227 protein-coding genes, 5 tRNA genes, 1 other RNA gene and 2 riboswitches (1 of these 235 cut by a window edge) are annotated in these 226,138 nt (G+C 68.4%); of the genes, 77 read left to right on the forward strand and 156 right to left on the reverse strand.

The window, feature by feature from the left end; all coding sequences use genetic code 11:
* Positions 1-1,027: the 3' portion of an AI-2E family transporter gene (locus tag ABQ271_RS07735; protein WP_349308208.1), read on the forward strand. The gene continues 47 nt to the left of window position 1, outside the view; 1,027 of the gene's 1,074 nt are visible here — the last part of the coding sequence; its start codon lies off the left edge, out of view; it ends in the stop codon at positions 1,025-1,027.
* Here ABQ271_RS07735 and ABQ271_RS07740 read toward each other — a convergent pair whose 3' ends face one another.
* The 8 genes from ABQ271_RS07740 to rpsB form a co-directional block, all read right to left on the reverse strand.
* Positions 1,028-1,309 carry a hypothetical protein gene (locus ABQ271_RS07740; protein WP_349308209.1) on the reverse strand — a complete coding sequence of 94 codons (282 nt, stop codon included), beginning with the start codon at positions 1,307-1,309 and terminating at the stop codon, positions 1,028-1,030.
* A gap of 4 nt (positions 1,310-1,313) precedes the next feature.
* A complete protein-coding gene (locus tag ABQ271_RS07745; RefSeq protein ID WP_349308210.1) occupies positions 1,314-2,024 on the reverse strand; it encodes a phage tail tip lysozyme in 711 nt (236 codons plus the stop codon).
* Between the two features lie 43 nt (positions 2,025-2,067).
* The gene (locus ABQ271_RS07750; protein ID WP_349308211.1) at positions 2,068-2,625 is read right to left on the reverse strand and encodes a DivIVA domain-containing protein; all 558 of its coding nucleotides are present in this window, start codon (positions 2,623-2,625) and stop codon (positions 2,068-2,070) included.
* Entirely contained in the window at positions 2,622-3,542 is a 921-nt protein-coding gene (locus ABQ271_RS07755) for a phosphatidate cytidylyltransferase (RefSeq protein ID WP_349308212.1), read from the reverse strand. Before ABQ271_RS07755 ends, ABQ271_RS07750 begins: the two co-directional genes overlap by 4 nt.
* 118 nt (positions 3,543-3,660) lie before the next feature.
* Positions 3,661-4,215: a ribosome recycling factor gene (frr, locus tag ABQ271_RS07760; RefSeq protein WP_349308213.1), complete on the reverse strand. Its 555-nt coding sequence runs from the start codon at positions 4,213-4,215 to the stop codon at positions 3,661-3,663.
* A gap of 56 nt (positions 4,216-4,271) precedes the next feature.
* A complete protein-coding gene (pyrH, locus tag ABQ271_RS07765; protein ID WP_349308214.1) occupies positions 4,272-4,991 on the reverse strand; it encodes a UMP kinase in 720 nt (239 codons plus the stop codon).
* Positions 4,992-5,078: 87 nt separating this feature from the next.
* Positions 5,079-5,906, reverse strand: a complete 828-nt coding sequence (tsf, locus tag ABQ271_RS07770; protein ID WP_349308215.1) for a translation elongation factor Ts — start codon at positions 5,904-5,906, stop codon at positions 5,079-5,081.
* A 78-nt stretch (positions 5,907-5,984) separates the two neighbouring features.
* Entirely contained in the window at positions 5,985-6,908 is a 924-nt protein-coding gene (gene rpsB, locus ABQ271_RS07775; protein WP_349308216.1) for a 30S ribosomal protein S2, read from the reverse strand.
* 289 nt (positions 6,909-7,197) lie between these two features.
* On the opposite strand from rpsB, the gene ABQ271_RS07780 reads away from it, so the two are divergent.
* Positions 7,198-7,698 (forward strand): M23 family metallopeptidase, encoded by a 501-nt coding sequence (locus ABQ271_RS07780; RefSeq protein ID WP_349308217.1) that lies wholly within the window; start codon positions 7,198-7,200, stop codon positions 7,696-7,698.
* Between the two features lie 7 nt (positions 7,699-7,705).
* Here ABQ271_RS07780 and ABQ271_RS07785 read toward each other — a convergent pair whose 3' ends face one another.
* The 13 genes from ABQ271_RS07785 to rpsP all read right to left on the reverse strand — a co-directional run bounded on the left by ABQ271_RS07785 (position 7,706) and on the right by rpsP (position 16,692).
* Positions 7,706-8,605: a tyrosine recombinase XerC gene (locus ABQ271_RS07785; RefSeq protein WP_349308218.1), complete on the reverse strand. Its 900-nt coding sequence runs from the start codon at positions 8,603-8,605 to the stop codon at positions 7,706-7,708.
* Between the two features lie 70 nt (positions 8,606-8,675).
* Positions 8,676-9,842 (reverse strand): DNA-processing protein DprA, encoded by a 1,167-nt coding sequence (gene dprA, locus ABQ271_RS07790; RefSeq protein ID WP_349308219.1) that lies wholly within the window; start codon positions 9,840-9,842, stop codon positions 8,676-8,678.
* Entirely contained in the window at positions 9,836-11,362 is a 1,527-nt protein-coding gene (locus tag ABQ271_RS07795; protein ID WP_349308220.1) for a YifB family Mg chelatase-like AAA ATPase, read from the reverse strand. The genes dprA and ABQ271_RS07795 overlap by 7 nt, the downstream gene beginning before the upstream one ends.
* Positions 11,359-11,721: a YraN family protein gene (locus tag ABQ271_RS07800; protein WP_349308221.1), complete on the reverse strand. Its 363-nt coding sequence runs from the start codon at positions 11,719-11,721 to the stop codon at positions 11,359-11,361. The genes ABQ271_RS07795 and ABQ271_RS07800 overlap by 4 nt, the downstream gene beginning before the upstream one ends.
* Positions 11,722-11,812: 91 nt before the next feature.
* Positions 11,813-12,136 carry a DUF2469 family protein gene (locus tag ABQ271_RS07805; RefSeq protein ID WP_036309185.1) on the reverse strand — a complete coding sequence of 108 codons (324 nt, stop codon included), beginning with the start codon at positions 12,134-12,136 and terminating at the stop codon, positions 11,813-11,815.
* Between the two features lie 39 nt (positions 12,137-12,175).
* Positions 12,176-12,835, reverse strand: coding sequence for a ribonuclease HII (locus ABQ271_RS07810; protein WP_349310872.1), 660 nt, complete (start codon positions 12,833-12,835; stop codon positions 12,176-12,178).
* On the reverse strand, positions 12,832-13,569 hold the full coding sequence (gene lepB, locus ABQ271_RS07815) for a signal peptidase I (RefSeq protein ID WP_349308222.1): 738 nt from the start codon (positions 13,567-13,569) through the stop codon (positions 12,832-12,834). The genes ABQ271_RS07810 and lepB overlap by 4 nt, the downstream gene beginning before the upstream one ends.
* Before the next feature lie 134 nt (positions 13,570-13,703).
* On the reverse strand, positions 13,704-14,051 hold the full coding sequence (rplS, locus tag ABQ271_RS07820) for a 50S ribosomal protein L19 (protein WP_018188041.1): 348 nt from the start codon (positions 14,049-14,051) through the stop codon (positions 13,704-13,706).
* Positions 14,052-14,214: 163 nt separating this feature from the next.
* The gene (locus tag ABQ271_RS07825; RefSeq protein WP_349308223.1) at positions 14,215-14,682 is read right to left on the reverse strand and encodes an MFS transporter permease; all 468 of its coding nucleotides are present in this window, start codon (positions 14,680-14,682) and stop codon (positions 14,215-14,217) included.
* 48 nt (positions 14,683-14,730) lie between these two features.
* Positions 14,731-15,441, reverse strand: a complete 711-nt coding sequence (gene trmD / locus ABQ271_RS07830) for a tRNA (guanosine(37)-N1)-methyltransferase TrmD (protein WP_349308224.1) — start codon at positions 15,439-15,441, stop codon at positions 14,731-14,733.
* Between the two features lies 1 nt (position 15,442).
* A complete protein-coding gene (rimM, locus tag ABQ271_RS07835; RefSeq protein ID WP_349308225.1) occupies positions 15,443-16,048 on the reverse strand; it encodes a ribosome maturation factor RimM in 606 nt (201 codons plus the stop codon).
* A 1-nt stretch (position 16,049) separates the two neighbouring features.
* On the reverse strand, positions 16,050-16,280 hold the full coding sequence (locus tag ABQ271_RS07840; protein WP_349308226.1) for an RNA-binding protein: 231 nt from the start codon (positions 16,278-16,280) through the stop codon (positions 16,050-16,052).
* Positions 16,281-16,284: 4 nt separating this feature from the next.
* The gene (rpsP, locus tag ABQ271_RS07845; RefSeq protein WP_349308227.1) at positions 16,285-16,692 is read right to left on the reverse strand and encodes a 30S ribosomal protein S16; all 408 of its coding nucleotides are present in this window, start codon (positions 16,690-16,692) and stop codon (positions 16,285-16,287) included.
* 185 nt (positions 16,693-16,877) lie between these two features.
* Here rpsP and ABQ271_RS07850 point away from each other — a divergent pair, with 185 nt between their 5' ends.
* Positions 16,878-18,035 carry a glutamate--cysteine ligase gene (locus tag ABQ271_RS07850; protein ID WP_349308228.1) on the forward strand — a complete coding sequence of 386 codons (1,158 nt, stop codon included), beginning with the start codon at positions 16,878-16,880 and terminating at the stop codon, positions 18,033-18,035.
* Positions 18,036-18,041: 6 nt separating this feature from the next.
* Here ABQ271_RS07850 and ffh read toward each other — a convergent pair whose 3' ends face one another.
* Together ffh and ABQ271_RS07860 are read right to left on the reverse strand one after the other, a co-directional pair.
* Positions 18,042-19,592, reverse strand: coding sequence for a signal recognition particle protein (gene ffh / locus ABQ271_RS07855; RefSeq protein WP_349308229.1), 1,551 nt, complete (start codon positions 19,590-19,592; stop codon positions 18,042-18,044).
* 12 nt (positions 19,593-19,604) lie between these two features.
* The gene (locus ABQ271_RS07860) at positions 19,605-20,186 is read right to left on the reverse strand and encodes a TetR/AcrR family transcriptional regulator (RefSeq protein ID WP_349308230.1); all 582 of its coding nucleotides are present in this window, start codon (positions 20,184-20,186) and stop codon (positions 19,605-19,607) included.
* Between ABQ271_RS07860 and lipB the strand changes: the two genes are divergently transcribed.
* The 3 genes from lipB (at position 20,096) to ABQ271_RS07875 (ending at position 22,343) form a co-directional block, all read left to right on the forward strand.
* Positions 20,096-20,890, forward strand: coding sequence for a lipoyl(octanoyl) transferase LipB (gene lipB / locus ABQ271_RS07865; protein ID WP_349308231.1), 795 nt, complete (start codon positions 20,096-20,098; stop codon positions 20,888-20,890). The genes ABQ271_RS07860 and lipB overlap by 91 nt on opposite strands.
* Complete coding sequence (gene lipA / locus ABQ271_RS07870) at positions 20,887-21,885, forward strand: lipoyl synthase (RefSeq protein WP_349308232.1); 999 nt, start codon at positions 20,887-20,889, stop codon at positions 21,883-21,885. Before lipB ends, lipA begins: the two co-directional genes overlap by 4 nt.
* A gap of 131 nt (positions 21,886-22,016) precedes the next feature.
* On the forward strand, positions 22,017-22,343 hold the full coding sequence (locus ABQ271_RS07875) for a hypothetical protein (RefSeq protein WP_349308233.1): 327 nt from the start codon (positions 22,017-22,019) through the stop codon (positions 22,341-22,343).
* A gap of 5 nt (positions 22,344-22,348) precedes the next feature.
* Here ABQ271_RS07875 and ABQ271_RS07880 read toward each other — a convergent pair whose 3' ends face one another.
* The 4 genes from ABQ271_RS07880 to smc form a co-directional block, all read right to left on the reverse strand.
* A complete protein-coding gene (locus ABQ271_RS07880; RefSeq protein WP_349308234.1) occupies positions 22,349-22,849 on the reverse strand; it encodes a DUF2004 domain-containing protein in 501 nt (166 codons plus the stop codon).
* A 44-nt stretch (positions 22,850-22,893) separates the two neighbouring features.
* Positions 22,894-23,766, reverse strand: coding sequence for a signal recognition particle-docking protein FtsY (gene ftsY / locus ABQ271_RS07885; protein WP_349308235.1), 873 nt, complete (start codon positions 23,764-23,766; stop codon positions 22,894-22,896).
* 22 nt (positions 23,767-23,788) lie between these two features.
* A complete protein-coding gene (locus ABQ271_RS07890) occupies positions 23,789-24,139 on the reverse strand; it encodes an excalibur calcium-binding domain-containing protein (RefSeq protein ID WP_349308236.1) in 351 nt (116 codons plus the stop codon).
* A 65-nt stretch (positions 24,140-24,204) separates the two neighbouring features.
* Positions 24,205-27,708: a chromosome segregation protein SMC gene (gene smc, locus ABQ271_RS07895; protein ID WP_349308237.1), complete on the reverse strand. Its 3,504-nt coding sequence runs from the start codon at positions 27,706-27,708 to the stop codon at positions 24,205-24,207.
* Between the two features lie 423 nt (positions 27,709-28,131).
* Here smc and ABQ271_RS07900 point away from each other — a divergent pair, with 423 nt between their 5' ends.
* Both ABQ271_RS07900 and ABQ271_RS07905 read left to right on the forward strand, forming a co-directional pair.
* Positions 28,132-28,389, forward strand: coding sequence for a hypothetical protein (locus tag ABQ271_RS07900; RefSeq protein ID WP_349308238.1), 258 nt, complete (start codon positions 28,132-28,134; stop codon positions 28,387-28,389).
* Between the two features lie 61 nt (positions 28,390-28,450).
* Positions 28,451-29,539 carry a GNAT family N-acetyltransferase gene (locus ABQ271_RS07905; RefSeq protein ID WP_349308239.1) on the forward strand — a complete coding sequence of 363 codons (1,089 nt, stop codon included), beginning with the start codon at positions 28,451-28,453 and terminating at the stop codon, positions 29,537-29,539.
* Here the strand turns inward: ABQ271_RS07905 and mutM are convergent.
* The 6 genes from mutM to ABQ271_RS07935 are packed head-to-tail and all read right to left on the reverse strand — an operon-like array spanning position 29,536 to position 34,661.
* Positions 29,536-30,438, reverse strand: coding sequence for a bifunctional DNA-formamidopyrimidine glycosylase/DNA-(apurinic or apyrimidinic site) lyase (gene mutM, locus ABQ271_RS07910; protein ID WP_349308240.1), 903 nt, complete (start codon positions 30,436-30,438; stop codon positions 29,536-29,538). The two genes, ABQ271_RS07905 and mutM, sit on opposite strands and share 4 nt — an antisense overlap.
* Before the next feature lie 6 nt (positions 30,439-30,444).
* Positions 30,445-31,137, reverse strand: a complete 693-nt coding sequence (gene rnc, locus ABQ271_RS07915; protein WP_349308241.1) for a ribonuclease III — start codon at positions 31,135-31,137, stop codon at positions 30,445-30,447.
* Positions 31,138-31,147: 10 nt separating this feature from the next.
* A complete protein-coding gene (gene rpmF, locus ABQ271_RS07920; protein ID WP_019179169.1) occupies positions 31,148-31,357 on the reverse strand; it encodes a 50S ribosomal protein L32 in 210 nt (69 codons plus the stop codon).
* A 2-nt stretch (positions 31,358-31,359) separates the two neighbouring features.
* The gene (locus tag ABQ271_RS07925) at positions 31,360-31,917 is read right to left on the reverse strand and encodes a YceD family protein (RefSeq protein ID WP_349310873.1); all 558 of its coding nucleotides are present in this window, start codon (positions 31,915-31,917) and stop codon (positions 31,360-31,362) included.
* A gap of 56 nt (positions 31,918-31,973) precedes the next feature.
* On the reverse strand, positions 31,974-32,471 hold the full coding sequence (gene coaD / locus ABQ271_RS07930; RefSeq protein WP_349308242.1) for a pantetheine-phosphate adenylyltransferase: 498 nt from the start codon (positions 32,469-32,471) through the stop codon (positions 31,974-31,976).
* 42 nt (positions 32,472-32,513) lie between these two features.
* On the reverse strand, positions 32,514-34,661 hold the full coding sequence (locus ABQ271_RS07935) for an ATP-dependent DNA helicase RecG (RefSeq protein WP_349308243.1): 2,148 nt from the start codon (positions 34,659-34,661) through the stop codon (positions 32,514-32,516).
* A 44-nt stretch (positions 34,662-34,705) separates the two neighbouring features.
* On the opposite strand from ABQ271_RS07935, the gene rsmD reads away from it, so the two are divergent.
* Positions 34,706-35,308, forward strand: coding sequence for a 16S rRNA (guanine(966)-N(2))-methyltransferase RsmD (gene rsmD, locus ABQ271_RS07940; protein WP_349308244.1), 603 nt, complete (start codon positions 34,706-34,708; stop codon positions 35,306-35,308).
* On the opposite strand, the gene thiL is transcribed toward rsmD, so the two are convergent.
* A complete protein-coding gene (gene thiL, locus ABQ271_RS07945) occupies positions 35,278-36,249 on the reverse strand; it encodes a thiamine-phosphate kinase (protein WP_349308245.1) in 972 nt (323 codons plus the stop codon). The genes rsmD and thiL overlap by 31 nt on opposite strands.
* A gap of 22 nt (positions 36,250-36,271) precedes the next feature.
* On the opposite strand from thiL, the gene ABQ271_RS07950 reads away from it, so the two are divergent.
* On the forward strand, positions 36,272-36,748 hold the full coding sequence (locus tag ABQ271_RS07950; RefSeq protein ID WP_349308246.1) for a DUF3515 family protein: 477 nt from the start codon (positions 36,272-36,274) through the stop codon (positions 36,746-36,748).
* A 6-nt stretch (positions 36,749-36,754) separates the two neighbouring features.
* Here ABQ271_RS07950 and ABQ271_RS07955 read toward each other — a convergent pair whose 3' ends face one another.
* The 6 genes from ABQ271_RS07955 to leuC form a co-directional block, all read right to left on the reverse strand.
* Positions 36,755-37,834, reverse strand: a complete 1,080-nt coding sequence (locus ABQ271_RS07955) for a D-alanine--D-alanine ligase family protein (protein ID WP_349308247.1) — start codon at positions 37,832-37,834, stop codon at positions 36,755-36,757.
* Entirely contained in the window at positions 37,734-38,882 is a 1,149-nt protein-coding gene (locus tag ABQ271_RS07960) for an NAD(P)H-dependent glycerol-3-phosphate dehydrogenase (RefSeq protein ID WP_349308248.1), read from the reverse strand. Before ABQ271_RS07960 ends, ABQ271_RS07955 begins: the two co-directional genes overlap by 101 nt.
* A complete protein-coding gene (locus ABQ271_RS07965) occupies positions 38,872-39,642 on the reverse strand; it encodes a lysophospholipid acyltransferase family protein (protein WP_349308249.1) in 771 nt (256 codons plus the stop codon). The genes ABQ271_RS07960 and ABQ271_RS07965 overlap by 11 nt, the downstream gene beginning before the upstream one ends.
* Complete coding sequence (gene murA / locus ABQ271_RS07970) at positions 39,639-41,003, reverse strand: UDP-N-acetylglucosamine 1-carboxyvinyltransferase (protein WP_349308250.1); 1,365 nt, start codon at positions 41,001-41,003, stop codon at positions 39,639-39,641. The genes ABQ271_RS07965 and murA overlap by 4 nt, the downstream gene beginning before the upstream one ends.
* Positions 41,004-41,069: 66 nt before the next feature.
* Positions 41,070-41,666 (reverse strand): 3-isopropylmalate dehydratase small subunit, encoded by a 597-nt coding sequence (gene leuD / locus ABQ271_RS07975; RefSeq protein ID WP_349308251.1) that lies wholly within the window; start codon positions 41,664-41,666, stop codon positions 41,070-41,072.
* Position 41,667: 1 nt separating this feature from the next.
* Positions 41,668-43,110, reverse strand: a complete 1,443-nt coding sequence (leuC, locus tag ABQ271_RS07980; protein ID WP_349308252.1) for a 3-isopropylmalate dehydratase large subunit — start codon at positions 43,108-43,110, stop codon at positions 41,668-41,670.
* Between the two features lie 229 nt (positions 43,111-43,339).
* Here leuC and ABQ271_RS07985 point away from each other — a divergent pair, with 229 nt between their 5' ends.
* Together ABQ271_RS07985 and ABQ271_RS07990 are read left to right on the forward strand one after the other, a co-directional pair.
* The gene (locus ABQ271_RS07985) at positions 43,340-44,659 is read left to right on the forward strand and encodes a PLP-dependent transferase (protein ID WP_349308253.1); all 1,320 of its coding nucleotides are present in this window, start codon (positions 43,340-43,342) and stop codon (positions 44,657-44,659) included.
* Positions 44,656-45,966 carry an LLM class flavin-dependent oxidoreductase gene (locus ABQ271_RS07990; protein ID WP_349308254.1) on the forward strand — a complete coding sequence of 437 codons (1,311 nt, stop codon included), beginning with the start codon at positions 44,656-44,658 and terminating at the stop codon, positions 45,964-45,966. Before ABQ271_RS07985 ends, ABQ271_RS07990 begins: the two co-directional genes overlap by 4 nt.
* Positions 45,967-45,975: 9 nt before the next feature.
* On the opposite strand, the gene ABQ271_RS07995 is transcribed toward ABQ271_RS07990, so the two are convergent.
* Positions 45,976-47,070: a TerC/Alx family metal homeostasis membrane protein gene (locus ABQ271_RS07995; RefSeq protein ID WP_349308255.1), complete on the reverse strand. Its 1,095-nt coding sequence runs from the start codon at positions 47,068-47,070 to the stop codon at positions 45,976-45,978.
* Positions 47,071-47,175: 105 nt separating this feature from the next.
* On the opposite strand from ABQ271_RS07995, the gene ABQ271_RS08000 reads away from it, so the two are divergent.
* Together ABQ271_RS08000 and ABQ271_RS08005 are read left to right on the forward strand one after the other, a co-directional pair.
* Positions 47,176-47,736, forward strand: coding sequence for a sigma-70 family RNA polymerase sigma factor (locus tag ABQ271_RS08000; protein ID WP_349308256.1), 561 nt, complete (start codon positions 47,176-47,178; stop codon positions 47,734-47,736).
* Complete coding sequence (locus tag ABQ271_RS08005; protein ID WP_349308257.1) at positions 47,733-48,785, forward strand: DUF4349 domain-containing protein; 1,053 nt, start codon at positions 47,733-47,735, stop codon at positions 48,783-48,785. Before ABQ271_RS08000 ends, ABQ271_RS08005 begins: the two co-directional genes overlap by 4 nt.
* Positions 48,786-48,840: 55 nt before the next feature.
* On the opposite strand, the gene ABQ271_RS08010 is transcribed toward ABQ271_RS08005, so the two are convergent.
* A tRNA-Glu gene (locus ABQ271_RS08010) sits at positions 48,841-48,916 on the reverse strand.
* A gap of 112 nt (positions 48,917-49,028) precedes the next feature.
* Here ABQ271_RS08010 and ABQ271_RS08015 point away from each other — a divergent pair.
* On the forward strand, positions 49,029-49,667 hold the full coding sequence (locus ABQ271_RS08015) for an MBL fold metallo-hydrolase (protein WP_349308258.1): 639 nt from the start codon (positions 49,029-49,031) through the stop codon (positions 49,665-49,667).
* 71 nt (positions 49,668-49,738) lie between these two features.
* On the opposite strand, the gene ABQ271_RS08020 is transcribed toward ABQ271_RS08015, so the two are convergent.
* From ABQ271_RS08020 to ABQ271_RS08040, 5 genes are all read right to left on the reverse strand, one after another.
* Positions 49,739-50,008: an HPr family phosphocarrier protein gene (locus ABQ271_RS08020; RefSeq protein WP_036309257.1), complete on the reverse strand. Its 270-nt coding sequence runs from the start codon at positions 50,006-50,008 to the stop codon at positions 49,739-49,741.
* Positions 50,009-50,042: 34 nt separating this feature from the next.
* Positions 50,043-52,109 carry a fructose-specific PTS transporter subunit EIIC gene (locus ABQ271_RS08025; protein WP_349308259.1) on the reverse strand — a complete coding sequence of 689 codons (2,067 nt, stop codon included), beginning with the start codon at positions 52,107-52,109 and terminating at the stop codon, positions 50,043-50,045.
* Positions 52,102-53,085: a 1-phosphofructokinase family hexose kinase gene (locus ABQ271_RS08030; protein ID WP_349308260.1), complete on the reverse strand. Its 984-nt coding sequence runs from the start codon at positions 53,083-53,085 to the stop codon at positions 52,102-52,104. Before ABQ271_RS08030 ends, ABQ271_RS08025 begins: the two co-directional genes overlap by 8 nt.
* Positions 53,082-53,864: a DeoR/GlpR family DNA-binding transcription regulator gene (locus ABQ271_RS08035; RefSeq protein ID WP_349308261.1), complete on the reverse strand. Its 783-nt coding sequence runs from the start codon at positions 53,862-53,864 to the stop codon at positions 53,082-53,084. Before ABQ271_RS08035 ends, ABQ271_RS08030 begins: the two co-directional genes overlap by 4 nt.
* 117 nt (positions 53,865-53,981) lie before the next feature.
* Positions 53,982-54,755, reverse strand: a complete 774-nt coding sequence (locus ABQ271_RS08040) for a hypothetical protein (protein WP_349308262.1) — start codon at positions 54,753-54,755, stop codon at positions 53,982-53,984.
* Positions 54,756-54,877: 122 nt separating this feature from the next.
* Between ABQ271_RS08040 and ABQ271_RS08045 the strand changes: the two genes are divergently transcribed.
* Positions 54,878-56,890: a DUF262 domain-containing protein gene (locus ABQ271_RS08045; RefSeq protein WP_349308263.1), complete on the forward strand. Its 2,013-nt coding sequence runs from the start codon at positions 54,878-54,880 to the stop codon at positions 56,888-56,890.
* Positions 56,891-56,893: 3 nt separating this feature from the next.
* Here ABQ271_RS08045 and ABQ271_RS08050 read toward each other — a convergent pair whose 3' ends face one another.
* From ABQ271_RS08050 to ABQ271_RS08085, 8 genes are all read right to left on the reverse strand, one after another.
* The gene (locus tag ABQ271_RS08050) at positions 56,894-57,109 is read right to left on the reverse strand and encodes a hypothetical protein (protein ID WP_349308264.1); all 216 of its coding nucleotides are present in this window, start codon (positions 57,107-57,109) and stop codon (positions 56,894-56,896) included.
* 87 nt (positions 57,110-57,196) lie between these two features.
* A tRNA-Gln gene (locus ABQ271_RS08055) sits at positions 57,197-57,268 on the reverse strand.
* 69 nt (positions 57,269-57,337) lie between these two features.
* A complete protein-coding gene (gltX, locus tag ABQ271_RS08060) occupies positions 57,338-58,852 on the reverse strand; it encodes a glutamate--tRNA ligase (RefSeq protein ID WP_349308265.1) in 1,515 nt (504 codons plus the stop codon).
* Between the two features lie 52 nt (positions 58,853-58,904).
* The gene (locus tag ABQ271_RS08065; protein WP_349308266.1) at positions 58,905-60,140 is read right to left on the reverse strand and encodes an MFS transporter; all 1,236 of its coding nucleotides are present in this window, start codon (positions 60,138-60,140) and stop codon (positions 58,905-58,907) included.
* Positions 60,133-60,900, reverse strand: a complete 768-nt coding sequence (locus ABQ271_RS08070) for a fumarylacetoacetate hydrolase family protein (protein ID WP_349308267.1) — start codon at positions 60,898-60,900, stop codon at positions 60,133-60,135. Before ABQ271_RS08070 ends, ABQ271_RS08065 begins: the two co-directional genes overlap by 8 nt.
* Positions 60,901-60,903: 3 nt before the next feature.
* Positions 60,904-61,998, reverse strand: coding sequence for a branched-chain amino acid aminotransferase (locus ABQ271_RS08075; protein ID WP_349308268.1), 1,095 nt, complete (start codon positions 61,996-61,998; stop codon positions 60,904-60,906).
* Positions 61,999-62,047: 49 nt separating this feature from the next.
* The gene (locus ABQ271_RS08080) at positions 62,048-63,100 is read right to left on the reverse strand and encodes a 3-isopropylmalate dehydrogenase (RefSeq protein WP_349308269.1); all 1,053 of its coding nucleotides are present in this window, start codon (positions 63,098-63,100) and stop codon (positions 62,048-62,050) included.
* A 35-nt stretch (positions 63,101-63,135) separates the two neighbouring features.
* Entirely contained in the window at positions 63,136-64,683 is a 1,548-nt protein-coding gene (locus ABQ271_RS08085) for an MFS transporter (RefSeq protein WP_349308270.1), read from the reverse strand.
* Between the two features lie 64 nt (positions 64,684-64,747).
* Here ABQ271_RS08085 and ABQ271_RS08090 point away from each other — a divergent pair, with 64 nt between their 5' ends.
* Positions 64,748-65,290 carry a TetR/AcrR family transcriptional regulator gene (locus ABQ271_RS08090; protein WP_349308271.1) on the forward strand — a complete coding sequence of 181 codons (543 nt, stop codon included), beginning with the start codon at positions 64,748-64,750 and terminating at the stop codon, positions 65,288-65,290.
* A 110-nt stretch (positions 65,291-65,400) separates the two neighbouring features.
* Here the strand turns inward: ABQ271_RS08090 and serA are convergent, their stop codons facing one another.
* The 9 genes from serA to ABQ271_RS08135 all read right to left on the reverse strand — a co-directional run bounded on the left by serA (position 65,401) and on the right by ABQ271_RS08135 (position 75,406).
* Complete coding sequence (serA, locus tag ABQ271_RS08095) at positions 65,401-67,005, reverse strand: phosphoglycerate dehydrogenase (protein ID WP_349308272.1); 1,605 nt, start codon at positions 67,003-67,005, stop codon at positions 65,401-65,403.
* A gap of 122 nt (positions 67,006-67,127) precedes the next feature.
* On the reverse strand, positions 67,128-67,469 hold the full coding sequence (locus ABQ271_RS08100; RefSeq protein ID WP_349308273.1) for a hypothetical protein: 342 nt from the start codon (positions 67,467-67,469) through the stop codon (positions 67,128-67,130).
* Positions 67,470-67,473: 4 nt separating this feature from the next.
* On the reverse strand, positions 67,474-67,959 hold the full coding sequence (locus ABQ271_RS08105) for a DNA polymerase III subunit gamma/tau (RefSeq protein ID WP_349308274.1): 486 nt from the start codon (positions 67,957-67,959) through the stop codon (positions 67,474-67,476).
* 134 nt (positions 67,960-68,093) lie between these two features.
* Positions 68,094-69,119: a ketol-acid reductoisomerase gene (ilvC, locus tag ABQ271_RS08110; RefSeq protein WP_349308275.1), complete on the reverse strand. Its 1,026-nt coding sequence runs from the start codon at positions 69,117-69,119 to the stop codon at positions 68,094-68,096.
* Positions 69,120-69,166: 47 nt separating this feature from the next.
* Entirely contained in the window at positions 69,167-69,676 is a 510-nt protein-coding gene (ilvN, locus tag ABQ271_RS08115; RefSeq protein WP_036309288.1) for an acetolactate synthase small subunit, read from the reverse strand.
* Between the two features lie 2 nt (positions 69,677-69,678).
* Positions 69,679-71,472: an acetolactate synthase large subunit gene (locus ABQ271_RS08120; RefSeq protein WP_349308276.1), complete on the reverse strand. Its 1,794-nt coding sequence runs from the start codon at positions 71,470-71,472 to the stop codon at positions 69,679-69,681.
* Between the two features lie 41 nt (positions 71,473-71,513).
* Positions 71,514-73,220 (reverse strand): dihydroxy-acid dehydratase, encoded by a 1,707-nt coding sequence (ilvD, locus tag ABQ271_RS08125; RefSeq protein WP_349308277.1) that lies wholly within the window; start codon positions 73,218-73,220, stop codon positions 71,514-71,516.
* 9 nt (positions 73,221-73,229) lie between these two features.
* Positions 73,230-73,997 carry a trehalose-phosphatase gene (gene otsB / locus ABQ271_RS08130; protein ID WP_349308278.1) on the reverse strand — a complete coding sequence of 256 codons (768 nt, stop codon included), beginning with the start codon at positions 73,995-73,997 and terminating at the stop codon, positions 73,230-73,232.
* Positions 73,994-75,406, reverse strand: coding sequence for a trehalose-6-phosphate synthase (locus tag ABQ271_RS08135; RefSeq protein ID WP_349308279.1), 1,413 nt, complete (start codon positions 75,404-75,406; stop codon positions 73,994-73,996). Before ABQ271_RS08135 ends, otsB begins: the two co-directional genes overlap by 4 nt.
* Positions 75,407-75,478: 72 nt before the next feature.
* On the opposite strand from ABQ271_RS08135, the gene ABQ271_RS08140 reads away from it, so the two are divergent.
* Positions 75,479-75,736, forward strand: a complete 258-nt coding sequence (locus ABQ271_RS08140; RefSeq protein WP_349308280.1) for a hypothetical protein — start codon at positions 75,479-75,481, stop codon at positions 75,734-75,736.
* Between the two features lie 9 nt (positions 75,737-75,745).
* Here the strand turns inward: ABQ271_RS08140 and ABQ271_RS08145 are convergent, their stop codons facing one another.
* From ABQ271_RS08145 to ABQ271_RS08155, 3 genes are read right to left on the reverse strand one after another with little or no spacing between them, the layout of a single operon-like run.
* Complete coding sequence (locus ABQ271_RS08145) at positions 75,746-76,927, reverse strand: acetyl-CoA C-acetyltransferase (protein ID WP_349308281.1); 1,182 nt, start codon at positions 76,925-76,927, stop codon at positions 75,746-75,748.
* Positions 76,924-77,577, reverse strand: a complete 654-nt coding sequence (locus tag ABQ271_RS08150; protein WP_349308282.1) for a 3-oxoacid CoA-transferase subunit B — start codon at positions 77,575-77,577, stop codon at positions 76,924-76,926. Before ABQ271_RS08150 ends, ABQ271_RS08145 begins: the two co-directional genes overlap by 4 nt.
* A gap of 1 nt (position 77,578) precedes the next feature.
* Positions 77,579-78,352, reverse strand: a complete 774-nt coding sequence (locus ABQ271_RS08155) for a CoA transferase subunit A (protein ID WP_349308283.1) — start codon at positions 78,350-78,352, stop codon at positions 77,579-77,581.
* A gap of 103 nt (positions 78,353-78,455) precedes the next feature.
* Here ABQ271_RS08155 and ABQ271_RS08160 point away from each other — a divergent pair, with 103 nt between their 5' ends.
* Positions 78,456-79,247, forward strand: coding sequence for an IclR family transcriptional regulator (locus ABQ271_RS08160; protein ID WP_349308284.1), 792 nt, complete (start codon positions 78,456-78,458; stop codon positions 79,245-79,247).
* A 6-nt stretch (positions 79,248-79,253) separates the two neighbouring features.
* Here the strand turns inward: ABQ271_RS08160 and ABQ271_RS08165 are convergent, their stop codons facing one another.
* Positions 79,254-80,669: an NAD(P)/FAD-dependent oxidoreductase gene (locus tag ABQ271_RS08165; RefSeq protein ID WP_349308285.1), complete on the reverse strand. Its 1,416-nt coding sequence runs from the start codon at positions 80,667-80,669 to the stop codon at positions 79,254-79,256.
* Positions 80,670-80,812: 143 nt separating this feature from the next.
* Between ABQ271_RS08165 and ABQ271_RS08170 the strand changes: the two genes are divergently transcribed.
* The 7 genes from ABQ271_RS08170 to corA all read left to right on the forward strand — a co-directional run bounded on the left by ABQ271_RS08170 (position 80,813) and on the right by corA (position 85,875).
* A complete protein-coding gene (locus ABQ271_RS08170; protein ID WP_349308286.1) occupies positions 80,813-81,649 on the forward strand; it encodes an ATP-binding cassette domain-containing protein in 837 nt (278 codons plus the stop codon).
* 7 nt (positions 81,650-81,656) lie between these two features.
* Entirely contained in the window at positions 81,657-82,334 is a 678-nt protein-coding gene (locus ABQ271_RS08175) for an ABC transporter permease subunit (RefSeq protein ID WP_349308287.1), read from the forward strand.
* Positions 82,331-83,053: an ABC transporter permease subunit gene (locus tag ABQ271_RS08180; RefSeq protein WP_349308288.1), complete on the forward strand. Its 723-nt coding sequence runs from the start codon at positions 82,331-82,333 to the stop codon at positions 83,051-83,053. The genes ABQ271_RS08175 and ABQ271_RS08180 overlap by 4 nt, the downstream gene beginning before the upstream one ends.
* A gap of 40 nt (positions 83,054-83,093) precedes the next feature.
* A complete protein-coding gene (locus ABQ271_RS08185) occupies positions 83,094-84,011 on the forward strand; it encodes an ABC transporter substrate-binding protein (protein ID WP_349308289.1) in 918 nt (305 codons plus the stop codon).
* Positions 84,012-84,194: 183 nt separating this feature from the next.
* Positions 84,195-84,407, forward strand: coding sequence for a DUF2945 domain-containing protein (locus ABQ271_RS08190; RefSeq protein WP_349308290.1), 213 nt, complete (start codon positions 84,195-84,197; stop codon positions 84,405-84,407).
* A gap of 33 nt (positions 84,408-84,440) precedes the next feature.
* Positions 84,441-84,821, forward strand: coding sequence for a hypothetical protein (locus ABQ271_RS08195; RefSeq protein WP_349308291.1), 381 nt, complete (start codon positions 84,441-84,443; stop codon positions 84,819-84,821).
* A 55-nt stretch (positions 84,822-84,876) separates the two neighbouring features.
* Positions 84,877-85,875 carry a magnesium/cobalt transporter CorA gene (corA, locus tag ABQ271_RS08200; RefSeq protein WP_349308292.1) on the forward strand — a complete coding sequence of 333 codons (999 nt, stop codon included), beginning with the start codon at positions 84,877-84,879 and terminating at the stop codon, positions 85,873-85,875.
* A 65-nt stretch (positions 85,876-85,940) separates the two neighbouring features.
* On the opposite strand, the gene ABQ271_RS08205 is transcribed toward corA, so the two are convergent.
* A tRNA-Lys gene (locus ABQ271_RS08205) sits at positions 85,941-86,013 on the reverse strand.
* Between the two features lie 95 nt (positions 86,014-86,108).
* Between ABQ271_RS08205 and ABQ271_RS08210 the strand changes: the two genes are divergently transcribed.
* On the forward strand, positions 86,109-86,933 hold the full coding sequence (locus ABQ271_RS08210) for an inositol monophosphatase family protein (RefSeq protein ID WP_349308293.1): 825 nt from the start codon (positions 86,109-86,111) through the stop codon (positions 86,931-86,933).
* Positions 86,930-87,502, forward strand: coding sequence for a hypothetical protein (locus ABQ271_RS08215; RefSeq protein WP_349308294.1), 573 nt, complete (start codon positions 86,930-86,932; stop codon positions 87,500-87,502). Before ABQ271_RS08210 ends, ABQ271_RS08215 begins: the two co-directional genes overlap by 4 nt.
* 61 nt (positions 87,503-87,563) lie before the next feature.
* On the opposite strand, the gene ssrA is transcribed toward ABQ271_RS08215, so the two are convergent.
* Positions 87,564-87,935: a transfer-messenger RNA gene (gene ssrA, locus ABQ271_RS08220) on the reverse strand.
* A 101-nt stretch (positions 87,936-88,036) separates the two neighbouring features.
* The gene (locus ABQ271_RS08225) at positions 88,037-88,447 is read right to left on the reverse strand and encodes an NUDIX domain-containing protein (protein ID WP_349308295.1); all 411 of its coding nucleotides are present in this window, start codon (positions 88,445-88,447) and stop codon (positions 88,037-88,039) included.
* A 39-nt stretch (positions 88,448-88,486) separates the two neighbouring features.
* Between ABQ271_RS08225 and ABQ271_RS08230 the strand changes: the two genes are divergently transcribed.
* Positions 88,487-89,956 (forward strand): SDR family NAD(P)-dependent oxidoreductase, encoded by a 1,470-nt coding sequence (locus ABQ271_RS08230; RefSeq protein WP_349308296.1) that lies wholly within the window; start codon positions 88,487-88,489, stop codon positions 89,954-89,956.
* A complete protein-coding gene (locus ABQ271_RS08235; RefSeq protein ID WP_349308297.1) occupies positions 89,953-90,162 on the forward strand; it encodes a hypothetical protein in 210 nt (69 codons plus the stop codon). The genes ABQ271_RS08230 and ABQ271_RS08235 overlap by 4 nt, the downstream gene beginning before the upstream one ends.
* Positions 90,163-90,165: 3 nt before the next feature.
* Here ABQ271_RS08235 and smpB read toward each other — a convergent pair whose 3' ends face one another.
* The 8 genes from smpB to prfB all read right to left on the reverse strand — a co-directional run bounded on the left by smpB (position 90,166) and on the right by prfB (position 96,796).
* Positions 90,166-90,642, reverse strand: coding sequence for an SsrA-binding protein SmpB (gene smpB / locus ABQ271_RS08240; RefSeq protein WP_349308298.1), 477 nt, complete (start codon positions 90,640-90,642; stop codon positions 90,166-90,168).
* 65 nt (positions 90,643-90,707) lie between these two features.
* Positions 90,708-91,622: a permease-like cell division protein FtsX gene (ftsX, locus tag ABQ271_RS08245; protein ID WP_349308299.1), complete on the reverse strand. Its 915-nt coding sequence runs from the start codon at positions 91,620-91,622 to the stop codon at positions 90,708-90,710.
* Positions 91,619-92,704: a cell division ATP-binding protein FtsE gene (gene ftsE, locus ABQ271_RS08250; protein ID WP_349308300.1), complete on the reverse strand. Its 1,086-nt coding sequence runs from the start codon at positions 92,702-92,704 to the stop codon at positions 91,619-91,621. The genes ftsX and ftsE overlap by 4 nt, the downstream gene beginning before the upstream one ends.
* A 57-nt stretch (positions 92,705-92,761) precedes the next feature.
* Entirely contained in the window at positions 92,762-93,520 is a 759-nt protein-coding gene (locus ABQ271_RS08255) for an anti-sigma factor (RefSeq protein WP_349308301.1), read from the reverse strand.
* Positions 93,507-94,091, reverse strand: coding sequence for a sigma-70 family RNA polymerase sigma factor (locus ABQ271_RS08260; RefSeq protein ID WP_349308302.1), 585 nt, complete (start codon positions 94,089-94,091; stop codon positions 93,507-93,509). The genes ABQ271_RS08255 and ABQ271_RS08260 overlap by 14 nt, the downstream gene beginning before the upstream one ends.
* A complete protein-coding gene (locus ABQ271_RS08265; protein ID WP_349308303.1) occupies positions 94,088-94,735 on the reverse strand; it encodes a class F sortase in 648 nt (215 codons plus the stop codon). The genes ABQ271_RS08260 and ABQ271_RS08265 overlap by 4 nt, the downstream gene beginning before the upstream one ends.
* Positions 94,736-94,745: 10 nt before the next feature.
* Positions 94,746-95,567, reverse strand: a complete 822-nt coding sequence (locus tag ABQ271_RS08270) for a DUF4397 domain-containing protein (RefSeq protein ID WP_349308304.1) — start codon at positions 95,565-95,567, stop codon at positions 94,746-94,748.
* 119 nt (positions 95,568-95,686) lie between these two features.
* Entirely contained in the window at positions 95,687-96,796 is a 1,110-nt protein-coding gene (gene prfB, locus ABQ271_RS08275) for a peptide chain release factor 2 (RefSeq protein WP_036309348.1), read from the reverse strand.
* A gap of 27 nt (positions 96,797-96,823) precedes the next feature.
* Here prfB and ABQ271_RS08280 point away from each other — a divergent pair, with 27 nt between their 5' ends.
* Both ABQ271_RS08280 and ABQ271_RS08285 read left to right on the forward strand, forming a co-directional pair.
* Positions 96,824-98,101 carry an MFS transporter gene (locus tag ABQ271_RS08280; RefSeq protein ID WP_349308305.1) on the forward strand — a complete coding sequence of 426 codons (1,278 nt, stop codon included), beginning with the start codon at positions 96,824-96,826 and terminating at the stop codon, positions 98,099-98,101.
* A gap of 97 nt (positions 98,102-98,198) precedes the next feature.
* On the forward strand, positions 98,199-98,900 hold the full coding sequence (locus ABQ271_RS08285; protein WP_349310874.1) for a hypothetical protein: 702 nt from the start codon (positions 98,199-98,201) through the stop codon (positions 98,898-98,900).
* A gap of 18 nt (positions 98,901-98,918) precedes the next feature.
* Here ABQ271_RS08285 and ABQ271_RS08290 read toward each other — a convergent pair whose 3' ends face one another.
* From ABQ271_RS08290 to ABQ271_RS08360, 15 genes are all read right to left on the reverse strand, one after another.
* Positions 98,919-99,326 carry a pilus assembly protein TadG-related protein gene (locus tag ABQ271_RS08290; protein ID WP_349308306.1) on the reverse strand — a complete coding sequence of 136 codons (408 nt, stop codon included), beginning with the start codon at positions 99,324-99,326 and terminating at the stop codon, positions 98,919-98,921.
* Positions 99,323-99,790, reverse strand: a complete 468-nt coding sequence (locus tag ABQ271_RS08295) for a TadE family protein (protein ID WP_349308307.1) — start codon at positions 99,788-99,790, stop codon at positions 99,323-99,325. Before ABQ271_RS08295 ends, ABQ271_RS08290 begins: the two co-directional genes overlap by 4 nt.
* Entirely contained in the window at positions 99,765-100,154 is a 390-nt protein-coding gene (locus ABQ271_RS08300; RefSeq protein WP_349308308.1) for a TadE/TadG family type IV pilus assembly protein, read from the reverse strand. Before ABQ271_RS08300 ends, ABQ271_RS08295 begins: the two co-directional genes overlap by 26 nt.
* Positions 100,155-100,164: 10 nt before the next feature.
* A complete protein-coding gene (locus ABQ271_RS08305; RefSeq protein ID WP_349308309.1) occupies positions 100,165-100,368 on the reverse strand; it encodes a hypothetical protein in 204 nt (67 codons plus the stop codon).
* A gap of 79 nt (positions 100,369-100,447) precedes the next feature.
* A complete protein-coding gene (locus ABQ271_RS08310) occupies positions 100,448-102,073 on the reverse strand; it encodes a recombinase family protein (RefSeq protein WP_349308310.1) in 1,626 nt (541 codons plus the stop codon).
* On the reverse strand, positions 102,070-102,342 hold the full coding sequence (locus tag ABQ271_RS08315; protein WP_349308311.1) for a hypothetical protein: 273 nt from the start codon (positions 102,340-102,342) through the stop codon (positions 102,070-102,072). Before ABQ271_RS08315 ends, ABQ271_RS08310 begins: the two co-directional genes overlap by 4 nt.
* A complete protein-coding gene (locus tag ABQ271_RS08320) occupies positions 102,332-102,568 on the reverse strand; it encodes a hypothetical protein (protein ID WP_349308312.1) in 237 nt (78 codons plus the stop codon). The genes ABQ271_RS08315 and ABQ271_RS08320 overlap by 11 nt, the downstream gene beginning before the upstream one ends.
* A gap of 1,922 nt (positions 102,569-104,490) precedes the next feature.
* Entirely contained in the window at positions 104,491-104,667 is a 177-nt protein-coding gene (locus tag ABQ271_RS08325) for a hypothetical protein (protein WP_349308313.1), read from the reverse strand.
* Entirely contained in the window at positions 104,664-105,677 is a 1,014-nt protein-coding gene (locus tag ABQ271_RS08330) for a DUF4062 domain-containing protein (RefSeq protein WP_349308314.1), read from the reverse strand. The genes ABQ271_RS08325 and ABQ271_RS08330 overlap by 4 nt, the downstream gene beginning before the upstream one ends.
* Before the next feature lie 24 nt (positions 105,678-105,701).
* Positions 105,702-106,028, reverse strand: a complete 327-nt coding sequence (locus ABQ271_RS08335; RefSeq protein ID WP_349308315.1) for a hypothetical protein — start codon at positions 106,026-106,028, stop codon at positions 105,702-105,704.
* Positions 106,029-106,080: 52 nt separating this feature from the next.
* Positions 106,081-106,398, reverse strand: coding sequence for a hypothetical protein (locus ABQ271_RS08340; protein ID WP_349308316.1), 318 nt, complete (start codon positions 106,396-106,398; stop codon positions 106,081-106,083).
* A 242-nt stretch (positions 106,399-106,640) separates the two neighbouring features.
* Positions 106,641-108,686 carry an AAA family ATPase gene (locus tag ABQ271_RS08345; RefSeq protein WP_349308317.1) on the reverse strand — a complete coding sequence of 682 codons (2,046 nt, stop codon included), beginning with the start codon at positions 108,684-108,686 and terminating at the stop codon, positions 106,641-106,643.
* Between the two features lie 169 nt (positions 108,687-108,855).
* Positions 108,856-108,978 (reverse strand): hypothetical protein, encoded by a 123-nt coding sequence (locus tag ABQ271_RS08350; RefSeq protein WP_268920861.1) that lies wholly within the window; start codon positions 108,976-108,978, stop codon positions 108,856-108,858.
* Positions 108,979-109,322: 344 nt separating this feature from the next.
* On the reverse strand, positions 109,323-110,162 hold the full coding sequence (locus tag ABQ271_RS08355; RefSeq protein ID WP_349308318.1) for a hypothetical protein: 840 nt from the start codon (positions 110,160-110,162) through the stop codon (positions 109,323-109,325).
* 37 nt (positions 110,163-110,199) lie between these two features.
* Entirely contained in the window at positions 110,200-110,727 is a 528-nt protein-coding gene (locus tag ABQ271_RS08360; protein WP_349308319.1) for a hypothetical protein, read from the reverse strand.
* 101 nt (positions 110,728-110,828) lie between these two features.
* Here ABQ271_RS08360 and ABQ271_RS08365 point away from each other — a divergent pair, with 101 nt between their 5' ends.
* Both ABQ271_RS08365 and ABQ271_RS08370 read left to right on the forward strand, forming a co-directional pair.
* Positions 110,829-111,206, forward strand: a complete 378-nt coding sequence (locus ABQ271_RS08365; protein ID WP_349308320.1) for a hypothetical protein — start codon at positions 110,829-110,831, stop codon at positions 111,204-111,206.
* Between the two features lie 15 nt (positions 111,207-111,221).
* The gene (locus ABQ271_RS08370; protein WP_349308321.1) at positions 111,222-112,067 is read left to right on the forward strand and encodes an AbiJ-NTD4 domain-containing protein; all 846 of its coding nucleotides are present in this window, start codon (positions 111,222-111,224) and stop codon (positions 112,065-112,067) included.
* 291 nt (positions 112,068-112,358) lie between these two features.
* On the opposite strand, the gene ABQ271_RS08375 is transcribed toward ABQ271_RS08370, so the two are convergent.
* The 7 genes from ABQ271_RS08375 to ABQ271_RS08405 all read right to left on the reverse strand — a co-directional run bounded on the left by ABQ271_RS08375 (position 112,359) and on the right by ABQ271_RS08405 (position 118,040).
* Complete coding sequence (locus tag ABQ271_RS08375) at positions 112,359-112,913, reverse strand: hypothetical protein (RefSeq protein WP_349308322.1); 555 nt, start codon at positions 112,911-112,913, stop codon at positions 112,359-112,361.
* Between the two features lie 132 nt (positions 112,914-113,045).
* A complete protein-coding gene (locus tag ABQ271_RS08380; protein WP_349308323.1) occupies positions 113,046-113,558 on the reverse strand; it encodes a helix-turn-helix domain-containing protein in 513 nt (170 codons plus the stop codon).
* A gap of 65 nt (positions 113,559-113,623) precedes the next feature.
* Entirely contained in the window at positions 113,624-114,328 is a 705-nt protein-coding gene (locus ABQ271_RS08385; protein WP_349308324.1) for a hypothetical protein, read from the reverse strand.
* Between the two features lie 168 nt (positions 114,329-114,496).
* Positions 114,497-115,348, reverse strand: a complete 852-nt coding sequence (locus tag ABQ271_RS08390; RefSeq protein ID WP_349308325.1) for a type II secretion system F family protein — start codon at positions 115,346-115,348, stop codon at positions 114,497-114,499.
* Positions 115,345-116,205, reverse strand: a complete 861-nt coding sequence (locus ABQ271_RS08395) for a type II secretion system F family protein (protein WP_349308326.1) — start codon at positions 116,203-116,205, stop codon at positions 115,345-115,347. The genes ABQ271_RS08390 and ABQ271_RS08395 overlap by 4 nt, the downstream gene beginning before the upstream one ends.
* A complete protein-coding gene (locus tag ABQ271_RS08400; protein ID WP_349308327.1) occupies positions 116,202-117,365 on the reverse strand; it encodes an ATPase, T2SS/T4P/T4SS family in 1,164 nt (387 codons plus the stop codon). Before ABQ271_RS08400 ends, ABQ271_RS08395 begins: the two co-directional genes overlap by 4 nt.
* Positions 117,366-117,431: 66 nt before the next feature.
* The gene (locus ABQ271_RS08405) at positions 117,432-118,040 is read right to left on the reverse strand and encodes a hypothetical protein (RefSeq protein WP_349308328.1); all 609 of its coding nucleotides are present in this window, start codon (positions 118,038-118,040) and stop codon (positions 117,432-117,434) included.
* 74 nt (positions 118,041-118,114) lie between these two features.
* Here ABQ271_RS08405 and ABQ271_RS08410 point away from each other — a divergent pair.
* Positions 118,115-118,196 (forward strand) — tRNA-Leu (locus tag ABQ271_RS08410).
* A gap of 73 nt (positions 118,197-118,269) precedes the next feature.
* A complete protein-coding gene (locus ABQ271_RS08415) occupies positions 118,270-119,049 on the forward strand; it encodes a VTT domain-containing protein (RefSeq protein WP_349308329.1) in 780 nt (259 codons plus the stop codon).
* Here the strand turns inward: ABQ271_RS08415 and ABQ271_RS08420 are convergent, their stop codons facing one another.
* Positions 119,050-119,952, reverse strand: coding sequence for a Ku protein (locus tag ABQ271_RS08420; protein ID WP_349308330.1), 903 nt, complete (start codon positions 119,950-119,952; stop codon positions 119,050-119,052).
* A 61-nt stretch (positions 119,953-120,013) separates the two neighbouring features.
* Between ABQ271_RS08420 and ABQ271_RS08425 the strand changes: the two genes are divergently transcribed.
* The gene (locus tag ABQ271_RS08425; RefSeq protein ID WP_349308331.1) at positions 120,014-122,365 is read left to right on the forward strand and encodes an ATP-dependent DNA ligase; all 2,352 of its coding nucleotides are present in this window, start codon (positions 120,014-120,016) and stop codon (positions 122,363-122,365) included.
* Between the two features lie 6 nt (positions 122,366-122,371).
* Here ABQ271_RS08425 and ABQ271_RS08430 read toward each other — a convergent pair whose 3' ends face one another.
* From ABQ271_RS08430 to murI, 5 genes are all read right to left on the reverse strand, one after another.
* Positions 122,372-122,734, reverse strand: a complete 363-nt coding sequence (locus tag ABQ271_RS08430) for a bleomycin resistance protein (RefSeq protein WP_349308332.1) — start codon at positions 122,732-122,734, stop codon at positions 122,372-122,374.
* Between the two features lie 28 nt (positions 122,735-122,762).
* Positions 122,763-123,674, reverse strand: coding sequence for a cation diffusion facilitator family transporter (locus tag ABQ271_RS08435; protein WP_349308333.1), 912 nt, complete (start codon positions 123,672-123,674; stop codon positions 122,763-122,765).
* An 83-nt stretch (positions 123,675-123,757) separates the two neighbouring features.
* On the reverse strand, positions 123,758-124,351 hold the full coding sequence (rdgB, locus tag ABQ271_RS08440; RefSeq protein WP_349308334.1) for an RdgB/HAM1 family non-canonical purine NTP pyrophosphatase: 594 nt from the start codon (positions 124,349-124,351) through the stop codon (positions 123,758-123,760).
* Positions 124,348-125,091 (reverse strand): ribonuclease PH, encoded by a 744-nt coding sequence (gene rph, locus ABQ271_RS08445; protein WP_349308335.1) that lies wholly within the window; start codon positions 125,089-125,091, stop codon positions 124,348-124,350. The genes rdgB and rph overlap by 4 nt, the downstream gene beginning before the upstream one ends.
* The gene (murI, locus tag ABQ271_RS08450; protein WP_349308336.1) at positions 125,088-125,915 is read right to left on the reverse strand and encodes a glutamate racemase; all 828 of its coding nucleotides are present in this window, start codon (positions 125,913-125,915) and stop codon (positions 125,088-125,090) included. The genes rph and murI overlap by 4 nt, the downstream gene beginning before the upstream one ends.
* A 56-nt stretch (positions 125,916-125,971) precedes the next feature.
* Here murI and ABQ271_RS08455 point away from each other — a divergent pair, with 56 nt between their 5' ends.
* Complete coding sequence (locus ABQ271_RS08455) at positions 125,972-127,300, forward strand: nicotinate phosphoribosyltransferase (protein ID WP_349308337.1); 1,329 nt, start codon at positions 125,972-125,974, stop codon at positions 127,298-127,300.
* Here the strand turns inward: ABQ271_RS08455 and ABQ271_RS08460 are convergent.
* Genes ABQ271_RS08460 through ABQ271_RS08470 form a run of 3 tightly spaced genes read right to left on the reverse strand, consistent with a single transcriptional unit; the run spans position 127,279 to position 130,239 of the window.
* Entirely contained in the window at positions 127,279-127,545 is a 267-nt protein-coding gene (locus tag ABQ271_RS08460) for a DUF3039 domain-containing protein (protein WP_349308338.1), read from the reverse strand. The genes ABQ271_RS08455 and ABQ271_RS08460 overlap by 22 nt on opposite strands.
* Positions 127,546-127,585: 40 nt before the next feature.
* Positions 127,586-129,076 (reverse strand): hypothetical protein, encoded by a 1,491-nt coding sequence (locus ABQ271_RS08465; protein ID WP_349308339.1) that lies wholly within the window; start codon positions 129,074-129,076, stop codon positions 127,586-127,588.
* 38 nt (positions 129,077-129,114) lie between these two features.
* Positions 129,115-130,239: an ABC transporter ATP-binding protein gene (locus ABQ271_RS08470; RefSeq protein ID WP_349308340.1), complete on the reverse strand. Its 1,125-nt coding sequence runs from the start codon at positions 130,237-130,239 to the stop codon at positions 129,115-129,117.
* Between the two features lie 552 nt (positions 130,240-130,791).
* Here ABQ271_RS08470 and ABQ271_RS08475 point away from each other — a divergent pair.
* From ABQ271_RS08475 to ABQ271_RS08500, 6 genes are all read left to right on the forward strand, one after another.
* Positions 130,792-131,481: a phosphocholine cytidylyltransferase family protein gene (locus ABQ271_RS08475; RefSeq protein ID WP_349308341.1), complete on the forward strand. Its 690-nt coding sequence runs from the start codon at positions 130,792-130,794 to the stop codon at positions 131,479-131,481.
* Between the two features lie 16 nt (positions 131,482-131,497).
* On the forward strand, positions 131,498-132,376 hold the full coding sequence (locus ABQ271_RS08480) for a hypothetical protein (protein WP_349308342.1): 879 nt from the start codon (positions 131,498-131,500) through the stop codon (positions 132,374-132,376).
* A 9-nt stretch (positions 132,377-132,385) separates the two neighbouring features.
* Complete coding sequence (locus tag ABQ271_RS08485; RefSeq protein ID WP_349308343.1) at positions 132,386-132,610, forward strand: SCO4848 family membrane protein; 225 nt, start codon at positions 132,386-132,388, stop codon at positions 132,608-132,610.
* Between the two features lie 78 nt (positions 132,611-132,688).
* Complete coding sequence (locus ABQ271_RS08490) at positions 132,689-133,831, forward strand: acyltransferase (RefSeq protein ID WP_349308344.1); 1,143 nt, start codon at positions 132,689-132,691, stop codon at positions 133,829-133,831.
* A gap of 29 nt (positions 133,832-133,860) precedes the next feature.
* Entirely contained in the window at positions 133,861-136,383 is a 2,523-nt protein-coding gene (locus ABQ271_RS08495) for a glycosyltransferase (protein WP_349308345.1), read from the forward strand.
* The gene (locus ABQ271_RS08500) at positions 136,380-137,447 is read left to right on the forward strand and encodes a glycosyltransferase family 2 protein (protein ID WP_349308346.1); all 1,068 of its coding nucleotides are present in this window, start codon (positions 136,380-136,382) and stop codon (positions 137,445-137,447) included. Before ABQ271_RS08495 ends, ABQ271_RS08500 begins: the two co-directional genes overlap by 4 nt.
* Before the next feature lie 21 nt (positions 137,448-137,468).
* Here the strand turns inward: ABQ271_RS08500 and ABQ271_RS08505 are convergent, their stop codons facing one another.
* From ABQ271_RS08505 to ABQ271_RS08515, 3 genes are read right to left on the reverse strand one after another with little or no spacing between them, the layout of a single operon-like run.
* On the reverse strand, positions 137,469-138,914 hold the full coding sequence (locus ABQ271_RS08505) for a CDP-glycerol glycerophosphotransferase family protein (protein WP_349308347.1): 1,446 nt from the start codon (positions 138,912-138,914) through the stop codon (positions 137,469-137,471).
* Positions 138,911-140,155 (reverse strand): CDP-glycerol glycerophosphotransferase family protein, encoded by a 1,245-nt coding sequence (locus tag ABQ271_RS08510; protein WP_349308348.1) that lies wholly within the window; start codon positions 140,153-140,155, stop codon positions 138,911-138,913. The genes ABQ271_RS08505 and ABQ271_RS08510 overlap by 4 nt, the downstream gene beginning before the upstream one ends.
* Before the next feature lie 54 nt (positions 140,156-140,209).
* Positions 140,210-141,646, reverse strand: coding sequence for a trypsin-like peptidase domain-containing protein (locus tag ABQ271_RS08515; protein WP_349308349.1), 1,437 nt, complete (start codon positions 141,644-141,646; stop codon positions 140,210-140,212).
* A gap of 137 nt (positions 141,647-141,783) precedes the next feature.
* On the opposite strand from ABQ271_RS08515, the gene ABQ271_RS08520 reads away from it, so the two are divergent.
* Positions 141,784-142,992, forward strand: a complete 1,209-nt coding sequence (locus ABQ271_RS08520) for an aminotransferase class I/II-fold pyridoxal phosphate-dependent enzyme (RefSeq protein ID WP_349308350.1) — start codon at positions 141,784-141,786, stop codon at positions 142,990-142,992.
* A 21-nt stretch (positions 142,993-143,013) separates the two neighbouring features.
* Here ABQ271_RS08520 and ABQ271_RS08525 read toward each other — a convergent pair whose 3' ends face one another.
* Together ABQ271_RS08525 and ABQ271_RS08530 are read right to left on the reverse strand one after the other, a co-directional pair.
* Positions 143,014-143,823 (reverse strand): carbon-nitrogen hydrolase family protein, encoded by an 810-nt coding sequence (locus ABQ271_RS08525; RefSeq protein WP_349308351.1) that lies wholly within the window; start codon positions 143,821-143,823, stop codon positions 143,014-143,016.
* The gene (locus tag ABQ271_RS08530; RefSeq protein ID WP_349308352.1) at positions 143,820-144,329 is read right to left on the reverse strand and encodes a DUF6328 family protein; all 510 of its coding nucleotides are present in this window, start codon (positions 144,327-144,329) and stop codon (positions 143,820-143,822) included. The genes ABQ271_RS08525 and ABQ271_RS08530 overlap by 4 nt, the downstream gene beginning before the upstream one ends.
* An 80-nt stretch (positions 144,330-144,409) precedes the next feature.
* Between ABQ271_RS08530 and ABQ271_RS08535 the strand changes: the two genes are divergently transcribed.
* A tRNA-Met gene (locus ABQ271_RS08535) sits at positions 144,410-144,483 on the forward strand.
* 54 nt (positions 144,484-144,537) lie between these two features.
* Here ABQ271_RS08535 and ABQ271_RS08540 read toward each other — a convergent pair.
* On the reverse strand, positions 144,538-144,966 hold the full coding sequence (locus ABQ271_RS08540) for a MarR family transcriptional regulator (RefSeq protein ID WP_349308353.1): 429 nt from the start codon (positions 144,964-144,966) through the stop codon (positions 144,538-144,540).
* 119 nt (positions 144,967-145,085) lie between these two features.
* On the opposite strand from ABQ271_RS08540, the gene idi reads away from it, so the two are divergent.
* The 7 genes from idi to ABQ271_RS08575 are packed head-to-tail and all read left to right on the forward strand — an operon-like array spanning position 145,086 to position 150,641.
* A complete protein-coding gene (gene idi, locus ABQ271_RS08545; protein ID WP_349308354.1) occupies positions 145,086-145,634 on the forward strand; it encodes an isopentenyl-diphosphate Delta-isomerase in 549 nt (182 codons plus the stop codon).
* Complete coding sequence (locus ABQ271_RS08550) at positions 145,631-146,695, forward strand: polyprenyl synthetase family protein (RefSeq protein WP_349308355.1); 1,065 nt, start codon at positions 145,631-145,633, stop codon at positions 146,693-146,695. The genes idi and ABQ271_RS08550 overlap by 4 nt, the downstream gene beginning before the upstream one ends.
* Complete coding sequence (locus ABQ271_RS08555) at positions 146,692-147,573, forward strand: squalene/phytoene synthase family protein (protein WP_349308356.1); 882 nt, start codon at positions 146,692-146,694, stop codon at positions 147,571-147,573. Before ABQ271_RS08550 ends, ABQ271_RS08555 begins: the two co-directional genes overlap by 4 nt.
* A complete protein-coding gene (crtI, locus tag ABQ271_RS08560; RefSeq protein WP_349308357.1) occupies positions 147,570-149,123 on the forward strand; it encodes a phytoene desaturase family protein in 1,554 nt (517 codons plus the stop codon). Before ABQ271_RS08555 ends, crtI begins: the two co-directional genes overlap by 4 nt.
* A gap of 5 nt (positions 149,124-149,128) precedes the next feature.
* A complete protein-coding gene (locus tag ABQ271_RS08565) occupies positions 149,129-149,464 on the forward strand; it encodes a lycopene cyclase domain-containing protein (RefSeq protein ID WP_349308358.1) in 336 nt (111 codons plus the stop codon).
* On the forward strand, positions 149,461-149,769 hold the full coding sequence (locus ABQ271_RS08570; protein ID WP_349308359.1) for a lycopene cyclase domain-containing protein: 309 nt from the start codon (positions 149,461-149,463) through the stop codon (positions 149,767-149,769). Before ABQ271_RS08565 ends, ABQ271_RS08570 begins: the two co-directional genes overlap by 4 nt.
* Positions 149,766-150,641, forward strand: a complete 876-nt coding sequence (locus tag ABQ271_RS08575) for a prenyltransferase (RefSeq protein ID WP_349308360.1) — start codon at positions 149,766-149,768, stop codon at positions 150,639-150,641. Before ABQ271_RS08570 ends, ABQ271_RS08575 begins: the two co-directional genes overlap by 4 nt.
* A 26-nt stretch (positions 150,642-150,667) precedes the next feature.
* Here the strand turns inward: ABQ271_RS08575 and ABQ271_RS08580 are convergent, their stop codons facing one another.
* Positions 150,668-153,589 (reverse strand): UPF0182 family protein, encoded by a 2,922-nt coding sequence (locus ABQ271_RS08580; protein WP_349308361.1) that lies wholly within the window; start codon positions 153,587-153,589, stop codon positions 150,668-150,670.
* Positions 153,590-153,673: 84 nt separating this feature from the next.
* Positions 153,674-154,798 carry a S16 family serine protease gene (locus ABQ271_RS08585; protein WP_349308362.1) on the reverse strand — a complete coding sequence of 375 codons (1,125 nt, stop codon included), beginning with the start codon at positions 154,796-154,798 and terminating at the stop codon, positions 153,674-153,676.
* A gap of 126 nt (positions 154,799-154,924) precedes the next feature.
* Here ABQ271_RS08585 and ABQ271_RS08590 point away from each other — a divergent pair, with 126 nt between their 5' ends.
* Entirely contained in the window at positions 154,925-156,337 is a 1,413-nt protein-coding gene (locus ABQ271_RS08590; protein ID WP_349308363.1) for a zinc-dependent metalloprotease, read from the forward strand.
* A 788-nt stretch (positions 156,338-157,125) separates the two neighbouring features.
* Here the strand turns inward: ABQ271_RS08590 and ABQ271_RS08595 are convergent.
* The gene (locus tag ABQ271_RS08595; RefSeq protein ID WP_349308364.1) at positions 157,126-158,838 is read right to left on the reverse strand and encodes an ATP-dependent helicase; all 1,713 of its coding nucleotides are present in this window, start codon (positions 158,836-158,838) and stop codon (positions 157,126-157,128) included.
* Positions 158,835-159,737 carry an NAD(+) diphosphatase gene (gene nudC, locus ABQ271_RS08600; RefSeq protein ID WP_349308365.1) on the reverse strand — a complete coding sequence of 301 codons (903 nt, stop codon included), beginning with the start codon at positions 159,735-159,737 and terminating at the stop codon, positions 158,835-158,837. The genes ABQ271_RS08595 and nudC overlap by 4 nt, the downstream gene beginning before the upstream one ends.
* 64 nt (positions 159,738-159,801) lie before the next feature.
* Between nudC and ABQ271_RS08605 the strand changes: the two genes are divergently transcribed.
* Positions 159,802-161,031, forward strand: coding sequence for a phosphotransferase (locus ABQ271_RS08605; RefSeq protein ID WP_349308366.1), 1,230 nt, complete (start codon positions 159,802-159,804; stop codon positions 161,029-161,031).
* Positions 161,032-161,044: 13 nt separating this feature from the next.
* On the opposite strand, the gene ABQ271_RS08610 is transcribed toward ABQ271_RS08605, so the two are convergent.
* Entirely contained in the window at positions 161,045-164,323 is a 3,279-nt protein-coding gene (locus ABQ271_RS08610; protein WP_349308367.1) for an ATP-dependent DNA helicase, read from the reverse strand.
* Positions 164,320-167,397: an ATP-dependent DNA helicase gene (locus tag ABQ271_RS08615; RefSeq protein ID WP_349308368.1), complete on the reverse strand. Its 3,078-nt coding sequence runs from the start codon at positions 167,395-167,397 to the stop codon at positions 164,320-164,322. The genes ABQ271_RS08610 and ABQ271_RS08615 overlap by 4 nt, the downstream gene beginning before the upstream one ends.
* Positions 167,398-167,566: 169 nt before the next feature.
* Here ABQ271_RS08615 and ABQ271_RS08620 point away from each other — a divergent pair, with 169 nt between their 5' ends.
* Complete coding sequence (locus tag ABQ271_RS08620) at positions 167,567-167,788, forward strand: DUF3107 domain-containing protein (protein ID WP_349308369.1); 222 nt, start codon at positions 167,567-167,569, stop codon at positions 167,786-167,788.
* 1 nt (position 167,789) lies between these two features.
* Positions 167,790-168,080, forward strand: a complete 291-nt coding sequence (locus ABQ271_RS08625) for a hypothetical protein (protein WP_349308370.1) — start codon at positions 167,790-167,792, stop codon at positions 168,078-168,080.
* A 17-nt stretch (positions 168,081-168,097) separates the two neighbouring features.
* Here ABQ271_RS08625 and ABQ271_RS08630 read toward each other — a convergent pair whose 3' ends face one another.
* A complete protein-coding gene (locus ABQ271_RS08630) occupies positions 168,098-168,832 on the reverse strand; it encodes a ferritin-like fold-containing protein (RefSeq protein WP_349308371.1) in 735 nt (244 codons plus the stop codon).
* A gap of 144 nt (positions 168,833-168,976) precedes the next feature.
* On the opposite strand from ABQ271_RS08630, the gene ABQ271_RS08635 reads away from it, so the two are divergent.
* Positions 168,977-170,497 (forward strand): DEAD/DEAH box helicase, encoded by a 1,521-nt coding sequence (locus ABQ271_RS08635; RefSeq protein WP_349308372.1) that lies wholly within the window; start codon positions 168,977-168,979, stop codon positions 170,495-170,497.
* 14 nt (positions 170,498-170,511) lie between these two features.
* Here ABQ271_RS08635 and ABQ271_RS08640 read toward each other — a convergent pair whose 3' ends face one another.
* Positions 170,512-171,387 (reverse strand): PHP domain-containing protein, encoded by an 876-nt coding sequence (locus ABQ271_RS08640; protein ID WP_349308373.1) that lies wholly within the window; start codon positions 171,385-171,387, stop codon positions 170,512-170,514.
* Positions 171,388-171,443: 56 nt separating this feature from the next.
* Between ABQ271_RS08640 and ABQ271_RS08645 the strand changes: the two genes are divergently transcribed.
* The 3 genes from ABQ271_RS08645 to ABQ271_RS08655 are packed head-to-tail and all read left to right on the forward strand — an operon-like array spanning position 171,444 to position 175,696.
* The gene (locus ABQ271_RS08645; RefSeq protein WP_349308374.1) at positions 171,444-172,457 is read left to right on the forward strand and encodes an endonuclease/exonuclease/phosphatase family protein; all 1,014 of its coding nucleotides are present in this window, start codon (positions 171,444-171,446) and stop codon (positions 172,455-172,457) included.
* Between the two features lie 31 nt (positions 172,458-172,488).
* Entirely contained in the window at positions 172,489-173,907 is a 1,419-nt protein-coding gene (locus ABQ271_RS08650; RefSeq protein WP_349308375.1) for an aminopeptidase P family protein, read from the forward strand.
* Positions 173,908-173,917: 10 nt separating this feature from the next.
* The gene (locus tag ABQ271_RS08655) at positions 173,918-175,696 is read left to right on the forward strand and encodes a gamma-glutamyltransferase (RefSeq protein WP_349308376.1); all 1,779 of its coding nucleotides are present in this window, start codon (positions 173,918-173,920) and stop codon (positions 175,694-175,696) included.
* Here ABQ271_RS08655 and ABQ271_RS08660 read toward each other — a convergent pair.
* Both ABQ271_RS08660 and ABQ271_RS08665 read right to left on the reverse strand, forming a co-directional pair.
* Positions 175,678-176,349, reverse strand: a complete 672-nt coding sequence (locus tag ABQ271_RS08660) for an alpha/beta family hydrolase (RefSeq protein WP_349308377.1) — start codon at positions 176,347-176,349, stop codon at positions 175,678-175,680. The genes ABQ271_RS08655 and ABQ271_RS08660 overlap by 19 nt on opposite strands.
* A complete protein-coding gene (locus tag ABQ271_RS08665; RefSeq protein ID WP_349308378.1) occupies positions 176,346-177,065 on the reverse strand; it encodes a general stress protein in 720 nt (239 codons plus the stop codon). Before ABQ271_RS08665 ends, ABQ271_RS08660 begins: the two co-directional genes overlap by 4 nt.
* Positions 177,066-177,137: 72 nt before the next feature.
* Between ABQ271_RS08665 and ABQ271_RS08670 the strand changes: the two genes are divergently transcribed.
* Genes ABQ271_RS08670 through ABQ271_RS08680 form a run of 3 tightly spaced genes read left to right on the forward strand, consistent with a single transcriptional unit; the run spans position 177,138 to position 180,069 of the window.
* Entirely contained in the window at positions 177,138-178,400 is a 1,263-nt protein-coding gene (locus tag ABQ271_RS08670; RefSeq protein ID WP_349308379.1) for a magnesium transporter MgtE N-terminal domain-containing protein, read from the forward strand.
* Positions 178,400-178,936 carry a DUF1003 domain-containing protein gene (locus ABQ271_RS08675; protein ID WP_349310875.1) on the forward strand — a complete coding sequence of 179 codons (537 nt, stop codon included), beginning with the start codon at positions 178,400-178,402 and terminating at the stop codon, positions 178,934-178,936. Before ABQ271_RS08670 ends, ABQ271_RS08675 begins: the two co-directional genes overlap by 1 nt.
* Positions 178,933-180,069, forward strand: coding sequence for an Mrp/NBP35 family ATP-binding protein (locus tag ABQ271_RS08680; protein ID WP_349308380.1), 1,137 nt, complete (start codon positions 178,933-178,935; stop codon positions 180,067-180,069). The genes ABQ271_RS08675 and ABQ271_RS08680 overlap by 4 nt, the downstream gene beginning before the upstream one ends.
* A gap of 27 nt (positions 180,070-180,096) precedes the next feature.
* On the opposite strand, the gene ABQ271_RS08685 is transcribed toward ABQ271_RS08680, so the two are convergent.
* Complete coding sequence (locus ABQ271_RS08685) at positions 180,097-180,498, reverse strand: Sec-independent protein translocase TatB (RefSeq protein WP_349308381.1); 402 nt, start codon at positions 180,496-180,498, stop codon at positions 180,097-180,099.
* A gap of 75 nt (positions 180,499-180,573) precedes the next feature.
* On the opposite strand from ABQ271_RS08685, the gene ABQ271_RS08690 reads away from it, so the two are divergent.
* A complete protein-coding gene (locus ABQ271_RS08690) occupies positions 180,574-181,212 on the forward strand; it encodes a class I SAM-dependent methyltransferase (protein ID WP_349308382.1) in 639 nt (212 codons plus the stop codon).
* A 58-nt stretch (positions 181,213-181,270) separates the two neighbouring features.
* Here the strand turns inward: ABQ271_RS08690 and ABQ271_RS08695 are convergent, their stop codons facing one another.
* From ABQ271_RS08695 to dapE, 3 genes are all read right to left on the reverse strand, one after another.
* Entirely contained in the window at positions 181,271-181,444 is a 174-nt protein-coding gene (locus ABQ271_RS08695) for a DUF3117 domain-containing protein (protein ID WP_064506455.1), read from the reverse strand.
* 93 nt (positions 181,445-181,537) lie between these two features.
* Positions 181,538-182,737 carry a hypothetical protein gene (locus tag ABQ271_RS08700; protein WP_349308383.1) on the reverse strand — a complete coding sequence of 400 codons (1,200 nt, stop codon included), beginning with the start codon at positions 182,735-182,737 and terminating at the stop codon, positions 181,538-181,540.
* Positions 182,719-183,795 (reverse strand): succinyl-diaminopimelate desuccinylase, encoded by a 1,077-nt coding sequence (dapE, locus tag ABQ271_RS08705; protein ID WP_349308384.1) that lies wholly within the window; start codon positions 183,793-183,795, stop codon positions 182,719-182,721. The genes ABQ271_RS08700 and dapE overlap by 19 nt, the downstream gene beginning before the upstream one ends.
* A 36-nt stretch (positions 183,796-183,831) precedes the next feature.
* Here dapE and dapD point away from each other — a divergent pair, with 36 nt between their 5' ends.
* The gene (gene dapD, locus ABQ271_RS08710) at positions 183,832-184,776 is read left to right on the forward strand and encodes a 2,3,4,5-tetrahydropyridine-2,6-dicarboxylate N-succinyltransferase (RefSeq protein ID WP_349308385.1); all 945 of its coding nucleotides are present in this window, start codon (positions 183,832-183,834) and stop codon (positions 184,774-184,776) included.
* Positions 184,777-184,779: 3 nt separating this feature from the next.
* On the opposite strand, the gene ABQ271_RS08715 is transcribed toward dapD, so the two are convergent.
* From ABQ271_RS08715 to ABQ271_RS08795, 17 genes are all read right to left on the reverse strand, one after another.
* Positions 184,780-185,157, reverse strand: a complete 378-nt coding sequence (locus ABQ271_RS08715) for an SHOCT domain-containing protein (protein ID WP_349308386.1) — start codon at positions 185,155-185,157, stop codon at positions 184,780-184,782.
* Positions 185,158-185,243: 86 nt separating this feature from the next.
* Entirely contained in the window at positions 185,244-186,539 is a 1,296-nt protein-coding gene (locus ABQ271_RS08720) for a citrate synthase (protein ID WP_349308387.1), read from the reverse strand.
* A gap of 111 nt (positions 186,540-186,650) precedes the next feature.
* Entirely contained in the window at positions 186,651-187,766 is a 1,116-nt protein-coding gene (gene dapC, locus ABQ271_RS08725; RefSeq protein WP_349308388.1) for a succinyldiaminopimelate transaminase, read from the reverse strand.
* A gap of 7 nt (positions 187,767-187,773) precedes the next feature.
* Positions 187,774-188,094 (reverse strand): ferredoxin, encoded by a 321-nt coding sequence (gene fdxA, locus ABQ271_RS08730; RefSeq protein WP_018188277.1) that lies wholly within the window; start codon positions 188,092-188,094, stop codon positions 187,774-187,776.
* 9 nt (positions 188,095-188,103) lie between these two features.
* Complete coding sequence (locus ABQ271_RS08735; protein WP_349308389.1) at positions 188,104-188,490, reverse strand: DUF6113 family protein; 387 nt, start codon at positions 188,488-188,490, stop codon at positions 188,104-188,106.
* Positions 188,491-188,522: 32 nt separating this feature from the next.
* A complete protein-coding gene (locus tag ABQ271_RS08740; protein ID WP_349308390.1) occupies positions 188,523-188,837 on the reverse strand; it encodes an AzlD domain-containing protein in 315 nt (104 codons plus the stop codon).
* Positions 188,834-189,538 (reverse strand): AzlC family ABC transporter permease, encoded by a 705-nt coding sequence (locus ABQ271_RS08745; protein ID WP_349308391.1) that lies wholly within the window; start codon positions 189,536-189,538, stop codon positions 188,834-188,836. Before ABQ271_RS08745 ends, ABQ271_RS08740 begins: the two co-directional genes overlap by 4 nt.
* 18 nt (positions 189,539-189,556) lie before the next feature.
* Complete coding sequence (typA, locus tag ABQ271_RS08750; protein ID WP_349308392.1) at positions 189,557-191,467, reverse strand: translational GTPase TypA; 1,911 nt, start codon at positions 191,465-191,467, stop codon at positions 189,557-189,559.
* A gap of 127 nt (positions 191,468-191,594) precedes the next feature.
* Complete coding sequence (locus tag ABQ271_RS08755; RefSeq protein ID WP_349308393.1) at positions 191,595-193,280, reverse strand: ABC transporter family substrate-binding protein; 1,686 nt, start codon at positions 193,278-193,280, stop codon at positions 191,595-191,597.
* A 65-nt stretch (positions 193,281-193,345) separates the two neighbouring features.
* A complete protein-coding gene (locus tag ABQ271_RS08760) occupies positions 193,346-195,475 on the reverse strand; it encodes an ABC transporter ATP-binding protein (protein ID WP_349308394.1) in 2,130 nt (709 codons plus the stop codon).
* Positions 195,468-196,394 carry an ABC transporter permease gene (locus tag ABQ271_RS08765; protein WP_349308395.1) on the reverse strand — a complete coding sequence of 309 codons (927 nt, stop codon included), beginning with the start codon at positions 196,392-196,394 and terminating at the stop codon, positions 195,468-195,470. Before ABQ271_RS08765 ends, ABQ271_RS08760 begins: the two co-directional genes overlap by 8 nt.
* Before the next feature lies 1 nt (position 196,395).
* Positions 196,396-197,379 (reverse strand): ABC transporter permease, encoded by a 984-nt coding sequence (locus ABQ271_RS08770; protein WP_349308396.1) that lies wholly within the window; start codon positions 197,377-197,379, stop codon positions 196,396-196,398.
* Between the two features lie 228 nt (positions 197,380-197,607).
* On the reverse strand, positions 197,608-198,219 hold the full coding sequence (locus ABQ271_RS08775; RefSeq protein ID WP_349308397.1) for a hypothetical protein: 612 nt from the start codon (positions 198,217-198,219) through the stop codon (positions 197,608-197,610).
* Complete coding sequence (locus ABQ271_RS08780) at positions 198,216-199,937, reverse strand: ABC transporter ATP-binding protein (protein ID WP_349308398.1); 1,722 nt, start codon at positions 199,935-199,937, stop codon at positions 198,216-198,218. Before ABQ271_RS08780 ends, ABQ271_RS08775 begins: the two co-directional genes overlap by 4 nt.
* Positions 199,934-200,875 (reverse strand): ABC transporter permease, encoded by a 942-nt coding sequence (locus ABQ271_RS08785; protein ID WP_349308399.1) that lies wholly within the window; start codon positions 200,873-200,875, stop codon positions 199,934-199,936. The genes ABQ271_RS08780 and ABQ271_RS08785 overlap by 4 nt, the downstream gene beginning before the upstream one ends.
* A complete protein-coding gene (locus ABQ271_RS08790; RefSeq protein ID WP_349308400.1) occupies positions 200,865-201,794 on the reverse strand; it encodes an ABC transporter permease in 930 nt (309 codons plus the stop codon). The genes ABQ271_RS08785 and ABQ271_RS08790 overlap by 11 nt, the downstream gene beginning before the upstream one ends.
* A gap of 189 nt (positions 201,795-201,983) precedes the next feature.
* Positions 201,984-203,624 carry an ABC transporter substrate-binding protein gene (locus ABQ271_RS08795; RefSeq protein WP_349308401.1) on the reverse strand — a complete coding sequence of 547 codons (1,641 nt, stop codon included), beginning with the start codon at positions 203,622-203,624 and terminating at the stop codon, positions 201,984-201,986.
* Between the two features lie 196 nt (positions 203,625-203,820).
* Between ABQ271_RS08795 and ABQ271_RS08800 the strand changes: the two genes are divergently transcribed.
* Both ABQ271_RS08800 and ABQ271_RS08805 read left to right on the forward strand, forming a co-directional pair.
* Complete coding sequence (locus tag ABQ271_RS08800; protein ID WP_349308402.1) at positions 203,821-204,618, forward strand: CPBP family intramembrane glutamic endopeptidase; 798 nt, start codon at positions 203,821-203,823, stop codon at positions 204,616-204,618.
* Between the two features lie 215 nt (positions 204,619-204,833).
* Positions 204,834-205,802, forward strand: a complete 969-nt coding sequence (locus ABQ271_RS08805; RefSeq protein WP_349308403.1) for a hypothetical protein — start codon at positions 204,834-204,836, stop codon at positions 205,800-205,802.
* Positions 205,803-205,886: 84 nt separating this feature from the next.
* Here ABQ271_RS08805 and gcvP read toward each other — a convergent pair whose 3' ends face one another.
* The 5 genes from gcvP to ABQ271_RS08830 form a co-directional block, all read right to left on the reverse strand.
* Complete coding sequence (gene gcvP / locus ABQ271_RS08810; protein WP_349308404.1) at positions 205,887-208,748, reverse strand: aminomethyl-transferring glycine dehydrogenase; 2,862 nt, start codon at positions 208,746-208,748, stop codon at positions 205,887-205,889.
* Positions 208,745-209,125: a glycine cleavage system protein GcvH gene (gene gcvH / locus ABQ271_RS08815; RefSeq protein ID WP_349308405.1), complete on the reverse strand. Its 381-nt coding sequence runs from the start codon at positions 209,123-209,125 to the stop codon at positions 208,745-208,747. The genes gcvP and gcvH overlap by 4 nt, the downstream gene beginning before the upstream one ends.
* Positions 209,122-210,240 carry a glycine cleavage system aminomethyltransferase GcvT gene (gene gcvT / locus ABQ271_RS08820; RefSeq protein ID WP_349308406.1) on the reverse strand — a complete coding sequence of 373 codons (1,119 nt, stop codon included), beginning with the start codon at positions 210,238-210,240 and terminating at the stop codon, positions 209,122-209,124. The genes gcvH and gcvT overlap by 4 nt, the downstream gene beginning before the upstream one ends.
* Before the next feature lie 11 nt (positions 210,241-210,251).
* Positions 210,252-211,616 carry an L-serine ammonia-lyase gene (locus ABQ271_RS08825; protein WP_349308407.1) on the reverse strand — a complete coding sequence of 455 codons (1,365 nt, stop codon included), beginning with the start codon at positions 211,614-211,616 and terminating at the stop codon, positions 210,252-210,254.
* 74 nt (positions 211,617-211,690) lie between these two features.
* Positions 211,691-211,786: riboswitch (glycine riboswitch) on the reverse strand.
* Positions 211,787-211,872, reverse strand: a riboswitch (glycine riboswitch).
* 62 nt (positions 211,873-211,934) lie between these two features.
* The gene (locus ABQ271_RS08830) at positions 211,935-213,107 is read right to left on the reverse strand and encodes a MarP family serine protease (protein ID WP_349308408.1); all 1,173 of its coding nucleotides are present in this window, start codon (positions 213,105-213,107) and stop codon (positions 211,935-211,937) included.
* A 141-nt stretch (positions 213,108-213,248) separates the two neighbouring features.
* Between ABQ271_RS08830 and ABQ271_RS08835 the strand changes: the two genes are divergently transcribed.
* Genes ABQ271_RS08835 through ABQ271_RS08860 form a run of 6 tightly spaced genes read left to right on the forward strand, consistent with a single transcriptional unit; the run spans position 213,249 to position 219,751 of the window.
* The gene (locus ABQ271_RS08835; protein ID WP_349308409.1) at positions 213,249-213,926 is read left to right on the forward strand and encodes an NrtR DNA-binding winged helix domain-containing protein; all 678 of its coding nucleotides are present in this window, start codon (positions 213,249-213,251) and stop codon (positions 213,924-213,926) included.
* 10 nt (positions 213,927-213,936) lie between these two features.
* On the forward strand, positions 213,937-215,262 hold the full coding sequence (nadA, locus tag ABQ271_RS08840; RefSeq protein WP_349308410.1) for a quinolinate synthase NadA: 1,326 nt from the start codon (positions 213,937-213,939) through the stop codon (positions 215,260-215,262).
* Positions 215,259-216,791 (forward strand): L-aspartate oxidase, encoded by a 1,533-nt coding sequence (gene nadB, locus ABQ271_RS08845; protein ID WP_349308411.1) that lies wholly within the window; start codon positions 215,259-215,261, stop codon positions 216,789-216,791. The genes nadA and nadB overlap by 4 nt, the downstream gene beginning before the upstream one ends.
* Positions 216,791-217,648 (forward strand): carboxylating nicotinate-nucleotide diphosphorylase, encoded by an 858-nt coding sequence (gene nadC / locus ABQ271_RS08850; protein WP_349310876.1) that lies wholly within the window; start codon positions 216,791-216,793, stop codon positions 217,646-217,648. Before nadB ends, nadC begins: the two co-directional genes overlap by 1 nt.
* A gap of 1 nt (position 217,649) precedes the next feature.
* Entirely contained in the window at positions 217,650-218,789 is a 1,140-nt protein-coding gene (locus tag ABQ271_RS08855; protein ID WP_349308412.1) for a cysteine desulfurase family protein, read from the forward strand.
* Positions 218,789-219,751, forward strand: a complete 963-nt coding sequence (locus tag ABQ271_RS08860) for a glycosyltransferase family 2 protein (protein ID WP_349308413.1) — start codon at positions 218,789-218,791, stop codon at positions 219,749-219,751. The genes ABQ271_RS08855 and ABQ271_RS08860 overlap by 1 nt, the downstream gene beginning before the upstream one ends.
* Before the next feature lie 7 nt (positions 219,752-219,758).
* On the opposite strand, the gene ABQ271_RS08865 is transcribed toward ABQ271_RS08860, so the two are convergent.
* Complete coding sequence (locus ABQ271_RS08865) at positions 219,759-221,642, reverse strand: ABC transporter ATP-binding protein (protein ID WP_349308414.1); 1,884 nt, start codon at positions 221,640-221,642, stop codon at positions 219,759-219,761.
* 186 nt (positions 221,643-221,828) lie between these two features.
* Here ABQ271_RS08865 and ABQ271_RS08870 point away from each other — a divergent pair, with 186 nt between their 5' ends.
* Positions 221,829-223,307: an MDR family MFS transporter gene (locus ABQ271_RS08870; protein ID WP_349308415.1), complete on the forward strand. Its 1,479-nt coding sequence runs from the start codon at positions 221,829-221,831 to the stop codon at positions 223,305-223,307.
* A 35-nt stretch (positions 223,308-223,342) separates the two neighbouring features.
* Here the strand turns inward: ABQ271_RS08870 and ABQ271_RS08875 are convergent, their stop codons facing one another.
* Positions 223,343-223,480: a hypothetical protein gene (locus tag ABQ271_RS08875; protein WP_349308416.1), complete on the reverse strand. Its 138-nt coding sequence runs from the start codon at positions 223,478-223,480 to the stop codon at positions 223,343-223,345.
* Positions 223,481-223,565: 85 nt separating this feature from the next.
* On the opposite strand from ABQ271_RS08875, the gene ABQ271_RS08880 reads away from it, so the two are divergent.
* Positions 223,566-224,114 (forward strand): type 1 glutamine amidotransferase domain-containing protein, encoded by a 549-nt coding sequence (locus ABQ271_RS08880; RefSeq protein ID WP_349308417.1) that lies wholly within the window; start codon positions 223,566-223,568, stop codon positions 224,112-224,114.
* 30 nt (positions 224,115-224,144) lie between these two features.
* Here the strand turns inward: ABQ271_RS08880 and ABQ271_RS08885 are convergent, their stop codons facing one another.
* Positions 224,145-224,711, reverse strand: a complete 567-nt coding sequence (locus ABQ271_RS08885; RefSeq protein ID WP_349308418.1) for a copper resistance CopC family protein — start codon at positions 224,709-224,711, stop codon at positions 224,145-224,147.
* Positions 224,712-224,851: 140 nt separating this feature from the next.
* On the opposite strand from ABQ271_RS08885, the gene ABQ271_RS08890 reads away from it, so the two are divergent.
* Complete coding sequence (locus ABQ271_RS08890; protein WP_349308419.1) at positions 224,852-225,061, forward strand: hypothetical protein; 210 nt, start codon at positions 224,852-224,854, stop codon at positions 225,059-225,061.
* 15 nt (positions 225,062-225,076) lie between these two features.
* On the opposite strand, the gene ABQ271_RS08895 is transcribed toward ABQ271_RS08890, so the two are convergent.
* The gene (locus tag ABQ271_RS08895) at positions 225,077-226,000 is read right to left on the reverse strand and encodes a hypothetical protein (protein WP_349308420.1); all 924 of its coding nucleotides are present in this window, start codon (positions 225,998-226,000) and stop codon (positions 225,077-225,079) included.
* Between the last annotated feature and the right edge of the window lie 138 nt (positions 226,001-226,138).

Raw genomic sequence — 226,138 nt, forward strand, 5'->3', positions numbered from 1 at the left:
CGTGGGCGTCGGCATCCTCATCCTGACCGGGGTGCAGACGCTGTCGACGGTACTCCTCTACATCGGCACGGCGCTGTTCCTCGCGCTCGGACTCGATCCTGTCGTCTCGTTCTTCGAGCGCCGCGGCCTGCCCCGCTGGGCGGCTCTCCTCGCGACCTTCGCCGCGCTCGTGGCCATCGCGACCGCGCTCGTGCTGATCGTCGTACCCGTGCTCGTCGACCAGATCGCCAAGCTCGTCCAACAGACTCAGCGACTCGTCGACAGCGCCATCGACGGCCAGTGGAACCCCATCACCGTCGTCAGCAGCTGGTTGTCGGACACGTTCCCGCTCCTTCAAGTCGACATGGTCCTCGATTACGTCAACGACTGGTGGAACGGGCTCGACTTCAACGACATCGGCGCATCGCTCGGGTCGGGTCTGCTGTCGTTCGGTGCCGGCATCGTCGCCATCGCCACCGGGACGATCATCGTGCTGATCCTCACGATCTACTTCACGGCGTCCATGCGCTCCCTCAAGCGGTCGGTGTACCAGCTCGCTCCCGCGTCGAAGCGCGAGCGCTTCGTCGACCTGTCCGAGCAGATCACCGCCTCCGTGGGCTATTACGTGATGGGCCAAGTGGTCCTCGGGGCGATCAACGGCATCCTGAGTGCCGTCTTCCTCTCGATCATCAAGGCACCGTTTCCGGCGGTCCTGGCGGTCATCGCCTTCTTCTTCTCGCTGATCCCGCTCGTCGGCACACTGACCGGGTCTGCGATCATCGTGATCGCGTGCCTCGGCCTCGCGTCGCCGCTCACGGCGCTCGTCGCCCTCATCTGGTACCTCGTCTACATGCAGGTGGAGGCGTACTTCCTCTCACCCCGCATCATGAGTCGAGCCGTCTCCGTTCCCGGCGCCGTCGTCGTCATCGCAGCCCTTGCAGGCGGATCGCTTCTCGGTCTCCTTGGCGCACTCATCGCCATCCCGGTCGCCGCGAGCGTCCTGATCATCTACCGCCAGGTACTCATCCCCCGACAGAACGAACTCTGATCAGCCGATGCGCCAGCAGGCGGTGTGCCAGTGCCGGCGAGCGGCGAGGTCGGCGGCATCCCCCAGAACCCCGTCTGCGCGCCACACCACGACGTGTGCCGTTCCGGCGAGGACCGTGCGTCCGCAGCCCGGACAGATGTAGTCCTTCTGCGCCTGCACCGACGACACGGGTTGGACGGTCCACTCCACACCGCGACGTTGCTCGGACCGCTTCCAGCCGGCCAGGAGACGGTCGAACGACGCGTCCGGCCCGGAAGGCTTCCGGCGGTTCGATCGGGGCATCGGCTCAGTACCAGCCCGAGCGCTGCGACTTCCCCCAGGCGCCGCACGGAGTGTCGTACCGCCCCTTGATGTAGCGGAGGCCCCAGGTGATCTGCGTGGCAGCGTTGGTCTCCCAGTCCGAGCCCACGGAAGCCATCTTCCGTCCCGGCGTGGCCTGCGCGATGCCGTACGCACCGCTCGAGGCGTTGTAGGCGTTCACCCGCCAGCCGGACTCCTTCTTCCAGAGAGCGACCAAGCACGCGAATTCCGAGTCGCCCCAGCCACGGGCGGTGACCATGTCGTAGGCGATGGCCTGCGCGCTGCCGGGATTGGGCGAGACGAACGGTGGACGCCATCCTGTCGAGGACCCTGAGGACGACTTGTCGACGATCGCCGCCGGCGGCGGCGTCGGCGTCGGTTTCACGAAGACGGTGTACTCGCTCGCTCGTTCCAACTCGACGGCGGGTGCATCGCCCGCCTGATAGCGCTGGGCATCCGCCACGGTCGACGCGTACAGCGAGAGCGGATCGAGCTCCGTGGCCTGAGCGGTGCTGGAGAAGGACACGAGGGGCACGAGGGATGCGGCGACGAAACCCGCCGTCGACAGCACCGAGAAGGCTGCGAGAACGCCGCGACGTCGAGACAGGCGCGGCCGAGCGGCGGCGCGGACGAACCGTTGCGAGGTTCGCGGAGCGACGCCGGTTCGCGACGGGATGATCTCGGTGCCGGATGTCACAGTTCCCCGATCATATCCGGGCCGATGAGCAGTCGCCACGCGGTCAGCCGACCGACTGCATGACGTCCACGACGGAGTCCAGCACGGCATCCACCTGGGCTTCGTCGTAGCCGCGGAGCTGCATCCGGAAGGCCACCGTCCTGACCTGCTCGATCGTCAGGCTCTCCCCGGACTCGAGGTACCGAGCGATCCGCCCGGCGACGAGATCGACCTCGTCGACGCGATAGCCGAACCGCAAGAAGGACACCCGGCGGAAGCGACGGCGCGCAGGGCGGGACAGGCGATCGAGAATCTCCTGGGCGAGACCGCGGGAGGCGCCCACCCACGCGCGCGCACCGCGTTGGGACATCGCCACTGCCCGCTCCCGCTGCGCGAAGGCGTCCTCGATTCGAGCGAGAGCCGCATCGACCGCCTCGACCGCGTAACCATCACGCACGAGCGGGAAGGCAGCTGCGCGGATGTCGTCCGAACGGAGCTTCGTGTCCTCCGCCTCGAACGCGGTGCGGGCGGCGGAGAGGAATTCGTCCACGACGCCGGGTTCGTAGCCTTTTCGGCGTCCGGATGTCTTGGGAAAAGCAGCGGACGAAGTCAGTTCGGTCATGAAAGCGCACTCAATGGGTTCAGGAGGATGTACAGGGCGAGACCGGGCACAAGCGATGGCAGGATCGAGTCGAGGCGGTCGAGCACTCCCCCGTGCCCCGGCAGGAACGAACTCATGTCCTTGATCCCGAGGTCGCGTTTGATGAGCGACTCTCCGAGGTCACCCACCGTGGCGGACACGAGAATGGCTATGCCGAGCACGAGCCCTGCCCACAACGGGATCTGCAGCATGAGGACGCCGAGGAGTCCTCCAGCGACGAGACTCACGACGACCGCACCCGCGAAACCCTCCCAGGTCTTGTTCGGGCTGATCCTCGGAGCCATGGGATGCCGCCCGAGGGCGACGCCGCTGGCGTATGCGCCCGTGTCGACGGAGACGGCGATCGCCAGGACCGCGAGCAGCCACAATTCCCCGTGCTCCTGGCGGAGGATGACGAGGGCCAGGCTCCCGTGGAAGACGACGTAAAGCTGCACCAAGGCGCTCGCGAGAACATCGTTGACGACCTCACCGTAGCGACGACCGTCCCCGGCAGCCATCTGCGCGACGAGGCGCCACACGATGACGAGGACCACGGCGGCGAAGATCACGAACCAGTGCGTGAGGTAACCGACGAAGGCCGCCGCGAGGACGAAGACTCCCGCCGACAGCTGGGCCGGGAGGTCGATCCGACGCCCCGCGGCCTGCAGCGCGCGGGAGAACTCGAACGCACCCATCAAGCAGAGCGGAACGGCGAACGCGATGAACGCCCACTTCCAGAAGAGGAGCGACCCCAGGACGACGACGCCGATCGCGAGCCCGATGAGGGTCGCCACGATGAGGTTGCGTCCCGACCGCGCGTTGAGGCGTTCGTTGGCCTCCTCGAACTCGCTTCTGGCTCGCTCGATCTGGCTCTCGAACTCACTGCGGGCGGCTCTCACGTGCGCCTGAAAAGAGGACGGATCACCCGGGGTGTCACCACCCCGTCGCAGTTCGGATCGACTCGGGGGCACGTCCGGTCCGGTCGCGCTCCCCGATGCGTCTTCGGACATGGCTCTCTCAGACCTCGAGGAGTTCTGCCTCTTTGCGCTTCAACGCCTCGTCGATCAGATCGACATGCGTCTTGGTCACCGCGTCGAGCTCCTTCTCCGCACGTGCGAGGTCGTCGTCGCTCACCTCGCCCTTGAGCGCGTCGAGCTCGTCCTTCGACTTACGTCGGATGCCGCGGACGTGGACCTTCGCGTCCTCCGCCTTGCTCTTGACGAGCTTGACGTATTCCTTGCGCCGGTCAGCCGTCAGTTCGGGCATCGTCACACGGACGACGTTGCCGTCATTCGACGGGTTCGCGCCGAGGTTCGGCATGTCGCGGATCGCCTGCTCGATGCTCTTGAGCGCCGTCTTGTCGTACGGCGTGATGACGAGGGTGCGCGCCTCGAGCGCGTTCAACGATGCCAGCTGCGCCAGCGGTGTCGGCGTGCCGTAGTACTCGACCATGATCTTCTGGAAGAGCTGAGGGTTCGCGCGCCCGGTGCGGACGGTCGAGAAGTCCTCTTTCGCAGCCTCAACGGCGCGGTCCATACGGGTCTTCGTGTCGGCCAGGATCTCGGCGATCACGGTCTCTCCATTCGTCGGTACGTCCGGTTCAGTCTAGTCGGCGGGATGCCCCGGACTCAGACGCTGACGAGTGTGCCGATCGATTCTCCGAGGAGCGCACGGGTCACATTGCCCGCGGGCTCCATGCCGAACACCCGCATGTCCATGCCGTTGTCCATGCAGAGGCTGAACGCCGTCGAGTCGACGACTTTGAGCCCGCGCTGCAGAGCGTCCCGGTAGGTGATGTTGTCGAGCTTCTGGGCCGTGGCATCCTTCTTGGGGTCGGCGGTGTAGACCCCGTCCACCCCGTTCTTCGCCACGAGGACCTCGACCGCATCGATCTCGAGCGCACGCTGGGCGGCAACGGTATCGGTGGAGAAGTACGGCAGTCCGGCACCGGCACCGAAGATGACGACGCGACCCTTCTCCAGGTGCCGCTCCGCGCGACGCGGGATGTACGGTTCGGCGACCTGAGTCATCGAGATGGCCGACTGCACCCGGGTGGCGGCTCCCGCCTGCTCGAGGAAGTCCTGCAGCGCGAGCGCATTCATGACGGTGCCGAGCATGCCCATATAGTCGGCGCGCCCACGGTCCATGCCGCGCTGGCTCAGCTCGGCGCCGCGGAAGAAGTTGCCACCACCGACGACGATGGCGACCTCGACGCGGTCAACCGCGGCTGCGATCTCCTGGGCGATCTGGCTGACAACGTCGGGATTGACCCCGAGCTGCCCTGCGCCGAACGCCTCGCCAGACAGTTTCAGAAGGACGCGACGGCGTCCGGTGTTCTCATCGATCACGCGGGGATCCTCTCGTCTAGGGGGAGACTATCGAACGGCATGGAAAAGGGGTTCGCATCTTCCGATGCGAACCCCTCGTCCATCTGCTTACGCGCCGACCTTGAAGCGGGCGAAGCCGGTGATCGTGATCCCGGCTTCGGCCGCGACCTTCGCGACGGACAGCTTGTTGTCCTTCGCGTAGTCCTGGTCGAGCAGGGCGACCTGCTTGAAGAACGCGTTCACGCGGCCCTCGACGATCTTCGGCAGGGCAGCCTCGGGCTTGCCCTCGTTGCGGGAGATCTCAGTGACGATCTCGCGTTCCTTCTCGACATCGGCATCCGGCACCTCGTCGCGGGAGAGGTACGTCGGGTTGGCGAACGAGATGTGCTGCGCGATGGAGCGAGCGGTCTCGGCGTCGTCACCCGAGTAGGCGACGACCACGCCGACCTGCGGGGGCAGGTCCTTGCTCGTCTTGTGCAGGTAGACCTGGAAAGCGTCGCCCGAGAGAGTGCGAACGCGGCGAAGTTCGACCTTCTCACCGATGATCGCTGCCTCGTCCGAGATGAGGTCGGCGACCGTCTTTCCGCCGGCGTCGGCGGCCAGAGCGGCCTCAGCCGAATCGGCCCCGGCAGCCGCAGCTGCGTCGAGAACCTGCTCGGAGAGCGCGATGAAGCGGTCGTTCTTGGCGACGAAGTCGGTCTCGGTGTTCAGCTCGATGATCGTCACCTTGCCGCCCTGTTCGCGCGCAGCGACCAGGCCCTCGCTCGTAGAGCGGTCGGCACGCTTCGCGTTGCCCTTCGCGCCCTTGAGGCGGAGGATCTCGACGGCCTTCTCGAGGTCGCCCTCGGCCTCTTCGAGCGCCTTCTTCGTGTCGACCATTCCCGTGCCGAGCTGCTCGCGCAGCGCCTTGATGTCGGCGATGGTGAAGTTTGCCATGGGTGGCGGCTCCTCAGTAGTTGGGGTGTTGTGTTCCGGCGTCAGCGCCCCGCGGGTGGCGGGGCGCTGACAGGAAGATCACTCGGCGGACTTGGCCTCGGCGGGAGCCTCGGTCGCGTCCTCGGCGGTAGCTTCGGTCGCGTCCTCGGCCGGAGCCTCGGGTGCGTCCTCGGCCGGAGCCTCGGTCGTCTCGGCAGCGGGAGCGGACTCCTCCGCGGCCGGGGCGTCGGCCTGCTCGGCGGGAGCGGACTCGAGGAGCTCGCGCTCCCAGTCGGCCAGCGGCTCGGCCTCAGCCGACTCGTCGGTCGGGTTGTGACGCTGGATGAGACCCTCGGCGGCGGCGTCGGCGATGATGCGGGTCAGCAGGCTGACCGAGCGGATCGCGTCGTCGTTGCCCGGGATCGGGAACTGGAACTCGTCCGGGTCGGCGTTCGTGTCGAGGATGCCGATCACGGGGATGCCGAGCTTCTGCGCTTCGCTGACCGCGAGGTGCTCGCGCTTGGCGTCGACGATCCAGATGGCCGAGGGGGTCTTGGTGAGGTTGCGGATACCGCCGAGCGACTTGTGGAGCTTGTCGAGCTCGCGCTTCTTCAGCAGCAGCTCCTTCTTCGTGAAGCCGCTCTCGGAGGGGTTCTCGAAGTCGAGCTCCTCGAGCTCCTTCATGCGCGCAAGACGCTTGGAGACGGTGGAGAAGTTGGTCAGAAGGCCACCCAGCCAGCGCTGGTTGACGAACGGCTGACCGACGCGAGTCGCCTGCTCGGCGATGATCTCCTGAGCCTGCTTCTTGGTACCGACGAACAGGACGGTGCCGCCGTGGGCAACCGTCTCGCGGACGTACTCGTACGCCTTGTCGATGTACCCGAGCGACTGCTGCAGGTCGATGATGTGGATGCCACTGCGCTCCGTGAGGATGAAGCGCTTGACCTTCGGGTTCCACCGGCGGGTCTGGTGTCCGAAGTGGACGCCGCTGTCGAGCAGCTGGCGAATGGTGACGACGGCCATGGCCGTTCTCCTGTTCTGTGTGGTTGATCGCGCCGGACCGAAGGTCACGGCGAGCCTGGTGCCCGGCACGCACCCGCTCCCGGAGGAGACCGATGGGTGGGGATGCCGCGGATTCGACCGAAGACATCAGGTCGAGCCGCTGTGGGCACGCGTAGTCACCCCGACGAGCGAGGTGCTCCACCAGCATAGCAACAACGAGGGCTCCTCCCCCGCGTGCCGTCAGTCCCGTTCGTCCCCGAGTCAGCGGTCCCGACATCCCGGGGATCGGCGGGCCCTGCACGATGAGCGGATGCGTCCGTTCCGACCTCACATCCTCGCCCTCACCGTCGTCCTCATCGCTCTGACGTTGGCTGCCCCCGCCGCCGTGCGCGCTGCCGACGCCGCTGTGCCGGGGTGGCGACTCCCGGTACCTGGCGCCAGCGTGCTCGTTACGTTCGACGCACCCGAGCACGACTACGCCGCCGGACATCGCGGGATCGACATCGGGCCCGTCGACGGCGCCGTACTCGCTCCCGCTGATGGAGTCGTCGCTTTCGCCGGAACGGTCGTCGACCGCGGTGTGGTGACCATCGATCATGGCGACGGCTGGGTCACGAGTGTCGAACCCGTGGAGCCGACGGTGTCAGCGGGCGATCTCGTCACCGCCGGAGACCGGATCGGGCAACTGTCGCACGGCGGTCACGCCCCGGCGGGGACGCTTCACGTCGGGGTTCGCCGTGATGGGGAGTACGTCAACCCGCTGCTTCTGCTCGGTCGAGTTCCCCGGGCGATCCTGCTGCCCTGCTGCTGACCTCGGCTCACGCACGGGGGTGTGCGAGTCGGTATGCCGCGGTCAGCCGCTCCGTCGACACGTGGGTGTAGATCTGCGTCGTCCCGAGACTCGCGTGGCCGAGCAGTTCTTGCACGGCGCGCAGATCCGCGCCCCCGTCGAGCAGATGCGTGGCGGCCGAATGTCGGAGCGCGTGGGGGCCGACCGCGTCGGCTCCCACGACGGGGCCGACGATTCGTCGGACGATCTCGTACGCAGCGCGGACGCCGAGTCGCCCGCCCCGCGCACCGAGGAAGAGAGCGGAGAGGCTCGTTTCGGTCAGGAGTGCGCCGCGACCTCGGATGATCCAGGCGTCGAGAGCCTTCCCCGCGGGCGCACCGTAGGGCACGACCCGTTCCTTGCCGCCCTTGCCGAGAACACGGACGGTCGACGCCGATCGATCGAGAGAACCGAGGTCGAGCCCGCACGCCTCCGATACGCGGAGTGCCGAGCCGTACAGGAGCTCGAGGAGTGCCGCGTCGCGGAGGACGAGCGCATCGCCGGATTCATCGGCCGCGGAACGGAGCTGGTTCAAGACGCCTTCGAGGGATGTCGTGGACGCCACAGTGGGTAGCGTCCGACCGCGTTTGGGAGTCACCAGCCTGAGCGTGGGATCGTCCGTGCGCAGACCCTCCGCAGTCGCCCAGCCGAAGAACCCGCGGGCAGAGGCTGTGCGTCGGGCCAGGCTCGCTCGCGCTATGCCGCGCTGAGTCGCTGCCCACAACCACTCCCGGAGGTCCTCGACATCCACGTCGTCGAGGTGGGGGTCGTGGACGAGCGCCGTCAGGTCGGCGAGGTCGGACCGATACGCACGCACCGTCGCCGGCGACAAGCGTCGCACCCGCTCCGCATGGTGGGTATAGAGCTCGACCGCCTCGGACATACGCACCTCTTCAGGATGCCGTGCCCGTGGTGCGGATGCGGGAGGCGTGCCGTCCCGCATCCGCACCGTGCATTCGTCAGCTCGAGGACGTCACTCGCCGCCACCCGTCGGAGCCGCGCCTGACCCGACCGTCGAGCTCGAGCATTGCGAGAAGGCCGCGGACCTCGTCGGGAGCAATGCCGGCGCGGCGGGCGAGGTCGTCCGGCGATCGCGGACTGCGCGCGCTCAGCGCATCGAGCACGCGGGTCCGGTCGTCCGTCCGGTCGGTGGGTGTCGGCCGCTCGTCACCCAGTGTGCCCAGAAGCTCGCACGCGTCGTCGGCCGAGGTGACGCAGCGGGCGTCGTACTCCCGGAGCAACCGGTGACACCCTGCGGATGCTGCACTCGTCACCGGGCCGGGAACAGCTCCGAGCGGACGGCCGAGCGCCGATGCATGCCCGGCGGTGTTCAGGGAGCCGCTCCGCCACCCCGCTTCGACGACGACTGTCGCATCGCTCAGGGCGGCGATCAAGCGATTGCGCTGCAAGAAGCGCCACTTCGTGGGCGGCGTGCCGCACGGCACCTCGGCGATCACCACCCCCGGTCCCTGGGCGATACGTCCGAGAAGGTCGGCGTGCCCAGCGGGATACGCCCGATCGACGCCGCCCGCGAGCGCGGCGACTGTCGTGCCGCCGGTGGCGAGGCATCCTCGGTGTGCCATGCCGTCGATTCCGTATGCACCGCCCGAAACGATCGTCACCCCCCGCCGGGCGAGGTGCGTCGCGAGCTCCCCCGTGACGTGCTCCCCATAGCCCGTAGCCGCGCGGGCGCCCACGAGGGCGAGTGCCCGGTCGCGACTCAACGCCTCGAGGTCGCCGCGGGCCCACAGAGCTCGCGGAGCGTGGACGCCGAGGTCGTCGACTCGCTGCGGCCACTCCGGGCTCCCTGGCACGATGAGCCGCGCTCCCGCGCGCTTCGCACGGTCGAACGCGTCCTCGATGGTCTCCACGCGCGCCTGCCAGCGCTTCCGGCCTGCCTCGAGGGCCGGGGTCGTCCTCCCGCCGGAGCCGAGCGCGGTCTCGAGAGCATCCACAACTCCCATTTCGGCGATCAACGCACCCGCGACGCCGTCACCGGGTTCGGTGAGGCATGACCAGGCTGCGTGCGCGTAATGGTGGGCGACGGCATCCGTGTCTTCCACCACGTCGGGCGACACGAGGCCCTCCAGGCGCGCAGCACGCTCTTGTGGGCTGACGCTCAGCACGGCGAGGCTCCGCGCTTCAGGTACAGCGCGCCCCCGACGTCGGCAGCATTGGGAAGATCTCTCCCGGCGAGGTCCGCGAGCGTCCATGCGACGCGGAGGACACGGTCGTACCCCCGCAGGGTGAGAGAGCCGCGGTGGAGCGCCTCGTCGAGCGGACGAGTGATGGTCGGGTCGGGGCGGAGTGGTCCGGATCGGAGCCATGTCCCTTCGACCTCGCTGTTCGTCTGCCACGGCGTGTCGACCAGACGACGGGCCGCCCGTTCACGGGCACCTGCGACGCGCCCGCGCGCCTCGTCGGTCGTCAGCCCCGCCGTAACGCTGTGCGTACCGGACACACGCTGGAGGCCGAGCTCGATGTCGATCCGGTCGATCAGGGGTCCGGAGAGTCGGCCGAGGTAGCGACGGATCGCGAGCGACGGACACGAGCACACGCCGCCCGGTACGCCGTAGTTGCCGCATGGGCAGGGGTTGGTCGCCACAACGAGTTGAAACCGTGCCGGGAGCACCGCTCGGAATCCGACTCTGTGGATCTCGATGCGACCGGACTCGAGCGGTTGCCGGAGGGCGTCGAGCGCGTGACTGCTGAACTCGCCCGCCTCGTCGAGGAAGAGCACGCCACCACTCGCGCGCGCGATCGCGCCGGGCTGCACCGTACGGCTCCCGCCGCCCACAAGGGCTACCGCGGAGGCCGTGTGGTGGGGCGCCTCGAATGGGGGCCGACGCTGCAGAGTCGTCACGGCGAGGCCCGCGAGCGATCGGATCGATGCAACCTGCAGTGCCGTCTCGTCATCGAGATCGGGAAGAAGCCCCGGCAGGCGCTTGGCCAGCATCGTCTTCCCGGAGCCGGGTGGACCGCTCATGAGGATATGGTGCCCGCCTGCAGCGGCGACCACGAGCGCGTCGACGGCATCCCGCTGGCCGATCACGTCCGCAAGATCGGGGACCTGGACGTCGTCGGATGCCGCATCGCCCGGCGCCGGCACGGGATCCGTGACCACGTCGGGAACATCGAGCCCGTGCGCCCGGGCCACATCGCGCAGGCTGACCGCACCCCGCACCTCGATACCCTCGACCAGCTCCGCCTCGGGAAGATTGCCGTGCGGCACGATCACCCGTCTGAAGCCGGCTCTCGCCGCGGCCATCACCGCGGGCAGCACCCCTGAGACCGGTCGAAGTCGCCCATCGAGCCCGAGCTCGCCGAGATGAACGGTCTCGGCGAGCGACTGCCGGTCGAGAGGGGCTTCCGTGGCTACCGCAGCGATGGCGACGGCCACGTCGAGCGCGGATCCACGCTTCGGGAGGTTCGCCGGCGACAGGTTGACGGTGACATGACGTCGCGGGAGCGGCAGGTCACTGTTCGCACACGCGTTGTGGACGCGCTGTTGAGCTTCCCCGAGCGCCTTGTCGGCGAGCCCGATGATCGAGAAGCCGGGAATCTGATTGGACAGGTCAGCCTCGACCTCGACGATGTCACCCACCAGACCGGTGAGAACGACCGACCAGGTTCGCCCGAGGCTCATCGGAGGTCCTCGAGGTGCTCGACGACGGCGGACTCGGGATCGGGTCCCGTGATGCCGATCACATCGAGCCTCAGCCGCCGCCCGCGGGCGGCATCCGGGTGGGCCACCACCCACGCGGCACCGAGTCGCCACAGCCGGTCTCGCTTACGCGCGTGCACCGCTGCGAACGGGTGACCGAACCACTCCCCGCGCCGTGTCTTGACCTCGACGATGACGAGGTCGCCGTCGCGCGCTGCGACGATGTCGATCTCACCGCTGTGACTGCGCCAATTCCGATCGAGAATCCGATATCCCTGGGCGCGGAGATGCATCTCCGCGCGCTGCTCACCCGCTCGGCCGAGGTCGTCTTTCGCTGCCATGCCCCCCACTCTGGGGACATGACCGACCTCACCCCTCGGTCACCATCGGATCCGTGGATCGACTCGCGCTGCCCCCCTTTGGGGAGGAGACTCAGCCGTCGAGCGACAGCTCCTCGGGAAGTTGGAAATCGCGGCGCTGCAGCTCTTCGACGTTCACGTCCTTGAAAGTGAGGACGCGGACGGATTTCACGAATCGATCCGCGCGGTAGATGTCCCACACCCACACGTCGTTCATCGAGATCTCGAAGTAGAAGTCGTGCTCGGTGTCGCGACGGACGACATTGACCTCGTTGGCGAGGTAGAACCGGCGCTCGGTCTCGATCACGTACTGGAACTGACCGACGACGTCGCGGTACTCCTTGTACAGGGCCAGCTCGAGCTCGCGGTCGTAGTCCTCGAAGACTTCGTCATCCATGGTGAGTCCATCCTATGCGGGCGGTCAGCGGCCTCGAACCTAGAACAGCGTCGGGGCCGCGGCGATCGCCCACGATGCCCGGTGATGCGTGCTCAAACCGTGGCACTCGATGGCAGCGCGATGCTCCGCACTGGCGTACCCCTTGTTCCGCGCCCACCGGTAGACCGGCGCGTGTTCATCGAGCGCAGTCATGTGATCGTCGCGCGCGACCTTCGCGATGACGGATGCCGCCGACGCCGATGCGCAATCCCGATCCGCCTTCACGATGGGCTGGACGCTCCGCGCCACAGCGGCGACCGGGGTGATGTAGTCGTAGTTGCCGTCGAGGATGACGTGCGCCGCCCCGACATCGACGCCTTGAGCCGCGAGGTCTTCGATTGCACGGACGGCTGCGAGTCCGAGCGCCCGCATGATGCCGACATCGTCGACCTCTTGAGCCGATGCCCACCCCACAGCGTGAGCGGGAACCCACGCGCGCGCACGCTCGGCGACGTCGGCACGCCGGGGCTCGACGATGAGCTTGGAATCCCGAAGGCCCTGAGGGATCCGTCGCCGGCTGAAGGCCGCATCCGCCGCCACCGCGCCGACAGCGACGGGCCCTGCCAGCGCACCCCGGCCGACCTCGTCGCAGGCGATGACAAGGGCGTGCTCTCGCAACAGGCGCCGCTCGAGCGCGAGGGTCGGCACGACGGCCATTATGGCGCCGGAACCCCGGTGAACACGTCGTGGTGCGAGTCGATCATCCCGAAGCGGTCGAACGGCCAGGTGATGAGGAATGCGCGACCGACGATGTTGTCGATCGGGACGAAGCCCCGCCCCGGCTGCTCCTGCTGATAGCGCGAGTCCTGAGAGTTGTCGCGGTTGTCCCCCAGCACCCAGATCGATCCTTCCGGGACGGTGACGTCGTAGTCGAACTCGCCGGGAGCCGATTGCGACGGGCCGAGGTCGAGGTAGGGGGTCTCGTCGATCGGCACGTCGTTCACCGTCACCTGTCCGATCGCATTGCAACAGACGACATGGTCACCCGGCAGGCCGATGATCCGCTTGATGAGGTGGTCCTCACTGTCCGACGCGGTGAGCCCCACGAGCGACCCGAGCCAATCCACCGCCGCCGTCAGCGGAGGCTGCTCGGGTTGGTACGTCGTCGGAAGCCACCCCCCGGGGTCGCGGAAGACGACGACGTCACCTCGCTCGTAGCCGCCGAACCGGGGGGTCAACTCGTCGACGAGTATCCGGTCGCCCTTGAGGAGCGTCCGCTCCATCGAGCCGGAGGGGATGTAGAACGACCGAACGAGGAACGTCTTGACGAGGAAGGACACGAGAATCGCGACCAGCAGGATGACGAGCACGTCGCGGATGAACGGCCACGGCCCGCGGCGGGAACGGGCGCTGGTGTCGCTGTCGAAAGCGGGCGACGGGGAGTCGGTGGTCATGCTGTCCTTCACCGGTGCCGGGGTTCGGCGACCATCCACCAGCGTCGCACATGAGGGCCGCACAGAGCATCGAAACACCCGGGAACGACGGATGCCCCGGAACCGTGGTCCCGGGGCATCCGTCGAAGAAGCGCTTAGCGGTCGCGCTTCTCCTTGATCTTGGCCTTCTTGCCGCGGAGCTCGCGGAGGTAGTAAAGCTTCGCGCGACGCACGTCACCGCGCGTGACGACCTCGATGTGGTCGATCACGGGGCTGTGCACCGGGAAGGTGCGCTCGACGCCCACCTGGAAGCTGATCTTGCGAACCGTGAAAGTCTCGCGGACGCCGTCACCCGAACGACCGATCACGACACCCTGGAAAACCTGGATGCGCGAGCGGTTGCCCTCGGTGATGTTGACGTGGACCTTCACGTTGTCACCCGCGTTGAAGACGGGAATGTCGGACCGCAGCGAGGCTGCGTCGACGGAGTCGAGGATCTGCATGATCGTCACTTCCTGCGACCGCCACAGGTCGACCGCGAGAGTTAGAGGAGAAAGGATGCGGTGCCCTGTCGGCGCCGATGCGGCTCCGAACTCCCCTGAGGCAGAGATCTGTCAGGGCACAATCGTCCATTCTGCCATGGATGCAGACCGCGGCCAAACCTCGTCAGAGCAGCGGGTCGCGCTTCTCCTCCAAGACCACGACCGAGGGGTCGGCGCGCCCCCGATCGGCGGCCGCCGTGTAGCGACGGAGGATGACGGACGGGCTGGCCTCCTGCAGCAGCTGACGCAGCGACGACCAGAACACGGCGAGGAACACGACCGTCGCCGCGATCAGCAGCGGCCAGAACCAGTCCCGGTTGAAGAACCCGACGGCGATCGTCAGAACATGCCAGAGGCCGACGCCCGCGGCATCCCACCACGACACCGTGCGGGTGTGGCGGACGGTCCCGCGAGAACGGATGAGGAGAGTGAGGACGAGCTGCCCCACGAGCACGGACGGGATGGCGATGATCAGGACCCAGGCCAGAGCCCACCCACCCGCGTCCGACACGATCCATCCGATGAGGAGCCACAGCGGCAGGATGACCGCGCTCGGAAGGAGCCAGAAGAAGAATCCGCGACGCAGAGGCATCCTCTGATGCTACGCCGACGCGGGCGAACGGGCTCGGCGCCGACGCGCTCAGTCGGCGAGGAGGTCAGGCCGACGGGTGCGGGTTCGCTCGAGTTGCTGCTCGCGCCGCCAGTCCGCCACGCGTCCGTGATGGCCGCTGAGAAGGACATCAGGGACGTCGTAGCCTCGCCACGAGGCCGGCTTGGTGTACGAGGGGTACTCGAGGAGACCATCCTCGTGGGACTCCTCGACGAGACTCTCGGGGTTTCCGACCACGCCGGGTACGAGGCGTCCCACTGCTTCGATCATCGCCATCGCCGCGACCTCGCCGCCGTTCAGGACGTAATCTCCGAGGCTGACCAGACGCACGCGCCCGATCGTCGCGGCGTAGGCGAACACCCGCTCGTCGATTCCTTCATACCGTCCGCATCCGAAGACGAGGTGCGGTTCGGCGCTCCACTCGCGTGCCGTGGATTGCGTGAAGCGCTCCCCCGCAGGCGACGGGAAGACGAAGAGCGGTCCGGATGCCGCGTCACCCGCATCCTGCTCATCGCGGGCTGCGATCTCATCGAGGGCGAGCGCCCAGGGCTCCGGTTTCATGACCATGCCCGCGCCTCCGCCGTAGGGCGTGTCGTCGACGGTGCGGTGCCGGTCGGTCGCGTGGTCTCTGAGGTCGTGGACCCGGATGTCGAGGAGCCCGGCGCCGCGCGCGCGGCCGAGCAGTGAGACTTCGAGGACGTCGAAGAAGGCGGGGAAGATCGTGACGACGTCGATGCGCACGTCAGGACCCGACGGAATCCTCGTCGCCGGACTCGTCCGGCGCGTCGTCGTCGGACGGCAGGTCTTCGAACAGCCCGGCGGGCGGAGTGACGACGAGACGGCGCGCCGCCATGTCGACCTCGGGAACGATCGCCTTCACGAAGGGCACGAGGACCTCGCGGTCCCCTTCACCGGTGAGTTGGACGCTCAGGAGGTCCTGAGCCGGGAAGTGATCGACGCGTGCCACCCGACCGACGACGGCGCCGTCGCGTACGACGTCGAGCCCGACGAGCTGGTGGTCGTACCAGGCGTCGTCTTCGACGACCGGTGCAGCGGAGTCCTGATCGACCCAGAGAATCGCCCGCACGATCGACTCCGCACCAGAGCGGTCATCGATCCCGTCCAGAAAGACCACGGGGTGGGAGTTCATCCATTTGAACTCTTTGATGGTCACCGTCTTGCCGTGCCACGGCGAGGACTCCGGGACCTGCAGAGTGAAGACCGCACCGGGGACGAAACGCCCGTCGGGGTCATCGGTGAAGAGCTCGAGCTTCAGGGCGCCTTTGAGGCCGTGCGCTTTGACGAGGCGCCCGACGCGCAACTGCGTGCGGGCCGACTGTGCCGACACGTCAGTCGTCCGCGACGTCGACGCGGACCCGCGTGCCGTCGGCCAAGGCGGAGATGAGGGTGCGCAGAGCTTTCGCCGTGCGCCCGCCGCGCCCGATCACACGACCCCGGTCATCGGGGTGCACACGCACTTCGAGCACCTCGCCGCGGGGCGACGTGCTGGAGGCGATGGTGACGTCGTCCGGGTGATCGACGATCCCCTTGACGATGTGTTCGAGCGCGGCGGCCAGCAAGGTATTACTCGGACTCGGTCGCGTCGTCAGCAGCCTCGGCGGCAAGCGCGTCGGCCTTCTTCTCCGCCTTGGGCTTGACGACCGACTTCTTCGACGAGTCGATTTCGAACGGAGCCTTGGGCTCGCGGGTCTTCACGGTCGACACGGCATCCTTGTCGCCCTTGAACTTGCCCCAGTCGCCCGTGAGCTTGAGGATCGCAGCGACCTGCTCGGTCGGCTGCGCGCCGACGGAGAGCCAGTACTGCGCGCGCTCCGAGTCGACCTCGATGAACGAGGGCTGCTCGGTCGGGTGGTACTTGCCGATCTCTTCGATGACACGACCATCGCGCTTGGTGCGCGAATCGGCGACGACGATGCGGTAGTAGGGCGCACGGATCTTACCGAGACGCTTCAAACGGATCTTGACAGCCACAATTCTCCTGAATGGTGTTGCGAGTGATGTTGAACGTCGCCTGGAGCGTGGGGTGCACACCCGGCGGGAGCTCTGCGGTGGACCTCCGAGCCGGATAGAGGGTCGGGCAAGGCGGTCCAACCGTCTATTCTGCCAGACGCGAGGGGATGCCGCGAACCGCAGGATCGGCGTGCCACACTGGGCGCATGACGGTGACCTTCGCCACATCCGCCCGTTCGTCCGTCGGGATCGAGTGGGAAATCATGCTGGCCGACGGGGATACCGGTGATCTGGTCCCGGCGGCACCCGGAATCCTCGATCAGATCGAGGACCAGACCCGCCACGAGCGTCACACCGTCACCGGTGAGCTCCTCACCAACACGATCGAAGTCACGAGCGGCGTCGGCGACACCGTCGCGGCCGCCGTCGACGACATCGGCGACGCAATCGACCTGGTGCGCACCGTCACCGACCCCCAGGGTGTCGAGCTCCTCTGCGCCGGCAGCCACCCGTTCGCGCGGTGGTACGACCAGCAGGTCACCGACAAGACGCGCTACCACAAGCTCATCGAGCGCACCCAGTGGTGGGGGCGCAACATGATGATCTGGGGCATCCACGTCCACGTAGGTGTGGAGGACGTCTCGAAGGTCTTCCCGATGATCAATGCGCTCTCGGCGTACCTGCCTCACCTGCAGGCGCTCTCGGCCTCGAGCCCGTACTGGGCTGGCGACCGGACCGGCTACGCATCCAACCGCGCTCTCGTTTTCCAGCAGCTTCCGACCGCGGGCCTCCCCTGGCCCTTGGAGTCCTGGGCCGAGTACGAGGCTTACCTCGGCGACATGGAGCGCACCGGAGTCATGGCGGATGCGACGGAGGTCCGGTGGGACATCCGGCCGGCCCCGCGGTGGGGCACGATCGAGATCCGCGCCTGTGACGGGATGTCGACCCTTCCCGAGCTGGCGGCCGTCGCCGCACTGGTACAGGTGCTCGCGGAGCATTTCTCGCGCATGCTCGACGAAGGCAAGACGCTGCCCACGATCCAGCCGTGGTTCGTGCGGGAGAACAAGTGGCGTGCCGCCCGCTACGGCCTCGACGCCGAGGTGATCGTCGACCGCGAGGGACGCCAGCGCCCCGTGGCCGAGCACCTGCGGGAGGTCGTCGAATCCCTCTCCCCCATCGCGGCGGAGCTCCACTGCGCGAAGGAGTTCGCCGAGGTGACGCAGATCCTCGATCGAGGTGCAAGCTACGAACGTCAGATCAGGGTGGCCGATGCCGCCGACGGCGATCTCCGCGAAGTGGTGAGGCACCTCATCCGCGAGTTCCGCGGCGGACCCACTCTCCGCGAGTTCGTCTCCGTCGGCTGAAGCCGCTCAGCCCTTGCCGAAGAGCTTCTGGATCTCGGCGAGATCCGCCTCGGTGGGCTGCGAGGGCGCACCGAGACCGAAGCCGGAGCCGGTGGATGCCGGGTCGGCCGTAGTGATCCCGGCGTTCTCAGCGGCGCGCTTCGCGGGGTTGCCCGACCGCGAGCCACCGCTGCTCTTCTGCTTCTTTCCGCGCTTGCTCGACGCACCGGGCTTGCCGCCGACCGCGCCCATCCCAGGCATGGAGGGAACACCGCCTCGGGCGACCGTCTTCATCATCTTCGCGGCCTGGTCGAACCGCTGCACGAGCTGATTGACATCGGTGACGGTCATTCCCGACCCACGGGCGATGCGGAGGCGGCGCGAACCGTTCAGAACCTTCGGGTTCCGTCGTTCGCCCGGCGTCATCGATCGGATGATCGCCTCGGTACGGTCGATCTCGCGCTCGTCGAAGCTCTCGATCTGCTGCTTCATCTGCCCCATTCCGGGAAGCATGCCGAGCATCTTCTTCATCGAGCCCATCTTGCGGACCTGCTGAAGCTGCTCGAGGAAGTCCTCGAGCGTGAACTGCTCGGTTGCGAGCTTCTGCGCGACCCGCTGGGCTTCGTCCTCATCGAAGGCCTGCTGCGCCTGCTCGATGAGGGTGAGGATGTCACCGAGATCGAGGATGCGGCTCGCCATGCGGTCGGGGTGGAACGCCTCAAGGTCGTCGAGACCTTCACCCGTGGACGCGTAGATGATGGGGCGACCGGTGACCGAGGCGACAGACAACGCCGCGCCACCGCGCGCGTCACCGTCCAGCTTGGAGAGGACGACACCCGTGAAGTCGACGCCGTCCTGGAACGCCTTCGCCGTGTTGACGGCATCCTGACCGATCATCGCGTCGATGACGAACAGGACCTCGTCGGGCGCGGTCGCACGACGGATGTCAGCGGCCTGCTTCATCAGTTCGGCGTCGACACCGAGTCGGCCGGCGGTGTCGATGATCACCGTGTCGAACTGTTGGCGACGGGCGTGCTCCACGCCGTCGCGGGCGACCTTGACCGGATCCCCCACGCCGTTCCCCGGCTCGGGAGCGTAGATGGCTGCCCCTGCGCGCTCGGCGACGACGGTGAGCTGGTTGACCGCATTCGGGCGCTGGAGGTCGCAGGCGACCAGGAGGGGGGTGTGGCCGTCCTTCTCGAGCTGCTTCGCGAGCTTGCCGGCGAACGTGGTCTTACCGGATCCCTGGAGCCCGGCGAGCATGATCACCGTCGGGGGCTGCTTCGCGAACTGGAGCCGACGCTGCTGACCGCCGAGGATCGCGACGAGTTCTTCGTTGACGATCTGTACGACCTGCTGGGCAGGGTTCAGCGCTCGGTTGACCTCGTCACCCAGAGCGCGCTCGCGCACCTTGCCGGTGAACTCCTTCACGACCTGGAGCGCAACGTCCGCGTCGAGCAGGGCGCGACGGATCTCCCGCACGGTCCCGTCGATGTCGGCGGGCGTGAGCTTTCCCTTCGTGCGCAGATTGCGGAAGGTCTCTGTGAGCCGATCGGAGAGCGTGCCGAAGGTAGCCATGATGACTCGAGTTTAGACGAGAGCGGCCGTGTCCCCGGCGCCCTGCGATGGCAGCGTGACGGCTGCGATCGCGAGCGCATCCTCGAGCTCGTCGGCGAGCGAGGCGCGCCCGGCTCCGGCACGTGCCCATCGTTCGAGGGCGATCATCACGGCGCCGGCGTGTGCGGCGCCGCACACGGCCGCTTCAACCGGCCCCGCTCCCTTCGCGACGACGGATGCCGCGACGGCCCGCGCGATCCTGGCCTGACGGACGGCGGCGCCGCGCTCGAGCTCATCCGTGAGGCCCATGGCCTCGGCGTTGACCAGTGCGAGGGCGAGGCTGTCCGGCTCGAAACCGTCGCAGAGATGACGGAGTGCCGCCACCGGGTCGCTGACCGGCACCGCACTCTCCAGCCGGGCGACGCGCTGATCGAGGGACGACCAGAGGATCTCTTCTTTCGACTCGAAGTAATTGAAGAAGCTCGATCTGCTCACGCCCGCGCGGGCGGCGATCTCTGTGATGGATGTGGCGTCGAAGCCCCGCTCGAGGAATAGTTCGCACGCCGCCTCGGAGAGAACCTCACGGGACGACGCGCGGGGTCGTCCTGTCGTCATCCGGACAGCCTACCTTCGGCGTATTCTTGCACGCAGTCCAACAACTGACTCTGGAGGCTCCTGTGATCGAGATCCGCACGGTGGGCATGTCGCCCGACCTGGTTCCCTACCGGGAAGGATGGGCACTGCAGCGCGACCTGCATGCGCAGATCGTCGACGGCCGACGAGGAGACACCGTGCTTCTGCTCGAGCACGAGGCGGTCTACACGGCCGGGGCCCGCACGGCTCCGCATGAGCGACCCCTGGATGGCACGCCCGTGGTCGATGTGGATCGAGGCGGAAAGATCACCTGGCACGGCCCCGGCCAGCTCGTGGGATACCCACTGGTCCGCCTCCCCGAGCCAGTGGACGTCGTTGCCCACGTTCGGCGTCTGGAAGACCTGCTCATCCGGGTGACGAGGTCGTTCAGCGTCGAGGGCATGCGCGTCGACGGACGCAGCGGTGTGTGGGTCGATCGTGGCGGGTCGCTGGACAAGGTCGCCGCCATCGGCGTGCGGGTCCAGCGCGGAGTCACGATGCACGGGTTCGCACTCAACTGCGACAACTCACTCGAGCCCTTCTCGAGGATCATCCCGTGCGGGATCGCCGATGCGGGCGTCACGACGCTGAGCGCCATCCTGGGACGCAATCTCGCGCCCGTCGACCTACTGGCCTCGGTGAGGGATGCATTCGTCGACGAATTCGGAGCCGAGGTGGCTGCATGAGCGCGTCCACGACGCCGGATGGACGGAGGATGCTTCGTCTCGAGGTCCGAAACGCGCAGACGCCCATCGAGCGCAAGCCCGAATGGATCAGGACGAAGGCGCGGATGGGGCCGGAGTACCGGGAACTTCAGGCTCTCGTGAAGGACGAAGGACTCCACACGGTCTGCCAGGAAGCCGGGTGCCCCAACATCTTCGAGTGCTGGGAAGACCGCGAGGCCACCTTCCTGATCGGCGGCTCCCAGTGCACCCGCCGGTGCGATTTCTGCCAGATCGACACCGGAAAGCCCGCCGATTACGACACCGATGAGCCGCGACGTGTCGCGGAGAGCGTCACCCGAATGCGGCTGCGCTACGCCACCGTTACCTGTGTCGCTCGAGACGACCTCCCCGACGGCGGTGCGTGGTTGAACGCGGAGACGGTCCGCCAGATCCACGCCGAGAACCCCGGGACGGGTGTCGAGCTGCTCGCCACCGACTTCAACGGGGACCCGGAGTTGCTCGATGTGGTGTTCGAGTCGCGGCCGGAGGTGTTCGCCCACAACGTCGAGACCGTCCCTCGCATCTTCAAGCGGATCCGCCCGGCATTCCGTTACGACCGATCCTTGGGCGTTCTCACACGGGCGCGGGATGCCGGCTTGATCACGAAGTCGAACCTCATCCTCGGGATGGGCGAGGAGCGGCGCGAGATCGAGGAGGCCCTCAGGGACCTGCACGCCGCGGGCACCGACATCATCACCCTGACGCAGTACCTGCGCCCCTCCCCCCGACACCTCCCCGTCGCACGATGGGTGACGCCGCAGGAATTCGTCGAACTCCGAGATCTCGCGGAGTCGATCGGGTTCCTCGGCGTCCTCGCCGGACCGCTGGTGCGCTCGTCCTACCGCGCCGGCCGCCTCTGGGCGCGATCGATGAGGTCGAAGGGGCGCGACATCCCGCCCGCTCTGGCGCACTTGGCGGCGGAAGCCGAGGAGTCGGGATTCGCCCAGGCCGTGTGACACCGCCTCCTCCCCAGCCTGCGGCGCATGCTCCTCCTCCCCCGAGGTGATGGCGGATCCCACCTGGTGGGTTCGACCCTCCTATTTTCGTCGGGATGCCGGACGAATCGGCATCCCGACGAAGGAGCGACATGCGCACACCTCTTGCCCTCACCGCCACGCTGGGACTGGCATTCGCCGCCGCGGTTCTCCCGCACGCGGCGCTGTCGGAGCCGGCTACAGAGCCCGCACCGGACACGGTCGTATCCGTGACCGGAGACGCGGAGAACGGTTTCGAGATCGAGTACTACGACGGATCTGCCGAATACCCGCCGACGGACTCGGAGGCCATGGCGGAATGCGGAGAGTACGACACCCAGGTCGAGCGAGTGCGCTGTCGCACAGAAGTTCGCACCTGGTATCGAGACCTGGCGACCCTGCGTGACGCCATCGACTGGGCGCACGCGACGCGCGGCTGAGGGGGTCAGTCGGCGCTGGTCACCGATTGCACCGCGCCGGCGACGTCCAGATTCACCAGGAGGACATCGTCGGTGGAATCCGGGTCGAGCGCGTACTCGAGCACCGCGAAGGGATCCTTCCCACTGTGCTCATCCGCGAGAATCGTCATGCTCATCAGCTGCAGCGACCGGATGACATCCATGTGGGTATCCCCGGAGATGTCGACGAGGAGGTCTTCGATGTCCTCCCCCAGCACTTCCTGCTGCTGAAGGATGAACTCGGTGACTTCGCTCGTGCGGTCATCGAGCTCCGACACCATCGCGTTCCGGGCACGAAGATCGATGGTCTCCAACGCCGCGATCATCGCGGCCGCAACATCGAGGGCGTCGATCGACACGTCGTCTTGATCGGGCGCGGTGAGATCGACGGTCACCCGCTGGTCACCGAAGTCCACGACCTCCGACCAGAAGATCGACCCGTCGGGTCCGGACTCCAAGAGTCCGAAATAGTCGTGCTCGATCGCCATGCCTCAATGAAACCAGCCTTCGGGGCCCGGCGCGACCGGGCGCGTCAATCGACGAGCGCGGAAGCGAACACGTGGGGCGTGAAACCGGTCAGATCGCCGATGCCCTCACCCTGTCCGAGAAGCTTGACGGGGATGCCGGTGCGCTCCTGCACGGCGAGCACGAAGCCGCCGCGGGCAGACCCGTCGAGCTTCGTCAGCACCAGCCCGGTGACGCCCGCGTGCTCGAGGAACGCAGCCGCCTGCATGACGCCGTTCTGGCCCGTCGTGGCGTCGAGCACGAGAAGGACCTCGCTGATGGGCGCCTGCTTCTCGATGACCCGTCGGATCTTCGTGAGCTCGTCCATGAGCCCGGCCTTCGTGTGGAGACGGCCGGCCGTGTCGACAAGAACGATCTCCGTGCCGGTGCGAATCGCGTGGTCGATGGTCTGGTAAGCGACGGATGCCGGATCCTGCCCCTCCTGCTGAGGCCGGACGATCGCGGCGCCGCCGCGTTCGGCCCACGTCGCGAGCTGGTCGACGGCCGCCGCGCGGAAGGTGTCCGCAGCGCCCACGACGACGCTCCGACCGAACCGGCGGAGATAGTGGGCGAACTTGCCGATCGTCGTCGTCTTGCCGACACCGTTCACACCGACGACGAGGACGACGGCCGGTCGCTCACTGAGGCGAAGCGTCGTGTCGAACTTGGCGAAGTGCTCCTCGAGGGTCTCGCGAAGCATCCGCTGGAGGTCCTTGGGATCCGTGGTCCGGAACCGCTCGACCTTCTCACGGAGTTCATCGACGATGCGTTCCGTGATGTCGGGACCGAAGTCTGCGGTCAGGAGAGCCGTTTCCAGGTTCTCCCACGTGTCCTCATCGATCGTCGGCTTGACGAACATGCCGCGCAGCGCGCGACCAAGGGACCAGGAGCTCTCCGCCATGACTTCAGGCTAGTTGACGCCGTCAGCCCTTCTCGCAGGCGATGCCGTCCTTGTCGCGGTCCATCTTCTTGTTGGCGTTGTAAAGCGCGGTCGAGATGGTCGGCTTGACCTTGAATGCCTTGTTCTTGCCTCTGACCTTGTTGTACTTCACGCCCGACTTGGCGACGCCGCCCTTATACGTCTTGTGCATCGCGGTGCAGTTCGCGAATGTCTTGATGGCCGGCTTCGCCGCCGGCACTACTCGCGACGAGCTGACGGAAGCCGAATGCGTCGGAGCTGCAGAGGCCGCAGCAGCCGGGGCGACCGCGAGGGCACCGGCCACGAGCACAGCCATCAGCGTCCGCTGCGCTCCCGTGCGCACTGAAACCTTCATTGCCACCCCTGTCGATCGCGTGGAACGACGTGTTCCCCCAGGGTGAGGCTACACACGTACCGCGGTCAGGCGGTGGCTCGCTCGCGGACCCGCTGTCCGACCACCGCCGAGACCCCGTCCTGGCGCATCGAGACGCCGTACAGGGCATCTGCGATCTCCATCGTCCGCTTCTGGTGCGTGATCACGATCAGCTGGCTCGACTCCCGCAGTTGCTCGAACACGCCCAGCAAGCGACCGAGGTTGGCGTCATCCAGAGCAGCCTCCACCTCGTCGAGGATGTAGAACGGACTCGGCCTGGCTTTGAAGATCGCCGTCAGCAGCGCAACAGCGGCCAGCGACCGCTCTCCTCCGGAAAGAAGCGAAAGGCGTTCGATCTTCTTTCCCACCGGCCGAACCGCGACATCGATTCCCGTAGTAAGCGGGTGCTCCGGGTCGGTGAGGGAAATGGACCCGGTGCCCCCGGGGAACAGGACCGGGAAGACTTCACCGAAGGCGACCTTCGTGTCCTCGAACGCCGCGAGGAAGATGGTCTGCATACGTTCGTCGAGCTCCTCGATGATCGTGAGGAGATCCGTACGGGTGCGGACGAGGTCGTCGAGCTGCGCAGTCAGGAACGAGTGGCGCTGCTCGAGAGCCGCGAACTCCTCCAGTGCGAGAGGGTTCACCCGGCCGAGCTGAGCGAGTTTGCGCTCTGCATCCTGGAGACGTCGCAGCTGCGTCTCTCGGTCGAAGACCTCCCCGTCACCCTCTTCGGTGCCACCGACGGGTACGTCCGGTCCGTATTCCGCCAAGAGAATATTCTCATCAAGGCCGAGTTCCGACTGCACCCTCTCGAGCAGACTCTGCACGTGCAGTCGCTTCTCGTGCATCTGGAGTTCGAGTCCATGCACCGATTCCGTGACCCGGGTGAGCCGCTCGCGAACGCCGGCATCCTCTCGTCGAAGCTGCGCCAGCTCGGCGGTCAGGGCTGTCCGCGTCTGCTCGGCGCGCTCCAACTCGACGCGCGCTTGGGCTGTCGACCGATCGACCGAGTCGAGAACGGGAGGCAGCGCGGTCGCGACCTCGGACGCGACCGCGCGCTGTGCGCGGCGAATCACCGCACGGCGGGCAGCCGCCTCGGCTGCAGCGCGCTCGCGCTCGCGTTGGCGCTCGAGCTGTGACACCCGCGCCTCGGCGGCACGAACCCGCTCGCGCAAGGTCTCGACATCGAGACGCGTGTCCATCTCGCGGGCTCGCGCGACCTCGAGGGCGTCGAGAAGACCGTCACGCGCGGACGCATCGAGGATCGGCCTCGGAAGATCCGCGACCGAACTGAATGCCTCACCGGCGGCGCGCGCGGCAGTGTCCGCCTCGCGCGCGGCGGCCTCTGCTTGCCGAAGCCCCGCCTCCAGCCGCTCGCACTCCGCCGCGGCGGACTCGAGCCGGACCGTCGCCCGGTTCACCTGCTCCGCATGAGCGGCGAGGGCGGAGTCGTGTTCACGAAGCGCTGTCAGGCATTCGCGGGTCCGCTGACGGGCGGCGTCCCACGCAGCCTGCGCGTCGGCGAGTCCTTCCCGGAGGGAATCCGCCACGACGCTGACCTCGGTCAGCCTCTCGCGTGCCGAATCGCGCTCTGCGGCAAGCTCGATGCGTGACCGAGATTGTCCGGAACCGGCGCGGACGGTGCTCGCCGTGACCGTCTCTCCCGCACGGGTGACGGCGACCAGACGGATGCCGGCGTCGGCCGCTGCGCGGCAGGCGTCGTAGGCCGCATCGATGTCGTCCGAGATCGCTATTCCCGCCAGGGCGGCGCGAATGCCGTCCGGCCCTTCCACGACGTCGGCGGCCCACGTCCACTCGCCTGCCGGTTTCGCCGGTTCGGAGACGGGCCCATCCGCGAGGGCGATGTCGACAGACCCGAGGTCATGCTCACGGGACACCGCGATCACCGCCCGAGCCGCCGTCAGATCGTCGACCAGGACCCCGTCCGCAAGAGCACCCAAGGCGGCTGCGACGGCCGCCTCGAAGCCTGCATTGACGCGGATCGCGTCGCTGACGATTCCGCGGATCCCGCGGCCTCCGCGTGCGATGACGGCTGCCGCGGCGTTACGGATGTCGAGGGCGCGCCCGAGAGCGGCGGTCTCCGCCATCAGGGACTCGCGTTCGCGTTCCGCCGCGTGGAGCCGCTCACGGATCGACCCGACCTCGCCCTCTGATTCGGACGCAGCCCGCTGGGCGTGTTCGTACGCCGCCGCGTACTCCGCAGCCGAATCGGCTGGGCCGTCCGCAGCGGGGGTGATCTCCGCCAGAGCCGCCTCCGACTCCGCGCGCCGCTCCTCTGCCGCGTCGAGGGCGCGTTGCTGCCGCTCGACGGCGGCTCGGAGAGCCTCGGCCTTGGATGCCGCCGCCTCCGACCGTCCCCGCAAGGACGCGAGACGCATGTCGTGTTCGGAGACGAGAGCGCTCTGCGCGGCGATATCCGTGTCGAGCGCATCGAGCTCGGCCCGCGCGCGGATGACTGTCCTCGCCGCAGCGGCCGCGGCATCCTGCGCCGTACCGAGGCCGGAACCGATCTCGTCGATCTCGGCGCGAGCCTCGTCGATGATCGCCTGCGTCACCGTCGTCCCTGAGTCCGCAGGCTGTCCGTCGTCCTCCAAGAGCGACAAACGCTGCCCTGCGAGCGAATACAGTCCACGCAGCCGCTCCTGTACCCGGCCGAGTTCGAACGTGATCGCACGAGCACGATCCACAGCCTCCGCGCGCTGGTCGCTCTCGAGTTCCTCAATCCGGCGCCGGAAGCCATCGGCCCGGTCTTGCAGGACGAGCCGTTCGGCGTGACGCTCCTGCTCGTTGCGGGAGTGATCCGCCAGTTCGGCTCGCAGGCGTGCCAGCTCATCTGCGTACAACCGCGCCTTGGCGTCTCGAACCACGGCGGCGATGGTGGCGGCCTCGCGGGCGATCTCAGCCTGCTTTCCGAGCGGCTTGAGTTGGCGTCGCAACTCACCGGCAAGATCGCTCAGCCTCGTGAGGTTGGCCTCCATGGCGTCGAGCTTGCGCAAGGTCTTCTCCTTGCGCCGGCGGTGCTTGAGGATGCCCGCTGCCTCCTCGATGAATCCGCGCCGATCCTCAGGACTCGCCTGCAGGACCGTGTCGAGACGCCCCTGGCCGACGATGACGTGCATCTCGCGACCCAGGCCGGAATCGCTGAGAAGCTCTTGAACATCGAGGAGTCGACACGTCTCGCCGTTGATGGCGTATTCACTCGACCCGTTGCGGAACAACGTCCGACTGATCGTCACTTCGCTGTACTCGATCGGCAGCACGCCGTCGGAGTTGTCGATCGTGAGCTGGACCTCAGCACGTCCGAGCGGTCCGCGCGTTGCCGTGCCCGCGAAGATGACGTCTTCCATCTTGCCGCCGCGGAGCGTCTTGGCGCCCTGCTCGCCCATGACCCAGGCGAGGGCGTCGACGACGTTCGACTTGCCCGATCCGTTCGGTCCGACGATGCAGGTCACGCCGGGCTCGAGGGCGAACGTCGTCGGCTGAGCGAAGGATTTGAACCCCTTGAGCGTCACGCTCTTCAAGTGCATGCGGGGCCCTCCGGGATCGACGTCGCGTCCACGCTAGCGGACGAACCGACGGCGCCACTTGACGGCGCGCCCGCGGCGACGCTAGTGTCGGGGCTCGCGTCAGAAGTCTGAGAAAGGAGGTCCCCGACATGATTACCGACATCACGCCGACCGGAGCAGCGTTCACCGCTTTCCCGTTCGCCATGGGGACCATCTCCTTCGTCGCGGCAGCGGAACCCCGCGCTCACACCGGCCACTAAGCGGGGAACAGGTGAGCTCCGTCCTCTGACGGCAGCCCGCCCCCCATGCTTCCGGACGGTTTCCGTCCTCACCACCCGTGTCCGCCGGGCCATCGGCCCCGCTCACGGTCGTGCTCTCTCGTGCTGCGGCACGATCCTCCGCCGCGTCCGCGGCATCAACTGCAACGATCGAAAGAGATCAGTCATGCGCACTCTCACCGCGCCGCAGCGCACATCGGCGGTCATCGCCGCGCTGCAGCATCCCACCCCGACGAGCAACACTGCCCGTCAGACGTTCATCGATCGAATCGCCCTGCGGCTGGCCCTGGCTTTGCTCCTCTGGAGCACGCGTCCCGGTGCCGACCGCGAAGAGATCGACGCCCGTCGTCGCGAGCGTCTCGCCCGCGACGCACGGGAGGCCGAATGGGACCGCCGTCGTGCGCTCCTCACTCCGCGCCGATGACACCCGCGGGGGCTGCGATTGCGTCGCAGCCCCCGTCCCCCACGATTTCCAGGAGAACACCATGACCACCGCACCGTACGAACTTCGTCCCCTCACCATTCCGGTGTCCGTCGACGACGCCGACGCACTCGACTTCCTCGCGATGGTCGACGTCCGCAATGAGATCTACCGCGAGATCAGCGCGAACGATGATGAAGCGGCCACCGCTTCTCAGCTTCTGCCGCACTTTCACGAGAACCCCGACAACGACAAGCGGTGTTGGATCGTGCTCGTCGATGCCGATGTGGTCGGCCGTGTGATCGTCGACCTTCCCGCCGAGGAAGGCTCGCAGGTCGCCTACTGGATGGTCGAACTCCTCGAGCGCGTGCAGGGGCGCGGCATCGGTAGCGACGTGTACTCGGTCGTCGAGGAGACCGCCCGCGAGGCCGGGAGGTCGGTCCTCCAGTCCTGGGCCGAGCACCCCGAGCCGCCCAAAGGCTCAGACGTCACCCGCCTTCCGTCGCCGACGACATTCGGCGACATCCCGCTCGACGGGCCGGCGCGCTACTACCTGCGCCACGGCCATACCCTCGAGCAGGTCGATCGGAAGAGCGTCCTGGATGTCGAGGCATCCCTCGCGAACGTGCGCGCACTGCTCGCAGACGCCACGGCGCATGCGGACGGCTATCGCGTGGAGCAGTGGATGCTGCCCACTCCCGAGCCGTACCGCGAGAGCTTCGCCTGGGCCAAGTCCCGGATGTCGACCGATGCCCCCGCCGCAGGCCTGGAGGTGGATGAGGAGAAGTGGGATGTCGAGCGACTTGCACGCCATGACGCCCGCTACATCGACGCCGGTCAGACTGTTCTGGTCACGGCCGCCGTACACGAGGAGACCGGCGACGTGGTCGCGTTCACGGAACTGTGCTCAGGAGCCGACCCGACCGCGACGACCCAGCAGATGGACACGCTCGTTCTCCGCGAGCACCGCGGTCACCGACTCGGCCAACTGATCAAGTGCGCGGCCATCCTCCGGTGGCGGGAGATCGCTCCGGAGTCGACACGGATCATCACCTGGAACGCCGAGGAGAATCGGCCGATGCTGAGCATCAACGAGGAGATGGGGTTCATTCCGGCCGCCTACATCGGCGCCTGGAAGAAGGTGCTCGACTAGCCCGGGCGCTGACACCTCGGGCAGTAATGGCTGGATCGGTTGGTGAAGCTCACCCGCACGATCGCGGTCCCGCAGCGCGCGCACGGTTCGCCCGTTCGACCGTACGCGTTGAGCGAGCGGGCGAAGTATCCGGCTTGACCGTTGACGTTCACGTACTGTGCGTCGAAGCTCGTTCCCCCCTCGGCGAGGGCGCGGTGCAGTACTGCCCGCACCTCGCCGAGGAGGCGTCCCACGGCCCGGGTCGAGAGGTCTTCTGCGGGTCGCTCGGGGTGAAGTCGCGCTGCCCAGAGCGACTCGTCGGCATAGATGTTGCCGATTCCGCTGACGACACTCTGATCGAGAAGCACCCGCTTTATCGCTGAGCGTGACCGTCCGAGCGCGCGGCGGAAGTGCGCCTCGTCGAAAGCGGGATCGAGGGGATCGCGGGCGATGTGCGCGACCTGCGATGGCACGAGAAGGTCGACACTCCCCCACCCGCCCGCGGCGTGATCGGGGGTGCTTTCCAGTCGGTCGATCGCGAGCGACCCGAAGGTCCGTTGGTCGACGAAGACCATCGCGAGCTCTCCGTGAACAGGATGCCGAACATCGAAGCGGATGCGTTCGTGTCGGATCTCAGGGGCGCCCGAGTCGCGCAGCAGCATCTGCCCGCTCATACCGAGATGCCCCACGATCGCTTCGGCCGGAGCAGCGTCGTCGTGCAGCGGCATCCACAGGAACTTGCCGCGCCGCACGACCGCGTCGATGCCGCGGCCGGTCAACCGGGCTTCGAAGTCGGCGGCCGTGCCCACGTGCCGAGTGAGGGACCTCGCGTCGAGGACCGTGACAGCGTCGATCCGGGAGCCCGCGAGGGCCGGCGCGAGGCCGGCGCGGACGACCTCTACCTCAGGAAGTTCGGGCATGCGGGCTCAGGCTCGCGAGGACAGTTCGCGCCACACGGCGAGAGCGGCGACCATCTCGGCCTGCTTCTTGCTCGAGCCCTTACCGTCGCGCGCGACGTCGCCGACCGCAACCGTCGCCGTGAACACGCGATGGTGATCCGGGCCTTCGGCCTCGACGGTGTACGACGGGACCGGAAGTCCTGACCGCGCCGCGAGTTCCTGGAGCGCCGTCTTCGGATCCATCGCCGCGCCGTAGCGCTCCGGATCGGCCATCAGCGGCGACACGAGACGGAGGACGAGAGCAGTGGCGTCGTCGATGCCGGCGGAGAGGTACGCGGCACCTATCAGCGCCTCGGTCGTGTCGGCGAGGATCGAGTCCTTGTCACGGCCGCCGGTTTGATCCTCGCCACGACCCAACCGGAGGTGTGCTCCGAGGCCCATGCTGCGCGCGACCTCGGCCAGCGCGACGGTCGAGACGACGCTCGCGCGCCGCTTCGCGAGGGAACCCTCATCGAGATCCGGGTGCGTGCGGTAGAGGTGCACGGTGACAGCCATGCCGAGGATCGAGTCCCCGAGGAACTCGAGACGCTCGTTGTGGGCGATGCCACCGTTCTCGTACGCATAGGAGCGGTGAGTCAACGCAAGCGACACAAGCTCGGGGTCGATGTCGACCCCGAGCTTGTGTGTGAGCACCGAGTGATCGGTGACAGCGTCAGTCATGACGCGTCGATCAGACGTCGGCGACCTTGCGGCCCTTGTATTCGAGGAACAGCTCCGTGCCCTGCGAGTCGGTGACGACCTTCGCCTGGTGGGGACGGCTGTAGACGACCTTGCCGTTCTCGATGGTCTTGACGAGCGTGGGGGCCTCGGCCTTCCACTGCGCGCGACGCGAACGGGTGTTGGAGCGGGATACCTTCCGCTTCGGGGGGTTACCTGCCATGGTCAGCTCTTCTCTGTGTCGTCGGCGGCGGGGCGTACTGCCTCGCCGTCGTGGTCTGGGGTTCGGGCCGACAAGGCGGCCAGCGCAGTCCAGCGCGGGTCGATCTGGGTTTCCTGGACCGGTGCTCCGGTCAGCCTCTCACCCGTAGACGGATCAAGTCCGGGGCAATCCGGCTGACACACCGGTTGGAACGGAAGCGACAGGACGATCGCATCCCTGATGCCAGTTTCAAGATCCACGTGGTCGTCTTGAACCTGGAAGTCAGCCGCTTCGTCCCCAGAATACCCGAAGAGCTCCTGAAACTCGACTTCGAGCGGGTGTGTCAGGTCGATGAGGCATCGGCTGCACTGCGCCTGATAGTCGCTGACGATCTCGGCCGTGACGAGGATCCCCTCGTGAACCGCCTCGAGACGGACGTCGACCTCGACATCCGAGCCCTTGTCGACCCAGGCCAATCCTTCGCCCCACTTCTCGGGAGCGGGAACCGTCAACTCGAACTCCCGCATCTCTCCCGGAGCTCGAAGGATGTCTCGGACGGGAAGGACGAAGGGACCACTCACACGCTTTCTGACCACGGTCGTCCATCGTACGCGTGCCGAGGCCCCGTCGGGTCGACTCAGCCCGTACGGGCTCCGGTGTCGAGGAAGCGCGCCACCGGACCGGGTACGAACGGCGACACGTCGCCGCCGAGGGATGCCACCTGGCGGACCAGCGAACTGGATACGAGCGCATGCGCGGGATCGGGCAGGAGGAAGACGGTCTCGACGTGCGCAAGGTGGCGATTCACGATGGCCATCGGGGTCTCGTACGCGACGTCCACCTGTGAACGGATGCCCTTCACCAGCACGCCCGCGCCGACGTCCGTGGCGTAGTCCACCAGCAGGCCCACACTCCAGGCTGCGACGACGACGTCGCCCTCGATGTCGCCTTCGGCGATCGACTGCTCGAGAAGAGTGAGCCGCTGAGCGATCGGCAGCATGGCCTCTTTGCCGGGATTGTGAACGACCAGAACGTGGAGCTGGTCGTAGAGCGCGGCGGCGCGGCGGATGACGTCGAGGTGCCCCAGCGTCGGCGGGTCGAACGAGCCTGGCACCACCGCGATCCGGTTGTTCATGTCGTCGATCCTAATGACAGAAGACCCCCGATGCGCCTGGGCTCAGTTCTTGGCCAGCGCAGCGCGCTCGCGGGAACCCACGCGGCCGGCGATCGCGGCGGCCAGCCCGGGGTTGCGGGCAAGGGCGGGGTCTTCGGCCAGAAGTCGCTCCGCTTCGGCGCGTGCCGTCGCGATGAGGTCGGCATCGGCGACGACGCGAAGAAGGCGCAGCGACGAACGAACACCCGACTGGGCGTCGCCCAGGACGTCGCCTTCCCCGCGGAGGTCGAGGTCCACCTCCGCGAGTTCGAACCCGTCCGTCGTCGCCGCGACAGCCTCGACGCGTTGCCGAGCCGGGGTGAACGGGTCGGCCTCCGTGACGAGGAGGCAGAGCCCCGGGACCGATCCTCGACCGACGCGGCCGCGGAGCTGATGCAACTGCGAGACGCCGAAACGATCAGCCTCGAGGATCACCATCGTCGACGCGTTCGGCACATCCACCCCGACCTCGACGACGGTCGTGGCGACCAGGACGTCGATGTCCCCACGGGCGAAGGCTTGCATGACGGCATCCTTCTCGTCGCCCGGCATCTTGCCGTGGAGGATCTCCACACGGATGTCGCGGAAGTCGGGATGCCCCGCAAGGAGAGCAGCGGCCTGGACGACGCCCCACCGGGTCTTCCCCGGCTCTCCTCCCTCGGGAGCCTCCTCCTCGCCCGCATCCGTCGATGCGTCGATCGCCGGGCAGACGACGAACGCCTGCCGTCCGAGCCGCACCTCCTCGGCGACGCGCTCCCAGACCCGTGCGAACCACGCGGGCTTCTCGCCCACCGGGGCCACGAAACTGGAGATGCCGGCTCGACCGCCGGGCATCGTGCGGATCGTCGACACATCCAGGTCGCCGAACACGGTCATCGCGACGGTCCGCGGGATCGGCGTCGCCGTGAGCACCAGGACGTGCGGCGAGCTTCCCTTCGCCCGGAGCGTCTCGCGCTGGTCGACTCCGAAACGGTGCTGCTCGTCGACGACGACGAGGCCGAGATCGGCAAAGGTGGTCGACTCGCTGAGGAGAGCGTGCGTTCCGACGACGATGCGCGACTGGCCGGATGCGACCCGGAGGGCGGCACGTCGCCGTTCGGCGGCCGCCAGTTGGCCGGTGAGGAGCGTCGGCATGAGTTCGGGGGCGAGCTCCGGCCCGAGCATGCGCGCCATGGAGCGGACGTGCTGAGCGGCGAGCACCTCGGTCGGGGCGATGAGGGCCGACTGCCCCCCGGACTGCGCCACCTGGAGCATCGCACGAAGGGCCACGAGCGTCTTACCCGAGCCGACTTCACCCTGGACGAGGCGGTTCATGGGCCAGGGCGCAACGAGATCGGCGGCGATGCGATCGCCGACCTCCACCTGATCGGGCGTGCGCTCGAACGGCAGGGCTGCGTCGAAACGCGTCAGCAGGTCACCGGCCGGCCGCGCAGTCGCCGCCATCATCCTCACGAACTGCCGTTGCTGGAGGAGAGCCGCCTGGAGCACGAAAGCCTCGTGCATGCGGAGAGTCTCACGCGCGGGGTCGATCTGATCGAACGTGTTGGGGGCGTGAATCCGTGCGAGAGCGGTCCGAGCGTCGAGGAGGCCCTGCGATTCACGGAATGCCTGCGGCAGCGGCTCGGGAACGCCCGTCACTCCCTGGAGCACCTGGTCGACGCACCGTTTGACCTGCCAGCTCGAGAACGTGCTCGTCGCCGGATAGATCGGGATGGGGAGGGTCCGCCACGCCTCCGCCGTCAACCGTGCCGTTCCCTCGTCGTCGAAGAGCTCGTAGTCCGGATGCGTGAGCTGCTTCTGACCGCGGTACTCCCCCACCTTCCCGGAGAAGATCCCCTGACGCCCCGCCCGGAGGTCTTTCATCCGCCAGGCCTGACCGAAGAAGGTCAGCGACATCGTGCCTTCACCGTCACCGATGATCACCTCGACGAGCTCGCCACGCCGCCCCCGCATCGGTCGCGTCGACGCGGAGCGCACTTCGGCCACGATCGTCACGAGTTCACCCAGCGGCAGATCCGCGATCGGCGTCAGCTCACCGTGGTTCGCATAGCGCCGAGGGTAGTGGGCCAACAGATCGCCGACGGTCGTCATATGGAACGCGCGGCGCAGGCCCTTGGCGAGCGTCTCGCCGACCGCGTCGGTGAGCGGCGTGTCCAGCGAGTACGACGGCATGGGACGAGTCTATGAGCGGGCGCCGACGCCGCTATCGTGGCGGGGTGACGAGGATCATTGCGGGCGAGGCGGGATCGCTGCCCTTGGCCGTGCCGAGCTCCGGCACACGGCCGACGAGCGAGCGTGTGCGCGAATCGCTCTTCGGCGCCCTCGAGTCTGCGGACCTCATCCGCGACGCAGCCGTCCTGGACCTCTACGCGGGCTCCGGAGCACTCGGACTCGAAGCCGTCAGCCGCGGTGCCACGTCGGTCGACCTCGTCGAGCGCGCGCCGCGAGCGGCATCCGTCATCGAACGCAACGTGCGCGCCGTCGCGCGGAGCCTTCCGGGACGCCGTCTCGTCGTGCATCGGACGTCGGCCGACGGATTCCTCCGCTCCGCCGGCACCGCGTTCGATCTCGTGTTCGTCGACCCGCCCTACGACATGCCCGACACCGAAGTCGAAACGACCCTGGGGTTCCTCGTCTCACGCTTGTCCGCCGACGCAGTCGTCGTCCTCGAGCGGGCGACCCGCTCCGGCGACCCCGCGCTGCCGGACGGCCTCATGGTCGACCGAGCCAAGAAGTACGGCGACACGACCCTGTGGTGGCTCCGCCCTTCGCAGGCGGAGGGGCCGCCTCAGCCGAGCGTCGAATCCCAGTCCGTGTAGGGATCCCAGCCGCCGCGCTCCTCGCTCACCGCGCCCTTCACGAGGACGGGCGACTCGCCGCGCTCGATCACGCGCCCGATGACCTCGAATCCCGCCGGAGTCGCCCCGGAAGGGAAACACGCGAGTAGTGCGTGGTCCTCCCCGCCCGTCAGCGCGGCGTCGTCGAGGTCGGCGTCGAGAGAGATCGTCACCCGGGACGCATCCGCGATGCGAGACGCGTCGAGGAGAAGGCCGTCCGAGACGTCCATGAGCGCCGTCGCTCCTGCGCGCGCGGCGGCGACCCCGAGCTCGACCGGCGGGCGGGGCCGCAACTGCGCGTCGACGTCGTGACGCTCCGCCGGCGACAGCGCGCCGGTCTCCACGGCGACGGGCGTGCCGTCGGCATCCCGAAAACGCGTGAAGAGGATGCCGAGGCCCCGAGCCGCCGCGCCGAGTTCACCGGCGACGGCCACCTCGTCGCCGGGACGTGCGCCCGACCGGAGAACCGGGTCGACCCCGTCGAGCACACCGAGAGCGGTGACGGCGACGGTCAGGGTGTCGGAGATCGTCAGGTCTCCGCCCTCGACCGCGCACCCCGGTGCGAGTTCCGTAAGGGCGTCACGAAGCCCCGTCGCGAGGTGTTCGACGAAGGCCGCGGGCAGGGAGTCCGGCAGGGCGAGAGCAACGAGGAGGGCGGTCGGCCGGGCGCCCATCGCCGCCACATCCGCCACGTTGACGGCAGCCGCCTTGAAACCGAGGTCGTACGCGGACGTCCACGCGAGCCGGAAGTCGGGACCGTGCACGAGCGTGTCGGTCGTCGCGACGATCCGTCCCCCAGGCACTGCAAGGACAGCAGCGTCGTCGCCCGGTCCGATCTCCGCCCGTGACGCCGGGCCCAGCACGCCCAGGATGCGGCCCAGCAGGTCCTTCTCGGAGACGTCGCGCACGCGGAGCTCACCCATGCGTCCACGGTAGCCTGGAGCGATGCCCCGAACCCGCTGGACCGCCGCGCTCGCACTCCTCGTGGCCGGTGTCGCCGCTCTGTCGGGCTGCTCGTCCACTGTTGCCGTCGACACGCCGCCGCAGGCCGACGATCTGCGTTGCGCGCAGGTGATGGTCCGGCTTCCAGACGTCCTCGGCGACCAGCAGCGGCGGTGGACCGACGCGCAGTCCACCGCGGCGTGGGGAGACCCGACGACCGTCCAATTCGCTTGCGGGGAGAAGCCGCTCGGGCCGACCACCCTGCCGTGCTTCACGGTCGACGGGGTCGACTGGGTCGTGGACGATTCGCGAGCGCCCCTGTACCGGATCACCACCTACGGGCGGGTGCCCGCAGTCCAGCTCATCATCAACTACGACGCCGTCTCGTCGAGCGGCCCCGTCTCGGCCGTGAGTCGACTGATCACCAAGCGATTCGAGATCACCGCGAAGTGCGTGGCCCCCTCCGAGACGCAGCCCTGACGAGCGTCAGCGTGCGAGTTCGATCAGTTCAGTGATGAGGTCGGGATAGCTCATCCCGCTCTGGATCCAGCACGTCGGGAACATCGAGATCGGGGTGAAGCCCGGCATGGTGTTCACCTCATTGACGAAGAACTCGGTGCCCGTGTAGAAGAAGTCGACGCGGGACAGCCCTTGACCGCCGACGGCCTCGAACGCCTGCGCTGCGATCCGTTGCATCTCGCGCAGTTCGCCGTCGTGCAGGTCGGCAGGACAGACGAGATCGATTCCGGGGGCGCCGAGGTACTTCGCTTCGAAGTCGTAGAAGTCCCGCCCGCTGACGACGATCTCTCCCGCGACGCTGACGCGAGGGTCCCCGTCGTCACGTCCCTGCAGCACACCGCACTCGACCTCGCGGCCGACCACCGCCTGCTCGACCAGAACGCTCGTGTCCTCGTCGAACGCGACGTCGAGGGCGGCATCCAATTCGTCCCACGCCGAGACTTTCGAGACTCCGACGCTCGAGCCCGCACGAGCGGGCTTCACGAAGACGGGCAAACCGAGGGCTCGCACGCGTCGGCGCCACAGGTCGTCGTCGCGCTCGAGAGCGGCGCGGGTGAGAGTGACCCACGGGACGACGGGGACTCCCGCCGCACGCAGCACGCTTTTCGTCGTGTGCTTGTCCATCCCGATCGCGGACATGAGCAGCCCCGCACCCACGTAGGGCAGATCGAGCAGCTCCAGGAAGCCCTGCACGGTGCCGTCCTCGCCGAACCGGCCGTGGAGGATCGGGAAGACCACGTCGATGTCGCCGAGCGACTCCACGGTCCCATCCGGGCGGCGAACCGACAGCGTCCGGTGGGCGGTGGAATCCGGCCACACGATGCGCGTGCCGTTGTCGACGACCTCCGGGAGGCGCTCGGGGACGAGCGCGAACTTGTCGGGATCGTCGTCCTCCAGGACGAAGGCACCCTCGCGCGTGATCCCGACCGGGATCACACGGTAGCGGTCACGATCGATCGCCCGCAGCACCCCGCCCGCCGTGGCGGAACTGATCGAATGCTCGCTGGATCGCCCGCCGAAAAGCAGAACCACTGCCGCCTGAACCATTCTGAGTCCTCTCCTCGGTGGGCTCGTCGTCATCCGTCGTGAGATGCGGTGCGATGTCGCGCGGGTTCATGGTGCCGTCGAGCACCATCTTGACCTGCTCGACGATCGGCATCTGGACGCCGGCGGCTTTCGCCAGCTGCAGAATGGGAGCGACGGAAGCGAGTCCCTCGGCCGTCTGATCCATCTGCTTGACGACTTCGGTGAAGCTGTACCCCTGCCCGAGCAGGCGGCCAGCGGTGTTGTTGCGGCTCAGCGGCGACTGGCACGTCGCGATGAGGTCACCGAGTCCGGCGAGTCCCTGCAACGTCTCGGGGCGAGCACCCTGCGCCACCGCGAAGTCGGTCATCTCGACCAGACCGCGCGTGATGATCGACGCCTTCGTGTTCTCGCCGTAGCCGACGCCGTCGACGATGCCGATCGCGACGGCGATGAGGTTCTTCAGCACCCCGCCGAATTCGGTGCCGATCACATCAGTGTTGACGAAGGTCCGGAAGTAGCGGTTGCGCGCGAGACGCGCCACCGCTTCTGCGGTCTCTTGGCTCGACGATGAGATGACGGCGGCGGTGGGATGCTGCCGCGCGATCTCGAGGGCGAGGTTGGGACCGGATGCCACGGCGATCCGGTCGGGATCGCACTGCAGCTCCTGCTCGAGGACCTGGCTCATGCGGAGCCCGGTCTTCTTCTCGACGCCCTTCATGAGCGAGACGATCGGGGCATCGCCCCGGCCGATGAGAGGGCGGACCGCTTTCAGATTCTGACGGAGGGCTTGGCTGGAGATCGCGATGTAGACCTGCGTCGCACCATCGAGGGCCTCGTCGAGGTGATGCGTGGCGGAGAGACCACGGGGGAGGTTGATCCCCGGCAGATACTGCGTGTTCCGCTTGCCCTCGCGGATCTCATGTGCGAGCTCGGCGCGGCGCGCCCACATCATCACGTCCGCGCCGCCGTCGGCGAGGACCTTGCCGAACGTCGTCCCCCAGCTCCCGGAGCCGAGAACGGCGACACGCGGGCCGGCGACGTCGCGGCGGGGAGCTTCCCTAGGAGTCAAGACGCCCCGTTTCGTTCTGTCCGTGCTTCGCGGGGTTCCAGCGCTCCGCGGGAGGCTCTTCGTTCCGCAGGCGCCCGAGGAGGATCGAGATGTCGCGCATGATGGCGTCCGTCGCGGCGACGAGGGTCGCGGGTGTCGTGTCGGTGAAACCCGACAGGTCGACAGGCGGGCCGACGAGCACGCGGATACGACGGCGCGGTGGCCAGAGACGGAGCCGTCCGTAGCGCGGCAGGATCTCCTGGACTCCCCACGTCGCGACGGGGATGACCGGAAGGGTCTCCGTCGGGGCGAGGGCGAGTCGTACGGCACCCGTCTTGCCGCGCATGGGCCACATGTCCGGGTCGCGGGTGAGCGACCCCTCGGGATAGACGATGACGCCGCTCTGCGCGGCGACGAGGGCATTGGACTGCGCCATCGTCTGTTTCGCGGCCGCGGAATTGGATGCCCGTGCCACCGGGATCATGCCCGTCGCGCGCAGCAACCACCCCAGGACGGGAACCTTGAACAGGCTCTCCTTCGCCATGAACCGCGGCGCACGCCCCATCCGCCAGGTGGCGACAGCGACGATCACCGGGTCGAATTCGCTGTAGTGGTTGGGTGCCAGAACGTAGGGCCCCTCGAGGGGAAGGTTCTCCGCCCCCTCGATCTCGATCTTGGCGAACCACGCCGTAGCAGGGATCACGATCATGGCAGCCGGCCAGAAGACGCTCGGCTTCCTCTTCTCGGCCGACGCTCGGCGGCGAGGACTCACCCGCGTCACTCCGTGACGTCGAAGTCGGCGCCGAGATCCGTCAGCTTCTCGAGGAACTTCTCGTACCCCCGGCGAATGATCCCGATGTTGCGGACGGTCGATTCGCCCTCAGCGGCCAGCGCGGCGATGACGTAGGAGTATCCGCCACGCAGATCGGGCACGACGACGTCGGCGCCGCGAAGCGGGGTCGGTCCGTTGATCACTGCGGCCTGCTCGAGTGCACGCCGCGGAACACGACGCTCCGAGCTCGCGATGCCGTCGGGGTGCACGACGATGTCGGCGCCCATCTGGACGAGCGCACGAGTGAACCCGAGCCGGTTCTCGTAGACGGTCTCGTGGACCACGGACGTGCCCTCGGCCTGCGTCAGCGCCACGATGAGGGGCTGCTGCCAGTCCGTCATGAACCCGGGATGCACGTCGGTTTCGACCATCACCGGCTTCAGCGCACCGCCGCGGCGGAAACGGATGCCGTCCTCGGCGATGTCGAAGTCGCCGCCGACTTTGCGGAACACGTTCAAGAAGGTCAGCATCTCCTGCTGCTTCGCGCCGCCGACGAAGATGTCGCCGTCTGTCGCAAGGGCCGCTGCCGCCCAGGAGGCGGCCTCGTTGCGATCGAAGATCGCACGGTGGTCGTAGCCGCGGAGGGAGTCGACGCCCTCGATGAAGATCACGCGGTTCGGCTCGTAGGAGATGATCGCGCCCATCTTCTGGAGGACGGCGATCAGGTCCATGATCTCGGGCTCGATCGCCGCGTTCCGCAGCTCGGTCGTGCCCTTCGCACGGACGGCCGTGAGGAGGACCTGCTCGGTCGCGCCGACGCTCGGGTACGGGAGCTCGATGTTCGCGCCGTGCAGTCCGCCCGGTGCCGACAGCCGGATGCCGCTCGGCAGCTTGTCGACGATGGCGCCGAACGAGCGCAGCGCATCGAGGTGGAAGTCGATCGGGCGGTCCCCGATGCGGCATCCGCCGAGGTCCGGGATGAAGGCCTGTCCGAGGAGGTGCAGCAGCGGACCGCAGAACAGGATCGGGATGCGGGAAGCACCGGCGTGGGCGTCGATCTCCTCCATGTGCGCCGAGACGGCGCCGCTCGGGTCGAGCCGGAGCACGCCGTCCTCAAGGTCCTCGACGCGGACGCCGTGGACCTCGAGGAGCGAGCGCACCACGTGGACGTCGCTGATGTCCGGAACGTCACGCAGGATGCTGGCGGTTTCACCCAGAAGAGCGGCGACCATCGCCTTCGTGGCGAGGTTCTTCGCCCCCTTCACCTCGACCCGACCGCGCAGCGGTCGTCCGCCGCGGATCCGGAGCGTCTGACCGGAGCTGCCGCCGCTGGCGGGGGTCGACGCGGAGTCGCTGAGAAGTGTGTTCATGGGATGGGACCTCATTACTGGTGTCGAGGAAGCGTGGTCGGCCCCGTTGTGCGGGGCACTGGCCGATCAGCGGACGGGGAGGGTCCGCGGCCGCCACGCCTCGCGGCGCGCCTCGAATTGTGCGATCTGATCTTCGCTACGCAGGGTGAGCCCGATGTCGTCGAGCCCTTCGAGAAGCCGCCACCTAGTGTAATCGTCGATGTCGAAGGAGGCCTGGAGGTCGCCGACCTGCACCGTCCGTGTCTCCAGATCGACCGTGATCTCCCGCCCGGGTTCGGCTTCGAGAGCCGCCCAGATCGCTTCGAGGACGTCCTCGGTGACGACGCCGGTGACGAGGCCCTGCTTGCCCGAGTTCCCGCGGAAGATATCGGCGAACTTGGTGCTGAGGACGACGCGGAATCCGAAGTCGCGAAGCGCCCAGACGGCGTGCTCGCGGCTCGAGCCGGTGCCGAAGTCCGGGCCGGCCACCAGGACGGATGCGCCGCGGTAGGCATCCTGGTTGAGGATGAACTCGGGGTCCTGCCGCCAGTTGGCGAACAGCGCGTCCTCGAAGCCCGTCTTGGTGACGCGCTTGAGGTAGACCGCGGGGATGATCTGGTCGGTGTCGACGGCGGAGCGCTTCAGCGGCACGCCGACGCCGGTGTGGCGGGTGAACTTGTCCATGTCAGACCTCCGTCAGGGCGAGTGCGTCGAGATCGCTGGGGCTCGCGAGGCGGCCGAGCACGGCCGTCGCCGCGGCGACCTGGGGCGAGACGAGGTGGGTGCGTCCGCCCTTGCCCTGGCGCCCCTCGAAGTTGCGGTTGCTCGTGGACGCGCAGCGCTCCCCCGGGGCGAGCTGGTCCGGGTTCATGCCGAGACACATCGAGCACCCTGCGAAACGCCACTCGGCCCCGAAGTCGGTGAAGACCTTGTCGAGTCCCTCCGCCTCCGCCTCGAGGCGGACGCGAGCGGACCCGGGGACCACCATCACGCGGACGCCCTCGGCCTTGGTCCGACCCTGCACGATCGAGGCGAACTGGCGCAGGTCCTCGATGCGGCTGTTCGTGCACGAGCCCATGAAGACGGCATCCACCGGCACCTCCTTCAGAGGCGTACCCGGCGCGAGGTCCATGTACTCGAGGGCGCGTTCGGCCGCCGCTCGCTCGTTGGGCTCGGTCATCGCGGCGGGGTCGGGGACGATGCCGCTCAGCATGACGCCCTGTCCGGGGTTCGTCCCCCACGTGACGAACGGCTCCAGCTCATCGGCGTCGAGGAAGACCTCGGCGTCGTAGGCGGCGCCCTCGTCGGACGGGAGCGTCCGCCAGTAGGCGACAGCCTCGTCCCAGTCGGCGCCCTGGGGCGCGTGAGGCTTGTCCTTGACGTACGCGAACGTCGTCTCGTCGGGCGCGATCATGCCCGCGCGGGCACCGGCTTCGATCGACATATTGCACATCGTCATCCGGCCCTCCATCGAGAGCGAACGGATCGCCGAGCCGCGGAACTCGAGCACGTAGCCCTGGCCCCCGTTGGCACCGATCTTCGCGATGATCGCGAGGATGACGTCTTTCGCGCTCACCCCCGGCTTCAACGTGCCCTCGACGGTGATGGCCATCGTCTTGAACGGCTTGAGCGGCAGGGTCTGCGTCGCCAGCACGTGCTCGACTTCGCTCGTGCCGATGCCGAATGCCATCGCGCCGAACGCGCCGTGCGTGGAGGTGTGCGAGTCGCCGCAGACGACGGTGATGCCCGGCATCGTCAGGCCCAGCTGGGGCCCCACGACGTGGACGATGCCCTGTTCCTTGTCGCCCAACGAGTGCAGCCGGACGCCGAACTCCGCGGCGTTGCGGCGAAGCGTCTCGATCTGGGTGCGGCTCGTGAGGTCGGCGATCGGCTTGTCGATCTCGAGGGTCGGAGTGTTGTGATCCTCGGTCGCGATCGTGAGGTCGAGACGCCGGACGGGGCGCCCCTCGGCACGCAGGCCGTCGAATGCCTGCGGGCTGGTCACCTCGTGCACGAGGTGGAGGTCGATGTAGATGAGGTCGGGACTGCCGCCCTCACCCTTCACGACCAGATGGTCGTCCCACACCTTCTCGGCGAGGGTCCGCGGACGGTCGGGAATCGTGCTCATGGTGTCTCCTGATGTCGGATGGCGCCCGCGACAGCCTCCGCGACGAGAGAGGGCTCAGATCGAGGTCTCGTCGCGGCCGATAAGGAGTCGAGCGGTCCGCACGGCGTCAGACTATCACCGGCTCACCGGCGACGTGTCGGCCCGGCTCTCCGTAACACCGCGTCTCACGACGCTCCCCCACCAGGGCCACCGTGGCACGCTGTGGGGTCTGAGGGACAGGAGACCGGAGATGACGGAGCGAGACCGGATCGGGTTCACGACACGACAGGTTCATGTGGGGACGGATGCCGCCGCCGCCACCCCCCGTGCTCTGCCGATCCACCTCACCGCGGGCTTCACGTTCGACTCGTTCGACGCCGCCGCCGCCCATTTCGGCGCCGGCGACGGATTCGGCTACACCCGCACCGGCAACCCGACCGTGGACGCGGTCGAGCGAAAGCTCGCCTCGCTCGAAGGCGGAGCCGAGGCGCTACTGGTCGCCTCCGGGCAGGCGGCGATCGCAGTCGCGCTGCTCGGCCTCGTCGAGGCGGGATCCCACATCGTCAGCTCCACCCACATCTACGAAGGCACCCGCGGTCTCCTCGTCGACAACCTCGCCCGCCTCGGCGTCGAGACCACCTTCGTCGACGACATCGCCGACCCGGATGCCTGGCGCCGAGCGGTCCGCCCCGAGACCCGCGTCCTTTTCGGGGAGTCGATCGCGAACGCGCGGAACGACGTCCTCGATATCGCCGCGATCGCTGCGGTCGGCGACGAGGCCGGCATCCCCCTGGTCGTCGACAACACGTTCGCAACGCCCTATCTGCTCAGGCCCCTCGAGCACGGCGCGGCCATCGTCGTCCACTCGGCGAGCAAGTTCCTCTCGGGCCATGGGTCGGTGCTCGGTGGTGTCGTCGTCGACGACGGACGGTTCGACGCGGTCCGGTCGGGACACCTGTTCCCGCACCTGACCGATCCCGGCGCGGACGGGTCCCCGAGCATCTGGGCCCGCCGCGGCGGGCGCGCGCGGATCGCCTACCTGCGAGAGAGCGTCGCCCCGAGATACGGACCTACGCCCTCCCCCCTGACCGCGTTCTTCGTCGGACAGGGCATCGAGACGCTCAGCCTGCGAGTCGAGCGGCAGTCCCGTAACGCGCTCACCGTCGCGGAGTGGCTATCCGGTCGTCCGGAGGTCGAGAGCGTCGACTACACCGGCCTACCGACCCACCCCACCCACGGACTCGCGCGCGACTACCTCCGCGGCGGTTACGGCTCGGTCTTCACGGCGACGCTCCGCGGCGGACTGACCGCCGCCCGCGCCTTCGTCGAGGAGTTGTCGGTCATCACGCACATGACCCACCTCGGCGACGTGCGGTCCCTGGTCCTCCACCCGGGGTCGACGAGTCACGCACGCCGATCGCCGTCGGAGCGCACGTCCCACGGCGTCCACCCCGGAACGCTCCGGCTGTCGATCGGGATCGAGGACGTCGACGACCTCATCGCCGATCTGGCGCGCGGGCTCGGGGCCGCGGCATCCGTCGTCGCCACCGACGTGGCGGTCGTGGCATGAGCCGGCCGCAGCACTTCGGCTGGTTCCTCGCTCGCGGGTTCGGGCCGCACGGATGGGGTCATCCGTACCTCGACTGGGACTACGACTGGACCTCACCCGCGCTGTATCAGCAGGCGGCACGGACGCTCGAGCAGGCGGGATTCGACCTGCTCATCATCGAGGACGCGCCCTCCCTGGGATCGGCATCGACCATCGACCTTCGGGTGCGTCAGGCCTTCGGCGGTCCGAAGCTCGATCCGTTGCTCCTCGCGCCGTACCTGTTCGCGGCGACCGAACGCATCGGCATCGTCCCGACCGTCAACCCCGCGGCGTACCTCCCGTACACCGCAGCGCGACAGTTCGCGACGCTGCAGCATCTGAGCGGCCACCGCCTCGGCCTCAACGTCGTCACCGACACGGGCAGCGCACGGCACTTCGGGACCGCTCCGCAACTCGGCCACGACGCCGCCTACGACCGGGCCGAAGAGTGGATGTCGGCGGTCGCCGCGCTGTGGCGGAGTTGGCCCAACGGCGCCCTCGTCGCAGACCCCGACTCGGGCCGGTACGCCGACGGCACCCTGCTCGAACCGGCGGTGCACCGGGGTGAGTACTTCTCCTTCGACGGTCCGCTCAACGCCGTGCCGTTCACGGACGGCGAGCCGGTCATCGTCTCTCCCGGTGGGTCACCGCGGGGGCTCGGGTTCGCCGGCGCCAACTCGGATGTCCAACTCGCCCTCGCTCCGATGACGGAGGACTCGGTGCGTGCGTATCGCCGCCGCATCCACGACGCCGCAGTCGCCGCCGGCCGTTCCCCGAACGACATCACGATCCTCTTCGCGATCCAGCCGACCGTGGTCGCCTCGTCGGACGACGCAGACCGACTGGTCGATGCGTCGCGGCATCCGGATGACGCTGCCCTCAGCCTCATCGCCGAACGGCAGTCGAGCGACCTCGAGACCGACCTCACCGTGCTCGACCTCGACCGTCCCCTCGACCGCGCGATCTTCGGCGAGCACGTCTCGCACGGCAGCATCCAGCGCCTGATCGGACATCACGACGAGGATGCGACGCTGCGCGCGATCCTCACCGCGCACGCCCGGCTGGGGCGGCTCCACGACGGGACCGGGTGGGTGGGGACGGCCATGGAGCTCGCCGACCGCATCGAGGAGTACGGAACCTGGGGCAACGACGGTGTCCTGCTCTGGGGCGACCTCCACCCGGTCACGGTGCACCGCACGCTCGATGAACTCGTGCCGATCCTGCGGCGTCGCGGCATCCTCCGCCGGGAGTACGAACCGTCCCTCCGGGCGAACCTGCGCCCCTTCTGACGCTCGGGCTCAGCGGGTGACGTCGCCGTCCGAGGGATGCGAGTCGACCGAGCGCGGGGTTCCCTGCTCGTCGGCGACGTCCTCGGCGTGACCCACCGGGGTCGGTCCCGTCGCGGGTACGGGCTCACGAAGGCCGTCACGGCGAGCAGCGATGAGGCTCGCGACCGTGGCGACGAGCATCGATGCGACGATGACGCCGAGCGACACCCAGGTCGAGATCTCCGGAGCCCACTCGATGTGTTCGCCGCCGTTGATGAAGGGGAGCTCGTTCTCGTGCATCGCGTGCAGAACGAGCTTGACCCCGATGAACGCGAGGATGAATGCGATGCCGAAGTGGAGGTACTTGAGCCGGTCGAGCAGCCCGCCGAGCAGGAAGTACAGCTGGCGGAGTCCCATCAGCGCGAAGAGGTTCGCGGTGAAGACGATGAACGGGCTCTGAGTGATGCCGAAGATCGCCGGGATCGAGTCGATCGCGAACAACAGGTCGGTCATACCGAGCGCCGCGAAGACGATGATCATCGGGGTGAAGACCTTCTTACCGCCGACGAAGGTCCGCACCTTCGCGCCGTCGTACTCGTCGCTGACGGCGATCCGGCGTCGGAGCAGGCGGACGATGAAGCTCTCCTTCTTCTCCTCGTCCTCGTGCTCGTCACCCGGGAACGCCTGGCGCCACGCGGTGTAGATCAGGAAGGCGCCGAAGACGTAGAAGACCCAGCTGAACTGCTCGATGATCGCCGCGCCCAGGAGGATGAAGATGCCGCGGAGGACCAAGGCGATGATGATGCCCACCATGAGCACCTTCTGCTGCGCAGCGCGCGGCACGGAGAACTGGCTCATGATCAAGACGAACACGAACAGGTTGTCGATCGAGAGGCTGTACTCGGTGAGCCAGCCCGCGACGAACTGTCCGGCGTACTCGCCGTTGGTGACGACGAGCATCAGCAGCGCGAAGAGCAGCGCGAGCACGACGTAGAAGACGACCCACAGGGTCGATTCCTTCGTCGACGGGACGTGCGGACGCTTGATGATCAGCAGCAGGTCGGCGATGAGGATGAGGGTCAAGCCGACGAGCGAGCCGACCTCGAACCAGAGGGGGAGCTCCATGGGGGCCTTTCATGCGGGGGCGACCCCTAAGAGTACCTTTCGAGTTGTCTGAGACGATCCCGATCGACGCGACACTCCCCCAACGAGACAACGAACGAGGATGCCATGGCCGACCCGCTCGCGAGGCGCGACGCGGACCTGGTGGCGGCCGCCGCAGGCGGTGACCAGCAGGCTTTCCGCGAGCTGTACCGCGCCTACGCGAGGCCCGTCTACTGGCTGGCACACGGCCTCCTCGGAGACACAGCCGATGCGGAGGACGTCATGCAGGAGACCTTCCTGGTCGCGTGGCGGCGACTGCCCACGCTGAACCTCGTGAGCGAATCCCTCCTCCCCTGGCTGGTGACGATCTGCCGATTCCAGAGCGCCAACCGGATGCGTCGGCAGCGCCGCGATCGGCTGAACACTGCGGGCGCCGTCGACGAGATGCTCCCCGCGACGGTGAATGTCGAGGACCAGGTGATCGGGAGCGCGCTCGCCGAACGTGTCGTGGCCGAGCTCGGCACCCTCTCGCCCCTGGACCAGCAGATCTTCCGGCTGTGCGCGACCGAGGGGTACGCGTACGCGGCCGCCGCGGAAGAGCTCGGGATCTCCCATGCGGTCGTCCGCAATCGCCTGTCGCGCGTCCGGACGAAACTCCGGACCGTCGTCGAAACGGAGGGGTCATGAGCACCGAGGAGATCCAGCTGCCGGAGCTTACCCGGACACGGCAGGACGAGATCGAGCGCACCCTGTTCGCCGAGATCGAGACGACGACCCGCGAGACCCGCGAGTCCTCGCGTCGTCATCGACGGCGCGTGTGGGCGTATACGGCTGCGGCGGCCGCCGTGGTCGTCGTTGCAGGGTTCGTCGGACCAGCGCTCGGGAACCTGACGGGTGGCGCCTCGTCGGGGAGCACTGCCTCGGAGCAATCGGTGGCGCTGCCCGACGAAGACGGCAGTGAGATGAGCGCAGGCGGCACCGCCGACCTCGGCGACAACGGAACGACATCGGCCGAGGCGCCCGAGCGGGCCGTCGTCGCCCGCGCGGAGACCAGACTCGAAGCCGAGGACCCCGCTGCCGCCGCCCAGACGATCGGTGACCGAGCCGAGGCATCCGGCGGGTACGTCGAGTCGATGAACGTCGCGGATGCGGCGGAGTCCACCGGCATGGCGGGCGCGACGGGTCCTGGAGACGCTCGGATCACGGTGCGCGTCCCCGCATCCGGTCTCGCTTCCTTCCTCGACGACCTCAACGACCTCGGTACCGTTCAGGCCTCCGACATCTCCCGGGAGGACGTCACCGCGCAGACCACCGATCTCGACGCCCGGATAGCGGCGTTGGACGCGTCCGTCGACCGCCTGCGCGGACTGATCTCGGATGCCGCATCCACCGCCGACCTCCTCACCGCGGAAGACGCGCTCGCCGGGCGACAGGCCGAACTCGACTCGCTGCGCGCCCAGGCCGACGCGCTGAAAGACGACGTGGCCCTCTCGAGCGCCACGATCACGATCACCGCACCCGGAGCCGACGTCGCGGCGGACCCGCAGGGGTTCGGCGACGGCTTCTCCACCGGCTGGAACACCCTCGTCGTGACCCTCAACGGGATCGTCGTCGGGCTGGGGTTCCTGCTCCCCTGGCTCGTCCTCGCCGGGATCGTCGTCGCGATCGTGCAGGTCGTCCGCCGCGCGCGCCGCCGCCGCCGCTCACGGCGCGACCTCCGACCCGCAGACGACTGACGCGTCGCCGCAAACGACGAAGCCCTCGACCAGCAGGTCGAGGGCTTCGTCAGTGTGGTGACCCCAGCGGGATTCGAACCCGCGTTACCGCCGTGAGAGGGCGGCGTACTAGGCCGCTATACGATGGGGCCGTACATTCGTTCCCTCCTTGCGGAGGCAACCGTTCAATTATGCACGAGGTTCACAGCCCTGCAAAATCGGCTTCGCCTTGCCTCCTGCCCCCCGCGTGGGTTGACTGAGACCATGCGCGTTACGAAGCACGAACATGCCTGTCTCCGTCTCGACAGCGAGGGCAAGACCCTCCTCATCGATCCCGGGTCCTTCACCCTGCCGCTCGACGACCTGAACGACGTCGTCGGCGTCGTTCTCACGCATGAGCACCCCGATCACTGGACACCCGCCCAGCTGGACGCCGTCTTCTCCCAGGCACCCGGTGTCCCCGTATTCGGTCCGGAGGGTGTCGTCGCCGCAGCATCCGGGTACGACGTCACGAAGGTCGATGTCGGAGACGAGCTGGAGGTCGGCCCCTTCCGCATGCGCTTCTTCGGCGGGACCCACAGCGTGATCCACGAGTCCATCCCGGTGATCGACAACCTCGGCGTCCTCGTCAACGACGAGTTCTACTACCCCGGTGACTCGTACGCCGTTCCCGAAGGCGTCGAGGTGGGTCTGCTCGCCGCCCCGATCGGAGCACCGTGGCTGAAGATCGGCGACGCGATCGACTTCGTGCTCGCCGTCAAGCCGCGGCGCGCCTTCGGAACCCACGAGATGACACTCTCCCGCGCCGGTCTCGCGATGCATCGGGACCGTCTCAAGTGGGCGACGGAGCAGAACGGCGGCGAGTTCCTCGAGCTCGAGCCGGGCCAGTCCGCCGACCTGTGAGCTGACACACGAAAAGACGGATGCCGCGGGGCTTTCGCTCCGCGGCATCCGTCATTCGTGGGGGTCGAGCTTCACTCGGCGTCGTGGTCCGTCTCGATGAAGGCGACGAGCTTGTCGAGCGCCTCGTCGGCGCCGTCGCCCTCGGCCTTGAGCGTCACGACGGTGCCCTGCGTGGCGCCCAGACCCATGAGGGTCAGGATGCTGCCGGCGTTCTGGTCGGGACCGCCGGGAACGGCGATCGTGACGGGCACTCCCGTCTCCTTGACCGCCTGCACGAAGAGCTTTGCGGGGCGGGCGTGCAGTCCGGAGCTGCTCGCGACGGTTGCGGTCCGTTCGGCCATGGTGATTCTTCCTCCTTGAGTCGGTATCTCGAGACTATGCCGTGACAGCCACGGCGGGCGCATCGACCTCGAGGGGACGACGGCGAGCGTAGCGCTTGAGCAGGACGACGGCGACGGCACTGACGACGGTGCCGACCGCGATCGACAGCAGCCACAGCCAGAAATTGTCGATGGCGAAGAAGACGAACACGCCGCCGTGGGGGGCGCGGGACGTGATGCCGAAGAACATCGACAGCGCGCCTGTCACGGCGCCGCCGAGCATCGCCGAGGGGATGACGCGGAAGACGTCGGCCGCAGCGAACGGAATGGCACCTTCCGAGATGAACGCGGCACCGAGCAGCCAGGCCGCCTTGCCGTTCTCGCGCTCCGGGGCCGTGAAGAGCTTCCGCCCGAGGACGGTCGAGGCGAGTGCCATGGCGAGAGGCGGGACCATGCCCGCCGCCATGACGGCCGCCATGATCTGGAGGTAGCGCTCGTCGCCGGCGATGCCCTGCGCGAGGTTCGCCGTGGCGAAGCCGTAGGCGACCTTGTTGAGGGGACCTCCGAGGTCGAAGCACATCATGAGCCCGAGGATGACACCGAGCAGGATGACGCCGGCGCCGGTGAGGCTGGACAGCCAGCCGTTCAGAGCCACCGTCAGAGCGGCAATGGGACCGCCGAAGACGAAGAGGAGCAGACCCGACGCGAAGATCGAGCCGAGCAACGGGATGATGACGACCGGCATGAGCCCGCGCAGCCAGCGCGGAACCGACAGTCGGTTGAGCCACCATGCGGCGAGACCGGCGAGGAGACCACCGACGATAGCGCCGATGAAGCCCGCGCCCATGAAGGTGGCCGCCGCGCCAGCGACGAAACCGGGAGCGATGCCCGGGCGATCCGCCAGGCCGTAGGCGATGTAACCGGCCAGCGCCGGGACCAAGAAGGCGAAGGACAACTGTCCGATCTGGAAAGCCGCGGCACCGAGGTAGTACACGAGCCCCTCGGGCGGCAGGTTCCAGAGTGTGAAGTTCTGCAGCGTGAAGATGGCGTTGTTGACGGTGTGTCCGTCCGCGATGTTCGCGATCTCATACCCGGCGAGGGCGAATCCGAGAGCGATCAACAGACCGCCGCCCGCGACGAACGGGATCATGTAGCTCACACCGGTCAGCAGCGCTCGGCGGATCGCGCCTCCGAGCGACGTGGGCGCGGCTTCGCGAGCCGTCGCTGCTCCGGACGCGGCCGGAACGCGCGGAGCGTTCGGGTTCTTCGCCGCTGCGACGGCCTCCCGCAGCATCTGCGCGGGCTGCTCGATACCGCGCTTGACGCCGGAGCGGACGACGGGCTTGCCGGCGAAACGCGCCTGCTCGCGGACGTCCACGTCGACGGCGAAGATGACCGCATCCGCGTTGTCGATGATGCGCTGGTCGATGGCCTTGTAGCCGCTCGACCCCTGCGGCTCGACGGTGAGATCGATGCCCTCCTTCTGGCCCGTCGCGGTGAGCGCATCGGCGGCCATGAAGGTGTGGGCGATGCCCGTTGCGCACGCGGTCACGGCGACGATGCGCGCGGGACGCCCGTCGATCATGAGTGCGTCATCGGCGGAGACCTCGGCCGACGCACGAGCGGCCGCACGGGTTTCCGGGGCAGCGGGGGCAGCGGAGGCGGCCGGCGCACCCGAGATCGCGTCGCGCACGATGGCGACGACCTCGTCCGCCGTCGTCGCGGCACGCAGCCCCGCGGTGAAGTCGTCGCGCATGAGGCTGCGCGCGAGCTTCGACAGCACGGCGAGGTGCTCCTCGGCGGCCGTGTCGGGCGCGGCGATGAGGAAGACGAGGTCCGCACCGCCGTCCTCGGCGCCGAAGTCGACACCGGGGTTCAGGCGAGCGAACGCGAGCGACGCCTGCGTGACCGCGGCGCTCTTCGCGTGCGGAATCGCGATTCCGCCGGGCAGGCCGGTCTCGTCCTTCTCCTCGCGAGCCCACGCGTCGGCGGCGAGGAGGGCACCGTCGGTGGCCCTCCCCTGCGCGGCGACGCGCTGCGCCAGCGCATCGATGACGGCGCGCTTGTCGGCGCCGAGCGGCTCGTCGATACTGACGAGTTCCGCGGTGATGATCTCAGTCACGGTGACCTCCAGTGGTCGGGTTGTCCTTCTGCGTAAGCCGTCGGACCGGCACGTCACCGGTCGACAGGTCATCAGGGGTCGGGGGTTGGGTGCCGGGCAGTGAGGCCGCCGCAGATCCGTAACGGATGCCGGAGCGCAGCCTGTCCTCCGGTGCGGCACCGGCCGTCTCCGCGAGCAGGTATCCCGCGAGCGAGCTGTCGCCGGCACCGACGGTGCTCCGCACCTGGGTCGGCGGCGGCGTACCGTGCCAGGAACCGTCGGGGGTCACGAGAACCGCGCCGTCGCCCCCGAGCGTGACGAGGGCGGCGCCCACGGATGCCGGGACGAGAGCGGCGGCGATCGCTGCGACCGCGTCGGGGAGGGCGAGAGCGGCATCCAGATCGCGTCCGACGAGCTCGGCGAGTTCCTCGTCGTTCGGCTTGATGAGGTCCGGCCTGCCTGACGCGACAGCCGCGGCCAGGGCGGGGCCTGACGTGTCGACAGCGATGCGCGGAGCGGCGGCACCCCACGCCGATCGCACGGCGTCGATGACCTCGACGTAATAGTCGTCCGGCAATCCGGGGGCGAGCGAACCCGCCAGCACGAGCCACGACGCACCCTGACAGGCGGCGACGACAGCTGCCGTCAGGGCCGCGGCATCCGCTGCCGTGAACGCGGCACCGGGCAGGTTGAGTTTCGTCGTGACGCCCGCCGCGTCGGCGATCGTGACGTTCGCGCGGGTCGCGCCGTCGTGCGGAACGGTGTGGACAGCGATGCCGGTCGCGTCGAGCGCTCCGGCGAACGGGTCCGTGGGGTCGAGCGGCAACACCGCGAGAGTGGGGCGGGATGCCGCGGCCACCACGCGGGCCACATTGATGCCCTTGCCCCCCGCGTCCTCGCGCGCCCCGAGAGCGCCCTGCACCTCGCCGACGCGGAGCGGCGCCTCGAGGGAGATGGTCCGGTCGAGGGAGGGATTGGTGGTCAGTGTGACGATCATGCGACCTGCACCTCCACGTCGGCGTCGCGAAGGGCCTCGGCGAGCTCGCCAGAGGGCGCAGTGTCGGTCAGGAGGACATCGACATCGGACAGAGAGGCGAACGAGACGAGGAGTTCGGCGTCGAACTTGTCACCGTCCGCGACGACGACGATGCGACGCGCCGACGCGACGATGGCCCGCTTCACGGCGGCCTCATCGGGGTCGGGGGTGCTGAGCCCGAACCCGGCGGCGACGCCGTTGGTGCCGATGAAGGCGATGTCCGGTCGCAGGCGGGCGATCGACTCGACCGTCTGAGCGCCGACGGCGGCGGCTGTCAATCCGCGTACGCGGCCGCCGATCGCCGTCAGGCCGATTCCCTGCGCACCGGCCAGGATGTGGGCGACGGACATCGAGTGCGTGACGACCTCGAGGTCACCCGCGGGATGGGGGCCGGTGGAGAGGAGCTGCGCGATCGCACCGGTCGTGGTCCCGGCATCCAGGTACAGCGCTCCGTCGAGTTCGGAGCCGAGGAGATCGACGGCAGCTCGGGCGATGATCTGCTTGGCGCCGCTGCGCTGAGCAGAACGCTCGGCGACGGATGCTTCTGCGGTGCTCGCGCGGGTGCGGTGGACGGCTCCGCCGTGGACGCGGCGGACGATTCCCGCCCGTTCGAGGGTCGCGAGGTCACGGCGGACTGTCTCCGTCGTGACTCCGAAGCGATCGGCGAGGTCGAGCACGGCGACGCGACCGTCCGCGGCGATCAGCTGCTCGATCTGCTGCTGGCGCTCCGTTGCGTACATGTGGTCCTCCTCGAACAAGACCACACGTTACAACAGAAACCAACACGAAACAAGAATGCGATAAAGAACGACGCCCCCGGCACGTGAGCCGGGGGCGTCGCTGGGTCGTGCGGAGGCTCAGGCCTCGCTCATCGCGAGGACCTCGCGCTGACCGCGGGCCGCAAGGGCAGCCGCACGAGCGGCGATGCGACGCTCCTGCTCGGCCTGGCCGGCATCGATGGTCTCCTGGTCGAGCGGGACGCTCTCGACCTTGTTCACGCCGTTGTACTTCGCCATGTAGGCGTCGAGCTCGGGGCCCGACTCCCACGACGTGATGAGGCAGTACCGGGGCTCGTCGCCCGGGTGGTACGCGGCGTGCCAGAGACGCTGCGTGTCGATGACGAGCTGTGCGCCGGCGGGAAGGGCGATGCGGGTCTCGCCGTTCGGGTCGGTGCGGTTGTCGCGGAGGACGAAGAAGCTGTCCTTGTCGTCGGTGAGGTTGAAGAAGCTCCGGACGACCCAGCCGGTCCCGTCGGGGTTGAGTCGGTTGTTGTCGTCCTGGTGCAGGTTGTACAGCGCGTCGGCGTACGTGTTCGGCTGCAACTCGATGATGCGGCAGCGGCCGACGTTCGAGCCGGGCTCGAGGGCGCGCTCGGTCAGAGTCGGCGCCTTCTCGGTCTGCGACGGGATCCAGACGCCGTCCTTGTCGGTGCGCGGCGGCTGGTGGTTCCAGAAGCCGTTGCACTCGATCTCGCCCTTGGCGGAGGCGAGGGGCGCGAATCGGGTGTCGCCGGAAGACTTCCAGTCGACGTACTCGATGTCGAGCCACTCCTTGGGATCGATTTCCTTGCCGTACATGTCGAGGACGGCGTACCCGGTCTCCTCGAGCAGAGCACTCTTGATGTAACCCATGCGGATCAACCTTTCTGTCGGGCGAGCGAAGTTTTTACAGGCCCGACTTAGGTCAGCCTACCTAGCGCCTCTGAGAGCGTCAGTAGACTCGACCGGGGTTTTCGAGGAGCGATTCGGAGAACATGAGCACCGCTACGAACGTCGATGCGACAGCCGTCAACACGATCGATTGGCTCTCCGCCTCCGACACCACGATCGTCGTGCCGGTGTATCAGCGCCAGTACCGGTGGGACATCGGCGGATGCGAGCAGCTTCTCGGCGACATCCGCGCCGTCGCCGGCACCGAGGACGGTCAGACCCACTTCATCGGGTCCATCCTCTCGACGGCGAGCACCTCGGCTGCTGACGATGCACATCTCGTCCTGATCGATGGCCAGCAGCGAGTAACCACCCTGATGCTCCTCATCGCGGCGCTCCACCACACCCTCCGCGACGACGACCCGACGCTGGCAGCCGAACTCGAAGCCGTCCTCGTCCGGCACGACGAGCCGGGACGGACGAAGCTGCGCCCGCACCGCGCGTGGGCGGACGTGTTCGAGAGCGTGGTCCTCGACCGCCGCTCCCCCGCCGACGCCGACCGCGCGTCGCGTTTCGACGACAACTACGCGTTCTTCCGGAGTCAGATCCGCCCTGACGAGGCCGCCGGAATCTGGCGCGGGCTCCGCAAGCTCGAGCACGTGTCGATCACCCTCGGCGGTCAGGCCAACGCGCAACAGATCTTCGAGAGCCTGAACTCCACCGGCGAGCCGCTCCGCGATCACGAGCTCATCCACAACTACGTCCTCATGGGCCTCTCGCACACCGAGCAGAGCGAGATCGAGAACGAGTTCTGGCTGCCGATCGAGGCGAACACCGGCGAGCAGATCGGTGCATTCTGGCGCGACTACCTGGTCATGCTGACAGGTCGGGAGGTCCTCGTCGAGGGCGAGCGCGGTGTGTACGACGCGTTCCGCCACGAGTTCCCACGGCTCGATCTCGACACCCTCCGGGGCCGTGCCCGTGAGTGGCGGGAGCTGGCGGAGATCTACCGGCTCCTGCTCGATCCCACCTCGGCGACGGATGCCGGTGTCGCGCGACACTTCGGAGCCATCAACACCCTCGGGCGCGGCATGTACCCGATCGCCATGCGTCTCTATCGCGATCACCTGCACGGCGAGCTGGCGGCATCCGATCTGTTCGTCGCCCTCACCCACGTCGAATCCCTCCTGCTGCGGCGGACCGTCGTCGGGTTGCCGATCGACCGCCTCGTCGCCCGCTTCTGTCGCGCGGCCGACGAGGGCATGGACGCGCTCGTCCATGCGATCGCGCGCATCACGCCCTCGGACGAGCGCACGCGAGTCGGCCTCCGCTACGGGGAGCTGCCTCACGCAGGTTTCGTCCTCGCTCGGCTGGCGGGTGTCGACGCCGCCGCCGACGTCGATCTCGACCACGTCCTCCCCGTCGCGCCGTCGGACGACTGGACGGGAGACGGCACCCGTCGGTGGGCGGACTTCAGCGACGACGAGCAGAACGCGCACCGCGCCCTCGCGGCAACCCTCGGAAACCTCACGCTCCTCGAACCGGACGCGTTCGAGCGCGTCTTCGACGCCTCGTTCCCCGAGAAGCGCGCCGCCTACGCGGCGAGCGGGCTCGAGTCCACCCGACGAGTCGCGGATGCCGAGACATGGTCGACGGCGCAGATCGCCGCCCGAACCGAGGAACTCACGGCTCGCTTCATGGACACATGGCGGCGGCCGGCTGTGGTGGGGATCGACGACGACAACCTGACGCCCATCCTCGATGCGAAGAAGCGCCGCGGATGGCCGCGCGGGTGGCAGCGGGAGTTCGACTACGTCGAGTACCGCGGCGAGCACTGGGACGTACGTGACGTCCGTTACCTCTTCAACCGGGTGTTCGCTCGCCTTTGGGCCGACTCGCGACAGAGCGTCGTCGACTACAGCGCCCGTCGAGGCGGCCCGGTCTACCGCGCGATGGCGTGGAACGGGCAGTGGGATCAGCTCGGTGAGGGTCAGTACCTCTACATGGGCTGGGATTCGAAGTACATGCTGTCCGCTGTGCAGGGGGTGCTCGAGGAGGCCGGCTGGGCGTCGGAGGTCTTCGTGAAGTACTCCTACATCGGCGACGCGATGCGCTGAGGATCAGTCCCCGTCGCCGGAGTCCCCCTCCGGTGCCGGATCGACGGGGATCTCGATCCACGTCGCCGTCGTCGGCGCCTCCGACAGGAGATCAGGCGACCAGTCCCCTGCGGTGGGTCCGTCGCCGAGCCGCTCGACGGGGCTTCGGGGGTCGAGGGGTTCGGACGGCAGCCCGCCCCATTCCGACGGTTCTTCCGGTCGCTGAGTGAAGAGTCCCATGCATCCCATTGTGCGCCCGTCGCGGTTCGCGGCACAGGTCTCTGGGCAAAAGCAAAACCCCCGCCGGAGCGGGGGTTTTTCATCTTGCTGGGGTACCTGGACTCGAACCAAGAACAACGGAACCAGAAACCGCCGTGTTGCCAATTACACCATACCCCAAGGGATCCGGCCGAAACCGTTCCGAGGGTCAAGCTTAGCCCACGGCGCGGTCCCGGCCAAACCGGGGCGTCAGCCGCGTGTCGCCCGAAGCTGCTCGAGTCGCGCGATCGAGACATCCTTGCCCAGCAGCTCCATCGACTCGAAGAGCGGCGGCGAGATCCGGCGTCCACTCAGCGCGACGCGAGCGGGTCCGTACGCCACGCGGGGCTTCAGTCCGAGGCCGTCGATGAGCGCTCCCGCGAGGGCAGCCTGAATCGCCTCGGCCTGGAACTGGTCGGCGGGGACGCTTTCGAGCGCGGCGACGGATGCCTCGAGGACGTCCACCGCGTTCGCCGGGAGGCCCTTGAGCGCGTCCTCGTCGTAGGAGTCCACGTCACGGAAGAGGAAGCCGAGAAGACCCGGGGCCTCACCCAGCATCTGCATGCGCTCCTGGACGAGCGGCGCCGCTTTCGTCAGCATCTCGCGCTGGGCGTCGGTGGGGGGCGTGCTGACGACGCCGGCACCGACGAGGTACGGGACCAGGCGCGACGCGAAGTCGTCGGGCGCCAGCATCCGGATGTGGTCGCCGTTGATCGACTCGGCCTTCTTCTGGTCGAAGCGGGCCGGGTTCGGGTTCACGTCGACGATGTCGAACGCCTCGATGAGCTCCTGACGCGAGAACACGTCGCGGTCGGCGGCGATCGACCAGCCGAGGAGAGAGAGGTAGTTCAGCAGGCCTTCGTGGATGAAGCCCTTCTCCCGCTGCAGGAACAGGTCGGCCTTCGGGTCGCGCTTGGAGAGCTTCTTCGTGCCCTCCTCACCCAGGACGAGCGGCATGTGCGCGAAGCGCGGAACGAAATCGGTGACGCCCGCGTCGACGAGGGCGCGGTACAGCGCGAGCTGACGGGCGGTCGACGGCATGAGGTCCTCACCGCGGAGGACGTGCGTGATGCCCATGAGGGCGTCGTCCACGGGGTTCGTGAACGTGTACAGCGGGATCCCGCCTGCACGGACGACCACGAAGTCGGGGAAGGACCCCGCCGGGAACGTGACCTCGCCGCGGATGAGGTCGACGTAGGTGACGTCCTCCTCGGGCACACGCAGACGCCACGCGGGCTCGCGACCCTCGGCGCGGAACGCGGCCTTCTGCTCGTCGGTCAGCGTGCGGTCGTAGTTGTCATAGCCGAGCTGCTTCGCGCGCCCGGCGGCAGCGTTGCGCGCGTCGATCTCCTCCGCCGTCGAGTAGGACTCGTAGACGGCCCCGCTGGCGATGAGCTTGTCGAGGACCTCGCGGTAGATGTCGTGGCGCTGCGACTGCCGGTAGGGCTCGTGCGGGCCACCCTTCTCGACACCCTCGTCCCAGTCGATCTCGAGCCACGTCAGCGCGTCGACGAGCTGGCGGTAGCTCTCCTCGCTGTCGCGCGCCGCATCGGTGTCCTCGACGCGGAAGATCATCTTCCCGCCGGTGTGCCGGGCGTAGGCCCAGTTGAACAGGGCGGTGCGGACCATCCCGACGTGCGGGAGGCCCGTCGGCGAGGGGCAGAAGCGGACGCGGACGTCCGAGCCGGAAGCGGTCGTGGTGAGGGGGTGCGGTGCAGTGGACATCGCGTCCCAGTCTACGGCCGCTGCCCCTGCCCGCCCGAGACGTGAAGCGGGTTCAGCGCCGCGCGTACGGCGACAGCACGGTGATCGCGATCACGACAGCGAGAGCCACCAGCGCGAGCCCGCCGTAGCCGATCAGACCGAGGATGCCGCCCGCCAGGACCGAGCCGATGGCGGCCGACAGGGTCATCGCCGTGTCGCTCCGGCCCTGCCTGCGAGGGCGGAGCTCCGTCGGCGTCGCCTCGGTCAGCAGGGCCGCTCCGCCGACCGTCGCCGCACTCCAGCCGAGGCCCAGCAGGAGCAGCGCGACGAGGACTGCGGTCGGCGAGTTCGGCGCGATGGCGGCGGTCACGAGCGATGCCGCGAGGATCGCCTGGCCGAGGAGGATCGTCCGCAGGCGCCCCCACCGGTCCGCGAGGACGCCGAACACCGGTGACAACCCGTACATGCCGAACACGTGCAGCGCGATCGTGACGCCGACGATCGTCGTGACGTTCCGCGGGTCGAGGTGCGAGAGATGGACGGGCGTCATCGCCATAACCGACGCCATGGTGACGTGAGAACCCGCGACCGCGAACACCGCGTACCTCGCGACGACGGGACGGTCGACCTCGACGATGCGCTCTGCCCCGGCATCCCGCGTGCGCGCGATCTGCTGCGCAACCCGCAACGGGTCCGGGCGTAGTGCGACGAGATAGAGCGTCAGGGCGAGGGTCTGCGCGACGATCGAGAACGCGTACGAGCCGGTAAGGGGCGGCATCCCGAGCCACTGCCCGACCGTCTCGCCGGGCGTCAACATGAGCGGCCCGACGACTCCGCCGACGGTCGTCGCCCACACGACGGTGCCGAGGTCCCGGCCACGACGGCCCTGCTGCGACAGGTCGGTGGCAGCGAAACGGGACTGCAGGTTGCCGGCGTTGCCGGCGCCGATCAGGATCACCCCGACCAGCAGCAGCGGGAACAGGCGGAGCGCCGCGGACGTGATCACGACGGCGATCCCGACCAGCGCGAGCAGGTTGCCGAGGGTCAGCGCACGCCGTCGCCCCTGCGCAGCGGCGAGTCGTGCCAGAGGGATCGCGCAGAGCGCCGCGCCGAGGGTGACGGATGCCGTCGCGAACCCTGACAGCGACTCCTCACCCGACAGGTCGGCAGCCAGGAGCGCACCGAGCGAGACGGTTGCGCCGAAGGCGACACCGCCGAGCACCTGACCGGCCGCGAGGACGCCGACGGTCCGCCGCTGGATGCGGGCGACATCCGCCGCCGTGGTGGAGAGGAGCTCTCCGTCAGGCATTCCGCGCCGTGTTGCGCAGGATGCCGAGTCCCGAGATCTCCACTTCGACGACGTCTCCGGCCCCGAACTCACCGATGCCCGCGGGCGTGCCGGTGAGGATCACGTCGCCGGGCAGCAGCGTGAACGCCGCGGACGCGTAGGCGATGATGTCGGGAACCGAGTGAACCATGTCCGAGATCGGACCGTCCTGGCGGACCTCGCCGTTCACGCGGGTCACGATGCGGGCACCGCCGTCGAGATCGAATTCGGTCTCGATGATCGGTCCCAGCGGGCAGAACGTGTCGAACCCCTTGGCGCGCGACCACTGGCCGTCGGACTTCTGCAGGTCCCGCGCCGTGACGTCGTTGCCGATCGTGTAGCCGAAGACGTAATCGAGCGCCTTGTCGGCCGGCACGTTCTTCGCCACGCGGCCGATGACGACAGCGAGCTCCCCCTCGTAATCGGTGCGCTGCGACTGCGACGGACGGACGATCGCATCGTCCGGACCGATCACCGAGGTGTTCGGCTTCAGGAACAGCAGCGGCTCGCCCGGCGCCTCGCCACCCATCTCGGCGGCGTGGTCACGGTAGTTCTTGCCGACGCAGACGATCTTCGATCTCGGGATCGACGGGGCGAGAAGGGTGATCTCGGCGAGCGGGATCCGCTCCCCCGTCGTGTCGAACCCGGCGAACAGAGGATCGCCGGCGAGTTCGACGACCTCCTTCTCGTCGATGATCCCGTAGCGAATGGTCTCGTTGCGGCTGTAGCGGACGATACGCATGGCTCAGCCGTCCAGCCGCGTCAGCCAGCCGTGGACGTCCTCGGCACGACCGTACTGGATGTCGGTGAGGTGCTGACGGAGCTCCAGCGCGAGCGAGCCCGTGGGCTGCGCATCCTCGAAGTCGGTGGCCTTCAGCCCGCCGATGGGGGTGACCACCGCCGCGGTGCCGCACGCGAACACCTCGACGATGTCGCCGGAGGCAACGCCCTCGCGCCATTCTGTGAGGGAGACGGGGCGACGCTCGACGCGGTGCCCGCGGTCTTCAGCCAGCTGCAGGATCGAGTCGCGGGTGATCCCGGCGAGGATCGACTCCGACTCGGGGGTGACGAGCGTGCCGTCCTTCATCACGAAGACGACGTTCATGCCGCCGAGCTCTTCGACGTTGCCGTCTTCGTCGAGGAAGACGACCTGGTCGCAGCCCTTCTCGTAGGCCTCGGCCTGAGGAAGCAGGCTCGCGGCATAGTTGCCGCCCGTCTTGGCGGCACCCGTGCCGCCCTTGCCCGCGCGGGCGTAGTCCTCGCTCAGCCAGATCTTCACGGGGCTGACGCCACCCTTGAAGTAGGCACCGGCCGGGCTGGCGATCAGGTAGTACGCCACCTTCTGCGCCGGACGCACCCCGAGGAACGCTTCTTTGGCGAACATGAACGGGCGGAGGTAGAGGCTCTGGTCGTCGCCCGACGGGACCCAGTCGCCGTCGACCGCGATGAGCTCGCGGAGCGACTGGAGGAAGTAGTCCTCGGGAAGCTCGGGGAGAGCCATACGCCGCGCCGAGCGCTGGAGGCGACGGGCGTTCTCCTCGGGACGGAACGTGTGGATCGATCCGTCGGCGTGGCGGTACGCCTTGATGCCTTCGAAGATCTCCTGGCCGTAGTGCAGCACGGCGGCGGCGGGCGACAGCGAGATGGGGCCGTAGGGCGTGACGCGCGGGCGGTGCCAGCCGCCCTTCGACGACCAACAGATGTCGACCATGTGGTCGGTGAAGTTCGTGCCGAACCCGGGGTTGGCGAGGATCTCCTCGCGGGCGGACGGCGAGACCGCGGCCAGATTCTTCGTCACCGAGAAGGTGAGCGGTGCGGCGGTCGAGTCGGTGAGGGTCATGTCAGTCCTGTTCCTCGCGCGGGGGCTGCGCGACGCGCATCCCCTCAGATTACGCCCGGAGGCGTGCGGTGATGGCGTCGCCGACCTGCGCGGTCGTGCGGGCGGAGCCGTCCCGGGCTTCGATGTCCTCTCGGGCGGCGCGGGTGACGCGCTGCGCTGCGTCGCTCAGCCCGAGATGGTCGAGCAACAGGGCGACGGAGAGGATCGCGGCGGTGGGATCGGCGATCTGCTGTCCGGCGATGTCGGGCGCGGAACCGTGCACGGGCTCGAACATCGACGGGAACGCGCCGTCGGGGTTGATGTTCCCCGAAGCGGCGAGGCCGATGCCTCCGGTGACGGCGCCGGCCAAGTCGGTCAAGATGTCGCCGAAGAGGTTGTCGGTGACGATCACGTCGAAGCGGCCCGGGTTCGTGACCAGGAAGATCGTCGCCGCGTCGACGTGCAGGTAGTCTACGGCGACGTTCGGGTGCTCCGATGCCACCTCATCGACGATCCGCTTCCACATGCCGCCCGCGTGGACGAGGACGTTCGTCTTGTGCACGAGGGTCAGCTTGTTCCGACGCTTCTCGGCCTGAGCGAAGGCGAACCGCACCACTCGCTCGATGCCGAACGCGGTGTTGACCGACGTCTCGTTCGCGATCTCGTGCGGCGTGCCCGTGCGGATCGACCCGCCGTTGCCGACGTACGGTCCCTCGGTGCCCTCGCGGACGACGACGAAGTCGATCCCGCCCGGGTTCGCCAGCGGACCGGGCGCACCCGGGTACAGCACGGAGGGACGGAGGTTCACGTAGTGGTCGAGCGCGAACCGGAGCTTCAGGAGGAGACCTCGCTCGATGTTCGCGTCCTTCAGTCGGGGGTCCCCCGGCATCCCGCCCACCGCGCCGAGGAGGATGGCGTCGTGGGATGCGACCGCGGCGAGGTCCTCGTCGGTGAGCGTGTCGCCGGTCTCGAGGTAACGGGCGGCGCCCAGGGAGAACCGGGTCTTCTCGAACGCCACTCCCGCGCCCTCGGTGACGGCGTCGAGCACCTTCTCGGCCTCGGCGACGACCTCTGGTCCGATGCCGTCTCCGGGGATGACGGCCAGCTTCACGACGCGCGACATCGCTCTCCTCGTTGTCGGGGGTGACCCGCGCGTGCTCAGTGGTCGACGCGCGGAGTGCGGGTTCCCTTCAGCGTAGTGGCCGCGATCAGGGCCGCGCAGACGACCAGCACGGCTCCGATGATCGAGGTGACGCCGACTCCGGCGTCGAAGGCGGATGCCGCCGCGTCCACCACACGGGCGCCGAGATCGCCCGGCAGCGTCTCGGCGACGGTCACCGCACCGCCGAGGGTCTCGCGGGCGGCATCCGCTGATCCGGCAGGAAGACCCGCCGGAAGGACGATGCCCGAGCGGTAGAGCGCGGTGAGGATGCCGCCGAGCACGGCGGTGCCGAGGACGGCGCCGAGTTCGTAGGCCGTTTCGGACACCGCGCTCGCGGCTCCCGCCTTCGCCGGCGGAGCGCTCGCGAGGATCAGCTCGTTCGACACCGTCTCGGCGGCGCCGATGCCGATGCCGAGGAGCCCGAAGGCGGCGATGAGGGTGCCGAGGGCCGAGGCATCCGTCGACACGGCGATGGCGACGTACGCGGCGACCGAGAGCGTGAGGGCGACCGGCACGACCACACGGGGCGAGACCCGGCGCGAGACCGGGACCACGGTGAGGCCCGACACGATCATCAGCACGAGACCGGGCACGAGGGCGAGCCCCGCCTGCAGCGGGCTCAGTCCGATGATGAGCTGCAGGTGCTGCGTGACGAAGTACAGGAAGCCGACGAGCGCCACCACACTCAGCAGGTTCACGAGCAGGGCGCCCGTGAACGCGCTCTGACGGAACAGGCGCATGTCCAGCATGGGGCTGTCGGAGTGCAGCTGGCGACGGACGAAGAGCCAGCCGAACCCGACACCGACGACCACCAGGACGAGCGGGAGCACGCCCGCACCGTGGACCGCGAACTCCTTGATGGCGTAGACGATCGGAACCATCGTCGCCATGCTGAGGACGATGCTGAGGGGGTCGATTCGGCCCGGCTTCGGGTCGCGGCTCTCGGGCACGAGGATCGGCGCGAGCACGAGCAAGGGGATGAGGACCGGCACGGCCAGCAGGAACACGGAGCCCCACGCGAAGTGCTCGAGCAGGATCCCGCCGACGATCGGGCCGAGCGCGGATCCGGCGGAGAACATCGAGGCCCACACCGCGATCGCGAGACGACGCTGATCGCGGTCGGTGAAGATGCTCCGCAGGAGCGACAGGGTCGAGGGCATCAGCATCGCGCCGAAGACACCCATCGCGGCGCGAGCGACGACGAGGAGCTCCGCCGACGGCGAGAAGGCAGCGAGCGCGGACACCGCAGCGAAGCCCGTTGCACCGATCATCAGGAGGCGGCGGCGGCCGAAGCGATCCCCGAGCGATCCCATCGTTACGAGGAGGCCCGCGAGTACGAGCGGATACACGTCGATGATCCACAGCTGCTGCGCGCTCGTGGGAGTCAGGTCGCGGGCGATTTCGGGCAGGGCGAAGCTCAGCACCGTGTTGTCGACGGACACCAGGAGCACCGGCAGCATGAGCACCGCCAGCGCGGCCCAGCCGCGCCATCCCTGTCGCGTTCCGGCCGCGTCGGCCACTCGGATCTCTTCGGTCAAAGTCATGATTAATACACCGTCCAGCCGGTATAGTAACAGAATCGACACACGGACGCGAGAGGATCGAGACGTGAGTAGACCACCGCGGGCACGTGGCAGTGTCCTCGACGCTTTCGAGGCTGCGCTGATCGACGACGGCGCCCGCGGCGCGACGATGGATGCCGTGGCCGCCGCCGCCGGCGTCTCCAAGGGTGGCCTGCTCTACCACTACGCCTCGAAAGAAGCGCTCGAGACGGCGCTCATCGACCGGATGCTGCACCTCGTCGACGCTGACGTCGAAGAGATGCTCGACTCCCCCGACGGAATCATCGCCGCTTTCGTGCGGACGTCCGTGCAATCCGACACTCCGCTGGACCGTGCGATCGTCGCGACGTCACGGCTGGCACAGACCGGCCACAAAGCCGCATCCGCCGCTCTCCGCGACGCGCGTCGCATATGGGAGGAGGCGCTCCGCCCGCACACGCGGGACGAGAGCGCACTCCAGCTCGTCCTCCTCGTGAGCGACGGGCTCTACTACAACAGCGCGCTTGCGACCACCGGAGTACCGGGCCCCATCCCCGAAGGCGACGAGTTGGACGCCCTGATCGCCCTCGTCGAGCGCGCGGCGCGCTGAGGCATCCCCCACCATCGGCGCGCGAGCGCACGGCCGACGTCGTTCCCCTGCCGCAATCCGCGCATGCGCGCGGCGTGTTGCGACGGGGGAACGACGGATGCCGTGCGGCGTCAGACCTCGGTGAGCTCGATCTGCCGGAACAGATCGGCGGCGACCGCCTCGCGGAGCTCGTCGAGCATCGCCTCGGGGATGGGCGAATCGACCGTCAGCACCGACAGGGCGCGGCCGCTCGAGTCCGGACGGGCGACCTGGAGGCCGGCGATGTTGATGCCCGCCTGGCCGAGCTTCTGGCCGTAGATCGCGACGATGCCCGGGCGATCGGCGTACCGCATGACCACGTGGTAGCGGTTGATCGGGACCTCGACCTCGTACCCGTTGATGCCGACGACCTTCGGAACCATGCGGGTGCCGGCGAGGGTTCCCTCGACGGTCAGGACGGAACCGTCCGACAGGGTGCCGCGGAGGATCGTGATGTTCCGGTACAGCGGGCTCTCGGACTCGACGATGAGGCGTGTCTCGATGCCGCGCTGCTCGGCGAACAACGGAGCGTTCACGTACGAAACGTTCTCGCTCACGATGTTGGTGAAGATGCCCTTCAGAGCCGCGAGGCGGTAGACGCTCACGTCGTAGTCGGCCAGCTCGCCGCGCACCTCGATGTCGAGGCTCGTGAGGGCGCTTGGTGCGAGCCCCGTGAAGATCTGTCCGAGCTGCTCGACGAGCGCGATCCCGGGGCGCACGAACGGGTCGATGACGCCACCGGCGACGTTGACGGCATCCGGGACGAGGTCGCCCTCGAGGGCGAGCTTGACGGACTTCGCGACCGAGACGCCTGCCTTCTCCTGCGCCTCGTCGGTCGACGCGCCCAGGTGGGGCGTGACGACGACGTTCGGAAGCGACAGGAGCGGGAAGGCGGTGCCGTCCTCCTTCGGCGGCTCGCTCGTGAACACGTCGAGACCCGCACCGGCGATCTGACCGGTGGTCAGCGCCGTGTAGAGCGCCTCTTCGTCGATAAGGCCGCCGCGGGCGACGTTCACGACGTACGCCGTGTCCTTCATGATCTCGAACTGCGCGGCGCCGATCATGCCTGTCGTCTCGGGCGTCTTCGGCATGTGGATCGTGACGAAGTCGCTCGTTCGCAGCAGCTCATCGAGGCCGAGCAGCTGCACGCCGAGCTGCTGAGCACGCGTGGGCGTGACGTAGGGGTCGTAAGCGACGACAGAGACGCCGAACGCCTGCAAGCGCGCGGCGATGAGGGCGCCGATGCGGCCGAGGCCGATGATGCCCACCGTCTTCTCGAACAGTTCAGTGCCGGTGAACGATGAGCGCTTCCATGCGCCGGCAGCCAACGAGGCGTGCGCCGCCGGGATGTGACGAGCGAGGCTCAGGATGTGGCCGACGGTGAGCTCGGCGGCGGAGATGATGTTCGACGTCGGAGCGTTGACCACCATGACGCCGGCGCTGGTGGCCGCCTTGATGTCGACGTTGTCGAGACCGACACCGGCGCGCGCGATCACCTTGAGAGACGGGGCCGCGGCGATCGCCTCGGCATCCATCTTCGTCGCGGAGCGGATGAGGACGGCGGCGGCGTCAGCCAGAGCCGGGAGCAGTGCGGCGCGGTCGGCGCCGTCGACGGATCGGACCTCGAAGTCGGGCCCGAGGGCCTCGATCGTGGCGGGAGAGAGTTCTTCGGCGATGAGGACGACAGGCTTGGGCACGGCAGACCTTCGGGTACGCGAGAGTGGATCGCCACGCGGCCGGCCGGGCTGGGACCGACGACGGTACGCGGCACGGCCAGCCTAGCGAATCGGATCACGCGGCCCTGACCGTGTGACGGCGATCACGACCCGATGAGGGAGTTCCCGTTGGTGATCGCATAGGTGAGGATGTTCAGCCAGAACACGGCGGTGAGGCCCAGGCCCACGACGAGGATCACCGCGAGGTGCAGTACCGGCCGTCGGCGACCGAGAAGGACGCCCGCGACGAAAACGATGATCGGGAAGACGACCGAGAACAGCAGGATCGCCCACCCGGCTCCGTTGAGACCTTCCACCGCACCGGCCTGCGCGGCCAGGAACGAGACGGCCGTCCAGACGGCGTACGCGTAGAAGAGGCCGAAGATTCCGGCGACGGTGGCACGGAGCCATGAGGGAGCCCGGCGAACAGGGGAAGTCGACGTCACGAGGTCACACTCCGCTCACGAAGGGCCAGGGCAACAGCAGGAAGACTCCGATGACGAGCCACACGAACCTCACCCAGGTGGCGGATGCCCGCGTCAGCAGCATCGTTGCGCCGAACCACAGCACGGGGGCCGCGACGGCCAACCACTGCGCCGGGACGACCGCGCTGGGTGCGAGGAACGGCGAGATCACCAGGGCTGTTCGGGATCCGCCGAGCAGCCAGCCGACGGTGTACAGAAGGTAGATCCCCCCCAGCAGACCCAGCGAGACCAGCGCGACGTTCCCGAGGGATGCCGGTGGCTCCGTCTTCTCGGTCACCACCGCGGCCGGCTCGGCAGCGGGCTCCGCCGAATGCGGCTCGCTCCCCTTGCCCACGGCGTGCCACCCGGTCGGAAGGGACGTGTCCGCCCGCTCCGGACGCGGTGGGCGCGTCGGCGAATCGTCGCCTTCCCAGCGGAAGGCATCCTCGTCGTCTCGGGGGTCGGAAGGCACGGCTCGAGTCTACCGACGCCGAAGGCCCGACCCCTTGTCGGGGCCGGGCCTCCGTGGCTCAGTTCGCGCCTACGGCGCGGTCGGTCAGCGCGCTGCGCTTCCCTCTGCGTTCTGCGCGCCTACGGCGCGGTCGGTCAGCGCGCTGCGCTTCCCTCGGTGTAGTCCGAGTCCTGCTGCTTCCACGCGAAGAGGGCGCGGAGGTCCTTGCCGACCGCCTCGATCGGGTGCGCGGCAGCCTTGGCGCGCAGCTCCTGGAACTCGACCGCACCGTTGTCCTGGTCGTCGATGAAGCGCTTGGCGAAGGCGCCCGACTGGATGTCTCCGAGGACGGCCTTCATGTTCTCCTTGACGCTCGGGTCGATGACGCGGGGGCCGGAGACGTAGTCGCCGTACTCGGCCGTGTCGGAGACCGACCAGCGCTGCTTGGCGATGCCGCCCTCCCACATGAGGTCGACGATGAGCTTCAGCTCGTGGAGCACCTCGAAGTAGGCGATCTCGGGCTGGTAGCCGGCCTCGGAGAGGGTCTCGAAACCGTACTGGACGAGCTGCGAGACGCCACCGCAGAGGACGGCCTGCTCACCGAACAGGTCGGTCTCGGTCTCCTCGGTGAAGGTCGTCTTGATGACGCCGGCGCGGGTGCCGCCGATCGCCTTCGCATAGGCGAGAGCGACGTCCCAGGCGCGACCCGAGGCATCCTTCTCGACCGCGATGATGTCGGGGATGCCGCGGCCCGCGACGAACTCGCGACGCACCGTGTGCCCGGGTGCCTTCGGGGCGACGAGGATCACGTCGACGTCGTCGGGAACCTCGATGTACCCGAAACGCACGTTGAAGCCGTGTGCGAAGGCGAGCGTCTTGCCCGCGGCGAGGTGGGGCTTGATCTCGTCGTTGAAGATGCCGCGCTGGTGCTGGTCGGGCGCGAGGATCATGATGAGGTCGGCCCACTCGGCGGCATCCGCGACGGACTTCACCTCGAAGCCGTCCTCGCTCGCCTTCGGAGCGGACTTCGAGCCCTCCTTGAGGGCGATGACGACCTCGACGCCGGAATCGCGGAGGTTCTGGGCGTGGGCGTGGCCCTGCGAGCCGTACCCGACGATGGCGACCTTCTTGGCCTGGATGAGCGAGAGGTCGGCGTCGGCGTCGTAGAGGATCTCAGCCATGTTCGTGTGTGTCTCCTTGTAGATGTCGGTAGAGAAGTTCAGATGTGTCAGCCGCGCAGGACGCGCTCGGTGATGCTCTTGCCGCCACGGCCGATGGCGACCATGCCGGACTGCGCGAGTTCCTTCACGCCGAAGGGCTCGAGAGCCTTGAGGAAGGCGTCGACCTTGCCTCGGTCGCCGGTGACCTCGACGACGAGGGCGTCGGTCGCGTAGTCGACCACCGAGGCGCGGAAGAGGTTCACGACCTCGATCACGTTCGATCGCGTCTGATTGTCGGCGCGGACCTTGACGAGCATGTGTTCACGCTGGACCGAGCTGGCGTAGTCGAGTTCGACGATCTTGATGACGTTGACGAGCTTGTTGAGCTGCTTCGTCACCTGCTCGAGCGGAAGCTCTTCGACGTCGACGACGACCGTGATGCGGGACAGCCCCGGCACCTCGGTGACGCCCACGGCGAGCGAGTCGATGTTGAATCCACGGCGGGCGAAGAGCCCGGCCACGCGGGTCAGCAGACCCGGCTTGTCCTCCACGAGGAGGCTCAGGACGTGCTTGCTCATCGTCAGTCCCCCTGCTCGAACGCCGGCGCGTGCTCACGCGCGTACTGGATGTAGCTGTTGCTGACGCCCTGCGGCACCATCGGCCAGACCATCGCGTCAGCGCTCACGACGAAGTCGATGACGACCGGACGGTCGTTCGTCTCGAGCGCGAGCCGGATGGCGGCATCCACGTCCTCGGCCTTCTCGACGCGGATGCCGAGGCAGCCGTAGGCCTCGGCGAGCTTGACGAAGTCCGGGATGCGGATGCTGTCGTGCCCCGTGTTGAGATCGGTGTGCGAGTGGCGGCCGTCGTAGAAGAGCGTCTGCCACTGCCGCACCATGCCGAGCGACGAATTGTTGATGATCGCGACTTTGATCGGGATCTTGTTGATCGCACAGGTGGCGAGTTCCTGATTCGTCATCTGGAAGCAGCCGTCGCCGTCGATCGCCCACACCGCGCGTTCGGGCTGAGCGACCTTCGCACCCATGGCTGCAGGGACTGCGTATCCCATCGTGCCGGCACCGCCGGAGTTCAACCACGCGTTCGGACGCTCGTACCCGATGAACTGAGCGGCCCACATCTGGTGCTGGCCGACGCCGGAGGCGAACACGCCCTCGGGACCGGTGATCTCGCCGATGCGCTGGATGACGTGCTGCGGCGACAGGAGGCCGTCGGTCGTCGGCGCGAATCCGAGCGGGAACTCGGTGCGGAGCCCGTCGAGGTAGGACCACCACTCCGAGATGTCCGGCGCGGCGACGCCTGCGAACGCGGCGTCGAGGTCGACGAGCACGTCCTTGAGATCGCCCACGATCGGAACATCTGCGGCGCGGATCTTACCGATCTCCGCCGGATCGATGTCGACGTGGATGACCTTGGCGTCGGGCGCGAACAGCGCGGCTTTTCCGGTGACACGGTCGTCGAAGCGGGAACCGAGAGCGATCAGCAGGTCGGACTCCTGAAGCGCGAGCACCGCCGGGACCGTGCCGTGCATGCCCGGCATGCCGAGCTGCTGCGGATGCGAGTCCGGGAACGCGCCGCGGGCCATGAGCGTCGTCACGACCGGGGCACCGGTCGCTTCAGCGAACCGGCGGAGCTCGGCGGCAGCGCCGGCACGGACGACGCCACCACCGACGTAGAGCACCGGCTTCTTCGCCTCGGCGATCAGCTGCGCGGCGGCCTGGATCTGCTTGCCGTGCGCCTTCGTCACCGGACGGTAGCCGGGGAGGTCGACCTTGGGTGGCCAGACGAAGGGCGCCTTGGCCTGCTGCGCGTCCTTCGTGATGTCGACCAGCACCGGACCGGGACGACCCGTCGACGCGATCTCGAACGCAGCCGCGATCGCCGCGGGGATCTCGGCCGGGTCCTTCACGAGGAAGGAATGCTTCGTGATCGGCATCGTGATGCCGACGATGTCAGCTTCCTGGAAGGCATCCGTCCCCATCAGGGTCGAGTACACCTGCCCGGTGATGCAGACGATCGGCATGGAGTCCATGTAGGCGTCGGCGATCGCGGTCACGAGGTTGGTGGCGCCCGGGCCGGAGGTCGCGATGGCGACGCCGACGCGACCGGATGCCGCGGCGTACCCCTCGGCGGCGTGGCCGGCTCCCTGCTCGTGGCGGACGAGGATGTGGCGGAGCTCGGTCGAGTCCATCAGCGGGTCGTAGACCTCGATGATGGCGCCGCCCGGCAACCCGAAGACGTCGGTGACGCCGAGGAGCTCGAGAGAGCGGACGACGGCCTGCGCTCCGGTGAGCATCGGCGTGGATGGGCCTCCGGCCGGCGGACGGGGCACAGCGGCAACGGTGTCAGATGACATGAGTGGGACCTCTGTGGTGATGGATGACGGGTGTGTGGGGCCTAGCCCGTCGTCGCGCCCTCCGCAGCGGAGCGCACGAGTTTCGAGTACTTGGCCAGCACGCCACGGGTATAGCGCGGGGGAAGGGGCTCCCAGCCGTCACGGCGGGAGGCCAGCTCAGCCTCATCGACGAGTAGGTCGAGAGAGCGAGCAGCGATATCGACCCGTATCAGATCACCATCGCGCACGAAGGCAATGGGACCTGCGTCCACTGCTTCGGGAGCTATGTGGCCGATGCACAGGCCGGTTGTGCCGCCTGAGAATCGTCCGTCCGTCAAGAGTAGTACATCTTTTCCGAGGCCAGCGCCCTTGATGGCGGCCGTCACGGCGAGCATCTCGCGCATGCCGGGGCCGCCCTTGGGACCCTCGTAACGGATGACGACGACGTCGCCGGCGCTGATGCGACCCTCTTCGAGCGCATCCATCGCGGCGCGCTCGCGCTCGAACACACGAGCGGGCCCTTCGAAGACCGCCGCATCGAAACCTGCGGTCTTCACGACGGCGCCCTCGGGGGCCATCGACCCGTGGAGGATCGTGATGCCGCCGGTCGCGTGGATCGGGTCGTCGAACGTGTGGATGACGGTGCCGTCGATGGGATCCGGGTCGAGGTCGCGGAGGTTCTCCGCGAGGGTCTTGCCCGTGACGGTCAGAGCGTCACCGTGGAGCAGCCCTTCGTCGAGCATGGCCTTCATGATGACCGGGATGCCGCCGTGCCGGTCGACGTCGTTCATGACGTACTTTCCGAACGGCTTCATGTCGGCGACGTGGGGAACCTTGTCACCGATGCGGTTGAAGTCGTGGAGTGTCAGGTCGACGTCCGCCTCGCGGGCGATGGCGAGCAGGTGGAGCACGACGTTCGTCGACCCGCCGAGGGCCATGGCGAGGGCGATCGCGTTCTCGAACGATTCCTTCGTCAGGATGTCGCGGGTCGTGATGCCCTGGCGGAGCAGGTTGACGACGGCCTCGCCGGAGCGGTGGGCGTAGTAGTCGCGACGACGGTCCGCCGAGGGCGGTGCGGCCGACCCGGGGAGGCTGAGACCCAACGCCTCGGCGACGGACGCCATCGTGTTGGCGGTGTACATGCCGCCGCACGCTCCCTCGCCGGGGGCGATCGCGCACTCGATGCGCTTCAGGTCCGCTTCGCTCATCTTGCCGGCGAGGCATGCCCCGACCGCCTCGAAGGAGTCGATGATCGTGACGTCCTTCTCGGTGCCGTCGCTGAGCTTGACCCAGCCCGGCGCGATCGAACCGGCGTAGAGGAACACGCTCGAGAGGTCGAGGCGGGCGGAAGCCATCAGCATGCCGGGGATCGACTTGTCGCATCCCGCCAGCAGGACGGAGCCGTCGAGACGCTCGGCCATCATCACCGTCTCGACCGAGTCGGCGATGACCTCACGGCTGACGAGGGAGAAATGCATGCCCTCGTGGCCCATGGAGATGCCGTCCGAGACCGAGATGGTGCCGAACTGGAGCGGGTACCCGCCGCCGGCGTGCACACCCTCCTTGGCCCCCTGCGCGAGCCGGTCCAGGCTCAGGTTGCAGGGTGTGATCTCGTTCCAGCTGGACGCGATTCCGATCTGGGGCTTGTCCCAGTCTTCGTCACCCATTCCCACCGCGCGGAGCATTCCGCGCGAGGTGGTGGCTTCGATGCCGTCGGTGACCGCGCGGCTGCGGGGCTTGATGTCGATGGTCTCGTCGGGAGAGGGCATTCTCGAAGTCTATTGCTGCGCGGCGACGCGCTCGCGTGCGACAGTCGACAGCACAGCGGCGAGTTCTTCGATGTTCCCCACACGAACGGATGCGGCCGTCTCCCCCGCCCCGACGCGGATGCCGAGATCCTCTGTGCCGAGGGATCGGATGGCGTCCTCGTCTGTCACGTCGTCACCAGCGAAAATGACGGCCGTGGCGCCGACGACGTCACGGAGATGGGCGACGGCGGCATCCTTCCCAGCATCCGTGAAGGCGTACTCCACGATGTCGTGACCCTGGCGCCGTCGCCAGTGCGGTGCGGCACCCGCCATCAGTGCGTCCACGGACTCGCGGAGCCGATCGGCAGCCGCGGGGTCCGAGACGGTCCGGAGGTGCACCCCGAAGCCGAAGGTCTTGGGTTCGATCCATGCGCCCGGCGCGGCTTCTGCGAGCTTCTCCGCGTCGGCGCGCAGCCGGTCGCGCAGGTCCGTGTCGGCCGGGTCGAGCGCATCGTCGGCGGGAGCATCGGGGATGAGGTACTCGGCGCCGTGGGAGCCGGCGAGGAGGATCGGAGAACCATCGACGTGTTCGGCGATGACCCGCAGATCGCGTAGCGAACGACCGGACACGAAGGCGACCACGGTCGCCGGTGCAGCGAGCAGAGCGTCGACGGCATCGCGCGCCGCCGGGGCCATGCGAGCGCTCATCGGGTCGTCGACGAGGGGCGAGAGCGTGCCGTCGAAGTCCAGGGCGACCAGGAGGCGCTGCGTCCGTGCGACCGCGGCCGGCGCGCTCACGGGTGTTCCTTCCGAGCGGCGTTCAGATCGGACAGGAAGCGCTCCGACCACTTCGCGACGTCGTTCTCGCGGACGCGGCGGCGGAGGGCCCGCATCCGACGGTCCTTCTCCTTCTGCGGCATGTCGATCGCCTGCATGATGGCGTCCTTCAATCCCGCGATGTCGTGCGGGTTGACCTTGATCGCCTGCGTCAGTTCGTCCGCGGCTCCGGTGAATTCGCTCAGTACCAGAGCGCCGCCACCGTCCACCCGACTCGCGACGTACTCCTTGGCGACGAGATTCATCCCGTCACGGAGCGCGGTGACGAGCATGACGTCGGCGGCGAGGAACAGTGCGACCATCTCCTCCCGCGGATACGAATTGTGGAGGTACTGGATCGCGCTGTACCCGAGTTCGTCGGCGTCACCGTTGATGCGGCCGACAGTCAGCTCGATCTCGTCGCGCAGTTCCATGTAGGTCTGCACGCGTTCCCGACTGGGGCTGGCCACCTGGACGAGGATCACGTCGTGCACCGAAAGCCGGCCGTCGGTCAGCAGCTCGCCGTACGCCTTCAGACGGTGTCGGATGCCCTTCGTGTAGTCGAGCCGGTCGACGCCGAGGAGGATCGCCTTCGGGTTGCCGAGGCTGGATCGGATCTCCTCGGCGCGGGCGCGGACATCGGCGCGTTTGGCGAGTTCCTCGTACTCGGCGGCATCGATCGAGATCGGGTAGGCGCGGGCCACGGCCGTGCGGACGCCGCCGTCCGGGGTCGGAACCGAGATGGCGCCGGCCTTGGTGTCGAACCCCAGCTGCCGGCGCACGGCACGAGCGAAGTTCCCGGCATCCGCCACCCGCTGGAAGCCGATGACATCTGCACCGAGCAGACCTTCGAGCACCTGGCGCCGCCAGGGAAGCTGCGCGTACAGGCCATATGCGGGAAACGGAATGTGGTGGAAGTAGCCGATCGTGAGGTCCGGACGGAGCTCTCGCAGCAGCTTCGGCACGAGCTGCAGCTGGTAGTCGTGGACCCAGACCGTCGCCCCCTCCGCCGCATGGCGGGAGGCCGCTTCGGCGAAGCGGGTGTTCACCTTCACGTAGGCGTCCCACCAGGTGCGGTGGTACGTGGGAGTGGCGATCACGTCATGGTAGAGCGGCCAGATCGTGTCGTTGGAGAAGCCCTCGTAGTAGAGCTGGACGTCGTCCGCGGTCAACATGACAGGCACCAGCTGAAGACCATCGAACTCGAACGGATCGAGCTCGACGTCGGCCTGTCCCGGCCAGCCGACCCACGCACCATTGTTGCTCCGCATCACCGGATCGACAGCCGTGACGAGCCCGCCCGGAGAGCGGCGCCAAGGCTCGTTCTCGTCGTCGGTCCGGTCTACCGGAAGGCGGTTGGACACGACGACGAAGTCAGAAGCCACGGTCACGGTGTTCCTCTCGATGGATGAGTTCAGGCTAACAACCACCGCGGCATGCGTCGGGCGCACTAGCGTGGTCCTATGCGGAAATACCTGTTCGGAACCGGACTTCTCTCGGCCATCACAGGCGGCGTCACCCTGCTGCGTTCTGCTCGGAGCCCCGAACCCTTCACCTGGCGCACCGTGCTCGCCTGGCTGAGCTGGGGAATCACACTGGCCCTCGCGGTGGGCTCGGTCGTCGACACGCGTCGCGCCTCGCGCGGCAAGCTCATCCCGATGGATTCCCCCCGGGACGACGACAAGAAGAAGCTGCTGAAGCGCCGCGTCTCGCGGCGCTGACCGCGGGCCTCACCGCGTGAGGATGAGCGCTTCGCCCTGACCGCCGCCACCGCAGAGACCCACGACAGCGGTTCCGCTCCCCCGTCGAGCGAGCTCGTGGACGGCGTGTACGACGAGACGGGCACCGGACGCACCGATCGGATGACCGATCGCGATGCCGCCACCGTGGATGTTGACGATCGACTCGTCAATGCCCAGTTCGCGCTGCGACTGCGCGACGACCGCACCGAAGGCCTCGTTGATCTCGACGAGATCGAGATCGGATGCCGCCAACCCCTGGCGTTCCAGCGCCTGCGTAATGGCCCGCGAGGGCTGCGAGTGAAGTGAGTTGTCGGGCCCGGCGACCTGCCCCGCCGCACCGATCGCGGCGAGAATCGTCCACCCCTCGGCATCCGATCGGGAACGGGTCGTCACGACGACTGCCGCCGCGCCGTCGGAGATCGGCGAGGCATTTCCCGCCGTGATGTCGCCGTCCTTCGAGAAGGCCGGCCGGAGGGTCGCGAGCGTGTCCACCGTCGTGTCGGGGCGGACGCCCTCGTCTGCGACGACGCGAAGCGGGTCGCCTTTTCGCTGCGGGACCTCCACCGGGACGATCTCGGCCTCGAACACGCCCTGCTCGGCAGCCGCTGCAGCACGCTGGTGCGAGAGCACGGCGACGCGGTCCTGCTCCGCGCGTGTGAGGCCGAGGGCGGGGTTGTGCCGCTCGGTGGAGAGCCCCATCGAGATTCCGTCGGCAGCGTCCGTCAGGCCGTCGAGCGCCATGTGGTCGAGGACCTCGATCGAACCGTAAGTCCAGCCGTCGCGTGACCCCATGAGAAGGTGCGGCGCGCGGGACATCGACTCCATCCCGCCCGCGACGACCACCGCGGCATCCCCCGACGCGATCATCCGTTTGGCGTCGATGATGGCGGTGAGACCCGACAGGCACACCTTGTTGACGGCGGATGCCGGAACGTTCCAGCCGATTCCGGCGCCGAGCGCCGCTTGCCGCGCGGGGTTCTGCCCGGAGCCCGCCGGGAGCACCTGACCCATGATGACCGCGTCGACGGCAGCGGGATCGACCCCGCCGCGCGCGAGGGCTCCGCGAATCGCGACGGCGCCCAGCTGCGGTGCGGTGAAGGAGGAGAGCGCCCCCTTGAGTTTGCCCTGCGGCGTCCGCGCCGCTCCGACGATCACGATCTCATCGCTCATGACTCCACCTTCGCATCGTCCGAGACGAGGAGCTCAGGTTCCGTGGCGTCCCGGACGTCCTGCACGCTGACACCCGGCGCCGTCTCGACCAGCACGAGTCCGTCCGGCGTGACATCGATGACCGCGAGATCGGTGATGATCCGGTCCACGACGCCGCGCCCCGTCAAGGGCAGTGAGCAGTTCGACACGATTTTCGGCGACCCGTCGCGGGCGACATGCTCCATCAGGACGATGACGCGTTCGGCCCCGTGCACGAGGTCCATCGCGCCGCCGGGGCCCTTGACCATCTTGCCGGGGATCATCCAGTTGGCCAGATCACCGGCGACTGAGACCTGCATGGCACCGAGGATGGCGGCGTCGATCTTGCCGCCCCGGATCATCCCGAAGCTCAGCGCGGAATCGAAGAAGGCCGCGCCGGGCAGCGTCGTCACCGTCTCTTTGCCCGCGTTGATGAGGTCGGGGTCGACGGCGGCCTCACTCGGATACGGACCGACACCGAGGATGCCGTTCTCCGACTGCAGCACCACGGTGACTCCGTCGGAGACGTGATTGGGGACGAGCGTCGGCAAGCCGATGCCGAGGTTCACGTACGACCCGTCCTGTAGCTCTGCTGCGGCGCGTGCCGCCATCTCGCTCCTGGTCAGTGCCATCTCACTCCCCCTCCGCCGCGACGGTGCGTCGCTCGATGCGCTTCTCGATATCGGAGCCGACCTCCACGACGCGGTGGACGAACACGCCCGGGAGGTGAACGGCATCCGGGTCGAGTTCCCCCGGCTCCACCAGTTCCTCGACCTGGGCGATGCAGATCCGACCGGCCATCGCCGCGAGCGGATTGAAGTTCCGTGCCGCCTTGTTGAAGACGAGGTTGCCGTGTCGGTCGCCCCGCAACGCATGCACGAGGGCGAAATCGGTGGTGATCGCCTCTTCGAGGACGAATTCCCTCGCGACGCCGCCGACCTCGAAGGTACGGACATCCTTCGGCGCGGAGGCCACGGCGACTCCTCCGTTCCCGTCATACCGGCGCGGAAGGCCGCCCTCCGCCACCTGCGTACCGACGCCCGTCTGCGTGTAGAACGCGGCGATGCCCGAACCACCGGCGCGGAGCTTCTCGGCCAGCGTGCCCTGAGGCGTGAGTTCGAGCTCGAGCTCACCGGACAGGAACTGGCGCTCGAACTCCTTGTTCTCGCCGACATAAGACGAGGTCATCTTGCGGATGCGGCGGGCGCGCAAGAGGACGCCGAGCCCCCACTCGTCGACTCCGCAGTTGTTCGAGACGACCGACAGCTCGCTCGTCCCCTGAGCCAGTACGGCCTCGATGAGCGCGATCGGGTTGCCGGAGAGGCCGAACCCCCCGACCGCGAGGCTCGCGCCGTCGGGGATGTCCGCCACGGCATCCGCCGCACTCGCCACCGTCTTGTCGATCACTGGGCACTCCTTCGTGTCGGTCCTCTGCCAGCATCCGCGGTTCCCCGCTCACGAGCGAAGGTCCGGTTGCCATGTGGTGTTGTCGCCGCCTAATGTCCACATTGTGGAACGACCCTCGGCATCCGTCCCCGGCGCACAGGCGATCGCCCGCGCCGCGCATCTCCTCCGACTCGTCAGTGCGTCGGGGATGACCGGCAAGGGAGTCCGCGAACTCGCCACCGACGCCGGGCTGACCCGGACGACGGCTCACCGTTTGCTCTCCGCCCTGCGGGCGGAGGGCCTCGTCGATCAGGACGAGCGGACGGCACGCTGGCTCGCGGGGCCCGAGCTCTTCCTCATGGGCGCTGCGGCGGCCCCTCGCTACGACGTGACCCACCTGGCCGGCGACATCGTGCGTTCTCTCGCCGTGAAGACCGAGGAGAGCGCGTTCCTCTCCGTCCGCCGGGGCGACGAGACGGTCTGTCTCGTCCGCGAGGAAGGCTCGTTTCCCATCCGGTCCTTCGTCCTCAGCGAAGGCGTCCGCTTTCCGCTGGGCGTGGCGTCAGCGGGACTCGCCATCTTGTCCTTCCTCCCGCAGGGCGACGTCGACGCCTACCTCGGTCGGCATCCGGACCTGTCCGCGCGGTGGGGAGATGTCCACGATGCGGCATCCCTCCAGCACCGCATCCGCGACACGCGCGATCGCGGCTACGCGGTGAATCCCGGGCTCATCGTGCCGGGCTCCTGGGGCCTCGGCGCGGCGGTCTTCGATCACGCAGGTCAACCCGCATGGGCCCTCAGCTTGACCGGTGTCGAGTTCCGTTTCGGAGCCGATCGCCTTCCCGAACTCGGTCGGCTGCTCCTCGCGCACGCACACCAACTCACGACACGCGTGCAATCCGTTCGCCGCGGCTGAGCGCGATCAGAGTCCGGCGGTCTCCAGCCAGCGGAGCCAGACCTCGCTGACCGTCGGATACGCCGGAACCGCGTGCCACAGCCGGTGCAGGGGAACCTCTCCGACGATCGCAATCGTGGCGGAGTGCAGAAGCTCTGCGACATCCGGTCCGACGAAGGTCGCACCCACGAGGACGCCACGATCAGCGTCGATGACGGCCCGTGACATCCCCTCGTATCGATCCGAATGCGTGCTGGCGCCCGCGACCCACGACAGGTCGTAGTCGACCACCTGAACGTCGATGCCGGCAGCGCGAGCGGATGCCTCGGTGTGCCCGACGGCGGCGACCTCGGGGTCCGTGAACACGACCTGCGGCACGGCGCTGTGGTCGGCCGTCGCCGCGAGCGGACCCCACGCCGAGGTGTCGACGTCCGCTGAGGTCGCTCGACGCGCGATGACGTCCCCGGCGACCCGCGCCTGATACTTGCCCTGGTGCGTCAAAAGGGCCCGGTGGTTGACGTCGCCGACGGCATAGAGCCACTCGCTCCCGGGGACCCGAAGGGTGTCGTCCACCGTGATCCACGACCCCGGCTCCTGTCCGACGACGTCCAGGCCGATGTCCTCCGTGCGGGGCACGCGGCCGGTCGCGACCAGGATCTGGTCGGCGCGAACCTCGGAACCGTCGCTCAACGACACGGTGACCTCCGACGCCCCGCGCTCCACCCGCTCGACCTCGACGCCCGTCCGGACCGTCGAACCGGCGGCCGTGAGCGCCTCGCCTACTGCCTCACCTGCGAAGTCCTCGAGCCCGCCGAGCAGCCTCGACCGGGCGATCACCGTCACGGCTGCTCCGAGAGCGGTGAAGGCGGTCGCCATCTCGAGCCCGACCACACCTCCTCCGAGTACGACGAGGGAGGACGGCACCTCGCGGACGCCGGTCGCCTCGCGGCTCGTCCACGGCGCGGCATCCTGCAGGCCCGGGATGTCGGGGATGAGCGCGGCAGACCCGGTACACACCGCGACGGCGTGCCGCGCCCGGAGTGTCGTCGTGGACCCGTCGGAGGCTTCCACCGTCACCTCCTTCTCTCCGGAGAGACGACCGTGACCACGCACCAGGTCGATCCCGGCCTTCTGCAACCAGGAGACCTGGGACGTGTCCTGATAGTCGTTGACCATGCGATCGCGGCGCGCGAGGACGGCTGCGACATCGAGGCCGCCCGTCACCGCCTCAGCCGAGCCGGCGACATCACGGGCTGCGCGAAGTGCGGCGGGCGCGCGGAGCAGGGCCTTGGACGGCATGCACGCCCAGTACGAGCACTCCCCACCCACGAGCTCGCTCTCGACGATCACGGCGGTCAGACCGCCCCGTACCGCTCGATCTGCAACGTTCTCGCCGACGGGTCCGGCTCCGATGACGATGAGGTCGTACTCGCGTGTGCTCATCGTTTCACCGTAGCGACGGTACGCCCCGGGCGGGCGGAATTCCGGTCACTGCCATACGCGATGTGTGACGTCAATGGTCGTCGGAGACTGCCCCGATGTCGGGGGTCTGTGGTTTGCTGAAGCACCGGCCGAAAGGAACCATTATGGCGATCGAGTTCCGATCCGTCACGAAGCGCTTCGGAGATGGCGCACCCGCCGTCGACGATGTTTCGCTCGAGATGCCGGCTCGCAAGACCACGGTCCTCGTCGGATCGTCCGGATGCGGCAAGACGACCCTCCTCCGGATGATCAACCGGCTCATCGAACCGACGTCCGGAGACATCGTGATCGACGGTGAATCGATCCGGTCACGCGACGCCGTCCAGCTGCGGCGGAGCATCGGGTACGTGCTCCAGAACGCCGGGCTCCTCCCGCACTACACCGTGGCCGACAACATCGGCACCGTGCCCGTCCTGACGGGGCAGACCCGGGCGGCGGCGCGACGTCGGGCGCTCGAGCTCATGGAGGTCGTCGGACTCGACACCGCGTTCGCCGACCGCTACCCGGCTCAGCTGTCGGGCGGCCAGCAGCAGCGCGTCGGCGTGGCGCGTGCGCTCGCCGCGGACCCCAACATCCTCCTCATGGACGAACCCTTCGGCGCCGTCGACCCGATCGTCCGCAAGGAACTTCAGGCCGAGGTCATCCGCCTGCAACGAGAACTGGACAAGACGATCGTCTTCGTCACCCACGACATCGACGAGGCGTTCCTCCTCGGCGATCAGGTCGTCATCCTTCAGAAGGGGGCCCGCATCGCGCAGCGCGGCACCCCGTCGGAGATCATCGAGGCGCCGGCAGACGAGTTCGTGGCGAGCTTCATCGGCACGGACCGCGGCGCGCGCGCGTTCCGCGCGAAGCAGACTGCGAACGGGACGGTCCTCGTCGACGGGTCGGGCCGGACGCAGGGCGTGCTCCTCACCGATGCTCCGGAGGACGCGAGGTGACGACCCGATGAACTGGGTCCTCGATAACCTCGACCTGATCGGGGAGCTGACGCTCGCTCATCTGCGTCAGAGTGCCATCGCGATCGTTCTGGGCTTCGTCATCGCAGTCCCCATCGGCTGGGCCGCGTTCCGTTTCACGCGCCTGCGCGGCACACTCCTCGGCGTCGTCGGCATCCTCTACACGATCCCGTCCTTCGGCCTGTTCGCGCTCATCAGCGCGACCACCGGTATCGGCCTCCTGTCGGAGACGAACCTCGTCGTCGCCCTCACGATCTACGCCGTGGCGATCATGACCCGCTCGGTGACGGATGGACTCGCGTCGGTGGATGCCGCGGTGCGAAGCGCTGCCGTTGCCGTCGGCTTCGGGCCGGTCCGCCGCTTCTGGACGGTTGATTTCCCGCTTGCGGGACCCGTGATGCTGTCGGGGCTCCGCGTCACCGCGGTCTCGACGATCTCGCTGGCCACCGTGGGCGCCCTCATCGGAGTGCAGAACCTCGGCTACCTCTTCACCAACGGTTCCCAGCGACGGATCATCCCGGAAGTGCTCTCGGGCGTCCTCGCCGTCGTCGTCATCGCTCTGGTGATCGATCTCGTCCTCGTCTTCGCCGGCCGGGCATTGATGCCGTGGACGCGCCGCACACGCACCCCACGTGACCGCACCCGCGCGCAGGAGGTGACCGCATGAACGTCTTCTTCGAGGCATTCGCGTGGATCTTCTCCCCCGACCGGATGACGGGTTACCTTCCGCTCTGGGAGGCGATCCTGCAGCACCTGGGCTTCACGTTCGGCTCGGTCGCCCTCGCCGCGGCGATCGCCGTGCCCGCGGGCTGGGCCATCGGACACACCGGCAAGGGACGCGAGATCGCGGTCTTCCTGTCGGGAGCCGCCCGGTCGCTGCCGTCGCTCGGACTCGTCGTCCTCCTGTATCTCGTCATCGGCGTGAACTTCAAGGAGCAGGCCGCGGTCGTGGCCTTCGTGCTCCTCGCGATCCCGTCGATCCTCGCCGGCGCCTACGCCGGGATCGAAGCGATCAACCGCTCGACGATCGACGCAGGACGAGCGGTCGGGATGACGCCCCTCCAGGTGCTGTGGAAGATCGAGGTCCCCCTGGGCCTGCCGCTGCTCATCGGCGGCATCCGCTCGGCCGTCTTGCAGGTGGTCGCGACCGTCACCATCGCCGCCTACGTGGGACTCGGCGGATTGGGTTTCGCTCTGATCCAGGGGATTCAGACGCGCAATGCCCCGCAGATCCTCGGCGCGTCCGTCGTCGTCGTCGTCCTCGCCCTCGCCCTGGACGGTCTGTTCGCGCTGTTCCAGCGCATCGTCGTCCCCCGTGGCGTCGCCGTCCAGAACTCCTCTTCCGCGCGCCGCCGCACCCGACGCGCATCCGTCCCGACCACCTGACCCCCTGGCATCCTGACCACCACCCCATCCGGAGGCATCCATGTCCATCACACGCAACCGCATCCTGCCCACCGTCGGCCTCGCCGCCGTCGCCGTCTTCGCCCTCTCCGCGTGCGGCTCGAGCGACTCGCTCCAGGGCAGCGGATCGAACAACAACGGCAGCGGTGGCGGCGAACAATCGAAGACCATCGTCGTCGGTTCGCAGTCGTACCCCTCGAACGAGATCATCGCTGAGATCTACTCGCAGGCGCTCGAGGCCGATGGCTTCACCATCACTCGGAACTTCAACATCGGTCAGCGCGACGCCTACATGCCGTCGATCGAGGACGGTTCGGTCGATCTGTTCCCCGAGTACACCGGGAGCCTGTTGCAGTATTACGACAAGGCCGCGACCGCCGGCTCGTCGGACGAGGTCTACACCGCACTGGAGAAGGTCCTCCCCGAGAACCTGAAGGCTCTCGACTACTCACCCGCGACCGACCAGGACTCGTACAACGTCACCGCGGCCTTCGCCAAGGAGAACAGCCTCACGGAGATCGGAGATCTCGCCGGTATCGCGAACCTGACCTTCGGCGGGGCCCCCGAGCTCGAGCAGCGCCCCTACTTCACGGATCTGAAGAAGGTCTACGGCGTCGATGCCGCGTTCGAGGCGACTGCTGACACGACGGTGGACGAGCTGGTCGCAGGCAACATCCAGGTGGCCAACGTCTACAGCGCCGATCCGCGCATCGAAACGGAGGACCTCGTCACGCTGAAGGATCCGAAGGGACTCTTCCTTGCCGCCAACGTCGTCCCCATCGCGAACGCCGACAAGGCGGACGAGATCGCCGACGTCATCAACGAGGTGAGCGCGGCGATGAGCCCCGAGGAACTCGTCGCGATGAACGTCGAGTCGACGGTCGACCAGCGCTCGTCCGAGGACATCGCGAAGGACTGGATCGCCAAGAACCTGGGCTGAGTCGTCTCGGCCGCGGGCCTGCGCGTCGCCAACGGGTCGGCACGCCTCCTCATCCCCCGGCGGGATGAGGAGGTCGGCATCCGGCGGTGCTCGCGGGCCCGCGAGCTGCGGGCCGGTTCCCCGACCCCTTCGCCCCCTCTCATCGGGCCACTCATACGGCGTGACACCTCGGAAGGAAGAGAAATGGCAGACCTGAAGAAGGGCGACCGCGTCAGCTGGAACACACCCCAGGGACGTACGCGGGGCACCGTCACCGACCGGAAGGCCAGCGACTTCATATTCGACGGACAGCACTTCACCGCCTCCGCGGATGAGCCCGCATTCATCGTCGAGTCCGAGAAGACCGGGGCGAAAGCCGCGCACAAGGGTTCCGCCCTCACGCAGCTGTCTTCCTGACACGGGATGCTGCGTCATCCCACCTGGAGCAACATGTCCACCGATAACACCACCGACCTCATCCGGGCGATCATCACCCACATGCAGGGTGCGCGGGAGGATTGGAAGTCGCTGTCGATGGTGATCAGTCTCGGGGGCGGCCGGCTGAGCGAGACCTTCGGCTACGCGTACTCCCCCGACGGCACGGTCTCGGCGATCGCGTCCCGCCCCTCCGGCATCAAGCCCGCCGTCGACGCCTACCTCGCTGATCGCTATCCCGACGGGCAGGAACTGCCGGCGAAGTTCCTGCTGCAGTTCGATCGCGACGCCAAAGCCTACGAGATCACGTTCGAGGACACCGACCCGATGCGATGGAAGGTGACGCCCGACAACTTCGAGGCCATTCAGCGGGAGCTCAAGCCGAGCCTGGGCTGACAGCGGCGGCGCGGCGCGCGGCATCCGCCCATCTGGCAAGGCGGAGAATCGACGCATGCCCATCGTCGACAACGCCGTGTACGTGAACGGCCGCCGCATCCAGGACCCCGCGAACCTCACCGAGACGTTCGAGCACATGCGCGACCATCAAGGCATGGCGTGGATCGGCCTGTACCGTCCCACCGAAGAAGAAGTCGCCGCCGTCGCGTCGGAGTTCTCCCTCCACCCACTCGCCGTCGAAGACGCTCTGACCGGCCACCAGCGGGCGAAGCTGGAGCGCTTCGGAGACGTCCTCTTCGTCGTCCTCCGTCCCGCTCAGTACGACGACGGCAGCGAGTCGGTGGCGTTCGGAGAACTCCACATCTTCGTGGGCCCGGATTTCGTCGTCACGGTCCGTCACGCCGACTCCCCGGACCTGACCCAGGTCCGAGCCCGGATGGAGAAGCAGCCCGACCTCCTCCGGATGGGGCCCGAGGCAATCCTGTACGCGATCCTCGACCAGGTCGTCGACGAATACGCCCCCGTGCTCGCGGGAGTCGAGAACGACATCGACGAGATCGAGGAGAAGCTCTTCGGCGGCGACGATGCCGGACTTTCGCAACGGATCTACGCGCTCGCCCGCGAGGTCATCGGCCTGCACAAGTCGACCCTCCCCCTCGACGACATGCTGCAGCGCCTCCTCCAGGGCTCTGAAAAGTACGCGGTGGACATCGAGCTGCAGCGATCGCTCCGCGACGTCCTGGACCACGTCATCCGCCTCAATGAACGAATCGTGGCGTACCGATCGATCCTCGACAACGCGTTGACGGTGCATTCGACGCTCGTCACGCAGCGCCAGACCGACACGTCGCTGGAACAGAACGAGCAGGTCAAGAAGATCTCGGGATGGGCAGCCATCCTCTTCGGGCCGACGCTCGTCGGAACGATCTACGGCATGAACTTCGACAACATGCCCGAGCTGCACTGGGCATACGGTTACCCGATGGCTCTCGGCCTGATGGTGGTCAGTTCCGTGGTGCTGTACGTGATCTTCAAGAAGAAGCGGTGGCTCTGAGCCCGCTGCTCGAGCCGGAAAAGCAGAAGACCCCGGTCACTGGCGAGAGTGACCGGGGCCGTCCGTGCACCCCCTCGGACTTGAACCGAGAACCCACTGATTAAGAGTCAGTTGCTCTGCCGATTGAGCTAGAGGTGCGTGATTCGAACTTCTCGAACCGAGGGTCAACACTAGCATCACGATCCAGCACTCCGCCAATCGAGGCCCCCAGGAGCACGCCGTATCCTGGGACCGTGACGCGCCCTCCTTCTTCGACGGACTGGAACACCCGGTACGACGGCGACCTCCGCGACGACCTCGCCCTGGCCCTTCGTCTTGCGGATGCCGCGGACCGAGTCTCGATGGAGCGCTTCGACGCCCCGGACCTCGAGGTCAGGACCAAAGCGGATGCCACACACGTCACCGAGGCGGACCTGGCGACGGAACGCGCGATCCGAGCGCTCCTGACCAGTGAGCGACCGGCGGACGGGATCCTCGGCGAGGAATACGGCACCAGCGGCGACACCCGGCGCCAGTGGATCATCGACCCCATCGACGGAACGGCCAACTACCTCAAGGGAATCCCGATGTGGGCGACCCTGATAGCGCTCGTCGTCGACGGAGTCCCCCGCGTCGGCGTCGTCAGCCAACCCGCCATCTCCCGGCGGTGGTGGGGTGCAACGGGCGCGGGCGCCTGGACACGCTCGGCAGACGGCACGACCCGAGCGATCCGCACCTCGGACATCGCGACGGCGGCAGAGGCGAGCATCAGCTTCCAGAGCATCGGTCAATGGGATGCCGTGGGTCGCACCGACGAGCTGCTCCGGCTCACGCGCGCCGTGTGGCGCGACCGAGGTTACGGCGATGCCTGGCCGTACATGCTCCTCGCAGAGGGACGGCTCGAGTTCGTCGCCGAGTTCGGCGTTCGCGAGTACGACATCGCCGCTCACGTGCCGATCATCCTCGAAGCCGGCGGTCGCTTCACCGACATCGACGGGGCAGAACGCCTCGACGCCGGTTCGTCCCTCGCGACCAACGGGATCCTCCACGACACGTTCCTCGGGATGCTGCGGACGTGAGGTCGGCGCGTCTGCGCCTCGCGCGCTCCGTGATGATCCTGGCGACGGTCGTCTCCGCTGTCGCGCTGTCGACGGCGTGCAGTCCGACGTCTCCGGGTGCCGGGCCCAGCGTCGGGTCGACCTCTGGGACTCCGGGCGCAGTGCCCTCGGCGCTCCCCTCGATCGATCCCGACGACGTGACCTGCGACAACATGCTCTCCGCCGACACCGTCGACACGTTCACGGCCACGGGATGGACCGTCCGCGAAGATCCGTTCGTGATCCTCGACCTCGAGCTCCCCGAGGGCACCTCCTGCACGTGGGGTGACTTCAGCTCCCCCACCAGCGACGACCTGGTGTTGTTCGGGTGGTCTCCGATCAGCGACGCCGACGCATCCGCGACCCAGGCGGCCCTCGAGGCGGAAGGCTGGCAGCGCGAAGACGACTCGAGAGGCGTCCTGATCACCGAGGATCCTGCCGCCGCTCTGCGCGTGGACGATGAGGGGTACGGGATCACCTACCTCTTCCGCAACGGCTGGGTCGAGGTATCCGACACCAAACAGGGCCTCGACCTCATCGACCTCGGCTGACGAAACGACCAAGCCCCCGCATCCGTGAACGGATCGGGGGCTTGTACTCCGTGACAACGGTTCGTGGAGATGGGGGGAATCGAACCCCCGTCCATCGCTGAGAGACGGCGTCTTCTCCGGGCGCAGTCTGTAAATGGCGTTCTACTCGGCCCCGACCTTTCGTACAGACACTGAAGTCGACGAGCCCAGCCTGAAAAAGTCCCGCGTGACGCTCAGGCGACGCCACGCAGCGAGATCCCTTAAATGACGCCAGGGACCATGAGGGGATCACTCACGGACTGACGGACTCGAGCTAGCTGCTTACGCAGCGAGGGCGAAGTCGGACTGCTTCTTATTGGCAGTTATTGGTTCGCAGAGATCGTTTACGAGATAACCCTGCATCCTCGGCCCGCTTCTCGCAGAGTCACAGGCGATGTCGAAACCGATCATCCCCGAGACACCTGGCGGTGTGTGGACCGTTGTCACACTGTGGAGTTGTCATGCTCAGGCGCCATGGCGTCCGAGCATCCCAGACTACCACCGCCGCAGCCGGTCTCACCCGTGGAGGAAGTACTCCGCTGCCAACGGAGCGATCTCGAGGCGGTCTACTCCGTCGGGGGCGACCCAGCGCATCTCGGCGATTTCCGCGGCTGCGGCAGGCTCCTGGTCGGCGATCGAGACCTCGAACACATCGGCGATGACCGCGTGGCCCGGCTCGTTCGCCGCGTCTGCGCGGAAGACTCCGAGCGAGACGAGATCCTTCACGTCGACCTCGACCCGCAGCTCCTCCCGGAGCTCGCGGACGAGCGTCTCCGCCGGCGTCTCTCCCGCCTCCGGTTTTCCACCAGGCTGCATGAACGAGGTCGTCCCGGACTTCCGAACCAGCAACAGCCGTCCGGCGGCATCGCGAATGACTGCGGCGGAGACTCGGATGGAAGGAGCGGATGCGGCGTCGGGCAGAGTCACGCGAGAAACGCTAACAGGCGCCCCGACGTACAATCTCTTGTGCTCCCCGACATCTCCCCCGACGACCAGGGGATCGATCCCGCCGACCTCGCCACGACTCTCCGCGTGCTTGCAGAGCTGTCGTCGCTCCCTCAGACCCACCCGGACTTCATCGAGGTCCGCCAGGCCACGGCGGCGATGTTCAAGGCGGCGAAGAAGGAACGGCGACGGGAGATCCGCGCGGCGATCGCCAACGCCGACCGCGACGTCGTCCACGCCACGGCAACCGGAGCACCCGACCGCATCGACGACGAGACGCGCGGGATTCCCATCGCGACCCGCACCGCCGCTCCGATCGCAGGCGTGCTGAAGAAGGCACGGGGCTGCTACATCTGCAAGCAGCCGTACACGATCGTCGACGCGTTCTACCACCAGCTCTGCCCCGAGTGCGCGGCTCTCAGCCACGCGAAACGCGACGCACGGACCGATCTTTCCGGTCGGCGGGCACTGCTCACCGGCGGACGGGCCAAGATCGGGATGTACATCGCGCTCCGACTCCTCCGCGACGGCGCCCACACGACCATCACGACGCGGTTCCCGCGCGATGCCGTGCGGCGATTTCGAGCCCTCCCCGATTCCTCCCACTGGATCGATCGTCTGAAGATCGTCGGCATCGATCTGCGCGACCCCGCCCAGGTGATCGCCCTGGCGGACGACGTCGCCGACGCGGGGCACCTCGACATCATCATCAACAACGCGACGCAAACCGTTCGTCGGTCGCCGGGCGCGTACCAGCCGCTCGTCGACGCCGAGCTGGCGCCGCTTCCCGACGGCCCCCTTCCCGCACTCGTCACCTTCGGGCACACGAACGATCAGCATCCTGAAGCCCTCGAGCGCTCCGTGAGCGCGCACCCGATCCTGGCTGCTGCCGCCGACCGCGCCGAGACCCTCACCCGCGAGGCCATGGCCGCCGGGTCCACGTCACTCGACAGGTTGGCCGCCGGTACCGCCATCGATGCCGGTGGGCTCATCCCCGACCTGGATCACTCGAACTCCTGGGTGCAGCGGGTCGAGGAAGTCGATCCGCTCGAGATGCTCGAAGTCCAGCTCGCCAATACGACGGCGCCCTTCCTCCTCATCTCCAAGCTCCGTCCCGCCCTCGCGGCGAGCCCGGCGCGACGCACGTACATCGTCAACGTCAGCGCCATGGAGGGTGTCTTCGAACGCGGCTACAAGGGGCCCGGGCATCCGCACACCAACATGGCCAAAGCAGCCGTCAACATGCTGACGCGGACGAGTGCGCGCGAGATGTTCGAGTCCGACGGCATCCTGATGACCAGCGTCGACACCGGATGGATCACCGACGAGCGACCGCACCCGACCAAAGTCCGCCTCGCGGAGGAGGGCTTCCACGCCCCGCTCGACCTCGTCGACGGCGCCGCTCGGGTCTACGACCCGATCGTCCGCGGAGAGTCGGGCGAAGACGTCTTCGGCGTCTTCCTCAAGGATTACGCACCGAGTCGCTGGTGATCTCACTACCAGAGCCGGGCGCGCGCGTCGTCGTCCGCTACCTGCTGCCGGACGGGCGGGCGACGGATGCACTGGGCGAGCTTCTGAGCGCCGAGCCGGATGTGATCGTGGTCGATGGCAAACGCGGCATCGAACGCATCCCGCGGGGTGCACTCATCGCTGCGAAAGCCGTTCCGCCGCCGCCCGAGCCACGCCCCCGCAGCTGAGCCTCAGTCGCCCAGCCGGTTGCGGCCGCGCATGGCGCGCTCGGCTTCGCGCTTGTCCTCGCGCTCGCGGATCGTCTGACGCTTCTCGAACTCGCGCTTGCCCTTGGCGACGGCGATCTCGACCTTCGCGCGGCCGTCGGAGAAGTACAGTTTGAGCGGGATGAGGGTGTACCCGCCGGCCGAAACCGCGTGCGAGAGCTTGATGATCTCCTCCTTGTGTAGGAGAAGCTTGCGGGTGCGCTTCGTCGCGTGGTTGGTCCAATGCCCCTGGGAGTACTCCGGAATGTGCACCGCGTCGAGCCACGCCTGCCCGCCGTCGATGAACGCGTACCCGTCGCTGAGATTCGCGCGGCCCTGCCGCAGGGACTTCACCTCGGTGCCGGTGAGCACGAGACCGGCTTCGTACGTCTTCTCGATGGCGTACTCGTGGCGCGCGCGACGGTTGGTCGCGATGACCTGTTCCCCGCGTTCCTTGGGCATGATGACTCCTCGACACGGCGGCGCTTCGCGCGCAGCCGGCCTGCCAGTCTAACGGAGGCGGCCGCCTAGGTGCGCAGCCACCTGCGGATGGCGAAGCTGGCCGACAGGGCGGCGAGCACGAGCCCCAACCCCACGATCACCGGGATGACCAGGACCGCATCCCGGCCGTCGATCCAGGTCGTCACGAAGTCGATCTCGTTCACGAGGTACCCGCGCACGCCGTACTCGACTCCCAGCCAGATCGTCACGCTCGCGAGCGCGGATCCGATGAGTGCCGCGAAGACGCCCTCGAGGATGAACGGGGTCTGGATGAAGCGATTCGAGGCGCCCACGAGCCGCATGATGCCGAGCTCTTTGCGTCGGGCGTAGGCCGAGAGTCTGATCGTGGTCGCGATCAGGAGGACAGCGGCGACGAGCATCAATCCAGCGATGGCGATGGCGAAGTATGTCGCGATCGTGAGCGCCGAGAAGAGCGGTTGTAGATACTCGAGCTGATCCTTCACCTCCTCGACTCCGTCCATACCGGTGAACGCCTCATCGATGACGTCGGTCTGCGTGGGATCGACGAGGTTGACCCAGTACGTCTCGTTGAGCTGCGCGGGGGTGATGAAGTCCTTATAGTCCTCGCCCATGAGGTCGAGGACGTTCTGGTAAGCCTCATCGCGAGTCTCGAACCGGATGCTCCGGACGATGCCCTTCAGGGCAGGACTCTCGAGTTTCTCCTTGACCGCGGCGAGCTGCTCTTTCGTCGCTTCACCGTCGCTGCACGTGGTCTGCGTGGAACCGTCGCGGCACATGAAAACAGCGACCTGAGCGCGCTCCGCCCAGTACCCCTGCATTTTCGCGATCTGCATCTGCATGAGCATCGCGGCGCCCACGAAAGTGAGCGAGACGAAGGTGACCAGGATGACCGAGATCACCATCGAGGCGTTGCGGCGGAGGCCGGTCAGCGCTTCACCGAGAACGAGGCGGACTCTCATGCTGTCGGCCCCACTTCGTCGTCGTCGCGTCGGCCGAGGCCGAGGCGGTCTGCTGCGCCGAGACCGTCGATGTCGGCGAGATCTATGTCCGCCGGAGTGATCGGGATGCCGCGTGTGCCAGTGTCGGGCTCCGGTGAGGGCGCTGGCGCCGCCGCATCCGGCCTCTGCTCGTCTGAATGATCCGACTCCGGGCGGCGCGGCGGATCCTGCACGACCGGAACGGCGGGAAGCACGGTGTCGGCCTGCGGTGCGGGTGGCTCGATCGGCTCGGGCAACGGGTCGACCGCACCCGTATCGCCGGACGAGGCGATCTGCTTCTGGAGCTCGAGGACCGCGGTGAGCGCCGCAGTGGCGGCCGCTCCCTTGACGGTCTCCGGGGTGAGGACAGGGAGACCGGATGTGTCTCCGTAGCCGCCGTGTCGCTCGTCGCGGACGACGAGGCCGCCGCGGAGCTCGATGACGCGGCGCTGCATCTGATCGACGAACCCGGCCTCGTGGGTCGCCATCACGACCGTCGTGCCACCCGCATTGATGCGGGCGAGCAGCTGCATGATGTCGATCGACGTCCCGGGGTCGAGGTTTCCGGTCGGCTCATCGGCGAGGAGGATCTGCGGGCGGTTGACGATCGCACGGGCGATCGCCACACGCTGCTGCTCACCACCGGAGAGCTCGTGCGGGAGGCGCTTCTCCTTGCCTGCGAGCCCGACGAGGGCCAACGCCTCGGGGACCGACTGCTGGATGAAAGCCCTGCTCGACCCGATGACCTGCAACGAGAACGCGACGTTCTGGAAGACCGTCTTGTTCGGCAGGAGCCGGAAGTCTTGGAACACCGACCCGATGTGGCGACGGAAGTAGGGGACTTTGCGGGTGCTGAGCCCACGCACGTCCCGGCCGAGGACGACCACCCTCCCCTCGGAGGGCGTGTCCTCTCGGAGGATGAGTCGGAGGCACGAGGACTTCCCCGAGCCGGAGGCGCCGACGAGGAACACGAACTCCCCGCGCTGGACGTCGAATTCGACGTCGCTCAGCGCGGGTTTGTTGGTGCCGCGGTAACGCTTGGAAACCTTTTCGAACCGGATCATGGCCACACGAGCCTAAGCGCCGGGTCGGCGGCATCCGTCACCGACACTCCCGGGCACTCAGCGTGCTGACAGGGTTCCCCGCACGATCGAGTCACCCGAGTGCGTCGGATCGTCGTCGATGTTCTCCTGTGAGATGTCGACGACGGTGAACCGGGACAGATCGATGTCGTCGGGGACCTCGAAGGTGCCCGACGGACCGTCGAGGACGCCGATGCTGACGAGATCGCTCGCATCGGAGGTGAGGAGCCACACTTCGCGGTATCCGTCGTCCGGAACGGATGCGTCGAGGTCGATCACGACACGGTCGTGACCGTCCACACGCTCCAGGAGCGCCTCCCCCGCCGCACCCGCCCAGGCCGGGAGACCGTCGAGGCGCGCTTCGGAGATGATCTCGGGACGCGGCCCGATCCCGCCGGATGCCCAGACGCCCGCGACGATCGCGACCGCCGCGGCTGCGGCACCGGCAAGGGTGAAGAACACCGGGCGGCGACTCTTCCGCGAACGCCGAGACGGGACATGGGACCGCGCTGCCGATGAAGAAGGTTCGACGGATGCCGAGGGTGCGGGCGCTTCGCTCCGCGCCTCGGGTGCGGGTTCCGACAGCGAGAGCTCGGAGCGGATGGACTCCCAGACCCGTTCCGGCGGAGTGAGCAGTGCTTCTGCGCCGCCCCGAGCTCGACCGGCGATCACGGCGCGAGCGAACGAGGACACCTCCGCGGAGCACTCCGGGCAGGCGTCCAGGTGCCGCCGCTCGTCATCCGACGGCTGCTCACCCATGGCGAGGAGAGCGGCGACCTCGGGGTCAAGATGTGACATGGTGCGCCTCCAATCGGGTTCGCAGGCGGGCAAGACTTCGGCGGATGTGACTCTTGACAGTACCGAGCGGCATATCGAGACGCTGGGAGATCTGCTCGTGGGTGAGGTCTTCGTAGAAGGCGAGGGCGAGGACTGCTCGCGCGTCGGGTTCGAGCTGGGCGACCTCGTCGGCGACGAGCATCGCGTCGGAGACGTCGTGCTCGACGGCCTCCTCCGGGACGACCGCCTTCAGCGCTTCCTCGAGTCGCGATGTTCGTGCTCGTGCTTCGTGGGCGTCGGCGATGCGGCGCCGCGCGATCGTGATCAGCCACGCACCGAGCGGCGCCCGGTCGGGCCGGAACGACGACCGGGACGTCCAGGCCGAAACGAAGGTCCGCTGCGTGACGTCCTCGGCTTCCGCGGTGTCACCCAGCGAGCGGACGGCAAGGGTGTAGACGATCCGCGACCAGCGCTCGTACATGGCTCTCACCGCGGTCTCGTCGCCCGTTGCGAACCGCTCTGCGAGTTCCCTGTCGTCGTCGACGGCTTGCTCCTTCCCTGCAGCGAGCCGGGGCCCGATCGTCACACTCATGATCGAGCCCGTGCAATGAGCACCACGTTATCGCTGTAGGTGCGGGTGCGCTGGTCGAAATCACCACCGCAGGTGATGACGGCGAGCATGCGGGGTCCTTCGCGTGCGAACAACTCGTCGACCGGGAGCTCGGCGCGGGGGATGTACGTCACGGACTCGGTGACGTACTCGGTCACCGCGCCCTCGGCATCCGTCACGGTCACCACGTCTCCCTCGCGTGCGTCCCGCAACCTGGCCAGCGGACCGATCCCGTACTCGCGATCGTCGACGTGCGCGGCGATCACGGTGGTTCCCTGCGCGTCGGCGGGCGCCATGCCGAACCGGTACCAACCTGCGACGGAGGGCCGCTCGGGAATCTGCATCTCGCCGCTGTCCTTGACGCCGACGGGCTCGACCGGCATGTCCACGTCGAGAGATGCGACCGCGAGCCGGTCCGGCGCGGGAGCACGAACGACGGCCTGCGGGGTGGCCGGTGCGACCGGGACGGATGCCTGCGGTGGGGGCGCCGCAGGCGTCGGGGAGACCGTCCCGGTCGCGCCGGGGCCGGTGCCGGAGGCGGGGGGCATCCCCGCCTCCGAGACCGGCGCGCAGGCCGCGAGCATCATGACCGTCAGGATGACGGCGATCAGGTGCACGCGACGCACGGCAGTGACCTCAGCGACGTGCCTTGGCGGCCCGGGTCGCGAACACGCCACCGGCGGCGAGACCGGCGATCAGGGCAGCACCGCCGGCGAAGAGCCAGCCGTTCGTGCCGTTCTCGGCGACGAGGCCGGCCGAGCCGGTGTTGACGCCACCGGGACCGGAGTGCAGGCCGTCGATCGTCTGCGTCGCGAGGGCGAGGTTGCCCGCTTCAGCGGAGCCCCAGGCGTAGACGATCGTCAGGACGCCTTCCTGTACGTCGACGTCGGCCGGTCCGATGACGGGATCGGTCGTTCCGGCCAGGGCGACGGACGCGTTCACCGTGCCGGCAGGCAGATCGAGGGACTCCTCGTTCGGGTTCTCGAGGCCGGTGATCACGGCGTCACCACCGGCGAGCACGTCGACGGCCGGAGCGGCAGCGACGTGACGGACGGTGAGCCGTCCTTCACCGGCAGCCGTCTTCGAGGTGTCGTTGGTGAACAGGTTCGCGGCGGGCTGGCCCTCGGCGTCGAGGTGTGCCACCGCGGTGTAGCTGGTGCCGGCCTCGAGGGTGAGGTCGATGGGTCCGAGGACGGGAGCGGAGTCGTCTGCGGCGTCAGCGGCGGTCAGCGCCACCGAGTAGGTGCCGCCGGGCAGTTCCAAGGGTCCGCCGAGGTCACCAGGCTGGAAGTCGTCGATCGTCAGCTTGCCGTCGACGTAGACGTCAACCGGTGTGTCGGGGATCGCGTGCAGAACCGCGAGATCGGCGTTGTCCGCCGTAGCGGCGGAGGCCGGTGCGAATGCCGCGAATGCGACGGCGGCACCGAGCGCCACGCCTGCAGAGAGTGTCTTGCGCATGGAAAACTCCTTCTGATCCGGCGCGAGCTGTTCGCGCTTTCACAGAGGTATTCCCCCGGCGCACCCGATATGGATGCAGCTGGATGAGAAAAAGTCGGAAAAGGATTCCCGACGTCGACTCAGTCGTCGTCCTTACGCTTACGCCAACGGATTCCGGCGGCGATGAAGCCGTCGAGGTCACCATCGAAGACGACGGCGGGGTTACCGACCTCGTGCCCGGTACGCAGGTCTTTCACGAGTTGCTGGCCATAGAGGAAGTAGGAGCGCATCTGGTCGCCCCAGCTCGCGGTGATCGTCCCGGCGAGTTCCTTCTTCTTCGCCGCTTCTTCTTCCTTCTGGAGCAGCATGAGCCGCGTCTGCAGGACGCGCATCGCAGCGGCGCGGTTCTGGATCTGGCTCTTCTCGTTCTGCATCGAGACGACGATGCCGGTCGGAAGGTGCGTCAGTCGCACGGCCGAGTCGGTCGTGTTGACGGACTGACCACCGGGGCCGGACGAGCGGAACACGTCGACGCGGATGTCGCCTTCGGGGATGTCGACCTCCTGCGCCTCCTCCATGACGGGGATGACCTCGACGGCGGCGAAGCTGGTCTGCCGCTTGTCGGCAGAACCGAACGGGCTGATGCGCGCGAGACGGTGGGTGCCCGCCTCCACGGAGAGGGTGCCGTAGGCGTAGGGGGCGTCGACCTCGAAGGTCGCCGACTTGATGCCCGCGCCTTCGGCGAACGAGGTGTCCATCACCTTGACGGAGTACTTGTGGCGCTCAGCCCAGCGGAGGTACATGCGCATGAGCATCTCGGCGAAGTCGGTGGCGTCGTCGCCGCCTGCTCCGGAGCGGATCGTGACGACGGCGCCCCGGTCGTCGTATTCGCCGTCGAGAAGCGTCTGCACCTCGAGCTGGCTGATGACCTTCTCGAGGTCGGTGATCTCCCGGCGGGCTTCTTCCGCGGATTCCTCGTCTTCCATCTCCTGCGCGAGCCCCACGAGGACCTCGACGTCGTCGAGGCGCTGCTCGACCTCGGTGACGCGCTTCAGTTCGGTCTGCCGGTGGCTGAGGGCGCTGGTGACCTTCTGCGCCTTGTCGACGTCGTCCCAGAGATCGGGGGCACCCGCCTCCTCGGACAGACGGGCGATCTCGGCAGTGAGGGAGTCCACGTCGACGACGGACTTGATGTCGCTGAAGGTGGAACGGAGGGCGTGGATGTCCGCGGACGGATCGAATTCGAGCATGGCAGTCCCAGAGTAACGTGGATGGTGATGACCGACCGACCCGACTCTGCAAGCGCCCGCGAGGTGCTGTGGCGATTCGGCCCCATGGTTTATGCGCCGACCGTGCTTTTCGCGATCGGCGAGGGGGCGGTGCTCCCCCTCATCCCGATCCTCGCGGGAAACCTCGGCGCGGACGTCGCGCTTTCCGCGCTCATCGCCTCGATGTTGGTTGTCGGTCAGCTCGTCGGCAATCTGCCCGCGGGATGGGCTGTCGCGCGAGCGGGCGAGCGAGTCACGATGATCGGCGCCGGTTCGCTGGCTCTCGTCGTGGCTGTGTCAGCGGCGATCCTCCCCTCGCTCCCTGTGTTCGCGGCGGCGGTCTTCCTCATCGGGTTCTGCGCCGCCGCATTCGGGCTGGCGCGCCATTCGTTCATGACCACGCGGGTCCCCGTCCTGTTCCGAGCGCGGGCGCTGTCGCTGCTGGGCGGGACGTTCCGTCTCGGGATGTTCGCGGGACCGTTCATCGCGGCCGCCCTGATCGGTCTGTTCGGCGACGAGCGGGCGACCATCTGGTTCTTCGCCGTCTGCCTCGTGGCCCTCATCGCTCTCGTGACGCTCGGCCCGGACCCGGAGAAGCAGTTCGCAGCCGAGCGATCGGTCCGAAGCCACGAGGCGGAGGACTCGGGAGAGCCGGTGACCGGATCCATCCCGGTCGCTGAACGGGTGGGCGTCTTCCGGACGATGTGGGCGCACCGGCGGGTGCTGTCGCGAGTCGGTCTGGCCGCCGCATGCCTGTCCGCGGTGCGATCGGCCCGGCAGGTCGTGCTGCCGCTCTGGGGCGTGTCCATCGGCCTCGATGCACAAACCATCGCGCTCGTCGTCGGCGTCTCGGGCGCACTCGACTTCGCCCTCTTCTATGCAAGCGGCCAGGTGATGGATCGGTTCGGCCGCCTGTGGGCCGCGCTCCCCGCAATGGTGTTGATGGGAAGCGGGTTCCTCGCCCTCTCGATCACTCACGACGGCTCGAGCGCCGAGATGTGGTTCGCCCTGTTCGCTGCCGTCCTGGGCGTCGGGAACGGTCTGTCGAGCGGCATCCTGCTGACGATCGGCGCCGATCTCGCGCCGAAGGACAACCCGGCGCCGTTCCTCGGTTCGTGGCGGACGTTGACGGATGCCGGCGGTGCGACCACCCCGCTCATCGTGACCGGCATCACCGCGATCTCGTCGCTGTCCTTCGCCGCCGGGGCGGTCGGGATCATCGGCCTCCTGGGTGCCGTCGCCTTCGTGCGATGGCTCCCGAGGTTCGTCCCGCACGTCCGAGACTGAGCTCGCCAAACGACGCGCGTCGGGTCTGGGGCGTTCTCCCCATTGTCCCGCGCCGCACCGCCCGCTTAGAGTCTCGCTGGAGGTGGATGACGTGGGAATGATGTTGCCGAACGAGTTGATCTGGGTGATGGAGAAGCTCGGATTCGACTGGCCCGACATCGACGAGGACGAGGTGCGCAAGGGCGCCGACCTGGTGCGAAACCTCGGCACTGATCTTGAAACTGTCATCCAAGCCGTCGACACCAAGATGAACGGCGACGTCGCGGTCGCCATGCGCGGCCAGGCCGGCCCCGCGACCGCGAGTGCGTGGAACACCAACCGTTCCTACAACCTGCAACAGCTGATCGACATCATGCCGCCGGCAGCGACGGCCATGGACATCGGCGCTGCGGGCATCACGGCGCTGAAGATCAAGGTGATCGTCGATGTCACGTCGACCATGGTCACCCTTGTCGCGATGCTGACTAATCCGTTGACGGCCGCAGGCGCGGGCCCCATGCTCCTCATCAAGAAGAAGCTCCTGAACGCTGCGGTCGACATCGCCGTCGAGCAGCTCATGAACCAGTTGCTGCCACTCGCCATCGAACCGATGGCCGAACAGCTGCCGGCGGTCATCGACGCGATCCTCGACGCCCCCGTCGTCGAGGCGACAGCCGGCGACTCGGACGAGTTCTACGCGGATTTGCAGGCATTGGAGACCGCTCGGAGCGAGGTGAAGCTTCGCGGTGCAGACATCCAGAGCATCACCTCGACGTTCTTCTCCGAGTTCTCCGCCCTCGATTTCGGGGGCGATGCCTGACGCCGGAGGTAGCTCGACCTAGTCCAGCGCCGTGCGACTGGTCGCTGTGGCTTCGAGGGGGACGCCGTCGGGTACGAAGAGGGTCGAAATCGGTGGACGCCAGCGGGTGCTGACGACCACGCGGGCCGACACCCCGTCGGGCGTGCTCGCCGACACCAGGCTCACATCCTGCTCGGCCGAGACGATCGCCTCCGCCTGCTCTCGCACCCCTCGGTCGCTGAGCTCGGCGCGCGGCTCGCCCTCGATGACCTCGAGTGTGAAACCGTCTGCTCCCGCCAGGGCCGCGGCATCCGCTGCTGCCTGCGTACGCTTCTGCGCGAGGTACAGACTCGTCGCATCGACCGTGACGAACACAAGGACGAGCGCGAGCACGGCATACCCGAGTGTCAGCAGGAGGACGCTGCCCTCCTCGTCGCGCCGGATCATTCGTCCCTCCAGTACCGCGAGACCTTCTGGACGGAGGACGATTCGACTCCCACGCGAGCCGATTCGTCGAGCCCGAGCACGGGCGGCACCAGAGGAAGCGGGACAGATGAACTCACGGTCACCCGCACGATGGCGCCGGCCGCGGGACAGACAACGGTCGTGCCCACGCACGAGACGTCCACATCCAGCGACTCTTCGTCGATGTCGTACTCTCGCGCAAGCGAGTCCAGGACCGCAGCGGCCCGCTCATCGGCGTCTTCGACGCTCTCGGCTGATGCGACAGCCCGGGCGACATGGCGTGACGCTGCTTCCACCCCCATGGTGTGGGACTGGATGATCCCGAGAGTCACGACCAGGTACACGATCGGCACGAGCAGAATCACCCCGCCGACGATGAACTCGAGGGCGGCAGACCCACGCTCGTCATCGGCGAGTCCCTCAATCGAAGTTCTCCGCAGGAGCATGAACAGTCACCTCCCACCCGTGCGGCACGCCGAGGAGCCCGACCAACGGAAGTCGCGTCGTCACGGTCACCGACACCGTGTCGTAACCGAGCGTTCGCGAGTCTGCAGCCGTCGCGCTTTCGACGAAGTCGCCACCTACGGCGCGTTCGACGATGTCGCGTGCCCGCACGGCTCCCGCCTCCGTGTCGACGTCGGCTAAGGCGGCGTGATAGGCGCCCTCGACCGCGGCGTCGTGCACGACGTTTCGGACGTAGACCGCGAGCGCCAGCTGCAAGACGCCGAGCGTGAGAACGGTCAGCAGCACACCGACGAGCACGAATTCGACCGGAGTCGATCCGCGCTCGTCGGAGAGCAGCCGCCGCATCACGGGAACCTCAGAAGCTGGAGACCTGGTCGATCGCCTGCTGGAACAGTTGTGAGAGTGCAGGTCCCGCGAGTGCCCAGATGACGACGACGAGTCCCGCGGTCATCAGCGTGATGAGCACCCAGCCGGGAACGTCACCGCGCTCGTCGTCGCGCAGGTTTGCCAGGACGGCGCCCCACGCCGTTCGCAGGCGTGTGAGTGAAGGACGGATCATGATGTTCTCCTTTCGGTCATGTGTCAGCCGACCCCGAGTCGCAGCATCACGATTCCGGGGAAGACAGCAAAGAGGACGCTCATCGGCAACAGCAGGAAGACGATCGGGAAGAGCGTCCCTGCTCGGCTGGCTTCTCATCCGGCAGGAACATCGACGGGTCCAGCACCCCATGAATGGTCATCGTCTGCGGCACGCCACGGACCACGTCCGACACCATGACGCGAACGTCGAGCAGTTCGACGACCTCACGCCGGAGCGCGAGCGGAGCGTTTTCGAGTCGGCCACGGGCACGCTCCGCCAGCGCGGCCACGTCCGTGATCCGACGGGCCTGGTCGACGCGCCGCTCCGCGACCGCGGTCATCGCCTCGAGGCGACCGCGCACGTCGGCGAGGTCGGCCTTCAGCCGCTCCATCGTCTGCAGCGCTTCGGCCGGATCGTCCGCCATCAGGTACAGGTCCCGAGCGCGACCGATGGCGCGCTCGAGGGTGTTCTCCTGCTTCCGCAGCGCGGCGATCATCGGTTCATCCCCCGCTAGGTCGGCGTCGTCGTCGAGTTCCAGCCACTGCTTCGCCAGCAGCTCGAGGCGGTCCGGATTGGCGAGCACCGACGACAACTCGCGCCACACCGCCTCGTCCACCTCCGGCCCGCGCAGCTGGGGACAGGAGCAGCGGGGCGTCTCGGCGGACCGGTACCGGCGCCCCGCACACTTGTAAAACGGGTGCGGACGACTCTTCGTAGTTACGCCGTCGTAGTGCTGGTCGAACTCGCACGACCCGAACAGCCGCCCCGTCAGCATCTGCCGCTGGGGCGCCGAGGGGCTGCCGCTCGACTTACGGTTCACCGCCCGCTGGAGCGCCTGCCACTCCTGCCGGGTGAACACAGGGTCGCCGAGGTCGATCTTGACGGTCTCGCCCCACTTGGCGGTCCCGTCGCGGTTCACCTTCGTGGAGTGGGCGTGCGGTCGGTGGCTCTGCCCGGTCACCGCACCCCATTCGGTCTCCCCCGTCCACAGGGTCGCGTTGCGGACCACCTGCCTGACGGTCTGGTAGCTCCACGCTGCCGCGAGACGCGGGCGAAGCCCCGCCTCGTTGAGCCGGTCGGCCACCTCGCCAGTAGTCAGGCGCTCCTTCACGAACAGCCTGTGCATGGCGCGCAGCACCTCGCGTTCGCGCTCATCAGGCACCGGGCGCGCGTCACGCTTGGTGCCCTCCAGTCGCCAGCCGAAAGGTGGCTTCGACCCAACCCACCCACCGGCGCGGCCCTTCGCCCGTTGCCCCGCCGTGGTGCGGGCGACGATGGTGTCCGCCTCGAACTCGGCGAAACCGGCGAGCATCGTCCGCATGGCGCGACCCGCCGGAGTGGACATATCGATCTGTTCCTTGACCACGACCAGGTCGACGCCCATGTCGGACAGACGGTCGGTCTCGCGGATCGCATCCCCGGCCTTCCGGGCGAAGCGGTCCAGCTTGGCGACCACGACCGCGTCGATCTTGCCGTCGCGAGCGTCCTGAAGCATCTGACGCCACGCCGGGCGGGTGTCGTCCTTCCCCGAAAGCCCCTCGTCGACGTACGAGTCGACCAGTTCCCAGCCCCGCATGCGGATCGCGGCCTCGCAGACCTCGCGCTGCTCGGGCAGCGAAGTGTTGTCGACCTGCATCTCGGTGCTGACGCGCGCGTAGATGGCGGCCCGCTTCTTGGAGCTCATCGGAGGGCCCCGTCCTCAGCGTCGATGAACGTGGCCGCCTCCGCGACGATGCTCACGGCGACGCTCCAACCGACAAGATCGGTCAATTTCAGCCCGTTGGTCTCGGCGACAGCCTGGACGGCTGGCCGGATCCGCCGCCAACTCTCAACCGCCTCGTCCAGAACGGACCGCCCAGGGGTGTGAGTCGCGATAGCGGCGACAACCAGTTGCGCGATGGCGCACTCCTCGACGGTGACAGCGTTCACGGCGTGCTTGATCTCAGGCAGCATCGGTGCCACGTCCTTCCTCGGCGTCCGTGCCGTTCCAGCACTGGTCGCATTCGTCGTAGTTGTCATCGGTGGGGCGGGCATCGTCTTCCCACACGGCGATGTCGCTGTCGCGAGCGGTTCCCCACGGCGTCGCCCGTGAGGGAGAGCGGCGTACGATCGCGAGCCCGCAGGCGGTCTGACACCTGTCGGTCTCGCAGATGAGGTGCCGGAGACCGGAGGCGTTCATTCCGCACCTCCCGCGAGCCGCTGCTGAACGTGAACGGCTCGCACCGCGCGTGCGGCGCGCTCCGTGAACTTGGCGCGAAGCGCCTCCGACGGCATCTCCTTTGAGGCGGAGGCGATTTGGCGGGCGCCGACGCGGCGGCCCTGTTCGGCTTCGACGACGAGCCGCTCCACGGCGCGGGAGAGGTGGCGCGAGTCGTGCCCCGGTCGGTAGTTCGCGCGGGCCGATGTGTACTCTCGACAGCCGCAGTGGCATGTACCGGGTTGAGTGGTGGTCATGGCGGAAGTTCCTTCTGATCTGGAGTTGTTGTTTCCCCCCTCCAGGAAAACAGCCGGAACTACATGCCCACAATTCCTCGCCTGGGCACGACGCGCCCGTCTGCGCGCACTGGCGACGCGTCGTTGTTCCCGGGTTGTTCGGCGGGTCCCGGCGGACCGTGCGGCGGCGTCCGCGATCCAGCCTCCCCAAACTCCCGAGGTCTCCCCGGCCGAGACGGCGTAGGAGCGACACTGCGCGGCGAGCGGGCAGGTCCGACACAACTCCGCTGCCGCGAGCTGCTCGGCGGGCTCGTCCGACGTCCACTGGCCGGAATCGGCACCGAGACACGGGATCGCCACCCCGGCCTCAGCCGCCCCCCGCACTCGCTCCGTCAGCGCCCGGCACTCCCGCTCTGCATCGAATGGCGCCGCATGCATCGGCGCGGCCTTCGACGGGGGCTCCGACGACACAGGCGCCTTCTCGAGCCCCACCGGCCCCGAAGACTGCTCTGCGTTTACGGGAGGCCCGTGAGGGACGGAACCCGAAAGCGGAACGGACGTCCCGGCTGGGAACCGTAGCGAAATCGGACAGGTTGCTGGTCGAGCGATCGGCACGAGGAAGCTCCAAATGATGCATCGCGATGCCGAGGGTCGCAGCGGATCGGAAGTAACCTCGAACGCCTTTAGGACATCGCAGACTGACCGTCTGTCCCCATCGCAAATTGATAGGGAGGTCCTGGGTTTGTTGGTTGGCGCTGACCCAGTGAATTGCCGCTCTCGGATGAGAGAAAACCATGCAGCGAGGGCAACTCCGGGGAGGCGCGCGGCGCAGGAACGCCACGAGTCGCTACGCTCTGCGTGTGCTCATATGGGTGGCTGAATCGGCAGTGCGGGGCTCGAACGCGAATTGTTCAGACGGTCCCACTGTCTGCGCCATCGAAAGCCTGAGCGAGGTGATCGAAAGCGGTACGTGGCCCGAATTCTGGCTGACGTTGGTGGCCACGCTCGTCGGCGCAACGGCCGCGTTCATATTCTCGTGGCTTCTAACTCGCCGCGATTGGGCTAGACGCTACCAAGACCGAGTGGACGAACACGTCGTCAAGATAAGTGAATCGATAGCCGCAATCGCCCAGTCGCTGAATGCTGAGCCCGGGAGCCACATCGTGAAGCATCACTGGTGGTCGAGACACCAGGTGATTGAAGGCTCGACGAGTCGTCTGCTGGTGCAGCCACGTTTGAGTGAGTTGCTCATGCTCACAAGCACACTGGAGCTTGTTTGCAGGGGGCACGACGCCGCAGTTGCCCAGTCGCTTCGGTCGCGCATATTGGAGTGGGGTCGCTTGCGCAGGAACGGGCGGGCGATACTCGAACACGCAGGTAGATTCCAAGTCACCGCTCTGGACACGAATCGGATACTCACCGCGTGGAGGCGAGGCGACATCGACGCGTCCACAGCCATCCTCTGGCTCGACCGGCGCACCTCCCCGGTCGATGATGACCCAGACTTCTCCGCGCTCCGTCGAAAATGGGAGCAAGTGGCGCAACCTCAAGTTCCTCGCCGCATCCGCAAACTGCTTCGAGCGAGAACTGAGTGACACACACTCTGGCTAGGACAGGGTGATAGCAATCGGTCACCGTGACTGAATGCTGCGGGGAATAGCCCGACCCCTATCCCTCAGCAGCGCTTCTGCGGATGGCACGCAGCTTCATCATCTGATCCTGTCCAAGCTCAGTGAGTGCCCAGTACTTGCCCTTGTCGCTCACTGTTCGCTTCTTCACGCCGCGCTCGATCACCCCGATCGCGAAGAGTTGAACGATCACGTCAGCGACGACCTCGTTTGTCAAAGTCGCAGGCTGAGACTGCTTACGAAATATTGAGGTCGGATACCATCAGTGTTCTCGCGCCAAAGTCGACGTGCGTGCGCTTCTAGCACTTTGCTGAGCTCCGGCTCGCTCGACTCGTGGAGCAGTGTCGGACCCACCAGCTGCAAAATCTTGTTCCACGATGTGGGAACCGAGATCGTCCAGTTGTACTGGTCGGCATCCCACCGCGGGTCGCCGTCAGGGTCGAGATCCTCCAACCGGAATCCGGTGACGACGAATTTGAACGAGTACAAGTCGTCACCTTGCGCCAGATCCCCCGCGATCGCAGCTCGTTTATCCTTTGCCTCAGCTTCTTGGGCAAGCTCAGCTACGCGAGCGCGAAGCTCAGCGATCTCCGTCTTCTGTTCGGGCGTCATCGCTTGGCTGGCCCGGACCCACCCCTCCGCTGGGTAATGTTCGCGGGTCTCCATCAGGGCGAGCGCAACGTGGCCTGGTAGCTCGGCAGAAGTATTCCAATACTTCACCACCCGTGCGGCCTCGACCTTCGCACGGAACGCGTCGAGCTTCTCCCGCCGCTCAGCATCGAGCTCGATCTGCTCTCCGCTCAGCTTCCCCGGCTCTCCGTGGAGGAACGCCATGATCGGTTTGCCTATGGATTCCGCGTAATCGAACTCCATCTCCGTGTAGCTCAGTTCGGTTGTCGGATCCAGCGAACCGTACTTACCACCGATCACGAGAACGTAGTAGTCGCACTCGTTGATGACTCGCTGGATCAGTCGCCACTTCTCGTCATTGCCAGCCGGGAACAGCTCCATGCCCGCCGGGATGCATCCAGCGATTAGCAGGGCTTGAATAACCGACTGACGCTCCTCCCGCAAGTCAAGGTAGGTAGAACTGACGAAGACTTGCTCGCGACGATCCCCAGGCACGAAACGAAGACTATCGATAAGCGGGATCCGGTGATGAGGAGTTTCCGCCAGGGCATTCGGGTTCTGCTCCAGACAGATCGACATCTGTTGTGCGACGCCCATTCCGTCGGATGCGATCGGAGTGGGTCAGAGGCCGTGGTCGCGGGCCCACGCGTCGATGAATGCTCGGCGAGCCTCGTCCAAGCCAAACCGCGACCCGTCGAACTGCACCGGACCTCCGAGTCCAGCTATCCGACCGAGGTCATGGAAGATCGACTGGGCGGCCCGCGCATCGACTCGATCTTGTGGATACCCGTCTGTGATCAGCCGGTCGCGTCGTAAATCGAGTAGCTCATTGAGGCCCAGCGGGCCTGATCGAAGCCAGGCAGCGATTTCCGGTGCGCGCTTTGCATCGGCGATGTCGCTCGTGAATTGCTCTGCGTAGCTGTCGTAGGTGTTGTCGTAGCCATTCATCCTTGTCTCCTTCATGCGTCTTTGTCGGTAGATGCCAGCAACTGTCGTGACATCATCGCTCGTTGATGGTTATCGAGCATTCGGGTTTCCAGCTGGTTTCCAGGGGGGACGGTCGTCCCTGCTGCGTGTTGCGGTCGTTCCGGGCGAGGATGTACCGCGTGCCGCCCGCCGGGTAAGGGACAGCCACCACGTCACCCACGGCGATCAGAAGCTCGAGCGCCGCGTCATACAGGTGCTTCTCCCGGCTGCTCAGCCGACGACGCAACGCCGCCCGCCCCATGCCCTCCGGCCAGTCCGCGAGAAGGCGCCGAATGCGGGGCGTCATCCGTCGAACCTGAGCGGCGTCTGCCGCCGAGATCGGGTCAGTCATCAGCGTTCTCCTCACGCGTGAAAGGTCGGCGAACCGTAGGAAGGGTGTTTGTTGGGTGGTCTCCTGCCGGTGTCCCCTCGGGGTACCCCGTGCCCCCGGGTCCATAAGGACCCCGGGGGACATTGGCGGGGCAACCGTTGGGGTACCCCGGGGGATATTGGGGGAACCGCGGAACGACGCGGTAGAGAGCCCCGGGGTACATCGGGGGCACCTGGCGCGGGGTACCTTCGGGGGACATTGCTTCAGAAGTCATTTCTGACACCCCCGTTCGCGATGCCGAGGGTCTGCCCCGCCGGGTAGTTCAGAACCGCCCCGAACTGGCCCCTCTCACGCCGCACGCTGCCGGTCTGCGCCATCTGGTTCAGCGCCTGGTTCACGTCGCCCTTCTGGAAACGCACTTGCAGTTCGCGTAGGCGCTTTTCGATGGCGGATGTGTTCAGGCCCGGGTCCTGTCGGATCACGCCGAGGATCGGCCCTTCGAGGGCGGTGGTCTTCTGCTCGCGCCTGGCTTGCAGTCTTGATCCGAACCCGGTGAGGGATAGTCGCTGTGTCGATGGGTCGAATGCCAGCTGGTCTTCGTCGACGTCGACATCGCGGCCGAGCGCCGACAGGTACCGCGGGCCGTTCTCGGTGTCTTCGTCGCTCTTGCGGAGCCAGACGATCGAATCGGGGTGGTCCTCCAGCGCTGAGGCCCCGCGAGACCTGTTGCCGTTCCACCCCGCGTGGACATTCAGGACCACGTCACGAGCGCCCACCTCAGAGCGGGCAAACACGTCCAGGTCGTTCAGGAACGCCTGCACCTGCGTGTTGTCCTGCTGACTCTCCCCGTAGAACGCACGGCTGAAAGGGTCGACGAACATGGACTCGACGTCGTAGGCGCGAAGCCGCGCGGCCAGCTCCGCGCGGTCCTGCTCGTGACTGAGAGGGTTCCGGCGACCACGGAGGTTCACGAGGATGAGACGCTTCCGGTCCACACCCACCTTGTCGGCCCATAACCCCAGCTGGTGCCCGCTCACCTCGTAGTTGAGGATCGCGATATTGCCGTCGACGGGTACCACCGGGAACCGACCGAGGAAGTCCCGGCCGGTGAGCATCGCGTCGGCCATGTTCAGGTTGAAGGTGGTTTTGCCGGTCTTCCGCTGGGCGACGATCGAAGTGAACCCGTCCGCCAGCATCAGACCCTTGATGCGGTACTGCTCCTGTTCGGGCCGGGCGAGCACGTCCTCGAGGGTGCCGAGGTCGAACGGCGGGGCCGGGTCGAGTTCTGCCAACGCCCGACCGAACGCGGCTTTCGCATCGTGCTCGACGAGCTTCGCTTGGACCCGCTGGGCGACCGCAAAGGCGTGGTCCCCTTCCTTCGAGTGCTCCGTGTTCCAGATGGACTCGATGGTCTTGTTCGCGTCCTCGTAGTCCGGGTCAACCATCGCGATGGCTCGCCCGACCTCAACCTCGTAGAACTCGCGGTTCTCTCGGTGCAGGCGGGCGTAATGGCCGGCCACCGTCGCGAGCCAGTCGTTGGTGACGCCCTTCCCGCGCTCGGGCGGGTTCCGGAGAGCGTTGAGAACCTTCGACGACTCCCTGGGCCCACCGGGGGCGAGAAGGTCACGGGAAGGCGATGGAGACCCCGACGCGGGTGCCTGCGCCCGCCGCGACCCCGGCAGCGGTGCACCGTACTCGGCCCAGACCGCCGCGACCTCATCGTCGGTGAGCGGGTGCTCCTCAACGCCGTCGTCGGCCACGGTGTAAGGGCGGCCGGTCTCGGGGTGGGTGGATCCGGGGAGCACGACGTAGGCGTTCGGCCCTGCCTTCAGGTCCACGCCCTGGGCGAGCTTGCCCTGCGTGAGCGTCTGCCCGACGGCTCCGCCCATGAGGTAGATGAGGTGCTCGTTGCCGTTCCCGCGACCGCTGAGGTGCACGCGGGTGGTGGGTAGCGATTCGACCCTGGTGCCGTCGTGCTGATAGTCGACGTCGATGACGATGCGGCCGGTGGTCGCGCCGCCTACGTTGGCGTCCGGACGACCCGCGAACATACGCCGGATCTTCTCGGGGTCACGGGTCGCGTCCTTGACGCCGTGGCCCAGCAGACCGCACTGGCCCTCACACTGGATGGGCTTGCCGTCGGGGCCCTTCGCGTTCCGGTGGGGGTTTGGGAACAGGGGGAGTTTGTCATTCGGAGCAAGTGGGAAGACCGGCCACCCCCGCTCCGCCCAGTACAGGGCATGTGTCAAGGAAGCGTTGGGCGAATCGGTCACCATCGCTTCGAGGGCTTCCGCGGACAGCTTCACCATCAGCGCACCACCGCCGCGAGTAGAGCCGCGACCGAATTGGAGGCGCCGGAAATCATCAACCCGAGTAGCCACGTCCGGGGGTCATTCAAGGGCCACAGGTAGTAGCGGGCGAGGAACCCGACGTGCCCAGCGAATTGCTTGCGCCGGATACGACGCTCGAGCGAGGCCGTCACTCTGCCTGCTCCTCGGATGAGGCGACGGGCGACGGGCCGAACAACAGTGTCAGCAGTCGGCGGAAGTCCTCAGCGGGCAGTGCCCGGGATTCCAGGTGCGTGGTGGGTGAAGTGGCCACCGCATCCTCCTAACGGAGGGGGTGCCAAGAACGACAAAACGCACCCCGTATCCGACCCACCGCTGTGAGGCGATGGGGAGGGGATGCTTGAGGTCGATACCTCATCCTCCCGCTGATTGTCAGCGGGTCTTCCACCCTCATTGGGATACGGTGTGCGTCAGTAGGGTTAGCTCACCGGCAGGGGCATTGTGTACCACTCCCCTGCTCTCGCCCTGGGCCCCGGAGAGCTTCCAGATCGAGCGTCGCTCTTAAGTTGCGGGTCGCACTTTACAGTGCAAGGCCCCCCCTGTCAATTACTGGGGCCTCCCCCGGCGTGTCGTCGCCGCCGAGGGGAGCCGGGCGAATCAGCCAGGCGGGTTGAACGGCGGGAGATCCTCAACCCAGTAGCTGTTTATGGCCCCCGGAGCGTCCTGAGGGTCGCCCGAGTAGGACACATCCAGCTCGGCCTCGGCTAGGACCCCCGAGTGGGCGCGGTACCCGTGCGCACGAAGAAACAGCACGGACCCCGCCGAAGTGGGGGTGAACACCAAGAAACCGAACTGACCATCTGGGAGAGCCTTCTTGCGAGTCGGGGACCACACCCGGGCAAGAAAGTCGCTTGACCCGTGCCCGAGTTGAGTTATCAGTCCTTCACGTGCCAGGCCAACTGCAGCTTCAACGAGCCGCTCCACGAAGAACTCCTGATCCCACCCGAGGGCGATCAGGCGCAAGTCTGAATAGCCGACGAACACCTCCTTGCTCTCCCATTCGCTGATGTTGTCAAACTTCTTGCCCGCGACCTTGGCGCGCAAAGCCGTGTACAACGCGTAATGGAGCCGAAGTTGATCAGCCGACATGCGACCCACCAGGGCAGTCCATGACACGGCACTGTCGTCCGTTCCGGCCGGCGTCCTGGCGGAGGCGAGCATGCCACTCAGGTACTCAGTCACGAACTCGTCCTCGGCCCACTGCGCCTTATCGAACACCTCGGCGGCAACTCTGGGGGGAATCGCGCCCGGCTCGGAGGTATCTGCCTTCGTGTCGGCGCGCGCGGCGACCTTGCTGATGTTGCTCTTCCGGTTGGCGAGGCCGTTCTTGATCCCGTCACCGAGCAAGTCCAGCGTCGGGCCCAAGAGTCGCTTCGTGGTCTCGAGCACGATCGGGGCAGAAGCGATTCCGCCCGCGATGATCATGGGATCCGTCATGAGCCGGGACACCAACGGCAAGTTGGAGACGAATCGTTCACGAGTCGGAGTCTCCGTCCGTGGTCAGCACGCCAGGTGGATTCCAGGATCCCAGCGACCACGCATCCACCGACGCGAGATCACCTCGCCACGTGGAAACGTTCATCGTGGCCCCGTTTAGGATCCGCACTTCTCGCAGATGTATGAAGCGACGGGCGCGCGTCGGCAAATCCGCCTCATCACGCCGATTACTCTCCTCGACAGTGTGATCGTGCAAGTGCGACCAGATCGGGCGCAGGTACTCCTCCACCACCGCCGAGTTGCTCGGCTGGAAGTCTGTGAGAGTCCGTTCAATCCACTCTGCGCGGCTGATCGCAATTCCGCTTACAACTGCCCCACCCACCATCAAGGTGAGCCCGAGCGCGCCACGGGCTTGATCGGCTACGTCGAAGTACCGGTCCAGCATGAAATCAAGGTAGGGGTCCCTGCTTCGGACGTCCTCCCAGGCGTATCCGTCAACGTCGGACGCAGGGTCCCACTTCACCGCAGGTGTGCTCGCGTCAGGTTCGGTGGTCGGATCGGTCATAGCTCCCCCTTAGGTTTCTCATGACGCTAGCGAATGGCAACGACACTGGGGCACGACACACCCACGTTGCCCGAATCGAAGTAATGTTCGACAATCGTCCGGTGGGCATCAACAAGCGGTACTCGGCTCACTTCGACCGGGTGGGCGAAGAGAAGCACCTGGCGCGGCTCGCCGAGAAGGGCGGACTGCAGACCCTGAGTGCTCGCGAGATCGGCCTGGAACGACAACCACTGACGGTCGACCCCGAGCCCAAACCGGTCCTGGCTTGGGTGCACTTCTTCACGGAGGCGGTCCGGGTGAAGGCGTGGGCGTGTCGGTGGACTCCCAAAGCCGTGGGCATACGGTTCTACGTGGATGGCAGCGCGATGACGACGTGGGTTTGGTTGGACGCAGTAGACCCGGATCCGGATACGCGCCCTAGCGAGGACGCGGTGAGAAACGGCGGGTCCGCGCGTCAGAGCGTGACTGTCCGGCCGTGACACTAGCCTGACGGCATGCCTTCCTTCTCCGAGCGCCACGGATACAAGGAGGTCCGAACGCTCATCCAGCGGGAAGGCCTCGACGAGGACACCCGTCGGGAGTTGTGGAATCTTCTCGCGGTCCTGCCGGGAGAGTTCGACGGAATGTACAGGGACGCCACTGAGAGACAGGTTACGGAAGCTGTCTGGATCTGGCACTTCAAGAAGAACCGGGACGAGAAGCCTTCCACTGCGACGACTTGGCGCCACATCAAGGCCGCAATCTATGAGGAGGAATGGAACGAAGTTTTCGATCTGCTCGAGTGCTTGCTCAAGCACTGGGAGCGGCACGAGACGTCAGAATCCGGGCCGCTGCGAAAAGCACTCTCGCGCGCGCTTAACGACCTATTCCAGGCGAACCTCGTTGGTTATCGACTCATCGGACAGGAGATCACACCGGTCGACTCGAACGCAGAAGCTGAAGCGATTACAAGCGCACTCTCCGACTCTGAGGTTGTCGCCGGTGCCCGCCACTCACTTGATCGGGCGGTCGAGCTCCTCGCCGATCGGACCACGCCTGACTACCCGAACTCCATCAAAGAGTCCATCTCCGCAGTTGAAGCGATCGTCAAGAAGATCACCGCCGAGGGAACCCTCGGCGCCGGGCTCAAGAAGCTTGAGGCTGCTGGCCTGACCATTCACCCAGCTCTGAAGGGCGCGTGGTCTCAGATGTACGGTTGGACGTCGGACGCGGACGGCATTCGTCATGCGGGCGTCGAAGCCGCCAACGCGGACCAGGCGCTCGCGAAATACATGCTCGTCACCTGCTCCGCGTTCGTCTCCTACCTAGTGGTCGAGGGGAACAAGGTCGGGTTGCTTTAATTTCGCGCGCTCGTCGACGTCACTCGCGGAATGTCGAGTCTTCTCTTGGCTTGGCGGTCTTCTGCTCAGTAACTCGCCGAAGGACCTTTTCAACGTTGGGTTTAGTAGGTTGCGGCTTGGGCGCTGGCTTCTTCTTCGACGCCACAATCAGTCCTCCTTGTTTTCCGGCTGATCGGAATGGGCGAAATGAAGCATCACACGGTCGACGTTGGGCTTGGAACTGCTCGGCCTCGGCTTAGGGGTCGATGCGGGTTTGGGCTTCTCGGGGGGCTTGGACACCATGTCGGGAGTCTATTCAGGGAGCGGGCTGATTATGGACGTCGGCGCGACGTCCCCCGACGAATCCGCCGCCGGGAACGCTTCAACGGACGCCACGACGACGACTGAGATCAGACTCGCAAGAAGCAAGACGAATGCCACCCGGGTCCACCGAGCGCCGACCTTGTATTGCGCGTCGCGACTCTCGACCTCCCGCGCCTTTACTTCGAGAAGGTGATCTTCCAGCTCTTCCCCGGTGAGCTCACTGACCCGCCACGTTTCCACCATCTCGCGCCCACCTGCGACCGTCAGACTTCGGGGCCACAAGGTGATAGTCGACGCGAGAACGGTCAGGAATGTAAGCCCGAAAGGTAAGAGCCAAATCAGGCTGGAATCCGACTGCAAGACGCCGACCGAGCTCGCGCTGCCAATGACACCAGCCGCCACAACTACGAACGACGCTTTCGTATTCAGCAGACGGGTGCGTTCGAGGGCCGCGTCTCGCGTGTTGTCCAACTCCGCGCTGAGAAGGGACACCCGCATCGGCAGGTAATCCACGCTCGGGTCTGACTGCTGTCGTCTGAACACCAGCTCAGGATATGAGCATCCTCGCGAATGGCTCGCGTTGACGCTCCGCGGTACCGTCCTGAACACGAGAGACCCCCGGATCCCTGAGAGTGGGGTCCGGGGGTTTCTCGTTTGCGGACGAGGCGCTGAAGGCTATTCCTGGATCAGCCCCGGGCGCACCGGCGGCAGGACGGACCCGGTCAGGACCTCCGCGTTGACGCTGAACTTCTCAAATATCGAAAGCGCACCACGCATCGCCTCCTGCTCCGTCGTGATCGCATCCGGCTTGGTCACGTTGGAGTACGCCCGCATGGACGCATCCGCCGCCTGCATCAGCGATGCCAGCCGCCGAGGATCCTCCTCTGTCTTCGCCCGGTCAGCCGAGCGCTCGGCCGCGTCCAGAAGCTTGTCCGCGATCTGCTCGCGCCGGGTGCGCATGTACTCCGACCGGTATCCGCGGGCCTTCGCTGCCGCCTCCGGAGTGCCGGACGAACCCGCCCCGATCCGGGCGAACTCCAGACCTTCGGTTTCACGGACAACGCGCGAGACCGTCGACGGGTTCACCCCGACCTCACGCGCCACGGCGCTCCGAGTCGCGCCGGACCGCACGAGGTCGACGATCCGCGCTTCGGTCTCCGGCGCTGTCTTGTTTGCAGGACTAGGCATCAAGCCACTCCACTCTGTTGGGGCGGGCAGGGGGGATCGCTCCCCCACCGCCCGCCGCGGTCAGTTCAGCGCACCCGCACCGCGTCGTGGCGCAGGTGGAGGGAGTCCAGGCGTCCGACCTGGAAGTCCAGCTCGATGTCCCGCTGGACCGACTCATCCAGGCCGAGCGCCGCGTACCCCCGCTGGTCGAGCCGCGCCAGACGGGACAGCGCACCCAGCGACGCCGCTCCTTCCAGAGCCTCGGTGAGCACGTCGCGCCACGCCGCCACGACCGCCGCGTCGAGGGTCACGTCCCGCTCGAGCACAGCTTCGGGGACGCCCGCGTCGACCAGCTGCTGGAACACCAACTCTCGGACCTCCGCGATCACACCCGCCGGGTCGGCCGACCCGAGCGCCTCGGGCGATACCTCGATCCACTGCGCGATGGCGGCCAGCCGCAGAGGGCTGGCCTCCTTGATCAGTACTTCGAGGGAGCGACCCGCGCCCAGCAGGATCTGCACCTTGCGCGCCTCGGCCTCCTGGAGGGCCACGTCGTCCGCGTTCTTCGGCGCGAGTGCGTCGATCACACGGGCGACGCCGGTGTCGGGGTCGGCTTGCGAAGCCGCGGGGATCAGGTCCACCAGTCCCGCGCGCGCCTGCATCACGCGGTTGAACCGCTCCCGCGTGATCGCGCTGTTAGTGAAGTTCGGGTCCGTGAAGTCCACCGCCTGCGCGAGGGACGAGCGGAAGCGTCGGAATGCCTCCACGTAGGGTGCCGTGTTGATTGCCATTGGAATCTCCAATTCCGGATGGGCCGCGCCCCGATCGGACTCGCGTCCTGGGTGGGTTTGGCCCTGGGTGACCCGACGATCGTTCGCCGCCGGGGGTTTGTGGGGCCGCGCTAAGCGGCCACCCCGACGGGGATGTTGAACGGGAACTTCGGGAATGCCGGAACGGCGTCAGATGCAACCCAACCGAGCAGGGAGGAGCATCGCGATCTCCTTCTTCCCTGCCTGCTCGATGAGTGAACGCTTGGCGTCCTCGCGCGCGTCGCCGGCCTGGGCCTGCAAGACGCCCGCAAGGGGGGCGCCGCGATCGATCGCCGCGACGAGGTGCTCGAGCGCACGGGACAACGCCGGCACATCGAGGCGCCGTCCGAGGTCGAGGAGCGCATCCGAGAGGTTCGAGCCGGTTCCGCTGTCGAGCACAGCACGTCGGATCTCGACGGTGAGCTCGCCCGTGCCGATCTCGCCCACGCGCCGGAGGGCGTCGCGGAGGCCCTCCCCCGCGGCCAGGCACAGGGACAGGAACTCGAGGAGCGTCGGCAGCTCTTCTTCGACGCGAGCCCGACGGCGCCGAGCCGCGGAGGTGAGGCGGACGTCGAGCACGGCGGCCGCGGAGAGAGCCGTCACCGGTGGGAGAAGGGCCGCGCCGGGTGTGAGTCGCCCGGCGAGGGCGAGAACAACCAGCACGATGCCGCCGAGAAGGGCGCCCACCACGACCCAGGTGAGCTGGCGTGCGCGGAATGAAGCGGCATCCTGAGTCCATCCGGCCTGACGAAGCCGATGCTCGATGCGTGCCGCCCCACCGAGCGAGGCGATGAGGCGGTCTCGGCGGGCACGCCAGTCTCCGGAGACGGATGCCAGTGGTGTGAGCCCCCGCGGATCCGCGACGTCACGAAGGTACGGGGCGATGCGGCGGGACAGCGTCGGCGCCGCGAGGCGTGGGATACGCGTGGACACGAGGACGAGTCCCGCGGCGAAAGCACCACCGAGGACGATCGCCAATGCCAGTTCGGTCAGGCCGCTCATGCGAACCACCGCCGGGGTTCCGGAAGGCGTCCGATGCCGACCATCAGCCGGAAGGCCACCACCGACACCGCGGCGCCGATGAGGATGACCGCGACGCCCTCTGCGCTGCTGTAGGCCGTAGCACCCTCCGGACGGAGGGCGAGCAGCCCGAGAATCACCCACGGCGCCACCACGCCGAGGACCGCCGCCCCACGGATCCAGGACTGCCTGGCTTCGATTTCGGCCCGGAGGGCCGCCTCGGCACGCACCGACGCGGACAGGGCGCGAAGGACGCTGGTCAGCTCGGTCCCACCCACCTGGCGCGCCATCCGCAGTGCCTCGAGGATCCGGTCGGCCACGGGATCGGCGAGGCGCGCTTTGAGACGCAGCGCACTCGAGTCGAAATGCCCGGATGCAGAGACGTCCGACGAGAACGCAGCGAAGGCAGGACGCAGTGAGGGTGGCCCCACTTCCCCGAGCGCCGAAACCGCGTCCGGGAGCGACATCCCCGAACGAACGGAGGCGACGAGAAGGTCGCAGACATCGGGCCACAGCTGGCGCCGGCTCTTCTGCAGTCGTCGCGCGCGCCCCCGGAGCCATCCCGCCGGTGCGAAGAATCCGGCGATGGCCGCGACAGCGGCGAAAGCCGGGAGCGCAGTGATGAGCCAGATGATGGCGCCCGCGAGGGCGGCGGCCGCGAGGCTCACCGAGGCGAGGTGCCCCGTCGTCGCGTGGCTGAATCCGGCACTCTGCAACAGGCGCGCAGCGGCTCCATCGCTGCGCGTCGCCTCGATGCGCCGAGGTCGCGGTGGCCAGAGCCACGGAGCCAGGGTGAGCAGGATGCCGGCAGCCAGCGTGACACCGAGGACCGTCGTCATGCGACGTCACCCCCGAACACAGGACGGGTCTCGACGACGCCGTCGATGACCCGCCCGGTGGGAGCGATGATCTCGACGACGGCACGGCGACCCGCGGCATCCCGACGGCAGTGGACGACGAGACCGACCGATGCGGCGATCGCGGGGAGCAGGAAGTCTCGATCGATGTTGCGCCCGGCGAGCAGCGGAAGCGAGCCGAGCTTTCGCAGCGCGTCGGTCGCGGAGTTCGCGTGAATAGTGGCCGCACCCGGGACTCCCGTGTTGAGCGCGAGCAGGAGGTCGAGGGCTTCGGCGTCGCGGACCTCTCCTACGACGAGGCGATCAGGACGCATGCGGAGTGCCTCTTTGACGAGCCGGCGCAGCGACACCTCGCCGGTGCCCTCGAGGCTCGGCTGGCGACCCTGGAGGGCGACGAGGTCCGGCGCCTGCGCGTTCAGCTCGAACGTCTCCTCGACCGTGACGACGCGATGGTCGGCGGGAGCCGCCGCGATGAGCGCGCCGAGGAGCGTCGTCTTCCCGGCATGCGTCGCTCCCGACACGATGACGCTCGTGCCGTCCCGCATCGCCGCCCGGAGAATCGCTGCCGCCTCGGGGCGGACCGAGCCGGCGGCCACCAGATCGTCGAGGGTGCGGAACCGCGTCAGGAACTTCCTGATGTTCACCGCCCAGTGCCGACGGGTGATGTCCGGGATCACGACGTGAAGGCGGGATCCGTCGGGCAGCGAGGCGTCGACGAACGGCTGGCTCAGATCCACACGACGGCCGGTCGCGTGCAGCATCCGCTCGACGAGGTCGCGGACGGCGGTGTCGGACAGGACGATCGGCGCGCGCTCGCTCCGTCCCTCGCGTGCCACGTAGACCCTGTCGGGTGCGTTGATCCAGATCTCCTCGACATCGGGATCGTCGAGGAGCGCCTGCAGCGGACCGTACCCCGCGACCGTCGAGAGGATGTCGCGGACGGATGCCGCCTCGTCCTCGATGACGTCGACTCCCCGCGCGAGGGCGAAGTCGTTGTGGCGGCGCACCTCGGCCCGGGCGATGAACGACGCCCGTTCGGGATCACGCGCCGGGTCGACTTCCTCCGTCCGCAGACGCTCGCGCACCCGCTCGGCGACCGCAGCGAGACCGCGGGTCGACGTGGCGGGGGACGCGATGCTCATGGCCTGGGATCCTCGCAAGGCGAGCGAGGACGGTGCGGGAGTTATCCACACCGCGCCGACGGTGACTCAGAGTTCGAGAAGCGTGAGCGCGACGTCGACGAGGCTGTCCTTCGTGAGTCGCCCCTCCTGCCCCCAGCGCGAATCGGTGAGCGCGACGTCGACGCCCGGCACGATCACGGAGCCCGTCCCGCCGCCGACGACCGCTGAATCCGCGTCCATCCACAGTCCGACGCCACCCACGGCATCGAGCCGGGGATCGGTGAAGTACATGTCCATGCCGAACTCGGCAGCCGCCTCCGGGTCGGGCACATCTCCCGAATCCTCGGTGATGTCCACCGAGAAGCTCTGGATGTCCGTCAGCGCACCGACGGCGTCCGCGGGCGTCGACCAGACGCATCCGATCGCGTCGGGCTGGATGTAGGAGTTCTCCTTGTCGAGCGGCAGTCCGTCGATGTAGTCGCCCACGACCGCGGCGACCTGATCGCAGCTCGAGATGTTCGGGAACCCCCGCGCTTCCGCGTTCTCGCCACCGCTCTGCGCAGCGGGCGGACCCGCCGACGCGCCACCCTCCTCCGATGCGGGCGGCGTGAGCGGTGCGGCGGCGGAGCACCCCGCCAGGAGAACGCTCAGTGCGAGGAACGGGATCACAGCCGGAAGGGATCGAGGCGTCGTCACGACAGAGAGGTTACCGATTTTGCGATCATCCTTCCCAGGTGTCTCCCACCGCTCGCCCTAGACTGAACCCACCAGCGGGAGTGGTGAAATCGGCAGACACGCAGGATTTAGGTTCCTGTGCCTTCGGGCGTGGGGGTTCAAGTCCCCCCTTCCGCACGAGGCACCGCCGTGCCTCACACCTTGCGCCCATTCCGTCGGCGGGTTCACCGCCGCGATCTGAAGGACCTCTGTGCACCCCTTCGCTCTGATCCCCTGGCTGGATCCCGAGACCATCATCAACGCCGCCGGTCCGTGGGCGCTCGTCGTGGTCTGTTTCATCATCTTCGCCGAGACGGGACTGCTCGTCGGCTTCCTCCTCCCGGGTGACACGCTTCTGATCATGGCGGGGCTGCTGTCCAACCCCGTCACGCACGCACCCAACGGCGTCTTCGGTGTCAACGTCTGGATCGTGGGGCTGCTCATCGGCCTTTCCGCCTTCCTCGGCGGCGAAGTGGGCTACCTGATCGGCAGAAAGGGCGGTCCCGCAGTCTTCGAACGCAAGGAATCCGGTCTCTTCAGTCGCAGCAACGTCGAGCGCACCAACGCCTTCTTCGAGCGCTACGGCGGGGTGACGGTCATCCTCGCTCGATTCGTCCCGATCGTGCGCACCTTCGCCCCGGTTGCTGCGGGCGTCGGCAAGATGGCGTGGCACAGGTACTCGCTCTACAACCTGATCGGCGCCGTCATCTGGGGCTTCGGCCTCACCGTGATCGGCTACCTCGTCAGCCTCATCCCGGGCGTCGGCGAGTTCGTCGCGTCGTACATCGACGTCATCCTGCTCGTCGCGGTAGCGGGCACCCTCGTCTTCATCGTCTGGCACTACTTCGCTGAGAAGCGCAAGGTCAAGCGTGAGATGGCAGCAGGCCCCGACGGCGTCACCGACGCGAACGAGGCTCAGGATCTCGTGCTCGAACCCGAAGCGTTCGACGAGAACCCGGACCACCCCCGAGGGGATACTCCGCGCGTCTGATCAGGACGCCTTCTTCTTCGCAGGTTCTTTCTTCGCAGGCTTCTTCTTCGCCGGCGCCGACTCCGTGTCGGCGTCGGCGTCGGCGTCCTTCTTCGCAGGTGAATCCGCCGCGGACCGTGCGGCACGGCTCTTCTCGACGCTGGCTCGCAGGGCCTCCATCAGGTCGATGACCTCGCCACCGGCGGCATCCGACTTCTCACCGAAGGTCTCGGCCGTATCGAATGCGTCGCCCTTCTCGAGCTTCGCATCGATGAGGGTGCGCAGTTCCTGCTGGTACTCGTCGGCGAACTCGCTCGGGTCGAAGTCGCTGGAGAAGCTGTCGACGAGGGATGCCGAGAGCTCCATCTCCTTGCTCGAGATCTTCACGGGCTCATCGAGCACGGGGAACGACGCCTCGCGCACCTCGTCGGCCCAGAGGAGCGTCTGCAGGACGAGGACGTCGCCGCGCACGCGGAGCGCCGCCAGCCGCGTCTTCTGCCGCAGCGCGAACCGGACGATCGCGGTGCGATCGGTCTGCTCCAGCGTCTGACGGAGCAGGACGTAGGCCTTCGGGCTCTTCGAGTCGGGCTCGAGGTAGTACGCCTTGTCGAGCGTCAGGAGGTCGATCTGCTCGGTCGGCACGAATTCGACGACCTCGATCTCGCGGCTGCGCTCGCTCGGCAGCGCCGCGAAGTCGTCGGAGGTGAGCACCACGGTCCGCTCACCGTCGTCGTACGCCTTGTCGATGTCGGCGTACGGCACGACCTCGCCGTCGATCTCGCAGATGCGCTGGTAGCGGATGCGACCGCCATCAGCCGCGTGCACCTGGTGCAGGGACACGTCGTGGTCCTCCGTGGCGGAGTACACCTTGACGGGCACGTTGACGAGGCCGAAGGTCAATGCGCCTTTCCAGATCGCTCTCATGGCACCCAGTACACACCCGTGGGAGCCGGATCCGACAGGGCTTGCGCACTACTCTGGCCCCATGCCAGCCGCACCGCAGGAGGTCCGCATCGCCGGACGTCGTCTTCGGCTGACGAACCTCGACAAGGTCATGTACCCCGAGACGGGGACGACCAAGGGCGAGGTCATCGACTATCTGACGCGCATCGCACCCGCGATGCTGCCGCATCTCGACGGTCGCCCGGTCACCCGCATCCGCTGGCCCGACGGCACCGGCGAGGGCTCCTTCTTCGCGAAGCACCTCGAGGCGGGAGCGCCGTCGTGGGTGGCGCGGCGTCCGATCGAGCATTCCACGGGCGCGAAGGACTATCCGCTCGTCGACGGGGTCCCCACGCTCGTGTACCTCGCCCAGGTCGCATCGATCGAGCTGCACGTGCCGCAGTGGAGGTTCGATCCCGACGGTGCGCGGAGCAATCCGGACCGACTCGTCCTCGATCTCGATCCAGGCCCCGGCGCAGGTCTCGCCGAATGCGCGGAGGTCGCCCGCTGGGCTCGCGCGATCCTGACGGATCTGGGCATGGATCCGCTGCCGGTCACGAGCGGCAGCAAGGGCATCCACCTCTATGCCCCGCTCGATGGTTCACGCACGAGCGAGGAGATCAGCGCGTTCACGAAAGAGCTCGCCCGCGCCCTCGAAGCCGACCACCCCGATCTGGTCGTCAGCCAGATGTCGAAAGCCGCGAGGCCCGGGAAGGTCTTCCTCGACTGGAGTCAGAACAACGGCAAGAAGACGACGATCGCGCCGTACTCGCTGCGCGGGCGCGAGCGGCCGACGGTCGCCGCGCCCCGGACGTGGGCAGAACTCGCCGATCCCGATCTCCGTCACCTGCTCTTCGACGAGGTCCTCGCTCGAGTGGCCGCCGAGGGCGACCTCTTCGCCCCCCTCGCACCCACGGATGCCGGTCCGCTGCGCTCCTACATCGCCAAACGGTCCGCAGCGAAGACGCCCGAACCGGTGCCGGACTCCCCCGCAGTCGCTGCCGCCGACGGCGCCTCCCGGTTCGTGATCCAGGAACATCACGCGCGGCGCCTGCATTACGACCTGCGCCTCGAGCGTGACGGCGTTCTCGTCAGCTGGGCGGTGCCCCGCGGCATCCCGGAATCGCCGTCGACGAACCACCTCGCGGTCATGACCGAACCGCATCCGCTGGAGTACCTCGATTTCGCCGGCGACATCCCCGCCGGCGAGTACGGCGCCGGCTCGATGTCGATCTGGGACACGGGGACGTTCGAGCTCGAGAAGTGGCGCGACGGCGAGGTGATCTTCACCGCGACCGGACGTGACGACGGCCCGCTCGGCTCGGTGCGGCTCGCTCTCATCCGCACGAGCGGTCAGGGCGAGAAGTCGCAGTGGCTGCTGCACCGGATGAAGACGGATGCCGCGCCTCCGAAAACGCCCCCGGCGCGACCTCCGGCGCCCGCGCCCATGCTCGCGACGAACTCGACCCCTGCCCTCGCTCAGCTCGCGGCGAAACGCTGGGGTCCGTGGGCGGAGTTCAAGTGGGACGGAGTCCGCGCCCTCGGCATCTGGGACGGGAAGCAGCTGACGCTCCGCGCGCGAAGCGGCACCGACATCACCGCGCGCTACCCCGAGCTGACCGCGGATCCGGGCCTCGGCACCGCGCCCTGCGTCATCGACGGTGAGATCGTCGCCCTCGACAAGCGGAACCGTCCGAGCTTCCCGCTCCTGCAACATCGCATGCACTTGACGAAGCCTGCCGAGATCGAGCGGGAGGCCGCCCGCATCCCGGTGCAGTATCTGCTGTTCGATGTGCTCGAGGTCGACGGGAAGGATGCCGCCCCGCTGCCCCTCGCCCAGCGACGTGAGCTCCTCGAGCGGATCGCCACCGACACGATCGACGCCATCGTCCTCCCACCCGTCGCGACCGACGTCGAGGATGCCCTCGCCACGGCGGAGGCGCTGGGGCTGGAAGGGCTGGTCGTAAAGGACCCGTCGTCGCCGTATCGCCGCGGTGAACGCAGCGAACAGTGGCTGAAGGTCAAGCTCACCCTGATGCAGGAGGTGGTGATCGGCGGCATCCGTCCCGGCAAGGGCGGCCGAAGCGGCTCCATCGGATCTCTGCTGATGGGGATCCCGACGGACGACGGGCTGCACTACGTCGGCCGCGTCGGCTCCGGTTTCAGCGACGCGACTCTCGCGCGGTTGGATGCTGCACTCCGCCCGCTCCGCACCGACGAGAGCCCGTTCATCGACATCGGTCGCGTCGAGGTATCCGATGCGCTGTGGGTACGCCCGGAGGTGGTGGGGGAAGTCGAGTACGCCGAGGCGACGCCGAACGGGACCCTCCGGCACGCGCGCTGGCGTGGGCTCCGGCCCGATACTGCACCGGACGACGTCCACCCGGGCGACTGACGGCGCTCACCCGTTCTGAACGAGGGCGAGCTGCGTGCCGTCGGGATCGACGAGGAAAGCCACGCGTCCTCCCCAGGACTCCATCCGGGGCGGATGCAGTCGCGGAAAGCCCGACTTCGCCTCGGGGACCCCGGCGTCGGCGATCTGACGGTAGAGCCCGTCCAGATCGTCGATGCGGACGCTGCACATGAAGGAGCTCTCCCCCGGGTCGAGATCCGGGAACGGGAAGAACTCGAGGTGGAGGTCGCCCCTTCGGAGGATCACCAGCTCGTCGGAGCGGTACGCCGCGGTGAACCCGAAGCCGCTGTAGAACCTGACCGTCGCGTCGAGGTCACGAGACGGGAGAGTCGGCACTGCGCGGTCCATCATCGCTTCACGCTAGCCGTACCCGCCCGCGTCATGCGTGGGCGTCGTGCTCGACATGACCTGCCGGCTCGAGCTGGAAGGTGGAATGCTCGACGTCGAAGTGGCGTGCGAGGCACGTCTGCAGCTGCGAGAGCAGCCCGCCCGCCTGGTCGTCCGCGAACAGCTCCGGCGAAACGACGACGTGGGCAGTGAAGACGGGGGCGCCACGCGTCAGCTGCCACACGTGGACATCGTGGACATCCACCACGCCGTCGGTCCCGAGGATGTGCGCACGGATGTCGGCGACCTTCGTTCCGGCGGGAGCCCGCTCCCCCAGAACGGCGAACACCTCGCGCAGCAGGGTGATCGCGCGAGGCACGATCAGCACGGCGATGAGCAGCGAGGCCACGGCGTCAGCCGGCATCCAGCCGGTGACCCAGATGACGACGGCGGCGACGAGGACGACCGCAGAGCCGATCAGGTCGCCCAGCACCTCGAGGTACGCCCCGCGGACGTTGATGCTCGAGCGCTGCGCGGCGCTCAGGAGGTACATCGACACCCCGTTGGCGACGAGTCCGATAAGGGCGACGACGAGCATCGGGACGCCCTGAACCTCCGCTTCGCCGGGCGCGACGAGGCGGCCGACCGCTTCGACGCCGATCCACACGCACAGTGCGATCAGGATCACCGCATTCAGAAGCGCGCCGAGGACCTCGGCACGCTGATACCCGTAGGTCTGGCGTTCGTCGGCCGGCCGTGCCGCGACCGACGCCGCGATCAGGGCGATGACGAGCCCGGAGCTGTCGGTGAGCATGTGCCCGGCGTCCGCCAAGAGGGCGAGCGACCCGGTCAGCAGAGCGCCGATCACCTGCACCACGAGCACCGTCGCCGTGATCCCCAGCGAGACGGCGAGGAGGCGACGCGGATGACCGGAGCGGATGCCGGTGGGCGCGTGGTCGTGCATGATTCGAGGCTACGGCGAGCCGAGGGCGAGGACGGCCCGATCCGCGAACTCGGGAATGAGTCCGATTCTCAGAGTCGCCGGGCTCAGAGGGCAGCGAGCAACGGTCCCAGCGACTCGAACGCCCGCGCGCGGTGCGAGGTCGCGTTCTTCTCCGCCGGCGCGAGCTCCGCGGCCGTGCGTCCATCGGCGTCGTCAGGAAGGAAGACCGGGTCGTAACCGAAGCCGCCCGAGCCGGCGGGTGCCGTCGCGAGACGGCCCGGCCACACACCCTCGACGACGTGCTCGTCGCCGCCAGGGATGACGAGGGCGATCGTCGACACGAACTGGGCGGTGCGATGCGGGTCGGCGATGTCCGCGAGCTGGTCCAGGAGCAGCTCGTAGTTCGCGACCCCGTCCTTCTTGTGTCCTGCCCAGTATGCGGAGAACACACCCGGCGAGCCGCCGAGCACGTCCACGCTGATGCCCGAATCGTCGGCCATTGCGGGGAGCCCCGTGTACCGAGCCGCGGCACGGGCTTTGATCAGCGCATTCTGAGCGAACGTCACGCCGTCCTCGACGGGCTCGGGACCGTCGTAGCCGACGACCTCGAGGTCGGGCCGGGTCGCGGCCACGATCGCGCCGAACTCCTCGACCTTGTGCGCGTTGTGGGTTGCGAGGACGATGCGGCTCTTCGTCACGCGCGGTCCTCAGCGAGCGCGGCGAGCTGCGCCGCGCGAAGGTCGCTGCATCCGTTCACGCCCAGCTCGAGCAGGGCGTCGAGTTCGCGCTTGTCGAACGGCGCACCCTCGGCGGTGCCCTGCACCTCGACGAACAGACCGCGACCGGTGACGACGACGTTCATGTCGGTTTCGGCGCGAACGTCCTCGACGTAGGCAAGGTCGAGCATGGGCTCACCGTCGATGATCCCGACGGAAACGGCGGCGACGGAGTCGTGGAGCGCCTTCGCATTCTTGCCGACGAAGCCCTTCGCCCGTCCCCACTCGATCGCGTCCGCCAGGGCGACGTACGCGCCGGTGATCGCGGCGGTGCGGGTCCCACCATCGGCCTGCAGCACATCGCAGTCGATGACGATGGTGTTCTCCCCCAGCGCCTTCATGTCGACGACGGCGCGGAGCGCCCGGCCGATGAGACGCGAGATCTCGTGCGTGCGGCCGCCGACCTTGCCCTTGATCGACTCGCGGTCGTTGCGCGAGTTCGTCGCGCGCGGCAGCATCGCGTACTCAGCGGTCACCCACCCTTTGCCCTTGCCCGTCAGCCAGCGCGGCACGCCGTTGGTGAAGGATGCCGTGCACAGCACCTTCGTGCCGCCGAACGAGATCAGGGCCGACCCTTCTGCGTGGGCGCTCCAGCCGCGTTCGATGGTCACGGGGCGCAGCTGGTCGACGGAACGGCCGTCGGCACGGGTGATCTCGGTCATGAGTTCTCCTTCGGTAGGTCGATCGCGCCGGTCTGGACGAGGCGGACGGCGCGAACGCCGCGCCCCATCAGCCGGTCGGCGAGTCGCAGGAAGTCGTCGGCGGAATCGCCGGTCGCCTCGTAGACGTGGGTGGGGGTGGTGTCGTGGCCCGCGAGCAGGTCGCGCGAGACGAGCTGACGGTAGACGTCCTTCGCCGTCTCGGTGTCGCTCGAGACGAGCGACACGTCGGGGCCCATCACGTAGCTGATGGCCCCCTCGAGGAACGGGTAGTGCGTGCAGCCGAGGACCACCGTGTCGACCCCTGCGTGGCGCAGAGGCGCGAGGTACTCCTCCGCAACGCGAAGCACATCGGACGTGTCGGTGACACCTGCCTCGACGAAGTCGACGAAGCGCGGGCACGCCTGGGCGAAGACGCTGAGACGCTCGTTCACGCCGAGCATGTCCTGGTAGACGCCCGATCCGATCGTCCCCGCCGTTCCGATCACGCCGATACGGCCATTGCGCGTCGTCGAGATCGCGGTGCGAACGGCGGGACCGATGACCTCGACGACGGGGACGTCGTACCGCTCTCTCGCATCGCGCAGGAGCGCCGCTGACGCGGTGTTGCACGCGATCACGAGCATCTTGACGCCCTGATCGACGAGCGAGTCGAGGACCTCGAGTCCGTAGCGACGAACGTCCGCTATCGGCTTCGGACCGTACGGGGAATGGGCGGTGTCGCCGATGTAGACGATCGATTCCCGCGGCAACAGCTGAGACACCGCACGGGCCACGGTGAGCCCACCGACTCCGGAGTCGAAGATCCCGATCGGTGCATCCGTCACGATCGACCAGCCTAGTCTCGCTCCGGGGTCGGTTCTCGCCTGGATAGAGTGACGGGATGGGCATGTCCACGGCGCTGCTGACCGATCGTTACGAGCTCACGATGCTGGATGCCGCCTTGCGCGATGGCACCGCGAACCGCCGTTGCGTGTTCGAACTCTTCGGACGACGTCTGCCCGGTGGGCGCCGGTTCGGTGTCGTCGCCGGAACAGGACGCCTGTTGACGGAGCTCGCGGACTTCCGATTCGACGAAGCGGAACTCGCGTTCCTCCGAGACAACGCGATCGTGAGCCCCAAGACGGTGAGTTATCTCGAGAACTACCGATTCACCGGCACGATCAGCGGGTACCGCGAGGGTGAGCTGTACTTCCCCGGTTCCCCGATCCTGACGGTCGAGGGCTCGTTCGCCGAGGCCGTCATCCTCGAGACCCTCGCCCTCAGCATCCTCAACCACGACTCTGCCGTCGCGACCGCGGCCGCCCGCATGAGCATCGCCGCCGGTGACCGTCCGCTCGCCGAGATGGGATCGCGTCGGGCCGCGGAGCGATCCGCCGTCGCCGCTGCCCGCGCCTCGTACATCGCCGGATTCTCCGCGACCAGCAATCTCGAGGCCGGTCGCACCTGGGGCATCCCGACCATGGGCACCGCCGCGCACGCCTGGACACTCCTCCACGACTCCGAGGAGGACGCCTTCCGCAGCCAGATCGAGGCCCTCGGCACGTCGACGACCCTCCTCATCGACACCTACGACATCCGCCAGGGCGTCGAGACGGCGATCCGCGTCGCCGGCACCGACCTGGGCGGCGTACGCCTGGATTCGGGCGACCTTCCCACCGTCGCAGCCTCCGTGCGGCAGCAGCTCGATGAGCTCGGCGCAACGAAGACGAAGATCACCGTGACGAGCGATCTCGACGAGTTCGCGATCGCGGCGCTCGCGGCATCCCCCGTCGACGCCTACGGCGTGGGGACCTCGGTCGTCACCGGGTCGGGGACGCCGACGGCGGGCATGGTCTACAAGCTCGTCGCCCGCCAAGGAGCGGACGGCGGCTGGGTCTCCGTCGCGAAGGCCTCAACTTCGAAGGCGTCCGTGGGCGGTCGTAAGGCGGCCTTCCGCCGTCGCTCCGACGGAGTCGCGACGGCGGAACTCATCGCCATCGCCGATGGCTTCGACGAACTCGACGCCCCGTCCGCGCACCCGGATGCGCGTCCGTTGCAGGCCGTTCTCGTCCACGACGGCGAACCGGATGCCGCCTACCTCGGCGCCGACGGCGTCGCTGCTGCCCGGGCCCACCACTTGCGGGTGCGTGAGGAGCTGCCGGTGATGGCGCTCGCGCTCAGCCGTGCCGACCCGGCGCTGGAGACGATCTACGAGGTCAGTGAGGCGTAGATCTCTTTGCAGGTCGGGCAGACGGGGAACTTCTCGGGGTCGCGACCGGGCGTCCACTTCTTGCCGCAGAGCGCGCGCACCGGTTTGCCGGAGAGGGCAGACTCGAGGATCTTGTCTTTCTTGACGTAGTGCGAGAACCGCTCATGGTCGCCCGGTTCGACGGACTCCTCGCGGATGAGCTCCTCGAGCTCACGGTCGAGTGTGGCGAGGCCGCCCTGATCAGGGCTGTCGATCGGCGTGCTCATTCCCCCGAGTGTACTGCGACCAGGGGCCGCGTGGTCGGGGTCAATGTGTTTCGGCGAACTCCATGATGCGTCCGGTCCGCCGGTCGAACAACGCCGCCCCGATGACGACACCGAGGATGAGGACCGCGGCGCCGACGCCGATACCGGCCCAGAACGATATCCACGCCGCATCCTCGCCGCCGGTGACCGACAGCCACCCCCACCAGAGCGCGGGCGCCGACAACAGCACCGCACCGAACAGCACGACGGCCTGGGTCATCGACCCGCCCGTGCGCTGCGGCTGCTCGAAGGGGCCCTCACCGGGCTGTGAGACGGCGTAAGGCGCCGCGATCGAGGAGATCGAACTCAGCCCGAGTCCGCTGGCGAACAGCGAGACGCACACGCCCACCAGAGCGGGCAGCACCAGCCATCGGCCGTGCAGCCAGATCGATCCCGTGATCGCCAGAGCCAGCAGGGGGATTCCGATCAGCACGACAGGGACGAGCCGCCCGAGCCGGTCCGCGACTCCTCGGACGCCGGCGGAGATGTGGAGCCAGACACCGGTCGAGTCGTAGGCGAGGTCGTTGTGGACGAGCCACCCGAGGAAAAGGGCGAGAATCGGCGGCGGGATCAGGGCGACCGTCTGCAACGGCACACCCACCACGAGGAGCGGCGTCACGATCAGGACGGAGGCGATGGGGACGACGATCACATTCGCGAGGTGGCGGGGATCGGAGAACCAGTACACGATGCTGCGGGCAGCGATCGCTCCGCCGGGCACGCCGGGCATGACGGCGAACCACCCGAGGCCTCGCCGCTCCCGAATCGGGACCGACCGCTCGGTCGAGGTCATCATGAGCTGAACGAGGCGCCACCACAGAACTGCCAACACGACGAGCGTTCCCACGGCCACCAGCAGCGAGACGACGAGGCCTCCGCCGCTGCGCACGGCGATCGAGGATGCCGCGCCCACAGGGGTGACCGCGAGCACTCGCGCCGCCTCGGTGAGCTGAGAGGGAAGGCCGCCGGACCACTCCAGGGAGAAGGCGAAGGCCGCTACGGGAATGACGACGACACCGGCGGCAGTGACCATGAGGCCGGTCAGCTGCGGCGATCTTCTGTCTCGGAGAACCAGTGCCGACATCGCCATCGCGCACCGCGCGGCGAGCACGGACGTGACGACGAGCAGAGCAGCTCCCAGGATCGCGAGCCCGAGCGGCGCGCCGTGGCCGGTCCACGCGACGGCCAGGGTGGCGGCGATCGCGATGATCACGAGGCCCGGAAGCCCCAGGGGCGACGCTGCCGCAACCGTCCACGCGACCGCGCGGGGTTCCGCTCCTGTGACCGCGAACCGACGCGGATCGAGCGGGTCGTCCGCGCCCGTGAACAGCGGCACCAGAAAGAACCCGGCGACCAGCAGTGAGCCGCCGACGACGGTCAGCGTCGCCGCATCCGCGTCGGGCACCCGGTCGAGTCGAACCAGGGCGACGCAGACCGCGGCGACCGCGAGCGCGAGGACCGCGAACGCGGCGAGGCGTCGCACGAGGACCATGGGACGGGCATTCAGCGCGCCGACCAGGAGCGCGAGCCTCAGTCGGAGTACGTGTGCAACCACTCCAGGCCTTCCACATCGCTGAGGCCGCCAGTGAGCTGGACGAATCGTTCCGCCAAGGTGTGATCGCCGCGCACGTCGTCGACCGCGCCCTGGGCGAGGACCTGTCCCGCGACGATGACGGCGACGCCTTCGCAGACGCGCTCCACCAGCTCCATGCCATGGCTCGACAGGACGACCGTTCCTCCGCGAGCGACGTACGCCGAGAGGATGTCGAGGATCACCTCGCTCGAGACAGGATCGACGGCTTCGAACGGCTCGTCGAGGACGAGCAACCGGGGCGCGTGGATCATCGCGCCCGCGAGCATGATCTTCTTCGTCATGCCTGCGGAGTAGTCCGACACGGGGCGCGCGAGCGCTGCGGTCAGATCGAACGCGCGAGCGAGGTCCTCGGTGCGCTCGGCCACGACGGCAGCGCGAAGACCTCGGAGGACACCGTAGTAGTGCAAAAGCTGTCGTCCGGTGAGACGGTCGAAGGTGCGGAGCCGGTCAGGGAGCACCCCCATCAGGGCCTTGGCTGCGCGCGGATCGCGGCGCAGGTCGACGCCACCGACCTCGATCGTCCCCGCATCGGGTCGGAGGAGTCCGGCGATCATCGACAGCGTCGTCGTCTTGCCCGCGCCGTTGGGTCCGACGATGCCGAAGAACGTTCCCGTGGGGATCTCCAGATTCACCGCATCGACGGCGCGCGTGCGTGCAAAGGACTTCGAGACATTCGACATCCGCAGGGCGGGCGTCGAAGCCGCACTCGCCGCCTCGGAATCGGCGACGGGGAGGACGGCGGTCGCCGGCGCGTCAACGCTGCCTGCCGCGACAGCCGACTGACGATCGTCCGCAGCCTCAAGCGACGAGTCTTTCGACAGCACCTCAGTGGGAGAGTCGGATCTGACCGCAACGTCGGGCTCCTGCTGCGCGCCTGACTCCGTCTCGTCCTGTCCTGCAGCCTCGATACCGGCGTCCCCCGCTGTCTCGAAATCAATTCCAGGAGCGACATCGGAATCGCCGTCGGACTCAAGCTCGGTTTCCGCCTCAGTCAGCGGTGCGGCCTCGTCTTCAGCCTCGAGAGACGGCTGCGTTTCGGTCTCAGCCTCAGCGTCAGTCACCGAGGGAGGCTCCGGCGCCAACAGAATCTCCTGCTCAGGCTCCGGCTCCGGCTCAGGCTCAGGCTCAGGCTCAGGCTCAGGCTCAGGCTCAGGCTCAGGCTCAGGCTCAGGCTCGTCGGGTTCTGCGAGGAGCGGGGGCTCCTCTTCAGCGTGGAGTCCCTCGCCGTCGAATCGCGCAGCCGCCACGGATGCCGGCACGTCGGGCTTCGGCGGTAGTTCCGGAGTAGCCGGCTGATCTTCCTCGGCAGGTCGCGCCGCGAGCTCGGCTGCGGCGACGTCGGCGGGCAAAGGAGGAGGAGGCGGGACGGCAGCCTCAGCGCCGGACACGGGAGCCTTTGCGCGGGGCGGTCGTGTCTTCGGAGGCGTCACCTGTCAAACCTACCAAGCCCAGATCCCGTCCTCCTGGGTGGTCGTAACCGACGGGAGTTATCACGAATCGACAACGGCAGACCTGGATACGGTGTCTTGTCAGGTCCCCCGGCTAGCATTTACCTGGCACGAAGATGTGTCTTTCCGATGAACGGACATTGACCACATCGTCAGGAGCACCACGTGACCAAGATTGTCATCCTCGCAGCCGGTATGGGCTCGCGCCTTGGCCGCAGTCTGCCCAAACCGCTGACCACGCTGAACGATGGCCGCAGCATCATGGGCCAGCAGCACGACAACATCCACGCTGCTTTCGGGCCGAGCGCCCGCATCACCACCGTTGTCGGCTACCGCGCCGAGACCATCGTCGAGGCGTTCCCCGACGTCGACTACGTCTACAACGACCGGTACGACCAGACGAACACGTCCAAGAGCCTGCTGCGCGCCCTGAAGGCGACCGGCAAATCGGGCGTGCTGTGGATGAACGGCGACGTCGTCTTCGATCCCCGCGTGCTCGGGCGTGCCCTCGCCCTCATCGAGGCCGACCAGTCCTTCGTCACGGTGAACACGTCGAAGGTGAGTGACGAAGAGGTGAAGTACACCGTCGATGGCGACGGCAACATCGCTGAACTGTCCAAGACTGTCGTCGGCGGGCTCGGCGAGGCGGTGGGCATCAACTACATCTCGCGCGCCGACAAGCCTGCGCTCATCGCTCAGCTCGGTCACGTCGACAACCAGGACTACTTCGAGCGCGGCCTCGAACTCGCGGTCGCCGAGAACGGTGTGAAACTCCGCCCGCTCGACATCTCCGACCTGTACGCCGTCGAAGTGGACTTCGCGGAAGACCTCGACCGGGCGAACCTCTACGTCTGAGTCGAGAGGGGATGCGGTGGGGCGCCCCGCGAAGTCCCCCCGGAGCGACGTTCCCCGCATCCACTCCTTGCCTGACGACGCGGCATGGGTCGGCGGTCTTCCACCCGTGGGCTCTCCGGAACACCCCTGGCTCATCCGCACACTCGACCGTGTCCTCGCGGTGCAGCGCCCCGCGGTTCTGGCTCACCTTCGGGCGATCCGGTCGCGGCATCCTGACGCGACCCCCGCGGACATCAGCCGCATCCTCGAGCGCCGCTACCTCGCCGCCGTGACGACGGGCGGTGCCGCGGTCGGCGCGACAGCGGTGGTCCCCGGTGTCGGCACCGCGGTCACCCTCGCGCTGAGCGGCGCGGAGACGGTGGGCTTCCTCGAGGCGACGGCACTGTTCGCGCAGTCTTTGGCGGAACTGCACGGCATTCGGGTCAACGACCCCGACAGAGCCCGCGCGCTCGTGCTTACCCTGATGGTCGGCAAGGAAGGCGTCGACTTGGTCAGCCAGTTCGCCGGCCAGGTGCGCGGGGTCGGACCCGCGCGAGACGTGTACTGGGGCGAGCTCGTCACGACATCACTGCCGCGCGCGATGGTGGGCCCCCTCATCGACCGGCTGAAGGGCGCTCTCCTGCGCCGGTTCGCAGCGCAGGGCGGCGCATCGCTGATCGGCCGAGTGCTTCCCTTCGGAATCGGGGCGGTCGTCGGTGGCAGCGGCAATCACATTCTGGGTCGACGCATCGTCGTCGGGGCTCGGCGAGCTTTCGGTCCTCCTCCGCTCGGGTTTCCCCCCGAGCTGGACGCCGCCGTGCGGGCAACCCGGCCGGTCGAGTCCTCCCGCCGACCGCGTCTGCGCGGTCGGCATCGCCGGGACTCAGGCGGACCTGAGCTCGATAGTGCCAGGTAGCGTGACCACGTGCTCCCCCTTCTCGTCACTCTCCTGATCCTCAACGCCGTCTTCAACGTTCTCGTGTGGCCGACCTTCTTCCGCCGCGTCTCGCGTGACGCCCGCGCGCACGACGAGCAGGGCCGCCCGACGAGGTTCCTCATCGTCCACGCGGTGTTGATCGCCATGGCGCTCGCCCTCGCCGCGGCATCCCTCATCGCCGGAATCCTCGCGGCAACCGGCGTCGGAAGCTGACCCCCCGTCGTCCTGCACATGCCAGGGTCGGCGCGCAAGTGGTGGGTCCACCGGACGAACACTGACTAGCGTTGTCGAGTGGTCACGACTCCCCCGAAGCAGCCGCCCGGCCGTATCCAAAGCCTGGACGGCCTGCGCGGAGTAGCCGCACTCGTCGTCCTGCTGCACCACTGGCTGCTGATCGCTGAGCCGCTTCTGGAAGGAACGGTGAGCTGGGCGGTGATCTCCGAGTCACCGGTCAAACTCCTCACCGCCGGTAACGAAGCGGTCCTCGTCTTCTTCGTCCTGTCGGGACTCGTCGTCGTCCTCCCGGTCTTCCGCGAGAACTTCTCCTGGATGGGGTTCCTCTCGGCCCGCATCGTCCGCCTCTACGGCCCGGTGATCGCCTCCCTGGCGCTGAGCGCCCTGTTGATCTTCCTCGTCCCGCGCGATCGGTCGACGATGCCGGCCGGCTCATGGATGGCGGAGACCCACGCGGAGAGCGTGTCCGTGGGATCCTTCTTCGCTCAGGCGTCGCTCGTGCCGCGACAGTACCCCCTCAACAACCCGCTCTGGTCACTGCACTGGGAGCTCCTCTACTCCATCGTGCTGCCGCTCGCGACGGCTCTCGCTCTCCTCGTCCGGCGTCACGCGCTGATCGCTGTGATCGTCTGCTGCGCGCTGAGCGTCGCGGGCCGTATTTTCGAGCAGAGCGAGCTGCTCTACTTCCCCGTCTTCATCATCGGAACGATCATGGCGGCGCGCATGCCCGACCTCCTGGCCTGGGTGGAGCGCCCGCGCGCACGCTGGTTCATGCCGCTGTTCACGCTGCTGAGCGTCGGGATGCTGATCGCCAGCTGGCTCGCACGACCGATCGTCCCTAGTGGTACCGACCTCAGCACGGTGCTCTGGGCGTTCGCGGCGCCCGGCGCTGCGGGCATCGTGCTCGTCGCCCTCGCCTGGGGACCCGCGATCCGGCTGTTCGAAACCCGACCCATCCAATGGCTCGGAAAGATCTCCTTCAGCCTCTACCTCGTCCACGTGCCCGTGCTGGCGACACTGGCGTTCGCCTTCGGCTCCGAAGCGTGGGCACTCGTCGGGGTGCTCGGCATCCCGATCAGCCTCCTCGTGGCCTGGGGGTTCTATGAGGGAGTCGAAGCTAGAATGCACACAGCGGCGCGACGCGTCCACCGAGCTGTTGCGGCGCGAGCGCGTCGCCGGGCCGGGGAAGTCGCGCCCTGATCTGCCGCCGACGAGAGCACAGCACATACATGCGTTCGCCCCTTCCGCCCGCCGTCACCCGAGCCGTTCGCTGGGCTCTCACCCGCGCGAAGCGCATCCCCACGTCGGAGCAGATCGCCTGGTCCCGTTCCCTCCCGCTTCGGCCTCGGACGGTGGTCTACGAATCGTTCGCGGGAAACGGTGCGCTCTGCAATCCTGACGCCATCTTCCGGGCCCTCTTGTCCGACCCCGATTTCGCCGACCTCACCCACGTCTGGGCGATCAGCGATGCGGATGCCGCAGCCGCCGTGCGTGCGGAGTTCGCGGGACATCGCAACGTGTCGGTCGTGAAACGCGGCAGCGGCGCCTACTGGCGCACCGTGTCCACCGCCGGCTACCTCATCAACAACGCCACCTTCCCGCCCGCTTTCGGCAAGCGGACCGGCCAGGTCTACCTGAACACGTGGCACGGAACGCCGCTAAAGTTGATGGGCTTCGACATGCCCGGAGGCGCCCGAGAGTCCGCGAACACCCTCCGGAACCTGCTCAACGCGGACTATCTCCTGGCCGCGAACCCGTTCATGGCGGAGACCATGTACGAGGACGCCTACCAGCTGCGCAACGTCTACCGCGGCGCGATCATCGAAGAGGGCTACCCCCGGATCGACCGCCAGTGGATGACCGGGGCGGAGCGCGCACAGCGCATCGCCGATCTGGGTGCCCGCCTCGGAACCGATCTCACCGACAAGCGGATCGTGCTGTTCGCCCCGACGTGGCGCGGAACCTCGTTCCAGGCTCCCGACGCCGACCTCGCGCACCTCGCCGACCAAGTGGCGGGGATCCAGCGGGAAGTGGGTGAAGACGCCGTCGTCCTCCTCAAGACCCACCAGGTCGTCCACCGGGCGGCCACCCGCATCCCCGCCCTGAAGCGTCTGCTCGTTCCCAACACCACGGCGACGAACGTCCTGCTGGGCCTTGCGGACGCATTGATCACGGACTACTCGTCGATCTTCTTCGATTACCTCGCCACGGGCCGCCCCATCGGCTTCCTGGTTCCCGACGGCGATTCGTACGCCGCTGAACGCGGTACCTACATGCCGCTCGACGAGCTTCCCGGCCCCGTGAGCACCGACCCTGCGGCGCTCGGGCATGAGCTCGCCGGATTGATGGGGCCGAACGCCGCGCCGCATCCCCGCTATGCGGAATGGGCGGAGCGGTTCGTCCCCTACGACGACGGCCAGGCCACCTCGCGGGTCATCGACGTCGTCTTCCGCGGACGGGCGGCCGACCGGAGAGTCCGTCCGGTGCGGCGCGACGAGCGCCCGCGGCTCTTGTTCTACCTGGGCGGCATGCGCCTCAACGGCATCACGACCGCCGCCGTCAACCTGCTCAATTCGCTCGACACCGAGCGCTACGACGTCACCGCGCTGATGGCCAATCCTCGGGGGGCCACGACGCGGCACAATCAGGCCCGCCTCAACCCCGACATCCGACAGGTCTTCCGGGTCGGCGGGATGAACGGGCTCAAAGCCCGTCAGGCCCTGCGGCGGGTGGCAGATGTGAGTACCGACCCGCTCCGCGCGCACCGGCGGCTCGGACACCGCACGCTGTGGCGAGACGAGTGGACGCGAATCTTCGGATCGGCGAAGTTCGATTGGGTGGCCGATTTCAGCGGCTACAGCCCCTTCTGGGCGCATCTGCTCCTGCACTCGCCCCGCGCGACTCGCGCGATCTGGCTCCACAACGAGATGGCGGCGGATCGCGACCGAACCGTCAACGGGAAGCAGGCGTTCCGCCGTTCGCTCGGCCGGGTCTTCGCGATGTACCGGGCCTACGATCAGCTGGTCTCGGTCTCCCCCGCGCTCACCGAGCTCAACCGTGTCGAGCTCGCCGACTTCGCGCCCGCCGAGCGGTTCGTGACTCTCCGGAACCTTCCCGACGCCGTGTCTGCCACGCCCGACGACGACGGCGGCGAAGCGGGCGAATTCGCAGAAGACGACGCCGCACTCGATGAGAGGATCGATGCCGCCCTGGCGACGCCCGGCATCCGGCGGTTCATCACGGTGGGTCGCTTGTCGACCGAAAAGAACCACGCACGTCTCATCCGTGCCTTCGCACGGATATCCAGGACGGCACCGAACACCCAGCTCTTCATCGTCGGCGGAGGGCCTCTCCGCGGCGAGCTGGAGCGGCAGGTGCGCGATGCGGGGCTCACGGGCCGAGTGTTCCTCACCGGCTCCCTCCGGGACCCCGTCTCGGTCATGCGGCGCTGCGACTGCTTCGTGCTCTCGAGCGACTACGAAGGTCAACCGATGGTGCTGATCGAGGCGGCGCAGCTCGCCATGCCCATCGTCTCGACGGCGTTCGCGTCGGCGCGCGGGGCTCTTCCGGGTGACGACATGCACATCGTCGAGCGAGACGACGAGGCACTCGCGGAGGGGATGACGGCCTTCCTCGACGGTCGCGTGGCGCCCGCGTCTCTCGATGTCGAGGCTTATTCCGCGGAGGTCCTCGCCCAGTTCGACGCGCTCATCCCCGATCCGACGCGTTCGACCGTCCCTGGTACGCAGTGACCATCGACGCGCCGGTTCCGGCGCCTGGCGCTGGAGTGACGTTCGTGATGCCGGTGCTGAACGAGCGGGACTATCTCGAACGTGCCGTGCAGACGGTACTCCAGCAGGAGGTGCACGGCCCCGCGGAGCTGGTCCTTGCTCTCGGACCCTCGACGGATGGAACGACCGAACTCGCACGCCGGCTCGCTGACGTGGACTCCCGGATCCGCCTCGTCGACAATCCCCGGGCGGACATCCCCGTCGCCCTGAACCTCGCGATCCGCGCCGCTCGACATCCGACGATCGTGCGCGTCGACGCGCACTCCGAACTCGCCCCCGGTTACACCCGCCAGGCACTCGCGACCCTCGATCGCGTTCGCGCCGCGAATGTGGGTGGTGTCATGCGCGCCGACGGCCGAACCCCGTTCCAACGCGCTGTCGCGATCGCCTACAACTCTCCTGTGGGACTGGGCGGCGGCGCCTACCACGGCGGCGCGCCAGAGGGACCCGCGGAGTCGGCGTACCTCGGCGTGATGCGCCGGACGGTGCTCGACGAGGTCGGCATGTTCGACGAGACCATCCGCCGCGGCGAGGACTGGGAACTCAATCTCCGCATCCGCCAGGCGGGATACCGGGTCTGGTTCGATCCGCAGCTCGCCGTGACCTACTGGCCTCGGGAGAGCTGGACGCGCCTCGCGCGTCAGTTCTTCGCCACCGGCACGTGGCGGGGCGAACTGGTTCGCCGGTTCGGTCGGCAGAACTCCCTCCGCTTCTTCGCGCCGCCGTCCCTCGTCCTCGCCGTCGCGACGAGTGTCGTCCTCGGATCGCTGCAGCTCCTCGGGGTCGTCGGAGGAACCGCATCCGTGATCCTTTCGGTCATCCATCTGCCCGTCGCGCTGTACGTCGCGTGCGTCATCGGATTCGGCGTGATCGCCGGCGGATCGCTGCGCGAGCGCAGTTGGCTCGCGGCCGTCCTCCCCACCATGCACCTCGCGTGGGGCGCGGGCTTCCTCCGGGGCCTGGTCCGCGGCGCGAAAGACACCGTCGACACCTCACGCCTGGACCGCAATACCCCACTGCCCTGAATCAGGACGGATGCCGCGGCCTCAGTCGCGCGCGATCATCCCCTGATCGAGAAGCCGCGCGACGACCCGCTCAGCGGCGCGACCATCATCGCGCGCGTTGAAACGCGCAGCCCACGAGTCGTATCGCGTCGCGTAGCGCGAGGGGGTCTCGGGGTCGACGAGGGCCGCGGTGAGCTCATCCTGCGATGAGGTGAGCGGCCCCGGCGCACGTTCGGCCAGATCGAAGTAGAAGCCGCGCAGCTTGCCGCGGTAGTGCGCGAGGTCGGGAACGAAGAAGTACACCGGCTTCCCCGTCCCGGTGAAGTCGAACATAACCGACGAATAGTCGGTGATGAGGGCGTCCGCTGCCAGCAGGAGGGCGGAGACGTCGGGGTACGCCGTCACATCGATGACGCGCGAACCGGTCGTGTCCCCACCCGACAGGAGCGTCCGGGAGTGTCCCCGCACGAGCACGACGGCACCGGCATCCGCAGCCAACCGCTCGAGGTCGAGGAAGTCGACCATCTGCTCGCGGTCGTCGCGCCAGGTGGGCGCGTACAACAGCACGCGGTCGTCGGGACTCAGACCGAGACCGCTTCGGACGAGATCCCGGTCGCCGGAGACGAGGACGTCGTTCCGGGGGTACCCCTCGACCCAGACCGGTCGCCTGCCGAAGGCGTAGGCCTTCGCGAGAATACGGGCAGCGTACGGGTTCTGCGCGAGGAGGACGTCCCACCGCCGACTCTCCCGCACTACCGCCACTGCCCGACGGGGATCGAAGCCGGGACGGTCGAGGGCGAGCCTCTTGAGCGGCGTGCCGTGCCACGTCTGAAGGATGCGCTGGCCGGGGCGGCGGACGAACCGGCGACGCAACCAGTCGTTCACGACGAGGAGGCGCGAGATGCCCCGGGCGCGCCACCACTCCGCAGTTCCCTCGACTACCGCCACGGCGCCCGCCGGCACGTCCACCGACCGGTCGACGACGCTCCAGTAGCGCGTCACTCCCGGCGCCACTCGAGCGATCTCCGCATCGATCGCACGCGGATTGCAGCTGGCGTTGCGCCCGTAGAAGCTCTCGAAGAAGACGGCGTTCTCGATCTCGCCGGCGCCGCTCGCGTAGTCCTGCTCGAGCGCCGCCTGACCTGCCGGTGTCGCCTCAGCGTCCTGCAGCGGCGGCCCGACGACGACGTGTCCGTCGGTGATCTCGACGGCGACCGTCTCGCCGAGGGCGCGTGGCAGTCCCGCGATCTCGGCGGGGTCGAGCGCACGCCCGTCCACCTCGACGCGGTACGCACCACTCGGCACCGCGAGGGCGGGGCCGGCCCAGCGGGAGACGCGCAGGGGAAGGTCGGCGCGCCACCCGGCATCCGTCGTCGAGAGCGACGCGACCGAATGCGCGCGACGGCCGACTATGCGAACCGACGCGGGCGGGGTCCCGGTGCCCTCGAGGACCAGCGCGTCGCCCGCTGCCAGGGTGGCGTGGATCATGAGTTCCCCCTCCGTGAGCGCGGCGACGCGAGCTGGCGCTGGACCGCCCCGTAGACGCGCTCTGCGTTGCGTCCGTCGCGGAATGCGTGCACCCGACGACTCAGCTCCGCTGCGCGGTCGACACGGCGCATCCGTTCGCCGTCGTCTCCGAAGACGTGCCGAAGTTGACGGGTCACATCGCGCCACGATGCGGCGACATCGTCGCCGGCGACGTCACGGTACCGGCCGTAGAACCCGCGCTCCGCAGCGTACTGCTCCTCATCCGGCGCGAAGAACACGACCGGCAGCGGGATGAGAGCGGTGTCGAAGACGAGGGAGGAGTAGTCGGTGATGAGGGCGTCGAACGCGCGGAGGACCGGAGTGACATCGGCGAGCAGATCGGACCCCATGAGGCGCACCCGGCCAGCGGCGGATGGAGGCTGGTACTCCCCCGCTCCCAGCGGGTGCGACCGGATCACCAGTACGGCATCCGTCGCCTCGAGCGTCGCGTCGATGTCTGCCCACTCTGCCGCCGTCGGGACCGCCGGGTCGGGGGCGCCGTCGCGCCACGTCGGCGCGTACAGCACGAGATTCGCCCCCTGGACGGTGCCGACGAGGGACTCGACCACCGATCGAGCCTCGGATGCCGCCCCGCCAGCCGAGAGGACGTCGACGCGCGGTTCGCCCGTCACCACGATCCGGTCGTGACCGAGGCCGAAAGCGGATTCGAGTCGGCCCCGGACGAGGTGCGAAGCGGCAGGGATCATGCGGATGCGACGCTGCGTGCGGCGATACGCGGCGGCCAGCAGTCGGGCCAGGCCGGGGATCGGCAGTGGCGCCTGCGCGGTGACGGGCGAGTCCAGTCCGAGCCGCTTGAGTGGGATGCCGTGCCAGAGCTGCACGAGGAACGAACCCGACGTCGCGTAGCGGTTGACGTCGCCCGCACCGTGGGTGACGACGACCACCCGGGCCCTCGCGGTCGCCCAGAACCCGCGGAGTCCCTGCTTCGGCACGGACGGGATGCCGGCGCGTCGAGCGTCATCGGCATCCTTCGGTGAACCGGTCAGCCAGATGGTCCGCTCACCACCACGGGTCGCGACCTGCCAGAGCGCCCACGCCCCCTCACCGACGCCGGCAGCGGAGCCGAAGACCCAGAGGTCTCTCGAGCGCGGAATGAGCCGCGTGGCCACCAGGCCAAGGACGTGGAGCGGAAGCCTCACCACCTGTGCGCCGTTGCCCGACGAGAACGAGAACGACCCCATCCCGCGAGCCTATCGCGGGGTGGGGTCGTGACTCGGAGCGTCTCGGCCGTGCGGTCAGTCGGCGAGCTCTCCCAACGTGACGTCTGCACCGAGAGTCTCGCCGTCGCGAACGTAGACGAGGCTCGCCTTCGCGCCGCCCGCGAGCGCCCGGACCTGCGCCGTGAGGTCGGTGGCGTCGCGGATGGGCACGCCGTCGAACTCTGTCACGACGTCCCCTGCCTTCAGGCCTGCGGCGGCCGCGGCCCCACCGCGAGTCACGTCGCTGATGAGCGCACCGGCGACCGTGCTCCCCTTCGCATCGGCGGAGTTTCCCACCATCGCGCCGAGGAGACCGTGGCTGGCAGAACCGTCCTTGATCAGATCGTCGGCGACACGCTTGACCACGTTCGACGGGATCGAGAAACCGACACCGATGGATCCGGCTTCACTCGACGACGAGGAGCCGCCGCCGGCCGTCGCGATCGCGACGTTGATGCCGATGAGGTTGCCCTCGTCGTCGACGAGCGCACCACCGGAGTTGCCGGGGTTGATGGCGGCGTCCGTCTGGATGACGGCCATGGAGATCGTGCCCGCCGAGTTGGAGCCCCGCTGCTCGCCCTGACCGAAGTCGAACTGGAACGGCGACTGGCCGTTCTGCCCCGGCTCCTCCTGCTGCTCGCCCGAGTCCGGCACAGCGGACGAGGCGATCTGGATCGAACGGTTGAGCGCGCTGACGATACCCGTGGTCACCGTGTTCGACAGGCCGAGGGGGGCGCCGACCGCGACGGTCGTGTCGCCGACATTGAGCTTGCTCGAGTCGGCGAAGTCGATCGGAGTGAGCCCGCGGGCATCCGTCAGCTTGATGACGGCCAGGTCGTAGATCGGGTCCGTCCCGACGACCTTCGCGTCGTAGACGCGGCCCGCCGACGTCGTGACACGGAGGGCGACGTTGGAACTCGCGCCGTCGAGGGTCACGACGTGGGTGTTGGTGACGATGTAGCCGTCCTCGCTGAGGACGACGCCGGATCCGGTGCCGCCGCCGTCGGAGGAGGTCGCGCTGATGGTGACGACGCTCGGCAGAGTCTTGGCCGCGATGCCGGTCGTCTGGTTCACCTGATCGGGGTCGTTGACGGTGACCTGAGTCGTTCCGTTCGTGGCGGGGGCGTTGCCGCGCGCCTGGAACACGTCGTTCCCGATCGCCGCTCCGCCGAGACCCGATACCGCGCCGACGATGGCAGCGGCGACGAGGACGGCGACGATCTTCCCGGAGCCGACCTTGGCGTCGTGGGGTCGGGCGTCGGGGGAAGAACCGGTCGGCTGCGACGAGAATGCGGCGCCCGGCGCCTGCGGAGCCTGAGCCTGCGCGTGCCATACCTGGCCGGTGGGATGTGCACCGGGGGCCTGCGGTCCGGCGACCCCCGGGTGGCCGGACGCTCCGGAATCGGGCAGCGGCGGACGCGGCGGCGTGTTCGCGGCAGGCGTGTTCGGTTCTGGGGTGTTCGATTCGCTCATGAGACTGCTCCTTTTCCGAGGCGTCTTCAGAGTGCTCCCGGAGTCTGTGGACCAGCTATGCCGGCCCTCCGATCACCCTATGGGAGTGGACGACGGTGCGGGCCGCTCGCGCGACGGCGCGACGATACGCTGGGCCGGTGCTGCACATCTCAGGCGCCTGGCAACGCACGGCTCGCGGGGCCGGCCTCCTCTCCCCCGACGGATCCCTGGCGCCGACCATCTTCGCGGAGATCACCGCCGCCGCCGTCCGTCACGACGCCGTGAACCTCGGACAGGGGTTTCCCGACGAGGATGGGCCCAGAGAAGTGCTCGACGCCGCGACGGACGCGATCCGCTCGGGCGTCAATCAGTACCCGCCCGGGCGAGGGATGCCGGTTCTCCGAGACGCGATCGCGGACCATCAGCACCGGTTCTACGGCATCGACCTCGACCCCGACCGCGAGATCCTGGTGACTGCCGGGGCGACGGAGGCCCTGACCGCAGCCCTCCTCGCGCTACTCGGTGATCCGACGGACGAGGTCGTCGTCTTCGAGCCGTATTACGACTCCTACGCCGCAGCGATCGCCCTCGCAGGCGCGCGTCTCGTTCCGGTCCCGCTCCGGTGGCCCGCGCTCGAGCCCGACCTCGACGAGCTCCGCGCCGCGGTCACCGACCGCACGCGGATCATCCTCGTGAACGACCCCCACAATCCGACCGGGACGGTCTTCAGCCGTGACGTCCGTGACGAGATCGTGCGTCTCGCCGAGCAGCACGACGCACTCATCGTCACGGACGAGGTCTACGAGCACCTCGTGATGGACACGCCCCACACCCCGATCTCCACCGTCCCCGGCGCCGCAGACCGCACACTGACCATCTCTTCGGGTGGGAAGACCTTCCGCACTACGGGATGGAAGATCGGCTGGGTGAGCGGGCCGGCCGACCTCGTCGACGCGGTCCTCTCCGTCAAGCAGTACCTGACCTACGTCAACGGCGCCCCGTTCCAGCCGGCGATCGCCGTCGGACTGGGGCTCCCCGACATCTACTTCGAGGACCTCGCCGCGACGCAGCGCGAACGACGCGACCTCCTCGGCGCCGGCCTCGTCGCGGCCGGGTTCGATGTCTCGACACCGGCCGGCTCGTACTTCACCGTGGCCGACGTGCGATCCCTGCTCGCCCCGGACGAGGACGCCGCCGACTTCTGCCGCGCGCTCCCTGGACGCGTCGGCGTGGCCGCGATCCCCGTGACGGCGTTCGTGACGCCGGAGCACCGCGAGCAGTACGCCACGCTCGTGCGCTTCGCGGCGTGCAAGCGGACGGACGTGATCGCCGAGGCCGCCGGCCGCCTCGCCGCATCCGCTCGCTAGGTCGTGGGCACGACGGTTCAGTCAGTCCCGCGCCACCACGGTGTAGCGCCGGAGCGCGAGAGCGGGGTTCACGCGCCGTACACGGTCGACGATCGCGCCGTCGACGAACGCCACGGCGACGTCGGTTGACGTCCCGATCGAGACGATCGGGACACCCTGCGGATCGATCACGAGGGAATGCCCGACCCCGAGTGGCGGCGGGTGGTCCGCGCCGGCGACGTACAGGGTGTTCTCGATCGCACGCGCCTGGAGGAGGGTACGCCAGTGGTCCTCTTTGAGCGGCCCTCGGACCCATTCCGCCGCGACGAGGATGACGTGCGCACCGGTGTCCGCGAGTACGCGTGACACCTCGGGGAACCGCAGGTCGTAACAGGTCATGAGGGCGAAACGGATGCCGTCGCGCTCGAAGGTCTCGGGGGCCTCGAGCGCGCCCGGCTCGACCCAGTCCGACTCTCGCTGGCCGAAGGCGTCGTAGAGGTGCAGCTTGCGGTAGCGCGCGGTGACACCGCCGGCATCCACGGCCACAACCGTGTTGCGGACGCGTTCGCTGGTACCGGCACGCTCCACGAGCCCTGCCACGATGTGCACGTCGAACTCCGCTGCCAGGGCGGTGAGAGCAGTGACGAAGGGGCCGTCGAGATCTTGGGCGTGTTCGGCCAGGGAGGCGTCGAAGGGGTCGACGAAGTAGCTGGAGTACTCCGGGAACAGCACGACGCCGGCGCCACGACCGTGCGCGCGAGCGACCAGGTCCGCGATCGTCTCGAGGTTCGCGGATTCATCTGCGGACGGGGCGAACTGCGCCACCGCTACACCGATCGGAGAGCCGGTCATGGGGTCCTTTCCGAGCGACGGCGAGTGACGAGCGGGAAGACGACCCACAGCGCCGCGATGACGAGGGCGAGACACAGGCCCGCAACCCAGGATGCCGCACCTCCCAGCACGACGTCGAACACGAACGCGACCACCCCCACGAGCAACGTGGACACCAGCGCCAGCGCCAGCATCATGCAGACGTGACCGAAGCGCACGATCTCCGGCTTGGCGCGGCGCGCGAACAGGATCCGGTGCACCGACACGGGTGCCAACGCCACGACCGCGCTGAGGGCGGACAACGCGACAAGCGTCAGGTAGCCGGCACGCTGCGACGACGTGAGGTCGACGAACGAGGGCTGGAACGCCAGCGCGAGGAGGAAACCGGTGAGGATCTGCGTGCCCGTCTGCAGGACGCGCAGTTCCTGCAGGACCTCGCTCCAGTTGCGATCGGCACGCTCATCGCTGGTCTCGTCACGCCCGTCGAGCTGCGCATCGGAGGTGGTGTCGGTGTCACGCGTACGCATGGATACATCCTGCCGATCATCCGCCGAACCGGCACCGATTCGCGTACCCCGACAACGCGTGCTAGTGTTTTCTCTTGTGCCGCGGGGTGGAGCAGTTCGGTAGCTCGCTGGGCTCATAACCCAGAGGTCGCAGGTTCAAATCCTGTCCCCGCAACGAAAAGAAGAAGGCGTTCCCTCTCCGGAGGGGACGCCTTCTTCGTTGTGTCGGTCACGTCTCGGGCACCATCGCGCGTTCCATGTCGGCGAGGAAGCGCACGATCGTGCGGAGTTCCGCATCCGTATACGTCGTCGCGGCGTCTCGCATGCGCTGGAGCCGCTCACCGAAATGGCGGCGGAAGGTCACCCGGGCTTCGTCGGTCAGCGCGACGACGCGAGCGCGGCGATCGTGCGGGTGGGGCTTGCGGGTGAGGAAGCCCGCCACAGTCAGACGGTCTAGGAGCTTCGTCGTCGACGCCGTCGAGATCGCGAGGTGCGTCGCCAGATCATGCGGCTTCACGACCTGACCCTGCTGCTCGCGGATGATGAGCATGCGAAGCGCGCCGAGGTCTGTCGTGTTCATGTCCATGTCGCCGCGCATAGCCGCGTACATTCGATCCAAGGAGTCCGAGAACGCGCGGACAGCCTCGAGAGCGCTCATCACGACGCCGTCGTGGGTGCTACTCGGATTCCAGGGCTCCGCCACTATTGGACACCTCTTCGGTCGATAGGTAGCATGACGATTGATTGCTAGATAATCTAGCAAAGTACGGAGGCATTGTGTCAGACATCGAGTACGTCGTTCTGCTGGACGATGACGGACGCGAGATCGGCACAGCCCCGAAGTCCAGCGTCCACGGTATCGACACCGAGCTTCACCTCGCATTCTCCTGCCACGTCTATAACGACCGCGGCCAGATCCTCGTGACACGCCGCGCGCTGAGCAAGGCCGCCTGGCCGGGTGTCTGGACGAACTCGTTCTGCGGTCATCCCGCTCCGTCCGAGCCGCTGCCCGATGCCGTCCACCGCCGCGCAGGCCACGAAGTCGGACTCACCGTCCGCGACGTCACCCTTGCACTTCCGCACTTCCGTTACCGCGCCGTCGACGCGTCGGGGATCGTCGAGAACGAGATCTGCCCCGTGTACGTCGCCTACACCGACGAGGAACCCCGATTGAACCCGGATGAGGTGGCGGAGGCGCGTTGGGTGGACGCAGCCGACCTCGACGCCTCGATCCGCTCGACGCCGTGGGCGTTCAGCCCGTGGCTAGTGCTGCAGGCCCAGCAGCTCGACCTCGTCGCCCCGCACGCCCGCCGGAGAGCGTCGTGATCGCGCTGTCCGCGATCGCGCGTCGCGAGATCGACGACGCACTCGAGGTGGCACTCGACCGCCTCCGCATCCGCTCCGCAGCACTCGGCGAGGCATCTGCCGCGCTCGGCGAAGCCACCGCCGCGTCCGCGACAGGCGGTAAGCGTCTGCGCCCCGCCCTCGTCGTCGCGGCCTTCGAGGCCTTCGGCGGCGACATCGGCCGCTCCCCTGGCCTGTGGCGCGTGGCGGCGGCATTCGAGCTCCTTCACGCCGCCTTCGTCGTCCACGATGACCTGATCGACGGCGACGTCGAGCGTCGCGGCATCCCCAATGTCGTCGGTCGGTTCCGAGAACGCGCACTCGCACGCGGGGGCGACCAGGGCGACGCGAACCTCCTCGGCGCGGCTGCCGCCGTCCTGGCCGGCGACCTGCTCCTGTTCGAGGCCACACGACTCATCGCGACTGCCCCCGTGACGGACGCGCAGCGCGCCGCCCTGTTCGTCCTCCTCGACGACGCCGTTCTCGTCTCTGCTGCCGGTGAGCTCGCCGATGTGGAGCAGTCGATCGGCGCGGACCTCCCGCCGACGGACTCCCTGATCCGAACGGCACGCGACAAGACCGCCTTCTACTCGTTCCAGGCGCCTCTCGCCGCAGGCGCCCTTCTGGCGGGAGCGAGCGAGGAAGAGCGCGCCGCACTCGAATCGGCGGGCTCGGCCATCGGCGTCGCCTTCCAGCTGGCCGACGACCTCATCGGCACCTTCGGCTCTCGCGCCGAGGCCGGTCGCGAGCCGGGCGCCGACCTGCGCGCATCCAAGCGGACCCCGCTCATCGCCATGGCCGCCGAGACCGAGGCATGGCCGCGAATCGCATCGGCTCTCGCCATGGCTCCGACCGGACCGATCGCGATCGCCCATGCGCAGCGCGAGCTCGCTGCCAGCGGCGCCCGCGAACGCGCAGTCGAACTGATCACCGAGACGCTCCGCTCCGCTCGCGGCCACGCGGCTGACGCTGCGCTCCCGCGCGACGCCGTGGTCCTCCTCGCGTCGCTCGCTTCCGCCGTGGAAGAGCGCATCCCTCGATGAGCGACACGCTGTACGACGAGACCGCGGCGGCCGCCGCGGCATCCGTCATCCGCGCCTACTCGACGTCGTTCGGCCTCGCCACGACCCTCCTCGGACCGCGTGTGCGAACGCACGTGCGGAATGTCTACGCCCTCGTACGCGTCGCCGACGAGATCGTCGACGGCGCCGCGGAAGCGGCGGGGGTCCCCATCAACGAGCAGCGAACCATCTTGGACGCACTCGAGTCCGACACCTACGCTGCGATCGCGCGAGGCTTCAGCGCGAACCTCATCGTGCACGCGTTCGCGCGGACGGCTCGCGAATGCGGGATCGCACGCGCACACATCGAACCGTTCTTCGCCTCCATGCGGACCGATCTCGACACCGCCGAGCATGACGACGCCTCGCACGACGACTACGTGTACGGCTCGGCGGAGGTCGTCGGCCTCATGTGCCTGCAGGTCTTCGTGAACGCGGGCTCATCCTCGCCGCGCGATCCGGATCCGGCGCTCGTGTCAGGTGCCCGCCGTCTGGGGGCTGCCTTCCAAGACATCAACTTCCTTCGCGATCACGCCGACGACGCCGGACGACTGGGGCGGGACTACCTCGGCGTCACCGGAGCCGTCGAGCGGCGCGACCAGGTCCTCTCCCGCATCGACGCAGATCTCGATGCCGCTGCCGCCACCATCCCGCTCCTCCCCGCAGACTGCCGCGTCGCCGTCGCGACGGCCCACGGGCTCTTCGCATCACTCGCGGATCGTCTTCACCGCGCCGACGACGTCGATGCCCGGGTCCGCGTCCCGAATCCGGTGAAGGCGGCGATCGCCGTCCGCGCCGCCGTGGCCCACCGCACCCTGCTCCCCACCCGAACCCGACCCTCCCGGAGGACCCCCGCATGACCCGTCGCATCGCGATCATCGGGGGCGGCATCACCGGTCTCGCCACAGCCGCCCTCCTCGCCGACCGAGGCGACGAGGTGACCGTCTTCGAAGCGCTGGACGACGTCGGCGGGCGAGCCGGGAGCTGGGAGAAGGACGGCTTCCGTTTCGACACCGGCCCGAGCTGGTACCTCATGCCCGAGGTGTTCGATCACTTCTTCGAGCTGCTGGGGACCACGTCACGCGAGCAGCTCGATCTCGTGCGCCTCGACCCCGCGTACCGCGTCTACCACGAGGGCGAGGCAGAGCCGTTCGATGTCGTTTCCGGACGGGATGCCGCCGTCGCGGCATTCGAGGCCCGCGAACCCGGCGCCGGGTCGAAGCTCGCGACCTATCTCGACTCAGCCGGCGAGATCTACGACCTCGCCGTGTCGCGCTTCCTGTACGACCCCTACGTCTCGCTCAAGGGCCTCGCTCACCCCGACGTCATCCGCAAGCTCGGCACGCTCCTCCCGCTGCTGCTCCGCCCGCTCTCCACCCACGTCGAGAAGCAGTTCTCCGACCCGGTTCTGCAGCAGGTCCTCGGATACCCCGCCGTGTTCCTCGGCGGCTCGCCGTACGACGCTCCGAGCCTGTACCACCTCATGAGCCACCTCGACCTCGACGACGGCGTCCTGTACCCGCGGGGCGGGTTGGTGCAGGTCATCCGCGCGATCGCCCGGCTCGCCGAAGAACGCGGCGCCGTCATCCGCACCGGCAGCCGCGTCGAGCGGATCATCACCGTCGGCGGCACGGCCACCGGCATCCGTCTCGCCGACGGCACCCGGATCGAGGCCGACCACGTCATCTCGACGGCCGACATGCACCACACCGAGACCGTCCTGCTCGAACCGGAGCTGCGCTCTCGCACGGATGCCTGGTGGGACAAGCGCGTGCCCTCCTTCGGCGCGCTCCTCATCCTCCTCGGCGTGGAGGGCGAGCTCCCGGAGCTCGAACACCACACCCTCCTCTTCACCAAGGACTGGAAGGCGAACTTCGACGCCATCTTCGGCGAGGACGGCGCGGGCACCCTGCCCGACCCGGCATCGCTCTACGTGTGCCGCCCCAGCGCCACCGATGACGACGTCGCCCCCGCGGGTCACGAGAACCTCTTCGTGCTCGTCCCGATGCCTGCTGACCCGGGTCTCGGTCGAGGCGGCGTGGACGGCGCCGGCGACGCGGCGATCGAAGCCGCGGCGGACGCCGTCATCGCGCAGATCGCTTCCTGGACGGGTGTCGACGACCTGGCGGATCGGGTGCGGGTGCGGCGGACCATCTCCCCCGGAGATTTCGCGGCGGACTTCGGCTCGTTCCGCGGCGGCGCCCTGGGCCTCGCGCACACCCTCGGGCAGTCCGCGATGTTCCGCCCCGGGCTCCGCTCCAAGGTCGACAACCTGCTCTACGCCGGACAGACGGTTCTCCCCGGCGTCGGTCTGCCCATGTGTCTGATCTCCGCCGAGCTCGTCGTGAAGCTCCTCGACGGCGACATCTCGACCGGACGGTTGCCCGCGCCCCTCGCGTCGGAGCGCTGACGGAGGTGCCGGGGCTCTACCTGGGCGCCCTCATCATCTCGGCGCTGGGCATCATCCTGATCGACGTGAGGCATCGCCTCGCCCTCGCCGTCGCGCCCGGGCGCACCCTGCTGCTGATCGCCTGCGGGACGGCGTTCCTCCTCGTCTGGGACCTCGTGGGGATCGCGTCGGGTGTCTTCGTGCGCGGCGACAGCCCGTTGCTGCTCGGCATCGATCTCGCGCCGCATCTCCCGCTCGAAGAACCCGTCTTCCTCGCGTTCCTCTGCCACCTCTGCCTTGTCGTCCACGCCATCGCGCTGCGCCTGCGCCACCGCCGGCGTCGAGGACGGGAGGCGGCATGACGTATCCGCTGATCCTCATCCCCTTCATCCTCGTCACCGTCGTCGTGACTCTCCTAGCGGCTCGACGGCCTGGCCGCCGTGAGCGCCTCGTCGCCTCGCTCTGGACCGCCGCGGTCCTCATCCTTCTGACGGCCGTGTTCGACAACGCGATGATCGCCGCCGACCTCTTCACCTACCCCGACGAGCACATCAGCGGCATCCGGATCGGCCTCGCGCCGGTCGAGGACTTCGCCTACCCGGTCTGCATCGCGTTCCTGCTGCCGTCGATCGCCGCGCTCCTGCCGGAGCGGAGGGCCGCGTCATGATGCCGTTGCGATTCGCCCGCCAACTCTTCGTGTCGTCGCGGCCGGTGAGTTGGATCAACACGGCCTACCCGTTCGCGGCGGCCTACCTGCTGAGCACCCGCGAGATCGACCTGACGCTCATCGTCGGGACGATCTTCTTCCTCATCCCCTACAACGTCGCGATGTACGGGATCAACGACGTCTTCGACTACGAGTCGGATCTCCGGAACCCCCGGAAGGGCGGCGCACACGGCGCGATCCTCGACAAGAGGATGCACGCACCGACCCTGTGGGCCTCCGGCGTGCTGTGCGCGCCGTTCGTGGTCTTCCTCGTGATCGTCGGCCCGCCGGCGTCGTGGTTCGTCCTCGCCCTGAGCCTCCTCGCCGTCGTCTTCTACAGCGCGCCGCCGCTGAGGTTCAAAGAGCGCCCCTTCGCCGACTCGGTCACGAGCAGCATCCACTTCTTCTCCCCCGCGGTGTACGCGCTCGTGCTGACCGGCGCGACGTGGACGCCGCAGCTCGTTCTGATCATCCTGGCGTTCGCGCTCTGGGGCGTCGCCTCGCACGCCTTCGGCGCGGTGCAGGACGTCGTCGCGGACCGCGAGGCGGGGATCTCGTCCATCGCGACAGCGCGCGGAGCCGCATGGACCGTCCGCTTCTCGCTCGTCGCCTACGCGGCATCCGGGGTGGCAACGCTCGCCACGACGTGGCCGGGACCGCTTGCGGCGATCGTCGTCCTGCCCTACCTCGCGACGGTCTGGCCCTACCGCTCGGTCAGCGACGCGGATGCCGCCACCGCCACCCGCGGCTGGGACCGTTTCCTGTGGCTCAACCAGTTCGCAGGGTTCGTCGTCACGCTGCTCTTGATCTGGTGGGGGCTGTTCCTGTCGTGAACGGCCCCCACCAGATCAGGTGAAGATCATTCGCCGTCGAGCTGGATGAGACGGTCGATGATGTTGGTGAGCTTCTCGTCCTGCTCGCCGTAGGTGGCCCAGTCGCCCTTCTGCATGGCAGCGTCGCGCGCCATCATGACCTGACGGGCTTCGGCGAGCAGTCGAGCGGTCTCGTCTCCGGTCCCGGGCGTGCCCGGCGTCCCGCCGCCCGCACCCTCGGTCGCCCCGGGAGTGGGTGTCGCGGAGGGACCCGGGGTGGGGTTGGTTCCCTCATCGCCCGTTGTGGCGCCCGAGTCGCCGTCGAAGAGGACGTCGAGCGCCTCTTGCAGAGTGTCCTCGAAGGCCACCTCCTTGCCGAACGCGACCAGGATCTTGCGCAGCTGCGGGAGCTGCGTTCCGCTCGATGCCTGGACGAAGACCGGCTGCACATAGAGCAGTCCGCCGCCCACCGGCAGGGTGAGGAGGTTGCCATTGAGGACGTCAGATTGGCCCTGTTGCAGCAGGTTGATCTCGCGGGCGACCGTGTTGTTCGAGCGGAAGTCGTTCTGCACCTGGCCTGGCCCTGGCACGGACACGTCTGCACCGATCTCCAGCATCCGGAGCTTGCCGTAGTCCGCCGCCTTCTTGCCGCCTTCCGCACCGGCGTTGGAGTCGACGGCGAGATAGCCGAGGAGCACGTTCCGCTCGGCGTCGCCTTCGGCGGCGGGGATGAACGAGGTGAACATCGAGAACGCGGGCGACTCCTGCCCCGGCATCTGCATCGTCAGGTAGTACGGCGGCTGCAGGTTCTTGTTCGTCACCGGATCCTGCGGGGTGCGCCAAGCGTTGTCGCGGCGGATGAAGGACTGTGCGTCGTCGACGTGATAGGTCCCCAGCATCGCTCGCTGCACCTTGAAGAGGTCGGTCGGGTACCGGACATGGCTCATCAGATCGCCGGACATCTTGCTGATCGGCTCGAGCGTGGACGGATAGATGTTCTGCCAGGCCTTCAGCATCGGATCCTGGTCGTCCCACGCATACAGCTTGACCGAGCCGTCGTAGGCGTCGACGGTCGCCTTGACCGAGTTTCGGATGTAGTTGATGTCGTCGAGCGCCACGCGGGGCTGGGTATTCGTGGTGTCCGAGATCGCGTCGCGAAGGCTCACGATCGACGAGTACGGGTAGTTGTTGCTCAGCGTGTAGCCGTCGATGATCCACACGACGCGACCGTCCACGACGCTCGGGTAAGGATCGCTGTCGAGCTCGAGGTAGGGAGCCACCTTCTGCACACGATCACGGGGGTTCCGGTCGTAGAGGATCTGAGACTTGTCGTTGATGCCATCCGAGAAGAGGATGTCCGTCGACTGGAACTTGAGGGCGTAGAGCAGCCGGTTGAACGGGTCACCGATATTGGGCCCACCGTTGCCCGTGAACGTCGTCCGGGTCTGGTCGGCCCCGTCCTCGCCGCGAGGGTAATCGAGCTCCACCGGGTCGCTGTTCTCGGGGGCACCCACGATGGAGTACGGCGGGGAGGACTCGCCGAAGTAGATCCTCGGCTCGTACTTCTCGTTACTCGTGAGGTCTCCCGACGTCGGGATGCCGCGCTCCAGGAAGACGGGGTTGCCGTCATCCGTGCGCTCATTGCCCTTGGCGGCGACGACTCCGTAGCCGTGCGTGTAGACGAGGGTGTTGTTGTACCAGGTCTGCGCGGTGCCCAGCTGCTCCAGGTTCAGCTCGCGCACCGAGACAACCGCATCCTGCGTCTTGCCGTCGATCGTGTAACGGTCGACGTCGAGCGGATCGGTGAACCGGTAGTACGAGCGGTACTGCTCGAGCTGACGCACGGTCGGCCCGATGATCGCCGGGTCCATGATGCGCAGGGATGCCGTGGTGTCGGCATCGGCGCGGAGCTGACCCTCTTCGGCGGTCGTGACCGCCTCGTAGTCGGTCTTCTCGAGGCCGTTGATCCCGTAGGCGAACTTCGTCGCAGCGAGGTTCTTCTCGACGTACGGCGCCTCATAGGTCTCGAGGTTGGGGACGACCTGGAACTGCGTGACGGCCCACGGGTAGGCGACGCCCACGACGAGCGAGGACACGATGAGGAGCGCGGTACCGATGAGCGGGAATCGCCAACGGCCGATGATCGCGGTGACGACGAAGAGCAGGGCGACGATCGCCGCGGCGGCGGCGAGGATGGAGAGCCCAGGAATCACGGCGTTGTCGTCGACGTAGCTCACGCCGGTGAACCGGTCGCCCTGGGTGGTGAGGGTCTTGAACCGGTCCAGCCACAGGCTGGCCGCCTGAACGGCGAGGTAGAGCGCGGCGACGATGGCGAGCTGGATGCGGGCGGCCTTCGAGATGCGCAGTTCCCGCTGCCCCACGCGCACCGACCCGTAGAGGTATGCGACGACGGCCGTCACGAGGAGGCAGATCAGCAGCACCGCCGACGCGAAGCCGAGGACGACGCTGTAGAACGGCATCTGGAAGAGGTAGAAGCCGGTGTCGAGACCGAACTGAGGGTCCTTCTGACCGGTGGTGACACCGTTGCCCCAGAGCCACGCAGTCTCCCACTGGGCCGAGGCGGCGAAGCCGGCGAAGAATCCGAAGAAGACGGGGATGCCCCACATCGCCAGACGGCGGAGAGGTTCGACGACCTCCTGGTAGTGATCGAGCTGCGAGCTCAGCCGCGCATACACCGGGCGGAGCCGATATGCGAGCTGGATGGCGGCGAAGACCGGAGCGGCCATCGCGACGAACCCGATGACGAACATCACCACGCGGGCCGTCCACTGCGTCACCAGGACGCTGTCGAATCCGAGCTGCCGATACCACTGCCAGTCGGTGTACAGGCTCGCGAACGCGAAGAACGCGATCACCAGCACAACAAGTACGCCGACCGTGATGGCGATCGTGCGACGGACGGGATTCGGAGGGGTGGACGTGGCCGGTCCGGCAGGTGTCGAGGTCACCCCCTCATCCTAGGCGGGGCCGATTACCGGCTGGCCGCGGCGGGGTGCGCTCTGGGCGGAATCGCAGGCGCGCGGACCCGGCGCTCAGCCAGCCGTGCAGACGGGGAGCTCGTCGACGCCCTTGCCGGTCCGGATCGCCTCGAGCGCGGTGAGCGAGTCGTCGAGGGTCGATACCGGGATTACGCGGAGGTCGCCCGGGATGTGGCCGACCACCTCGTCGCAGTTCTTATCGGGCGCCAGGAAGTATGTGGCCCCGGCATCCACCGCTCCGTAGAGCTTCTGCCGGATGCCGCCGATCGGCCCGATCGTGCCCGTGGCGTCGATCGTGCCGGTGCCGGCTACCTGCTTGCCGCCGTTGAGCTCACCCGGGGTCAGCGTGTCGATGATGCCGAGTGCGAACATCTGCCCGGCGCTCGGCCCCCCGATGCGGTCGAGCTGGATCTTCACGTCGATCGGGAAGTCGAAATCGCGTGCGGTCGTGATCCCGATGATCCACACGGGTCCGTCCGTGGACTCGGTGCGCGCCGGGGTGACGCTGACGGTGCGCTCCGCACCGTCGCGACGGACGACCAACTCGACAGGCTCGCCCTTGCGTTCGTTGATGAGCGAGCGCAGCTGCTCGGTGTCCTGGATCGCCGACCCGCTCGCGGAGACGATCTCGTCTCCGACCTCGAGGATGCCCTTCGCCGGCGAATCCTCACTGAGCGCGCCGACGCCGACGTGGGCGTCGACGTCGTACCCGAGTTGCGTGAGCGCCGCCGCTGTCGCCTCCTTCTGGGAGTCGACCATGAGCGCGGCGTTCTCCTCGTTCCGCTGCTCGGTCGTCGTGCCCAGCGGGAAGACGGTGTCGATCGGAAGTACCGCCTCCGACGCGTCGAACCACGCCTGAGCCAGCTCGAACCACGACGGGGTTCGCTCTCGGTTGCCGACGACCTGCACCGTGGTGAGGTCGAGAGCACCACTGGTCGGATAGGTCTTCGCACCGGCCACAGAGATGAGGGGCACGTCGTCGCCGTCCGCGTTCTCGACCGAGCCGAGCGTGTTGACCACCGGCCCCTGCCGCTGAATGACGTAACCGGTCGGAAGGAAGCTCAGGATCAGCAGAGCCACGAGGGCGATCACGAGGGCCCACACACCCGCGGAGAACCGCCGGGAGCGGGGCGATGTGCGCGGAGTCGCCTGCGCGGACGCGTCGTCGAAAAGGGACACGAGGGTCCTTCCTCCGGCGCTCGTTCGCGACCGGCGTACACGGGACGTCTCCCGCTCGGGCCGGGCGGAGAAAACCTGCGACTAGCGTAGTTCGAGACGTCTCCCCCCTGCTGAAAGGCGCCTGACATGACCGACCCCTCGGACGACGATCTGCCCGGCGACGACGATTTCGCAGAGATGCTCCGACGGATGCTCGGTGGCCAGGGCGGGATTGATCCCGAACAGCTCCAGCAACTGTCGGCCATGGGCATCGACCCCGCGATGATGCAGAACATCATGCGGCAGATGCAAGCCGCCATGGCAGGCGATGACGGCGACGACGGTCTCGACTGGTCCGCCGCCAAGACGCAGGCGCTGCACATCGCCAACCGCGACGGTCTCGGCATCACGACGGGCGCTCGAACGGAGTTCGACCAGGCGTTCGCTCTCGCATCGCTCTGGCTGAGCGAAGTCACCGCGATCGCGGAGCTCGCGCAGCCGCCGCAGCCGATCACCCGCGGCCAGTGGGTCGAAGCAACCCTGCCGGTGTGGCAGGAACTCGCCGAGCCCGTGGCGACCTCCATCAGCGATGCGCTCATGGCCGCGCTGGAATCGCAGACACCCGAAGAGATGCGCTCCGCGATCCAGGGCGCGGGCAGGCTCATGCGCCGTGTGGGCGGCGCTCTGTTCGCCGGACAGCTGGGCGCCGTGATCGGGCGCCTGTCGCTCGAGGTCGTGAGCGGCGGCGATGTCGGCATCCCGCTCATGCCGACGGGGGAAGCCGCGATCCTGCCGCAAAACTTCGCCGACTTCGGCCGTGACCTCGAGATCGAAGAAGACCAGCTCGCCCTGGTGCTCGCGACCCGCGAGCTCGCTCACGCGCGGTTATTCCGACACGCGAAGTGGCTGCGGCTCCACGTCATCTCGCAGGTGACCGACTTCGCCCGGGGCGTCCACGTCGACACCGATGCGCTCGAAGACCTCGCGTCGCGGTTCGACCCCTCCGCCCCCGAAGAACTGAAGGCGGCGCTCGAGAGCGGGGCACTTCTCCCCCAGCGTTCCGAGGCACAGGTCGCCGCCTTGACCCGGCTCGAGAACCTCCTCGCAACGATCGAGGGCTGGGTCGATGTGGTGACCGCCGATGCGACGGCCCGCGTCCCCTCCGCCGACCGGATCGCGGAAGCCGTCCGTCGCCGGCGCGCCGTCGGCGGGCCCGGAGAGCAGGCCATGGCCTCTCTCGTGGGGCTCGAACTGCGTCCGCGCCGGCTCCGCGAAGCCGCAGCGATGTGGCGCGCGGTGACGGATGCCGTGGGTCCGACGGTCCGCGACCGGCTGTGGGACTACCCCGACCTCATCCCGACGGCCGAGGACATCGACGATCCGGCTGCCCTCGTCGCTCGTCTCCAAGCGAGCGAGCGGGGCGAAGAGCCCGAGCGCGACGCGTTCGACGACGCCCTGGCGGCTCTCCTCGATGAGGAGGCCGCCTCGGACGGGACGTCCGACGCGGACGCACCGGCGAGCGACGGCGAGGACGGGCCCGAGGGTCCACGCCCCGTCTGAATCGGAGACTCCTCCACAGGCACCGGCCACCGCTGCGGGACGGCGCCGGCTGTGGAGAGGTGGCGAGCGGACGCAGCATCCCGGTGAGAATCACGGCATGCTGCGTCTCGCCCCCTCCCATCCGCCGCTGTGGCGGACCCCGACGAGCGTTCAGCTCGGAATCGACGACGATCGTCCGCTGACCGGCCTGCAGCCGTGGCAGGAACGCTTGCTGGATGCCCTGGTCAGTGGCATTCCGGACGCTCACCTCGCACCCCTCGCGCGGGAGCTCGGCGCCACCGAGGAGGAGGCGAACGGCTTCCTGCGCCGGATCGCGGGCGCGCTCGTCGCGGATGCTGCGCCTCCTCCGCCCGTTCGGGTCGAGCTCCCGTCGGACCTCAGCCAGGAGGACGAGAACACACTCCTCTCGGGGATGCGGGCCGCCGGGCTCCACGTCGTCGACACCGCCCGCTGGGCGTTGCCGCCCGCATCCGTCCCGATCATCCTCGTGGCGTCACGCCTGGTGGATCCGCACCGTGCCGCACGGCTGACCGCCGACGACGTCCCCCACCTGCCGATCGAGCTGTCGGGCGACCGGGTCGTGGCGGGACCCCTCGTCATGCCCGGGGAGACCCCGTGCATCGCGTGCGTTCACGCCGAGAGGCGAGACCGCGATCCCGACTGGCCGCTGGTGGCGGCGCAGCTCCTGGCGCGGCCCGCGGTCTCCACCGACCCGCTCCTGCTGGTGGAGGCAGCGACGCTCGCCGCACGGATGCTGCGCACGAGCGACGTCGGACGCTCTGTCGTCCTCAGCGCCGCGGACGGGCAGCGCGAGGACCGCGAGCATCGCCCTCACGCAGCGTGCTTCTGCCGATCTCCTGAAGGAATCTGGAGCGCTGACGCTCCCGGTTCCCGGAGCGCTGAGCCCACGACAGTGACAGCGTTCGCGCGGCCCGCGTGACGCCGACGTACGCAAGGCGACGTTCCTCGTCGATCTGCTCGAACGTCGTCGCGTAGGAGATCGGCAGCAGTCCTTCGCTGAGTCCCATCAGATGCACGTGCGCCCATTCCAGACCCTTGGCCGCGTGGAGTGTCGCAAGGGTCACGGTGCGCCGGGCCGGCTCGTGCTGTGCTTTGGCGCGGGTCGTCAACTCGTCGGTGAAGGCACGGAGTGTGGTGCCCTCGGGGGCTTCCTCAGCGAGGCGGAGGACGGCAGCCCGCGCCTCCCACGCATCACGCAGCGCACCGCCGGCGGGAGGCGCCTCCTCCGTGAGTCCCAGCGAACGCAGGATGTCCCGCACCGTCGCGATGAACGACCCCGACAGCGGCGCAACGGCGGCCCCACGGAGCGCGAGCAGCGCCTGACGCACCTCGGGAAGATCCCAGAACCGTTTGCCTCCCAAGACCGTGGCCGGGATGCCGCGGGCCGAGAGAGCCGCGAGGAGCGGCGCGGACTGCGCATTCAGCCGGTAGAGCACGGCGATGTCGTGCGGATCGGCACCGTCCTTGAGCTGCGCCGCTATTCGAGCGGCCACACCGTCCGCCTCGGCTCCGTCGTCCTCGTAGGACGTGACCTCGGGGGCGGGGCCTGCGGGAGTCGGCGTCACGAGCTGGAGCGCCCCCGGACGCCCCCGCATGAGCTCGTTCGCGACGGCGAGGACCGCGGCATCCGATCGGTAATTGCGCTCCAGGCGGACGACGGTCACATCATCGTCGCGGTCGGCGAATTCCAGAAGGTAGCGCGGGTCGGCTCCGGCGAAGGAGTAGATCGTCTGGCTCGCGTCGCCCACGACGCACAGATCACGGCGGTCGCCGAGCCAGAGTTCGAGAAGCCGATGTTGGACGGGCGAGACATCCTGATATTCATCGACCGTGAAGTGGCGATACTGCTCGTGCACCGCGGCGGCAACGCGCGGCTCGGACTCGATCATCCCGGCGCAGGCGAGAAGCACGTCTTCGAAGTCGAGCTGCCGGCGCTCATCCTTCAGCTTCTCGTAGGCGCGCTGCAGACCCACCAGGGGATCGATCGACAGGCCGGGGAGGCCGGTCGGACGCACCTGCGCGTACTCCTCGATCGACCGCATCGTCACCTTGCGCCATTCGATCTGCGACGCGACGTCGCGGAGCGTGGACGCATCCAACCGCAGACCGATCCCGTCGGCCGCGTGGGAGAGGAGCCTCACCTTGCTGTCGACGATCGCGGGCGCCGTGTCGCGGGCGACCTGCGGCCAGAAGAAGTTGAGCTGGGCGAGGGCGGCCGCATGGAACGTGCGTGCGGCGACCCCCTCGACGCCGAGGGCACGGAGCCTGCCGCGGAGTTCGCCCGCGGCCTTCGTCGTGAAGGTGACGGCCATGACGCGCTGCGGCGAGTAGGCGCCGGTGTCGACACCGTGGGCGATCCGGTGAGTGATGACGCGGGTCTTGCCGGTTCCCGCTCCCGCGAGCACGCACACGTGCCCGCGGAGCGTGCTCGCCGCCTCGCGTTGGCGGTCGTCGAGATCGGCGAGCGGGTCCGTGCTCACTCCCCCACCCAACGAACGATCAGACTGCGCGCGATGGAAGCGGGACCCGGCAGGCGGATCTCGCCGCGCCCGGCCAGCGCATCGCGGATCTCGTCTCGCGTGAACCAGCGGACGTCCAGGATCTCCTCGCCGTCGGCGCGCGCCTCGTCGTCGGAGATCGCGGAGGCGGTGAAGCCGAGCATGAGCGAGCGCGGGTAGGGCCAGGCCTGCGAACCGCGGTACACGATCCGGTCGAGCCGAACCCCCGCTTCCTCGGCGACCTCACGCTCGACCGTCGTCTCGAGCGACTCGCCCGCCTCGACGAATCCGGCGAAGGTCGAGTACGTGGGGATGTCGCCCCATGCGGCGTTCCGGCCGAGCAGCAGGCGTTCGCCGTCGGCGCTGGCCACCGCCACGATCACGGCCGGATCGGTTCGCGGGAAGTGCTGGCGACCGCACACGACGCATCGCCGCGACCACCCGGCCTGCTGGATGTCGGTCGCCCCACCGCACGCAGAGCAGAACGGCGCGTCGAGCAGCCACCTGCCGAGGCTGAGGCCCTGGACGAAGCGCCCGGCTTCGTCGGGATCGAAGCCGCCGCCGACGACCCGGAGGCTTCCCCATCCGGCGGCATCCACGACCGGCTCGTCGGACTTCGCCGAGAGCGCGGCGACCGCGACGGCGCGGCGCTCGGCGTCGCGACCGAGAAATGCCCACACGGCGTTCTCGGGGATCTGGTCGGGAGCGAGCCAGCGCACCGCCGGCTGCTCGTCGAGCGGCGCGCGATCGCCGTGCAGCAGCAGCACGCGCGTGTCACGGTCGGCACGGATGCGGGTGAGCAGACCTTCGTCGAGCCGCTCTTCGGCTGCGCGGTCGATGACCGCGCGAGCCAGTGGCGGCGGGACGTCCTTCGTCGTCATCGAGGACCTCTCTTGCGGGCGTGGCGTGGGGACGCGGGGCCTGGCCCCGCCTACCCTGGGGGGCATGGCACGCTCTCCTCTCACTCTAGCCGCGGCCGCCACGGCAGCTCTCTCGCAGGCGACGGGCGTGCAGACGAGCATCACCGGCGCCGCACCGCTGAGCGAAGGGCTCGCAGGCCGCTACGACACCGCCCTGCTCCACCTCGACGACGACACTCGCCTGATCGTCCGAGTTCCGGAGAGCGACGAGGCCGAAGCGGATGCCGCCCGGGAAGCGGCGGCTCTGGCCGCCCTGACGGCGGGGGTCCGTGCGATGATCCCGTTCCGCGCACCGGAGAACCTCGGGCAGTCCCGGATCGACGGCCGCACGGCGCGCGTGCAGACCTACCTCCCCGGATACCGCGTCGACGCCGCTCAGATCCCGCCGGGGCGAGGTGTCGCGACGGCCATCGCGGCCGCGGTCGCGGCCATCCACGACCTGCCGACGTCCGTCGTCCAGGGCGCGGGTCTGCCGTCTCGAACCGCCGCGCAGGTGCGCGCCGACACCGAGCGCCTTCTCGATCGCGCGGAGTCGACGGGGCGCCTGCCGTTCGGCCTCCTCCGCCGGTGGAGTCGGGCGATCGCGCTCGACGGCCTCTGGAACATGGAGCCCACCGTCATCCTCGGGGGTGTGGACCCCGCCGCCTTCCTCCTGACGGACGCCGACGGCGTCCCCACCGTCACGGGTCTGCTGACCTGGACCGGGCTGAGCATCGGCGACCCGGCTGAGGACCTCCGCTGGATCGCCAGCGCTCCCGACGCCGCCGGCGACGTCGTCGTCGCGTACGCCGCGGCCACCGGCCGCTCCCCCGACACGATGCTCGCCGAGCGCGCGCGCCTGCACGCCGAACTCGAGTTCGCCAAATGGCTCGTCCACGGTCACGAGTCCGGGTCGGATTCCGTGCTGACGGATGCCGTCGCCCTCCTCGAATCGCTCGACGAGAGCGTCAGAGACGAGGCTCCCGTCGGCTCCGGCACCGTGAGTGTCGACGAGGCCATCGCCGCGTTCGGACGCGTGTCTGCGGGAACCACCGGCGCAGTCGACACGTCGATGCAGACGGACGCGTACGACCCCGGCATGCTCGACGGCTACGAGGACGACACTCCCGCCGAACCCGCGGCATCCGTCACCGATCAGGAAACCGAGCCCCTCGAGTTCAGCGACTGGCCGGGAACCGACGAGGCTCCACCGGAGGAGAACGACCCCGACGACGCCGCGAAGAACGCGTTGCGCCGCTGGACCGGAACGGCCTGACCGCCCTGCTCCGTCAGGCGCGGAGCACGAGGCCGTCGGCGACGTAGAACAGGACGACGTCGATCTGGTCCATCGGTACGCCGTGCTTCGCGTGGTACGCCCGACGGTACAGCTCGAGCTGCAGCATCCGCTCGGTTCGCTCCGACGACGTGCGCGGCGGACGACCGGTCTTCCAGTCCACGATCTCGATGCGATCTCCGCGACGATAGACGGCGTCGAGCTTGCAGATGACGATGTGCGGGCGACCGTCGCCGAGCGCGTCGGGGTCGACGAAATCGATCTCGGTCTCGACCTCGATCGGCTGGAGCGGCCCCCACTCGGACGCGAGGAAAACGTCACGCAGCGTGTCGAGCGCATCCGCGTCGGCAGGTGACAGGGCGGTCGACTCGTCGTCGTCCCACAGCACGTCGTCAGCCGAGCGCGCCCGACCGACGAGACCGGAGCGCTGCTCCACCCACGCGTGGAAGAGCGTCCCCAGCCGCGTCTGCCGGTAGGGACGTTCGGGGAGCGGACGGGCGACCGCGGTCGCCGCAGCGTCATAGTCGGCCACGAAGTCCTTGAAGCGTGATGCGGGAATGCGGGTGGGCGCGATCCGCTCGCGGCCCGCCGCTCGGGCTGCCCGTTCGGCGAGCAGGAGCTCGAGGTCCCGCGTGGGCGTCGCCGGCGGTGCGGCCATCGCCGTGCGCACTCGGGCTGCGGCATCCCGGACCCGCACGCCCCGCGACCCGAGCGGGTCGATCGGCCAATCGAGCGTCGCCCGGGCGCCCTCGTAGGGGTTCTCGGTGGCATCCGTCTCGGGGAGCGATATCTCGAGGGTGTCGGCGATCTCGCGGACGAACCGACTCACCTCCCGGGGCTTCTTGGTGCCGGCCCAGGGCGACGCGGAGATCAGCAGATGCTCGCGAGCGCGCGTGACGGCGACGTAGGCGAGCCGACGTTCCTCGGCGAGATGGCGCTCGCGGATGCCCTCGCTGAAGGAGGCGAGGGCGGCCTTGAGATCCTGCTGCGTCGGCGCGTCGTGAGCGCGCCACCGCAGCTCGGGCAACCACTCCCGGTCGCCCCGGAACGAGTAGGGCAGCACGCCGAATCCGAGCCACCCCTTCGAGTCCTGAAGACGGGCCGGAAGCTCCTCCTCGACGCCACGGACCACGGCGACGGCATCCCACTCGAGACCCTTGGAGCCGTGGATCGTGAGGATCTGCACGACGTCGGCTTCGGGCGGTTCGGTCCGCGGTGCGAACTCGTCGACGCGCTCGGCTCTGTCGAGCCACGCGAGCAGGCTCGGCAACGACCCGCGCTCGTCGGTCTGCAGGAATCCGTGCAGCTCGTCGATGAACGCGCGGAGCTGATCGGATGCCGTCCGTGCCGGTCCGCGCGATTCGTTCGCCGCGAGCTCGATGTCGAGGCGCAGTTCGTTCTCGACCAGCCGAACGAGTTCGGGGATCGGGAGGCCGGCGGCTCGTCGGAGCCCCGCGAACACGGCGCCCGCCTCGCGGAGTCGCTCGCGCGCGACGGGAGTGAACCCCGACAGCCAGCCGTGGTCGGGCTTCTGGCGGGCGACGAAGTCGAGCGCGGCGACGAGTGAACCGCCCTCGTCTCCCGCCGATGAGCGGATCGTCTCGGCGAGCTCCGGGGCCAGGGGCTGCAGCGCGGTGTCGTGACGGACGAGGCGGGCGGCGACCTGAGCCAGCTCCCGCAGGTCCGCGAGCCCGATCGCCCAGCGTGGTCCTGCCAGCAAGCGGATGAGCGCTGACCCGGCCCTGGGATCGCTGATCACGCGGAGCGCCGAGACGACATCGACCACTTCGGGCGTCGAGAGGAGGCCCCCGAGTCCGAGGATGCGATGAGGGATGCCGCGGCGTCCCAGTGCGTCCGCGAACCGGAGCATGTGCTTCTTGCTGCGCACGAGCACGGCCGCCGTCGTCGAGCGTCCACTCCCGTGACGCTCGTCGCGGACATTCCGGAACCACTCGGCCACCGCGTCGGCCTCGGCGTCGACGTCGGCCTCGACGACGATGTCGACTCTGCCTCTCGGGGCTCCCTCACGAGGGCGAAGCGTCCCGACGTCGACGGGTGCGTCGAGCGGCTCGAGGACCGCTCCCGCGGCCCGGAGGACGTCGACGCCGTTTCGCCAACTGGTGAGCAGCGAGTACGTGCGGGCGCCGGCATCCGGATCGAAGGATCGGGCGAAGTCGCCGAGGTTTCCCGCGCTCGCGCCGCGCCAGCCGTAGATCGACTGGTGCGGGTCGCCGACCGCCATCACGGCTGTCCCGCGGAAGAGCATGGCCAGCAGATCCGTCTGCACGACGGAGGTGTCCTGATACTCGTCGAGAAGCACGACCCGGTAGCGATCCCGGAGTTCGTCGGCGACGGCGGGATGGGCGCGGACCACCTGGAGAGCGCCGGCGACCTGATCGGAGAAGTCGAGAAGACCGCGTCGACGCTTCTCCGCCTCGTAGGTACGGGCGAGCGCTGTGAGCACGGACAGCCCGGAGACCTTCTCCGCTGCGGTCCGCACGTCGGCGTACACGGTCGTCGCCGCCCGCTGACTCGGACGTTCCAGGACGTCCTGGAATCCGTTCGCGAACTCGTCGAGGTCATCGAGGTCGACGAGATTGTCGACGCTGTCGCGCGCGACCCGGAGCGCCGCATCGATGATCGTCGACGGCCGCTCGGGGCGATCCGGCAGGCGGGGATCGTCGGAGGACAGGACCACCTGCCGCATGAGGAGCCACGCCGCCGACTCGCTCAGCACGACCGCCTCGGCGTCGCGGCCGATACGCACCGCATTCTCGCGCACGATCGCGTCGGCGAAGCTGTTGTAGGTCGAGACCGCGGGGCGCTCCAGCAGTGCATCGCCGGGCTCGGGCGATGCCGGCTCCGGGGCGAGGGCGTCGAGCGCAGCGCGACGGGACGCCTCGGGCGCCCCGGCACGCTCGAGCTCACCGAAGACGGCGAGCCGCCCGTCCGCGTGCAGCTGTTCCAGGCGCGGGAGCAGCCCGCGCCGCTCGAACTCCGCCAGACGACGCAGCCGGGAACCGATGCGTTCGGCCAGCTCCCCCGCGGCCTTCCGGGTGAAGGTGAGGCCGAGCACCTCGTCGCGACGGACGAGGCCGTTGGCGACGAGCCAGACGACGCGACCCGCCATGGTCTCGGTCTTGCCGCTGCCGGCGCCGGCGACGACGAGCGCCGGCGACAGCGGGGCGGAGATGACGGCCGACTGCTCCGGCGTCGGGGGGAATTGGCCGAGAGCGGCGGCGACCGTCTCGGGGCTCATCAACGACGCGCTCACGCGGAACTCACCGGGCCGATCGTGTGGATGCGACACAGTCCGCGGGTGTGGTCGTCGCGACAGTGCTCCTCGAACGGCGCGACGAACGACGTGCCCCGCATCACGCGGACCGCGTCGTCGACCCGGCCGAGGAATGCCGCGCGGGTGTCGTCGTCGAAAGGCTCCTGGCGGGGCTCCGCGTATGGCGCGTTCCGGGTTCCCTTGAGCACGAGGAGCTTCGCCCCGCCCGCTTCCGCGCCCGCGACCTCCGGGATCGCCCCGCGCTCGAAGGCGAGCTGGTAAGCAGCGAGCTGCGGATTGTCGGCAGCGGCGCGGTCGCCCGTGGCCTCGCTCCGTCCCGTCTTGAGATCGACGATGACGATGCGCCCATCACGGGTGCGTTCCACGCGGTCGATGTAGCCGGAGAGGATGGCGGGATGCGCGGCATCCGCCACCGGAAGGGGGACCTCGAAGTGCGGTTCCGCGCTGACCAGGGTGGTGCCGTCACGCTCGGCGTCGCGCAGGTAGGCGGCCAATCGGGTGACCAAGTCGCGGGCGCGGCGCCGTTCGGCCTCATCGATCCAGGCTGCCTCGAACTCGAGCTGCGACCAGCCGTCCTCCACCAAGGACCACAGCGTCTCCGCGTCCCCTGCCTCGGCGTGCTCGAGTGCGGCGTGGAGGAGCGTACCGAGACCCGCCACGGCCGTTCCCGGATCGCCTCCGAGGTCGCCGATCACCCAATCGAGCTGGCACTGCTCGAGCGCGTGGATACGCGACGGCGAGATGCGCAGCGGTGCCGCATCGACGTCTCGAATCGGGGCCGTCGACGTCGGCTCGGCGAGGCCGTACCAGTGGTCGGGATCGGCTCCGGGCACCCCCGCCGCCGCGAGGAGCGCGAGCTGCGCAGCCGCTTCGCTCCGTTCTGATTCGGTCGCGCGCGGATCCGTCAGGCGGCGCCGGTGGCTGGCGACGAGACCGCGCAGCGTCAGGGGGTGTTCTGCCGACCGCGGCGCAGGCGACGCCGGGGGCAGCAACTCGAACAGAACGCTCGGCCCGGAGTCATCGTCGTCCACTGCCGTCACGATGAGCCGTGATCGGGCTCGCGAGACGGCTCGTGCGAAGAGTCGCAGTTCGTCGTACAGCACGGCGCGGCGCCGGTCCGCGGTGTCGAGATCCGTGTCCTCCTCAGCCAGTCGCGACGTCTCGAGGAGGCTCCCCCGCAGGCGCAGATTCGGCCAGACCCCGTCTTGGACGCCGGCGACGATGACGGTGTCGAACTCGAGGCCGAGAGCGGCTGCCGGGGTGGAGATCTGAACCCCGCTGGCGACTGCACCGGTGCGCAGGCGATCCTCGGCGACGGCGGAGTGCAGCAGCGCGCGCAGATAGTCGATCGGCGCGGTCCCGTCTTCCCGCTCCCCGTGGCGCTTCGCCGCCTCGAAGAGGGCGACGACGGCGTCGAGGTCGCGACGTGCCTGATCGGCCAACGGCCCCTGACCGTCGGCGAGGGTCCGCAGCTGCCGTTCGAGCCCCCGTTGCTCCCACACGGTCCAGAGCAGCTCGTGCGCGGTCGCCCCGGTCTGCAGTTGCTCTCCGACCTCCGCCAGGGTGCGGGCGAGGCGCGCGGCGCGGCGCGCTTCCGGAGTGTCGACGACGTCGAGCTCGACGGGATGCCGCACCCCGGACGCGAGGAGCTCGCGGGCGGAGCGCTCCCCACCCGCGCGGAGCTCCGCGTGCCTCAGCGCCGCGCGCAATCGCCGCAGCTCCACGGGATCGAGCCCACCTCCGACGAGCACATCGAGCACGTCGTCGTCCGTGCGCGCGTCCGCAGCCACCGCCGCGAGATCCACGGCGCGGAGGAGTTCCCGGACGATCAGCGTCTCCGCGAGAGCGCGCGCGGGTCCGACCGCCGCGGTCGGGACATCGCGGGCGGACAGCTCGGCCTCGAGCGCCGTGACCTGGCGGGAGTCGTGGGCGATGACGGCGCACTCCTCCCACGGGATCGCGTCGTGCACGTGGCGCTCGCGCAGGAGACGCGCAATGAGGTCGAACTCCTCGGCGCCCGAGCGGAGCGTGAAGGTCCGCACGCTCTCATCCCCCTCGGCGCCGACAGGGGGATGCCGGTGCGCGACCAGTCCCGCCGCCCCGATGCGCGACGTGACCTGGGCCGTGAGGTCCCGTTGCGCAGCGGTGCCGCGGTGGACGCGATCGAGGACGTGCGTCGTCGTGGCGAGACGGGCGAAGTTCTCCGGGCGCGCGCCGCGGAACGAGCCCGAACCGACGTCGGGGTCACCGAAGGCGAGTACGGCGATGCCCCGCATCCGACAGGCCTCGAGCAACTCGACTCCCCCGAGCGTCACCTCCTGCGCATCGTCGACGAGGATCGCGCGGAGCCCCGCGACCGCCCCGAGTGCCGGCGAGCCGGCCGGGGCGTCGCGGAGGAGACCGACCGCTTCGCGGACGAGCCCCGCCGCGTCGCGGTGCGCGCCGCGCATCCGCGCACGGACCGACCGGTACTCGCGCGCGAACGAGGCGAGCGACGCCCACACCGGCCGGTCCGTCGCCGCTGCACGCTCAGCGAGGTGTTCCGGCTCGATGCCGAGGGTCGTCATCTCGGCGAGGAAGGCGCGGATCTCGGCGCGAAGACCGGCACTGGAACGGATGTCGGCGGGCAGCCACTCGGGCCAGCGGGAGGGGGCGTCCTGCTCGTCCTCCGCGTCGCCCGCGAGCAGGTCGCCGATGATCCGGTCCTCGTCCGGTCCGGTGAGCAGCTGCGGCGGCTCCTCGCCGCGGTGGACGGCGTGAGCGCGGACGACCTGGTAGGCGAAGGCGGCCACGGACCTCGCCAGCGGACCGCTCGTGGCGACGCCGACCCCGACCGCGAGGCGGTCCCGGAGGGCGGTCGCCGCCGTTCGCGTCGGCGTGAGCACCAGCAGCTGCTCGGGCGGCATCCCGGCGTCGACGAGAGCGACGACGCGGCGGACCAGAGTCGCCGTCTTCCCCGACCCCGGAGCCCCGATGACGACGCCCGACGCGTCCGCGGGCAACGCGACCACCGCCTCCTGCGCCGGATCGGGACGGAAAGGCACGGCAGGCATGCGCTCCACGCTAATCGGCGCCGCCGACACCCGACGTACGCCCTCGGCCCCGCGCGTCGGATTCGCCGACGTTCGCCGAGAGCGTTCGGGCCGCCGCGTCCCCGCCGGGACGGGTGTCGTAGGCTCGAGAAGCGCCCGGAGACCCGGGCCGGGAAAGGCAGGCATCACCGTGGAGATCCGCATCGGCATCGCGAACTCGCGCGAGCTCAGCTTCGACTCGAACGAGACGGCCGAGGCCGTGAAGCAGACGATCGTCACCGCGCTCGACAACGGCGCGAACTACGTCACCCTCGCGGACGCCAAGGGCGCGACCTACCTGATCCCCACCGCCGGCATCACCTTCGTCGAGGTCGGCACCGACCAGTCCCGCCGCGTGGGCTTCGTCGCCTGACATGCTCGTCGTCCTGGCGCTCGTCTTCGGAGCGATCATCGGGGCGGCAGCGCATTTCGCGCTTCCGTTGAGATCCCTTCGCGGAGTCGCCGTGGGCCCGATCCTGGGGAGCATCCTCGGGACCGCGACCTGGACTGCCCTGACGTGGGCGGGATCCGCACCGGCGGAGCCGACCATCTGGCTCGCGAGCATCGGCGTTCCGCTCGTGCTGACGCCGGTCGCCGTCGTCGCCCTGTCGCGACTGCGACAGGCACGCGACGCTCGCACGCGCACCGAACTCGGGATCGCCTGACGCGACCGCGCGTCGCTTCAGGCGTCGAGCCCGATGCTCGTCATTCGACGCGAGTGGGCGCCGAGCAACTGGGTGAACACCGGTTCGACCTGCTTCTCGTCGTCCCGGTCGAGAGCTCCGGGGCGTTCCATCGTGTTCGGGCGGAGAGCGCCGCGAGCCACCAGCAGAGTGTCCCCGACGAGTCGCCGGCCCCACAGGCTGAGAAGCGAGCGCATCTCGGCATCCGCTGAGATGGCGTCGGTGATGATCGCCACGAGCGGCGAACGGTCGGCATCCGCTCGCAGGATGCCGGCAGCGCGACGACCGGTCTCGCCGTAGCTGCCCGACAGCGACAGATAGAAGTCGTCGAGCATGCCGGCCGTCACATGCACGGTCAGCATGGTCTCCAACGGACGGATGCCGTGGGTCGCCTGACGGAACGCATCGAGAGGCTCGCGGAACGGCAGCATGAGCTCCAGCGGGTCCTGACCGCGGTCGCGGATGAGGGCCACGAGCGCCTGATGCTTGAACAGCGCCGCGCCGGCCGCGCGTGACAGGGACTCCTTGTGGGCGAGCTCCGGGCTCCGTTCGATGACGGAACTCAACGTCTCGGCGTATCCGAGCTGGAGGTAGGCAGCCTGCCCGAGGTACGTCGTGACGTCGGGGGCGAGCTGCTGGAAATCGACGCGACGGACATCGCTCGCCTCATCACGGGACCGCAGCCGGAGTATGCGCCCGGGGGGTCGCCGTCGTTGCCAGAACCACCTCACCACGGGGCCAGCCTACGGGGCTTCCGGCACCCCTCCGGTAGGGTGGATCCGTCCCGGCGTCGGATCGGGACCCCGCGCCTGTGGCTGAGTGAAGGGCGTGGACCCTCATCCCGGCGGCATCTCACCGCCAGACAGGCACGGAATTACATGACCACGTTCGCAGACCTCGGCGTCGACCAGGACATCGTCGACACCCTCGCCGCCAAGGGCATCGTCGACACCTTCCCGATCCAGGAGCAGACGATTCCGCTGGGCCTTCCGGGCCAGGACATCATCGGCCAGGCGAAGACCGGCACCGGCAAGACTTTCGGCTTCGGCATCCCCGTTGTCCAGCGACTGGGTCTGAACCCCGAGCCGGGTGTCAAGGCTCTCATCGTCGTCCCCACGCGCGAGCTCGCCGTCCAGGTCTACGAGGACATGGACATGCTGACCTCGGGTCGCGCGACGAGCGTCGTCGCCATCTACGGCGGCAAGGCCTACGAGGGCCAGATCGACCAGCTGAAGGCCGGCGCGCAGATCGTCGTCGGCACCCCCGGCCGCCTCATCGACCTCAACAACCAGCGCCTCCTCGACCTGTCGAACGCGACCGAGGTCGTGCTCGACGAGGCCGACAAGATGCTCGACCTCGGCTTCCTCCCCGACATCGAGAAGATCTTCCAGAAGGTCGCTCCCGTGCGTCACACGATGCTCTACTCGGCGACCATGCCGGGACCGATCGTCGCCCTGGCCCGCCGGTTCATGTCGAACCCGATCCACATCCGCGCGAGCGACCCCGATGAGGGCCTCACGCAGGCGAACATCAAGCACCTCGTCTTCCGCGCGCACTCGCTCGACAAGGACGAGGTGATCGCCCGCATCCTGCAGGCCGAGGGCCGCGGCAAGACCGTCATCTTCACGCGCACCAAGCGCGCGGCGCAGCGTCTCGTCGACGAACTGAGCGACCGCGGGTTCAGCGCGGGAGCCGTGCACGGCGACATGAGCCAGGAAGCCCGCGAGCGGTCGATGGCGGCCTTCAAGGCCGGCAAGCGCGACGTGCTCATCGCGACCGACGTCGCCGCACGCGGCATCGACGTCGACGACGTCACCCACGTCATCAACCACACGATCCCCGACGACGACCAGACCTACCTCCACCGCGCCGGCCGCACGGGCCGCGCCGGCAAGACCGGTATCGCCGTGACGTTCGTCGACTGGGACGACCTCCACAAGTGGGCACTCATCAACCGCGCACTCGAGTTCGGCCAGCCCGAGCCCCTCGAGACGTACTCGTCGAGCCCGCACCTGTTCGAGGAGCTGAACATCCCCGTCGGCACGAAGGGGCGGATCACGGCGGCCCCCAAGGCTGCGCCCGCCCGCTCGTCGGCCGCGCCCGCCCGCGCGGCAGATGCCGCTGCCGAGGAGTCGACGGATGCCGGTACTCGCCGTCGCCGTCGCCGCCGCACCGGCGCGGACGACGCCAAGGTCGGCTCGACCTTCACGGAGGACTCGGCAGCGACGGCATCCGCATCCACCGACTCGTCGGCGGGCGCGACGGACCGCGCGGTCGACGGCGCGGGCACTCACGACGGAGCCGGCAAGGAGCACCACGACGGCAAGCCCGCTCCGGCACGTCGCCGCCGTCGCCGCCGCGGCGGTTCGGGTGCCGGAGCTCCCGTCGCCGGAGCCTGACCCCGCGCGTCGCGCTACGGCGTGACGAGCGAACTTCCCGTCCCGAGGGAGACGATCCTCGCGATCGTCTCCTCGGACGTGGTGTTCTCACCCGGGATGTTGGGCTTTCCGCGTCCGTGGTAATCGCTCGACCCGGTAGCGATCAGGTCGCGTTCTGCGACCAGCCGGCGCAGCTCGCCGAGCGCTGGTTCGACGTTCTCGCGGTGGCCAAGTTCGAAACCGGCAAGGCCCGCGTCGAGCATCGCGCGGACGATGCGAGCGGGAAGGAGCCCCGCGCGCCCTGCGGGATGCGCGATCACCGGCACCCCGCCCGCTCTCGCGACGGCCGCGACGGCGGTGACCGGGTCGGGTGCATAGAGCGCGACGTAGTAGTCGCTTGCCGGTGAGAGGATGCCGCCGAACGCCTCGCCGCGATCTCGCACGTGACCTCGAGCGATGAGAGCATCGGCGATGTGGGGACGACCCACCGTCGCCCCCTCCGCGGTCTGCTCCTCGATGTCCTCCCACGTGAGGTCGTAGTCACGGCCGATGCGATCGGCCATCGTGCGTGCGCGCGTCAGACGGGACGAGCGGATGCGATCGGTGAGCGCCCGGAGGCCCGCGTCGTCCGGGTCGACGAGGTAGGCGAGCACGTGCACGCTCCGCCACTCGTGGCGCGCCGAGAGTTCCATGCCCGGGAGAAAGGACATCCCGAGCGAGACGGCGGCCTCCGCGGCTTCTGCCCAGCCCGACGTCGTGTCGTGATCGGTGAGAGCGGCGGTCCGGATGCCGTGGCGATGCGCTGCGGCCATGACGGCGGCGGGCGGCTCAGTGCCGTCGGAGTGGTCCGAGTGCAGGTGCAGGTCACCGGGCCCGAACGGGGCCGATGGAGCGGAGGACCCTGCGGACATGGTCACGAGCGTACCGCGCGCAGAAACTCCCCAGCCTCCCCGCCTAGTGTCGTGATGTGCTGCGACTGACGGGGATCCTCATCACGATCGCCGCCGCCATCGGTGCCGCGATCCTCACGTGGCCGCAGTTCTTCCGACTCGAGCAGACGTTCCCGATCGCTCAACTCGTCTCCCTGCGTCCGGTCATGGCCGTCGGCTTCGCCGTGGTCGCCCTCGTCGGGCTGCTCCTCTGCCTCGGACGACGCATTCGCGGCTTCGGCGCCGGCATCGCGATGATCGGAATCCTCGCCTGCGCGGCGAACGTCGGCATCCTCGTCTTCCGCGGTCTCGGCACCTCGGGCCTGCCCGAACCGACCGCTGACAGCGTGCGCGTCATGACGTGGAACACGGCGGGTGCGGCCACCGATGTCGACGCGATCGTGACGACCGCCATCGCGATGGACGTCGACATCGTCGCCCTCCCCGAGACGACCGACACGACCGGCAAGGCGATCGCCGTCGCCATGCGCGAACGCGGTAACCCCATGTGGGTGCACGAGGAGAACTATCAGGGGTGGGATGCCACGTACACGACGCTCCTCATCTCCCCCGATCTCGGCGACTACGCCGTCGTGGAATCCGACTCTGCGGGCACCAAGAACACCTCGGTCGTGCCGAGTGTCGTCGCGATGCCCGTCAACGGCAGCGGACCGACGGTCGTCGCCGTCCACGCCGTCGCGCCGCGGCAGAACGACATGGACCACTGGCGGAGCGACCTCCGGTGGATCGCCGATCAGTGCGCGAGTGCGAACGTCATCATGGCCGGAGACTTCAACGCGACGGTCGACCACATGAGCCGGCTGGGCACCGACGGAGGCACCCTCGGTCGCTGTCACGATGCGGCATCCGTCACCGGCAACGGTGGTGTGGGCACGTGGGACACCGCGTGGCCGGCCCTCCTGGGGACTCCTATCGACCATGTCATGACGACGGATGCCTGGCGCGCGACCGGGTCGGTCGTCGTGACCTCGCTCGACGGATCCGGCGGCGATCATCGCCCGGTCATCGTCCAGTTGGAGCCGGTGGGCTGACGTCTCCGACGGTGGGTGCCAGACTGGGACGATGACCACCGATGAGCGCGACACCCTCGCCCAGGAGATCACCGAGACCCCGACTGCAGCGACCACGAACCGCAAGCAGCCCTTCCCCGCCGGCTTCCTCGAGTCGATCTCGACCGGATGGGCCGAGCGGCCCGAATCCCTCCCGCCGCAGCGCCCGGAGGCCCCGTACGCGGCCGCTCGCCGCGCGGCCCTCTCGGCTGCGTTCCCCGGCGCACGTCTGGTCATCCCCGCAGGGTCGTTCAAGCAGCGCTCGAATGACACCGACTACCCGTTCCGTGCGCACTCCGCGTTCTCCCACCTGACCGGGTGGGGTGCGGACGCCGTCCCCGACTCCGTGCTGGTCTTCGAGCCCATCGACGGCGGACACGAGATCACCCTGCACCTCCGTGAGCGCGCCGACCGGACGACGACGGAGTTCTACGCGGATGCCACGATCGGCGAGTTCTGGATCGGCCCCCGGCCGTCGCTCGAGGGCGTCGCCGCCGACCTCGGCCTCCGAACCGCGCACATCGATACCTTCACGACCACGGACGACGACCTCACGGTCGACGAGGACGATGCCCTCACGCGGTTCGTGTCGGAGCTTCGCCTCGTGAAGGACCCGTACGAGATCGCCCAGCTGCGCCTCGCGGTCGAGGCCACCGGTCGTGGCTTCGACGACATCGTCGCCGAACTCCCCCGCATCATCGACACCCCCCGGGGGGAGCGTGCCATCGAGGGCGTCTTCCACCTCCGGGCGCGCACCGATGGCAACGGCGAAGGCTATGACACGATCGCCGCGTCCGGTCCGCACGCCTGCTACCTGCATTGGACGCGCAACGACGGCGCCGTCGTCCCGGGCGACCTCGTCCTGATTGATGCGGGCGTCGAAGTGGACAGCCTCTACACCGCCGACATCACACGGACCCTCCCCGTCTCGGGCACGTTCTCCCCCGTGCAGCGCCGCATCTACGAGACCGTCCGCGAAGCCGCGGACGCCGCGTTCGCGGTCGCACGCCCCGGGGTGAAGTTCCGCGCGGTGCACGAAGCCGCGATGGAGGTCATCGCCGCCCGGACTGCCGAGTGGGGTCTTCTCCCGGTCACGGCCGAAGACGCTCTCGACGCCGACCGCGGTGGTCAGCACCGCCGGTACATGGTGCACGGCACGAGCCACCACCTCGGCATCGACGTGCACGACTGCGCTCAGGCCCGACGGGAGATGTACTACGACGGCGAGCTCGAGGCGGGCATGGTGTTCACGATCGAACCCGGCCTCTACTTCCAGATCGACGACCTCACCGTCCCCGAGGAGTACCGCGGCATCGGTGTGCGCATCGAGGACGACATCCTCATGACCGAGGACGGCCCCGTGAACCTGTCGGCGCACATCCCGCGGACGGCGGACGAGATCGAGGCCTGGATCGCGCGCGCCCGCTCCTGATCGCGTGTCGATGACCTCGCCCGGATACACGCCGCCACCGGCCTTCACGACTCGCCCCCAACTGACGGGGACGTTCGGCATGGCTGCGTCGACCCATGCCACGGCGACAGCCGTCGCGCAGGCGGTCCTCGAACGCGGTGGCAACGCTTTCGACGCCGCCTGCGCGGGCGGATTCGTCCTGCACCTCGTCGAACCGCACCTGAACGGTCCCGGCGGCGACCTGGTCGGCCTCTTCCAGCCGACGGATGCCGAGACCCCGACGGTCCTCATGGGGCAGGGCGCTGCTCCCGCCGGCGCCACGATCGCGCACTTCCAGCGGGAGGGTCTCGACCTCGTCCCGGGTGCCGGCGGCCTCGCGGCGGCGGTCCCGGCGGCGGTCGACGCCTGGCTGCTGCTCCTCCGCGATCACGGCACCTGGGCGGTGAGCGACGTGCTGTCCTACGCGATCGAGTACGCCGAGCACGGGCATCCGCTTCTCCCGGCCGCGGCTGCCACGATCAGCCGCGTCGCCGAGCTGTTCCGGGACCACTGGCCGTCGTCGGCGGAGCTGTGGCTCGCGGACGGCGGAGTGCCGCTCGCCGGCGGGTTGCACCGCAATCCCGCGTACGCCGACGTGCTCCGCCGCGTCGCCGCCGCGTCGGACGGCATCGCGGACCGCGCAGTCGGAATCGACGCCGCACGCACCGAGTGGCGTCGCCTCCTCGCGGATGCGTGCGACTTCCTCGCACGGCCGCACCGGCATTCCAGCGGGACCGACCATGCCGCCGTCATCCGCGCCGATGACCTCCTCGCCGCTCCCGCCGCCTACGAGCACCCGCTGTCGGCGACGTTCCGCGGCCGCACGGTCTTCAAAGCGGATGCCTGGTCCCAAGGCCCGGCGCTCCTCGAGGCGCTCCGCATCCTCGACCCCCTCCCCGACGACCTGCTGGACCCGTCGACCGCTTCGGGGGCGCACACGGTCATCGAGGTCCTCAAGCTCGTCCTCGCCGACCGCGACGCCTACTTCGGTGACGGTGCGGATGCTGCGCCCCTCCTCGCCGACGCCGTCGTCGCCGCGCGGCGAGGAGCGATCGGAGACCGCGCGTCCTCCGAGTGGCGCCCCATCCGGCTCGAGGAGGCAGAGCCCTGGCATCCCCCGCTCCGGCGGGATGGCGGCAGCGCCGCGGGGACCGGCGAGCCGACGGTCGCGCGCACGGGCGAGACCCGGGGCGACACGTGTCACATCGACGTCGTCGACCGGTGGGGGAACGTGGTCTCGGTCACGCCCTCGGGTGGTTGGTTGCAGTCCTCCCCCACGATCCCGTCGCTCGGCTTCTGTCTCGGTACCCGCCTGCAGATGTGCTGGCTCGACGAAGCATCACCGGCAGCGCTCCGCCCGGGTCGCCGGCCTCGGACGACACTGTCCCCGACGCTCGTCCACGACGGGAACACGCGCATCGCGATGGGCACCCCCGGCGGCGACCAGCAAGATCAGTGGCAGTTGCCGATGCTCCTCCGGATGCTCGTCGGCGGCTACACGGCACAACAGGCGATCGACGCCCCGACCCTCCACACCACCGCGATGGTGGACTCCTTCTGGCCCCGTACGTGGGACCCCACCGGAGTCGTGGCCGAGAACCGGCTCGGCGACGCCGTCCTGCAGGGCCTCGCCGAGCGCGGCCATCACGTCACGCGCGTCGGGGACTGGTCGCTCGGCCGTCTCTCGGCGGTGGGAGTTGATCGGAGCACCGGCATCCTGTGGGGCGCAGCCAACCCCCGCGGCCTGCAGGGCTACGCGGCAGGGCGCTGAAGCCGCTCGACCAGCCAGGGCACCGCGGCGCGCGCCGTCGCCTCGCCCACCTGATCGGCGGGGAGCTTCCGGCCTGCCACGTCGAACGAGTGCCCGCCGCCGTCGAACCACACGACCTCGGCGGTTCGGCACGAGGCCACGGCAGCCGCGAGGTCGTCGAGGGGCTGCAGGAAGGGATCCTTCGTGCCGGCGAGGAACAGTTGCGGCGCCGTCACCGCGGGGAGGTGCGCCGTGCGCGCGTTCTCGGGGCGTCCGGGCGGGTGCAGCGGGTACCCGAGGTACACGAGCGCGTCGGGCGCGATGCGTTCCTCCGCCGCCGCCATCGACGCCATCCGTCCCCCGTAGGACTTACCGGCCGCCGAGAACGGGATGCCGGGGGCCACCGCGCGGCAGAAGGCTTCCACCGCGGCCCAGGTCTCGATGGCGTGGGCGGCGGGGCCCGGAATCCGTCGACCGGCGTGCCGATACGGGAAGTCGAAACGAACCGTCGTGAACCCCGCGGCCGCCCACGCCTGCGCGACGCCGACGAGGAACGGGTGCTCGTGTCCCGCACCGGCACCGTGAGCGAGTCCGATCACGGCGATCGGATCGGGCGCCTCATCGATCCAGGCGTCGAGTTCCACCCCGCCCGAAGGCAGGGCGACCGGAATCATCGCGGCGCGTCGGGAACGGGCGGCGCGGCGGGGGCGTCACCCTCTTGCGGCGGCGTCGCGGGCGGTGCCGGAGCGGGGTCGACTCGCTCGCCGTACTGGGGCGGAGCGGCGGGGTCCACGCGCTCGCCCGCGGCGGGAGCCGGCGCGGGATCGACCCGCTCGCCCGACTGCGGGATGGGCGTGCCCGGATCGACGCGTTCGCCGTAGCGCGGCGGGGCCGAGAGATCGGCGGGCGGTGCAGGAGGGGCTGCCGGCGCGCCGGAAGCACCGAGCAGTTGCGTGGCACGGCCGATGCTGCGCGGCAGGACGGTGACGTCATAGTGGTCCGCGATCACCTGCGTCACCGAGGTGAAGTCGCGGCGACGACGGAGGATCGAGTAGCTGATGATGCTGAGGAGCATGCCGAGCGCGATACCGACGAGCATCACTCCGACGAACAGCTGCAGGACGGCGCCAGGGCTTCCGAGAACGAAGATGGCCGCGAACAGGAGGCCGAGCAGGACGCCGTTGATCGCTCCTGACCGGGCGGCCGTCGCGTAGCCGAGCCGTCCGGTGACGCGCTCGACGGATCGCAGGCCGCGCCCGACGATCGCGATGTCCTGCGCGGGGACGTCGGACGTGATCAGCGTCGACACCGCCTTCTGCGCTGCTTCGTACGACGTGTACTCCGCGACCGTTGCGCCGTGTTCCTTGGGGGCTCCGCCCATCATGCTCATGGCCTCAGTCTCGCACGCGGGCCTTTGGGTCTGCGCAGGAAGCACGACGGATACGCCGACTACGCTGATCAGGTGAGTACGCAGCGGGTGTTCGTCGCGCGCCTGACCGGGTGCGCCGTTTTCGACCCCTCGGGCGACCGCCTGGGGCGGGTCCGCGACGTGGTCGTCATCTATCGGAAGGACGACCCGCCGCGAGTCGTGGGGCTCGTCGTCGAAATCCCCGGCAGACGCAACGTCTTCCTCTCCATCGGACGGGTCACCTCCATCGCGAGCGGGCAGGTCATCACGACCGGCCTCATCAACGTGCGCCGCTTCGAGCAGCGCGGCGGCGAAGTCCGCGTCATGACCGAATTGATCGGACGGCGTGTCCACCTGCGCGACGGGTCGGGATCCGCTGTCATCGAGGACGTCGCGATCGAACGCGACCGTCTCGGCGAATGGCACGTCGGTCAGCTGTTCCTGCGTCGTCCGAAGACGAGCGCCTCGCCCTTCGCCAAGGGACCGACGACGTTCGCGCAGTGGAACGACGTCCGCGACGAGCAGGTCGCGGGCCAGACCCAGTCGGCCGAGCAGCTCGTGGCGTCGTACTCCGAACTGAAGCCGGCCGACCTCGCCAACACCCTCCTCGACCTCCCGGAGGAGCGACTTCTCGAAGTCGCCGAGGAGCTTCCCGACGCGCGACTCGCCGACGCGCTCGAGGAGATGCCCGAGGACGACCAGGTCCACATCCTCGAAGCGCTCGGTGACGAACGTGCCGCCGACGTCCTGGACGCGATGGAACCGGATGACGCAGCTGACGTACTCGGCCAGCTGTCGGACGCGCGCGCCGGTCAACTCCTCGACCTCATGGAGCCCGAGGAGGCCGAGGACGTCCGCGCCCTCCTCGAGCACGGACCCGACACCGCCGGTGGTCTCATGACGAGCGAGCCGATCGTCCTGTCCGCCGACGCGACGGTCGCCGAAGCGCTCGCCCTTATCCGCCGCCACGAATTGCACCCTGCCCTCGCGGCAGCGGTCTTCGTCACCCTTCCCCCCTACGAGACGCCCACCGGCCGTCTGCTCGGCGTCGTCCACTTCCAGCGGATGCTCCGCTACCCGCCGCAGGAGCGGCTCGGCGCCATCATCGACGACACCGTCGAGCCGGTGACGGTGTCGGCCAGCGCAGCGGAGGTCGCACGCCTCCTCGCGAGCTACAACCTCGTCTCGTTGCCCGTCGTCGACCAGGCCCGTCACCTCGTCGGAACGGTCACCGTCGACGACGTCATCGACTACCTGTTGCCCGACGACTGGCGGTCGCAGGATGCGCCGCGCACCGTCCCGGGGGGCCGCCGATGATGGCCCGCGCACCCAAGTCGGGCTTCGAGGCACCCCGCGGCCGTCGGGCGACGGTGCTGAGTCGCACCCCGCAGCCGTCCCGAGACCGGTTCGGCCGGTTCACCGAGTGGATCGCCCGCGCGATGGGAACGCCCACGTTCCTCCTGATCCTGTCGCTGTTCTGCGTCGCCTGGATCCTCTGGAACACGGTCGGCCCCGCCGATCTCCGCTTCGACGACGCCGCGCTCGGCTTCACTGCGCTCACCCTCATGCTGTCGTTGCAGGCGTCGTATGCCGCTCCCCTCATCCTGCTCGCCCAGAACCGGCAGGACGACCGCGACCGCGTCCAGATCGAGCAGGACCGCCAGCGCGCGGAGCGGAACCTCGCGGACACCGAGTACTTGGCGCGTGAGGTGGTGGCGCTGCGCATGGCCCTCACCGACATGCAGAACGAGGTGGTGAGCCGCGACGTGCTCCGCCAGGAGCTCCGATCGCTCCTGGAGCGTCTGGACGAGCGCGACCAGGATCGTCACGGCGACGACACCCCGAGCTCGTGACCGTCCACTCACCCGAGGGTGACGTCCGGCGGGCTGTAGCGGCCGTCGTCGACCCCGAGCTCCGGCGGCCGATCGGCGAACTCGACATGGTGCGGGACATCGCGGTCGACGGCGGCGTCGCCCGCGTCGCGATCGCATTGACCATCGTGGGGTGCCCCGCTGCAGATCGCATCGAGCGCGAGGTGCGGGATGCCGCCGCATCCGTCCCCGGTATCGCCGAGGTCACGGTCGACATCGGCGTCATGACTCCCGCCGAGCGGTCGGCCCTCGTCGAGCGGATCCGTGGCACCAAGCGCATGGCGTTCACGGCCGATTCCCTCACCCGCGTGATCGCCGTCACGAGTGGGAAGGGCGGGGTCGGCAAGTCCACGGTGACCGCCAACCTCGCCGTGGCCCTCGCGGCACGCGGCCTCGCCGTGGGCCTCATCGACGCCGACGTCCACGGCTTCTCGATCCCGGGGCTCCTCGGTCTCACCGGGGAGGACGGCCGCCCGCCGCAGCCCACCCGCCTCGACGACCTCATGCTCCCGCCCGTCGCGTACGGCGTGAAGACGATCTCGATCGGCATGTTCCTGCCGCCGGATGCCTCGCCCGCCGTGGCGTGGCGCGGACCGATGCTGCACCGGACGGTGCAGCAGTTCCTCACCGACGTGCACTTCGGCGACCTGGACGTGCTCCTGATCGACATGCCCCCTGGTACCGGCGACGTCGCGATCTCCGTGGGCCAGCTCCTGCCGCACGCGGAGGTGCTCGTCGTGACGACACCGCAGGCCGCGGCAGCGGATGTGGCGGTCCGAAGCGGTGTCGTCGCTCGGCAGACCGGGCAGTCGATCCTCGGCGTCATCGAGAACATGGCGGCCTTCACCCTGCCCGACGGCAGCGTCCTCGATCTTTTCGGTGCGGGCGGCGGTGACGCGGTGGCCGCTGCACTCTCGCTCGACGGCGATACCGTCCCCCTGCTCGGTTCCGTGCCCCTCAGCCCCGCGCTCCGACAGGGCGGCGATACCGGCATCCCTGTCGTCGTCGGCTCCCCCGAGGACATCGCGGCGCGGGCGATCGCTGCGATCGCCGACACGATCACGACGTCGCGGCGCTCTCTCGCGGGACGCTCACTGCCGGTGTCGCGCGCCTGAGACGCGCCACCGAGCGGATGCCTCGCCTCAGGTCGCCTCGGAGTCGAACGGAACCGTCAGAGCGGCCTCCGGAGCGGCCTCTGAATCGGCATCTGAATCGGCACGCTCGGACACCGGCGGCTCGGCCACCGCGACGGCTGCGGCAGGGGACGCGGACACCGGCTTCACCGGCGCATCGTCGATCAGGGCTTCGCGGATGATGCGACGAGGGTCGTACTGACGCGGATCGAGTTTTCGCCACTCGATCTCGTCGAAGTCCTCGCCCATCTCCTCTTTGACGCGGGTCCGGGCCCCATCGAGCCATTCCCGCACACGCCGTGTGAGACGAGCAAGCGACGCCGCGTAACCGGGCAGCCGCTCGGGTCCCAGGAGGAGGGCGGCGATGAGCCCGATGAGGAGGATCTTCTCCAGATCGAGCCCGAATGACATGGTTCCCAGGTTACCCGTGCGCCTGGGGGTTGCGGAGCGATGACCCGCCTAGGCTGATCGAAGGAGGTTCACCACATGGGAGATCACGAGGCGGTTCGCAGGTTCGCTGCCGAGGCGACGGTCGAGACCGACGCCATCGCGCGTGCGCGGGCGCATGCTCTCGAGATCGGTGCGAACCCGATCAGCGCCGAAGTCGGAGCTCAGTGCGCTGTCATCGCTGCGGCCGGTCGGGCGCTCAACATCGTCGAGATCGGTACGGGCGGCGGTGTGTCCGGCCTCTGGCTGCTGCACGGGTCGCCGCGGGCGACGCTGACCACCATCGACAAAGAACCCGAGCACCTCGCCGTGGCGCGAAAGGCCTTCACCGATGCCCGCGTCCCCGCGGCTCGTGTGCGCTTCATCACCGGTCGCGCCGCCGATGTCCTGCCGCGGATGAACGAAGCGTCGTATGACATCGTCCTCATCGACGCGGACCCCGAAGGCGTCATCGAGTACGTCGAACACGGTCTCCGCCTCGCGCGCGCAGGCGGCACCGTCCTCGTGCCGCGCGTCCTCGCCGGCGGTGCGGTCGCCGATCCGGTGAAGCGTGGCCCCGTCGAAAGCGCGTACCGCTCCCTCATCCAAGAGACGCAGGCCTCCCCCGCCGTCCTCGGCGCCCTCTCCATCGTCGGCGAAGGTCTCCTTCAACTGACGACGGTGGCCGATCACCCCTGATCCCACGAACACCGAAAGGCCGGTCCCCGAAGAGACCGGCCTTTCGCGTCGAACCGGGTCAGGCGGCGCCGACGACCCCGCTGAGAACGCTGTGGAGTTCCTTCGCCTCGTCGTCATTCACCGAGACGACAAGTCGACCGCCCCCCTCGAGCGGAACACGAACGATGATCAGGCGGCCCTCCTTGACGGCCTCCATAGGTCCGTCTCCAGTGCGCGGCTTCATGGCTGCCATTGTGGGGCTCCTTTTCGTCTTCGGACTACCTCATTAGTCTACCCAATGGGGTGAACGCCTACGGCGCGCGCGGCTTTCAGGCGACGCGTAATGTCACGGAATCCGGAAGAACGTGTCCCCGAGTGCCAGCATTTCGTGAATCCACAGCCACTGCCCGGCCAGACAGAGAACCAGTACTCCGCCCCGCCACCACAGGGATCGCGGCACCGCGACGGCCGCAGCGACGGGGCTCAACGGAAGGAGGAGGCGGAAGGTGCTCGACTGCGGGAAGAACACCGCCAGCAGGTAGACGAGGTAGCTGACCCCCCAGAGCCGGATCTCCGGCCCGAGCCGGCGCACCTGGCGTGAGCGGGCCAGCACTGCGGCGGCACCCAGCACCAGGATCACGAGGACGACCACCCCCAGCACCGGAGGAAGACCCCAGATCCCGAACCAGACGCCAGCGGCCTTCACGAATCCCGCGAACGGCACGAACTGCTCTTCCGACCCGACCCAGCTCCGACGCCACGCGAGCTCGGTGTCCAGGTACGCCGACGGGTCCCCCGTCACGATTCCCGCGATGGCCTGCCACGCGAACCCGACGATCGTCGCGAGCGCACCGAGAGCGACGATGTGAACGACGTGACCGACCGGAAGCGGATCCTCCCGCCGCCGGATCCAGCGGTAACTGCCGTAGAGCCCGAGGAGCAGCGCGAAGGCGAGGACGCCGGGGCGCGTGAACCCCATGAGGACGATGATCGGGTACATCCAGCCGAAGCGTCTCCGCAGCAGAGCCCAGAGGGCCAGGAACAGCCACAGAAGTCCCAGCGACTCGGAGTACCCCATCTGGAACATCGCCGCGATCGGACCGTTGGCGAAGAACACGACCGCCCAGAGCGACGCCGTCTCGCCGATGCGGTCCCGCAGCAGCACGAAGAAGACGACGGATGCCGCATACCCCGCCACGATCGCGAGAATGACCGCCCCGGCGGGATAGCCGCCGAGGGCGGTACCGAGAGCACGTGCGAGCCACGGGAAGAGCGGCAGGAAGGCCCAGGCGTTCTCCGTGACCTGCCCGTTCTCACCTACCGGGAGCGTCGACGGATACCCCTGGTCGGCGATGACCCAGTACCACTGCGAATCCCAGCCCATCGCGAGCGACCCGATCGTGGCATCCGGCCCGAACCGTGACGTCGGCCCGGAGAGTTCGGCGGCGATCCAGAAGAAGAGGGTGGTGACGAGGCGAGCCGAGACGTAGACGGCGGCGACGGTGCCGGCGACGGAGGCTGCGGTCCTCAGTCGCCGCTCAGCCATGCCCGCAGGCCCCGCTCCACATCCTCGATCTGCGCGAGGGGAACACGCTCCTCGTCGTGATGGGCGAGGTGCGGGTCGCCGGGACCATAGTTGACGGCGGGCACGCCCATCGCCGAGAACCGGGCCACATCGGTCCAGCCGTACTTCGGCTTCGGCTCCGCGCCGACAGCGGCCACGAACTCCTGCGCGAGCGGAGCATCGAGCCCGGGTCGGGCGCCTTCGGACAGGTCCACGATCTCAACGTCGAAACCGGCGAAGACGTCTCGCACGTGCGCCTCGGCGGCCGCAGCATCCTTGCTGGGTGCGAAGCGGTAATTGACGTCGACCTCGCAGAAATCGGGGATGACGTTGCCCGCGATCCCGCCGCGGATGGCGACAGCGTTGAGTCCCTCGCGGTAGAGAAGTCCGTCGACCTCGATCTCGCGCGGTCGGTACTCCGCGAGCCGGCTGAGCACGGGCCCGGCCTTGTGGATCGCGTTCTCGCCGATCCAGGCGCGTGCGCTGTGCGCGCGAACGCCCGTGGTGCGCACGACGGCGCGGAGGGTCCCGTTGCACCCGCCCTCGACCTGTCCGTTCGACGGCTCGCCGAGGATCGCGAAGTCCGCCTCGAAGAGGTCGGGACGGGATGCCGCGAGCCGCGTCAGCCCGTTGAACTCGGCAGCGACCTCCTCGTGGTCGTACCACATCCAGGTGATGTCGATGCGGGGATCCGTCAGCTCGGCCGCGAGCTTCAGCTGTACGGCGACACCCGCCTTCATGTCCACGGTCCCGCGCCCCCAGAGGAACGCCTCCCCGTCGACGTGCTGGTCTCGCGTGGGGAGATTCTCGTTGAGGGGAACCGTGTCGATGTGCCCCGCGATCGCGACGCGTTGCGCGCGGCCGAGGGAGGTGCGCGCGACGATCGTGTCGCCGTCGCGGTGAACCTCGAGATGCGGGAGGGCCGACACCGCCTCGAAGATCGCGTCGGCGAGGACGGCCTCGTCGCCCGACACACTCGGGATGTCGCAGATGGTGCGCGTCAGGTCGACGGCGCTGGAGCGGAGGTCGAGCCGGGGCATGACGTCGAGTCTAACGAGGCCCGATAGCCTGGACGCATGAGTGACGCACGGTGGGTCTGGGGCATCGGTCTGGCGACGACGAGCGCGGACGGCACCGTGCTCGACACCTGGTACCCGCGGCCGGCGTTCGGTCGCGCGCCGGCAGATGCAGATACCTCCGAACTCGCCGCATTCGCCGGTCCGGATGAGCGGCGTGCCGTCGCGGTCGAGGTCGTCGTCGTCGAGATCGACCTGGATGCTGCTCCGACCGGCACGTCCGACGCCTACCTGCGTCTCCACGCACTCTCGCACTGCCTCGTCGCTCCGAATGAGCTGGACCTCACCGGGATCTTCGGCCACCTGCCGAACGTCGCGTGGACGAGCGCGGGTCCGGTGCACCCCGACGACCTGACGCGACTGCGGCCCGGACTGCAGCGCGCCGGCATCCAGGTGAACGGGCTCGACAAGTTCCCGCGCCTCACCGACTACGTCGTACCGCCGGGAGTCCGGATCGCCGACGCGTCGCGCGTGCGCCTGGGCGCCCACCTCGCGCCCGGCACCACCGTGATGCACGAGGGCTTCGTGAACTTCAACGCCGGAACGCTCGGTGCGTCGATGGTGGAGGGACGCATCTCCCAGGGGGTGGTCGTGGGCGACGGCAGCGACGTCGGCGGCGGCGCCTCGATCATGGGGACGCTGTCCGGCGGCGGAAACCACCGCGTGTCGATCGGCCGCCGCACACTGCTCGGCGCGAACGCGGGGATCGGTATTTCGCTCGGCGACGACTGCATCGTCGAAGCGGGTCTTTACGTCACAGCGGGAACGAAGATCGTCCTCGCCGGCGAAGCCGTGAGCCACGACGGTACGCGGCCCATCGCGAAGGGTGCCGAGCTCTCGGGCCGGGACGGCATCCTCTTCCGACGCAACTCGCTCTCAGGCGCTGTCGAGGCCGTTCGTCGCGACGGTGTCGGCGTGACTCTCAACGCCGACCTGCACGCCTGACAGTCAGCCTTTGAGGATCGCCGCGCGCGCCTCGCGGTGCTCGTCCTCGCTGATGACACCGCGCGCACGGAGGTCGTCGAGTTCGGCCAGACGCTGCTCGACCGAAGGCGGCGCTTGACCCGCGGAGCCTGACGAGGAGAGCACGTCGCTCCGAAGGACCTTCGCGGCGATCGCTGCGTCGACGGTGTACGGATCGATGCCGGCATCCCGGAGTACCCGACGTTTGCGGGCTGCAACGACGATCACGAAAACGGTCACCGCGATCACGATGACCACCGCGAGACCGAAGATCACCCCGAAAGCGCCGCCGACGAAGCCCATATCGGGCCCCGGCATCCCGGGTCCGAAGAACCCATCGTCGCCGCCACCGGGCCCGGGCATCCCGGGACCCGCCGCTGCGGACGCCGGACCGACTACTCCCCCATGGACCATCATGGGCACACTTTAGCGGCCAATGGCCGCGTCAGTCAGTGAGAAGTCGGATAGTCCCGCTCGCCGGCACCGGTGTACAGCTGCTGGGGGCGACCGATCTTCGTCTGCGGGTCGTTCTGCATCTCACGCCAGTGCGCCAGCCAGCCCGGCAGACGGCCGATCGCGAACAGCGGCGTGAACATCCGCGTCGGGAAGCCCATAGCCTTGTAGATCACGCCGGTGTAGAAGTCGACGTTGGGATACAGACGACGCTCCTTGAAGTAGTCGTCGCTGAGCGCGATCTCCTCGAGCTCGTTGGCGAGGGCCAGAAGCGGGTCCACCACGCCGAGCTCGCGCAGAACCTCGTCAGCGGACTCCTTCACGAGCTTCGCGCGCGGGTCGTAGTTCTTGTAGACGCGGTGCCCGAAGCCCATGAGCTTCACGCCGTCTTCCTTGTTCTTGACCCGCTCGACGAAGCGCTGCACGCTCTCGCCGGAGTCGCGGATGCGGCCCAGCATGTCGAGGACGGCTTCGTTCGCACCACCGTGGAGCGGACCGTACAGGGCGTTGATGCCCGCCGAGATCGAGGAGAACTGATTCGCACCGGTCGAACCGACGAGGCGGACCGTCGAGGTCGACGCGTTCTGCTCGTGGTCCGCATGCAGGATGAGCAACCGCTCGAGTGCACGCGACATCACCGGGTTGATCTCGTACGGCTCGGCGTTGTTGCCGAAGTTCAGCTTGAGGAAGTTGTCGACGAAGCTCAGCGAGTTGTCGGGGTACAGGAAGGCGTGGCCGATGCTCTTCTTGTGCGCGTACGCGGCGATGACTGGCAGTTTCGCGAGCATGCGGATCGTGTTGAGCTCGACGTGCTCGGGGTTGTGCGGGTCGCTCTGCCCCTCGTAGTAGGTCGAGAGGGCCGCCGTAGCCGCAGACAGCACCGACATGGGGTGCGCGGTGTGCGGCAGCGCGGAGAAGAAATGCTTGAGGTCTTCGTGCAGCAGCGTGTGGCGACGGATCTTCTCGTCCCACCCGGCGAGCTCGTCAGCCGTCGGCAGTTCGCCGTAGAGCAGCAACCAGGCGACCTCGAGGTACGTGCTGTGCTGCGCGAGCTGCTCGATCGGGTAGCCGCGGTAGCGGAGGATGCCCTGATCACCGTCGATGTAGGTGATGGACGACTTCGTCGAGGCAGTGTTCACGAACCCGTAGTCGAGCGAGGTGTGGCCCGTCTGCTTCGTGAAGGTGGAGAAGTCGACGCTCGGCACCCCTTCACTTCCCGAGATGAGCGGGAGTTCTGCCTTCGTGTCACCGATGGTGACAGTGGCGATCTGAGGGATGTCCGCGTTGGTCACGAAGCCTCCTTGCGGTCGTCGGAGCGGTCTTTACAGCCTACTGGGGTGACGGCGCGTCTCCTGACGCGCCCAACGGATAGCGGGATCCGTGAGAGGAATCCTACGAATCTGCTACGACGAGATGGATGCCGTCAGTCGCCGCGCCGCTTCCGCGATGCGTTCGTCGGTCGCCGTGAGCGAGAAGCGCACGTGGTGGGGGAAATGCGTCCCGTAGAAGTGCCCGGGTCCCGCCAGGATGCCGAGCTCGGCGAGCCGCCCGAGGGAGTCCCACGCGTTTTCTCCCGCGGTGGCCCACAGGTACAACCCGCCCTCGCTGCGATCGATGCGGAACCCGGCCGCTTCCACGGCCGGCTTCAGCACGTTCCGGCGGGACCGATACAACTCCCGCTGATGATCGACGTGCGCGTCGTCCTCGAGCGCGGCGATCATCGCCGACTGCACAGGACCGGGCACCATCAGGCCCAGGTGCTTGCGAGCTGTCACGAGGCGCGCGACCAGCGCAGCATCCCCGGCGAGGAACGCTGCCCGATACCCGGCGAGGTTCGACTGCTTGCTGAGCGAGTAGACGGAGAGGAGGCTCGTGAGGTCGCCCTCCGTCACGCGCGGATCGAGGATGCTGGGCACCGCGGCATCCGCCCACGGCCCGTCCCAGCCGAGTTCCGCGTAGCACTCGTCGGAGGCGAGGACCGCCCCGAGCTCCCGCGCGCGGCGTACCGCTCGACGAAGCTCGTCGACGCCGAGGACGCGCCCGTCGGGATTGCCGGGCGTGTTGATCCACACGAAGCGGGTGTTCGCGGGCCACTGATCGGGATCGTCAGACGCGAGCGGCATGGCGCCCACGAGGCGAGCCCCGACCTCGTATGACGGGTACGCCGCCCGAGGATGGACCACCGCATCATCTGGACCGAGACCCAGGAGCAGGGGAAGCAGGGCCACGAGTTCTTTCGATCCCACGGTCGGGATGACGTGCGATGGCGTCAGCCCCGTCACGCCGCGTCGCCGCGCGTACCAGGCGACGATCGCCTCACGCAGGGCGGGAGTGCCGACCGTCTGGGGGTACGCGTGCGCGTCGGTCGCACGTCGTATCGCCTCGGCGACGACGTCGGGGGTCGGATCGACCGGCGAACCGATCGACAGATCGACGATGCCACCCGGATGCTGCCGCGCACGCTCGGCATAGGGAGCCACGGCATCCCACGGGTAGTCGGCGAGGTCGCGGACGCTCATGGGTCGGTCAGTGCGCCTGCGGAGGAAGACCCGCGATCACGGGGTGGTCCTTCGCGATGACGCCGACCTTCGCGGCGCCGCCGGGAGAGCCGAGATCCTCGAAGAACTCCACGTTCGCCGTGTAGTAGTCCTGCCACTCAGCGGGGAGGTCGTCTTCGTAGTAGATGGCCTCGACGGGGCACACCGGCTCGCAGGCGCCGCAATCGACGCACTCATCGGGGTGGATGTAGAGCGACCGTTCGCCTTCGTAGATGCAGTCGACAGGGCACTCGTCGATGCAGGCTCGATCCTTCACATCCACGCACGGGAGGGCAATCACATACGTCACAGGACGAGTCTAGTTCGTGGATCGGAGGCGGGATGCCGACGGCCATGCCACAACCAGAGCGGCGACCAACGGGACCACGAACGTCCAGATGAGACCGGGAGTGATGACCACGCCCTCCGGCGGCGCGGGAACCACGACGGATCCGCCGGGGCCCTCGTTCGCGAACACCAGAGTGGCGAGCATGGCGCCGAGTCCGCAGGCGAGCGCGGAGGCGCGTTCACCCGTCAGCGTGCGGACGGCGATCAGCAGAGCCAGGAAACCGATCGAGGCGACGAGCAGACCGACCGGGAGGATGCCCCAGGTCGCCGCCTGCCCGATCGTGCCGGCCACGCCGTAGACGGTGCCGATGAGGGCAGCGAGCACCCAGGTGGCGATGCGGGCGAGGAGGGCGTTCACCTGCACAGTCTAGGCGAGCCCGACCTGAGCGATCAGGCCGCCCACCCCCACAGGCGGAGGAGCGCCGCCACGGCAGCCGCGGCCGCGACGACGACGAGGAACGGGGCATCGATCACCAGGAGACCACCGGCCACCAGAAGTGCCGGGACTCTCGCGTCCACGACGATCGCCTGCCCGACGCCGAGGGTCTGCACGACGACGAGAGCGGCCAGAAGCGCGACAGTCAGAAGGTCGATCGTGCGCGACGACCGGGGCGTTTCGAACCACGCCGGCGGGACGAGGTAACCCACCGTCTTGAGTGCCACGCAGACGATCGAGGCGACGAGAACCGCGTGCCACAGAGTCATGACGTCGCCTCCGCCGTCGGAGAGCGGCCCGCGAACCAGTTCGTCCATCCCACGAGCACGGCGACGAGAGCCGCAACGAGGACCGGGAGCCCGGGCATGAGGGCGGGAGTGAGGACAGCGGCGACGACCGCGGCAGCCGCGCCCACCGCAACCGCCTGACGCCGCTTCAGGCGAGGCCACAGCAATGCGAGGAACGCCGCTGCGGCCGCGGCATCCAACCCGTAAGCCTTCACATCGCCGAGGACATCGCCGAGGAGGGCGCCCGCGAGGGTCGTCAGGTTCCAGCCGACGTAGATGCCGATGCCGGTCACCCAGAAGCCGACGCGGCGGGCATCGGCATCCGTCTGAGCGAGAGCAACCGCGGCCGACTCGTCGATCGTGAAGTGGGATGCCGCGGCCCGCCGCCAGAAGCCACGCCCGACGACGGGCGACATCCTGAGGCCGTAGGCGACGTTCCGGATGCCGAGGAGACCCGCCGACGCGATCGCCGCGCCGAACACTCCCCCGCCGCCGATGACACCGACGAACGCGAACTGCGATCCACCGGTGAACATCAGCAGGCTGAGCACGCAGGTCTGCCAGACGTCGAGCCCGGACGCCACCGATAACGCGCCGAAGGAGACGCCGTAGGCGCTGGTCGCAACGGCGACGCCGACCGCGTCGCGCCATGCGCGCCGGGTCGGCGTCTCGTCACCCGTCATCAGGGTGCTACCGCGGGATCAGGAGTTGGCGTCCTGGCGCTTCAGACGCGCGGTCGCACGCGCGCGGTCCGTTGCAGCCAGGTTCACCTTGCGAATGCGGACGACCTCGGGCGTGACCTCGACGCATTCGTCGTCACGCGCGAACTCGAGGCTCTCCTCGAGCGTGAGGAGGCGGGGCGGCGTCATCGACTCGAACGAGTCGGAGCTGGCCGCTCGCATGTTCGTCAGCTTCTTCTCACGCGTGATGTTCACGTCCATGTCGTCGGCACGCGAGTTCTCGCCGACGACCATGCCTTCGTAGACCTCCTGCGTCGGCTGGACGAAGAACGACATGCGCTCCTGAAGGCCGATGATCGCGAAGGGGGTCACGACGCCGGAGCGGTCGGCGACGATGGAGCCGTTCTGGCGCGTCGAGATGTGGCCGGCCCACGGCTCGTAGCCGTGCGAGATCGCGTTCGCGATGCCCGTGCCGCGGGTCGTGGTGAGGAATTCGGTACGGAAGCCGATGAGACCGCGCGAGGGGACGATGAACTCCATGCGCACCCAGCCGGTGCCGTGGTTCGTCATGTTGTCCATGCGGCCCTTGCGGGCGGCGAGAAGCTGCGTGATCGCGCCGAGGTACTCTTCGGGCGCGTCGATCGTCAGATGCTCGAAGGGCTCGTAGGTCTTGCCGTCGACCTGCTTCGTGACGACCTGCGGCTTGCCGACGGTCAGCTCGAAACCTTCGCGACGCATGTTCTCGACGAGGATCGCCAGAGCGAGCTCGCCACGGCCCTGGACTTCCCAGGCGTCCGGACGACCGATGTCGACGACGCGGATCGAGACGTTACCGATGAGCTCGCGGTCGAGACGGTCCTTGACCATGCGCGCCGTCAGCTTGTGGCCCTTGACCTTGCCCATGAGGGGCGAGGTGTTCGTACCGATGGTCATCGAGATCGCGGGGTCGTCGACGTGGATCTGCGGCAGCGGGCGGACGTCCTCGGGGTCGGCGATGGTCTCACCGATCGTGATGTCCTCGAAGCCGGCGATGGCGACGATGTCGCCGGGGCCGGCCGACTCGGCCGGGTAGCGCTCGAGGGCGCGGGTCTTCAGGAGCTCCGTGATGCGAGCGTTGCTGGTGGTGCCGTCGGCGCGCACCCACGCGACCGTCTGCCCCTTCTTGAGCGTGCCGTTGAAGACGCGAAGCAGGGCGAGACGCCCGAGGAACGGCGAGGAGTCGAGGTTCGTGACCCAGGCCTGCAGAGGCGCCTCGTCGTCGTACGACGGCGCGGGGACGTGCTCGAGGATCGCACCGAAGAGCGGCTCGAGGTCGTCGTTGTCGGGAAGCGAGCCGTTGTCGGGGCGGTTCCGCGATGCGGCGCCGGCGCGACCGGAGGCGTAGACGACGGGGACGTCGAGCAGGGCGTCGACGTCGAGGTCGGGCACGTCGTCCTGCAGGTCGGACGCGAGACCCAGGAGAAGGTCGTGCGCCTCCTCTTCGACCTCGGCGATACGCGCGTCGGGACGGTCGGTCTTGTTGACCAGCAGGATGACGGGAAGCTTCGCCTCGAGCGCCTTGCGCAGGACGAAGCGGGTCTGCGGGAGCGGGCCCTCGGAGGCATCCACCAGCAGCACGACGCCGTCGACCATCGACAGGCCGCGCTCGACCTCGCCACCGAAGTCGGCGTGACCGGGGGTGTCGATGACGTTGATCGTCACCGGGTCGGCGGAGTGGGCGCCCGTGTAGGTGATCGTCGTGTTCTTCGCGAGGATCGTGATGCCCTTTTCGCGCTCGAGATCGTTCGAGTCCATGGCGCGTTCTTCCATGTGCTCGTGCGAGCCGAACGAGCCGGTCTGGCGGAGCATGGCGTCGACGAGCGTCGTCTTGCCGTGGTCGACGTGCGCGACGATCGCGACGTTGCGGAGGTCAGGACGGAGGGCGTGCGCCATGAAGGGGATTCCTTGCAGAGAGGGTGTTGCCGGGATGCCGGCAGTCCACTTTACCGCAGCCCGCTGAACGCCGACGGGGCGAGGACCTTTCGGTCCCCGCCCCGCCGGTTTTGCTGTGTGTTGCTGCTTACTCTGCGGCCCAGCCGACGATCGTCCAGTCGATGGTCTCGAACTGGGTGGCACCCCAGTTGACGAGACCTTCCTTGACGGCGTAGACGTTCGGAAGCGGCGCGATCGGGAACATCGGGACGTAGTCCCAGATCACGTCGTTGATCTTCTTCGCGATCTCAATGCGCTTCGCGGGGTCGAGCTCGGAGTTCGCCTGGTCGTACAGGTCGCCCAGCTTCTCGTCCGTCGTACCCGTGAAGTTCGACTCGGAGTCGAGTGGGTAGTACAGCGCCTCCGACGAGGAGATCGGGAACGGCGTGCCCACCCACGAGAACGACACCATCTCGAAGTTGCCCGGGATGACGTAGTCGCTGAAGTAGGTCGCAGCGGGAACCGTCTCGAGCTTGACCGGGATGCCGAAGGCGTTGAGGTCTGCCTGGACCTGCTCGGAGCGCTGGATGTTCGTCGCCGTGTCGGCGGGAACCGTGACGCTGAGCGTGAGCGCCTTGCCGTCCTTGGTCCAGCTCTTGCCCTCGCTGCCCTCGTATCCGGCTTCCTTGAGGTACTCCGCCGCCTTCTTCGTGTCGGTCTTGGGAGCCTTGTCCTCATAACCGTTCTGGCCCGGCATGAAGATGAAGTCGCCCTGCGTGATCGGCGGGGCGTCGACGGGCGTGTTCGCCGAGGCGGCGATCTGCTCGCGGTTCACGATCGACTCGACGGCCTTGCGGACGTTGACGTCGGAGAGCGGGCCCTCCTTCGCGTTCATCGTGACGTGCGTCCAGGTCGTGCCACCCGACGTCTCGATCTTGGCGTCGGAGCGCGTCTTCGCCGTCTGGTACAGGTCGGCGTTGGCCGAGATGTACAGCGCGTCGAGCTCCGAGTTGGCGAACGAGGCGCCCTGCTGGTCCTGGCTGACCGCGCGGTACAGGACGGTCTCGAGCTTCGGGGTCGCTCCCCACCACTGCGGGTTGCGCTCGAGGGTGACGACCTGACCGGTCGTGTCGATCTTCGAGATCTTGAACGGACCAGCCGACGGAACCGCCTTGGTGCGGTAGCCGTCGTTGTACGCCTTGGGGTCGCTCGAGATGGATGCCGGAAGCAGCCCGCCCGTGAACAGTGCCTGCCAGTCGGCGTAGATCTTCGAGAACGTGATCTTGACGTCGTACTCGTCGGCACCCTGCTCGACCGAGGAGATGTCCTCCCAGCCCGCAGTGGAGGCAGGGGTGAACGCCTTGTTGGAGCCGTTCTGAGCCTTCCAGTAGGCGATGTAGTCGGCGGCCGTGATCGGCGTGCCGTCTTCCCACTTGGCGTCCGGGTTCAGCTTGATCTCGACGATCTGCGGGTCGTCGCTGGTGATCTCGGCCGAGGAGGCGTAGTTCTCGTCGACGACCGGAGTGCCGTCTTCCTTGATCTTGAACGGTCCGCCGGTGGTGCCCGAGACGATGCTCACCGTGTCGGACTCGTTGCCGTCGACCTGGTTGATGTTGAACTGCACGGGCAGCGATCCGACCGCGAGGGTCAGCGTGCCGCCGTCCTTGACCTTGGCCGCGTCGGCCCGGGTCCATGCCGTGGCAGGGAGTTCCGGAGCCGCAGACGCACTCTGGGTGGGCGCACCGGTGTTGCCGGCAGCACAACCAGAGATCACGAGTGCGGCGACGCCGAGCAGCGCCAAAGACCCGAACGGCTTTGCACCTCGAATCTTCATGTGATTGTTCCTCTCGTTTACCTTTTGGTGACCACCGGCGGAATGGTGCGCCCGCCGGAGGGGGTTCAGGATGCGGCCGACAACGCGACCTCATCGACCAGCGTCGAGTCCTCGACGTGGTGGCAGGCGACGCGCGCGCGGCCGTGAGAGGTCAGCTCCGGCTCAGCGGAGCGACACATCTCCTGGCGCGTCTCGTCGAGAAGTTTGTACAACGGGCAGCGGGTGCGGAACCGGCATCCGCTGATCTCCTGCGTCGGGCTCGGCAGATCCCCCTGCAGGAGCACCCGCGCGCGACCGCGCTCGATGCGGGGGTCGGGGATGGGAGCCGCGGAGATGAGCGCCTTCGTGTAAGGGTGCTGCGGGTTGCCGAATACCGTCGACACCGGACCCTGCTCCACGACGGAACCGAGATACATCACCGCGACGTCGTCGGCGATCTGGCGCACGACGGCGAGGTCGTGAGCGACGAACAGGTACGACAGTCCCAATCGGGCCTTCAGATCCTCGAGCAGGTTGATGACGCCCGCCTGGATGGACACGTCGAGCGCGGACACCGGCTCGTCGAGCACGATGACCGACGGATTCGTCGCGAGCGCCCGCGCGATGCCGATGCGCTGACGCTGACCACCCGAGAACTCGTGCGGGTAGCGGTCGGACATCGACGGGTCGAGCCCGACGAGGTCCAGCAGTTCGAGCGCACGCTTGTCGCGCTCGGCCTTGCGTGTCCCGATCGCCCACAGGGGCTCGGTGATGACCTCGCTGATCGGCAGGCGCGGATCGATCGCACCCATCGGATCCTGGAAGACGATCTGCACGTCGCGACGGAGCGCATGACGCTCGCGCGGGCTGAGCGTGCCGACGTCCTTGCCGTTGATCTTGATGGATCCGGACTGCGGTGCGGTCATCTCCATGATCTCGAGGATCGTCGTCGTCTTGCCGCAGCCCGACTCCCCCACGAGGCCCATCGTGCGGCCCGGCTTCAGCGAGAACGACACGCCGTCCACGGCACGCACGGTCCCGACGCGGCGGGGGAAGATCGCACCCTTCATCAGCGGGAAGTGCCGGCGCAGGTCCGTCACCTCGACGACGGGCGCCGCACCGGAGTCGACGAGCTCGCCCTCGATGATCGGATCCGCGACGGTGAAGACCTCGCCGCGCGGGATCTCGCCACGGGCGATCTCGCCGCCGCGGATGCACGCGGCGACGTGATCCGGTCCCGAGGCGGGATCGTGCGCGACCAGGTCGGGCTCGACGTCCCGGCACGCGTCCACGGCGATGGGGCATCGGGCTGCGAAGGGGCACCCCTTGGGGAGCGCCGCCAGGGACGGCGGGCGACCTTCGAGCGGAACGAGCCGTTGCGTTCCCGCCGTGAGCATGTTGGGAACCGAACGCAGCAGCCCGATCGAGTACGGCATCTGCGGCTCGTGGAAGACCTGATCCGTCGTGCCGAGCTCGACGAGTTTGCCTGCGTACATGACGCCCACGCGGTCGGCGTGACCCGCGACGACACCGAGGTCGTGCGTGATGAGCACGACCGCCGCACCGGTGATGTCCTTGGCTTTCTCGAGCACCTCGAGGATCTGCGCCTGGATCGTGACGTCGAGAGCCGTCGTGGGCTCGTCGGCGATGATCACCTTCGGGTCGTTCGCGATCGCCATCGCGATCATCGCGCGCTGGCGCATTCCGCCGGAGAACTCGTGCGGGAACGCCTTGGCGCGCCGCTCGGGATCGGGGATGCCGACGGTCTTCAGCAGCTCGACCGCGCGAGCGGCCGCAGCCTGAGCCGACAGCTTCGAATCGTGGAGACGAAGTGCCTCGGCGATCTGGTCACCGACGGTGTAGACGGGAGTAAGAGCCGACAGCGGATCCTGGAAGACCATCGACAGCTGCTTGCCACGGATACGGGACAGCTTCTTGTCGTCCATGCCGAGGAGCGACTTGCCCTCGAATTCGATTGATCCGGTCACCTGCGCGTTGGTGGGCAGGAGGCCCATGACGGCGAGGGACGACACGGACTTGCCGGAGCCGGACTCGCCGACGATGCCGAGGAACTCCCCCGGGTGGACGTCGTACGAGATGCCGCGGACGGCCTGCACGTCGCCCGATCCGCGTTGCGGGAAGGTGACGCTGAGGTCGCGGACCGAGAGGAGCGGCGTGCGGCGGGACTGCGGCGAAGAGAGAAGGGATTCAGGCACGGTTGGCCCCCGAGGTCGGGTCGATCGCATCGCGCAGGGCGTCGCCGATGAGACTGATGGCGAAAAGAAGGACGATGAGGACACCCGCCGGGAAGACGAACAGCCACGGGCGTGTCAGCGCAGCCGACGTACCGTCGGCAAGCAGGGTGCCGAGCGAGACGTCCGGCTTCTGCACGCCGAAGCCGAAGTAGCTCAGCGACGTCTCCGACATGATCATCGAGACGATTCCGAGGGTCACGTCGATGATGAGCAGGGACGCGATGTTCGGGAGGATGTGGCGGCTCAGGATCTTTCGCGTCGGCAGACCCATGTAGCGTGCGGCCCGCACGAAGTCGCGGTTGCGCAGCGAGCGCGTCTGGTTGCGGACGACCTGCGCCATCACCATCCAGCTGAAGATCGCGAGGAAGAACGTCAGCGCGATCCAGGAGAGGCTTTTGAACAGCGGGCTCAGAAGGATGAGGATGAAGAACGACGGCACGACGAGCAGCAGGTGGGTGAACCAGCTGATGACCTTGTCGGTGACTCCCCCGACGTAGCCTGCGACGGAGCCGATGACGGCAGCGAGCAGCGTCCCGAGGATGCCGGCGACGAGACCGATGATGAGGGACTTCTGCAGCCCCGCCATGGTCTGGGCGAAGATGTCCTGCCCGATGCTGTTGGTGCCGAACCAGTGGCGGAGCGTCGGCCCCATGCCCATGTTGTAGACGTCGCGATCGGTGATCGACCACGGCGTCAGGAACGGCCCGACGATCGACAGCAGCACGACGGCGGCGAAGGCGATGGCGCCGACCCAGAACCGCGGCATCCCGCGCAGTCGGCGCCAGACGAGACCGTTCCGGGAGAGCGGACGGCGCTGCTTGGTGATGGTCTGTTCGTCATCGAGGCTCACCTCGACGGCTTCTTGCTGAGCGATGACCATGTCAGCTCCTCACACGGGGGTCGAGGGCGGCGTAGATGATCTCCGAAAACGTCGAGGAGAGCAGCACGAGAATGGCGACGAACAGGGTGCTTCCCGCTGCCGCGTTGACGTCGTTCGTGTTGACGGCCTGAAGCAGGAACTGCCCCATGCCGCGCCAGCTGAACACGATCTCGAGCATGGCGGAACCCGCGACGAGTGTGCCGAAGCTGTAGGCAAAGAAGGTCGACATCGGGATGAGCGCGATGCGCACGCCGTGGCGGAAGAGCGCCGGTCCGCGCTCGAGTCCCTTCGACCGGGCGGTGCGGATGTAGTCGGCTCCGAGAACGTCGAGCATGACGCTGCGCTGGTAGCGCGAATAACTGGCTGCGCTCATGAGTATGAGCGCCAGAGTCGGCAACAGGAGATGAATCGCTCGATCGAGGGCCAGATCCCACCAACTCCCGCTGATCCCGGCGCTGTACTCCCCTGTGAACGTGATGAGCTGCACGCCGACAGCGTTGTTGAGGGCGGTCGCGCCGATCATCAAGAGCACACCGACGACGAAGGTCGGCGTCGCGAAGATCAGGAATGAGCCGTAGGTGACGATCTGGTCGCTTGCGCGGTACTGGCGGACGGCGCCCCACACCCCGAGCAGAACGCCGAGGACGGCTCCGATGAGCGAACCGATCAGGAGGAGCCGAAGGCTGGCGCCGGAGCGGGCGATGATCTCCTCGACGACCGGCTGCTTGCCGATCGTGATGCCGAGCGACCCCTGCGTGAAGAGGCCGACGAGCCAGTGCCACAGACGCGCGACAACCGGAACGTCCGGGCTCTGGCCGAGCTGAGCGAGGGAGGCGTCGATCGACGCCTGCGGAGGTCGGGGGTTCCTGCCGTAGAACGCGTCGCCCGGCCTGAAGATCGCGCTGGCCAACACATAGGCCATGCAGGTGGCGATCAGGCTCAGGATCGCGTAGTTGACGAACCGGCGGAGGACATACAGCGTCACCGGGAGATCCCGGACGATCGGGTCGCTGGCACAAACATGGTGGTGCTCTTTCTCGGGCTTACGCGCTCTTGCGTTGCGTTCGAATCGCCGGAACCGGATCCGGACTCAACGACCCTAACTCGCTCATCAACGCTGACAAGACCGTCTGGAAAACTCTTTGTATGAACGTAACATTGCGTGACCTGCTCGCAAAATGACTGTGAACGCGCCGTAAAACCGTCAGTACGCTCAGCCGAAACCGCCGCTGATGATCACGGAGCACAGTCCCCAGGCGATCAGGAGGACCAACGCGCCGAGAGCGCGGAGATCCCATCGGCGCACGACCTCGCCCTCGCCGGAACCGGTTTCGGTGGCGGCATCCCACTGCCCTCGGATGAGCTCCAGATCGCGAAGGGCGGGGGGTATTCGGGCACGGGGGTTCTGATCCGCCTTGAGGCCGGGGCGCGCGGGACGCCCGGCAACGGGCCCCCCGAACGCATTGACGATCCGACCGTCATCAAGGGTGAACCTGACCTGATAGCGGATGCCGATGTCAGTCACGCGTCCCCAGGGGACTCGTACGATGCGTAGCAGGTTCTGGACGGTAGCGCCCTCGGCGTCTATGGCCACGTGCGAGACGAAGGTCCCGACGTAGATGAGCCACATGACGAGCAGGAGCCACGGCGCCAGGAGGAGCATCTCCCCCCAGCCTGCGCGGACCACGGCGTCGATGAGGAGCAGCAGCGTCACGAGCGATGCCAGGATGAGTGCGACCGTGCCGGATGCGGCACGGAAGACCCGCGGCGAGGCGGCCCGGGAATGCCCCGGGTCCGCCCCACCGTTGCGAGAGTCGGTGCTCAACGCTCTCCGCCGAGCGGGATGTCCGCACCGGGGATGGCTGCGAGGAGTCGCTGCGTGTACTCCTGAGTCGGCGATGCGAAGATCTCATCGACCGTCCCCTGCTCGACGACGCGCCCCTGCTCCATCACGCAGACGAGGTCCGCGGCGACCCGCACGACAGCGAGGTCGTGCGTGATGAAGAGATACGTCAGGTCGAGCTCGGACTGAAGCTCGGCGAGCAGACGCAGGATCTGATCCTGCACGAGCACATCGAGAGCCGAGACAGCCTCGTCGAGGACGACGATGGACGGCTTGAGAGCGAGCGCACGCGCGATGGCGATGCGCTGGCGCTGGCCACCGGACAACTCGTTCGGGTACCGCCACGCGACCTCCCGCGGCAGCGACACCTGCTCGAGGAGCTCGAACACGCGCTCGCGGCGCGACTTCTCGTCGCCCACACCGTGGACGCGCAGCGGCTCCGCGATGAGGGCGCCGATGCTCCGCAGCGGATCGAGGGAACCGTACGGATCCTGGAAGACCGGCTGCATACGACTGCGAAGCCCGAAGACGTCCTTGCGTGTCATGTCGGACGTGTCCAGACCGTCCACGAGGACCGACCCGCTGGTCGGCTTCTCGAGCTGAAGGACCATTTTGGCCACCGTCGACTTGCCCGACCCGGACTCCCCCACCAGCGCGAGCGTCTTTCCCCGCGGAATCTGGAAGGAAACGCCGTCGACGGCACGGAACGGCTCACTGCGGAACCCACCCGAGCGGATCTTGTAGTCCTTCGTGAGGTCACGGACCTCGACGACGGGCTTCGCCTCGGCGACGTCTTCGCGGTGCTCGACACCTCGACGTTCGGCAACCGCCTGGATCCGGTGCGAGGCGAGGCTCGGGGCGGCAGCCACGAGACGCTGCGTGTAGGGATGCTGCGGAGCCTCGAGGATGACGCGGCTCGGCCCGGACTCGACGATCTCGCCCTGGTTCATCACGATGATGCGATCGGCCCGCTCCGCCGCGAGCCCCAGGTCGTGCGTGATGAAGAGCACCGCGGTGCCCTTCTCACGAGTGAGCGACGCGAGGTGATCGAGGATGACGCGCTGCACCGTGACGTCGAGAGCGCTCGTCGGCTCGTCAGCGATCAGGAGCTTCGGGTCCGCTGCAAGCCCGATGCCGATGAGCGCACGCTGGCGCATGCCACCCGAGAACTGGTGCGGGAACTGATGCATGCGACGCTCGGCGTCGGCAAGGCCGGCCTGCTTGAGGACCTCGATGGCACGCTCGCGCGCCTGCTTCCGGCTCGATGCCAGCCCGTTGGCCCGGACGGCTTCCTCCACCTGGAAACCGATCGACCAGACGGGGTTGAGATTCGACATGGGGTCCTGCGGGACGTAACCGATGTCGCGACCACGGATGGTCTCCATGTCCCGGCGGCTGGCGCCGATGAGGTCGACGCCGTCGAGCGTGATCGTTCCGCCGGTCACCGCACCGGTACCCGGGAGCAGGTTGATCACCGCAGCCGCCGTGGTCGATTTGCCGGATCCGGATTCACCCACGATCGCGACCGTCTCGCCGGCGAAGATGTCAAGATCGACGCCGTGCAGCACCTCCCGCACCTTCTTGCCGGTGCCGAAAGACACCTTCAGGTCACGGATCTGCAGAAGGGGCTGCGACACGGCGCTCTCCTTGTGGCTGGCACGCAGGCTCGCGCGGCTGATGGGGGTCTCGTTCTCACTCATCGCTGGGCCCTCGACCTCGGGTCGACGGCGTCGCGGAGGAGCTCGCCGAGGGTGATGAAAGCGAGCACCGAGACGGTGAGCGCGAGCGACGGCCAGAACAGCGCCATCGGGGCGGACCTGATCTGGTTCTGTGCCTGACTGATGTCCAGACCCCACGACACGGTCGAGCCGCCGAGGCCGACACCCAGGAAGGACAGGGTCGACTCGGCGACGATCGCCGTACCGAGGCTCAGCGTCGTGACGACGATGACGGGAGCCATCGCATTGGGCAGGACGTGCGTGACCATGGTGCGGAATCGGGAGAGCCCGATCGAGATGGATGCCGTCACGTAATCGGACTGCTTCACCCGGAGAATTTCGGCTCGGGCGATGCGAGCGGTGCTGGCCCACGAGAATCCACCGATCGCCAAGGCGAGGACGAATTCGTTCCTGTAGTCCGCGAGGACCGACATGACGACGACGGCCGCGATGATGTAGGGGATCGTGAAGAAGACGTCACCCACGCGCGAGAGCACCGTGTCGAGGAATCCGCCGTAGAACCCGGCGAGGGCGCCCATGATGACACCGATCACCGTGGAGATCAGAGTGGCCATCACACCGACGATCATCGACGTGCGCGTGCCGTGGACGACGCGCGACCAGATGTCGCATCCCTGTCGGTCGAATCCGAGCGGGTGGCCCGCCGTGGCATCGCCGTTGCTGTTGTCCAGGGTGCACACACCCCCTGAGGGCGCTACCGAGGTGAAGAGCGTCGGTGCCACCGCCATGGCGACGATGATCGCGCACAGCAGGACAGAGATCCAGAAGGTCGGACGCCGGCGCAGATCGCGCCACGCGTCGATCCAGAGGTTGCTCTTCTTATCGCTGAGGCGGAGCTGATCGACGGGGACCGATTCCGTGTTCGTCGGCGCGACGTAGTGTGCGGAGTTACTTGACATAGCGAATCCTCGGGTCGAGCAGGCCGTAGAGAAGGTCGACGACCAGGTTCACCAGAACGTAGATCACGACGAAGATCGTGACGAAGGAGACCACGGTCGGCGTCTCTCGCTGGGTGATCGCCGTGAACAGCGTGTTACCCACGCCGGGCACGTTGAAGATGCCTTCGGTGACCGTGGCACCGACCATCAGGATGCCGAACTGGGTCGCCGTGTCGGTGACCATCGGGATCATCGAGTTGCGGAGGACGTGGACGGGGATGACCCGCCGCCGCGAGAGGCCCTTCGAGTAGGCCGTTCGGACCCAGTCCTGACCGAGCGTCTCGATCATGGAGGCACGGGTCAGACGCATGCTGGACGCGTAGACGCTGAGGCCGAGCACGATCGCGGGGAGCCACAGGTCACCCCAATCGTTGCGTCCGCCGACCGTGGGCCGGAACCATCCCAACTGAACGCCGAGGAAGTACTGGGCGAGGAAGCAGAGGACGAAGATGGGGATGGCGATGAAGATGAGCGCCGTGACGAGGGCGCCGTTATCGAAGATCGAGCCCTTCCAGATGGCGGACAGCGCGCCGATGACGAGGGCGAGAACGAAGGCGATCGCTACGGACATGATCGCGAGACGCATCGTGACGGGGACCGTGCGGGCAAGCACATCATTAACGCTCTGACCGGAGAAGGTCGTCCCGAAGTCGAGGCGGAAGATGCCGCCCAGGTAGTTCGCGTATTGCACGATGAACGGCTCGTTGAGCTTGTACTGCTCGCGTAGCGAGTCGATGACAGCCTGAGGCGGCTGCTTGTCACCGAACAACGCGGCGACCGGGTCTCCGGGCAAACCGAAGACCATGAAATAGATCAGCAGGGTCGCCCCGAGGAACACGGGGATCACCTGCAGGATCCGTCGGAGGATGTAATAGGCCACCCTCGGCCCCCTTTCAGGGAAAAGACGTATCGGTGCTGACGCACGAAGAAGGGCCCCGCAAACGCGGCGCCCCTGAGAAACCCATCCTCGACCTCGTTTCCTGGGAGAAAGGTGAGATGGACGGGTCACGCCACGAGGCGGTGACGGGTAACCGTCACCGCCTCGTGTGAGGTGATGCTTGAAGGCAGATTACTTGGTGATCTCGTAGTAGAGCGGCACCGAGTTCCAGCCGAACTCAACGTTCTTCACGCCGTCGGCCCAACCGCCGTTGACGTTCGAGTACCAGAGCGGGATGGCGGGGAGGTCTTCGAAGAGGACCGACTGCGCCTCGAGGAGCGTGGCGTTGCGCGCAGCCTCGTCCGTCTCGCTGATGCCCTTGGCGAGCAGCTCGTCGAACTTCTTGTCCGAGTACTTGCCGTCGTTCGAGCCGGCACCGGTTGCGTACAGCGGGCCGAGGAAGTTGTACAGACCCGGGTAGTCCGCCTGCCAGCCGGAGCGGAAGGCGTCGACCTTCTCGTTGTCGCGAGCGTCGAGGTAGGTCGCGAAGTCCGGGAACGGCTTGCCCACGGCCTTGATGCCGAGAACCTTCGAGACGGAGTTCGACACCGCGTCCACCCAGGCCTGGTGAGGACCGTCGGCGTTGTAGGAGATCGTGAAGTCTTCACCGCTGTACGGCTTGATGGCGTTCGCCTGGTCCCACAGCTCCTTGGCGAGCTCCGGGTCGTACTCGAGGACGTCGTTGCCGGGGACCGCGTCGCTCCAGCCGTCGATGACCGGCGACGTGAAGTCCTTCGCGGGCGTGCGGGTGCCCTTGAAGAGGACGTCGGTGATCTGCTCGCGGTTGATGGCGTGCGAGATCGCGGCGCGGCGGAGCTTGCCCTCTTCGTCGGTCTGGAAGCCATCGAGCCACTCGGGGATCGTCAGCGACTGGAAGATCGCGGCAGGCTGGTTGACCGAGCGATCGTCGAGGTCGGTCTTGTAGTTCTCCAGAGCGCTGTCGGGGATGGTGTCCAGCACATCGAGGTTGCCGCCCAGGAGGTCGGTGTAGGCACCGTCCGGGTTGTTGTAGAAGACGATGTCCAGGCCACCGTTCTTCGGCTTGCGCGGTCCTTCGTAGTCCTCGTTGACGACCAGGTCGATGCGGACGTTGTGCTGCCACGCGCCTTCCTTCGCCAGCTTGTACGGGCCGTTGCCGATCGGGTTCTCGCCGAACGCCTTCATGTCGTCGAATGCGACGGACGGAAGGGGCGCGTAGGCCGAGTAGCCCAGACGCTGAGCGAAGTCAGAGGCCGGCTTGTTGAGCGTGATGGTGAAGGTGAGGTCGTCGACCTTCTTCAGACCGGTCAGCTCCGAGTCCTTTTCGTAGCTGAAGCCCTCGATGTCCTCGAAGAAGTACGACGAGTTCTGCTTGTTGGATGCGAGCGCACCGTAGTTCCACGCCTTGATGAAGCTGTCGGCGGTGACGTCTTCGTCGTTGGTGAACTTCAGGCCCTCGCGGATCTTGACCGTCAGCTGCGTGGGCGAGTCGGTGGTGATGGACTCGGCGGCGTCGTTCTCGACGGAGCCGTCGGCCTTGTAGGAGATGAGGCCCGCGAAGATCGAGTCGACGACCTTGCCGCCACCGGTCTCGTTCGTGTTGGTGGGGATGAGCGGGTTCTGGGGCTCAGAGCCGTTGGTCGTGATGACCTCGGTCGTGGTGCCGCCGGACGAGTTGTCGTCCGTGTTGGCGTCGCCGCCGCTGCTGGCGCAGCCCGCGAGAACCAGGCTGGTGGCGCCGAGCAGGGCGAGGCCTGCCACGCCGATCTTGTTGCGCTTCAAAGTGTCCTCCATGAGACCTAATGAAAGCCCGGGTCGATGCATGACGACCCAGGCGTGATGACAAGCACACTAGGCAGGCTGAGCGCAATGCGACAAATCCCTCACAAGACCGTTACACAGCCTTTACTTGGGAAGCTCTTGATGAAGCAGTCTGATCTCCCGTGCGCCGCGGCATCCGTCCCCTATGTTCGCGTGGGATCCTGACCGGATGGCAGCGTTCACGGACCTCCCCGCCACCCCATCCGCCCCGAGCCGCGCCCGGCTGTGGTGGGAGATCGCGATCATCCTCGCGCTCTCCCTCGGACGATCGGCGGTCTATTCGGTCCTATCGCTCATCGAAGCGCTCACCCGGGCGCCCCTGGGCGACCAGCAGACATCCCTCAACCCCGGCGCCGCCCCCTCGGCCGTGTGGGATGTCATCGATCAGTTTCTCGGGGCGATCTTCGCGTTCGCACCGGTCGCACTCGCCCTCTACTTCTTGTGGGAGCCGGCGCGATCCGGGTTCGCGAAGATCGGGCTCACCTTCGAGAAGTTCGGGCGCAACATCGGCGGGGGCGCCCTGCTGGTCGTGGTCATCGGTGTCCCCGGGCTGGGCCTCTACGCTCTGGGACGCGTGCTGGGGATCACGGTGCAAGTGGATGCCTCGCCGCTCGACTCCTCGTGGTGGACCGTGCCGCTGCTCCTGCTCGCGGCGCTTCGCGCGGGTCTCCTCGAAGAGGTCATCATGGTCGGCTACCTCTTCGACCGCCTGCGCCAGCTCGGGTGGAACACGTGGACGATCATCTTCTCCACGGCGGCGCTGCGCGGTTCCTACCACGCGTATCAGGGGTTCGGTCCGCTCGTCGGCAACATGGCGATGGGCGTCGTGTTCGGCTGGGTCTACTCCCGCTGGGGCCGGGTGATGCCGCTCGTCGTCGCGCACGTGCTCATCGACATCATCGCGTTCGTGGGGTACCCGCTCGCAGCCGCGTGGTGGCCGGGGGTGTTCGGCCCGCCCGCGGGCTGAGCCGCGGCGTCGGCTGCCGGCATGGGCGCGTGCCGATGACACGACACACGGCATCCAGTCTGGGAAACGGTGCGCGACCACGCGTCTGGTTGTGATGAGCGTTTCTCGCAGAGGGAGCCAGACGACGAGATCTGCACAGCGCCGAGACGCCGACGCTCCTCCCCGAGAGCGCGTTCCCTGTCGTGATCGACGCCGGCGTTCTCCAAGATGACGGGATGCCCGATGCCCCCGCCACGCTCGATCTGCTGACCGTCGCCGACGAGGCGCTCCACGGCGGGAGGATGCACCGCCGCGACGATCTCACACGCGTCCGTTCCGGAGTTTATGCAGCTCGCGCAGGCTGGCGGGCCCTGCCGCCGTGGGAAAGGTATCGCCTGCGAGTCACCGCGTACGCCCTCGTCCGGCCGGAGGCGGTGTTCTGCCTCGAATCCGCGGCAGTGCTGAGCGGGATGCCGCTCTTCGGCGAGCCGCGCGACATCCACATCTTCGACGCGCGCCGAACGCGGTCGCTCAGGTTCGGCGATGTCGCCGTGCACACGAGTGTCGATCCGCGGTCGGCCGTCACCCTCGACGGTGTCAACCTGACCTCACCAGCTGACACCGCCGTCGATCTCGGGCGCGTCCTCCCGCCTGCGTTCGCTCTCGCGAGCATGGATGCCGCGCTTCGGGGCGCCGGAGAGTTCGACCCCGTCACGCTCGACGAACTGATCCGGCTCGCCGACCGACAGCGGAACCCCCGCGGCAAGCGCCGGCTCGCCTGGGCTCTGGAGCGCGCCGACGCACGGTCGGAATCGACGGCGGAATCGGTGAGCCGTGCGGTGATCGAGTGGCTCGGATTCCCGCCACCGGAGCCACAGGCATCCTTCCCTTATCGCGGCGGCACGGATCGCACCGACTTCTTCTGGCGTGAACACGGGATCATCGGCGAGGTAGACGGCTACGAGAAGTACGCGTTGGGGGACCCCTCAGCCGCGGCGCGGGCGCTCATCGCTGAGAAGCGTCGCGAGGACCGCTTGCGCCGGGTCACCTCCGGGTTCGCCCGCTGGGGGTGGAGCGACGCCGTGAACGCCGCGCCCCTTCGCGAGGTCCTGCTGACCGCCGGCCTGCCCATCGTCCGTTCGCCGCAGACCAGCGCACTCGCGAGCCTGCGACGGAACCCGCGCTCGCTCCCCCTCCCTCGATAAACGGCGATCGGGACGACACCCGCGGCGACGCAACGTGTGTCGTCCCCGATCGCGTTTATCGAGGAGGGAGCTGGGACGCGACCCTCAGGCGAAGGCCTCGATCGGCGGGCAGGCGCATACGAGGTTGCGGTCGCCGTAGGCGTTGTCGATGCGGCGGACGGGCGGCCAGTACTTGGTGCGCACGATTCCGGGCACGGGGTACACGGCCGTCTCGCGGGGGTACGGGTGCGCCCACTCGCTCGTGACGACGGATGCCGCGGAGTGCGGCGCGTTCACGAGCGGGTTGTCGTTCGCCGGCCACTCCCCTGCCGCCACCGCATCTGCCTCCGCGCGGATCGCGATCATCGCCTCGACGAACCGGTCGAGCTCGGCGAGGTCCTCGGACTCCGTCGGCTCCACCATGAGCGTCCCCGCGACGGGGAACGACATGGTCGGGGCGTGGAAGCCGTAGTCGATGAGCCGCTTGGCGACGTCGTCGACCGTCACACCGGTGGCCTCCTTGAGCGGGCGCAGGTCGAGGATGCACTCGTGCGCGACGAGCCCGCCCTCCCCGGCGTACAGCACGGGGTAGTGACCCTCCAGGCGACGGGCGACGTAGTTCGCCGAGAGGACGGCCGCGGCGGTGGCCTGCCGGAGCCCCTCGGCACCCATCATCCGGACGTACGCCCACGAGATCGGCAGGATCGACGCCGAACCGTACGGCGCCGCCGACACCGGTCCGCCGTCGAAGACGTACCCGCCCGCGTGCTGGGCGCGCTGCGCCATCGGGTGCGAGGGCAGGAACGGCGCGAGGTGCGCCTTCGATGCCACGGGGCCTACACCGGGACCGCCGCCGCCGTGAGGGATCGCGAAGGTCTTGTGGAGGTTCAGGTGCGACACGTCGCCACCGAGGTCCCCGAACCGAGCGAAGCCCAACAGTGCGTTCAGGTTCGCGCCGTCGACGTACACCTGGCCGCCGGCCTCGTGGACCGCGCCCGTGATGTCCATGACATCGTGCTCGTAGACGCCGTGCGTCGACGGGTACGTGATCATGAGCGCCGCGAGGTTCTCGGCATGTGCGTCGACCTTGGCGCGGAGATCCGCGAGGTCGACGTTGCCCGCCTCGTCGCACGCGACGACGACGACCCGCATCCCGGCGAGAACAGCTGATGCCGCGTTGGTGCCGTGGGCGGACGACGGGATGAGGCAGACGTCTCGGTGCACGTCGCCGCGGGAGTGGTGGTACCCGCGGATGGCCAACAGACCCGCGAGCTCGCCCTGCGAGCCGGCGTTCGGCTGCAGGGAGACGGCGTCGTACCCGGTGACCTCGGCGAGCCAGGCCTCGAGCTGCTCGATCATGACGAGGTAGCCCGCGACGTCGTCCGCGGGGGCGAACGGGTGCACGCGGGCGAACTCCGGCCAGGAGACCGCCGCCATCTCGGTCGCTGCGTTGAGCTTCATCGTGCAGGAACCGAGCGGGATCATGCCGCGGTCAAGCGCGTAGTCGCGGTCGGCGAGCTGCTTCAGGTACCGCATCATGGCGGTCTCCGAGCGGTGTGTGTTGAACACCGGATGCGTCAGGTACTCGTCCGTGCGGTGGAGCGCCGCGGGCAGGTGGGCGTTCCGGTCGCGGAGCGGCACGAACACCTTCGAGGTCTCTACGCCGAACACCGCGGCGACCGCCTGGAGGTCCGCGACGGTCGTCGTCTCGTCGACGGAGATCCCGACCGAATCGCTGTCGCGGAACCACAGCTGGTAGCCGCGGCGACGCGCATTGGCGATGACGTCGTCAGCTCGGCCGGGGGTGCGCACGACGAGCGTGTCGAAGAAGGCGTCGTGCAGCACCTCGGTGCCGGACTCGACGAGCCAATCCCGCAGGAGCGACGCCTTGGCGGTGGTCTCCTCGGCGATCCGCTTCAGCCCGTCCGGGCCATGGTAGACGGCGTACATCGCGGCCATGACGGCCAGCAGCACCTGGGCGGTGCAGATGTTGGACGTCGCCTTCTCCCGGCGGATGTGCTGCTCACGGGTCTGCAGTGACAGGCGGTACGCGGGGTGACCCGCGGCATCCATCGACACTCCGACCAGGCGGCCGGGGAGCTGACGCTCGAGACCGGCGCGGACGGCCATGTAGCCGGCGTGCGGTCCACCGAAGCCCATCGGCACGCCGAAGCGCTGCGTCGTACCGACGGCGACATCGGCGCCCATCGATCCCGGCGAGCGGAGCAGGGTGAGAGCGAGCAGGTCCGCAGCGACGACGACGAGACCCTTCTGCGCCTGCACGGCGGCGATGACCTCGGACGGGTCCCAGACCCGTCCGGTGGCACCGGGGTATTGGATGAACGCTCCGAACACGTCCATGTCCGCCGGCGGCGGAGACTGGTCGTAGGCGGTCTCGTGGATGGAGACCCCGATCGCCGCGGCGCGGTGGTGCAGCAGTGCCTTCGTCTGCGGGAGCGCGTCGGCGTCGACGAGGAACACGTTCGACGCGGACTTCGAGGCGCGGCGGGCCACCAGCATCCCCTCGACGACGGCGGTCGACTCGTCGAGCATCGAGGCGTTCGCCGTCGCGAGGCCGGTGAGGTCGGTCACCATCGTCTGGAAGTTGATGAGCGCTTCGAGGCGACCCTGCGAGATCTCGGGCTGGTACGGCGTGTAGGCCGTGTACCAGGACGGATTCTCGAGGACGTTCCGCTGGATGACCGAGGGGGTCAGCGTGTCGTAGTAGCCGAGGCCGATCATGGCGCGCGCCGACCGGTTCTGCGCCGCGAGGTCGCGGAGTTCGGCAAGGGCTTCGGCCTCAGTCGCGGCGGGCGGGATGATGCTCTCCCCCTCGGCGACGTGAATGGCGTCGGGGACGGCGGTGTTCACCAGTTCTTCGACGGAGCCGCGACCGAGGACGCGGAGCATCTCGGCCTGCGCGGCCGAGTCGGTGCCGATGTGGCGGTCGCGGAAAGCGGAGCTCACGCCTCGCCGCCCGTCAGTGCGACGTACGCGTCACGGTCGAGGAGATCGGCCGCGGGTGTCCCGTCGGTCTTGATCTTCACGAGCCACGCGTCGAAGGCGCCGGCGTTGACCGACGACGGGTCGTCGACGACAGCGTCGTTGATTTCGACGACCTCGCCCGTGAGCGGGGCGTAGAGGTCGCCGACCGACTTCGTGGATTCGATCTCGCCGCAGGTCTCGCCCGCGGTCACGGTGGTGCCGACGGCGGGGAGCTCGACGAAGACGACGTCACCGAGCTTCTCGGCGGCGTAGTCGGTGATGCCGACGGTGGCGACATCGCCGTCGAAGGCGATCCACTCGTGCTCGGCGGTGTACGAGAGTGCGGTGAGGTCGGTCATTTCTGTCTCCGGTAGAAGGGCAGGGCGGTGACGGTCGCGGGGATGCGGGTCCCCCGGACGTCGATGGTCAGGGCGGTGCCCTCAGCGGATGCCGAGGGGTGGACGAAGGCCATCGCGACGGGATGGCCGAGGGTCGGGCTGAGGGCTCCCGAGGTGATCTCGCCGACGATGTCGTCGCCGGAGAGCACGGCGTAGCCGGCGCGGCCGGCGCGACGGCCCTCCGCCGCGAGCCCCACGAGGACGCGGGCGTCCGCCGTGGCGCGGGCGGCGAGGCCGTCCTTGCCGACGAACTCGGCCTTGTCGGCGGCGACGACGCGACCGAGCCCGGCTTGGGCGGGCACGATGTCGCGCGAGAGCTCGTGGCCGTAGAGCGGCATCCCCGCCTCCAGGCGGAGGGTGTCGCGGGCGGCGAGGCCCGCGGGCACGAGGCCGTGCGCGGCGCCGGCGTCGGTGACGGCCTGCCAGAGGTCGGCGGCGGTCTCGTTGGGAACCATCAGCTCGAAGCCGTCCTCGCCGGTGTACCCGGTGCGCGCGACGAAGAGGCTGCGCTCCTGGAACGATCCGAGCGCCCAGGAGTAGTAGGTCATGTCGGCGAGAGCGGGTTCGACGCCTTCGACGCCGACGGTGGCCTCGAGGATGCCGCGGGCCGCGGGGCCCTGGACGGCGATGAGCGACATCCGGTCGGTGATGTCCTGGATGCGGGCGCCCCCGGTCTCGACCGCGGCGAAGGACGCCGCGACGTCGGCCCGGTTGCCGGCGTTGGAGATGACGAGGAACTCGTCTTCGGTGATGCGGTAGACGATGACGTCGTCGACGATCCCGCCATCGGCCGCGAGCACGAGCGAGTACTTGGCCTTGCCGATCTTCATGGCCCCGATGCGACCGGCGAGGGCACGGTCGAGGAAGTCGGCCGCGCCGGCACCCTCGATCCGGAACTCCGCCATGTGCGAGATGTCGAAGATCCCCGCGGCCTGCCGCACCGCGTGGTGCTCGGCGAGGTCCGACGTGTAGCGGACCGGCATGAGCCAGCCGCCGAAATCGGTGAAGGATGCTCCGAGCCGCTCATGCAGCTCGTGCAGCGGCGACTGCCGCGGCTCGGTCGTGGTCTCGGTCATGCCGTCTCCGCTCAACATTCCACGACGCTGACCGCGAGGCCGCCGAGCGCCGTCTCCTTGTACTTGCTGCTCATGTCGCGTCCCGTCTCGCGCATGGTCACGATGACCTCGTCGAGGGAGACACGATGGGTGCCGTCGCCCCACAGCGCCATCTTGGCGGCGTTGATCGCCTTCGCCGCCGCGATCGCGTTGCGTTCGATGCACGGGATCTGCACGAGCCCGCCGATGGGATCGCACGTGAGGCCGAGGTTGTGCTCCATCGCGATCTCCGCCGCGTTCTCGACCTGGTGGGGCGTCCCGCCGAGGACCTCCGCGAGGCCAGCCGCCGCCATCGACGAGGCCGAGCCCACCTCGCCCTGGCAGCCGACCTCGGCGCCCGAGATCGACGCCCGAGCCTTGTAGAGGACGCCGATCGCCGCAGCGGTCAGCAGGTAGGGCACGACGATCTCCTCGCGCGCCCGGCCGCGGGCCGCGTAGTGGGTCGCGTAGTGCAGCACCGCCGGGATGATGCCGGCGGCCCCGTTCGTGGGCGCGGTGACGATCCGTCCCCCCGACGCGTTCTCCTCGTTGACGGCCAGCGCCACGAAGTTCACCCATTCCTGCCAGAACGTGGGGTCGTCGCCGCGCGGGTCGTCACGGCGCAGCCGGTCCTGCCAGGCGGGTGCGCGACGGGGCACCCGCAGGCCGCCCGGCAGCATCCCCTCGCGGGCGGCGCCGGCGGCGACGCTGTCCGCCATGACGTCGGCCAGGTGCAGGATGCCGCCGGTGATCTCGTCGTCGCTCCGGGACGCGCGTTCGTTCCGACGCTGGATCTCGGCCATCGAGACACCCTCGCGCTCGCAGTGGGTGAGGAGCTCGGCCGCCGTCTCGAACGGGAACGGCACGGGCGTGGAGGAAATGGCCTGCGCCTGCTCGCCGTCGCGGACGATGAAGCCCCCGCCGGTCGAGTAGTAGACGGCGTCATCGAGGAGCTCCCCCGCCGCATCCCACGCCTTCAGGCGTAGCGCGTTCGTGTGCCCGGGGAGGATGGTGAGCGGGTGGAGGATGACGTCGTCCTCGCACAGGGGAACGTCGCCCGTCCCGCCCACCCGGACCCGACGCTCATCGCGGATGGCGGCGGTGCGCTCCTCGACCTGTGGAGGAAGCACCTCATCGGGCTGCAGCCCTTCGAGCCCCAGCAGGACGGCGGTCAGCGTGCCGTGACCTCGGCCGGTCGCTGCGAGCGAACCGTACAGATCGACCTGCACACGCGTCGCGAGATCGGCATCGATCCGCGAGACGAAGTCGGCGGCGGCGCGCATCGGTCCCACCGTGTGGGAACTGGACGGCCCGATGCCCACGGTGAAGAGGTCGAAGACGCCGATGCTCACAGACATCGCGATGCTCGAGCGGGTGGGTGTGACAGTGGGAACAACGGAACTCCTGACGGCGCAGCGGGATGCGGGTGAGTTCCTCCCCCTCTGTCATCGGCCTGAGAGATTTCACGGGCGATGCCCGCTTGCCCCGTCGGCGGGCATCCGCAGAGGATGCCGCTTTTCAGAGTGACCATGTCGGCTCGGTACGGGGGCCTGAGAGATTCCGGGGAGGGATTGCTCCTTCGGCAGCCACGAGGGCTTCTCCCGAGCAGACGCGATGGTCCGGTGTGCGATTGTGAGCGCGAGCCTATCACCGGGCCCCGCTGCGCGGATACGGCGTCAGTCGGTCGTGCACTCCCCCGACGAGACGGTGGGCGCGTCCGGCGACACGTCCAGCGCCGGGCGGAGCTCGTCGGTCGTCATCGCGTACCCGCGGGTCGCGTCGTCCTGGCCGCGGGCGAACACCACGCCGGTCACTTCGCCGTTCTCGGTGAGGAGCGGGCCGCCCGAATTGCCGGGGCGGACGTCGGCTTCGAGCGCGTAGATCTCGCGGGGCTGCGAGCTCTTCTCGTAGATGTCCGACACGATGGCATCGCCGACGGAGAGCACGTACGCCGCGCTGCTCGTGAAGGGTCCACCGAGCGGGTACCCCTGCACCGCGACGGGAGTGCCGGCCGCGACGTCGCCGACGATCGGCAGCGGCGCCGCACCCAGACCGGAGACGCTGATGACGGCGAGGTCGTCGATCGGATCGAAGTAGACGATGCGACCCTCCTCGGCATCCCGTCCGGGAAGCTCGACGAGCGGAGTGTCGACGCCCGCGACGACGTGCGCGTTCGTGACGACGAGGTCCTCGGCGACGACGAATCCCGACCCCGTCAGCGACGCTCCGCAGGCGTAGGCGTTACCGCTGATGCGGGCGACGGATGCCCCGGCCCGCTGCAGCTGCGGATCGTCGAGCGAGACGGGGGGCGCCGTCGGCTCGACCTCGGGGGCGAGCAGCTCGCCGACGCGCGGGATGCCCTCGTCGACGATGAAGCCGCGGAACTCGGCGAGCGCAGAGTCGAGGCCGGGAGGGGTGAGGGCGTCGATGGCGCCGAGCACGCGGGAGGAGGCGACGGCGGGGGCGACACCCGGCATCCCGGATCCGACGATCGCACCGCTCGCGAGCAGGAGGACGACGGCCGCGGCGGCGGTGTTGACGACCCCTCCGAGGATGCGGTCGACGGGGGCGAGCTTCGCCTTGTCGACGCCTCGGCGCAGGCGTGCGCCGACAGCGGTGCCGATCGACGCCAGAGCGACGACGATGCCGAGGGCGATGAGGGCGAGGACGAGACTCCGGTACTCCCAGCCCGAGAAGGTCGGCGCGATCACCGGGGTGAGCCACACCGCGAGGACCGCGCCGAGGACGATGCCGATGAGCGTGCCGGCCGTGGCGACGAGGCCACGAAGGAGACCGCCGAAGAGCGCGGCGATGAGGACGAGCACGACGATGATGTCGACGACGAGCACGGCGATCCTTCCTGGGCGAGTCCACTCGGGAGAGCCGGCGGTACCTCTCGATCAGAGTAGGCGGCGGCTGCTGGGAATCGGCTCATGTTTTGCGCTTCTGGTCATCATGACCTTAAGATCGGATCACCACTTAAGGTCACCATGACAAGAACAACTCCCCCCACCCCCATCGGCGTCGCGGTCTCGACGGTCATCTTCCGGCTGCGCCGAGACGCCGACGACGCCCGCATCGAGCTGCCGCTGGTGCGCCGGACGCGCGACCCGCACGAGGGCCAGTGGGCCCTCCCCGGAGGCTGGGTCGACCCCGCCGAGAACATCGACGCGACGGCATCCCGCACCCTCGCCGAGACGACGGGGCTGGCGCCGAGCTACCTGGAGCAGCTGTACGCGTTCGGCGACGTCGGCCGCTCCCCCGGACGCGTCGTCTCGATCGTCTACTGGGCACTCGTGCGTGAAGACGTCACCGAGGCCACCGAGCAGCACAACGTCGCCTGGTTCGATGCGACCGACCTGCCGGAGCTCGCCTTCGACCACAACCACATCGTCGACTACGCCCTCTGGCGCCTGCGCAACAAGGTGGGCTACAGCCGCATTGCACACGGCTTCCTCCCCGACCGGTTCACTCTCGCGGAGCTCCGCGAGGTGTATGAGGCGATCCTCGACCGTCGCCTCGACCCGGCTAACTTCCGTCGACAGGTCGAAGGCTCGGGCACCCTCATCCCCACCGACGACTTCCGCACCGGCAGCCACCGGCCGGCCCGTCTCTACCGATACAACCAGGACGTCGAGCTGGCCGATCGTGGCCCGCTCCCGCAGTGAAGGATCCGTCATGACCGCCACTCCCCTCACCCTGCAGCCCCGCGCCGTCGACCACCCCGTCGACCCCAGCGTCGATCACGAGATCCAGGCGATCGTCGCCGGCGAGGCGACCACCGAGACCTGCAACACCGATCTCGCCGCCGGTCCCTGGACGTTCGACACGCGGCCGGGATACGGCCCCGGCTCATCGATGGGCGACGTCATCCCGACGGGCACCCCTCGGCAGGGACAGCTGCCGGCGGCGTATCGGGAGGCGGATGAGGCCGAGCTCGCCGCCCGCATCGTCGCCGCGAAGGCGACGCTCGGCGATCGCGTCGTCGTGCTCGGGCACTTCTACCAGCGCGAGGAGGTCGTCGTCCACGCGGACTACGTCGGCGACTCGTTCCAGCTGGCGAACGCCGCGCTGGAGCACCCGGATGCCGAGGCGATCGTGTTCTGCGGCGTGCACTTCATGGCAGAGACGGCCGATCTCCTCTCCCGCCCCGAGCAGGCGGTGATCCTGCCCAATCTCGCCGCCGGCTGCTCGATGGCCGATATGGCCGACATCGATCAGGTCGAGGACTGCTGGGAGCAGCTCGCCGACATGTACGGCGATATGGAGACACCGGATGCCGATGGCCTGGTCCCCGTCATCCCCGTGACGTACATGAACTCCTCCGCCGCGATCAAGGGATTCGTGGGACGCCACGGCGGGATCGTCTGCACGTCGTCCAACGCGCGGACCGTCCTCGAGTGGGCGTTCGCGCGGGGCCGGCGGGTGCTCTTCTTCCCCGACCAGCACCTGGGACGCAACACTGCCAAGGCGATGGGCGTGCCCCTCGAGCAGATGCCGATGTGGAACCCGCGCAAGGCTCTCGGCGGCTCTACCGAGGCGGAGCTCGAGGATGCCCGCGTCATCCTCTGGCACGGTTTCTGCTCGGTGCACCGCCGGTTCACGGTCGACCAGATCGCCGCCGCCCGCGTCGAGCACCCGGGCGTCCGCGTCATCGTGCACCCCGAGTGCCCGATGGACGTCGTGGACGCCGCGGACGAGGCGGGTTCGACGGACTACATCCGGAAGGCCATCGCCGCCGCGACCGAGCCGACGACCTTCGCGATCGGCACGGAGATCAACCTGGTGCAGCGCCTCGCGGCGCAGTTCCCGCAGCACGAGATCTTCTGCCTCGACCCCGTCGTCTGCCCCTGCTCCACGATGTACCGCATCCACCCCGGATACCTCGCGTGGGTGCTCGAGGGTCTCGTCGCCGGTGAGGTGCTCAACCGCATCACAGTGACGGCCGACGTCGCCGAACCGGCGCGGGTCGCCCTCGAGCGGATGCTGGCGGCCAAGCCGTGACCACGGTGGTCGTCGTCGGCTCCGGGATCGCCGGACTGAGCGCTGCGCTCCGGGCAGACGCCGCGGGGTGCACGGTCACCCTCGTCACGAAGGGCGCGCTCTCCGAGGCGAACACCCGTTACGCCCAGGGCGGGATCGCGGGGGTCCTCTCCCCCGCCGACCGCGCGGCTGATCACGCCCACGACACACTCGTCGCCGGAGCGGGCCTCGCCGACCCGGCTGCCGTCGAGGTCCTCGTCACCGAGGGCCCCGATCGCATCCGCGACCTCATCGCCGCGGGTGTGCAGTTCGACCGAGACGACGACGGCACCCTCCGCGCCGGTCTCGAGGGTGCCCACTCGTTCCCGCGCATCCTGCACGCCGGTGGGGACGCCACCGGCGCCGAGATCGAACGCGCCCTCGTCCGCCGGGTGCGGGCGAGCCGTGTCGACATCCGCGAGCATGCCTTCGTCACCGACCTCGTGCTTCGTGGGGGTCGCGTCGGCGGTGTTGCTCTCCTCGACGGCGAGCGGATCGATGCAGATGCGGTGGTGCTCGCCACGGGCGGCGCGGGCGAGCTCTTCGCGCACTCCACGAACCCCGCCGTGGCGACGGGCGATGGCATCGCCGTGGCGGCGCGGGCAGGGGCGAGCGTCCGCGACCTCGAGTTCATGCAGTTCCACCCCACCGTCCTCGCCGTCGGCGACGCCTTTCTCGTCTCGGAGGCCGTCCGCGGCGAGGGCGCCGTACTCCGCGACGAGAGCGGGCGCAGATTCGCCCTCGACGTGCACCCCGACGGTGAGCTCGCGCCCCGCGACGTGGTCGCCCGGGCGATCACGGATGCGATGTCCCGTCAGGGCGGTCGGCCCGTCCTCCTCGACGCAACCGCCGTCCACAGCGCCGACGCTCTCGAACGCGCGGCCTTCCTCGCAGAACGATTCCCCACGATCGACGCCGCCGTTCGCGCTCGCGGGCTCGACTGGGCCCGCGAACCCATCCCGGTAACCCCGGCCGCCCACTACCTCATGGGCGGTATCGTCACCGATCTGGACGGCCGCACCGACCTGCCCGGCCTGTACGCGGTCGGCGAGGTCGCGCGCACGGGCGTCCACGGGGCCAACCGCCTCGCGTCGAACTCGCTGCTCGAGGGCGCCGTCTTCGGGGCCCGGGCGGGCGCCGCCGTCGCTGCGGATGCAGGCGCCCCGTGGCCCGTCCCCGGCCGCACGTCGGCTTCGACCCCGGCGGCGACGACCGACGGCATCCCGCACCCCCCGTTCACTCGGCGCGCGCTGCAGGAGCTCCTGTGGACGGATGCCGGTGTCTCCCGCGATGGCGAGGGTCTCCGCCACGCGGCCCGCACCCTCGCCGCCTGGCGGTCCGACGCCACTGCTCCGCGCACGCTCCGAGAGCACGAGGACGCGAACCTGCGGCAGGTCGCGGAGCTCATGGTCGCCGCCGCCGCTGCGCGGACGGGCTCGGTCGGCTCCCACCTGCGCACGGACGATCCCGCCGTCTCCGCTGTCCGATCCGACCTAGAGGGGGCCGCGTGATGCTCTCACCCGCCGTCATCGAGACCACCGTCCGCGCCGCGCTCCTCGAGGACGCCCCGTGGGGGGACATCACGAGCGAGGCGCTGATCCCGGCATCCGCCACCGCTATCGCGGAACTCGTCTCGCGCGAAGAGGGCGTGTTCAGCGGCGGCGCCGTGTTCGCCGCCGCCTTCGCGCTGACGGATGATCGAGTGGACGTCGACGTGCGCGTCGAGGACGGGGGGCGCTTCACCGTCGGAGACGTCCTCGCCGTCGTCACCGGCCCCGCCCGCGCCATCCTCACCGCGGAGCGGATCGGCCTGAACTTCGCGCAGCGAATGTCGGGCATCGCGACGATGACCGCTCGCTACGTCGACGCCGTCGCCGGCACGGGGGTCCGGATCGCCGACACCCGCAAGACGACGCCGGGCCTGCGTGCCTTCGAACGCCACGCCGTTCGGAGCGGCGGCGGAGCGAACCACCGCTACTCCCTGTCGGATGCCGTCATGGCCAAGGACAACCACCTCGCCGTGCTGACCCGCTCGGGGATGTCCGTCACCGAGGCCCTCCGCGACGCGAAGACCCGCCTTTCCCACACGGCCCACATCGAGGTCGAGGTCGACCGGCTCGATCAGATCGAGGCTGTCCTGGCCGCCGGGATCGGCACGATCATGCTCGACAACTTCTCGCTCGACGACCTCCGCACCGGCGTCGCGCAGGTTGCAGGCCGCGCCACGGTGGAGGCGTCCGGCGGCGTCTCGCTCGAGACGGTCCGTTCGATCGCCGAGACCGGTGTCGACGTCATCTCGGTCGGGGCTCTGACCCACTCCGCGCGCGCGCTCGACCTGGGACTGGACGTCCGCATCGACGAGGCCTGACGTGCTCTACCTCGATCACGCCGCGACCGGCCCGGTGCGCCCCGAGGTGCGGGCGGCGATGCTGCCGTTCCTCGGCGAACGCTTCGGCAACCCCTCGAGCCACCACACGGTGGGAGAGGATGCCGCCGCTGCCCTCGACGACGCTCGCCGCCGCGTCGCGGCCATCGTCGGGATGCGCCCGGGCGACATCATCTTCACGTCAGGAGCGACCGAGGCGAACAACCTCGCGATCAAGGGCGTCGCCGTCGCGTCGCTCCTCCGCCGCGGCCGCCCCGGTCACATCGTCACGAGCGCGATCGAGCACGAGTCGGTACTCGCGTCGGTGGACTTCCTCGAACGGGTGCACGGCGTCGCGGCGACGCGTCTCGACGTCGACGGCGACGGCCTCGTCTCTCCCGACGTGCTCGCGGACGCTCTGCGCGAGGACACCGTGCTCGTCTCGCTCGGGTACGCCAACAATGAGATCGGGACGGTGCAGGATGCCGTGGCCCTCGCCGCCGTCACGGCGGCGGCCCGCATCCCGCTCCACCTCGACGCCGTCCAGGCGGCCGGCTGGCTCACCCTGGCGGGCACCGGGGCGGATGCGCTGTCGATCGCGGGCCACAAGATCGGCGCCCCGCAGGGCATCGGGGTGCTGGCGATTCGCGGGCGGGTCCCCCTCGAACCGCTCCTGCACGGCGGCGGGCAGGAACGCGATCGACGCAGCGGCACCGAGAACGTCGCCGGCGCGGTGGGGCTCGCCGGCGCGCTCGAACTCGCCGAGGCGGAGCGCAGCGCGGCGGCCGACCGTGTCGCCGCACTCCGCGACGCGTTCACCGCGCGGGTCCTGACCCTCGTTCCCGAAGCTCGGCTGACGGGGCATCCCTCTCGCCGGCTCCCGGGGACAGCGAGCTTCACCTTCGCGGGAGTCAGCGGCGAAGCGGTGCTCCTCGAACTGGAGCGTCGCGGCGTCGTCTCCTCGAGCGGGTCGGCCTGCGCCGCCGGCAGCGACGAGCCCTCGCACGTGCTGCTCGCTCTGGGCATCGCCCCCGAGGTCGCGCAGACCTCCGTCCGGTTCAGCCTCGGTCACCATGCTGCGGTCGATCCGGGTCCGCTCGCCGATGCGGTGGCTGCATCGGTAGCGGCGGTACGATCGCGATGATGAGCACCCCGACCGTCACTGTGATCGTGCCCGGACGCGACGTCGGCGCGTTCGCAGAAGAAGCCCTCGCTTCCCTCCGCGCCCAGACGCGCACCGACTTCCGCGCCATCCTGGTCGATGACGCGTCGCGTGACACCACGGCGGAGATCTTCGCCGAGGTGGCCGCGCAGGATCCGCGTTTCACCCTCGTCCGCCACGAGGTGGCACGGGGTCTCGGCGCCTCCCGGAACGAGGCGCTCGACCTCGTCGACACCCCTTACGTCGGGTTCTTCGACGCCGACGACATCATGACCCCGGGAGCGCTCGAGGCCCTGGTCGGCAGTCTCGAGGAATCGGGCAGCGATGTCGCCGTGGGCGCGTACGTGCGCCTCCGAGCGGATGCCGCGGGTCACTACGCCCCGGGCATCGTCCAGCCCTGGGTCGCGGCATCCACCTCACCCGCCCGACGACGCACGACGCTCGCAGAGCACCCCGACGTCTCAGGCAACATCGTCGCCTGGTCGAAGATCAGCCGGATCGACCTCTGGCGTCGCGAGGGGCTGCGGTTCACCGAGGACAAGGCGTACGAGGACCAGGTCGTCGCCCAGCGTCTCTACGCCGCCGCGGCGGCGGTCGACGTGATCCCCGATGTCGTCGTGCACTGGCGCGAGCGCGCCGACGGCACCTCGATCACGCAGCGACGTCACGCGGTGCCCGTCCTGCAGGACTACCTCGAGGGCATGCGCGACGGTCTCGCGGTGCTGGATGCCGCCGGTCACCCGGCGGCGGCGCGCTCGCGGGTCCGCCTCATCCTCGACATGGACGTCCCCGCTCTCGTCCGCGTCGCCGAGCACCACCCCGACGACGTGTACCGGCAGCTGCTGGGCGCCTTCACGCGGGAACTCAGCGATCGCGCCGTCCGCGAGAACGTCACACTCGACGAGGCATCCGCTTCGCTCCTCGCAGAAGCGCGCACCTGGTGAGAGCGGCCTAGCTCGCACCCTCGATGCGCCCGGCCGCGACCTGCTGCGCGGCGAGCTCGGCGTACAGACCGCCCGCCGCAAGGAGCTCGGTGTGCGTCCCGGACTCCACGATGCGGCCGGCCTCGACGACGTGGATGACGTCGGCCGCGATCACCGTCGACAGGCGGTGCGCGATCGACAGAGTCGTTCGACCGCGCGCGGCCTCGTCGATCGCCTCTTGCACGACCCGCTCCGAAACGGTGTCGAGCGCCGACGTGGCCTCATCGAGAAGCAGGACCGGCGGATCCTTCAGCAGCACACGAGCGATCGCGATGCGCTGCTTCTCGCCGCCCGAGAGCCGGTAGCCGCGCTCGCCCACGACCGTGTCGTAGCCGTCCTCGAAGCCCGCGATGACGTGGTGGATGTTGGCGGCGACGCACGCGGCTTCGATCTCGGCATTCGTCGCATCCGGCCTCGCGTAGCGGAGGTTGTCGCGGATCGACGCGTGGAAGAGGTAGGTCTCCTGCGAGACGATGCCGATGCGGTCGATCACCGACGCCTGGGTCAGCCCACGGACGTCGGCTCCGGCGAAGAGGACCGCTCCCGCCACCGGCTCGTACAGGCGCGGCGCGAGGTACAGGATCGTCGTCTTGCCGGCGCCCGACGGTCCGACGAACGCGACGTGCTGCCCCGGCTCGGCGACGAACGACACCCCGTCGAGGGTCGCGGGGCTCTGGGGCCCGGCATCCGGATATCGGAACGACACGTCGCGGAACTCGATCCGTCCCACCGGACCGGGTGCGTCGGCGACATCGATCGCGTCGGCGGTGTCGGCGATCGCGGGACGGAGGTCGAGGTATTCGAAGATGCGGGCGAAGAGGGCACGGGAGGTCTGGACGTCGAGGGCGACCCGCATGAGTCCCATGAGCGGCATGAGCAGCCGCGCCTGGACCGTCGTGAATGCCACGACCGCGCCCGCCGTGATGGGGACCGAATCGCCCGTGATGAAGAAGCCCGCGACGAGGTAGATGATCGCGGGGACCGAGGACATGATGATCTGCACGACCGCGAAGAAGCCCTGGCCGCTCATCGCCTGCCGCACCTGGAGGCCGATCTGGGTCCGGTTCTCCGCGGCATAGCGGTCGGACTCAGCGCCCTGGCGGTTGAAGGACTTCGACAGCAGGATGCCGGAGACGCTCAGCGTCTCCTGCGTGATCGCGCTGAGCTCGGACAAAGACTCCTGGGTCTGCCCCGCGATGCGGGCGCGCACCTGGCCGACGCGGCGCTGCACGAGGATCAGCACCGGCATCATGACGACGGCGATGAGAGTCAGCCGCACGTCGATCAGCAGCATCGCGACGAGTGCCGAGATGACCGTGACGGTGTTGCCGAGGATGCTCGTCACCGTGTTGGTGAGGACACCGGACACCCCGCCCACATCGTTCTGCAGACGCGATTGGATGACGCCCGTCTTCGTCCGGGTGAAGAAGCCGAGGTCCATCGCCTGCAGGTGTGCGAACAGCCGCACCCGCAGGTCGCCCGTCACGCGGTTGCCGACCGTCGAGGTGAACCACGTCTGCGCGATGGCGAGGCCGGCTCCCAGCACGAACAGCCCGATCATCGACAGCACGAGAATGCCGAGCAGTCCGAGCCGCGGAGAGGATCCGTCGACGGGGAACAGGGCGTCGTCGAAGATCCGCTGGACGAGGAGTGGCGGGATCACGCCGACCGCCGCGCCCACGACGACGAGGACCGCGGTCACCGCGAGCCGAGCACGATAGGGACGGAACAACGCCACCACTCGACGGCCGAGATCCGGGACCTCGGGCGCCGATGCGTTGCGCCGCCGCTGCGCCTCTTCGTCGACCGCGCGGAACCCGCCCCGACCGCCCCCGGGTCCGCCCATACTCATGACGTCACCATAGCCCCGGGCCGAGGTCGTCGGCTCCGCCGGGAATGGACGACGCCGCTCGCCCGTTAGGCTGAACGATCCGCGTCGCTTGCGCTCTCGTGCGCCGACTGCCGTCACGCTCCACCCTGATCACGTTGCCGGGCTACCGCAGAGCACTAGCCGCAACCTCCCACGCGAAGGACCCCCGTGCCCCTTTCGGACACCGCCACCACACCCACCGTCTCGCCGGAGCCGGCGCCCACCAGGACCGGCCCAGTCATCGCCCTGCTCGTCGTCGCAGCCTTCGTCGTCATCCTGAACGAGACGACGATGAGCGTCGCGCTGACCGACATCGTCGCCGACCTCGGCATCACCGTCGCCACGGGCCAGTGGTTGACCACCGGGTTCCTGTTGACCATGGCCGTCGTCATCCCCCTGACCGGCTTCCTCCTCGAGCGGTTCCCGCTCCGCGCCGTCTTCTTCACGGCGATGAGCCTGTTCGCCGCCGGCACCCTGATCGCCGCTCTCGCGCCCGGATTCGAGTTCCTCCTGGCGGGTCGGATCGTGCAGGCGAGCGGCACCGCGATCATGATGCCGTTGCTGTTCACGACGGTGCTCAACATCGTTCCGCCTTCCCACCGCGGACGGATGATGGGCACCATCACGGTCGTGATCGCCGTCGCCCCCGCCATCGGCCCGACCGTGTCGGGCCTGATCCTCTCGACGCTCACCTGGCACGCGATCTTCTGGGTGATGCTTCCCATCTCCCTCGTCGCGATCGCCCTCGGCGCGGTCTGGGTCAAGAACGTCACCGAGACGCGACCCGACGCGCGCTTCGACGTGCTGTCCGTACCGCTCTCCGCGCTCGGTTTCGGTGGACTGATCTACGGCTTCAGCGCCATCGGGGAGTCGGCTTCGGGTCACTCGCCGGTACCGGTCTGGATCCCCCTCGTCGTCGGCGTCGTGGCACTCGCCCTCTTCGTCCTGCGCCAGCTGCACCTCCAGAAGACGGACAGCGCGCTCCTCGACCTCCGCACCTTCCAGACGCGCGCCTTCTCGCTTGCGGTCGTCCTCGTCGTCGTCGTCTTCGCGGCGTTGTTCGGATCGATCGTCCTGCTGCCGATCTATCTGCAGCAGGTGCTCGGCCTCGACGTCCTCGGCATCGGCCTGATGCTGCTGCCCGGCGGCATCCTCATGGGCGTCATGGCCCCGTTCGTCGGAAACGCCTTCGACCGCTTCGGCCCGACGCCGCTCGTGATCCCCGGCATGGTGATCGCCGCCGGCGCGCTGTGGGGCATGACCATGTTCGACGCGACCACGGCCGTGCCGTTCGTGATCGCCGTCCACCTCACCCTGAACCTCGGACTCGGGCTCACCTTCACGCCGCTGCTGACCTCCGCGCTCGGGTCGCTCCCCCGCCGCTTCTACCCGTATGGGTCGGCGACCGTCGGAACGCTGCAGCAGGTGGCAGGCGCGGCGGGCACGGCGCTGTTCGTCACGATCATGACGGTCACGACGGCCGCTCGCCTCGCCGAGGGCAGCGACGAGGTGCTGGCGAAGGCCGACGGCGTCCACTCGGCGTTCCTCGTGGGCGCGATCGTCGCCACCGCGGCGGTCGTGCTGGCGCTGTTCGTGCGCAAGCCCGCCGCGATCCACGAGGATGACGCTCCCGCCATCGCGCACTGACGGCGTGGCGGGACGGGCGGCTCCGACGGCGTGCGTCAGTTAGAGCTGCAGCATCCTCCGCCGCAGCACGAGGCGCCCTCGTCCAGAAGCTCCACGGCGTCCTTGTCGTCGGTCGCGTTCGTGAGCGTCGCGATCGGCTGGAGGGACGGGGTCGGCAGGTTCGAGGTGGCCATGGCGTCCATGCTACGCCGCGTAACCGGCGTCGGCTCAGCGGTCAAGGGCCTGAGGACCGCGCACCGCCCCGCCTAGCGTCGAGGCATGAGCACTCTCACCGGAAAGCGCGTCGCATTCCTCGCGACCGACGGATTCGAAGACAGCGAACTGACGTCGCCGTGGCAAGCCGTGACGGATGCCGGGGCGACCGCCGTCCTCATCGCCCCGAACACCGGGAGCATCACCGGCAAGAACGGACACGAGCAGCCCGTTGACGCCACCTCCTCGGATGCCGAGGCGGCCGACTACGACGCCCTGGTTCTCCCCGGCGGCGTGGTGAACGCCGACGATCTCCGCCTCGACGCCGCAGCCGTCCGCTTCGCACGCGACTTCTTCGCCCAGCACAAGCCGGTCGGCACGATCTGTCACGCCGCGTGGCTGCTGGTCGAGGCCGACGTGCTCGGCGGCCGTACGCTCACGAGTTACCCGAGCCTGCACACCGACCTCGTCAACGCCGGGGCGACGTGGCAGGACGAGGAGGTCGTCGTCGACGCCGGACTCGTGTCGAGCCGCACTCCCGACGACCTGCCCGCCTTCAACCGGAAGCTGGTCGAAGAGATCGCGGAAGGGCGCCACGCCGCGCAGACAGTCTGAACGCCGGCATCCGACGCCTCCGTCCGCGACTCAGTCGCGCGTCGGAGGCGTCGCGCGTCGACGGACGGCCACGACCGCGATCACGGCGACGCCCACGACCACCACAACGACGACGCCCACGACGAGCGGCACGATCGACGCCGCGTCGTCCGTCGCCTCGGGCGCGCCCTTGACCGACTGCAGCGGCTCCGCGTCACCGACGGCGAACGGGATCTTGCCGCTGATCGGGTGGCCGTCGCTCGACACGACTCGCCACTCCACGAGGTACCCCGCATCCGGCATCCCCGAGTCCAGCGGCAGGGTCAGCGTGTTGGTGTCGATGACGGGGTCCCCCGCCGCCCAGTCCTTACCGTCGGCATCCCACACCACGACCGTGGCGCCTTCCGGCATGATCGCAGCGGAGTACGTCAGCACGACGGATGCCGGGGCACCGGCGAGCTTCTCGTTGGCCGACGGCGTGCTGCCGAGCAACTCGTCGTGCGCCGACGCCGGCGCGGCGACTGCGAGCACCAGCAGCGTGGCGATGCCGGCGGAAGCGAGCGCGATGCGGGACAGCGCGGAGCGGAGGCGGGCAGGGCGGAGCCGGGCAGCGGTCATACCTCCACCCTGCCATCGGTCGTTATGGACCGGCTGCGTCGCGCAGAGTTACCCCGCCGCGCGACGATCGGCAAGCCCCGTCTGTGCGGTGGGAGCCGCCCGTAGCGTGAACTACCGCGAACACCACTCGAGGAGCCCAGATGAACGACCACGACGAACTGCCCGATGCCACAAACGATGACGCAGACGGGACGGCGCACCTGGACGGTCCCGAGGACCGCGGTGCGCCATCCGCCGAAGCGCACTACGTCGTGACCGAGCACGACGGGACGACCAGGGTCGACATCGCGGATGACGCCGTCTTCCGGCCCGGGCCGGGACCGGGTCAGCCCGAGGCCGAAGCCGGCTGACACCGCCGCCCCGGGCTAGATCCCGACGAGGTCCTGGGGCCGGGTGCCGTAGACGGCCAGATAGTGACTCGTCAGGGAGGGGACGGTGAATCCCCAGCGCGAAGCGATCTCGCGAAGATCCGCCACCGAGCCGATCGCGGTCGCGGCGAGGTCGGCGTGTGCGGCGTCCAGCCGGACCGAAGTCAGGTGCTCCATGGGCGTCCTCCCGGCGACCGAGTGTGCGAGGAAGGCCCGGTGGAGCGCAGCGCTTCCCACACCGGCCGCCGCTGCGGCATCGTCGACGGTGATCGGGAGCGATGCGTTCTGCTCGAGGAACGAGACCGCCGTCCGGTACGCCCGCTGCTGCTGAGCGACGCTCTCGGCGCGCCCCCGACGATCGCCGACGAGCGGGAACGCCTCCAGCGTCGTGACGGCGATCGAACGGAACAGGGCCGCCCTCGCGAGGTCGTTGTCGAGCGAGTCCTCGGCAGCGAAAGCGAGAGTGGATGCCGAACGCCAGGCGCGGAGCAGCCCCGTGTCGACGGCGCGAGTCGTCTCGAACCTGAGGGTGAGCGTGTCGTCGTTGTAGACCGTCCGGGCCAGGTCCGTCAGGGCGCCTATCGGGAGGGCGACGACCCGCACCCGGGTGTCCTCGAGGCGGCACGCGAGCGTGGCCCCCGGCTGGAACAGGACGGGTTGCGCGGCGTCACCGCGTTCTCCGTCGATTTCCCACTCGTACCGAGCATCGCTGTGGACCACGATGACGGCGTCCAAGTCGCACTCGGCACGGTATCCGCCGCGGATGCTGAGGCGTCGCAGAGCGAACGTGTCGTCGCCGACGCTCGATTCCTCGAAGACCAGGTCTTGCGCATCGAGGTCCACGCTCCCGTAGCTGCGGTGGATGTACGACTCCGCCTCACCCACATCGGCCGAACGGAAATGTTCCCGGACAGCTGCCACCCTGTCTCCCTCCCCGCATCGCGCGTATGCACCTCGCCAGCGCCCTGGCACTCCTCATCCCATCATGCGGCGAACTGCGGCGGGTCATGCGCATTCCGGATCATGTGCGCATAATGGATATCACGAACGCGGAGAGGA

This window comes from Microbacterium sp. MM2322 (genome assembly GCF_964186585.1).
In the GTDB taxonomy this organism is placed as follows: Bacteria; Actinomycetota; Actinomycetes; order Actinomycetales; family Microbacteriaceae; genus Microbacterium.

Coding starts and splice junctions, on each gene's coding strand:
- ABQ271_RS08295 (WP_349308307.1), bottom strand. CDS start 99,790: ATGCTCCTGCGGAGAACTTCGATTGAGGGACTCGCCGATGACGAGCGT.
- ABQ271_RS07800 (WP_349308221.1), bottom strand. CDS start 11,721: ATGGCAGCGAAAGACGACCTCGGCCGAGCGGGTGAGCAGCGCGCGGAG.
- ABQ271_RS08190 (WP_349308290.1), top strand. CDS start 84,195: ATGGCAGACCTGAAGAAGGGCGACCGCGTCAGCTGGAACACACCCCAG.
- ABQ271_RS08285 (WP_349310874.1), top strand. CDS start 98,199: ATGATGTTGCCGAACGAGTTGATCTGGGTGATGGAGAAGCTCGGATTC.
- nudC (WP_349308365.1), bottom strand. CDS start 159,737: ATGACGACGAAGGACGTCCCGCCGCCACTGGCTCGCGCGGTCATCGAC.
- ABQ271_RS08675 (WP_349310875.1), top strand. CDS start 178,400: ATGGCCCGCGCACCCAAGTCGGGCTTCGAGGCACCCCGCGGCCGTCGG.
- ABQ271_RS07990 (WP_349308254.1), top strand. CDS start 44,656: ATGAGCCGGCCGCAGCACTTCGGCTGGTTCCTCGCTCGCGGGTTCGGG.
- dapE (WP_349308384.1), bottom strand. CDS start 183,795: ATGCCCCGGCTCGACCTCCGCTCCAGCGCCGTCGACCTGACGCGCACC.
- ABQ271_RS08255 (WP_349308301.1), bottom strand. CDS start 93,520: ATGTCACATCTTGACCCCGAGGTCGCCGCTCTCCTCGCCATGGGTGAG.
- ABQ271_RS08635 (WP_349308372.1), top strand. CDS start 168,977: ATGACCACGTTCGCAGACCTCGGCGTCGACCAGGACATCGTCGACACC.
- ABQ271_RS08140 (WP_349308280.1), top strand. CDS start 75,479: ATGCGGAAATACCTGTTCGGAACCGGACTTCTCTCGGCCATCACAGGC.
- ABQ271_RS08280 (WP_349308305.1), top strand. CDS start 96,824: ATGACCGACCGACCCGACTCTGCAAGCGCCCGCGAGGTGCTGTGGCGA.
- ABQ271_RS08755 (WP_349308393.1), bottom strand. CDS start 193,280: ATGAAGATTCGAGGTGCAAAGCCGTTCGGGTCTTTGGCGCTGCTCGGC.
- thiL (WP_349308245.1), bottom strand. CDS start 36,249: ATGGGTGAGCTCCGCGTGCGCGACGTCTCCGAGAAGGACCTGCTGGGC.
- ABQ271_RS08890 (WP_349308419.1), top strand. CDS start 224,852: ATGAACGACCACGACGAACTGCCCGATGCCACAAACGATGACGCAGAC.
- ABQ271_RS07905 (WP_349308239.1), top strand. CDS start 28,451: ATGACCACCGCACCGTACGAACTTCGTCCCCTCACCATTCCGGTGTCC.
- ABQ271_RS08885 (WP_349308418.1), bottom strand. CDS start 224,711: ATGACCGCTGCCCGGCTCCGCCCTGCCCGCCTCCGCTCCGCGCTGTCC.
- ABQ271_RS08700 (WP_349308383.1), bottom strand. CDS start 182,737: ATGGCTGAGCGGCGACTGAGGACCGCAGCCTCCGTCGCCGGCACCGTC.
- ABQ271_RS08685 (WP_349308381.1), bottom strand. CDS start 180,498: ATGTCATTCGGGCTCGATCTGGAGAAGATCCTCCTCATCGGGCTCATC.
- ABQ271_RS08455 (WP_349308337.1), top strand. CDS start 125,972: ATGGGCATGTCCACGGCGCTGCTGACCGATCGTTACGAGCTCACGATG.
- typA (WP_349308392.1), bottom strand. CDS start 191,467: ATGGCGCACGCCCTCCGTCCTGACCTCCGCAACGTCGCGATCGTCGCG.
- ABQ271_RS08690 (WP_349308382.1), top strand. CDS start 180,574: ATGGGAGATCACGAGGCGGTTCGCAGGTTCGCTGCCGAGGCGACGGTC.
- ABQ271_RS07805 (WP_036309185.1), bottom strand. CDS start 12,136: ATGGATGACGAAGTCTTCGAGGACTACGACCGCGAGCTCGAGCTGGCC.
- ABQ271_RS07955 (WP_349308247.1), bottom strand. CDS start 37,834: ATGGTTCAGGCGGCAGTGGTTCTGCTTTTCGGCGGGCGATCCAGCGAG.
- ABQ271_RS08590 (WP_349308363.1), top strand. CDS start 154,925: ATGACCGACCCCTCGGACGACGATCTGCCCGGCGACGACGATTTCGCA.
- ABQ271_RS08185 (WP_349308289.1), top strand. CDS start 83,094: ATGTCCATCACACGCAACCGCATCCTGCCCACCGTCGGCCTCGCCGCC.
- ABQ271_RS08530 (WP_349308352.1), bottom strand. CDS start 144,329: ATGCGTACGCGTGACACCGACACCACCTCCGATGCGCAGCTCGACGGG.
- ABQ271_RS08695 (WP_064506455.1), bottom strand. CDS start 181,444: ATGGCAGCCATGAAGCCGCGCACTGGAGACGGACCTATGGAGGCCGTC.
- ABQ271_RS08745 (WP_349308391.1), bottom strand. CDS start 189,538: ATGACGGGTGACGAGACGCCGACCCGGCGCGCATGGCGCGACGCGGTC.
- ABQ271_RS07740 (WP_349308209.1), bottom strand. CDS start 1,309: ATGCCCCGATCGAACCGCCGGAAGCCTTCCGGGCCGGACGCGTCGTTC.
- ABQ271_RS07950 (WP_349308246.1), top strand. CDS start 36,272: ATGCCCCGAACCCGCTGGACCGCCGCGCTCGCACTCCTCGTGGCCGGT.
- prfB (WP_036309348.1), bottom strand. CDS start 96,796: ATGCTCGAATTCGATCCGTCCGCGGACATCCACGCCCTCCGTTCCACC.
- lepB (WP_349308222.1), bottom strand. CDS start 13,569: ATGACCACCGACTCCCCGTCGCCCGCTTTCGACAGCGACACCAGCGCC.
- ABQ271_RS08030 (WP_349308260.1), bottom strand. CDS start 53,085: ATGATCGTCACACTGACCACCAATCCCTCCCTCGACCGGACCATCTCC.
- ABQ271_RS08310 (WP_349308310.1), bottom strand. CDS start 102,073: ATGAGCTCCAAGAAGCGGGCCGCCATCTACGCGCGCGTCAGCACCGAG.
- ABQ271_RS08785 (WP_349308399.1), bottom strand. CDS start 200,875: ATGTCAAGTAACTCCGCACACTACGTCGCGCCGACGAACACGGAATCG.
- ABQ271_RS08460 (WP_349308338.1), bottom strand. CDS start 127,545: ATGAGCACGCCGATCGACAGCCCTGATCAGGGCGGCCTCGCCACACTC.
- ABQ271_RS08515 (WP_349308349.1), bottom strand. CDS start 141,646: ATGAGCGAATCGAACACCCCAGAACCGAACACGCCTGCCGCGAACACG.
- ABQ271_RS08570 (WP_349308359.1), top strand. CDS start 149,461: ATGACGTATCCGCTGATCCTCATCCCCTTCATCCTCGTCACCGTCGTC.
- ABQ271_RS08355 (WP_349308318.1), bottom strand. CDS start 110,162: ATGACGGATCCCATGATCATCGCGGGCGGAATCGCTTCTGCCCCGATC.
- ABQ271_RS08045 (WP_349308263.1), top strand. CDS start 54,878: ATGAGCACCGCTACGAACGTCGATGCGACAGCCGTCAACACGATCGAT.
- ABQ271_RS07750 (WP_349308211.1), bottom strand. CDS start 2,625: ATGACCGAACTGACTTCGTCCGCTGCTTTTCCCAAGACATCCGGACGC.
- ABQ271_RS08740 (WP_349308390.1), bottom strand. CDS start 188,837: ATGACTCTGTGGCACGCGGTTCTCGTCGCCTCGATCGTCTGCGTGGCA.
- murA (WP_349308250.1), bottom strand. CDS start 41,003: ATGAACACACTTCTCAGCGACTCCGCGTCGACCCCCGCCAGCGGCGGC.
- ABQ271_RS07825 (WP_349308223.1), bottom strand. CDS start 14,682: ATGCCTCTGCGTCGCGGATTCTTCTTCTGGCTCCTTCCGAGCGCGGTC.
- ABQ271_RS08080 (WP_349308269.1), bottom strand. CDS start 63,100: ATGTCGCGCGTCGTGAAGCTGGCCGTCATCCCCGGAGACGGCATCGGA.
- ABQ271_RS08320 (WP_349308312.1), bottom strand. CDS start 102,568: ATGAACGCCTCCGGTCTCCGGCACCTCATCTGCGAGACCGACAGGTGT.
- ABQ271_RS08390 (WP_349308325.1), bottom strand. CDS start 115,348: ATGAGCGGCCTGACCGAACTGGCATTGGCGATCGTCCTCGGTGGTGCT.
- coaD (WP_349308242.1), bottom strand. CDS start 32,471: ATGAACAACCGGATCGCGGTGGTGCCAGGCTCGTTCGACCCGCCGACG.
- ABQ271_RS08370 (WP_349308321.1), top strand. CDS start 111,222: ATGCCTTCCTTCTCCGAGCGCCACGGATACAAGGAGGTCCGAACGCTC.
- rplS (WP_018188041.1), bottom strand. CDS start 14,051: ATGCAGATCCTCGACTCCGTCGACGCAGCCTCGCTGCGGTCCGACATT.
- ABQ271_RS07935 (WP_349308243.1), bottom strand. CDS start 34,661: ATGCCGTCGTACTCGCTGGACACGCCGCTCACCGACGCGGTCGGCGAG.
- ABQ271_RS08825 (WP_349308407.1), bottom strand. CDS start 211,616: ATGTCTGTGAGCATCGGCGTCTTCGACCTCTTCACCGTGGGCATCGGG.
- crtI (WP_349308357.1), top strand. CDS start 147,570: ATGACCCGTCGCATCGCGATCATCGGGGGCGGCATCACCGGTCTCGCC.
- corA (WP_349308292.1), top strand. CDS start 84,877: ATGCCCATCGTCGACAACGCCGTGTACGTGAACGGCCGCCGCATCCAG.
- ABQ271_RS08165 (WP_349308285.1), bottom strand. CDS start 80,669: ATGAGCACACGCGAGTACGACCTCATCGTCATCGGAGCCGGACCCGTC.
- ABQ271_RS08465 (WP_349308339.1), bottom strand. CDS start 129,076: ATGGTCCTCGTGCGACGCCTCGCCGCGTTCGCGGTCCTCGCGCTCGCG.
- ABQ271_RS08195 (WP_349308291.1), top strand. CDS start 84,441: ATGTCCACCGATAACACCACCGACCTCATCCGGGCGATCATCACCCAC.
- ABQ271_RS08835 (WP_349308409.1), top strand. CDS start 213,249: ATGACAAGAACAACTCCCCCCACCCCCATCGGCGTCGCGGTCTCGACG.
- ABQ271_RS08145 (WP_349308281.1), bottom strand. CDS start 76,927: ATGAGCGATGAGATCGTGATCGTCGGAGCGGCGCGGACGCCGCAGGGC.
- ABQ271_RS08270 (WP_349308304.1), bottom strand. CDS start 95,567: ATGCGCAAGACACTCTCTGCAGGCGTGGCGCTCGGTGCCGCCGTCGCA.
- ABQ271_RS08655 (WP_349308376.1), top strand. CDS start 173,918: ATGACCTCGCCCGGATACACGCCGCCACCGGCCTTCACGACTCGCCCC.
- ABQ271_RS08615 (WP_349308368.1), bottom strand. CDS start 167,397: ATGCCTGCCGTGCCTTTCCGTCCCGATCCGGCGCAGGAGGCGGTGGTC.
- leuC (WP_349308252.1), bottom strand. CDS start 43,110: ATGAGCACGATTCCCGACCGTCCGCGGACCCTCGCCGAGAAGGTGTGG.
- ABQ271_RS08385 (WP_349308324.1), bottom strand. CDS start 114,328: ATGGCAATCAACACGGCACCCTACGTGGAGGCATTCCGACGCTTCCGC.
- nadA (WP_349308410.1), top strand. CDS start 213,937: ATGACCGCCACTCCCCTCACCCTGCAGCCCCGCGCCGTCGACCACCCC.
- ABQ271_RS08180 (WP_349308288.1), top strand. CDS start 82,331: ATGAACGTCTTCTTCGAGGCATTCGCGTGGATCTTCTCCCCCGACCGG.
- ABQ271_RS08085 (WP_349308270.1), bottom strand. CDS start 64,683: ATGACTTTGACCGAAGAGATCCGAGTGGCCGACGCGGCCGGAACGCGA.
- ABQ271_RS08795 (WP_349308401.1), bottom strand. CDS start 203,624: ATGGAGGACACTTTGAAGCGCAACAAGATCGGCGTGGCAGGCCTCGCC.
- ABQ271_RS08715 (WP_349308386.1), bottom strand. CDS start 185,157: ATGCCCGGGCCCGGTGGCGGCGACGATGGGTTCTTCGGACCCGGGATG.
- ABQ271_RS08430 (WP_349308332.1), bottom strand. CDS start 122,734: ATGATGGACCGCGCAGTGCCGACTCTCCCGTCTCGTGACCTCGACGCG.
- ABQ271_RS08540 (WP_349308353.1), bottom strand. CDS start 144,966: ATGAGCGCTCTCGAGGCTGTCCGCGCGTTCTCGGACTCCTTGGATCGA.
- ABQ271_RS08015 (WP_349308258.1), top strand. CDS start 49,029: ATGCGCGTTACGAAGCACGAACATGCCTGTCTCCGTCTCGACAGCGAG.
- ABQ271_RS08425 (WP_349308331.1), top strand. CDS start 120,014: ATGCCAGCCGCACCGCAGGAGGTCCGCATCGCCGGACGTCGTCTTCGG.
- rph (WP_349308335.1), bottom strand. CDS start 125,091: ATGACCGAGATCACCCGTGCCGACGGCCGTTCCGTCGACCAGCTGCGC.
- ABQ271_RS08075 (WP_349308268.1), bottom strand. CDS start 61,998: ATGACCCTCACCGACTCGACCGCCGCACCGCTCACCTTCTCGGTGACG.
- rpsB (WP_349308216.1), bottom strand. CDS start 6,908: ATGGCCGTCGTCACCATTCGCCAGCTGCTCGACAGCGGCGTCCACTTC.
- ABQ271_RS08660 (WP_349308377.1), bottom strand. CDS start 176,349: ATGATTCCGGTCGCCCTGCCTTCGGGCGGGGTGGAACTCGACGCCTGG.
- ftsE (WP_349308300.1), bottom strand. CDS start 92,704: ATGATCCGGTTCGAAAAGGTTTCCAAGCGTTACCGCGGCACCAACAAA.
- ABQ271_RS08605 (WP_349308366.1), top strand. CDS start 159,802: ATGGCACGCTCTCCTCTCACTCTAGCCGCGGCCGCCACGGCAGCTCTC.
- lipB (WP_349308231.1), top strand. CDS start 20,096: ATGTGGCGTCGAAGCCCCGCTCGAGGAATAGTTCGCACGCCGCCTCGG.
- gcvT (WP_349308406.1), bottom strand. CDS start 210,240: ATGACCGAGACCACGACCGAGCCGCGGCAGTCGCCGCTGCACGAGCTG.
- nadC (WP_349310876.1), top strand. CDS start 216,791: ATGCTCTCACCCGCCGTCATCGAGACCACCGTCCGCGCCGCGCTCCTC.
- ABQ271_RS08525 (WP_349308351.1), bottom strand. CDS start 143,823: ATGACCGGCTCTCCGATCGGTGTAGCGGTGGCGCAGTTCGCCCCGTCC.
- ABQ271_RS08170 (WP_349308286.1), top strand. CDS start 80,813: ATGGCGATCGAGTTCCGATCCGTCACGAAGCGCTTCGGAGATGGCGCA.
- ABQ271_RS08260 (WP_349308302.1), bottom strand. CDS start 94,091: ATGAGTGTGACGATCGGGCCCCGGCTCGCTGCAGGGAAGGAGCAAGCC.
- ftsY (WP_349308235.1), bottom strand. CDS start 23,766: ATGGCGGAGAGCTCCTGGTCCCTTGGTCGCGCGCTGCGCGGCATGTTC.
- ABQ271_RS08555 (WP_349308356.1), top strand. CDS start 146,692: ATGAGCGACACGCTGTACGACGAGACCGCGGCGGCCGCCGCGGCATCC.
- ABQ271_RS08800 (WP_349308402.1), top strand. CDS start 203,821: ATGGCAGCGTTCACGGACCTCCCCGCCACCCCATCCGCCCCGAGCCGC.
- ABQ271_RS07780 (WP_349308217.1), top strand. CDS start 7,198: ATGCGTCCGTTCCGACCTCACATCCTCGCCCTCACCGTCGTCCTCATC.
- ABQ271_RS08510 (WP_349308348.1), bottom strand. CDS start 140,155: ATGGGGTCGTTCTCGTTCTCGTCGGGCAACGGCGCACAGGTGGTGAGG.
- ABQ271_RS07985 (WP_349308253.1), top strand. CDS start 43,340: ATGACGGAGCGAGACCGGATCGGGTTCACGACACGACAGGTTCATGTG.
- ABQ271_RS08395 (WP_349308326.1), bottom strand. CDS start 116,205: ATGACGACGGTCCTCGGTGTCACGCTGGCTGCCGGCATCCTGCTCACC.
- ABQ271_RS08335 (WP_349308315.1), bottom strand. CDS start 106,028: ATGAATGGCTACGACAACACCTACGACAGCTACGCAGAGCAATTCACG.
- ABQ271_RS08035 (WP_349308261.1), bottom strand. CDS start 53,864: ATGTACGCAACGGAGCGCCAGCAGCAGATCGAGCAGCTGATCGCCGCG.
- ABQ271_RS07900 (WP_349308238.1), top strand. CDS start 28,132: ATGCGCACTCTCACCGCGCCGCAGCGCACATCGGCGGTCATCGCCGCG.
- rpmF (WP_019179169.1), bottom strand. CDS start 31,357: ATGGCAGGTAACCCCCCGAAGCGGAAGGTATCCCGCTCCAACACCCGT.
- ABQ271_RS08495 (WP_349308345.1), top strand. CDS start 133,861: ATGCGTTCGCCCCTTCCGCCCGCCGTCACCCGAGCCGTTCGCTGGGCT.
- ABQ271_RS08005 (WP_349308257.1), top strand. CDS start 47,733: ATGAGCACCGAGGAGATCCAGCTGCCGGAGCTTACCCGGACACGGCAG.
- smc (WP_349308237.1), bottom strand. CDS start 27,708: ATGCACTTGAAGAGCGTGACGCTCAAGGGGTTCAAATCCTTCGCTCAG.
- ABQ271_RS08400 (WP_349308327.1), bottom strand. CDS start 117,365: ATGAGCATCGCGTCCCCCGCCACGTCGACCCGCGGTCTCGCTGCGGTC.
- ABQ271_RS07860 (WP_349308230.1), bottom strand. CDS start 20,186: ATGACGACAGGACGACCCCGCGCGTCGTCCCGTGAGGTTCTCTCCGAG.
- ABQ271_RS08625 (WP_349308370.1), top strand. CDS start 167,790: ATGCTCGTCGTCCTGGCGCTCGTCTTCGGAGCGATCATCGGGGCGGCA.
- ABQ271_RS08020 (WP_036309257.1), bottom strand. CDS start 50,008: ATGGCCGAACGGACCGCAACCGTCGCGAGCAGCTCCGGACTGCACGCC.
- ABQ271_RS08780 (WP_349308398.1), bottom strand. CDS start 199,937: ATGAGTGAGAACGAGACCCCCATCAGCCGCGCGAGCCTGCGTGCCAGC.
- ABQ271_RS08175 (WP_349308287.1), top strand. CDS start 81,657: ATGAACTGGGTCCTCGATAACCTCGACCTGATCGGGGAGCTGACGCTC.
- ABQ271_RS08340 (WP_349308316.1), bottom strand. CDS start 106,398: ATGACTGACCCGATCTCGGCGGCAGACGCCGCTCAGGTTCGACGGATG.
- ABQ271_RS08435 (WP_349308333.1), bottom strand. CDS start 123,674: ATGCACGACCACGCGCCCACCGGCATCCGCTCCGGTCATCCGCGTCGC.
- ABQ271_RS08380 (WP_349308323.1), bottom strand. CDS start 113,558: ATGCCTAGTCCTGCAAACAAGACAGCGCCGGAGACCGAAGCGCGGATC.
- ABQ271_RS08640 (WP_349308373.1), bottom strand. CDS start 171,387: ATGTCCGCAGGGTCCTCCGCTCCATCGGCCCCGTTCGGGCCCGGTGAC.
- ilvD (WP_349308277.1), bottom strand. CDS start 73,220: ATGCCCTCTCCCGACGAGACCATCGACATCAAGCCCCGCAGCCGCGCG.
- ABQ271_RS07850 (WP_349308228.1), top strand. CDS start 16,878: ATGACGGTGACCTTCGCCACATCCGCCCGTTCGTCCGTCGGGATCGAG.
- leuD (WP_349308251.1), bottom strand. CDS start 41,666: ATGGACAAGTTCACCCGCCACACCGGCGTCGGCGTGCCGCTGAAGCGC.
- ABQ271_RS08575 (WP_349308360.1), top strand. CDS start 149,766: ATGATGCCGTTGCGATTCGCCCGCCAACTCTTCGTGTCGTCGCGGCCG.
- ABQ271_RS07880 (WP_349308234.1), bottom strand. CDS start 22,849: ATGGCGATCGAGCACGACTATTTCGGACTCTTGGAGTCCGGACCCGAC.
- ABQ271_RS08865 (WP_349308414.1), bottom strand. CDS start 221,642: ATGAGTATGGGCGGACCCGGGGGCGGTCGGGGCGGGTTCCGCGCGGTC.
- ABQ271_RS08290 (WP_349308306.1), bottom strand. CDS start 99,326: ATGATCCGGCGCGACGAGGAGGGCAGCGTCCTCCTGCTGACACTCGGG.
- mutM (WP_349308240.1), bottom strand. CDS start 30,438: ATGCCCGAACTTCCTGAGGTAGAGGTCGTCCGCGCCGGCCTCGCGCCG.
- ABQ271_RS07995 (WP_349308255.1), bottom strand. CDS start 47,070: ATGGAGCTCCCCCTCTGGTTCGAGGTCGGCTCGCTCGTCGGCTTGACC.
- ABQ271_RS08070 (WP_349308267.1), bottom strand. CDS start 60,900: ATGCGTATCGTCCGCTACAGCCGCAACGAGACCATTCGCTACGGGATC.
- rnc (WP_349308241.1), bottom strand. CDS start 31,137: ATGACTGACGCTGTCACCGATCACTCGGTGCTCACACACAAGCTCGGG.
- ABQ271_RS08050 (WP_349308264.1), bottom strand. CDS start 57,109: ATGGGACTCTTCACTCAGCGACCGGAAGAACCGTCGGAATGGGGCGGG.
- ABQ271_RS08305 (WP_349308309.1), bottom strand. CDS start 100,368: ATGATCCGTCCTTCACTCACACGCCTGCGAACGGCGTGGGGCGCCGTC.
- lipA (WP_349308232.1), top strand. CDS start 20,887: ATGAGCGCGTCCACGACGCCGGATGGACGGAGGATGCTTCGTCTCGAG.
- smpB (WP_349308298.1), bottom strand. CDS start 90,642: ATGCCCAAGGAACGCGGGGAACAGGTCATCGCGACCAACCGTCGCGCG.
- ABQ271_RS08000 (WP_349308256.1), top strand. CDS start 47,176: ATGGCCGACCCGCTCGCGAGGCGCGACGCGGACCTGGTGGCGGCCGCC.
- gltX (WP_349308265.1), bottom strand. CDS start 58,852: ATGTCCACTGCACCGCACCCCCTCACCACGACCGCTTCCGGCTCGGAC.
- ABQ271_RS08300 (WP_349308308.1), bottom strand. CDS start 100,154: ATGCGGCGGCTGCTCTCCGACGAGCGCGGATCGACTCCGGTCGAATTC.
- ABQ271_RS08650 (WP_349308375.1), top strand. CDS start 172,489: ATGACCACCGATGAGCGCGACACCCTCGCCCAGGAGATCACCGAGACC.
- ABQ271_RS08420 (WP_349308330.1), bottom strand. CDS start 119,952: ATGAGAGCGATCTGGAAAGGCGCATTGACCTTCGGCCTCGTCAACGTG.
- ABQ271_RS08330 (WP_349308314.1), bottom strand. CDS start 105,677: ATGGGCGTCGCACAACAGATGTCGATCTGTCTGGAGCAGAACCCGAAT.
- ABQ271_RS08860 (WP_349308413.1), top strand. CDS start 218,789: ATGAGCACCCCGACCGTCACTGTGATCGTGCCCGGACGCGACGTCGGC.
- ftsX (WP_349308299.1), bottom strand. CDS start 91,622: ATGAGAGTCCGCCTCGTTCTCGGTGAAGCGCTGACCGGCCTCCGCCGC.
- ilvN (WP_036309288.1), bottom strand. CDS start 69,676: ATGAGCAAGCACGTCCTGAGCCTCCTCGTGGAGGACAAGCCGGGTCTG.
- ABQ271_RS08505 (WP_349308347.1), bottom strand. CDS start 138,914: ATGATCCACGCCACCCTGGCAGCGGGCGACGCGCTGGTCCTCGAGGGC.
- ABQ271_RS08315 (WP_349308311.1), bottom strand. CDS start 102,342: ATGCTGCCTGAGATCAAGCACGCCGTGAACGCTGTCACCGTCGAGGAG.
- ilvC (WP_349308275.1), bottom strand. CDS start 69,119: ATGGCTGAGATCCTCTACGACGCCGACGCCGACCTCTCGCTCATCCAG.
- ABQ271_RS08360 (WP_349308319.1), bottom strand. CDS start 110,727: ATGACCGATCCGACCACCGAACCTGACGCGAGCACACCTGCGGTGAAG.
- ABQ271_RS08345 (WP_349308317.1), bottom strand. CDS start 108,686: ATGGTGAAGCTGTCCGCGGAAGCCCTCGAAGCGATGGTGACCGATTCG.
- ABQ271_RS08065 (WP_349308266.1), bottom strand. CDS start 60,140: ATGCCTGACGGAGAGCTCCTCTCCACCACGGCGGCGGATGTCGCCCGC.
- ABQ271_RS08665 (WP_349308378.1), bottom strand. CDS start 177,065: ATGAGCATGATGGGCGGAGCCCCCAAGGAACACGGCGCAACGGTCGCG.
- gcvH (WP_349308405.1), bottom strand. CDS start 209,125: ATGACCGACCTCACCGCACTCTCGTACACCGCCGAGCACGAGTGGATC.
- ABQ271_RS08120 (WP_349308276.1), bottom strand. CDS start 71,472: ATGTCATCTGACACCGTTGCCGCTGTGCCCCGTCCGCCGGCCGGAGGC.
- dapC (WP_349308388.1), bottom strand. CDS start 187,766: ATGAGCGTCCGCGACCTCGCCGACTACCCGTGGGATGCCGTGGCTCCC.
- ABQ271_RS08875 (WP_349308416.1), bottom strand. CDS start 223,480: ATGGCCACCTCGAACCTGCCGACCCCGTCCCTCCAGCCGATCGCGACG.
- dapD (WP_349308385.1), top strand. CDS start 183,832: ATGAGTGACGCACGGTGGGTCTGGGGCATCGGTCTGGCGACGACGAGC.
- ABQ271_RS08765 (WP_349308395.1), bottom strand. CDS start 196,394: ATGGTCATCGCTCAGCAAGAAGCCGTCGAGGTGAGCCTCGATGACGAA.
- ABQ271_RS07795 (WP_349308220.1), bottom strand. CDS start 11,362: ATGAGCCTCGGGCGAACCTGGTCGGTCGTTCTCACCGGTCTGGTGGGT.
- ffh (WP_349308229.1), bottom strand. CDS start 19,592: ATGGCTACCTTCGGCACGCTCTCCGATCGGCTCACAGAGACCTTCCGC.
- ABQ271_RS08150 (WP_349308282.1), bottom strand. CDS start 77,577: ATGGCACTGACCAGGAGCGAGATGGCGGCACGCGCCGCAGCAGAGCTA.
- tsf (WP_349308215.1), bottom strand. CDS start 5,906: ATGGCAAACTTCACCATCGCCGACATCAAGGCGCTGCGCGAGCAGCTC.
- ABQ271_RS08805 (WP_349308403.1), top strand. CDS start 204,834: ATGCCCGATGCCCCCGCCACGCTCGATCTGCTGACCGTCGCCGACGAG.
- ABQ271_RS08880 (WP_349308417.1), top strand. CDS start 223,566: ATGAGCACTCTCACCGGAAAGCGCGTCGCATTCCTCGCGACCGACGGA.
- ABQ271_RS08040 (WP_349308262.1), bottom strand. CDS start 54,755: ATGGGTTACATCAAGAGTGCTCTGCTCGAGGAGACCGGGTACGCCGTC.
- ABQ271_RS07890 (WP_349308236.1), bottom strand. CDS start 24,139: ATGAAGGTTTCAGTGCGCACGGGAGCGCAGCGGACGCTGATGGCTGTG.
- ABQ271_RS07875 (WP_349308233.1), top strand. CDS start 22,017: ATGCGCACACCTCTTGCCCTCACCGCCACGCTGGGACTGGCATTCGCC.